We start from the raw sequence: 199804 nt of genomic DNA on the forward strand, positions 1-199804 counted from the left end.
GAGATCCCCGTCGCCTACATGTACCTGCCCAGCGGAGACGTGAAGCCGGCGACGATGTCGTACACCCCGGGCACGGACGGATTCCGTGTGGTGTCGCCGTTGGCGACGACCACCATCACCGTCGACGAGAACAACTTCGTCGTCGACTACCCAGGTCTCGCACGCCGGGTCTAACGTGTGCGGGCGGCCCCAGGGACACGGCGCGGCGGTCAGCCCACCCACACCCGGCCCTGATGGGCCTGCCGGCGTAGTTCCTGCTGCCAGCCGTCGTCGCCGACCGTCACCCCGGAGATGACCTCCGCGGCGCCGGAATGCAGTTGCTCGTACGCCTTTCGCGCGCGGTGCCCGTCATCGACCAGCACTTCGGCGGTTCCGTGGTCGCGGAGTTCGTCGCGCACGGCCGTGAGTCGGTCGATGGTCTCGCTGAGGACGTTGAGCACGGCGATGCCGTTGGCCTCGATCATCGCGCGCTGCAGGGCGGGTGCGGTGCCCGCGACCCGGGTGCCGTCCCGGAAGCTGCCGGCGGCCAGGCGCAGGGCGAGGTCGCTCTCACCGGCCCCGACGGCGGCCGTGGCCGCGGCGGTCAGGTGTGGCAGATGCGAGATCGCAGCAACCGCCCGATCGTGCGCGTCGGGTGCAACCGGCACCACTCGCGAGCCGACCGTCACGGCCAGCGCGGCCACCGTGAGCCAGTCGTCGGCTGGGGTGTGATCGGTGGTGGTGACCGCCCACATCGCCCCGTCGAAGAGGGTGGCGTCGGTCGCCGCCCAGCCCGACGAACTTGTCCCCGCCATCGGATGCCCGCCGACGTATCGACCTCCGGGATGCAGATCGGCGAGTAGGCGCTCGACTTCCTGCTTGACGCTGATGACGTCGGTGACCAGGAGCCCGGGCGCGTTCTCGGCGATGGCCGTCACCAGGGGGCCGATCGTCGTCACCGGTGTCGCGAGCACGAGCAGCGCGTCCGACGACGCCGCGCGCCGAAGCGTCGCAACAAGATCCGCGGACGCGTCATAACCGTCGCCGATGGCCGCATCGACGGTCGTGGCCGACCGGTTGTAGCCGAACGCTTCGTGCCCGGCGTCGTGCAGGGCCCGCAGCAGCGAGCCGCCGATCAGGCCGAGACCCAGCACACAGACCGGCGTGGGAAGGGCGACAGCGGGGGACGACGGCGCGGCAGTCACCCTGACACGTTCCCATACCGGTCATGCCCGGTGAACCGGGACTTGGGAGTACCGGTGATAGGGGCTACGGTTTGTCGCATGGCCGGTGCCGGATTTGGGAAGTCGGGGTCGAACGCGCAGGACGTGGACGACGACATCGACGGTTTCGCCGTGGCGGTCGTCCGCGACGAGAGCGGGTGGAAGGTCACCGCGATGAAACCGTCGGCGCTCTCTGATCTCGAGGACGCCGAGACCCAGTTGCGTGAGCTGCGTTCGGCGGGCGCGGTCTTCGGGCTCCTCGACGTCGATGACGAGTTCTTCATCATCGTCCGGCCGTCGCCGACCGGGGCGCGTCTGCTGATCTCCGACGCGACCGCCTCCGTCGACTACGACATCGCGGTCGACGCATTGGATGCCCTCAACATCGAGGTCCCCGACATCGATCCGGACGAGCTCGATCAGATCGATCCGTGGGAGGAAGGGGACCTCGGGCTGCTCGCCGACCTGGGACTGCCCGACGCGGTCATGAGCATCATCGTCGGGGACACCGATCTGTACGCCGACGAACAGCTCGGCATGATCGCGGCGCGGCTCGGTTTCGCCGACGAGCTGGGCAAGGTTCTCGACTCCCTCGGCCACTGAGCCCGCACGAAGCCGCGCGATGAGTGCGCCCGCCTGGGAGGCCATGGTCCGGTCCGCGCTCGACGCGGCGGCACTGTCAGGGACCGACGACGTACCAATCGGGGCAGTCGTGTTCGACCCCGAGGGCGTCGAACTGGCCCGGGCCGCCAACCGTCGCGAGGCCGATTCCGATCCGACGGCCCACGCCGAGGTGCTTGCGCTGCGTGCCGCGGCGCGGGCGTTCGGTGATGGATGGCGGCTCCCGGGATGCACGATCGCGGTGACCGTCGAACCGTGCACGATGTGTGCCGGAGCGATCACGCTGTCCCGGGTCGACGCGGTTGTCTTCGGGGCGTGGGAGCCCAAGACCGGTGCCGTCGGTTCGTTGTGGGACGTCGTCCGCGATCCACGGCTGTCGCATCGCCCCCAGGTGAGGGGCGGCGTCCTCGAAGCCGAGTGCCGCGCACTCATGGTCGACTTCTTCGCCACCCGACGACACCCGTGACCGTCGTCATCTCGGGGTCGTGAGGACTCAAGATCGGTGAGATCTCAGGGTGCAGACCGGTGGTCGGCGGCGGGCGGTCCTGGCAGATTGGACGTCAGCATCCCCGATCCGCGAGGAGTAATCATGACCGATCCGTCCGACAAGGTGACCGCGGCCTTCGACACCGCCAAGGCCAAGATCAACGAGCTCGCCGAGAGCGGCAAGGTCCAGGAGGCGCTGGGTACCGCGCGCGACAAGATCGACGAGTTCGTCGAGAGCAAGCAGGTCCAGGATGCGCTGGACACCGCCAAGGACAAGCTCAACGATCTCGCCGAGAACGAGAAGGTCCAAGAGGCGTTCAGTACCGCCAAGGACAAGATCAACGAGGTGTCCCAGAAGTTCAACAGCCGCTGACAGGTCACTGACCTGCGGTCATGCAGCTCAGTGCACACCTGTGGCACGGTGGGATGCGGGAGTCCGCTCCCCAGGCGGCGCCAGTGTCGAGCAGCCGGCGCGTCGGTCGTCGCCGAGTTCTTCCACATCGGACGGCACCCGGCCGCGCCGAACCTCACCGAGGAGGCTTCATGGGAACCACGGACGACGCCAAGAACAAGGCCGAAGAGCTCAAGGGTCGCGGCAAGGAAGCTGCCGGCAGCCTCACCGACGATCAGGACCTCAAGAACGAGGGCAAGGGCGACCAGGCGCAGGCCGAGGGCAAGCAGAAGATCACCGACGCCGCCGACGCCGTCAAGGGCAAGATCGACGACGTCAAGGACAAGCTGACCGGCCACTAGGCCCCCTGCTCCCTGAGGTGCGAGGAGCGATAGCGACAAGCCTCGAAGGGGCCTGCCGAGACGAGTTGCGAGGACCCTTCGTGACGCTCGCAAGCTCGCTCCTCAGGGGGCGGGGGTGGGCCTGAGCAGCCGATTTAAGTCTGACCGCGGGTCTGCGGTACAGTCTTCGGCGGTGGCGTGTCCGAGCGGCCGAAGGTGCAGCACTCGAAATGCTGTGTGCGGTAACCCCGTACCGAGGGTTCAAATCCCTCCGCCACCGCCAGAAATGGCCCCCCATCCTCACGGGTGGGGGGCCATTTCGCATCTCTGGGAGCGGTGGTCGGTCAGCCCATGCTGAACGGCTTTCCGTACACGGCGATCGACTGCGACACGTTGTCGGTGGTGATGCTCACCTTGGCGTACGACCGGGCCTGCGCGTAACCGGCGCAGCCGTTCACCATCATGGTCTCGTTGGTGTACGCCAGTGTGCCCTTGCCGCCGGAGAAGCTGATCGACGACGAGTGGCCGGCCGCACCGAACGCGTCTTTGTACTCACGGTCGTTGATGACGTAGTTGACCGCTTGGCCGGGCCCGATGGTCACGCCGGCGCCGGTCTCGGCCGTCGTGGTCGCGCTCTGGAGGTCGAAGTTGGGTGCGGTCGCGCCGGCCCTGCTGTTCGAGTTGCCGCCCAGTGTCAGCTGGCAGCCGGCGATGTAGCCGGCGCCGACACCGATCTTCGCGGCCGGGTCGGACGTGGTCACCACATACTTGCCGGACACCCAGGCGTTGCGGTGCAGGGGCGTGGCGCCCATCGACGGGGTGATCCGCGCGGACTCTTTGCTGCGCGTGATGGTCACCGTCGTACCGTCTTTCAACTTCTTCGTGACGGATTGCCCGGGGAGTTGGACGGTGGTGTCGGCGTGTGCGGGTGCGGCATCGAGGACGGGTATCAGTGCCGCGCAGGCGACTGCGGTCGTGGACGCGATGATCCGGGTGCGCGTGGCGCGGCGCTTGGTGACGGTCATGGGAGCTCCGATTCGGCGGGTCATGGTGGTGGACAACGGGTTCGCGGTCAGCCGATGGAGAACGGCTTGCCGTAGAGGTTCACCTTCTGGTGCACCTCGCCGGTGGTCTCGATCGTGGTGAATGCTCGTGCCTGGGCGTATCCGCCGCAGTTCTGCACGTCGATCTGCGCGTCGTCGTAACCGAGGTGGTAAGTACCGGCCTTCTCGATGTTCTTGGTGTTCAACACCACGAACGTGACGTCGCCGGCGGCCAGCGGGACGGTCAGGGTCCCCGACAGGGAGGGTGCGGTCGGGGTCAACGATCCGGACAGACCGCCCTGCAGGCCCTTGATGTTCACCTGGCACCCGATGATGTAGCCGGTGGACAGGGTGGCCGCGGCGCCGTTCGTGGCGGTTCCGTTGCTTCCGGGCAGGGTGGTCTCGCCGGCCGCGCCGACGCTCGGTCCTGCCTTCGCCGGTTTGAGATTCGGTGCGTACAAGGTGATCTGGCCGCTGACCCAGGTGGTTCTGGACACGCCGTTGGCAGCCATCGACGTCGAGACCCGCGCGCTCTCCTCGGATCGGACGATCTGGACGCCCTCACCTTTCGCGGTGCCGCCCGGAAGCCGGACGAATGTGTCTGCGCCCGCCGACGCGGCGCCGGCGAGCAGCGCGGCAGTCACCGATCCGCCGATGAGTGCGGACAGTCCGACGGCCCGCAGGGTTCGTTGTGTCATCTCGTGCTCTCCTCGTGTCATCAACCCGTTCGGAAACGGGGTGTCGCATGAACGTCGGGACTCATCGCAGGGGGAGACCCGACAGCTGCGGCAGGGTGGGATCGTAGGTGAACGTACCCTAAACTCGATATGAGTGAAAAACTATGTAGGGGGTTGACACCGACCCGCTTGGTAAAGGTAGCCTAACCTCTGCAAGGTGAGGGTCTCATGCCGGTGCGAGACGGTGGAGTCGCCCGCGAGTTCCACGAGTTCGGCTGCACGGCAGACGAACTCGCTACGCATACGGGGATGTGTGAGTCAGACGTCGGCTTCATGTTCGCTGCTGAGCGGCGCCCACGACACCCATGGCTCGCTGCCCGCGGTGCGCACCGGTGACGCCGTCATCGACTTCGAACGGTTCTACGAGTCCGTGGAATGGATGGCCGAGCAACTGGTCTCCTGCGGGGTCCGCGCGGGCAGTCGGGTGGGTCTCGTGATCCGCACCGGCTGGGAGTTCGTGCTCGCCTGGTATTCCTTGCTGGAGGTCGACGCCGTCACGGTTCCGATCGTCCTCGGCCCAGCGAACGAACCGGCACATTCGTGCGAGATCGGTTTCGTGCTCGCTCATGTCGATCAATGCACCGAGGTCGAGGATCTGGTCGAAGCCGCCGTGCCCCGGAGCCACTGTCGTCAGATGTACCGCGTCGGCGACGAGTTCGTCCTCGCTGCACTCCGGACGGCGGACATGCTCCGGAACGAGGGCGGCCTCGTCGACCTCGGACACGAACCACAAGCCGCCACCGGCCAACTCATCGCCGAAGCGGAGCGGATGGTGGCGGACGTCGGGCTGCGTCGTGGCGAGTATGTGTCTTTCGAAGGCGATCTCGGTACTCGCGACACCATGGTCCGGATCCTCGCCTGCGCGTCGGCCGGCGCATGCGTCGCGGTCGACGCCCCGTACGGCGAGCCCCACTGGGGTGCCCCGAGCACTCGCTGACCGATGCCCGACGCTCAGCGCAGTGTGGCCGCGACCCGGTCCGCGAGGTCGGTCTCGCGACGCCTGCCGAGGAGCTCGACGACGTCGTTGATTCCGGATTGCGGTGGCAACCACAGTGATTCGGCGAGCACCTGGAGGAGTCGGGTTCTGGTGAGCCGGGCCGGCTGCCGCCCGATCCGGGTCAGGATGTCCGCGGCGGACGACGCGGTTGCCTGCTCGGCCCGTCGAACGGTGAAGGTGTGCGGCCCGAAGTCGAGGAACACGGGCGTACCCGGTTCCAGTTCGAGCTCATCGATGAACCGCTTGATCGAGCCGGATCGTGCCTGAACCGATGCCCACGTGAAAGCCTGTGTGCCCAGCGCGGTCTCGAGTGTGACCGGTGAACCCGGGCCGATGCCGAGAAGTCCGGCGAGAGCGCTGGGTATGTTGAAACCCGTTCCGCGACACTGCGCGGGAGTTATCGTCGTCGCCCAATGCACGACGTCGTCTTCGCGGTACAGTCCGCGCGTCCGTCCCGGCGTCCGCCGCGGCCGATGTGGTCGTTCGCGTCGGGTGACGATGCCGTCGCGGATCTGGAATTCGCCGGCACCGGCATACGAACGGATTGTGGCCTCGCTGACGTCGTGACGACCGCGGATCGTCGCGATGACGTCGTCGAGGGGCACGGCCCCGTCGCGGTCAGAGAGAATCGCATCGATCTGCAGATGGACCGGCTCGTATCGTGGAAGGCCCCATTTGGCAAGGCCGTAGCGGGTGCGGTCGGTTCTGACGATACGCACGTCCGAGGCGAGCGCGTTTCGAATACTGTTGTGGGCACGCGGGATCGCCGAAGTCGCGTCGATGATGTCGTCGAAGGTCAACGGCGCGCCGCGGATCGAGAGCGCTGCGACGACGATCTCGCCCGTCGTCGACCGGGCGGCGATCGCGTGGCCGTCGAGTAGTTCGTATCCCGCCCGCAGTAGCCACCGTGCGGCCGAATCTCCGGACAGGCCCAGGTGATCCGCGATGGTGATGACCGAAGCCGCCTCGCCGGGGCGCGCCGCCGCCTCGACCGCCGACTTCGTGAACTCGGCGACCGAGCGCAGGCTGCCCCGGATGATCCAGTTCTCGCTCGTGCGCAGACCCGACGCCGCGGCCACCACCCGCCAGCACGGGGCCTCGACGCCGCCCACCGGAGTCCCGGCGAGCGTCGAGTCGGCCATGAGCGCAGCGGCGTCCGCGACCGGAGCGGCCCGGCGGTTGATCATCGCCGACAGGTCGGCGAGGGCCGGGTCCGCCTCGATCAACGAGCGCAGGCGGTGTCGTGTGGAGCGATCGATCTGGGTGACTCGCTCGCGGGACAACCCGAGAAGGTCGGCGACCTCCGACTGGGTGCGAGGGCTGGCAGCGTAGACGCGCTCGGTCAGCACCCGCCGCTCCTGGTCGGACAGTCCGGCGTCGAAGGCGGCGACCGCGTCGAGCGCGCGTCCGTCGTCCGGCGACCGTCTCGACGGTAAGGGTCCGTTGGCGTGCGCGGTCATGGATGGTGCTTCCTCGGCGGTCGGGTGACGTCGTGCAACGGTGGCCCGCCCAGGGTTCGCCGAACGCTCGCGAGGGCCTGCGCAGAGCACCTCACACGCTACCGGGACCCCGCGCACGCAGAGCTCGACCGGACCGACGACGTCCGGTGTCGGATTGTCCCCCGAGCACAAAGGTCTCGAGGAAGTCTGGCCTCCGCGACCGTTTCGGTTCGGCTCCCGCTTTCATAGTGTTCTGGATCACATCAACCACGACGATCTCGGAGGCAAGCCCGGTGACCAGCACCTACTTCGCATGGGACCTGACCCATCGCGCCGACGCCCCGTGTGTTCGCGATGACGTGGTCGCCCTCGACTACGCCGGATTTGCGCGTCGCGTCGAGGGTGTCGCCGAACAACTGGGCCGTGCTGGCGTTCGACCCGGGGACGTCGTGGCGACCTTTCTGCCCAACCGGATCGAACTGCTGGTCACGTTGATGGCGGCATGGCGGATCGGCGCGGTCGCCACTCCGGTCAACCCGGCATTCACCCCGGAGGAAGCCGAGTACCAGCTGGCGGATTCGGGAGCACGGGTCGTCATCGGGACCCGCGCAGCAGAACTGAGGTCCGACCGTGCCCGGTTCGACGTGGAGGAACTGGCGACGGCGCCGAGCGCGGACTGGCGGGGCTCACTGTCACCGGCCGCCGGCGACGACGCATTGCTGATCTACACCTCCGGCTCCACCGGCAGACCCAAGGGTGTCCGACTGTCGCACGACAATCTGCACTACATGGCGTCGACCATGGTCACGCATTTCGGTCTCACCGCGGCCGACCATGCCCTCCTGGTGCTGCCGCTGTTCCACGTGAACGCCATCTGCGTGAGCTTCCTGGCGCCGATGCTCGCGGGCGGGCAGCTGAGCATCACCGGGAGATTCTCCTCGTCACGGTTCTTCGACGACGTCGCACGGCTCACCCCGACATACTTCTCCGCCGTACCGACCATCTACGCGCTCCTCGTGTCGCAGGACGGTCTGACAGCTGGGGCCACCGGGTCTCTCCGGTTCGCGGTCTGCGGGGCCGCCCCGATCTCGAGAGAACTGCTCGACCGGGTCGAGGGCGCCTTCGGGATACCTGTCGTCGAGGGTTACGGCCTGACCGAGGGCACCTGTGCGTCGGCCTGCAATCCGGTCGTCGGAGTACGCAAACTCGGGACGGTGGGCCCGGCGCTTCCGGGGCAGCGGATCTCCATCGTCGACGAACAGGGCACGGAGGTGCCCACCGGCGAGATCGGTGAAGTCGTCATCAGCGGGCCGAATGTCATGCGCGGCTACCTGAACCGGCCGGAGGCGACCGCGTCGACTGTCATCAACGGCCGGCTGCACTCCGGGGATGTGGGCCGCCTCGACGAGGACGGCTACCTGACCCTGGTGGGCCGCATCAAGGACATGATCATCCGTGGCGGGGAGAACATCTACCCCAAGGAGATCGAGAACGCACTGGCGACGCATCCCGACGTGCTCGAGTGCGCGGTCGTGGGAGCACCGGACGAACTCTACGGCGAGTTGCCCGTCGCGTTCGTCGTCGCCTACCCACACCGTGCGGTCGATGCGGGAAAGCTGGCTGACCACCTCGCCGGACGGCTGGCGAAGATCAAGCAGCCGAGCACAATCCACGTCGTCGACCAACTGCCGCGCAATCCGGTCGGGAAGATCGACAAACCGGCGCTGCGTTCCGGTCTCCACAGTCCGCAGCCCATCTGATCCCCCGATTCGGCCCGATTTCGACGTCCCACGGCGGACGCCGAGCCGATGACCCGCGCGCCGAGACCGGCGATGCCGGTCCCACACCCAACCCACCCACACCTCAACCGACCCATTCACACGACAAGGAGTGCGCACCAATGGGACTCACCCAACCAGACTTTCCCCAAGTGGACCCGGAGACATTCCTCCAGCGGCCGTTCTTCGATCGGATCCGCGTGCTGGGAGCCCACTGGGCCGATCACGGCTTCGGCACGCCGAAGATGGTTCATCTGATCTATCTGATGAAAGTCTTCGTCTTCTACGGCGGTGTCGGGATCGTCCTCGCGACGCTGACGTCCGGACTCAACCCGCTGCACGTGACCGAGTGGTGGAACCAGCCGATCGTCTATCAGAAGCTGGTCTTGTGGACCGTGCTGGTGGAGGTCCTGGGCATCGGAGGGTCGTGGGGGCCGCTGGCCGGACATTTCAAACCGATGACCGGCGGCTTCCTGTACTGGCTGCGGCCACAGACGATCCGGCTTCCACCGTGGCCCGGCAAGGTGCCCTTCACCAAGGGTGACTCCCGCACCGCGTTCGACATCGCGGTCTACGCGCTCATTCTCGCGAATCTTGCTGTCGCGATAGCGCTCCCGGGTATCGCGTCGAACTCGCTTGACTCGGTGGTGGCCGACAACCAGGGATTGGTGAACCCCGTTCTGATGTACCCGCTCATCGCGCTGTTCGTGGTGATCGGCCTGCGGGACAAGGTCATCTTCATCGCGGCTCGCTCCGAGCAGTATCTCCCGGCGATGATCTTCTTCGGCGTCCTCCCGTTCGTCGACATGATCCTGGCGCTCAAACTGCTCATCGTGTCGGTGTGGGTCGGTGCCGGGATCTCCAAGCTGGGACATCATTTCTCGATGGTGATCCCGCCGATGCTGTCGAACACCCCGTGGTTGCCGAGCAAGAAGATCAAGCGGGCGCACTATCGCGACTTCCCCGAGGACATGCGGCCGTCGAAGCTGGCTGGCGGCGTCGGGCACGTCCTGGGCACCATCGTCGAGGTCGTCACCCCGCTGGTCTTGCTGTTCTCGACGAGCAAGTCGCTCACCGTGGCGGCGGTCGTCCTCATGGTGTGCTTCCACTTCTTCATCCTGTCGACGTTCCCACTGGCCGTTCCGCTCGAATGGAACCTGCTCTTCGCGTACGCCTCGGTGTTCCTGTTCCTCGGATTCCCGGCCTGGGACGGTTACGCGCTGACCGACACGTCGATGCCGTGGGCGATGGTGCTGATCGCCGCGGCGCTCTGCTTCTTCCCCGTGCTCGGCAACCTCCGTCCGGACCTGGTCTCGTTCCTCCCGTCGATGCGCCAGTACGCGGGGAACTGGGCGTCGGCCACGTGGGCTTTCGCGCCCGGTGCCGAGGAGAAGCTCGACCAGCACATCGTGCGGCCCGCGAAGAACACCCGCACCCAGCTCCTCGCTTCGTACCCGGCCGAGGTGGCCGATGTCGTGATGCACCAGCTGCTGGCCTGGCGTTCGATGCACAGCCAGGGGCGCGCGCTGTACTCGCTGATGATCCGTCATCTCGGGTCCGATATCGACACCTACACGCTGAGGGAGGCGGAGTTCTCGTGTAACTCGTTGGTGGCCTTCAACTTCGGTGACGGGCATCTCCATGACGAGCGGCTCATCGCGGCGCTGCAGAAGCGGTGCGGCTTCGCGCCGGGCGAGTTCACGGTGGTCTGGATCGAGTCCCAGCCGATTCACCGGGGCACGCAGCGGTTCAAGGTGATCGATGCGGCGCTGGGCGTCATCGAGACCGGGACCTACCGGGTGGTCGACGCGGTGAACGAGCAACCGTGGCTGCCCAACGGGCCCATCCCGTTCCAGGTCGACTGGACTCTCGACGTTGACGCTCGCCGCGCCGTCACCGATCCTGAGGTGGTGCATGAACCGAAGATGCGCTCCGATGACCGCAGCGCGACAACGGTCCGGCTGACCGATCAGGCGCCGCAGTGACCACAGCTGTCGTGGTCGGCGGCGGGCCCAACGGGCTCGCCGCCGCTCTGCACCTGGCGCGCAACGGTGTCGACGTGCAGGTCCTGGAGGCGGCCGAGGTCGTCGGTGGTGGGGCCCGGTCGGGCGAACTGACGGTCCCGGGCGTCATCCACGACCACTGTTCGGCCTTCCATCCGCTGGGCGTGGGATCGCCGTTCTGGGCGGAGGTCGGTCTCGAGCGGTACGGGCTGGCGTGGAAGTGGCCCGACGCCGACTGCGCGCACCCTCTCGATTCCGGCGACGCCGGATTGCTGTTCCGGTCGATCGGTGCCACGGCGGCGGGACTGGGCGCCGACGGATCGCGCTGGCAGGCGATGTTCGGTGATCTGGCCGAGCATTTCGACGATCTCGGCGACGATCTGCTCCGCCCGGTCGTGCACGTGCCCGGTCACCCGATTCGCCTCGCATCGTTCGGCCCGCGAGCCATCCTGCCTGCCACCGTGCTCGCGCGCTGGTTCCGTACCGAGCGTGCCCGTGCGCTGTACGGCGGGATCGCGGCACACCTGTTCTCCCGGTTGGACCGTCCGCTCACCGCGTCACTCGGGCTCATGATCGCAGCGAGCGGGCATCGTTACGGATGGCCGGTGGCCGAGGGCGGTTCGGGAGCGATCACCGCGGCGATCGTCGGCGCACTGCGGGATTCGGGCGGCAAGATCGAGACCGGTGTCCGGGTGAGCTCGCGTGCCGACCTGCCGCGGGCGGACATCACGCTGCTCGACCTGTCCCCGGCGCAGGTGCTCTCGATCTTCGGCGACGAGATGCCGGCTCGAATTCGCCGCTCGTACCGGCGTTATCGAATCGGGTCGTCGGCCTACAAGGTCGACTTCGCGATCGACGGGGACATCCCGTGGTCGAATCCGGACTGCCTGCGCGCCGGGACAGTGCACCTCGGCGGGAGTTTCGCGGAGATCGCCCACACCGAGCGACAGCGCGCGGCCGGTGTGATGGTCCCACGGCCGTTCGTCCTGCTCGGTCAGCAGTACATCGCCGATCCCGGTCGCAGTGCGGGCGGGGTCAATCCGATCTACGCGTACGCGCATGTCCCTCGAGGTTTCGACGGAGATGCCACCGAGCAGATCGTCGCGCAGATCGAGAGATTCGCACCGGGATTCCGTGATCGGATCGTGGCGACGGTCAGCACGGGTACCGAACAGCTCCACTCGTCGAACGCCAACTTCGCGGGTGGGGACATCATCGGCGGAGCGAACGACGGCCTGCAGATGGTCCTGCGACCCCGTGCCGCGCTCGATCCGTACGCGATCGGCGTACCGGGCGTGTACATCTGCTCTCAAGCGAGTCCACCCGGTGCCGGTATCCACGGGTTGTGCGGATACCACGCCGCCGAGTCGGCGTTGCGGTACGCACGGTCGCGACGATGACCGCGTCGCGACCGTCGCGTGCGCTGTGGACGGCGGGGGACGCCGCGCGCGACCGGTTGGCCGGAGTGCCCGCGGCGGCCGGGTCCGAGCTGCTCGAGCAGGCGGCCATGATCGCGAAGACTCTGCACGAGAACGTGTCCGACATCGTCACCGAGTTGAGCGCCATGATGGCCCGGGAGATCGATCAGCTCGACACCGATCCCAAGCTCGTGGAGTTGCTCGAGGCGAGCGTGCACGGCAACGTCTCGACGATCATCCACGTCCTGGCGAACGACATTCCGATCGAACACCTGCAACCGACCACCGCCGCAGTGGAATACGCGCTGCGTCTGGCGCAACGGGACGTGCCGTCGAACTCGCTCGTGCGGGCCTACCATCTCGGGCAGAACAGCGTGATGCGTGAATGTTACCGACTGGTCGAGGATCTCGACCTCGACGCCGGACAGTCGATGGCGTTGACCCGGCACATCTCCGATGTGTTGTCCGGATACATCGACTGGATCTCCCTGTACGTGTTCGAGGCGTACGAAGACGAACGCCGACGGTGGCTCGGCGTCGAGGGCAACGTGCAATCAGCGGCCATCCACTCGTTCCTCGACGGCGCCGAATCCGATGAGCGGGCCTTCGAGTCCGAGACCGGTTACGCGCTCGACCGCAGGCACCTCGCGCTCATCCTGTGGTCATTCGACGACGAACCCCGCGAACTGGTCGCGCTCACCCACGCGGCCCGCGAACTCGGTACCCGGGTGGGCGGAGGCTCCCCGCCGATCGTCACCGCGATCGACCGGTCGACGGTCTGGGCCTGGATTCCACTGGTCGGACGGGACGTCACCGACGGTTCGTCGGTGACCGCGGTGCGCTCGACCGTGCCGGCGGGAATCCGAGTCGCGGTGGGCCTTCCCGCATCCGGGGCACGGGGTTTCCGGAGAACCCACGAGCAGGCACTCGCCGCCTACTCGGTGGCGACCATGCCGGGTGGTGCGGCGAGTCGGGTGATCGGATTCGGCGACCGAGGTGTGGCCGTGGTGTCCCTGCTGGCGCAGGACCTCGAGTCGACGCGGGCGTGGGTCCACGAGGTCCTCGGCGGACTCGCCGAGGACTCCCCGAACGCGAACATGCTGCGGGAGACGCTGTCGGTGTATTTCGCCACCAAGGAAAGCCACCTCCACACCGCTGAACGGCTCAACCTCCACCGCAACACGGTGAAGTATCGCGTCGGCAAGGCGCTCGCCGAGGTCCCGGCGGACCGCGACCGCCTGGATCTCGCTCTGGCGCTGACGGTGTGTGAATTCCTCGGGCCGGTGATCTTCGCGCACTGAGGGGCGTCCGATGTCGCGGTGTCAGATCCCGTCGTTCGACTTCTGGACGTCTCGGCGGGGTTGCCCGGTGATCTCGTCGATCTTCGCGCCGGTAGTGGGCGCGAAATGCGTGTCGTCGAACCGGGGTCTGCCGTCGACGCGCAGGTCATAGCGTCGGAGAATGTCTCGCACCGGGTCCTTCATCTCCGCGAAGACAAGGGTGATGCCGTGGCTACGGAGATAGTCGTCCAGTTCGACGAGTTCGTCGACAGCGGTGGCGTCGATGTCGACGATGGGCTCGGCGGCGAGGATCACGGTGTGCAGTTGCCGCCCGGCCGCCCTTGCGTCGCGGACCATGCCGCGGACGTAGTCGTCGAACATGCCGCCGTTGGCGAAGAACAGCGGCGCGTCGAACCGGATGATGAGGACGCCGTCGATGCGCTCGGCGTCGGGGTGACGGGTCACGTCGTGGTAGCCGCGCAGTCCCGGGACGCGGCCGAGCTCGGTCCGGTACGGACGCCACGCGAGGTTGACGAACGCGATGAACGACAGGCCGATTGCGACCAGGATGCCCTGCAGGACACCGATGAGCGCGACACCGAGGAAGGCGGCGATCGACAGGGCGCCCTCGACCCAGTTGGCGCGGAACAGCGTCACCACGCCGGAGATGTCGATCAGTGAGACGGCCGCGGCGATCACGACGGCCGCCAGGGCGGCCGACGGCAGGTAGGCGGTGACCCCCGGTGCGACGAAGATGAAGACGACGATCAACAGCGCCCCGACGACAGCGGCCAGTTGCGACTTGGCCCCGGCCTGTTCGGCGACCGGGGTCCGGGATGACGACGCCGAGATGGCGAAGCCGCTCAGGAAGCCGGTGGCGATGTTCGCGGTGCCGATGGCCGCCATCTCCTGGCTGCCGTTGACCTGGTCGCCCGCGCGCGCGGCGAAGGTCCGGGACAGCACGCTGGTGTCCGCGAACGCGATCAGCGCGATACCGACGGCCGGGCCGATCAGGCTGATGACGTCGTCGAGGGTCACGCCTTCCAGGGACGGCGACGGGAATCCGCGGGGCATCGCTCCGACGACCGGCATGTCATCGGACCAGCCGAAGACCGCGACTGCGATGATCGAGGCCACCACGGCGACCAGGACTCCCGGAATGGCTTTGCGCCAGAACTTGAGTGCGAAGATCAGGACCAGGCACGACACCCCGATGACCGTCGGCAGCAGTTCGGCCTCCCCGGACGCGACACCCTTGACGATGTTGATCGCCTCCTGGATGACCGGGTCACCGTCGACGCTGAAGCCCAGCAGCTTGGGCAGCTGGCTGAGCACGACGACAAGTGCGATGCCGTTGAGGTAGCCGATGCGTATCGGTTTGGACAGCAGGTCGGTGACGAAGCCGAGCCGGAGGAGGCCGCCGATCAGCAGGACCAGACCGACCTCGATGGCGAGCACGCCGGCCAAGGCGATGCGCTCGGCGTCGAACGCTGCGAGCGGAATGATCGACGCCGCGATGATCGGGGCGAGCGACGAGTCGGGGCCGAGGACCAAGATGCGGGACGGTCCGACGACGGCATAGACGAGCAGCGGTATGACCGTCGCGTAGAGACCGGTGACCGGTGGCAACCCGGCGACTTCGGCGTACCCCATGCCGGCGGGAATGAGCAACGCCGTCAGGACGATCCCGGCGACGATGTCACCCTTCAGCCATGACCGCTCGTAGCTGCGGAGCACTCCCAATCCGGGCAGGAATCGTGAGACCGCTTCCGGTTGCATCAGGCGATTATGAGCCCTGGCGGCGGTTTCGGCCTTTCATTGCCCAGTAGTTGTCGCGCCGTTTGCGATCATGTCAGGCGATGACCGCCCGGGAGACGTGTCGCGGGTCCGTTGTCCGCGGCGGGATCACGGGCGACAGGGCCAGGGCGATGGTGCCGGTGACCGTGAGGTGGGCGGGAGCTTCGGCGTGCAGGGTGCGACGATGCCGGGACAGGTCGACGACGGTGATGTCGACCATGGTCGCGCCCGCCAGATGAGTCCCCGGGAAAGCGACATCGAGCAGTGCGGAGTGGAGCGGGAGGGCGGCGTCGACATGGACGACGACGCGTTCCCGGGCGACGACCGCAGACGTGACCCGGGTGACCAGCGTCGGGAACCACACCCCGGTCGGGCACAGGGATTGGCAGACGGGCTCGCCGTCTGCGTCGAGGTAGAACGCGACCTTGCGGTGCAGCGATTCTGCGCGGAGGTACAGGTCGCCGGCGACGACGTCCGGTCCGACGGTGCGTAACGGTGTTCCCCACGTCGCGGTGTCAAACGATCTGGTCACGGTGACGCCTTTCAGAGAGGGCAGTATGTCGAACAAGGTCACCGCATCAGATCTACTCCGCATCATGTTGCTGCGGAACGCATCCGGGCGCTAAGAGTTCGTCAATTCGACTGCTGGCCGTCGAAGATATCGAGTGCGAAGTCGCGAGCCGCGTCGAGGGCTCCCGGCTCGACCCCCATCCCGGCGGTCACCAGCGCGCCCTCGTGGAGGATGAACAGTCGCTGTGCCAATGTGCGCGAGTTGGGCGCGCCGGCCTTCGTCGCGATCGAGGCGAAGAGGTCCCGTAGCTCGTGTTTCTGGCCGACGATGATCGAGAACGCGGGATGCCCGGGATCGCTGATCTCGGCGTGCGCGTTGATCATCGCGCACCCTTTGTGACCGCGGTCCTCCGACCAGTCCCGCGTGGCGTCGAAGATCGCGGCGAGTTGTGCGCTCGGCGACGCATCGGCGGCGTCCAGGCGGGACCGGAGGAACTCTTGCCAGGCGGCGTTGCGGGCACGCAGATACTCGACGACCAGTTGCTCCTTGGAGCCGAAGCGGTCGTAGAGCGTGCGTTTCGTGACGCCCGCGGCTGCCGCGATGGAGTCGACACCGACCGCGTGGATGCCGTGTTCGTAGAACAGTGCCGAGGCCGCGTCGAGGATGAGTCGGGCCTTGGGTGTCCACTCCACGGTCGAGAGTGTGGTCTCGGCAGTCACATGACAAAGACTACACCGATCGGTAAGGTCGTCGGCATGCGAACTTCACAGATCGGTATACCTGCGCGATGGGTGACAGTTGTCATGTCGGCGGTGTTCGTCGTCTGTTGGTCGTCGGGTTTCATCGGCGCGAAGCTGGGCGCGGGTGAGGCGCCGGTGCTCACGGTCCTCATGTGGCGATTCCTGGTGGTCGCGGTCGTACTCGGGGCCGCGGTGTACTTCCGGTGGCGTCGGCGTGGCCTCGCGCCGATGTCCGGGCGAGCGATCGGTTCCCAGGTCGCCATCGGTGCGCTCTCGCAAGCCGGCTACACGGTCACGGTGTACTGGGCGATCGCACTCGGCGTCAGTACCGGGACGACCGCACTGATCGACGGTGTCCAACCGCTCGTCGTCGCCGCACTGGCAGGTCCGTTGCTCGGGGCGGTCACCCACCGACGACAGTGGTGGGGGCTGCTCGTCGGGGCGGCCGGGGTTGTACTGGTCACCTGGTCGGACGCGACGTCATCCGCGGACGCGCCGTGGTGGGCGTACCTCGTCCCGCTGCTCGGTATGGCCGCGCTGGTTGCCGCCACCTTCCTCGAACGACGCGTCGTCGACCCGCCGTCACCCATGATCATCCTGGCGATCCACTGCGGCGTCTCCGCGGTGATCTTCACCGCGGCAGGCCTTCTCGCGGGGGTGGCGGTGCCACCGACCGACAGCACCTTCTGGCTGGCGATCGCCTGGCTGTCGATCCTGTCGACGCTCGGCGGTTACGGGCTGTACTGGATACTCCTACGACGGTCCGGCGTCACCTCGGTGAACACGCTGATGTTCCTGATGCCGCCCGTCACCGCGGTGTGGGGCACCGCGATGTACGGCGAACCCTTCGGCTGGGCAACGGCTCTCGGGCTTGCCATGGCCGGTGGCGCCACCTGGGTCGTGAATCGGGCGGAGTCGTCGACCGAGGTGCGTGACCGGCGCCGGGCTGCTGAAGCTGTGGGGGCATTGTGATCCGCCTGGCGGACCCAATCGCCCCGACTCACCCGGTGGGATCTGCCCGGCCGTCGTCGGCGCGCCAGGTCACCGTGACGGGAACCTGGTCGTCCCACGGCTGTCGCGTGACCAGGTCGGCAACGCGTACGTATCCGCGTTCGAACTCGCCGACGGCCGGGTCGACGAGGCGGTACTCCTGCGTCTGTCGGTGGATCGGTTGCGCGTCGAGCAGTACGATCCGGACCTCCCCGGGCTCGAAATGACAACGCCGCTGCAAGGATTCGATGAGCTGCTCGTTGGAGAGATGGCCGTCGCCGAAGTTCCAGCCCATCGCCGTGCTGCAGATTCGTTCGCCGTCGGTCAGTACATACTCCGACTCCGCAACGCCGTTCTCATCCGGCCCGCTCGCTCCGCTCCCGGCGCCGGCCATCGCTCGGTGCGCCAACGTGAACAGGGCCCGACCGTGACTGTTGAACGAGCGGAACGCATATCCCATGTAGAGCGGTATCTGGGCCGCTTCGGGGCTGCCGTAGAACCGTTCGAGCTGCGCGGCCGGCATCGACGCGATGGCGACGATGCCCTGTTCGATCTTCGCCGACGCGGACGGCTTGATGCACCACAGGCCGGTGTCCCAATTGCCGGCGTAGTAGCGCATGCCGGGCAGGAACGAGACCTTGCGCGGCATCAGGTTCCCGATGATCACCGTGCCGGCAGAAACTGCGAACAGCAGTAGCGGCCAGGGTGATCGGAGGTCGGCGAGTCCGATGTCGGGGTGACCCACGAAGATCGCCAGGATGCCGAACATCATGAAGACGTTCCACTCAAGCGGGACGCCCATCGGGATCGACGACAGGATGCCGAAATGGAAGATCAGCATGATCGTTGCCGCCACCGCGGTCACCCACCCGCCGTGGGAGAAGAACAGGACGAGCGGCACGAGTCCTTCGACCGCAGTGGAGAAGTGCGCGATCCATCGTGATCGACGGCCCGGCCGCAGGTCGTCGGGAAAGTCCTCGAAGAACTTCCGTTTGATCTTCGGGGAACGCCAGATCGGGTTGTTGGACATCATCGTCGCGATGACGAAGGGGAAGTGCTTGTTCAACTTCGACGTCGCTGCCCCGAGCCAGATGCAGAGGAAGACCAGCTTCGCGGCGACGATCATGTCGACCCCGCTGAAGAGGAACGCCACGGTGAACGCGCCGTAGACCTCACCGCGCGCCGCGAGGAAGACGGTCTTGTCACGCAGACCGATCGCCGCGAGCACACCCAGGACGGCCCAGATGTGCCAGCTGGGGAGGACTCCGACGGTCGTGTCCAGCTCCGGGATAGCGCCGGTACCCGGACTGAACAACGCTATGACCAGCAAGGCGAGTAGCGCGCCATAGAGGATGACGTCGACCGGGTTACGGGAATCGCCGGCAGTCAACGGAATCCGCGGCCATGGTGGCTGCCGGATGGTCTTCGGTCGCAACCAATACAGGATCGAACCGAGCGGCGGGAAGAACCGGTTGTTCAGCGGCCCGAACCCGCACCCGAGGCCCACGACCTCGAACAGCATCGTGTACAGCACGATCTTCTGGAAGACGATCGGCTCGTTGTACCAGTCGGCGACGTCGAAGAAGCCGTCGATCCCGGGTGTGCTGATCACGATGACCCAGCCGACAAGCACGTAGAGGAGGATCTTGCCCACATAGAACAGGTGCAGCGCCACCGGCGTCCCGAACCCGACCTCGGCCCAGTGCCGCGCCATCGGCTCGATCTTCTCCGCGCGCGTGCCCTGACTCCAGGTCGGGAAGTCGATCTCCGGCGTGGTCTGCTTCAGGAATCCCATTGACCGAGAACCTAACAAACCAAGTGCTTGCTTGGTGCTGATTCGGTGACGCTGTGGAGAAACGTGGATGACATCCGATGCGGTGCAGACGTTGGGTCCCGCCGCCGGCAGAATCGCCTAGCCTCGTCGTGTGGCAGCGTTCGATCAGTTATCGCCCGCGGAGTCGGGCCTGCTCGTGTATTTCGACGTCGCGACGATAGGCCGAGGTGCCGCATACGCACAGCAGGGGCGCGTAGCTCTCGACGACTGGGACCCGCTATTCATGTCGGCGACCGGGACCTGCGTCGGTTCGAGTGGCGAACTCTACTCACTCGAGATCGGGTTCGGTGACGGCGCCCGCGGATACGTGGTCGATGTCGCTGAATGCGACTGTCCGGTCGGTGCCAACTGCAAGCACGCCGTTGCTCTGGCGCTGGGGGTGATGCGTGCTGGGCTCATCGGTGCGTTGCCTCAACACGTTGGGCACGCGTCGGAGCCGTGGCGGGCTTTGCTGGGTGACCTTGTCGCCGGTGCCACCTCGAAAGAGCCGGGATCGGCTCCCATCGGTCTGCTCGTCGAGCTCGACGATCCCGAGTGGATGAGCCTGAAGACGGTGACATTGCGCCTGGTGACCCCCGGCAAGAAGGGCAACTGGGTACGCACGGGGATCACGTGGAGTTCCATCGAGCCGGGATATGTGACCGAGTACTACAGGTCCACCACCGACCATCCGGCTGAGCACTTCGACCCCGTTCACCTGGCACGAGTCCGTGCCGTCCACCTCTGCGCCGGGGACAAACACCTGTACGGGACCTCCCAGGTTCACCGATTGGACCAGGCGTCCGCCGAGATCTGGACCGCTCTACGGGCGGCGGTAGACGATGGTGTCGTACTGGTGGCGCATAAGTCGACGGGCGCCAAGAAAGTCGAGCTGCTTCCACCCGCGACGCCCGCGTTGACCGTTGATCGCGGCGACGAGGGTCTCGTGGTGTCGGGCGGTGTCGACTTCCCGACTGTCGGGCCGTCTGAGGACGACGCTCTGATGCTGTTCGGATCGGTGCCGCACGGAGCGAGCCTGGTACGAGGCGGCACGATGTTCCTGGCGCCGCTCGTCGACGACGGGTCGTCGAAAGCCCTCCGGGCACTGCTCGACGCCGGGACGGTCAGAATTCCCGACACCGACATCGCGGAGTTCGCCGACGAGGTCCTCCCCGACCTCGCCGGTCGGATGTCGGTGACCGTGGCCGATGGCGCAGTGACCCGACCGGAGATCACCGGTCCCGACGCGGCAGTCACGCTTCGGGTCGCCGACGATGGCGGCGCGCACCTCGAGTGGGGTGTCGTCTACCGCGTGAACGGGAGCAGACGATTCTTCCCGTCCGGGCAGAGCTCGGGGTTCGGTGACGACGTGGCCGAACGTCGCCTGTGGAAGCAACTCCGTGGTCACCTCGAAGCTGCGGCTCGGGTGTGTGATCGATGGCAGATCCAGGTGGCCGGGTTTCCGGAAAGCAAGTTCGCAGACGATCCGGAACTCGCCGAGATGACGCGCGACGAGGCTCTCGCATCGGCATCGATTGCGCTCCTGACCCGCCGTTACCGTTACTCGCCCGTCGACACTGCGCGGTTCGTCACCGAGGTCGCCCCGGAGCTGCGGGCTGACGGGATCGAGGTGGAGATCGTCGGCGAGCTCCCCGACTACCGTGCCGCCGAGGTCGTCCCCGAGATCGGTTTCGGTGCCGAACGGTCCGATGACAACGACTGGCTCGGCCTGTCGATCACCATCGAGGTCGACGGCGTCGCAGTGCCGCTGCACCAGGTGCTGACGGCGTTGTCGAACGGAGCGACACACATGCTGTTGCCCGACGGGGCCTATTTCGTGCTAGACACCCCGGAGCTGCAACGCCTGGCCGAACTGGTGGCCGAGGCCCGCGCACTGGGTGAACTCGACCGTGGGCGGGTCCGCCGGGATACGCACAACGCCACGTTGTGGGACGAGCTGCTCGAACTGGGGACGGTCGACGACGATCTTACGAAGTGGCGCGAGCAGTTGCGTCGTCTGGCCGCCGCGACACCGCCGGTGCCTTGTCCGGTGCCGACCGGGCTGCATGCGGACTTGCGTGACTATCAGAGGGCCGGCCTCGACTGGCTGAACTTCCTGTGGGAGAACAGAATCGGCGGAGTGCTGGCCGACGACATGGGGCTGGGCAAGACCCTCCAGTCCCTGGCATTGATCGCGAAGGTCATCGAGGAGGAACCGCAGGCTCGCTTTCTCGTTGTCGCACCGACCAGCGTGATCTCGAACTGGGCGGTCGAAGCGGAACGGTTCGTACCAGGTCTGAGGGTTGCAACGGTGACCGAGACGAGCGGACGGGCGAAGATCGCGTTCGCCGATCGTATTGCGGGAGCGCAACTGGTCGTCACCTCGTACGCGCTGATGCGCATCGGGATCGACGAGTTCACATCGGCCAGTTGGTCGGCCGTGTACTTCGACGAGGCACAGTTCGTCAAGAATCACGCGAGCAAAGCTCATCAGTGCGCTCGCCGTCTTGATGCCGAGGTCAAGATCGCGATCACCGGCACGCCACTGGAGAACAACCTGATGGAACTGTGGTCGCTGATGGCGTTGACCGTGCCGGGTCTGTTCCCGTCGGCGAAGACCTTCACGTCGTACTTCCGGAAGCCGATCGAAAGTGGCACGGAGCCCGGGCGGTTGGCGTTGCTACGACGACGGATTCGTCCGATCATGCTGCGGCGCACGAAGCACCAGGTCGCCACGGACCTGCCCGCCAAGCAGGAACAGGTGCTGTCGATCAGCCTGAACGCGAAGCACGACAAGCTGTATCAGACGCGCCTCACTCGGGAACGGCAGAGCGTGCTCGGCCTGCTCGACGACTTCGAAGCCAACCGGTTCCAGATCTTCCGATCGCTCACCATGCTCCGGCAACTGAGCCTGCACGCCGGGCTCGTCGACGAGAAGCACACCGACATGGACTCGGCCAAGATCGAGTTCCTCGTCGAGCAGATTCCCGAGCTCATCGCCGAAGGTCATTCCGCCCTGATCTTCAGCCAGTTCACCGGTTTCCTCCGATTGGTCGAACGCGCCCTCGACGATGCCGGAGTCGAATACAGCTACCTCGACGGATCGATGACCGCGCGTCGGCGCACTGCGGCGATCAAGCAGTTCACGAGCGGGGCGTCGAAGGTGTTCCTGATCAGTCTCAAGGCGGGCGGTTTCGGGCTGAACCTGACCGAGGCGGACTACTGCTTCGTGTGTGATCCGTGGTGGAACCCGGCGGCCGAGGCCCAGGCCGTGGACCGCGCCCATCGCATCGGTCAGACTCGTCCGGTCACGGTCTATCGCCTGGTGTCGGCGAACACGATCGAAGAGAAAGTGGTTGCGCTGCAACAACGTAAGCGCGACCTGTTCGACGCCGTCGTCGACGATGGTGACCTTTTCGGCGCCGCCATCGGCGCCGATGACATCCGCGAGTTGCTCGGCGGCTCGCCGGCCGGGTCTGACCCGAAGTGACTCACGGGCCTCGGCGACAGATGGACTTCATCTCGACCCATGAACGTCGGTCGGAGTCCATCACCCGAGTGTGAGTCCATTGGTCCGGACCACAGTGATGAAGGACTCCGTTGCGCCTCGCTGAGCTGCGCAGGAACCGACCTCAGTCGTCGTGAACCGTGGTCTACTGGACAGATGATGTACGTCGTGATCGCCGTTTTCGTGGTGGTGATCGCGGCCGCGCTGGTGGTGCTCCTCGGAATGCTGATCGGGGCGTTCTCGGCGATGTTCACCGGCATGCGCGACGACCTCCGGCATCGAAGGTCAGCGGCGCGGTCGACGACGAAAGCGTCGTCGACCGCCGGTTCCGGTACGTCCTCGTCTGCTCCGCTGGCCGACCTCGCCGACACGATCCGACTTGCGCAGGCCAGACGCTGGGCGTCGTGCCAGGCCATCCGGCAGCAGTTGGGTGATGATGCCGGTGCGGCCGTCGACAGCGATGCCGAGGGTGCCGACTTCGTCGCCTCGGCCGCCGACATCTGGCATGGCCGGGCGACCGGAGACGTAGAAGGCGGCGGAACCGGGGTCTCGGCGCTGTCCCGTCGTCGTAGTCGCGACAGGGGCGAACTGGAGCGTTTCTCGTCTGATCCCGTCGGCCAGATCGCGTGGACGACCGCCGCGGTGGCGGACCGCATCAGTGGATTCCCCGCGTGGCAGCTCGACTTCTTCGACCGTCACGCCGTCCGCGTCGACCTCGAGGGGGAGGTCACCGCCATCTCGACTGTCGCTGTCGGGCTGCGCGACCAACTCGCACTTCTGGGTGCGGAGCCGACCGGTCACCTGGCCGCCGATCCACAGGTGGTGTCCACGTTCGTCGAGAAGTCGCTCCTGCTGTCCGGCCGGCTCGACGAGCTGGTGCGGCGCCTCGAGGCATTCGCGGGGTACGAGTCGATCGTCGCGCGCATTCAACACCGGCAGGAGAAGCAGGCGTGGCTCGACCGCGTGAGTGGAATCGACGACTTCGAGCATGCCGTCGCCACCGAATGGGACCGGGCCGAGGGTGATCGGGTGCGGCACCTGGCCGACGAGTCGGACGTGTTGGCATCGATCTATCTCGACGAGATCGCTCCCTTGGCGAAGTCGTTGACGCGGGACTGACTGAGTCCGAGTTCAGCTAGGCGCCCGCAAGATCTGGAACAGGACCTCACGGCGAACGACGAACCCCAGTTGCTCGTACAGCCGGATCGCGCCGACGTTGCGGGCGTCGGCGTGGAGGATCGGAACATCACCGCGACGTCGGATGCGGTGCGCGAGGTCGAGTACGAGCCGGGACGCGAGTCCGTGTCCGCGGTGGTCGGGATCGGTGCAGACGGCGCTGATCTCGGTGTAACCCGGAAGTCTCAGCCGTTCACCACCCATTGCGATGAGGCGGCCGTTGCGTCGGATTCCGACGTAGGCGCCCATCTCGATCGTGCGGGGGCGGAAGGGCCCTGGGCGAGTGCGTTCGACCAGGTCGGTCATCTCCGGCACATCTGCGGCGGTCAACGGCGCGGCCTCATCGTCAGGCCGGGCGTCGACGCCGGCGTCGATCATCTGCACACCGGGCAGGTCCATCGTCGTATCCCATCCCGCGGGCGGACGATTCGTGACCACCGGCAAGAACAGGGAACCACCCGGGCCGATGAGTTCGGCAGCGTCCGACCAGTCTCGAGCGTTCGGGGAGTCGGGGAGAGCCGCTATGGGGCAGACATCGGGGTGATACCGCAGAGCACCACCGCGGCGCTGAGCGAAGTGCGCATGTGGCCCGGTGAGGGCCGCGAGAGCCGGGTTGTCGAGTAGCGCGTGACCGGTCATCTCGTGTTCGGCTGGTCGTTCATCGGTGATGCGGTCGGTCACGGGGCGACCATACGACAGAAGGTCAACTACTCCCGAACAGCAGGGCGCCCAGCAGTGCCGCACCGATCACGGAACTGCCGATCACCGCGCTCCCGACTCCCAGCTCGGAGCTGCCGCTCTCATCGCTGCCTGCCCCGGCTGTTCCGGAGTCGTCTGCGATTCCCCCGTGCCGGGAACACGCACCCTGTCGGTTCTTCGCGTGGCTGTACGTTCCGTCCTTGCAACGAATCCCCGTGGGTGAGTTGTCCGGCCCTGGGACGCAGTTGCCGTCCGAATTCTCGTACCACCCGGATCCGCAGCTGTAGTCGACCTCGTGGATGGCTGGGTCCGCCCCTGCCGGTGCGTCCCCGATGGCCGCGCCGGTCAGCAATGAACCAATCGTCAGCGCCAGCACGGTGGCGAGTCCAGCAAGAAGTCGACGCTCGGTCATCGTTGGCATTCGGTGATCCTTGATGACTTCAACGACTGTTTGGCAATCTCCGACGCTTCTGGCACAGATCTTCGGTTGTTGGCGGGGCGTGTGCTTTGCTTACGACTGCTGTGTCGTCGGTCGGCGTCAGTTCAACACGATCTCCACCGGCACCGCGTTCGCGAGGGTGTGCCCGACCGGTGAGCTGGCCTGGACCTTGGCGTGCAGCTCATCGAGCCTCTCGCGCGGGGCGTCGGAATCGATGGTGACTCTCGCGGTGATCGATCCGAATCCGGCATGTCCCTCCGCCAGTCCGAGGAAGACGTGCAGGTCGACGTCGCCCTTCAGATCGATTCGCAGGTCCTTCAGTTCGATGCCCGCCACTGTGGCGTTCGCGGCGTAACCGACGGCCAGGCAATTACCCAACGCACCGAGGAGCTGTTCGACCGGGTTGGGTGCCGTGTCGCCGCCGCCGAGTGCGGCGGGCTCGTCGGACGGGACCGGCGAGAAGTCGCGTATCCGTGCCGCCGACGCGAACGAACCGTTCCACTGGACATGCGCGGCCCATGTCGTCTGGGCCTTGCCGGCGTCGTCCTGAATCGCTTCGACCAGTTGGCCGACGGCGGCGATGTCCACGTCGTTGAGGCGGGTGGCGGTCTCGGTCATGGTGCTCCTTCGACGGTCCTGTTGCCGACGAAGGTAGCGAGGAGCATCGAGAACGACGACGTTCTGCATCATGGTGAGCGGAACACTTGGATGTTGCGGCGCGGAGGAGCACCCTGCGCGATCGCGTGGTCCGGTTGAACGGTCAGCGTCGTCGCCCTCGACCGCCCGAGCACCGAACGAACACCCCTCCGTTGGTGGCGCGGGTGAGCCGGACGAGCTAGATTGTTCAGCATGCTGAACAAATCCGGGGTTCCGACCGCGCTCCGATGCCGGCCGCAGTCTGAGGGGCGAGGGTGACACCCGCGGAACAGGTCACGGTCCCCCTGGCGCTGTTCGACTTCGTACCGGTCGCGTTCGGCGCGCTCGGTGCACTCCTGGTCGCGCGTCGAACCGACTGGCTACCTGCATATGTCGGCGCTGGTTTGATCTTTGCCGGAGGTTTCGCCAAAGCGTCGTGGAAGTTCCTGGCCGCCACGGACATCGCCGACATCCCGCGGCTCGCCGATTCGCTCTTCCCGCTGATGGGTTGCGGGTTTCCGCTCCTCGCCGCCGCTGCCTGGGGTCTTCGCAGACTCACGCCGGCCCTACTGCTCGCCGGTCTCTCGGTCGTCGGAGTGGCGGTCCCATCTATTGCCGGCTGGTTTCTGATCGCCGTGATCATCGGCGCGACAGCACTTTACGTGGCCCTCGCGCGCGACGCGTGGAGCGTTCGGGATGTGCGCACGGTGGCGTTGCTCGCGGTGTGCCTGGCGGGGACCTACACGCTCGGACCACTGGCCGGTCAGGAACAGACTCTCTCGCTGCAATGGATCGAGCAGTCGATCAACGCCGTCAGTCAAGCAGCCTTCGCTGTGGCCGCTTGGCGATTGATGCGCACCGAGCGGTCGGCCCTACAGACGCCGAACCCAGCCTCGTCATTGGCGTCCACCGATTCTGACGTACCCAGTCGATAAGAGCTGCCTACCAGGTGATCTCGATCTCGAGCTCGGATTCGTCTTCGCCCCGCTCGATCTCGATCTTCAGCTGCACCTTCGCCGGGATGTCGACACGGACGGTCTTGTTGTTCTCCACGAAAGACACCTCGTTGTGACGCGCGATGGCGTCCGCGAGCTCGTGGATCCTCTTCGCCGCCTCTTCACGGGTCAGTTCGGTCTTGGTCTTGTGCTCGAACAGTTCGTCGCTCATCAGTCCATCTGAGCCGACCGGACATATTCGGTCAAGCGGCACGCGTGCCGGATGACACCGAGCTCGGAGACGGACACCTTCTCGTCACCCATTTGTCACCAGCCATTGGAAGTGCTGCGCCACCCTGGCGCCCATGACCCGACCTCATCGAGCAGACCGTCCCACGTCCCGACGCACGATTCTGCGAACTGCCGCTACGGGCGCGCTCCTCGTCCCGGTCGGGTCCGCGCTGGCGGCCTGCGGGTCGTCGAATCCTGGTTCGGCGACGCCGAGTCTGGTCAGGAACCGGCCGGTCCTCACCCACGGGGTGGCCACCGGCGAGGTGACCAGCGGAGGGGCGCTGGTGTGGGCGCGGTCGGACCGGCCGGCGACCATGATCGTCGAGACCGCATCGAGCGAGTCCTTCGGTGCTGCACGGAAATTTCGCGGACCGCAGGTGACACCCGCCGGCGACGGGACCGGCCGACTGCGGGTGGCCGGCCTGGAGCCCGGCCAGACCGTGCACTATCGCGTCACCTTCGAAGGTGAGGACGGCGCGCTCTCCGAACCGGCGACCGGAATCTTCACGACAGCTCCGGTACGAGACGGCGACATCAGGTTTCAGTGGTCCGGCGACGTGGTCGGGCAGGGGTGGGGCATCAACCCAGGTATGGGCGGGATGACCATCTTCGCCACCATGGCCGACCGTGATCCGCAGTTCTTCATCCACTCCGGTGACGCCATCTACGCCGACAACCCGGTCGAGGCGACTCAGGAACAGAACGACGGCAAGACCTATCGGAACATCACCAGTCCGGCGAAGGCGCAGGTGGCGCAGACCGTCGATCAGTTTCGTGGAAACTACGCGTACAACCTGACCGACGACCACTTCCGACGCTTCGTCGGATCAGTCCCGCAACTGGTGCAGTGGGACGACCACGAGGTCGTCAACAACTGGTTCCCCGGGGAGAGTCTCGAGGGGCAGGGCCGCGAGGGATACACCGAGATGAGCGTCGACGTGTTGGCGCGCAACGGACGTCAGGCCTGGCAGGAATGGCAACCCGTCGAGATCGGTGCCTCGGATCGTCTGTACCGCAGGGTGTCATACGGTCCGCTGCTCGACGTCTTCATCCTCGACATGCGCAGCCACAAGGACCCGAACCCCGATGCGTGGTCGGGGGACAACGTCGACGGCTTGCTCGGTCCGGAACAGACCCAGTGGCTCATCGACGGACTGCGGGGTTCGACGGCGACCTGGAAGATCGTCGCCAATGACCTGCCGCTGAGCATCGTCGTGGCGGACAAGAACACGACACCGCCGGACGGTCCGAAGGCGATGGAAGCGGTGGCCCAGGGTGATGCCGGCGATCCGCTTGGTCGTGAGATCGCGTTCTCCCGCATACTGTCTCAGACGAAGAACGTCCGGAACGTGGTGTTCCTGACCGCCGATGTCCACTACACCGCCGCGATCTCCTACGAGCCCGACCGCGCCGGCTTCAAGGATTTTGCGCCGTTCTGGGAGTTCGTCGCCGGACCGTTGCACGCCGGTGCGTTCCCGGAGAGCCCGTTGGACAGCACATTCGGTGCCGAATACGAATTCGTTCACGCGCCCACCGAGTCGAATGTGTCACCGGCGGAGGGGTTTCAACACTTCGGCGAGGTGACGATCGACGGTCGGACCAAGGTGCTGAGCGTGGATTTGGTCGACGCGTCGGGCAAGACCCTGTACCGAAAGGACCTCGAGCCGGCGTCGTGACGACCCGTTGACAGAGTGCGGGATTCGTCCCGGAATCCGGTGCCGTTCCCGCACTCTGCGGAAGCTGCTCACTCGCTCAGCGGCCGCAGGAACTCTCCGGTCACCTCGACAGCGGGTGCGGACGACCCGCCTCCGACGACGAGCGTCGCGAACGCGAGGTCCCCGACGATGCCGGCGAACCAGCCATGCGGGTTCTCGTTGTCGCCGTACTCCGCAGTGCCGGTCTTGCCCCCGAGGCCGGGAATGTCGCGGAGGGCGGTGGCCGTCCCGCGGGTGACGATGTCGCGCATCATGCTTCGGAGTGCACGAGTGACGTCGCCCGGGATCTGTTGCGGTTCGACGTCTCCCGTCGTGTCCCTTCCGCGAACCAGGCCGGGGGTCACGGTCTCACCGCGCGCGAGGCTCGCCTCGGCCAGGGCGAGACCGAAGGGGCTGACGGTCACCGTACCCTGACCGATGCCGTTTTCGACCCGCAACGCAGGTGAACCGGCGCGGGGCACCGACCCGGTGACGGTCGTCAGGCCCGGAACGGTGTAGTCCGCGCCGATGCCGAACCGTCGTGCCATTGCGGTGAGCGCGTCGTCGGGCAGCCTGTTCGCGAGGGCGCCCATCGTCGTGTTGCACGAGCGCGCGAAAGCTGTTGGAAGTGCCACGGTCCCGAGGTCGAAGTCGTCTTCGTTCGGGATCGTCCGACCTTCGATCGTGGTGCGGCCAGGACAGCGGACCTGTGACGTCGGTTGCACGGCTCCGGCGTCCAGTGCGGCTGCGGTCGTGATGGTCTTGAACGTCGAACCCGGAGGGTAGAGCCCGGTCAGCGAGACCGATCCCGACCTGTCGGCGGCGTCGTTCTGCGCGACGGCGACGATGCCTCCGGTCGACGGTTCGATGGCCACGACCATGGCAGGGCGTCGTTCGCCGTCGACGGCGAGTTGTGCTCGGGTCTGGACATCGCGGTCGAGGGTCGTGCGCACCGGTGGCGTGACACCGGGTTGCGCCGAGTCGACGAGATGCGTGGGTGTGCCGTCGGCGCCGACGATCTGGACGGACCACCCCGCCGTGGCGTCGATGTGCTCGCGCCAGATCTCCTCGAGTCCCGACATCGCCGGCGAATGCAGTGCTCTGGTGGCGCTGAGCAGCGCGCCTTGCTCGCTGAGCGCGACACCCGGAATCGACTCCACCGAGCGCTGGGCGCGCCGGAGATCGGACTCGCGGAGCCGGATCACCGTGTGCTGCGGCGCATTGTTGCCCGCGAAGGCCGCGCGGATACCGGCGGCGGTCATACCGGGTTCGACGGGTCGGAGGGCGCGGGCGAGCATCTCCGCCGAATCGAGCTGCGCGCGTTGCAGAGTGACCAGGGTGACGGCCTGCCAGGTCATGAGCGGTCGATCGTTGGTGTCGAGGACCGGCGTTCGATAGGCGCGATCATCGCTGTACGAGAACGATTCTCCGGCACGGAGTTGCCTGTGCAGGACGGAGGGCTGCCACCGGATCTTCCAGTGGGAATCCGCCTCGGCGAGGACGACAGAGGTCTGATACCCGACGCTCCGATCGCGGATCTGCCAGCGATGGTCGAGTGTGCCACTGACCTCCTTGCCGTCGACCAGGTCGGCCGCGACCGAGAGCTTGGGCGTGCGGCCCATGCCGTCGAACATGGCGGTGATCGCCGCGCCTGCCGCGGCCGGATCATCGGTGAGGGCCGCGGCCCTGGTGGCATCGCCCTCCTGCAGCGCGGCCGCGAACGACCGTAGCGCGTCCTCAGGTGAGTCTGAGGGCAGGAAGCAACCCGACACCGTGCCCACGATCACCGCACATGCACTCACCAGTGCCCACCATCGACGCATGACCCGAGCCAACCCATCGGGACGAAGCGATGCCAAGTTTCGGCACGCGATCGGCCGATAGTGGTTCGCTATCGTCGCTGTTCCTGGGCGAGTTTCCGCTCAGTCGTCCGGTCTTCGGAGTTCGGTGACGATCACGCGGGCCACCTCTCCGATGGCGCGGTCGACCTCGGGTAGCGCCATCTCGGATCTCGCGCTCATCGTGAACACCGCGACCGCGATCGGCACTTCGCCGGGGAACTCGATGACGCCGATCTCGTTGCGAACGGCGACGAGCGTGCCCGTCTTACCCGCGACGCTCACCCGGCGAAACGGAAACCCCGAAGCGAGGCGCGAGGTGAAGACCTGTTTCCTCATCGCCTGGCGAATGAACTCACACGACGTCGCGGACGCTGCGCGATCGGTCCAGATCGCGTCGAGCAGCGTCGTGCAGTCGCGCGGTGTCGCGGCACTGGAGTAGGCGGCGTCGTAGGCGCTGACCGAGGCGTCGAAGTCGGGATCGGCGAGGGCGGCGAATGCCTCGGCGACGGTGCTCGTGCCGGTCTCCCGCTGCAGACGTGCGTGCGATTCGGCGACACCACCGACGATGCGGGTGTGTGTGAGGCCGAGGTCGACCAGGTCGTCGTGGATCTGCGGCAGTCCGATGTGGGCGAGTATGACGTCGGCGGCGACATTGTCCGAGATGGTCATCATCGACGTGGCCAGGTCACGCCAGGACACGGCCACCGGGTCCGAGAACAGTGCGAGCCCGCTCGGGCCCTGCGCCCACCGGGTGGGATCGACGGTGATCGACGCCGTGAGATCGATGTCGCCGCGATCTGCCATGCGGCACAGGGAGACCAACACCGCGAGTTTGTAGACCGACGCGAGGACGACCGGGGTGTCGGCGTCGTGGCAGTACTCGACCGGCGTCGGACCGATGGTCCGAACATGCACGCACCCCGAACAGCCGGCGTCGGCGAAGGTCTCGTGGACAGCGCGGTCGAGCTGGGTGCGGACCGACTCGGGGAGGGGCGCCGACGAGCTCACGTCGCCTTGCCGATCCGGTAGAGGGCGGCGGTGACGACCTCCGCCACCTCGCTGAGGCCGGGTTCGCGGTAGACGACGCGAAGGCGCAGCGCGGTGGCGTCCGGTCCGACGGACAGGCAGCGAACGGCATCGACCGCGGCGAGGGCATCGCGATCGACGGTCAGCGCGAAGGCGTGCCCGGCGGCGACCGCGGCCAGCAGTTGGTCGGCGGAGGTCACCGAATTCAGCTGCGGGTCGAGGCCGGACTCTCGGAGCCGGTCGATCAGCTGGTCGTGCGCAGGCGGGTTGAACGACCGTGGCGTGTGGCAGAAGCGCAGCCCGGCCAGGTGACGCAGGCGCGGCCGGTCGGCGGACGACACCGGGTGCATCTCGGGCACCACGACCGAACGTTTGAGGACGACAATCGGGCCGGTGGTCAAAGAGCCGGTGACACAGGGCGCTTCGACAACCGCAAGGTCGAGTGACCCGGCCGACACCTGTTCGACGAGATCGACCGTCGAGGAGCTGACCGTGTCCTGTCCGGACGCGACCCCGGCGATGCGGCGTGCCAGCGTGGCCGTGATCGTCGGGCCGACCAGTGATGGGGTACCCCAACGCAATACCTCGGTGCGCTCGTGGAGCCGCCGGGCCTCGCCGACGAATCTCGAGGCGTCGTCGACGAGTAGACGTGCGCGCGGAAGCAGTTCGCGTCCGGCATCGGTGAGTTCGGCGCCGCGAGTGGTGCGTCGGATGAGCTGGAGTCCCAGCTGCTTCTCCAGGCGACGCAGACCCTGAGAAACCGGCGGCTGCGTCATCTCCAGGCGCGTAGCGGCCTCGCCGAAGTGGCCCTCCTCGGCCACGGCGACGAAGAACCGCAAGTGCCTGATCAGATCCACGGGTTCCAGGATGGCATGGTTGCACGCGGGAAGGGTTCAGCTGAGAAGTGGGCGAGTGTCACTCGTGGAACTCGCCTTTGGGTAACCGAGGACGCGCAGTTGGCGGCCATTGTGTCGGAGTCGCGATCGTCCAAGTGGCCGGAGGAGTTGAGAAGTCCATCCATCTGCCGTGACCGAGGTACAGCGAGAACGCCTCCTCATCAGGGAAATCGCCCATACGCAGGTAGAGAGTATGTCGCTCGGCGTCACCCATGTACCAGCTGGCATCATCCGGATCGGCGACGAAGTGGATGACGGTGTTCATGGCCGACTCCAGATCGGACACAACGGAGTTCCGGGTCACCATGTTGCACTCAATCCTCGAGGTGGGCTGACACCACGATGTCCTGCAAACCTGCCTGCACCGTCGGGTTGGTGGACGCGGTGGTTGCAGAAGTCTGCAGCAGATACACGACGTTCGCTCGTTGGTACAGCACGTCCTTGTTCGCGAGATACCGCGACCGTCCGTCCGGGCCGACCCAGTGCCCGGCTTGGATGGTTCCGCCTTCGGTGCGGTTGCTGACCGGGAATCGGTCCGCGCGGTCCTCGATCCATCCGGGGAGGCCACGAGACTCCACGAACGCGTGGTCGAGCAGGTCATTCACGTCGACCGAAGAATCGACGATGAATCTCGTAAGGGCGATAGAAATCGTGTCATGACCGCCACGGTTCGCGTGAGCGGTGGCGACGTAGCGGTCGAGGAGACCGCACCGTGCCGCTGTTGGGTCACGTTGATATGCCGCGTGATCAACGTCCACCCGAACGATTCCGGCAACCGATCGGTGATCGGTCACTTTTGCCTGAGACACCGCCATTAGGCGTAGACGCTCACCGAGGGGGTCGAGATCAGACATTGGCGGCGCTCCTATTTTGATGGATCGCTCACAATATCCGTTGCCGCTCGGTCTTTTGCTGAGCGTTGACGGAGACGGGACATCGGCTAGAGAAGACCCGCAGGTCGGACGATGCGTTTGGACGACGTAGCGCGACCATAGTGCCTGACGCGGGGGGCAGTCTGCGTCGCATACCGGACCCAAATGCCCCAACTCGATATGTGACCGTGCACGATCCTGCACAACTCCGCAGTGGTCGACGTTTCGCTGACAGATCCGTTCCTGATCATCTGTCAGCGCAAGAACACCGCTGCCGCGTCGGCGAGGTCGAGCAGCGGTTGCGGGAAGACACCGAGCGCGACCGTCACCAGAGTGCACAGGGCGATGCCAGACGTCGTCAGCACACTCGGTTTCACCACGTGCGGGGCGCCGGAGGTGGGGACGTCGTCGAAGAACATGGCGACGATGATGCGGACGTAGACGTAGGCGGCGATGGCGCTGCTGATGACGCCGATGACCACCAGGACGCCGCCGCCGGAACCGGCCGCTGCGGCGAAGACGTCGAACTTGGCGATGAAGCCACTGGTCAGCGGGATGCCTGCGAACGAGAGCAGGTACACCGAGAACATGGCGCCCACCAGCGGGTAACGGCGCCCCAACCCCGACCACTGGGTGAGGTCGGTGGCCTCGCGGCCGGACAGGTGTGGGTTTCGCGGCAGCGGTGCGGTGCCGTGGATGGCGACTGTGCGGGCGGAGGGACCGGAGTCGGTGTCGGGCTCGCGGATGACGGCGACGGTGGCGAAGGCGCCGAGAGTGGTGAACGCGTAGGCGGCGAGGTAGAACAGCGTGGCGCCGAGTCCCGCTTCGTCAAAGGCGATCAGGCCGAGCAGGATGAACCCGGCGTGCGCGATGGACGAGTACGCGAGCATCCGCTTGACGTCGTTCTGGGTGACCGCCATGACCGAGGCGATGACCATCGACGCGATGGCCACCGCCCACAACGCGGGTTCCCATTGCTCACGCAGGCCCGGGAAGCCGACGTAGAAGACCCGGAGCAGCGCGCCGAAAGCGGCGACCTTGGTGGCGGCGGCCATGAATGCGGTGACCGGCGTCGGAGCGCCCTGGTAGACATCCGGAATCCACGAATGGAACGGCACCGCACCCACTTTGAAGAGCAGGCCGACGGCGAGCAGCGCCAGCCCGATGAGTGCGAGCGTGGTGTCACCGCCGCTGTCGGCGGTCGCCGAGATCGACGCACCGATCGTCGAGAGGTTCAGCGAACCCGTGGCGCCGTAGACGAAGGCCGCTCCGAACAGGAAGAACGCAGACGAGAATGCGCCCAGCAGGAAGTATTTCAGCGAGGCCTCCTGCGAGATGAGGCGCCGGCGCCGGGCCAGTCCGCACAGCAGATACAGCGGGAGCGAGAACACCTCCAGCGCGATGAACATCGTGAGCAGGTCCCCACACGCCGGGAACAGCATCATCCCGCCCACCGCGAGCAAGGCCAGGGGAAAGACCTCGGTCGTCACCGCTCCGGCGCGGGTGGCCTCGAACTCGGCATCGGTGTTGGGTACCGAGGCACCCGAGGGGGTGAACATGTCGGCGTCCACCCCGCCACCGCCCGGGCCGCCACGCGTGATCGCGTCGTCTCCGCCGCCGACCCCGGCGAGCCTTCGCATAGTCACCGGTGCGACCACTCGCTCGAGTCGGCGCTCGGCCATGAACCCGACGGCGATGACCGCGATGATCAGCAGCAGCCCTTGTAGATACAGCGCCGGTCGATCGATCACGACCGCACCCGACATCGCGAACTCGCCGTTCGCGCCATCGTGTGTCTGCGCGACCGCCACCGCGATCAGGGCACCCAATCCGACGACCAACCCGCCGAGTGCGAGCGAGAGTTGCAGGGCATACCGCAGTCTGCGCGGCGCGAAGGCCTCGACCAGGACCCCGACGACCCCGGCGCCGAAGACGATGAGCATCGGTGCGAGAGATGCGTATTCGACGCTGGGGGTGTCGATGGCGGCCAGCGTCATCGGACCGTCGACGAGGGTGGTCGATGTCATCAGTTGCCCTCCGGATCAGACTCGGCGACGGCCGGTTCCGGCGCCTCGACGCCGACAGTGGTGAGCGTTGCCTGTACCGCCGGATCGATCAGGTCGATCATCGGCTTCGGATACACCCCCAGCGCGATGAGCAGGGCGAGCAGCGGAGCGACGACCACGAGTTCGCGACCCGCCAGGTCCCGCATCGACGACAAGCGGTCGCCGGCCGGTTTCGTCGGTCCGCCCATCATGCGCTGATAAGTCCACAGAATGTAGATCGCCGACAGGACGAGCGCCGAGGAGGCGATCACCGCCGCCACCGGGTAGCGGGTGAAGGTGCCGATGAGAACCAGGAACTCGCTGATGAACGGGGCCAGCCCCGGGAGCGAGAGGGTGGCGAGCCCGGCGACGAGAAAGGTGCCGGCGAGGACGGGCGCGACCTTCTGCACGCCGCCGTAGTCGGCGATCAGGGTGCTCCCACGACGTGATACGAGGAAGCCGGCGATGAGGAACAGTGCGGCGGTGGAGATCCCGTGGTTGACCATGTAGAGCGTCGACCCGGTCTGGCCCTGGTCGGTCATCGCGAAGATGCCGAGGATGATGAAGCCGAAGTGCGAGATGGACGTGTAGGCGATGAGCCGCATCACGTCGGTCTGTCCGATGGCCAGAACCGCGCCGTAGACGATGCTGACGACCGCGAGTCCGCAGACGAGGGGCGCGAAGTACTGGGACGCGTCCGGGAACAGTTGCATGCAGAATCGCAGCATCGCGAAGGTCCCGACCTTGTCGATCACGGCCATCATCAGCACCGCCGAGGCGGGCGTGGCGGCGACGGCGGCGTCGGGCAACCACGAATGCAACGGCCACAGCGGTGCTTTCACCGCGAAGGCGAACAGGAAGCCGAGGAAAAGGAGTTTGGCCAACCCGGTCGAGTCATCGATCTGTCCGCTCGCGACAGCTGCGGCGATGTCCGGCAGCGCGAACGTCCCGCCACCGTCTGGGCCCACCCCGTCCTGGGCGGTCACCACGTACAGTCCGATGACCGCGGCCAACAGAAGGAGTCCGCCGAAGAGGTTGTACAACAGGAACTTCACCGCGGCCGCCGATCGGTTGGGTCCGGTGCCGAACCCGCCGATCAGGAAGTACATCGGGATGAGCATCGCCTCGAAGAAGATGTAGAACAGCAGCACGTCGAGCGCGACGAAGCTCATCAGCACCATCGCCTCGGTGGCGAGGAACAGCGCCAGGTAGATGTGCGGGCCCTTCTGCGCGCGGCCACCCGAATTGTCCAGCGAGCCCGCCGACTCGGCATCGCGCCAGCCGGCCACGAGCAGCAGGGGCAGGAGCGCCGCGGTCAGCAGCACCAGGACGAGTCCGATGCCGTCGAGCCCCAGCGCATACCGCGTACCCAGCGCCGGTATCCAGCTGACGTTTTCGACGAACTGGTAGCGCTCCCCACCGGGATCGAAACCGGCCGCGAGACCGACCGAGAGGACGAGGACAGCCACGGACACCACGAGCGCGAACCATCTCGCCGCGGTCGCCCGGTGCGCCGGGACCGCGAGGACAAGGGCCGCGCCGACGGCGGGCGCAACCCAGAGGATGGTCAACCAGGGGATGCTCACAGGACGTTCACCGCCATCACCAGGGCCACGATCACGGTGGTACCCGCGAACATCGACAGGGCATACGACCGGACATAACCGTTCTGCCACCCGCGTATTCGACGCGACGCGCCGGTCACCGCATCACCGACACCACTGGTGAGCGCGTCGACGCCGTCGGACTCGACCGCGACGAGGCCGGCGGTGACCCGCTGACCCGGCCGCATCAGCAGCTCCTCGTTGACGGCGTCGCCGTACAGATCGCGGCGAGCGGCGACGGTGATCACCGATACGTCCTCGGGCGCGGTCACCGGCACCGGTCGAGTCGCGTACTGACGGTAGGCGACAGCCACGCCGACGGCGACCACGAGCAGGATGATCGACGTCATGGCCCACACCGGGAGGAGATGGTGCTCGGTGTGTCCTCCGACAACGGGTTCGAGCCACGTCTCCAGCGACCCGCCGATGGCCAGCAGGCCGCCCGATGCAACGGAGCCGAGCGCGATCAGGATCATCGGGCCGGTCATGACACGCGGCGACTCGTGCGGGTGAGGTGCCGGCGCGTCTGTGCCGTCGTGCCAACGCTTCTCGCCGAAGAAGGTGAGCAACATGACCCGGGTCATGTAGAACGCCGTGATCCCGGCGCCGAGAAGTGCTGCGCCACCGAGGATCAGACCTTTCGCTCCACCGGCGCCGAACGCGGCCTCGATGATGTGGTCCTTCGAGTAGAAGCCCGCGAACGGCGGCACACCGATGATCGCGAGATACCCGACACCGAAGGTGACGAACGTGATCGGCATGAGGGCGCGCAGTCCGCCGTAGCGGCGCATGTCGGTCTCGTCGTTCATCCCGTGCATCACCGATCCCGCACCGAGGAACAGCCCCGCCTTGAAGAAGCCGTGGGTGAGCAGGTGCATGATGGCGAACGCGTAACCCGCCGGACCGAGCCCGGCGGCCAGGACCATGTACCCGATCTGGCTCATCGTCGACGCGGCGAGCGCCTTCTTGATGTCGTCCTTCGCGCAACCGATGACGGCGCCGAACAGCAGGGTGACCGTGCCGACGACCACGACCCCGACCTGGGCGGCGGGGGCGAGGTCGAAGATCGGGCCCGAGCGCACGATGAGGTAGACGCCGGCGGTCACCATGGTCGCGGCGTGGATCAGCGCCGACACCGGCGTCGGGCCCTCCATCGCGTCGCCCAGCCACGACTGCAGCGGCACCTGCGCCGACTTGCCGCATGCGGCGAGAAGAAGCACGAAACCCAGTGCGGTGAGTGTCGTCTCGCCCGCCTGGGAGGCGCCGTCGAACACCGCGGTGAAGGCCACCGAGCCAAAGGTGGCGAACATGATCATCAGGGCGACAGCGAGTCCGATGTCGCCGACCCGGTTGACGACGAATGCCTTCTTGGCCGCGGTGGCCGCCGACGGCTTGTGCTGCCAGAAACCGATCAGCAGGTACGACGCGAGTCCGACGCCTTCCCAGCCGAGGTAGAGACCCAGGTAGTTGTCGGCCAGGACCAGGACGAGCATGGCCGCGAGAAACAGGTTGAGGTAGGCGAAGAATCGGCGACGATCCGGATCGTGCTGCATGTAGCCGATCGAATAGACGTGGATGAGCGAGCCGACGCCGGTGATCAGCAGGACGAAGCACATCGACAGCTGGTCGAGGAGAAACCCGAAGTCGACCTGGAGCTCGCCCACCGGTACCCAACTGAACAGGACGTCCGACACGTCGCGGTCGTCGGCAGATCGGGACACCATGCCGGTGAACATGATCAGCGCCACCGCGAACGACGCGATCGCGAGGCCCGTCCCGAGCAAATGCCCCCACCGGCCCGTGGCGCGACCACCGAGAAGGAGGATCGCCGCACCCAGGAGCGGCAGAGCCGGTATCAGCCAGAGCAATGACGCAGTGAGTTCGGCGTTCACCAATCCTCCTCTACCTCTTCAGCAGATCCGCGTCGTCGACCGACGCCGAGCGGCGTGATCGGAAGATGGTCATGATGATCGCCAGCCCGACCACCACTTCCGCCGCGGCGACGACCATCGTGAAGAAGGCGATGACCTGGCCGTCGAACGACTGGTTCATCCGGGCGAAGGTGACGAAGGCGAGGTTGGCCGCATTGAGCATGAGCTCGACGGACATGAACACGACGATCGCGTTGCGTCGCAGCAATACTCCGGCCGCGCCGATGGTGAACAGCAGCGCTGCGAGGTAGAGGTAGTTCTCCGGGTTCACCGGTCGGTCCCCGGGTCGTCGGCCGGGCGGGTGCGGAGCGTCCGCGCGGCCAGGATGGCGTTGACCGACAGGTCCGACGGCGACCCGTCGGGCAGACGGGCCGGCACGTCGACCGCGTTGTGTCGCGCGTAGACCCCGGGTGTCGGCAGCGGGGTCAGGTTGACCCCACTGCGGAACCGCGCCTGCGACAGTTCTTTCTGGGTGAGTCGTGGCCCGAAACGCTCCCGGTGCGCGAGCACCATGGCGCCGAGCGTGGCGGCGATGAGGAGGGCTCCGGTGAGCTCGAACGCCCACAGGTAGCGGACGAAGATCAGCTCGGCGATGGCCTCGACACCGGCGTCGCTCTGCGCGGCCACGACGCCGGGGTCGGTTGGACCGGTGACGACACCGACGGTGGCGCTGCCGATCCCGGCGATCAACAGGATTCCGAAGCCGACACCGATCAACACCGCGGACAGCCGCTGGCCGCGCAGGGTCTCCCGTAGTGAATCCGAGGAGTCGACGCCGATCAGCATGATGACGAACAGGAACAGCATCATCACCGCACCGGTGTACACGACCACCTGCACCACGCCCAGGAACAGCGCCCCCTGCGCGACGTAGAACACGGCGAGCACGATCATCGTGGTGGCCAGGAAGATCGCCGAGTAGACGGCCTTGGTGGCGAAGACGACACCCAGCGCACCGGCAACCGCGACGACCCCGAGAACCCAGAACTGGATCGCCTCACCGGTGGAGGTGCGCACCACCTCGTCGGCGAGCCACAGGGTGCCACCGGGAGTCATGACCGCGACTCGCGTTTGGTCGGGACCGTCGGATCGGGCAGGGTCACGCGGCCATCGGCGGTCACCTCGCCCCGGTAGTAGTTCTCCTCGGTGGAGCCCGGCGCCATCGCGTGCGGCGGCGCGTCGACGCCGGGCTGCAGCGGGGCCAGCAGACGGTCCTTCTCGTAGATGAGGTCGGCGCGATTGTCATCGGCGAGTTCGTAGTCGTTGGTCATCGTGAGCGCGCGCGTGGGGCACGCCTCGATGCAGAGCCCGCAACCGATGCACCGCAGATAGTTGATCTGGTAGACGCGCCCGTACCGTTCGCCGGGCGAGTAGCGCTCGTCGGGTGTGTTGTCGGCGCCCTCCACATAGATGGCGTCAGCCGGGCACGCCCACGCGCACAGCTCGCACCCGATGCACTTCTCGAGACCGTCGGGGTGCCGATTCAGTTGATGGCGACCGTGATAGCGCGCTGCGGTCGGCCGTTTCTGCTCGGGGTACTGCTCCGTGATCGTGGGTTGGAACATGCCGCCGAAGGTGACGCGCAATCCGCTCACCGGTTTCAGGAAGTCAGGCATCGGTGGTCTCCCTCACGGTGCTGGGCATCGGCGGCACGGGGAATCCGCTGGCCATCGGGTCGAACTCGTCGGGTGCGGCGGACGGGTCTGCGGAGTCCTGCGTCGGGTCCGGGATGTCGGGGACCCGCATCAACCGCCACACCGCGTAGGCGATGAGCCCGGTGACGACGAGTCCGGCGCCGGCGGAGACCAGCGCGCGGGTGAGGTCGGCGTCCTCGCCGGCGAAGGCGGCGCGGATGATCGCGACGACCATCACCCAGGTGAGAGAGATGGGGATCAGGACCTTCCAACCCAGATTCATGAACTGGTCGTACCGCAAGCGCGGCAGACTGGTTCGCAGCCAGATGAACACGAACAGGAACGCCCACACCTTGAGCGTGAACCAGAGAACGGGCCACCAACCGGAATTCGCCCAGTCGAACGTGCTCAGCGGCCACGGCGCCTGCCAACCGCCGAGGAACAGAGTGGTGGCGAGCGCGGAGACGGTGACCATGTTGATGTACTCGGCGAGCATGAACATGGCGAACTTCAACGACGAGTACTCGGTGTGAAACCCGCCGACCAGCTCACCCTCGGCCTCGGGCAGATCGAAAGGCGCCCGGTTGGTCTCGCCGACCATCGAGATGGCGTAGATGACGAACGAGGGCAACAGCAGCAACACGTACCAGTGGTGTTCCTGGGCGGCAACGATTCCCGACGTCGACATGGTCGCGGCGTCGAGGAACACCGCGGCGAAGGTGAGTCCCATCGCAATCTCGTACGAGATGACCTGTGCCGTCGAGCGGAGTCCGCCGAGCAGCGGATAGGTCGAGCCCGACGACCAGCCGGCCAGCACGATCCCGTAGACACCCACCGACGTGACCGCCAGGACATACAGCACCCCGACGGGGAGATCGGTGAGCTGCAACGGAGTCTGGTGACCGAAGACCGACACCATCGGCCCGAACGGGATGACCGCGAAGGCCATCACCGCCGGGACGACCGCGATGATCGGTGCCAGCAGATAGATCACCTTGTCGACGCCGGTGGGGATGATCCCCTCCTTGAGTGCGAGTTTCACGCCGTCGGCAAGGCTCTGCAAGATTCCCTTGGGGCCGACCCGATTCGGCCCGAGGCGGGTCTGCATGCGTGCCATGATCTTTCGCTCGAGCAGGATGGCGATGAGCGGATTGAGCACAAGGAACACGAACACGGCCAGCGCCTTGGCGACGACGAGCCAGATCGGGTCCTGGCCGAAGTCGTCGAGGGTCGGGAAGTCGGTGGCGAGGTTCACGCGGCACCCCCTGCGGCGTCGGTGGCGTCGACCGGGGCCGGCGCGAGGGCCACGAGGTCACCCTCCTGCGCGCGAAGCGTGGCGTGGACGTGCGAGCCGGGAGAGAACAGCGGGAGCCAGACGACCCGATCCGGCATGTCGGTGATCTCCACCGGCAGAACGATGGCGCCGTCGGCGGTGCTGACGCGCAGGAGGTCGCCCGACCCGACACCGGCTTCGGCGGCGGTCGACGGCGCGAGCCGGGCCACCGGCGGGCGGGCGGTGCCGGCGAGGTGCGGTTCCCCGTCTTGCATCCGGCCGTCGTCGAGCAGCGTGTGCCACCCCGCCAGCACCGCCTGGCCGGCAGCCGGGTCGGGCTGGGGCCTGTCAGCGGCGTCGATGGGGGCCCGCCGGCCGGACCATGCGCCGATGCGTCGCAGGTCGATGTGGATGGTCGGGACGTCGGCGCACCGCAGGTCGACACCCATCTGCCGGGCGATCGCGTCAAGGATGCGGTGGTCGGACAGGTGGCCCGAGTCCGTCAGGGCGGTGGTGAAGCTCCGCGGGCGGCCCTCCCAGTCGACGAACGTGCCCTCCTTCTCCGCGACGGCAGCCACCGGGAAGACCACGTTCGCGCAGCGTGTGGCGGCGCTGCGGCGTTGCTCGAGGCTGACGACGAACGGTGCGGCGGTCAGCGCCTCGGTCGCCGCGACGGGGTCGGGGAGGTCGTCGACGTCGACGCCGCCGATCACCAGCGAGAGCCCGTGATAGCGCGCGGCGTCGATGATCCCGGCGGTGTCGCGTCCGGGCCGCGGGGCGAGATCGGTGCCCCAGATCTCCGACACCGCCGTACGGGCGTCCTCGTCGTCGAGTGGCCGGCCGCCGGGTAGCAGGCCCGGCAAGGCGCCCGCTTCGAGCGCGCCTCGTTCGCCGGCGCGGCGCGGAATCCAGGCCAGCCGGGCGCCGGTGCGGTCGGCCAGTGCCGCGACTGCGGCCAACGCGCCGGGCCGGGTGGCCAGCCGTTCACCGACGAGGATGACCGAGCCGGCGGGCCGCAGGTGCGCGGTCACCTCCTCCGATTGCAGCACCTGTGCCTCGCTGCCGGGAACGGACCGGAAGACCGCGGCGTCGAGTTTGGTGGCGCCGCGGCTCGCGAACGGGGCGACCGTCGCGACGCGCTGCCCGGCGGTGCGTACTGCCCGCCGGAGACGGAGGAAGACGATCGGGGACTCTTCCTCGGGTTCGAAACCGGCGAGCAGCACCGCGGGTGCGGCGGACAGGTCGTCGTAGGTGGTCGCGAGTCCGTGACCGGCGATGCGCGCGGCGAGGAAGGCGGCCTCCTCGGTGCTGTGGCTTCGGGCGCGGAAGTCGATGTCGTTGGTGTGCAACACGGTTCGCGCGAAGCGGGAGTACGCGTAGGCGTCCTCCACGGTCAACCGGCCACCCGTGAGTACACCGACGTTGCCCGGTGAACGGGTCAATCCCTCGGCCGCCGCGCGCACGGCGTCGGCCCACGACACCTCACGGAGATCGCCGTGCCGGTCCCGGACGAGCGGGGCGGTGATCCGGTCGGGCGACGACGTGTAGGCGAACGCCCATCGCCCCTTGTCGCAGTTCCACTCCGAGTTGACCTCGGGATCGTCACCGGCCAGCCGGCGCAGCACCTTTCCACGGCGGTGATCGGTGCGCTGGGCGCATCCACTCGCACAGTGTTCGCACACGCTCGGCGTCGACACCAGGTCGAACGGCCGGGCGCGGAACCGGTACTGCGCCCCCGTCAGCGCACCGACGGGGCAGATCTGCACGGTGTTGCCGGAGAAGTAGGAGTCGAACGGTTCGTCGGCGTAGATGCTGACCTGTTGTAGCGCACCGCGATCCGCGAGCTCGATGAGCGGATCACCCGCGACCTGTGTGGAGAACCGGGTGCAGCGGGCACACAACACACATCGCTCCCGGTCGAGCAGGACCTCCGACGACAACGGGACCGGCTTGGTGAAGGTCCGCTTGACGCCGTCGAACCGCGACTCGGAACGGCCGGCCGACATCGCCTGGTTCTGCAGCGGGCACTCACCGCCCTTGTCGCATACCGGGCAGTCCAGCGGGTGGTTGATCAGGAGGAGTTCCATCACCCCGCGTTGCGCTCCCGCCGCGATCTCCGAGCTGAGCTGCGTCCGCACCACCATCCCCTCGGTGGCCACCGTCGTGCATGATGCGAGCGGTTTGCGCTGCCCCTCGACCTCGACGAGACACTGCCGGCAGGCACCGACCGGTTCGAGGAGCGGATGGTCGCAGAAGCGCGGGATCATGATGCCGATCTGTTCGGCCGCGCGGATCACCAACGTGCCCTTGGGTACCCGGACGGCGCGACCGTCGATGGTGATGCCGACCAGGTTGTCGGTCGCGGCCGCCGGGTCGCTCCCGTGGGTGAGTGTCATCGGACGCCTCCTGCCCAGACGGTCGAGCGTGAATGGTCGAACGGGCACCCGTGGTCGAGGTGGGCGAGGTACTCGTCGCGGAAGTACTTCAGCGACGACACGATCGGGCTGCCCGCTCCGTCCCCGAGCGCGCAGAACGACTTCCCGACGATGCTGTTGGTGACATCGGCGAGGGTGTCGAGGTCCGCGGCGGTTCCGCCCTCGTGCTCCAGCCGGTGCAGCAGTTGCACCAGCCAGTACGTGCCCTCGCGGCACGGGGTGCATTTGCCGCAGGACTCGTGTTCGTAGAACTCCGTCCACCGCAGGACCGCGCCGACGACACAGGTCGTCTCGTCGAAGATCTGCAGGGCCTTGGTGCCCAGCATCGAACCGGCCGCGCCGACGCCCTCGTAGTCGAGCGGGACGTCGAGGTGCTCCGGCGTCAGGAGTGGTGTCGACGACCCGCCCGGTGTCCAGAACTTCAGCTCGTGCCCGGCGCGCACCCCGCCCGCCCGGTCGAGTAGTTGCCGTAACGAAACCCCAAGTGGCGCTTCGTATTGTCCGGGACGCGTCACATGACCCGACAGCGAGTAGAGGGTGAACCCGGGTGACTTCTCGGTGCCCATGGACCGGAACCAGTCGACGCCGTTGCGGATGATCGCCGGGACGCTCGCGATCGACTCCACGTTGTTCACGACCGTCGGACTCGCGTACAGTCCGGCAACCGCCGGGAAGGGCGGGCGCAGACGCGGTTGTCCCCGCCGGCCCTCGAGCGAATCGAGCAGGGCGGTTTCCTCGCCGCAGATGTAGGCGCCCGCGCCGGCGTGGACGACCAGTTCGAGATCGAAGCCGGATCCCAGGATGTCCGTGCCGAGGTAGCCTGCGGCGTAGGCCTCGTCGACGGCGGTGCGCAGTCGACGGAGAACCGAGGCGACTTCGCCGCGCACGTAGATGAACGCGTGGTGCGCGCGGATGGCATACGCCGCGATGATCACGCCTTCGACGAGCGTGTGGGGCGACGCGAGCATCAGCGGCATGTCCTTGCACGTGCCCGGCTCGGATTCGTCGGCGTTGACCACGAGATAGTGCGGGACCGACGGGTCGGTCTGCGTGGAATCCTGCTGGGGAATGAACGACCACTTCATCCCGACCGGGAAGCCCGCGCCGCCTCGGCCACGGAGACCGGAGGCCTTGACCGTCTCGATGATGTCGTCGGGGGGAGTGGTCAGTGCGGTCGACAACGCTCGATAACCGTTGTGGCGCAGATAGTTGTCCAGGGTCCAGGATTGCGGTTCGTCCCAGTGGCGGGAGAGGACCGGGGTCTCGGGGGGTTCGGGTTCGGGGTCGGGTTGTGGTGGTTGCGAGGTGGCTTCGACTCGGCTCCTCGCTTCGCTCGGGGCCGGCTCAACCAGCGGAGGGGGTGGTTGCGAGGTGGCTTCGACTCGGCGCCTCGCTTCGCTCGGGGCCGGCTCAACCAGCGGAGAAGAGGCCGGCTCAACCAACGGAGAAGAGGCCGGCCCAACCAGCGGAGGACGGGCCCCGGCGAGGTCGCGTTCGGTCTCCCGGAACGATCGCACGGGGCCGGTAGCGCGAGCCGGGGTGACCTCGACACCGGCGCGGAGGTCCTCGATGAGCTCGATGGTCGACTCCGGGGTCTGATCGTCGAAGAACTCCCAGTTGACCATCACCACCGGAGCGAAGTCGCAGGCCGCATTGCATTCGACGTGTTCGACGGTGATGCGGTGGTCGGCCGTCGTGTCCCCGGGTTCCACGCCCAGGTGCTCGCAAACCGAACGGAGGATTTCGTCGCCACCCAGGGTCGCGCACAGGGTGTTCGTGCAGACCCCGACGAGGTACTCGCCGGTGGGTGTGCGCCGGTACATGGAGTAGAAGGTGGCGACCGAGGCCACCTGTGCGGGTGTCAGATCCAGTTGTGCGGCACAGAATTCGACACCGGCACGTGTGAGACGGCCGTCGTGGGATTGCACCAGGTGCAGCAGCGGTAGCAGCGCCGACCGTGACTGTGGATAGCGGGCGATGATCGGAAGTGCCTCTGCCGTCAGCTGTTCGATGACCTCGTCGGGATACCCGGCCGGGCCGTCGAAGGTGATCGGCGGGACCGGGGTGCCGTGTGCCGGCGCCGATCCTTCCGGCGGGGGTGCGGTGCTCAGGTCCACGAACACGGGATCGGTCATCGGTCCACGCCTCCCATCACGGGGTCGATGCTGGCCACCGCCGTGATGACGTCGGCCACCATCCCGCCTTCGCACATCGCCGCGACCGCCTGCAGATTCGTGAACGACGGGTCGCGGAAGTGGACGCGGTACGGCCGGGTGCCGCCGTCGCTGACCATGTGCACGCCGAGCTCGCCGCGCGGTGATTCGACGGCGACGTAGCACTGGCCGGCCGGGACGCGCATCCCCTCGGTGACGAGTTTGAAGTGGTGGATGAGGGCTTCCATGGAGGTGCCCATGATCCGGGCGATGTGCTCGGGCGAGTTGCCCAGTCCGTCCGGTCCGAGGGCGAGGTCGGCCGGCCAGGCGAGCTTGCGGTCGGCGACCATCACCGGCCCCGGCCGGAGCCGTTCCAGACACTGCTCCACGATGCGGATCGACTCGCGCATCTCGCGCACGCGGATCAGGTAGCGGCCGTAGGAGTCGCACGTGTCCTCGGTGATGACGTCGAACTCGTAGTTCTCGTAGCCGCAGTACGGCTCGGCGCGGCGCAGGTCGTGGGGGTAACCGGTGGACCGCAGCACCGGACCGGTGATCCCGAGTGCCATGCAACCGGTCAGGTCGAGATAACCGACGCCCTGGGTCCGCGCCTTCCAGATGTAGTTGTCGTTCAGCAGGTCTCCGAGTTCGTCCAGGCGGCCGGGGAGCTGTCGGATCACCTCGGCGACCCGGTCGATGCCATCCTCCGGCAGGTCCTGCGCGACACCTCCGGGACGGATGTAGGCGTGGTTCATCCGCAGGCCGGTGATGAGTTCGAAGAGGTCGAGAATCATCTCCCGCTCGCGGAAGCCGAGGAACATCGCCGTCACGGCACCGAGTTCCATTCCGCCGGTGGCCAGCGCGACGAGATGGCTGGAGATGCGGTTGAGCTCCATCAGCATCACCCGGATGACGGTGGCGCGTTCCGGGATGTCGTCGGTGATGCCGAGGAGCTTCTCCACGCCGAGGCAGTAGGCGGTCTCGTTGAAGAACGGTGACAAGTAGTCCATCCGGGTGACGAACGTGACGCCCTGCGTCCAGTTGCGGTACTCGAGGTTTTTCTCGATCCCGGTGTGTAGGTAACCGATTCCGCAGCGGGCCTCGGTGACGGTCTCGCCTTCGATCTCGAGGATCAGGCGCAGGACGCCGTGCGTCGACGGGTGTTGCGGACCCATGTTGACGACGATGCGTTCGTCTCCCGGTTGCTGCTCGGCACGGGTGCGGACGTCGGACACGATCGAGTCCCAGTCCTGTCCGGACACGGTGTAGGTGTGGGTGTGGGTGTCGGTCATCAGTTGTACGACCTCCTCCGGTCCGGCGGGTCGACGCGGGTTCCCTTGTATTCCACCGGGACTCCGCCGAGTGGGTAGTCCTTGCGCTGGGGGTGGCCCTCCCAGTCGTCGGGCATCTCGATCCGGGTCAGTGAGCGATGGCCGTCGAAGACGATGCCGAAGAAGTCGTAGGTCTCGCGTTCGTGCCAGTCGTTGGTGGGGTAGATGTCGCAGATGCTCGGGATGTGCGGGTCGGCGTCGGGCGCCGCGACCTCGAGGCGGACGCGACGCCCGTGGGTCAGGGAGGCGAGCGGATAGACGGCATGGAGTTCGCGGCCCGGGTCGCCGGGATAGTGGACCCCGCTCACGCCGAGGCAGAGTTCGAATCGCAACGCGGGCGCGTTGCGCAGAGTCAGTGCGACGGCGGGAAGGTGCTGTCGTACAACGTGGATGGTCATCTCGCCCCGGAAGATCACGACCTTCTCGATCGCGTCGTCGTAGCCGTCACCCATCTCGTCGAGCAAGCGGTCGGCGATCTCGTCGAAATACCCGCCGTAGGGTCGGGACGTACTGGGCGGCAGCGTGACCGGCCGGACCAGGCCGCCGTACCCCGACGTGTCGCCGGTTCCGGGCGGTCCGAACAGGCCGTGCCGGACGCCGATCTGCTCCGCGTCATGCGGAGGGGGTGCCGGGTTCTCGGGGTCCTGATGGCCTGCGGGCGTGGTCATCGGAGCAACCCCTTCAGCTCGATCGTCGGGGTGGCCTGGAGGGCGGCACGTTCGGCCGCCCAGATGGCCTCCTCGCGATTGACACCGAGCGGCATCTCCTGGATCTCCTCGTGCAGCTTCAGGATGGCGTGCAGCAACATTTCCGGGCGTGGCGGACAGCCCGGCAGGTAGATGTCGACAGGGACCACATGATCGACGCCCTGGACGATCGCGTAGTTGTTGAACATCCCGCCCGACGACGCGCAGACCCCCATGGCGAGAACCCATTTGGGTTCCGGCATCTGGTCGTAGATCTGACGGAGGACGGGGGCCATCTTCTGGCTGACGCGGCCGGCGACGATCATGAGATCGGCCTGTCGCGGCGAAGCCCGGAACGCCTCCATGCCGAACCGGGCGAGGTCGTACCGTCCCGAGGTGGTGGCCATCATCTCGATGGCGCAGCAGGCCAGCCCGAAAGTCGCCGGCCAGAGCGAGCCCTTGCGCATGAACCCGGCCAGATCCTCGACGGTACTCAGCAGGAATCCGCTGGGGAGTCGTTCCTCGAGTCCCATGGGTGACCTCCTTGCCGTATCGGATCGGTGAAAAGCGCTCAGTCCCAACTCAGTCCGCCACGACGCCACTCGTAGGCGTACGCGACGGAGACGTTGACGATGAACAGGAGCATGGCCATGAGACCGAACCACCCGAGTGAGTCGAAGGCGACCGCCCACGGGTAGAGGAACACGATCTCGATGTCGAAGATGATGAAGAGCATCGCGGTGAGGTAGTACTTGACCGGTACGCGCTGGATGGAGCCGGTTGCCACCGTGCCGCCGGCGGTGCGTCGCGTCGGGTAGAGCAGGCTCTGTTCGACCGGCTCGATGCCGCACTCGTAGGGCTCGAGTTTGGCGCGGTTGTACCGTTTCGGACCGATCGCGATGCCGATGAAGACGCTGAAAACGGCAAACGCCACGCCGATTGCCCCGAGGACCATGATCGGGACGTAGGCGTTCAAAGCGCGGACCCCTCCTCGCTTGTGGCGACCGGAGTGCATCTGTTCGGTGCGGCCGGCCCGGGTGTTCGTCCTATCCGTGCCGTCGGCCGATCTGGTCCGGCAGTACGAATGTGAGCTGCAACACAAGCCTAGTGTGAGTGTGTGGCGCGAGTCACTGTTTTCTAGAGTTCGGCGTTTCCGATCATGTCGACGAACGCACGCGGAAGAGTGATCGGATCGACGGGCAGGACGGCCACGGCGTCGGCGCGAGACCAGTCCGCGAGCCACCGGTCGTCGGCACGCCCGAGCAGGACGAGCACGGGTGGACAGGGATCGAGTTCGTCTTTCATCTGCTTGGCCAGGCCCATGCCACCGGCCGGGGTGGCTTCCCCGTCGGCGATCACGGCGTCGACGACCCCGGCGTCGAGCTGCGCGAACACCATTGGGGCGGTGGCGACCTCGATGTAGCTGACCGGTGGGATGTCCGGGTCGGGCCGGGTTCCGATCGCGCCGATGACCTGCGCGCGGGTCTGCGCGTCGTCGGAATAGACCAGCACCCGCAGGGCCCGCGCAGACTGGGAGTCGGTCACCGTTGCGATGCTACAACCCGACACCCTCTGGATCGGTGGAAAACATGTCCGCGTTGTCGCTACAGGTCGTCGGCGTCAGTGCTCGGTGGAGAACCCCGTGCGACGCCGGTGCACCTCGAGCGCGAACGTGACGAGCTGATCGATCAGGTCCGGGTAGGGCACGCCGGTCGCCTCCCACAGCTTGGGGTACATCGATCCCGGGGTGAACCCCGGGATGGTGTTGACCTCGTTGAGCAGCCACCCACGGCCGGACTCCTCGTAGAAGAAGTCGACGCGGGCCATGCCGGTGCAGCGCATCGCGGTGAACGTCCTCGCCGCGAGCTCGCGGACCTTGGCGGCCGCCGCGTCGGACACCGCAGCGGGGATGACCAGCTGGGCGGCGCCGGTGACGTACTTGTCCTCGTAGTCGTAGAACTCGCTCCCGGGTTTGATCTCGCCCGGCACCGAGGTCTCGGGCGCCGTGTCACCGAGAACGGCGACCTCGATCTCGCGCCCGGTGACGGCCTCCTCGATGATGACCACGTTGTCGTAGCGGAGCGCGAAATTCACCGCCGCGTCGAGTTCGGCCTCGTCGTGCGCCTTGGTGATGCCCACCGACGAGCCGAGGTTCGCCGGCTTGACGAACACCGGGAGCCCCAGGGCGTCGATCGCGCGGGCGGTGATCGTCTCCGGGTCGTCGACACCGTCGCGGAACTCGACCCATCGGCACTGTGGGATGCCTGCCTGCTCGGCGACGATCTTGGCCATCGCCTTGTCCATGCACACCGCGGACGACAACACACCCGCGCCCACATACGGCAGCTTGAACAACTCGAGCATCCCCTGGATGGTGCCGTCCTCGCCGTGCGGTCCATGGAGAAGGGGAAGGACGACCGTGATGGCCTCGTCCGCGTGACCACGCAGTTCGGTCAGCGGGTCGACGGCGGTTCCGGCGACCTCGAGGGTGTCGGGGAGTGGCGTGCCGTCGGCGATGGCGGCGATCGCCTTGTCGTTGCGCAACCACGTGCCGTCCTTGGCGATGCCGATGGGGACCAGGTCGTATTTGGCCCGGTCGGCCGCGGCCAGGACATGAGCCGCTGTGACCCGCGACACATCGTGCTCGGCGGAGACGCCACCGTAGAGAACCACCAGACGCAACAGCCGAGAAGACATGCCTGTCACGATACGGCCCCGTGCAATCGGGTTCTCGGCGTGTGCTGGGGACTCGGCTAGCGTGAGACCGTGCATTTCAGAGCAAGCGAGGTCGCGGAGGCCGTGGGCGGGGAGCTGCTGGGCCCCGACGTGCAGATCGACGGGGCGAGCATCGACTCGCGGAGTGTTCGGCCGGGCCAGCTGTTCGTGCCGATCGTCGCCGAGCGCGACGGCCACGATTTCATCAAGTCCGCACTCGACGGCGGGGCCACCGCCTACCTCTCCTCGAGGGTCGACCCGGTCGGCGGGACCGCCATCCGCGTCGCCGACACCGCGCTCGCCCTCGCCGACCTCGGTCGAGCGGTCCGCGCCCGGGTCCCCGATCGCGTGGTGGGCATCACCGGCTCGGTGGGCAAGACCTCGACCAAGGATCTGCTCGCGGGCGTGCTGCGCACCACCTACCGCACCGCGGCGAGCGAGAAGTCGTTCAACAACGAGCTGGGGCTGCCGATCACCCTCGCCGCGGCCGCCGACGACGTGGAGGCGGTGGTCCTCGAGATGGGCGCCCGCGGCGTCGGGCACATCGACCTGCTGTGTTCCATCGCGAAACCGACGGTCGGCGTGATCACCCGCGTCGAGGGCGTGCACCTGGAGCTGTTCGGTGACATCGAATCCGTCGCGCGCGCGAAAGGCGAACTGGTGGAATCGCTCCCGGCGGACGGGATCGCGGTGCTCAATGCCGACCATCGGTACGTCGCGGCGATGGCGGATCGCACCTCGGCGCGTGTCCTGCGCTACGGGCTCTCGCCGAACGTCGATGTGTACGCGTCCGACATCGTCCTGGACGACGAGTTGCGCGCGTCGTTCCGGCTGCACACACCGTGGGGCTCGACGGAGGTCCGACTGGGCGCCCGCGGCGAGCACCAGGTCCCCAACGCGCTGGCGGCGGCGGCCGCCGCCGGCGGGCTAGGGGTGCCGGTCGAGTCGATGGCGGACGGGTTCCTCGCCGCCGAATTGTCCGGTCTACGAATGGAACTCGCCACCTCGTCGCGAGGCGTCACGGTCCTCAACGATGCCTACAACGCCAACCCGACGTCGATGTCGGCTGCGCTGCGGTCGCTGGCGACACTCCCCGCGTCGCGTCGGGTGGCGGTCCTGGGCACAATGGCCGAACTCGGCGCCGACTCGCCAGACCAGCACCGTGCGATCGCACTGGAGGCCAGGGATCTGGGCATCGAGGTCATCGCGGTCGCCGAGGCCGACTACGGTGACACCGCCCGGCACGTTTCCGACGTCGACGGCGTGTCGGCCGAACTCGGCGACCTCGACGACGGGACCGCAGTGCTGGTCAAGGGGAGTCGGGTCGCCGCGCTCGAGCGCGTGGCGCAGGCGCTGCTGGACTGAGGGGGTTTCGACAAGCTCAACCGGCGGGGGGAGAGCTCAACCGGCGGGGAAACCGGCGAGAGCTCAGTGGTGGAAGTGTGACCCGTCGCCCTCGCGTGGCATCGGGCTCTCCAGGCGATTGAGGAAGTCGACCTCAGTCCGGATGTCGGCGATGAGTGCACGGGCGAGGTCGTGACTCAGCCCGGCGCGCACAACGATTCGCTGCACGGTCAGGTCGGCGAGGTCGTCGGCCATCGGGTATGCGGGAACCAGCCAGCCCTTCATGCGCAGGCGGTCGGACAGGTCGTAGAGGTTCCAGTTCTCGCTGTGCCCGGCCTTCAGTTTCCAGGCGAAGACCGGGATCGTGTCGCCCTTGCTGACCAATTCGAGGCCGTCGATCTGAGCAATCTGTCCGGAAAGCCATTGCGCCACATCGAGAGAACCCTGCTGGACCTGGGTGAAGCCGTCGCGGCCGAGCCGCAGGAACACGTAGTACTGCAGCAGGACCTGTGCGCCGGGGCGGGAGAAGTTGAGTGCCAGGGTCGGCATGTCGCCGCCGAGGTAGGAACAGTGGAACACCATGCTCTCGGGCAGTGCGTCGGTGTCGCGCCACACGATCCAGCCGACACCCGGATAGACCAGTCCGTACTTGTGGCCTGAGGTGTTGATCGAGACGACACGGTCGACACGGAAGTCCCATTCGAGGTCCGGCTGACAGAAGGGGGCGATCATCGCACCCGACGCGCCGTCGATGTGGATCTTCACGTCGAGTCCGGTGTCGGCCTGGATCTCGTCGAGCTTGGCCGCGATCGCGGTCACCGGCTCGTACATCCCGGTGTAGGTCTGTCCCATGATGGCGACGACCCCGATCGTGTTCTCGTCCACGTACTTCTCGAGCTCGTGACCGTCGAGGACGAGGTGGTCGGGGCTGATCGGTACCCATTTGGGCTCGACCTCGAAGTAGTTGCAGAACTTCTCCCAGCACACCTGGACCGCCGTCGACAGCACGATGTTGGGATTCTCGGTTGACTTGCCCTCGGCGCGGCGCCGGGTCTGCCAGTGCCGTTTGAGCGCGAGCCCACCGAGCATGCAGGCCTCCGACGAGCCGATCGTCGAGGTACCGATCGCGTTGTCGACGTCCGGGTTGTGCCACAGGTCGGCGAGGATGCGCCAGCACCGGTCCTCGATCGCGGCCGTCTGCGGGTACTCGTCCTTGTCGATCATGTTCTTGTCGAAGGTTTCCGAGTACAACTTCTTGGCCTCGTCGTCCATCCACGTCGACACGAAGGTCGCGAGGTTCAGGCGGGCGTTCCCGTCGAGCATCGCCTCGTCGTGCACGATCTGATAGGCGGTGTCGGGCAACAACATCGAGTCGCCCAGCGCGAACTTGGGGAGGTCGGTGGCCTCGCCGTCGCGGTTGAAGACGGTGCGCAGGTTCATCGCATCGCCGATGTTGGTGGTGGCGCGGGCGCCACCGCTCTTGTTGTGGACGCCCGGGTCGGTGGTCATGGACACCGAACCTATCCGACCGGGACGGCCTGCGGGTGGCGATCTTTCACCCTTGTCCCGCGTTTGCCTGGATCACCTCCCGCAGGTAGACGGCCAGGCCGGGGGCCTGCTCGTCGTAATGTGCGGTGAACCGCGGGTCCGCGACGTACATGTCGGCAAGGCACACCTGCATGGCGTGATCACAGTCGTAGAAACGTCCGATCTGTGCGCGGTGCTCCTCGGCGAGCGAGTTCGCCTCGGCGGTGCCAGGAGTCACCCCGCTACGCATCGCGTCCGCGAGCCGCCGTTCCAGGTCGTCGGTCTCGTCCTTGATGCGCTGCCAGTCCTCCTTGGTGAACTGCCCGGTCCGCTTCTGGCTCTGCTTCCACGCGTCCGTGTTCCCCCAGCGTTCCTCGGCCTCGGCGGCGTACTCCTCGCCTGGCCATTGGTCGCCGAAGATCTCGGCCTGCTCGGCCGCCGACAGTGCGATGCCTTCCTTCTTTGCGTTCATCATCTCCTCCAGTGAGGCGACCATCCGGAGCAGGCGATCGATCCGTTCGGTCAGCAGCTCGCGCTGCGTCTCGAGGTGACCCATGGGGTCCTCGTCCGGATCGTCGAGCAGGGTCGCTATCTGCTCGAGGGAGAAGCCCAGCTCACGGTAGGTGAGTACCTGGTGGAGACGTTCGACGTCGGTGTCGTCGTAGACGCGGTACCCGGCTGGTGTCCGACCGGATGGCACCACCAGGCCGATCTGGTCGTAGTGATGCAGCGTGCGGATGCTGACGCCGACCATGCCGGCGACAACACCGACGGTCAGCTCCCGGGTGTCCACCTTCGAAGTGTGCTTTTCCTCGCTCACATCGACAACCCTGCTGCCTGACGTCGCGTGAGGGTCAAGAGTGCGCACGCCGAGTGCGATGATCGCCGGCCCGTAGTGCTAGTCTCAATAGCAACACCAGTAACTTGAGTACCACGATCCGGAGTCCCCGAATGCGTTTGCCGATTGGCCGCAGCCCCCGCCGAGGCTTCGGCATCCGAACCGTGCTGGCGACCAGCATCGTCGCGCTCGTCGGCGGACTGACCCAGGCCGGCGGGGCCCAGGCGGCCGACGGATACCCGTACGTGAATCTCGGGGACAGCTACAGCGCAGGTGCATCAGTGTTCCCCCAGGCGAGGAGTGCAGCTACCTTCTGCTTGAACTCGCAGGGCAACTACTCCAACCTCGTCGCCGAGCGACGCGGGACCACGGTCGCCGACGTCAGTTGTTCGGGCGCGGCGACCGAGCACCTGACCCGGCCGCAACATCGTTGGCAGGGACCGCAAAACGGCGCGCTCGGCGCGGCCACCCGCTTGGTCACTCTGACGATCGGCGCGAACAACAACGGGCTCTTCAACGACTCGACGGTGGCGTGCCAGCGGGCGTGGCTCTCCGCGCCGCTGTCGGCCACCCCGTGCCGCGACAAGTTCGGCACGTCGTTGGTCGACGAGATCAACTCCTCGACCTACCCCGACCTCGTGGACGCCCTGCGCCTCGTCGGCCACGAAGCGCCGCGCGCACGCGTCGTTCTCGTCGGATATCCGCAGATCTTCCCGGCCACGGGTTCGGCGCTCTGCTCGGCGTCGTTGCTCACCACGCCCGGGGACACCGCATACCTGCATCGGGTCTTCAAAGCCCTCAACGACGCCATGCGCCGCGCCGCCGCAGCCACCAGGGTGACGTTCGTCGACATGACCAAGGTCTCCGCGGGCCACGACGCCTGCGCGGGCGAACGGCGATGGGTCGAGCCGACGCTTGGTGCGGTCAGCTTCCCCGCGATGCACGCCAACGCGCGCGGCCAGAAGGCGATGGCCGATCAGGTCGTCGCCGCGCTGCGCTGAGTCAGCGTTGGTAGGCCGCTCGCCGTGTGGGGGGGCAGAGACATCGACGACAGGGCAGCAGCTATCGGCTAGTCAGGTACCTGGACTTCCGCGGCCTGAGGACACAAGATCGTTCTGGCTTTGATGTGGATTCGGTAGTAGCTGTCTTGGACTCGCTTCTCGTTGCCAGAAGGCGAGTGACCAGGGGGCCGGCGCTCGACAGAGGCGCAGTCGGTGTAGCCGAAACCGATTGCAGCAGTAATCAGTTGCGGCGACGGAAGATGTCCTAGCCATGTGAGGTCGGAGCAGACCTCGCGGGCGAACTCCGCTTGCGCCCCCGCCGGGGTTGCTTCGACGAACCTGCGATGCAGCGTGAACTCGGCTTCCGCATACTGGGCCGGGGAGACCGACGAGTACACCGGTTCGGCTTGTAGGTACCTGAATCGGGCGAGCCGGTAATCTTCCGCAGACAAATTGGCAGCAAGTCTGCCGTCCGCACACTGACCGGTGGCGTCACCGGCGTTCGATTCAGTGGCGATACCGCTCGCTTCTTCGTTGCCGCCGCACGCACTGATCAGCAAAGCCAGAGCTGTCAGACCGATTCCGAGCACGGTGCGTCGCATCACCTGACAAACATTCGGCATCGCGGCGACAATTGCCATTTCAACGAACTCGGCTCACGGTGCGAATCCGATGACCGACGTGCCCTTCTGGCAGGCCGCGAGGACGCCTTCGAGCTGAGACGGCGCGCAGGTCCAACCGGCCACCGACTGCTGCTGTCCGGTGGTGATCATCGGTCCGTACTGGGTGGCGATGGTTCGTGCCGAATCGCAGGACACGTCGCCGGCGAGGATCATGACACGCAACGCGCCGTCGGGGCCCGGGATGGTGCCGCACGTGGTGTCGGAATCGTCGGACGCGGTCGCACTCGACGCCGTCGTCGACACCGGCTTGCGACCGGGGACCACCGGCGGCGAGGTGGCGGGCTGTTCGGCGGACGGTGATCCCGACTCCACGGCGCCGGCCTGAGAGGCAGACGAAGCGGTGGTCAGATCCTGTTCCGCGCCGCAGGCCACGAGCGTCGACATCGCCGCCGCGAGTCCCAGGGTCGCCGCCGCGACCCTGATCGGTCGGCGAGAGCGGCTCGTGGTGGGACCGGTGGGACGAGTTCTGCGCGACATGGTTCACCACGGTAGCGAATGCGGTCTCGTCGACCGCACCGGTGGCCGGTGTCGGTCGGCGGTTTGGGATGGGCGCGCCCGACCTGCGAAGATGCTGGACGTGAGCAGTACCGGAACCGAAGTCGCTGACCCCACCTACGCCGTCGGCACCACCCTCGCCGGCACCCGTGGGCGCACGGGGACGATCACCACACCGCACGGACCGATTCACACCCCCGCGTTCGTCCCCGTCGGTACCAAGGCGACCGTAAAGACGGTCCTCCCGGAATCGGTCTCCGCCCTCGGCGCCCAGGCCGTGCTTGCCAACGCCTACCACCTGTACCTGCAGCCGGGGCCGGAGATCATCGACGCGGCCGGTGGGCTCGGCGCGTTCATGAACTGGCGGGGGCCCACGTACACCGACAGCGGCGGTTTCCAGGTGATGTCGCTGGGTGCGGGGTTCAAGAAGGTCATCTCGATGGAGGCCACCGGCACCCCCGACGACGACCTCACCGCCAACGGCAAAGAACGGCTCTCGCGGGTCGACGACGACGGGGTGACCTTCAAGTCGCACCTCGACGGTTCGGCGCATCGCTTCACGCCGGAGGTGTCGATGCAGATCCAACACCAGCTGGGCGCCGACATCATCTTTGCCTTCGACGAGCTGACCACCCTGATGAACACTCGCGAATACCAGGTGAATTCGCTCGAGCGCACCCGGTTGTGGGCGATTCGCTGTCTCGCCGAACACAATCGGTTGAGCGTCGAACGCGCACACCGGCCGCAACAGTCGCTCTGGGGTGTCATCCAGGGCGCCCAGTACGAGGATCTGCGGCGCAAGGCCGCTCGCGACCTCGTCGCCTTGAGCGAGGCGGACCGCGCGGCCGGCGGAAAGGGCTTCGGTGGCTACGGCATCGGTGGGGCGCTCGAGAAGGACAACCTCGGCACGATCGTCGGTTGGGTCAACGACGAACTCCCGGAGGACTCCCCGAAGCACCTTCTGGGGATCAGCGAACCCGACGACATCTTCACCGCCATCGAGAACGGCGTCGACACATTCGACTGCGTATCGCCGACCCGGGTCGCCCGCAACGGTGCGATCTACTCACTCGACGGCCGGTACAACGTCACGAATGCCAAGTACCGCAGTGACTTCCGGACGCTCGACCCCGAGGTCGAGAACTACACGTCGCAGTACAGCCGGGCCTACCTGCATCATCTGTTCAAGGCGAAGGAAGGCCTCGGCCCCACGCTGGCGACGCTGCACAACGTGTCCTTCATCGTCACGCTCGTCGACCGGGCCCGCCAGGCCATCGAGAACGGCACATACACCGAGTACCGCGACGAGTTCCTCCGGCGTTACTACGGAGGTCCCCGGTAGGCGTGACCATTGCTCAGAACGGTGGCGGGTTGGCGTCGTTCCAGCGCTTTTCGGCGCGTTGGTGGCGTCGGAAGTCGTTGTCGCGCTGGGTGTTGAGTCTGTCTCGGGCGGGGTGATCGGGTGACCGTCTGGGGAAGAGCTTGTTGAACAGGTCGCGTCCGCTGAAGGCGTTGCCGACGAACATGTGCCCGGTGGGTGTGGTGAACCAGGCGGTCTGGAGTTCGTCTTGGTGGTCCTGCCAGCTGGTGAAGGTCTTGATGCGGTGATGGAACCGGCACAGCGGTTTGAGGTTGCGCGCATCGGTCGGGCCACCGCGACGCGGGTCGGCGTGGTCGAAGGGTTCGGTGTGGTCGAGATCGATCTGCCAGACCGGGGCGTTGCAGCCCGGGAAGGTGCAGCACAGTTCGCCGGCGCGCACCAGCGCCTGCAGCTTCTTCGACGGGGTGTATCGCGTTGTCGAACTGTCCGCGTCGGGAGCCGGTGAACCGTCGGGTGCGGTGGGTACGGGGTGGATGTAGGTGCGGCGGGCTTCGGCGAGGAGTGTTCGGGCGGTGTCGGCGTCGATGATGCCGTGGCGGTCGAGGAATGCGGGGTCGTCGTCGAGGCCGATCAGGGTCGACAGGTTCACCACGATGTGGAAAGTCGCGCGCGGCGCGGGTGAGTCCGACGCCGAGGCGGCCGGCGCGGCCGGGTCATCGACAACGACGTCGGCTGACGGGTCGACGTCGGTGTCCGCATCCACCATCTCAGCAGCTGATGTAGGCGGCTCGGCGGTATCCACTGTCGCTGCGTCGAGGTCTGGTGCTGTGTCGGGTTCGGTTGCGGTGATGACACAGTCGTCGCAGAGGCAGGTGATGGCGGCTTCACCCCGGGCGAGCGCTTTCAGAGCGTCGACTCGGCGGTTGGCCAACTTTCGAGGGTCACCGGCGTGGACCGCGGTGGCCATCGCCGTCAGGCGGGCGTCGAACTCGGCGGCATCAGCATGGGGCAGCGTGCCGGAGATCCGGGACTGCCCGGGTGTGAAGCGATCGGGGCTCACCGTCACCTTGCGATCACCCTTGACGCGTTCCTTACGTCGGCGGATCGCGTCGGGTGCCCACTTGGCGACGATGGAATCGACCATGGCGGTGAACCGGGCCGTCGACATCGGTGGGCGGGCGAAGATCGCTTCGGCGAGATGGGCGTCGACGGTCTGCATCTCTTCGTCGTCGGTGATGAGGTCGGTGCGTTTGAGGGCGATGAGGAAGCGGCGCTTGTCGATTCGACCGCACGCGAGTGCGTGTCCGGTGAAGGAGAGTCGGTAGCGCAGTGCGTCGCCAGCTTCGATGAGGTCTTTCGCCTCGGCCGGTGTCACGGTGAGGGTGGCACCGACTTCGGCGATGGCCTGCTCGAGACCGTTGGGCCCGAACTGCTCGTAGGGGTTCTCGCCAGCGGCCACTCGCGCGGACAGGTGCTCGAAGGCTTCGATGGAGTCGAGTTCGCCGCTGTGCGTCTCGGCGCGCCGCTGCGCGTAATCCATCTCGCGTTCGTCGTGAATGAGGCTGGCCACGACCATCATTCGATGCGCGGATGCCGCCGCCAAGCCGGCGCAGTGGTTCAAGACCTCGATGAGTTCAGAAGCCGAGAGTTCATGGTCGGGACGAAAGCGCGGTTCGACCGACTCCTGTGATGGGTCCACCGATGTGGTGGATCCGGCCCCCGCCCCCGATGACATGACACCACAGTACTCGAAAATATGTTCGAGTCAAGGGTGATCCCGAGATCTCCCGGGGTTGTCTGGCAATCGAATCACGCCGCACCGACAGGACTGACGCGTCGCCTCGGTGGCCTCGACGGACGCGGCGTCCTCGCTTCGCTCGGTCGACGCTGCTCGACCAGCGGGACACTGCGGCGCTGCTCGACCAGCGGGGCACTTCGGCGCTGCTCGACCAGCGGGGCACTTCGACGCGGCTCGACCAACAGAGGGCGGCGCACCACAACGAGCGACGGCGGACGGGTGTCAGCGGGAGTCCTCGGCAACCATCCGTTCGCGGATGCCGCCGGCGACCCCGGTGCTGTCCGGGTTGGGGTCGTGGATCGCACCCGCGTGCGGCTCGACCGGTGTCCCCTTCTCGGTCTCGGACTTCGCCGTCGCCGCCGAGAACCGCTCGGTGATCCCGGGCATGAGGTGATGAGAAGCGTTGGCGGACTTGGCTTTGTAGCCGACCGGTTGGTCCAGCTTCGGGTCGGTGCAGGCTGCCACGATCGCGTCGACCACGATCTGCGGATCGTCCATCGCAGACATCCGCGGTTCGTGTCCGGTGTAGTTGGCGGCGTGGACCCACCATTGGGGTGTCCACGGCCCACGGCATGATGGTGCCGACCTTGATGGCGTCGTCGCCGGCCATGCGCAGCTCTTCGCTGATCGAGTGCCCGAGGCTCCGAACCGCCGCTTTCGTTGCGGCGTAAGTGTTCTGGAGTCCGATGGGTACCTCGCTGTCGACCGAGCCCACGTTGATGAGTGTGCCGCGACCCTGCGACCGGAAGACGCGCAGCGCCGCATGTGCGCCGTAGATCAGGCCCTTCAGGTTCACGTCGACGAGGCGAGCGTGGTCCTCGATCGGGATGTCCCAGAAGTACCCGACCGCGCCGACGCCGACGTTGTTCACCCACACGTCGATCGACCCGAGCCGTTCGAGCGCGGCGGACGCGAGATGGGCGACGGCACGCGGATCGCTGACATCGGTGGGCACCGCCAGCGCCGACCCGCCCTTGCCGGTGATCTCCGCGACGACCTCGTCGAGGACCGCGGTTCGACGCGCCGCGACGACGACGTTCGCGCCGAGTTCTCCGAGTCACACCGCGGCGCCGCGTCCGAATCCGCTCGACGCGCCGGCGATCACGACGGTGGAGCCGTTGATTTCCTTGTTGTCTGTCATGGTGATCGCCTACCCGAGGCGGGGTTCACCAAACCGAGAGGAGGCGCGCTCAGCCCGCGGCGCGGGACTGCCGGAAGGACTCGATCGCGGCGAGATCGTACGAGTTCGCCCCGGTCCCGATGCCCTGGGCGACGTGTGCGGCCACCGCGCAACCGAGTTCGGCGGAGTCGGCGAGACCGAGCCCGCGCAGGCGGCCGGTCAAGAACCCGGCGGAGAACGAGTCGCCGCAACCAGTGGTGTCCACGACGTCCACCTCGAACGCCGGCACCGTGACCACATCGTCGCCGGTCACGACCAGCGCGCCGTCGGCGCCGCGGGTGAGCGCCACGCAACCGACACCGCGGTCCAGGAGCACCCGTGCGCCGTCGGTGAGGTCGTCGGTTCCGGTCAGTCCCCGGGTCTGCTCGTCGTTGGGCAGCAGGTAGTCGAGGTGGGGAAGTGCGTCGGCGATCCACTCGAGAAGGCCGGGGTCGCCACCCGACAGCAGATCGGCCGACGTCGTGATCCCGCGGTCGCGCGCCCGGCCGAGGAGCTCGGCGGCGACCGCGCCGCCGAGGAACTCCGGGCCGCCGAGGTGCAGGTGGTCGAGCCCGGTCAGCGCGTCTGCACCCAGGTCGTCGAGCGTGAACTGCGCATTCGCCCCGATGCAGTGCCACGCGGGACGGTCCCCGTTGGGTCGCACGGGTATGACCGATGACGACGTCTGGACCCCGGGCTTCGGAACCAGGCCGCCGGTGTCGACGCCTTCGGCGTCCAGCAGTGCGGTCAGCGAACGCCCGATCGTGTCGTCGCCGATCGCTCCGTGGGTCCGGACCGTGGCGCCCAGCCGACTGAGGACGAGCGCGGTTCCGCCCGCGGTACCGGCGGCGGAGAAACCGATGGACTGGACGAGCGCGCCGTCGGACCCCGCCGGGATGGACTCGATCCCGACGACGTGGATGTCCAGCACATGGACGCCCACGGTTGCGATCGTCGGCGGTTCGAGCCGCGGTGAGGGTGTCACGTCCGGTTCTCCTTGGGTGTCCCGTAGTCCAGCCGGATCGCCTGGGCGACAGTGGACTGCTGTTGGTCCTCGGTGAGTTCGCGAGGCCGGCCCATGCTGCTGGTCCGGTGAAAGAGGGTCGCGAGCCACTCCAGCAGCAGGGCGTTCTCCACCGCGTGGGCCAGGCTGGAGCCGCGTGCCACCGAACCGTGGTTCGCCATCAGCGCGACCTGGGTGTCGACCAGCGCGTCGGCGACGATCCCGGCGAGCTCCGGGCTCCCGAACGTGGCGTACGGCGCGACCGGGATGGCACCGCCGAGGCCGAGTTGCTGGTAGTGCAGCACCGGTAACGAGGTCAGTCCGCTGACGCAGGCGACCGCGGTCCCGAAGGGTGCGTGGGTGTGGACGATCGCCTGTGTGCCGGTTTCCTCGTAGACGCGGAGGTGCAGGTCCAGCTCGGACGACGGCGCGATCGGCCCGTCGACGACGTCGCCGGCAAGGGACACCACCGTCACGTCGGTCGCGGCACAGTTCGCGAGCACGACCCCGGTTCCGGTGATCGCGACGTGATCGCCCGCACGCGCCGACACGTTGCCGGAGGTGCCGATCAGCAGACCTTCGGCCGCCAGCCGTCGAGCGGCTGCGGCGACCTCGTCGCGTATCGACGGGTCGCTCATCGTCCGAATGCGTCGGTCCGCACTCCGCGGAGAAGGATCGCCGGGCATGTCGCGGAACTCGGAGCGCATTCGGTACGTTGGGACCACATACCGGACATTTACGCACATGCCTTTGCTCCCGGCACCCGGTATGAAACACCCGAGCACCAGCGAGAGAGACGATGAGACGCGGAAAGCGCCGAAAACGCCGACGACACCAGTCGGCCCCCTGTTGTGAATTGAATGACCCGGGTGTTCCGCCCGGCCCCGACACCGGGACGGTCTCATGCTGACCCTCCTCGGAATCGGACTCGGAATCCTGGTGGTCTTCCTGATCACCGCCCTCACCGGTTACTTCGTGGCCCAGGAATTCGGCTACATGGCGGTCGACCGGTCCCGCCTCAAAGCCCGTGCCGAAACCGGTGACGCCGCCGCGAGACGCGCGCTCGCGGTCACCCGCCGCACGTCCTTCATGCTCTCCGGCGCCCAGCTGGGCATCACTGTCACCGGCCTGCTCGTCGGCTACGTGGCCGAACCCCTGATCGGTTCCGGCGTCGGCGAGCTGCTCGGCGGCGTGGGTATCCCGGTGGGCGTGGGTGTCGCGATCGGCACGATCATCGCGATCATCTTCTCCACCGTCGTGCAGATGGTCTTCGGTGAGCTGTTCCCCAAGAACCTCGCCATCGCCCGGCCCGAGCCGGTCGCACGGTGGCTCGCCCGTTCGACGACGATCTACCTGGCCGTATTCGGTTGGCTCATCGCATTGTTCGACAAGTCGTCGAACCTGCTGCTGCGAGCGCTGCGCATCGAGCCCGTGCACGACGTCGAGCATTCGGCGTCGGTGCGCGACCTCGAGCACATCGTCGCCGAGTCCCGCGACGCGGGTGACCTGCCCGACGAGCTGTCCGTCCTGCTCGACCGTGTGCTCGAATTCCCCACGCGCACCGCAGAACACGCGATGATCCCGCGACCGAACACCGATCATGTCGACGCCGATCTGGCGGCGGGTGAGGTGCTGACACTGATGAGCACCGGCCACACGCGGTACCCCGTGCTGGCCGGCGGTGACGACGAGGTAAGCGGCGTGATCCACCTCCAGGACCTCCTGGAGTGGAGCTACGCGCTGAAAAAGCAACCGCCGCAGGCTGATTCGTCGGCCACCGCGGTCGACCTGTGTCGTCCCGCGGTGGTGGTGCCCTCGACGCTCCCGCTGCCCGAGGTGTTGGAGACCCTCGCGGACGCGCATGACGAGATGGCGGTGGTCATCGACGAATACGGCGGTTTCGCCGGGGTCGTGACCGCCGAGGACATCGCCGAGGAACTGGTCGGGGAGATCGACGACGAACACGACTCCGAGGCGACCGTCGCGATCGAGGAGAGCCCCGAGGGATGGCGCGTGCGGGGTGACGCACACGTCGACGAGGTCTCCCGGACCGTCGGCTGGGACCTCCCCGAAGGCGACTACGAGACGATGGCCGGACTGGTGATCGCCGAATTCGTCGGACTCCCGGAGGTCGGGGACACGGTGACGATCGAGATCGATCCCGATCCGTCGACCCTGCTCGAAGACGACGAGGCGCCACCCCGCACCGTGCGGGCCACGGTGCTGGAAGTCGACAAGCGCGTCCCCGCTCTGCTGTCGATGAGCGTGGCACACAACGACAACAACCCGGGCGAGAAGAGCCCGGACGACAGGAACCGGGGCGAGAAGAAGAACCCGGCCGAGAACGGTGAGGAGAGCGACAATGGATAACCCGTGGGTCGTCGCGGCCGTCACCGTGGGCCTGATCGCGTCCAGCGCCTTCTTCGTCGCGGTCGAGTTCGCCCTCATCGCCGCGCGTCGGCACCGGCTCGAAGACGCGGCTGCGACCAGCGGCAGCGCCCGCGCAGCTCTGCGCAGCGCATCAGAACTGTCGGTGCTGCTCGCCGGGTCGCAGCTCGGCATCACGGTGTGCACGCTCGCACTGGGTTCGGTCACGAAACCCGCTGTGCACTACTGGCTCACGCCGCTGTTCGCCGGGTGGGGTCTGCCGTACTGGTCGGCCGACGTGATCGGCTTCGTCCTCGCCCTCGTCATCGTGACGTTCCTGCACCTCGTCGTCGGTGAGATGGCGCCGAAGTCGTGGGCCATCGCCCACCCCGAGAAGTCGGCGATCATGCTCGCGATCCCGATGCGCGCCTTCATGTGGGTGACCCGTCCGTTCATCGTCCAGCTCAACCACCTCGCCAACTGGTGCCTCAAGCGTGTCGGCGTCGAACCGGTGGACCAGGTCGCGACCGGGCAGGACAGCGACGCCCTCCGACACCTGGTGGAGCACTCGGCCACCGTGGGCACACTCGACGAGCGGTACCACGCCCACCTGACGAGTGCCCTGGAACTGGAGTCGTTGACCGTCGGCGACGTCGTGACCCCCAACGACCATCTGGCCGTGGTCGGTCCGGCCGCGGACGCCGATGAGATCCAGACGGCCGGCCGGACCTCGGGCCACCTGCGGCTGCTGGTGCGCGACGATGCGTCCGGGGCGCCGGTCCGCGGTGTCGTGCACGTGCGCGACAGCCTGACCGCGTCGCCCGGCACCACGGCGGCCGATCTCATGCGCCCGGTCCTGAGCGTCGAGTCGGCGCAGCCGGTGTACGAGACGCTCACCGCCATGCGGGAACAGCGCGCCCACCTCGCGCTCGTCACCGATGGGGGCCGCGCGGTCGGACTCATCACCATCAACGACGTGCTCCAGCGGTTGCTGGCGACCACGGCGTAGGAGGGTTGACGAGCGCGCGTCGCTTACCCTTCGTGGCTCGTCGCTTGCGCTCCTCGCACCTCAGGGAGCAGGGATTATGCGTTCTGGGGACGTGGGCCGCTAGGTCCACTCGTCGGCCGTCAGGAACCACGGTTCGGCCGGCAGCGCGGCGGGGTCGAACCGGTTCGCCAGTTGCTCCGCGCGCACGGGCTCGTCCCGGCCGCCGAGCCCCAGTGAATGGGCGATGCGAGACAACACGGTCGACGTCGCCACCCCTGCGGCGGCGAGGTCGGCCAGGGTCACCGCCCCGTCCCGCTTGCTGAGCCGGATGCCGTTGGCGTTGAGCACCATCGGGACGTGCGCGTACGTGGGTGGGGCCTTCCCGAGCAGCGCCGCCAGGTAGGCCTGCCGGGGCGCCGACGACAACAGATCGTCCCCGCGGACGACCTGGTCGACGCCCTGCGCGGCATCGTCGACGACGACGGCCAGGTTGTAGGCCGGGGTGCCGTCGTTGCGCAGCAGCACGAAGTCGTCGACCGCGCCCATGTAGGGACCGTGCAGCAGGTCATCGACGCCGTATTCCCGGACGTCGGCCCGCAGCCGGATCGCGGGTGGCCGGGTGGCACGGCGTTCGTCGCGTTCGGCGGCGGTGAGGTCGCGGCACGTGCCCGGGTAGGCGCCCTGCGGCGCATGGGGTGCGGACGGCGCGTCGAGGATCTCTCGGCGGGTGCAGAAACACTCGAAGGTGCGGCCGGCGTCGCGCAGGTCGTCGAGGACGGCGCGGTATGCCTCGAGCCGGTCGGTCTGGTGGACGACGGGCGGGTCCCAGTCGAGGCCCAGGGCCGCGAGATCGGACAACTGCCGGGAATCCGCGCCCTCGACGGCTCGGTCGAGATCCTCCATCCGGATCAGGAATTGCCGGCCGGTGGTCCGCGCGAAGAGCCAGGCGAGCACGGCGGTCCGCAGATTGCCGACGTGGAGGTCCCCGGAGGGGGAGGGCGCGTACCGGCCCGCTCGCTGCGTCGACACCGCGTCGAGATTACCGGTCGGCGATGAGAATCCGCGCCGCGGCCGGTCTGCCTGTAACGGCCGGACGACGACACGCCGGGTATGCGGCGGCGTGTAGGCGTTGCGGTCCCGTCGACGAGTGAGGAACGATGAGTTTCATGGATCTCCCGGTCATGCCGCCTGTTGCGCCGATGCTGGCCAAGGCGGTGACCAGCGTGCCGCCGCAGCCCGACGGTTCGGTGGCGTGGTCGTATGAACCCAAGTGGGATGGTTTTCGCGCGTTGGTCTTCCGCGACGGCGACGAGGTGACGATCGGATCGCGAGGCGGCAAGGACCTGGCCCGGTACTTCCCCGAGATCGTCGCGGCGGTGAAGGACGAACTGCCCGACAAGGTGGTCCTCGACGGTGAGATCGGGGTGCCGGCGCTGATCGGCGACACGCATCGGCTCGACTGGGATTCGCTCGCGCAGCGCATCCATCCGGCGGAATCGCGCGTCACCATGCTCGCGGAGAAGACACCGGCGATCTTCATCGGATTCGACGCGCTGGCGCTGGAGTCGACGAGCGTGATGGGCGAACCCTTCGAGGTGCGCCGGGAAGCGCTGCTGCGGGCCGTCGGTCCGGGCGGGCGGGACCGTCGCGTGCATGTCAGCCGGGTGACGAGCGACCCCGCGGTCGCCGAGGACTGGTTCTCCGCCTTCGAAGGTGCCGGGCTAGACGGTGTCGTCGCCAAGCGACTCGACGGCGTGTACGTCGAGAACAAGCGGGAGATGCTGAAGATCAAACACAAACGGACCGCGGACTGTGTGATCTTCGGGTATCGAATCCACAAGTCGGGCACCGGGATCGGGTCGATGCTGCTCGGACTGTACGGCGACGACGGCGAATTGCGGATGGTCGGTGGGGCGGGTGCCTTCTCCGACGCCAAGCGGATCGAGTTGCAGCAGATGTTCGAGCCGATGCGGCTGGACCCGGAGAAGGCGTCGCCGGGCGAGCCCACGCGGTGGCGTTCGGAGAAATCGGGGGAGTGGATCCCGATCCGTCCGGAGCTGGTCGCGGAGTTCGCCTATGACCAGATGGAAAACCATCGCTTCCGGCACACGGTGAAATTCCTTCGCTGGCGGCCCGATCGAGAACCGGAGAGCTGCGGCTACGACCAGCTCGACGTCCCGCTGACCTACGATCTCCACGACGTCCTCGAAGGAGAATGACCATGGCATCTCGTTCGCCCGCCGAGGAACTCGACGTCGACGGGGTCGCCGTCCGGATGAGCAACCCGGACAAGATCTACTTCCCCGAACTCGGCGAGAACGGCGGCCGCAAGCGCGATCTCGTCGGGTACTACCGCACCGTAGCACTCGGCGACACGGGTGGCAGGGCCGACGACAGCGGCGACGGACCGCTGATGCGCGCCACCCGCGACCGCCCGACCTTTCTGCAGCGCTTCCCCGACGGCGTCGAGGGCGAGGAGATCTACCAGAAGCACATCGCGAAGAAGCGGCCGGAGCATGTGCAGTCCACCCCGATCGTGTTCCCCTCCAAGCGAACCGGCGACGCGATCCGACCCACGGTGCCCGCGGATCTCGTGTGGGGCGCGAACCTGGGCACCGTCACCTTCCACACCTGGCCGACCCTGCATCCCGACAACGACCATCCCGATCAGCTTCGCATCGACCTCGATCCGCAACCCGGCACGACCTTCGAGGATGTGCGGCGGGTCGCGCTCGAAGGACTGAAGCCGCTGCTCGACGAACTCGGGTTCGCCGGTTTCGTGAAGACCTCGGGCGGTCGGGGAGTACACGTGTACGTGCCCATCGAGCCGCTCTGGGACTTCATCGCGACCCGACGCTGCGTCATCGCGATCGCCCGCGAGCTCGAACGCCGCGACCCGGACGCGGTCACCACATCGTGGTGGAAAGAAGAACGCGGAGAGCGGATCTTCATCGACTACAACCAGAACGCCCGCGACCGCACCATGGCGTCCCCGTACTCCGTTCGACGCAGCGCCCGCGCCCGGGTGTCGACGCCGGTGACGTGGGACGAACTCGCCGACGTCGATCCGGACGACTGCACCATCGCGACCGTCCCGAAGCTCCTGGAAGATCGCGGCGACCCATGGGCCGACATCGCCGACCACCGGCGCGGCGTCGAGAAACTGCTGGAGATGGTCCAGGCCGACGACGCAAACGGACTGGGCGACATGCCTTATCCGCCCAGCTATCCCAAGATGCCGGGCGAGCCGCCGCGCGTACAGCCGAGCAAGAAGGTCGCCGAGCACTGGGATGAGAAGGGCAACCGACGCTCCGACGGCTGATGCCCGGGTTCCGTATGGGTCAGCGGCGCAGCGCCTCGGCCGCCCAGGTCGCGAAACTCTGCCAGCCCACATCAGGGAACCGGCGGTGCAGCGTCGGGATGTCGACCTCGTACCCGCGGTCGCCGAGGAACGTGAACATCGCCCGCATGTCCTCGGACTCGATACGTTCGGGATCGTAGGACTCCGCCGTGACGGTGGTGCCGAGAACGTCGCCGATGATGCGCGCCATCTCCTCGGGCGTCGGCTGATCGGACGCGAGGTCGATGCGCTGGCCGACGTGGACGTCGGGCGCGGCGAACAGGGTGGCGACGAGTCGGCCGAGGTCGCGTCGCGAGAGTTGTTGCAGCGGCTTGTCCGCGGGCATCGCGATCGGCATCACGCCCGCCGCGAGCGCGTCGGCTCCGCCGAGCAGGTTGTCGAAGAAGTAGGCCGGGCCGACGATCGTGTGCGGGATCTCGGTGGCTGCCAACATCTGCTCGACCTCGAATTTGGAATCGAAATGCGGCACGCCGGTCTGACGATCGGCCGAGGCCACCGAGGAGAACACGAGGTAGGGGATCGACGCGGACGTGGCGGCTTCGATCAGCGCACGACCCTGACCGATCTCGGCCTCGACGCCGGATTCGAACGGGGTGGTGAGCGCGGACACACCCGCGGACCCGGTGAACGCCTCGGTGAGGCCCGACCCGCTCACGATGTCGCCGACGGCGAGTTCGACGCCTCGGTCGGCCAGGCGTGCCGCCTTGCTCGACACCGCGTCCCGCACGACGGCGCGGACCGGGAAACCGGCCTCGAGCAGCGCGTCGACCACAGCGCCGCCCTGCCCTCCGGTGGCTCCGACGACAACGACAGGAGAGGAATCGGCCATGTCGTCGACCCTAGCGGTCACACTCGACGGCCGGACGGTTTGGGTGAGTGCGCCGTCGGCGGCTATCATCTCGACGTTGGAGGATTCGCCTAGTGGCCTATGGCGCTCGCCTGGAACGCGGGTTGGGTTAACAGCCCTCAGGGGTTCGAATCCCCTATCCTCCGCCACCGAAGGTCCGCAGTGACACCCGTCTTTCCGGGTGACACCGCGGACCTTCGTCGTATCCCCGAGCGTGCGGGCCGAGTGCGATCGAGCCGCGCGGACCGGTTCGAGGACCCCGGCTCCGGCCGCCGGAACCCCTCGCTACACTGGACGACGGATCCCGCGCGGCGTGCATCCTGTGAACTCCCCCAGGGCCGGAAGGCAGCAAGGGTCAACGGGCTCTCTCGGGTGCGCGGGGTCCCCTATTTTCCCGATACGAAGTTTCAGGTCAGGGGCGTCGGCCACCCGCACCGGCGTCGAGCCGCGAGAGGGCCAACGTTGAATTTTCACTCGATGAGTGCCGACCAACTCCGGAACACCCAGACGGAACTGACCAAGCAATACGAGGCGCTGCGCGCGCTGGGTCTCAAGCTCGACCTCACCCGCGGCAAGCCGGCCCCCGAGCAGCTCGATCTCTCGAACGGTCTCCTGTCGTTGCCCGGTGACGAGTTCCGAGACGGCGCGGGCACCGACACCCGCAACTACGGCGGACTCAACGGACTGCCCGAGTTGCGCGGCATTTTCGGGGAACTCCTCGCCGTCGACCCCGACAACCTGCTCGCGCTCGGCAACTCGAGCCTCGAGATCATGCACGACCTCACGGTCTTCGGGCTGTTGCACGGCACCGCCGACTCCGACGAGCCGTGGGGACGTCAGACGATCAAGTTCCTGTGCCCGTCGCCCGGTTATGACCGCCACTTCGCGATCACCGAGAGCTTCGGCATCGAGATGATCCCGGTGCCGATGCTGCCCGACGGTCCCGACGTGCGGGTGTGCGCCGAACTCGTCGCCGCCGACCCGAGCATCAAGGGCATGTGGGCGGTGCCCACCTACTCGAACCCGACCGGCGTCACCTTCTCCGAGGAGGTCACCCGCGGGTTGCTCGAGATGTCCGCGGCGCCGGACTTCCGGATCTACTGGGACAACGCCTACGTCGTCCACACGCTGGTGGAGACCCCGCCGACGCCGCTGCCGATCCTGGATATGGCGGCGCAGGCCGGGCACCCGAACCGCGTGTACGTCCTCGGCTCGACGTCGAAGATCACCTTCGCCGGCGCCGGCGTCTCGTTCTTCGGGTCGTCGCCGGAGAATCTGGCCTGGTTCAGCAAGTACCTGTCGCTGAAGACCATCGGACCCGACAAGGTCAATCAGCTGCGTCACCTCAAGTTCTTCGGCGACGCCGACGGTGTACGGGCCCACATGGCCCGCCACCGGGAGATCCTCGCCCCGAAGTTCAAGCTCGTGCTCGACATCCTCGAGGACCGGCTCACGGAGTCGAAGGTGGCGTCGTGGTCGGAGCCGGAGGGCGGCTACTTCATCAGCCTCGACGTCGTCGACGGCGCGGCCCGACGCACCATCGAGCTGGCCAAAGAAGCCGGTATCGCGCTCACCGCCGCCGGATCGGCGTTCCCGTACAAGACCGATCCGCACGATCAGAACATCCGACTCGCACCGACGTTCCCGAACACCGACGACCTGCGGGCTGCGATGGACGGGGTGTCCACGTGCGTGCTGCTGGCCGCGGCGGAGACCCTGCTCGCCCGCTCCAGCTGACCCGACACGCCGATCCCGGCGTTAGATTGCTCTCATTCTCCGGCGAGTGCGCTGGCGTGCGCGCCACTTTGTGACAGGCTTTCAAATCGTGAATCTGCCCAGGCCGGTTCTTCTCGCAACCGGTTTCGCCGTCGTGGGGGTCATCGCACTGGCACTCCAGGATGTCGTCGTACCCCTGGGCGCCCAATTCTGGGGCTTACTGCACAACCAGATCGATCTCTCGGTGTATCAGGCGGGTGCCCGGGCGGTCGCCAACGGCGTCAGTCTCTACGACGTCAAGATGATCGGAGACCTGGACTACACCTACTCGCCGTTCTCTGCCTTGCTGTTCAGTCCGCTGGCCTGGATGTCCTTCGACGTCGCCCGCATGTTGTGGTCGGCGGGTATCGTCGTGGCGCTCTATGTGGTGATCATGCTGAGCTTCCGCAGCCTCGGCCGGCCGGTGACCTGGCCGTTGCGCGTGATCGCGGCGTCGCTGGTGGCGGTGGCGATGTTGTTCGAGCCGGTTCGTACGACGATCTGGTACGGGCAGATCAACGTCTTCCTGATGCTCGTGATCGTGGCCGATCTGGCGCGTCCGGACGGTGGACGCCTCAAGGGGTTCTGGACCGGAGTCGCCGCGGGAATCAAGCTGACGCCCCTCATCTTCGCCGGTTACTTCCTCGTGCAACGGAACTGGCGCGCCCTCGCCGGGGTCGTGGGCGGCTTCGCCACCACCATGCTCATCGGGTTCGCCGCCTTGCCCGGGGACTCGTGGTCGTACTGGACGGGCAAACTGTTCGAGTCCGACCGGGTCGGTTCGGCTCAGTTGCGCGGTAATCAGTCCCTGCGCGGCATGCTGGCCAACCACCTCGACACCGACAATCCGCCGACGCTGCTCTGGCTCGTCCTGGTGCTGGCAGGGCTGGCGGTCGGCTTCGCGGTGGCGACGTACGCCCACCGCAAGGGCCAGGAACTCCTCGCCGTCAGCATCGTCGGGATGACCGCCTGCGTGGTGTCGCCGATGTCGTGGGGCCACCACTGGGTGTGGTTCATCCCGATCCTGGTCATCGGAATCCACCTGGTTCTAGACGCCCGGCAGCCGCGGTCGCCGCGGGTGTGGGCCGGTGTGGGCGTGGCGGCACTGGTGCTTCTCGCGTTTTCGTGGCCGACGCATGTACCGGCGCTGATCCCGGACGGTTACTACACGGGGCTGTACGTCAAGACCCGCATCACGTGGCTCAACTGGTTCACGGTCAGCCCCTACCTGTGGGCCTACCTCGGCGTGCTCGTCGCGACGGTCGTCGGCCTGCGGATGGTCGGCAGCCGTGGCTACTCCTCGCCGACGCCCGCCGACCCGATCATCCCGCCCGGCGTCGCGGCTGCGGTGATCGCCGAGGGCGGGCTGCCGACCGGCGATGCGGGCAGCACCGGCAGTGAGGGCACACGACGGCCGGACACGGGTGGCGAGGAGTCCGGGCCGCGCGACTCGCGAGGCACGTCCGGGCATACTCCGCGTATTGCGGAAGGCACCCGCGGGATGGCCGATGACCTGGTCGGAACCGATGGCGAACCCGTCACCGAGACACCCGATCAGGGGCCCGCCGCACCAGTGTGAGGCACACTCATCGACTGACACGGGTCGCCGGTAGTCTCGACGCGTGGCTCTGTATCGCACCTATCGCCCGGCTACCTTCGCCGACGTCGTGGGGCAGGAGCACGTCACCGATCCGTTGAGCCGTGCCCTGGATTCCGGTCGCATCAATCACGCGTATCTCTTCTCCGGTCCCCGCGGTTGTGGCAAGACGTCGTCGGCGCGGATTCTGGCTCGTTCGCTGAACTGTGTGCAGGGCCCCACCTCCACACCGTGCGGAACGTGTGTCTCCTGTGTGGCGCTCGCGCCGGGGGGTCCGGGCAACCTCGACGTCATCGAGCTCGATGCCGCCAGTCACGGCGGTGTCGACGACACCCGCGAGCTGCGTGACCGCGCCTTCTATGCGCCCGCCGAGTCGCGCTACCGCGTGTTCATCGTCGACGAGGCGCACATGGTGACGAACGCGGGATTCAACGCGCTCCTCAAGATCGTCGAGGAGCCGCCGGAGCATCTGATCTTCGTGTTCGCGACCACCGAACCCGAGAAGGTGCTGCCGACCATCCGGTCGCGCACCCACCACTACCCGTTCCGGCTGCTCGCGCCGCCGGTCATGCGCGGTCTCCTGGAGACGATCTGTGAGCGCGAGGGCGTGACCGTCGCGTCCGAGGTGTACCCGCTCGTCATCCGGGCGGGTGGCGGTTCGCCTCGTGACTCGCTGTCGATCCTCGATCAGCTGCTGGCCGGCGCCGACGACCAGGGTGTCGCCTACGAACGCGCACTCGCGCTGCTCGGTGTCACCGACGTGGCGCTGATCGACACCGCGGTCGACGCTCTCGCCGACGCCGACGGTTCGGCATTGTTCGGCACGGTGGAGAAGGTGGTCGACGCCGGGCACGATCCTCGACGGTTCGCCGTCGACCTGCTGGAACGTCTGCGCGATCTGATTCTGCTGCAGGCTGTTCCGGACGCCGCGGACCGCGGACTCGTCGAGGCGCCGGGTGACCAGCTCGCCCGCATGCGCGCCCAGATCGAGACCCTTGGGCCCGCGTCGCTGACCAGGTTCGCCGAGATCGTGCACAACGCGCTCGGGGAGATGCGCGGCACGACGTCGCCGCGACTCCTGCTCGAGGTGATGTGCGCGCGGATGCTGCTGCCCGCGGTCTCCGACGACGACGCAGCTCTGTTGCAGCGACTCGAACGACTCGAGTCGGGGATCGGCACGACGTCGATCCCGGTACCCGCGAAACCGGCTGAACCGGAACCGGAACCGAAGTTCGTTCGACCCTCGCAGCGCAAGGCGATGGAAGAGGCCAAGGCTGCTGAGGCGTCCGAGCGCGCGGCCGCGGAAGCCGTCGAGGCCGACGCCGCGCAACCCGACGCCGGCCGGGTGCCGGAACCGGTGGTGTCTGAGCCGGTTGCGCCAGAGATGGTGGTGGAGACTCCTGCGCCGGAACCCGTCGTTGCTGAAGCGGTCACGGCAGACGCGGCGCCCGAGGCGGTTGATCCCGACTCGACCGGCGTCGCAACGGGTTCGGGGGCCGAGGCGGAGGCCGTGCTGCCCGCGGAGGAGCCCGCCGACGACGAGTCGATGCTCGACGAACTGATCGCCGACCAACCGAGTGCCGAGGCGGCAGAGGTCGAACCGGCGCCGGCCGCTGACGCCTCATCGGACGACGAGACGGCATCTCTGATCGAGGTGCCCGCCCCGCCGACGCCGCCGACTCAGCCGCCGGCACGGTCCGACCGGACCCCGTCCGCGCCCGAACCGCCGTCGCGCCATCGGACCCCGTCCGCGCCCGAACCGGAACCGATTGCCGAACCGGCGTCGACCGCGGCGTACGACGACATCCCGCTGCCCGATGAGCCCGTCGACGAGGACGACGTCCCGCCACCCGACGCGATGCCGGTCCGTGCCCGTCGGCCCGAGCCCGAGCCGGTGCCCGAACCGGAGCCCGAGCCCGAGGCGACCGCCGGGCTCGACGCCGACTCGGTTCGCAAGCGGTATCAGGACATCCGGGCCGCGGTGCGGGAACGGTCGAAGAGTCTCGAGCCGATGCTGTCGGCGGCGGTCATCGCCGACGTCGACGGGACGACCGTCGTGCTCTCGCATCCGGTCGAGGTGCTGGTCGGGCGGTTGTCCGCACCGCACGCCGTGACGATCATCCGCGAGGCGCTCACCGAGGTCTTCGGCACCGAACTCGACGTGCGTACCGTGCACCAGGCGCCGGGCGCCGCCGCACCCTCCGCCACGTCGACCGCGCCGCCGACGAAGCAAGCGGCCAAGGCTCGGCAGTCGTACTCACGTCCGAGCCGCGCGCGTGACCAGTCGGCGACGCCGGCCCCCACACCGGAGCCGGTCGCCGAACCGGAGGAGCCCGAGCCGCCACGTGCCGACGAGGACATCCCGCACGACGAACGCGCGGAGATGGTGGCCGATGCACGCACCGGCAGCCCCGAGCAGCGGCTCGACCCCGACCAGGTGGCGCTGGAACTACTCAAATCGGAGCTGGGGGCACGGCCGCTCGAGTGACCGGGTGCGCTCGGGAAGCTTTGTCTGAAAACCGCCCCGCGCAACAGGTTCGACGACGATACGCCGCGTGTCCGATTTCTGAGGGCGGTTTTCAGAGGCGGGTCGGGCTCAGGCGTCCCACCACGGCCGGAGTGGCACCTGGTGGCCGCCGTCCTCGTCGAGTTTGGTGGCGAGCACGTGGTGAAGCTGGATGATGTTGCGGTCGAAGCCAATTCGGCAACCGGCCATGTAGAGGCCCCACAGCCGCGCGGTGCCCTCGCCGACCTCGGCCACCGCTTCGTCCCAGTGCTCGACGAGGTTGATGTTCCAGTCGCGCAGCGTCATCGCGTAGTGCTCGCGGAAGTTCTCCTCGTGGATGACCTCCATGCCGCCGATGTCCTGCAGCTTGGAGATGATCTTGCCGGAGCCGGTGAGCTCGCCGTCGGGGAAGACGTAGCGGTCGATGAACGATCCCGCCTTGCTGCGGCTCGCGTTGTCGGGGCGCGTGATGCAGTGATTCAGCAGCATGCCGCCGGGACGGAGCTTGTCGCGCATGAACCCGAAGTAGGACGGGTAGTTGTGGACACCGATGTGCTCGGTGAGCCCGATGGACGACACCGCGTCGAAGCCGCTCTCGGCAACGTCGCGGTAGTCGCTGTGCCGGACCTCGGCGAACTCGCCGAGCCCTTCGTCGGCGATCGCTTTCTGGGCCCACTGTGCCTGTTCGGCGGACAGCGTCGCCCCGATCGCGTGGACACCCCTACGCGCGGCATAGCGGACCATTCCGCCCCAGCCACATCCGATGTCGAGGAGGCGGTCGCCGGGCTTGAGGCGGAGCTTCTCGAAGATGAGGCGGTACTTGTTCTCCTGCGCGGCTTCCAGCGATGCGTCGCGTTCCGGGTAGACGGCGCAGGTGTACGTCATCGAAGGTCCGAGCACCCACTCGTAGAACGTGTTCGAGACGTCGTAGTGGTAGTGGATGACCTCGGCATCACGAGACTTGCTGTGCCGCAGTCCTTCCGCAAATCGACGCCAGCGCGGCAAGGCCTCCTGCGGCGGCGGTGCGATCGGCTTGAAGTGATCGATGCCCAGCGACCGCGCGATGTGGGCGAGCGACAGGGGGGAGGGGCGGTGGAACTGCAGGTTGCTGGCCAGTGCCTTCAGCGCGGGGTACGGATCACCGGGGTGCGCGCCGATGAGTTCGAGATCGCCTGCGATGTAGGCGCGCGCGAGTCCGAGATCGCCGGGTGCGGTCACCAGATACGTTGTTCCGCGCGGGGTCTTCAGGTCGAGGCCGTACTGGGCGTCGACGGGTCCGGCGCTGCTGCCGTCGTAGGCGGTGATCCGGATCGACAGGTTTCCGCCGAGGAGTGTTTCGAAGATCTCGGCGAGGGTCATCTTGCCGGCGTGCGAGTCCACACTCGACGCCGAACTCTCCTTGAACGTGGTCATTGGCGTTTCACCGCTTTCGAGTAGAGGTCCAGCAGACGACCCCGCGGGTCGTACCGCTTCTTGAGGAGCCGATAACTCTCTCCGCCGTAGAGTTCGTCGAACTCCTCCGGCGTGTAGAAACTCTCTGAATACAGCGACTTGTGGCCGTCGAGTTCGGCGACCTTGCGTTCGATGGTCTTGTTGGTGTGCCCGGGATCGCCCGGGGTGACCGGCACGGCGGACCAGAAGCCTACATTGACGTACGTGCGTTGCGGGGCAAGGGGATACAGCGGCCAGGGGCGTACCGGATCGGCGCCGGGGAGGGCGGGCTCGCGAAGCCGGAGGGGGCACAGCCAGATCGGTTCGATGGGAATCTCGGAGAGGAACCACTCGACGTAGTCGGCGGTCCGGTCGATGGGAACCTCGATGTCCTGCACGACGCGTTCACCCGCCGGTAGTCCCTTGCGGGCGTTCAACCGGTCGCCGATGTCGAATCGCTGGTCGAGACCGATCAGCTTCCAGTAGAAACTGCTGCGGAGGTACCGCTTCGGCCACCAGCGCCGGATTCGCGGATTCTGTGCGCCGAAGGCGCGTGAGCACCAGAACCAGTCGGTGTCCCAGCGCCAGAGGTAGTCGTGGATCGTCAACCTATCGGTCGTCTTCTGTTGGATGGATCGATAGAAGATGTCCATCCCGGTGTAATCGCTGACCGGTCCGTCCTCGCCGGTCTGGCGGCCGAGCGTCAGATAGGACTCGTTGGCGGAGAACACGACTCCGTCGAGGTAGTCGACCGGTTCGCCGTCGTGCGACTTCGTGGTGACGATCGTGTCCATCGCCGACTGGAGGTCGACGATGCTCGTGAACCGAAGATGGCGCAGTGCCACATACGGCTTCACCGGCTCCAGCTCGATGCGTAACCGCACCGAATAGCCGAGCGTGCCATAGGAATTCGGGAAACCGAAGAAGAGGTCGGCATGTTCGTTGGTGGGCGTCGCGGTCAGGATCTCGCCGTCGCCGGTGAGGATGTCGATCTCGAGAACCGACTCATGGGGCAGTCCGGAGCGGAAGGACGTGCTCTCGATGCCGAGTCCGGTGACCGCGCCGCCGAGGGTGATCGTCTTGAGCTGTGGGACTACCAGCGGTGCGAGGCCGTACGGCAGAGTGGCCGCGACGAGGTTCTCGTAGGTGCACATGCCGGCGACGTCGGCGGTCCGCGCTTCGGGATTCACCGAGATGACCCGGTCGAGCCCGGAGACGTCCAGTCCCGGATGCGGATTGGCGGCGCGCTTACGAAAGAGGTTGGACGTCTTCTTCGCAAGACGCACGGTTGCCTGCGGCGGGATGGCACGATAGCTGGCCAGAAGGTCGGCAACCCCCTGGTCGAATGCCGCTCCCCCCATCTCGAGCCCGTTGGTCACCCGGTTAGCCTAGGACTTGATCAGTTCGCCCGCCAATCGTTTCGTAACTGAGGAGTGTCCAATCGTGGGTCAGGTTTCCGCATCGCAGTCGCTCGACATCGCCGCCGCCCCGGACGCCGTGGTCGGAGCTCTCGCCGACTATGAGGTCGTGCGGCCGGCCATCCTCCCGGAGCAGTACCGCGACTACAAGGTGATCAGCGGCGGCAAGGGCGACGGCACCGTCGTGCACTGGATTCTGCAGGCCACGTCGAAGCGGCAGCGCGACGTGCAGGCGACCGTCAGCGTCACCCCGGACACCGTCACCGAGCGCGACGCCAACTCGACGATGGTGACCACCTACTCCGTCGCGGCATCGGGCAGCGGTTCGCGCGTCACGACCACCACCACGTGGCAAGGGGCCGGCGGCATCGGTGGGTTCTTCGAGAAGACATTTGCGCCGAAGGGTCTCAACCGGATTCAGGCCGAGGTCCTCGGCAACCTGAAGAAGCGCCTCGAGAGCTGACGGCTCGGCATCTCCGACCGCGGCGCTCGATGACCTGCTCACCCGACAGCGTGCGATGACCGGCGCGGGATCGACCGATCCCGTCCGGCGCCGCCGTGGCCGGGCAAGGCCGTCGCCCTTGCCCATGCGCGACGGCGTCGACGCCACGCGCGTGGTGTTGCGTTCGGGGCCGGAGCTGACCGTCGGTCAGGCGCTGCTGGCCGCGCCCGTGCTGGCGGGGCTGACCGCCGACGATCTGGGTCGACGCGCCGCCGCGGGCGAGATCGTCGATGCCGACGGCCGACCCGCGGATCTGGCCGCGCCGTCGAGCCGCAATGTCTCGCTGTACCTCTACCGCGACCTCGACGACGAGATCGCGGTCCCGTTCGACCTGCCGGTGATCCACCACGACGAGAACATCGTCGTGGTGGACAAGCCGCACTTCCTCGCCACGATGCCGCGGGGCCGTCACGTGACCGAGACCGCGCTGGTGCGGCTGCGTCGAGAACTGGGCTCCGACACCGTCTCGCCGGCGCACCGCCTGGACCGCCTCACCGCCGGGGTGCTGCTGTTCACTCTGCGGCCCGAGGTGCGCGCGGCCTATCAGGACCTGTTCGCGTCCCGGACCGCCCGCAAGGAGTACCTCGCGCTCGCGCCGGCCGACGAGGCGCTGGCGTCGACCGTGACCGTGCGGGACCGGATCGAGAAGACCGCGGGCGACCTGCGCGCCCTCGTGGTGGACGGGCCGGTCAACGCCATCAGCGACATCACCCTGACCGAGGTCGTCGGCGGCCTCGGCGTCTACCGAATGGTGCCGCACACCGGCCGCACCCATCAGCTCCGGTTGCACATGGCGTCGCTCGGGGTGCCCATCGTCGACGACCCGCTCTACCCCGACGTGCGGCCGGGACTCGCCGCGCTTCCCGATCACGGGGACTTCACCCGGCCGCTACGCCTGGTCGCCCGGGCGCTGGAGTTCACCGACCCGCTGACCGGCGAGGAGCGCCGGTTCGAGAGCCGACGCCCGGTGGTCGGGATAGGGCCACGATCTACCCTGGCGCCATGACCATCCGCGCGTCCTACGAACGGCATCCCGACCTGGGCTGCGAGGCCGTGGTCTTCATCGACGACGAGTCGCTGGCCTGTTTCCAGATCCAGCGCGATCTGGTCGGCGGGCCGCGCGCCGACGAATACTGCGTCACCACGGGAGCCAGTGCGCCCGTCTACGGCGGGATCACGCAGTGGCGTCGCATCGACGACCGATTCGAGTTCGCGCTCACCGCGCGCGCCGGTCGGCTGTTCGGCGACGAGGTCCTGTCCTTCGAGGTGGCCGCCGTCGAGGAGTCGACCGTCGACGACATCGCCGCGCATGTCGATCGGTTGCTGCGCTGACGCTGCGACTACCCTGGGCCGGGTGACGCAACCATTCGATCCCAGCGCGTTGTTCGGCGGCGGCCAGGGCGGGGAGAACCCGATGGCCGGACTGCTGGCCCAGGCGCAGCAGATGCAGGAGAAGCTCCTGTCGGCGCAGAACGAGATCGCGGCGGCGGAGGTGGTCGGTAGTGCGGGCAACGGGCTCGTGACCGTGACCGGCAACGGCACCGGTGAGGTGACCGCCGTGTCGATCGATCCGAAGGTCGTCGATCCCGACGACGTGGAGACCCTGCAGGACCTGTTGCTGGGTGCGTTGGCCGACCTGTCGGAGAAGCGCGAGCAGCTTGCCAGCGAGAAGATGGGGCCGCTCGCCGGTGGTCTCGGCGGTGGTCTCCCCGGATTGGGCGGCTGAGTACGCCCACCCCGCGTACGACGCCGAACGACGAGTAGGAATCCCGGACACCGTGGACGCAGATCAGCATGTATGAGGGACCGATCCAGGACCTGATCGACGAGCTGGCCAAACAGCCGGGCCTCGGTCCGAAGGGCGCCCAGCGCATCGCGTTCCACCTGCTGGCCGGGGAGAAGTCCGACATCGATCGCCTCGTCGCCGCGCTGGGACGGGTCCGCGACGACGTCGTCTTCTGCGCGGAGTGCGGGAACGTCTCGGCCAATCGGCTGTGCCGGATCTGTTCGGACGCCCGCCGCGACGCCAGCAAGATCTGTGTCGTCGAGGAGCCGAAAGACGTGCACGCGATCGAACGGACCAAGGAGTTCACCGGGCGCTACCACGTACTCGGTGGTGCTCTCGACCCGTTGTCCGGGATAGGCCCGGACCAGTTGCGTATCCGTGAACTGCTGCGTCGGCTGGCCAATCAGGAAGACGGCGTCGACGTCTCCGAGGTGATTGTCGCGACCGACCCGAACACCGAGGGCGAGGCGACCGCGACCTACCTCCAGCGCATGCTGAAGGACTTTCCCGGCCTGTCGGTCACCCGGCTCGCGTCGGGGCTGCCGATGGGCGGCGACCTCGAGTTCGCCGACGAACTCACCCTGGGTCGTGCACTGTCGGGTCGTCGCATCCTGGCGTGAGGTCGGTGGCCGTCGTACCCGGCAAACCGGACGGCTAGGGTCATGTGGTGATCTCGCGTAGTGGGTGGCGTCGTCGTGTCCGGGGTGTTGCAGCAGGCCTGACGGTGGTGGTCGCGGGCGGCCTGGTGGGTGCCGTACAAGGCGTGCAGCCGCCCGAAGCATCCGCTGCGCCGGCGCTCGATTGGCAGGCATGCCCCGCGGTGCACGGCGTACCGGCGACGGTCCGGTGCGCGACGGTCGAAGTTCCGCTCGACCACTCCGAGCCGAACGGCGAGACCATCGAGATCGGCGTGAGCCGTATGCAGGCGCGCGACCAATCCCGGCGTCGCGGTGTCGTGATGGGCAACCCGGGCGGCCCGGGCGGCGACGGCATCGCGATGTTCAGTCAGCTGCGCCCGCCGGCGGCCATGCTCGACGAATGGGATCTGGTGGCCGTGCAGCCGCGTGGTCTGGTGTCGGGCACACCGCTGCGCTGCGATCCGATCACCGGCGACGAGCCCGAACTGATGACGGCGCTGGGCAAGCTGAATCGCGATCGCTGCGAGGCGCGTACGCCGGGCCTCGGGGCGACGCTCACCACCGAGAACACCGCCCGTGACATGGAGGTCGTCCGGCGGCTGCTCGGCGAACCGAAGGTCAGCCTCTACGGCATCTCGTACGGCACCCTGCTGATGTCGACGTACGCGACACTGTTCCCGCAGCGCGTCGACCGGATGGTCCTCGACTCCGGTTTCGACCCGGGCGTGGTGTGGAACAGCCTTCTCTCCGTGCAGACACCCGGCTACAAGGCGCGGGTGCACGAGATGATGGCGTGGATCGCGCGCCACGACCGGATCTACCATCTCGGCACGACGCCACTCGCCGTGTACCGGAAGTGGAGCGACCGGGTCAGTGCCGAGGCCGGTGTGCCGCCATCGCTGCTGGCACCTCCCGCGCAGGTCGGGGACGTGCCGCCGGGCCTGCGGGCGGTCGCGCAGCAGTACATCGCGGGAACCGATCTGACCGCCGACGCGCGTGCCAGGTTCGAGAACCTGGTGTTCACCTTGCTCCGGCCCGGGTCGCTACAGCTGACGTCGCAGCTACTGGTGCTCACCCGCGCGCTCGCTCCTGATCGCAACTCCTGGCCGACGGTGGCGCTGATGACCGCGACCCCCGGCCGGAAGCTGCCCACCCCGGGCCCCGCCGCGCTCGAGGCCGCCCAGGTCTCGCAGGACATGCAGGCCGCGGTCCTGTGCAACGAGAACCAGGTCCCCGCGCAGCCGTCGCTCGGCTTCCAGGCGTTCGTCGCGAACTACGTGACCGGGGATCCGTTCGAAGCGCCTGGTCTCGCCTACGAGTCCGGCCTCGCGTGTGCCGGAGCGCCGGCGCTTGCGCGGCCGGTCGAGATCCGCAACCGCGGGCTGGCGGTGGCGCCCCTGCAGATCCAGAGCGTCGGCGACCCGCAGACCCCGTATCGCGGGTCGCTGAAGATGCGTGAACTCATGCGCAGCCACCTCATCACCGTCGGTGGTGGCGACCACGCGCAGCTCGGTCGCGCCAACAAGCCACTCGACGACGCCATCGTCGAGTACTTCCGCACCGGCCGGACCTCGGTGCAGCGCGTCCCCGAAGCCCCGATCACGGCTCCGCTCACCCGGTTGCCCTCGGCGTTCGCGTCCGGGGCGGCCGGTCGGTGACCCACCCTGATCTGGTGAGCCCGCAGACCCGCGCCCGTGTGACCGAACTGGCCGCTCGCCTCGACGCCGGGATCGTCGCGATCGACGGACCGTCCGGAGCGGGCAAGTCGACGATCGCCGATCTCCTGGTCGCGGACCTGCGCGCTCGGGGAGTCGGGGTGACCCTGGTCCGCACCGACGACTTCGCGACGTGGGACGATCCGGTTGCGTGGTGGCCGGAGCTGGAAACCGATGTGCTGCACCCCTTCACCCGACGACGCGACTACCGGTACCGGCCCCGCGTGTGGCAGGACGGCGTCCCGGCCCCCGGGCCCCGCGTGTGGATCGAGTGGCAGCCGCTCCTGATCATCGAAGGGGTGTCGTCGGCGCGGCGCCGGATCGCCGGCCGCCTGTCCCACGCGCTGTGGCTCGACGGCGGGACCCCGAGCGAACGGCTCGAGCGGACGGTCGCCCGCGACGGCGAGGACGCGCGAGGTCATCTTCAGGCGTGGCAGGAGTTCGAGCGCGGCTGGTTCGGCGTGGATCGCACGCGAGAACGGTGCGTCGTACTGGACTGAGCCGGCTTGGACTGAGGGGTCTCGGACTGACGGTCCCGTCGGCCGACCGGGATGCCGAGCGGACGCCGCGGTTAGTGTCGAGGGATGGCCACCCGACGACGCTTCCGTGATCTGGCGGAGCTCGACGCGCAGCTGATCGAGTGCCGTGCATGCCCGCGCCTCGTCGAATGGCGGGAGTTGGTCGCGCAGGAGAAGCGACGCGCGTACGCCGACGAGGAGTACTGGGGGAGGCCGGTGGCCGGTATCGGTCCGGCGGATGCGCGACTGCTGATCGTCGGCCTCGCCCCCGCGGCGCACGGTGGGAATCGGACCGGGCGCATGTTCACGGGTGACAGAAGCGGCGATGTCCTGTTCTCGGCGCTGTATCGCGCCGGCCTTGCGAGCCAGCCGCTCTCGGTCGCGATCGGCGACGGGTTGGAGCTGTTCGACACGCGGATCACCGCACCGGTCCACTGCGCACCACCGCAGAACAAGCCGACGGTCGAAGAGCGCGACACCTGTTCGTACTGGCTGCACGCCGAACTCGAGTTGCTCGCGCCGACGGTCCGTTCCGTGATGACACTCGGTGGATTCGGTTGGCAGTCAACGCTTCGTACCTTCGCGAGGCTCGGCTGGACGGTCCCGAAGCCGATGCCGAAGTTCGGTCACGGTGTCTCCACCACCCTCGTCCGCGACGGTGCCGAACTCGAGGTCTTCGGCTGCTACCACGTGAGCCAGCAGAACACCTTCACCGGACGGCTCACTGTGGAGATGGTCGTCGACGTACTCACCGCGGCGGCGCGGTCGGCGGGGATCGAGAGTGCTTGAGGGAGCCCTCGGTCAGCGGAAGGCCGTCGTCGACGTTACCGACGCCGTCCCGCGGCGAGGCGTTCCCGGCGGAGCCGGTCTACCTCGGGGAGGTCAAGCGGGGCAAGGGATTCGACGCCGAGCGCGGTGGCCAGGAGGTGATCGGCGAGTTCGGGGTTGCGGGCCAGTGCCGGACCGTGCATGTAGGTGCCGATGACGCTGCCCTGGACGACGCCCTCGGTGCCGTCGCCGACGCCGTTGCCCACGCCGTGCCGTACCCGACCCAGTGGGGCCGCGTCGGACCCGAGAGTCGTTCCGCCGCGGTGGTTCTCGAAACCGGTGAGGGACTGTGACAGTCCTGGGAGGGTCGGATCGACGAGCAATTCGCCGATACTCCGCTCCGCCTGGGGCGCCGTCGTGAGATCGAACAGGGAGATGCCGTCGACGCGTTCGCCCGCCGATGTCTCGTACCAGTGGCCGAGCACCTGGATGGCGGCGCAGATGGCCAGCACCGGCCGTCCGGCCGCCGCCGCCTGCTGCAGACCCGGGTAGCGCGTCAGGTGCCGGGTGGCGAGCCGCTGCGCGTAATCCTCGGCGCCACCGAGGGTGTAGACGTCGAGCGAGTCGGGGACCGGATCGTCGAGGGTGATGTGGATGACCTCGGCGTCGATGCCACGCATCAGTGCGCGGCGCTTCAGGACGAGGGCGTTCCCACCGTCCCCGTAGGTACCCATGACGTCGGGCAGGACGAGGCCGATCCGCAGGGTCGATTCGCTCACTGCTCCGCCTTCCGTGATCGTGCTGCGCGTTCCAGGGCGGTGCCGAGATCGCGGAACGCCGTGTAGTTCGCCAGGACCTCGACGCGTCCCGGCGGGCAGGATGCGATGGCGGCCATGGGATCCGGGATGGTGGTGTGTTCGGCGCCCGCGTAGAGCAGCCGGACCGACAGGTCGGCGGCGCGCTCGCCGGCCGCGACGACCTGCATGGTCTCGAATGCCTCGAAGCGCACGTCCCACAACCAGGACAGGTCCTCGCCGTCGGGCACCTGGCCGTTGACCGCGATCACCAGCCCGTCGGCGTCCTGGTCGATCATCGACATCGCTTCCTGCCATCCGGCCGGGTTCTTCGCGAGAAGTGTTCGGATGGAGTGGTTTCCGACCTGGTGGATGCCGTACCGGCCGGCGACCTCGCCGACGGTGCCGACGGCGGCCACCGCGTTGCGCGGGTCGGCGCCCATCGCGACGGCCGCGGCCACCGCCTGGGTCGCGTTGCCGCGGTTGGCCCTGCCCGGCACCGCGAGCTCCAGGGGAGCGCTGAAACCGTCGGGGCCGTAGATGTTCTCGTCGTCGAACCACCAGTCGGGGGTGGGGCGGCGGAAGTTGTCGTCGCCGGTCGACCGCCACCCCTCCTCGGAACGGACGATGGGCTCGCCGGTACGGGGGCAGCTGACGGAATCGCCGACCCAGCTCGCGCCGGCGGCGACCCAGACCACGTCCGGGGCGTCGAAGGCGGCCGACGTCACCAGGACGTCGTCGCAGTTGGCGATCACCGTGGTCTCGGGATGACGTGCGATGCCTTCACGCAGCCGACGCTCGATCATGTTGATCTCCCCGACTCGGTCGAGCTGATCCCGGGAGAGGTTGAGCATCACGAGGACCTCGGGGTCGACGGCGTCGCTGACGTGCGGGACGTGCAGTTCGTCGACCTCGAGCGCGCAGAACGGCGCCGTCCGGCTCAGGGTCAGCGTCGCGATGATGCCGGCGTCCATGTTGGCGCCGTCGGCCTGGGTGGCGACCTCGCCGAGTTCGGCCATCGCGGCCGCGGTCATCCGTGTGGTCGTCGACTTCCCGTTGGTGCCGGTGACGATCGCGGTGCGTTTGCCCGCGGCGAGCCGACCCATGATCTGGGGGTCGATCTTCGCGGCGACCAGACCGCCGATCATCGACCCCTTGCCCCGTCCCGCGGTGCGCGACGCCCACCGGGCCGCGGCCGCAGCACCCAGGGCGATGGCGGTACGGGCGGGAACACGGGTGTTCGTACGGGTTGCAGAACCGGCGGAAGAGAGTCGGTCGGGCATGCGCACGAGTGTGTCACAGGCCGATCCGACGGGAGTGGTCGTGCCGTGCGCCGACGCCGCGTAGGCTCGGCGGCTGTGAGTCGCGACACCCATCTGCGCCTGTCCCTGCCCGCCCGAGTGCAACGCGGACTGTTGCTCGGCGTCGCACGAATCCCGGCCGGAGCGTTGGCCGTTCTGGGGCGACGGGCACCGGTCAACTCCGACGGTGAGCGGGTCGCCCCCGAGCTTGCCGCGATCGGCTGGGCCAATGACAACGTGCCCGGGCTGAATCCCTTCCAGGGCGAGGTGGCGCAGTCGCGTGCGCAGACCGACGAGGTCGGCGCCGCCATGGCCGAGGCGCTGCCGCCCATGGCGGTGGAGGAGGACCTCGTCATCGACGGACCCGCCGGCCCGATCCCGGCCACCCGGTATCGCTCCACCACCGACTCGGCCGGGCTGCTCGTCTACTTCCACGGCGGCGGCTTCGTCACCGGCAGCCGGATCAGCCACGACACCTTCGTCCGGCGTCTGGCACATGGCACCGGCCTCGACGTGCTCTCCGTCGACTACCGGTTGGCCCCCGACGCCCCGTTCCCCGCGGCCGTCGAGGACGCGGTGGCGGCGTGGCGCTTCGCTGTCGAGGTGGCGCCGCGGTGGGGTCTCGATCCGGCGCGGATCGTCGTCGCCGGTGACAGCGCGGGCGGAAATCTCGCGACCGTCGTCGCCCGGGAGGTCCGTGGCGAAGCGGTCACCCCGGCTTTCCAGCTGCTCATCTACCCGGTGACGGACCAGGCCGCCGACACACCCTCGCGCCGGGAGTTCGCGTCGGGGTACTTCCTCACCGCCGACGGCATCGACTGGTTCACCGATCGCTACCTGCCCGACGCCGCGCAGCGGAGCGACCCGCGCTGCTCGCCACTGCTTGCCGACGATCTCAGCGGTCTCCCGCCCGCGCATGTCATGGTCGCCGGCTTCGACCCGCTGCGTGACGAGGGCCTCGCGTACGCGCGCAGGCTCGAGGAGGCCGGCGTGCCGGTCACGGTCCGGCGAGAGGGCGCGATGATCCACGGGTTCGTCAACATGACCTTGATCAGTCCGGGTGCCCGGGCCGCGGTCGACCGTCTGTGCGCGGTGGTGCGCGAGGCCCTTCCGCCGGCCGGGTCCAGCTCAGCCGCCTGAGCGCACCGGTGTTCCGGCGCCCTCCCGAGCGCCCGTCACCGCCGACACGGAATCGGCCGGCGCCGGGGTGGCACTTGGAACGGTCGGGCGCCTACGGGTTCGCGGCCGGGCCATCACCCCGGCAGCGCACCCCGCGACGACAATGACCGCACCGACGATCTCCCCGACGCTGGGGACTTCGCCGAGAACGAAGAATGCTGCCGAGATCCCAACCACGGGCACGAGCAGCGACATGGGCGACACCCGGCTTGCGTCGTTGCGTCCCAGCAGCGTGGTCCACAGACCCGCACCGATGACGGTGCCGAAGATCGCGAGGTAGGCGAGGCCACCCAGGGCACGGAGTCCACTCTCGGTACCGAGCGTGGCGAGCGCGTCGAAGCCGGCGGAGGGTCCCTCGACGATCAAGCTCACCGCATACAGCGGCGGAGTGGCGACGACGGCCATCCACAACGTCATCCGCAAGGAGTCGTCGGGACGGGCGAGTCTGCCCCCGATGTTGCCCGCTGCCCAGCTCAGACCACCGAGCACGGTGAGACCGATCGGGAGCAGAGCGGCCACGCCGAGGTCGCTGCCGCGCATCCGGTCGATCGCGATGACCGCCATGCCGAGGACCGCGACCGCCAGGCCGAGGATCTGTCCGGTCGTCATCCGTTCGCGGAGGAACAGCACGCCGAGCATGACCGTGAAGGGCGCCGAGGTCTGGAGGACCAGCGAGGCGAGCCCGGTCGGCATGCCCAGATCCATGGCCAGGAACAGCATGATGAACTGCACGCTGCCGAAGCCGGCGACGTACAGCAGGAACCACTTCAGGCGCACCTTCGGGAACCGCACGAACAACATGACCGGTATCGCCATCACCGCGAATCGCATCGCGGCGAGGAAAAACGGCGGGAAGTGGTCCAGCCCGACTCGGATCGCGATGAAGTTCAGTCCCCAGAGCAGGACGACGAACAACGCGAGAAGGCGATCACGAGTGGACATGGCCCCATGGTCAACGCTGTCGAAGTGAAGAACAATCTAATTTAGACGGATTGACCATTCAGTTTTACTGAATATTCTGCGCCTCACTCCTGCGCGGCGGCGACCTTCGCGCGCACCTCGTCCATGTCGAGACCTTCGACGGCACCGATCAGTTCCTCGAGTTGCGCCGCGGGCAGCGCGCCGGGCTGATTGAACAGCAGGATGCCGTCACGGAAAGCCATGAGGGTGGGGATGGAGCGGATGCCGAGGCTGCCGGCGAGCTGCTGCTCGGCCTCGGTGTCGATCTTGCCGAACACGATGTCGGAGTGTGCTTCGGATGCCTTCTCGAAGACCGGCGCGAACTGGCGGCACGGACCGCACCAGCCGGCCCAGAAGTCGAGCAGGACGATGCCGTCCGAGGCGATGGTGTCCTCGAAGGTTTCCAGGGTGATGTCTTGGGATGCCATGCCCCCAACAACCGTATGAACGGCCCGGACATTCCTGACCGGCCGAAATGCGGTGGCCCATGGCACCGCCGGCCGGTGATGCCGGGCTGAGTACCGTTGTCGCATGGAGGTCCGGCGTCTGCGTCTGCTGCGGGAGTTCGCCGATCGGGAATCGATCGGCGCCGTCGCCGACGCGATGCACATGACCCCGTCGGCGGTGTCGCAGCAGCTGAAGGTCCTGGCCGACGAGGCGGGCGTGGCGCTGTTCGAACCCGACGGCCGCCGAATCCGCTTGACGGAGGCGGGACGTGCCCTGGTACTGCGCGCCGACGACGTGATCGCTGCGGTGGACCGGGCGCAGGAGGAGATGTCGTCGTACCGGTCCGGCAAGGCGCGTGTCCGGCTGGCGATGTTCCCGTCCGGTGCGACCCTGCTGCTGCCGGCGGTCCTGGAGCGGGCCACCGCATCGGGCATCGACGTACATGCGGTCCATCTCGACGTCGGATACCACGACGCGGCACCGGCTCTCGCCGACCACGACATCGTGGTCACCCACCGCGACGAACGGACCCCGGCGATCAACATCCCGCGGGTCCGGGTCACTGAGCTGATGCGTGAACCCGTCGACGTGATCGTCGCCGCCGGCAGCGAACTCGCCGTGCGCGACCAGGTCGCGGTCACCGAACTCGCCGATCACGACTGGATCAGCGTCGAGGGCGGCTTCCCGGTCGACGATGTGCTGCAATCGATCTCGGCGGCGACCGGGGTGGCGCCCCGGGTGACACAGCGGATGCTGGACTTCACCACCATCGAGGCGCTCGTGGCCCACGGCCACGGCATCGCGCTGATGCCGCGTTTCGCGGTCCGGCACCCGGAGGTGAAACGACTGGTGCTCAAAGGAGTTCGCGCCGCACGGGTCTACGAGGCGCTGGCCCGGCCGCGTTCGCGGGCGGCCGTGCAGCAGGTCGTCGATCACCTGCGTGCGGTGGGTGCCGAACAGGGCTGACGGCCCGACGCCACCTGAGCGGGCCCGGATACGCCGACAGCCCGGGGCTTGTGCCTCGGGCTGTCGACGATTTCGAGAACTCAGACGCCGAGACTCTTGCCGACGATGTCCTTCATGATCTCGGTGGTGCCACCGAAGATCGTCTGGATACGAGCGTCGGTGTAGGCGCGGGCAACCCGGTACTCGTTCATGTAGCCGTAGCCGCCGTGCAGCTGGAGGCAGCTGTCGATGACCCGCTTGGCGAGCTCGGTACACCACCACTTGTTCTTCGAGGCGTCGACGGCGTTCAGTTCACCATCGAGTACGCCCTGCAGGCAGCGGTCGATGTAGACCTCGGCGATGTCGAGCTCGGTCGCCATCTCGGCGAGGCTGAAGCGGTTCGCCTGGAAGGTGCCGATCGGACGGCCGAAGGCCTTGCGATCCTTGGTGTACTGCAGGGTCTCGTCGAAGATCGCACGCGCACCGGCGATGGCGCCGATGCCGATCGACAGCCGCTCCGACGGCAGGTTCTGCATGAGGTGGTAGAAGCCCATGCCCTCCTGGCCGAGCAGGTTCTCGACCGGGACGCGCACGTCGTTGAAGTGCAGCTCGGCGGTGTCCTGGGCCTTGAGGCCCATCTTGTCGAGCTTGCGACCGCGCTCGAAGCCCTCCATGCCGCGCTCGACGACGAGCAGCGAGAACGCCTTGTGGCCCGCCTCGGGATCGGGGTTGGTCCGGCAGACCACCACCACGAGGTCGGAGTTGATGCCCGACGAGATGAACGTCTTGTTGCCGTTCAGGACATAGTGATCGCCCTCGAGCTTGGCCGAGGTCTTGATGCCCGCCAGGTCGGAGCCAGCGCCCGGCTCGGTCATCGCGACGGCGAGGATCGTCTCGCCGGTGGCGATCCCGGGCATCCAGCGCTTCTTCTGCTCGTCGTTGGCGAGGTGCACGAAGTACGGTGCGACGACGTCGTTCTGCAGGCTGAGGCCGGGTGCCGCGCCGTCGAACTTCGCGAACTCCTCGACCACCACGGCGTTGAACCGGAAGTCGTCCATGGCACCGCCGCCGCCGTACTCCTCGGGGATGTTGAATCCGAGAAGACCTGCGTCACCGGCCTTCTTGAATGCGATGCGATCGACCTGACCGGCTCGCGTCCACTCCTCGGTGTACGGGGCGCATTCGCGCTGCAGGAACTGCCGCGCGGTTTCCCGCAGGGCCTCGTGCTCGTCTTCGAAGATGGTGCGTTTCATGGCTTCTGCCTTTCTGCTCTACTCGATCGTCGTTCAGGAGTTGTCGGTCGGTCAGTTGTCGTTCTGGTCGGCGTCGCGCGCGCCGACGACGCGCAGTGAGAGCAGCGCATACGACGCCGCGACCTCGGCCGGTGTCCGGGCACCCGAGGGGCGGTACCAGGTGGTGATCGCCTGGCATGCGCCGAACAGGTAGCGCAGCACGTCTTTCACGTCGTCGTCGAAGTGGAACTCACCGGATTCGACGCCACGCTCGATGACACTGGCGAGCAGCTCCTCGGTCTCGGTCCGCATCGCGACGTAGGTCTCCCGTCGCGGATCCTCGACGTCGAGGTGGCGGAACTCGCTTGCCACGCTGGCGAGTTCGACGTCGTTGGTCATGTGCAGGACGATCGACTCGATCGCGTTGGACAGCTGCTCGCTCGGCGTCCGTCCGGACTCGATGGCCGCACCCACCCACGCGAGCACAGCGGTCATCGCCGCCTCGAGCAGTTCGACCAGGATCCCCAGCTTGTTGTCGTGGTGGTAGTACAGCGTCGGCAGCGACACCCCCGCTCGCGAGGCGATGTCGCGGATCGAGGTGCCGTGGTAACCGCGTTCATAGAACGCGTGTTTCGCCGCGACGAGAGTGGCCGGCAGCGGAACCTGTTCGCGCAGCCGCCAGTCCAGACCGTCGGTCTCGATCGTGAATTTCCGGGCGGGAACCGCCCGGGCCGGCTCAGACACGTTCGATGATGGTGGCGTTGGCCATGCCCGCGCCCTCGCACATGGTCTGCAGGCCGTACCGGCCACCGGTCGCCTCGAGATGGTTGACGAGCGTGCCCAGCAGGCGGGTGCCCGACGATCCGAGCGCGTGGCCCAGCGCGATCGCGCCGCCCCGCGGGTTCAGCTTGGCCGGGTCGGCGCCGAACTCGTGGGCCCAGGCCAGGGGCACGGAGGCGAAGGCTTCGTTGACCTCGTAGGCGTCGATGTCGTCGATGGACAGTCCCGAGCGCGCGAGGATCTTGTGCGTGGCCGGGATGGGAGCGGTCAGCATGAAGATCGGATCGTCGCCGGCGACCGAGAACGAGTGGAACCGTGCGCGGGGGGTCAGGCCCAGCTTCGAGGCCATGACGTCGCTCATGATCAGTGCGCCCGACGCGCCGTCGGTCAGCGGCGACGAGTTACCGGGGGTGATGTGCCAGTTGATCTCCGGGAAGCGAGCCGCGAAGTCCTCGCTGTAGAACGACGGCTTCAGGCCCGACAAGCCCTCGGGAGTGGTGGTCGCGCGCACCGTCTCGTCGGTCTTGTGCGTGAACGTCTTGCCGTCGGCGTCAGCGACGTCGATGGGCAGGATCTCGCGATCGAAGAAGCCCTCGCCCGCCGCCGCGGCGGCACGCTGGTGGGACTGCGCGGCGAAGGCGTCGAGCGTGTCGCGGTCGAACTTCCACTTGGCGGCGACCAGTTCAGCGGAGATGCCCTGTCCGACAAGTCCATCCGGGTACCGTGCTTCGATGCTCGGGCCGTAGGGGCTGCGCCCGGCGGTGGTGAAGCCCATCGGGACGCGACTCATCGATTCCACGCCGGCGGCGATCACCACGTCGTAGGCGCCGGCGATGATGCCCTGCGCGGCGAAGTGGGCGGCCTGCTGGCTCGATCCGCACTGCCGGTCGACGGTGGTGGCGGGTACGGATTCGGGGAAGCCGGCGGACAGCAGCGCGGTCCGCGAGATGTTCAGGGCCTGCTCGCCGGCCTGACCGACGCAGCCGCCGATCACGTCGTCGACGAGTGCCGGATCGAGGTCGTTGCGCTCGACCAGGGAGCGCAGCACCTGTGCGAGGAGCTCGACGGGCTTGGTCTCCGACAGCGCGCCACCGGGCTTGCCCTTTCCAGACGCGAGGCGGACGACGTCGACGATGACGGCTTCGGGCATGTGGGTTCCTCTCGGGAGCGGGTCACGGCGCAGCGCACCGCTTCGCGCGGCGTACTGTATCTAACGATCGTTATACCGGTCTAGCACGCGCCCGGCAGGGGAATCAACAACACTGGCCGCGGAAATGCGCGAAGCCCCCACCCGACAGGTCGGGTGGGGGCAGATGTCGCGGTGGGTCAGATGGTGCCTTTGTCCGGCTGACCTGCAGGAACGGCGGTGAAGGTCCGGACGTCCAGCGGTCCGGAAAGCAGGCCCCCGATCGCCTTGCCGAGCGTGGTGAGCGCCGGAGCGGAGCCGTGCGTCGCCAGGGCCTCCGTGGATTCCCAGCGCTCGATCATCACCAGGTCGGTCGAGTCGCCGATGGCCTCGTGCAACGCGTACTTCCCGCATCCCGGCTCGCCGTGGACTTCGGGGATCGCGGCGAGCAGGGCCTCCCGCACGGCCTGTTCCTCGCCGGGTTTGGGGGAGATGGTGGCGACGACGATGACTTCGGACATTCGTGGAACTCCATTCGCGTCCAGCGGGTCGTGGACTCGGGACATGCCTGGCACGTGGACGCCGGACACCCCGGTGACGTTAGGTCAGCGAGACGACCCGGTGTGGCGGTTTCGTCAGGACCGCGGGTCGTCGGAGGTCAGCGCCAGCCGAGAGCCGGTGCGACGTGCGTGAGGATCGACTCGAGGACGTGTGCGTTGTACTCGACCCCGAGTTGGTTCGGCACCGTCAGCAGCAGTGTGTCGGCCGCGGCGATCGCCTCGTCCTCACGCAACTGCTCGATGAGCTTGTCCGGCTCGTCGGCGTAGCTGCGTCCGAATCGGGCCACACTGTTGTCGATGACACCGACCTGATCCGATTCAGCACCACCACGTCCGAAGTAGGCGCGGTCGCGGTCGTCGACAATTGCGAAGATGCTGCGGCTCACCGATACTCGTGGCTCACGCGGGTGTCCGGCATCGGCCCAGGCCTTGCGGAACCGCTGGATCTGTTCGGCCTGTAACTGGTGGAACGGCACCCCGGTGTCCTCGGTCAACAGCGTCGAGCTCATCAGGTTCATGCCCTGCTGGGCGGTCCATTCCGCGGTCGCCCGGGTCCCGGCGCCCCACCAGATGCGGTCCCGCAGGCCGGGGGACTGCGGCTCGATGGGCAGGAGTCCCGGCGGGTTGGGGAACATCGGACGGGGATTCGGCGTGGCGAAGCCGCCGCCCTCGATGACCTTCAGGAACACCTCGGTGTGCTGTCGCGCCATGTCCGCATCGGTCGACCCCTCGGGCGGTACGTAGCCGAAGTACTTGTAGCCGTCGATGACCTGCTCGGGGGACCCACGACTGATCCCGAGCTGCAGCCGACCGCCGGAGATGAGATCTGCGGCGCCGGCGTCCTCGGCCATGTACAGCGGGTTCTCGTAGCGCATGTCGATGACCCCGGTGCCGATCTCGATGTGACTGGTCTTCGCGCCGATCGCCGCGAGCAACGGGAACGGCGATGCGAGTTGCCGTGCGAAGTGATGGACGCGGAAGTACGCACCGTCGGCGCCGAGCTCCTCGGCGGCCACCGCGAGGTCGATGGACTGCAGCAGCGTGTCCGCGCCGGACCGCACCTGGGACCCGTGGGCGTCCGACCAGTGACCGAACGACAGGAAACCGATGTTCTTCATGCCCTCTAAATGAAACTCTGGTCCGTTTTGTTCCCGTCAGAACGATTCCGTCCCGCCGATCGGCGCGATCGACGGGACGGAATCGGGTCTTCGAAGGGGGAGGGTCAGGGCGCCCAGGTGCCCGGGGCGGCCTCGCCGTCGGCGACCGGAACCGAGGTGACCCGGTAAGCGCGGTTCACCGCCGAGACGACTGCACGCAGGCTGGCGGTGGTGATCGACGACGCGATGCCGACACCCCAGACCGTCTCGCCGTTGACCTCGGTCTCGACGTACGCCGCGGCGCTGGCGTCGCCGCCGGCGGTCAGCGCGTGCTCGCTGTAGTCGAGGACCCGGACCTCGTAGCCGACGGCGCCGAGCGCGTCGACGAAAGCCGCCAGCGGACCGTTGCCGGAGCCGGAGATCTCCCGCTCGTTGCCCTCGACCTTCACCACGGCGGTGATGTGGTCGTCGCCGCCGTCGACCTCGGCCGCGTCCACCTTCTGCCGGATGCGCTCGAGCGGCCAGATCGGGTGCAGGTAGTTCTCCGCGAAGACGTCCCACATCTCCTTGGGATTGACCTCGCCGCCCTCGCCGTCGGTGATCTTCTGGATCTCCCGGCTGAACTCGATCTGCAGACGACGCGGCAGGTTCATGCCGTGGTCGGCCTTCATGATGTACGCGACGCCGCCCTTGCCGGACTGGCTGTTGACGCGGATGACCGCTTCGTAGTTGCGGCCGACGTCCTTGGGGTCGATCGGCAGATACGGGACGGCCCAGGTGATGTCGTCGACGTCGGAGTCGGCGTTGTCCGCGTCGACCTTCATCTGGTCGAGGCCCTTGTTGATCGCGTCCTGGTGGCTACCCGAGAACGCGGTGTAGACCAGGTCGCCGCCGTAGGGATGACGCTCGGGGACGTTGAGCTGGTTGCAGTACTCGACCGTCCGGCGGATCTCGTCGATGTCGGAGAAGCTGATCTGCGGGTCGACGCCGCGGCTGAACATGTTCATGCCGAGGGTGACCAGACAGACGTTGCCGGTGCGCTCGCCGTTGCCGAACAGGCATCCCTCGATGCGGTCGGCGCCCGCCTGGTAGCCCAGTTCGGCTGCGGCGACGGCGGTTCCGCGGTCGTTGTGGGGGTGCAGGCTCAGGATGACCGAGTCGCGCCGGGCGAGATTGCGGTGCATCCACTCGATCGAGTCGGCGTAGACGTTGGGAGTGGCCATCTCGACGGTGGCCGGCAGGTTGAGGATCATCGGGCGCTCCGGGGTGGGGGCGATGATCTCGGTGACCGCGTCGCACACCTCCTTGGCGAAGCTCAGCTCGGTGCCCGTGTAGGACTCCGGCGAGTACTCGTACCGCCAGTTGGTGTCCGGGTAGTTCTGCTGTACCTCGAGGACCTTGTGTGCGGCGTCGGTCGCGATCTTGGTGATCGCCGCCTTGTCCGCGCGGAACACGACGCGACGCTGCAGGACCGACGTCGAGTTGTAGAAATGGACGATCACGTTGGCCGCCCCGCGGCAGGCGTCGAAGGTGCGCTCGATCAATTCCTCACGGCACTGGGTCAGCACCTGGATCGTGACGTCGTCAGGGATGGCGCCGTCTTCGATGATCTCGCGGACGAAGTCGTAATCGGTCTGGCTGGCCGACGGGAAGCCGACCTCGATCTCCTTGTAGCCCATCCGTACGAGGAGGTCGAACATGCGGCGCTTCCGGGCCGGGCTCATGGGGTCGATGAGTGCCTGGTTGCCGTCGCGGAGGTCGACCGCGCACCACATCGGGGCGGTGGTGATGACCTTGTCGGGCCAGGTGCGGTCGGGAACCGCCACCTTCTCGACCTCGTCGGCGAACTGGCGATAACGATGAACCGGCATCGCGGAGCTGCGTTGCGGGTTCCATGAGGGTTGTCCGGCGGGAATCGGGCCCGCCGGCTCGACGATTCGGCTGGCGCCGGAAGTGAAGCTGTCTGCTGGTGCCATGGTGGTCATTCTCCGTGTGTGGAAGGAAAGTGACCGGCGCGTGATGAGGCCCCGCGACGGAGGGCCGGTCGGTTCAGACCCCGCCGCGGCAACCGAGGAGGAGTGCGCGCTGCATGCGCTTGACTGTACTCCCCGGCGACGAGGTGGCCAAAGCTGCAGGTGAGGCCGGGTCATGACGTCCCCCTCTTCGGGGGGTGCCGCCTCACCGGCACGAGCTCCAGACTATGACATGCCTCTCACCGCGCAGCCGGAGTGACCCAAATCATCCGAGCGGCGGACGGGGCCACCCGGACCGATGATGCCCGGGATCTCGAGCCGCCACCCCGACGCGGCCGTCTGCAGAAAGGGCGAACGCCAGTGACGACCATCCCCGCCGAACCGCCGGTGACCGAACCGCCGGAGGGTAAACGCACGAGCCTTCGACGCGTGGCCGCCGCGAGTTCCATCGGCACGACGATCGAGTTCTACGACTTCTTCATCTACGGCACCGCCGCCGCCCTGGTGTTCCCGACGGTGTTCTTCCCGGCCGCCGACGAGGTCACCGGGACCATCGCGTCCTTTGCCACCTTCGCCGTGGCCTTTTTCGCGCGGCCGGTCGGAGCGATGCTCTTCGGTCACTTCGGCGACCGGATCGGCCGTAAACGCACCCTGGTGTGGACCCTGCTCATCATGGGACTGGCGACGGTCGCGATCGGTCTTCTCCCCGGTTACGAGACCGGCGTGTTCGGCTTCGCCGAATCCGGGATCGGCATCGCGGCGCCCATCCTCCTCGTCTGCCTGCGGTTCCTGCAGGGCTTCGCCGTCGGCGGCGAATGGGCGGGCGCAACGCTTCTCACCGCCGAGTACGCCCCACCGGGCAAGCGGGGGCTGTACGCGATGTTCCCGCAACTCGGCCCGGCCTTCGCGTTCTTCCTGTCGAGCCTGACGTTCCTCATCGCGAGTTTGACGCTCGGCGAGACCAGTTCGGCGTTCCTCGACTACGGCTGGCGCATCCCGTTCATCCTGTCCTTCGCGCTCGTCGCCGTCGGGTTGTGGGTCCGGCTCGCGGTCGCGGAGACGCCGGTGTTCCGAGAAGCGCAGCAGCGCGGGACAATCGGCGGTCCCGAGGTCGACGGTCCGGCACTGCCGTTCCTCGACGCCTTCCGCCACCAGTGGCGCGAGATCCTCATCGCCGGCGGCGCGCTGGCGAGCCTGTTCTCGCTGTTCTACATGGGCACGGCGTTCCTCACGAACTACGGCACCAAGTCACTGGAACTGTCGCGGACCTTCGTGCTGACCGCGGGAATGGGCGCGGCCGTGGTGTTCGGACTGTCGACCGCGGCGTCGGCGGTGTGGTCGGACCGCGTGGGTCGTCGCCGGGTCATCCTCACCTCGTGCAGCGTCGCGATCCCCTGGGCGCTGGTGCTGTTCCCGATCCTGGAGATCGGCGGCGGCTTCGCGTTCGTGGTCGGACTCTTCGGGACGCTGCTGATCTTCGGCATCGCCTACGGTCCGGCCGGTGCGCTTCTGCCCGAACTGTTCGAGGCGCGGTACCGCTACACCGGTGCGGGGATGGGTTACAACCTGGCCGGCATCCTCGGTGGGGCGATCCCGCCGCTGATCGCCGCCCCGCTGATCGCGGGTCCCGGTGCGATCTGGGTGGGTGTCCTGCTCGCCGGTCTGTCGGCACTCAGCGTCGTGTGCACGATCAAGATCGTCGAGACCAAGGACAAGACGATGCGGGCGTCGGTCTCCGACGACGAGCAGGTGCTGGTCGCGTAAGCGACCGTCCCGCAACCGCATACAAGAACTCCGCCCCGGGCCTGTCGGCTCGGGGCGGAGTTGTTGCCACCGTCCGCAAGCTACGGGCGCTCCTCAGCTCAGGGAGCGGGGGTGGAAGGGGTGTAGCGCAACCAGTCGACCGTCATGGTTGCCGGGCTCGGAGTCGTCGACGACGGGGGCCCGGGCCAGATGCCGCCGACCGCGACGTTGAGCAGCGCGTACATCGGCTTGTCGAAGACCCACCGTTCGTCGCCGGTGAGCGAGGAGCGGTTGATCGTGTAGACCGCGTTCCCGTCGATGGTGAAACGGATCTGCGACGACGACTTGGTCACCGCGTAGACGTGGAAGTCGCCCGGATCGATGCCGGTGAGGTCGTGGCCCCGCTCCCAGCGGCCGGCGAGCGGTCCCGGCAGCGGCAGTCCGGGGAGGAGATCGGCGAGCGAGAGATCGAGTGATCCCATCGCGGTGCCCAGCGCCGTCGGGCCGTGCACGCCCACGTGGACCCAGTCGGAGGTGTTGATCGTCTCGGCGATGTCGACCTCGCCGGCCGCCGGGTACCCGACGGAGTCGATGTCGCTCCCCAGCAGCCAGAACGCCGGGTGCAACCCGCGACCCTGCGGCAGGGAGATGCGCGCGGAGATCGTCCCGTAGGTGAACTCGAAGCTGTCCTTGGTGGTGAGCCGGGCCGACGTCCAGCCGCCGGTCGCCGCGCGGCGCGCCTCGATGAGCAGGTTGCCGTTGCCGTCGAGCCGCGAGTTCAGCCGATCGGCGGTGTAGTTCTGCACCTCGTTGTTGCCCCAGCCGCCGGCGCCGGTCTCGTGCTGCAGCGCCGACGGGAGAGTGCCGGCGGCGCCGTCGAATCCGAGGCTGAACGGCTCGTCGGCGTGGGCGGCCGCCGGCACGGACAGTGCTGCCGCGGCTGTCAGTGCGGTGACGGCGGCGACGGGCGCGAGGTGCGCTCCCAGTCGGCGGAGGAGTCCTCGAGGTTGAGGTGTGACAGTCATGGAGAACAAGTACCACACGTCACTTCTGTCTCATATGCCTCGTTCGTCACATTCGCCGGTCAGGCGCCTGTGGAGTCCGGGAACGCGGGACGTCCCCAGCGGCCCGCGAACGCGACCTCGGACAGCGGGAGCCGGGTGCGGGATTTCTCGTCGCGGGCGCGGATCTCCTCGGGAAGGGACGCCGGGTCGGCGAGCGCGCCGACTCCGAGCAGCACCAGCGGTCGTTTGTCGGCGGGGATCCCGAAGATGTCGCGGGCTGCCTCGGCGTCGAAACCGGCCATCGGATGGGCATTGAAGCCGAGGGCCTCGGACTGCAGGATCATCTGCGCCACCGCCAGTCCACAGTCGACGGCCCCGTACGTGTGGGCCTTCGCGTCGTCGGGGTCATCGGTGGTGCAGACCAGGATCAGGGCTGCCGAGCGCGGCGCCCACCCCGAGTTCCCCCGGGTCAGGACGCCGGCGAGGGCGTCGAACGTCGGGTCGCCGCGCAGTCCCGCGATGAAGCGCACCGGCTGCACCCGGCCCCAGGTGGGAGCCCAGCGCCCGGCGTCGACGATCGTGGTGACGTCGTCGAGCGAGATGGTCGCGGACGGATCGTAGCCGCGGGCGCTACGGCGGCCCGAGATGAGTTCGTGCATTCGCCCGAGGGTAGTGGCGTGCCGGTGTTCGTCAGGGCTCGGTTCGTGCGACGCCGCCGCCACCGGTCGCGCCGACCGCGTCGGGCAGCCGCACCTCGGCGACCTCGGTCTGCGGATCGGTCGGCTCGTCACGCATCACGACGAGCAGGATGGCCCCGAGGACGAGGAGTGCGAGACCGCTCGCGAGCGATGCGGCATGCATGCCGTCCACGAACGACTGTTTCGCCGCAGTGGCCAAACCCTCTCCGGCCGGGCCCATGTCCGTCGAGCGGTGCAGTGTCTCGCCGAGGGTGTCACCGAATGCCCAGCCCCGGTCGCCGTCTCGGAACACGAGGGTGGCCAGCGATCCGAGCAGTGCCAGTCCCATCGCGGTGCCGAGCTCGAAACTGGTCTCCGAGATGCCCGACGCGGCGCCGGACCGCTCCGGCGGAACCGAGCCGACGACGACGACCGACACCAGACTGAACTGGATGCCGTAACCGATGCCCGCGATCGTCGTGCACAGGATGTACACCCAGACCGGGGACGAGGTGCCGAGTGTCAGCATGCCGAGGTTGCCCGCCGCCGCCAGGCCGACGGAACCCACGAAGGCCAACCGCGTCCCCAGGAACGATGCGACCCTGGTGGCGCCGATGGAGAAGACCGCCACCGCGACGGCCATCGGCAGGCCCGCGATCGCCGCGGCCAGGACGTCGTGGCCCATGACCGACTGGAGGTAGACGCCGGTCAGGTAGGACATCCCGCCGAGTGCCATCATGCCGATCAGCGCCACGGCGACCGCTCCGCTGAACTGGGCGTTGCCGAACAGCTTGAGGTCCAGGAGCGGTGACGTGACCCGGCGCTGGTGCAGCAGGAATGTGACGAGCAGCGCGGCACCCACCACTCCGGCGACGACCACGCCGGTCGTGGCGCCTTCGCTCGCGACCGTCTTGACGGCATAGACGAGCGGGAGGATTCCGGCCATCGAGAGCACGACGCCGACGACATCGAACGGGTCGTTCGTCGCGGCCCGGTACTCGGGGATCAGGCGCGGCCCGAAGACGAACAGTGCGGCGAGCACCGGGACGTTGATGAGGAAGACCACGCCCCACCAGAAGTGGTGCAGCAGAACGCCTCCGATGACCGGACCGACCGCGCTGCCGCCGGCGAACGCCGCGGTCCACACACCGATCGCGCGCCCGCGCTCGCGGGCGTCGGGGAACATGTTGGCGATGAGCGACAGGCTCGAGGGCAGCAGGGTGGCGCCGCCGATGCCCATGAGGGCGCGCGCCGCGATCAGGATCTCGGGCGAGGGTGCGAAAGCGGCGATGACCGACGCGATGCCGAACAGTGCGGCGCCGGCGAGGAGGATGCGTCGACGGCCGACGCGGTCACCGACATTGCCCATCGTGATGAGCAGCCCGGCGATGAGGAAGCCGTAGATGTCGAGAATCCACAGCTGCTGGGCCGCGGACGGCGCGAGGGCATCGGTGATCGACGGGATCGCGAGGTACAGCACCGAGACGTCCATCGAGACCAGGAACACCGGCAGGGTCAGCACGGCCAGTCCCAGCCACGTTCGCCGGTCGGCGGTACCCGAGGTGGTCGGGCGGAGCCGGTTCGACGGGTCGAGCTGGGCGGACATCATTCCTCCTTCGCGGCTGACGGCAGCTACCTACGCGTACGGTGTACGCGGGTCAGCGTACGGGGATGAGTACGCTGTACGCAATCGAATTATTCCCGCCCTGAGCAGGAGGAACGAGAACGTGACGGCCGACACCTCGAAACTGTCGACGGCGACGATCGTCGATGCCGCGATCGCCGTGGCCGACGATGCCGGGATCGGCTCGCTGTCGATGCGGCGGGTCGCCGAGAAGCTCGGGGTCGGGGCCATGTCGCTGTATCGCCACGTCGAGGACAAGGACGCGCTGCTGCAGGCGATGTCGACCGAGGTCGGACGGCGGTTCCCGTACCCGGTGGACACCCAGCCCGGGTGGCGTGCCCGGGTCACCGTCGCCGTCGACGTCGACTGGGACCTCTACACGCGGCATCCGTGGGTGGTCCTGGCCTACTCGTCGCCCCGGCACAGTTACGGCGAGGATTCGCTGGCGTGCCTCGACTGGCTGGCGGCCGGATTCCTCGAGCTCGGCGTCGGCATCGAACGCGCCACCGACATGGCGCTGTCGGTCTGGAGCTTCGTCCACGGCGTCGCCCTTGTCGCAGTGAGCGATCAGTTGCTCCACGACGACGCCCTGCTGCCGTCCGCGGGACTGGCCGAGGTGATCTCGGGGGAGTCCGAGGTCGAAGTCCCGTCGCATCTCGCCCGCCTCGCCGGCCGTCGCGATGCCGGCCGGCTGCTCGATCCCCGGGCGCGGCTCGACGCCGGAATCGACTACCTCTGCCTGGGATTCGCGGCGTCGGCGGTGTGACAACCTTCGGCTCCCTGAGAGGCGAGCGAAGAGGGTTTTTCTGCTACCTGAGGTGCGAGCGAAGCGGGTCGTCTCCTGCTCCCTGAGGTGCGAGCGTAGCGGGTCGTCTCCTGCTCCCTGAGGTGCGAGCGTAGCGAGCCTCGAAGGGTCTCGCACGGCATCTCACCAGGCCCTTCGAGGCTCGTCGCTATCGCTCCTCGCACCTCAGGGAGCAGAGGGTCCGCTCGTCGCGCTTGGGGGCAGAGGGGGTCCGCTCGTCGCGCTTGGGGGTAGAGGGGTCGCGCTCCTCGGGGAGCAGGGCAAGCGGTTGTCACATGGCGTGGGGGAACACGGTGAGCATGTGCGCGCCGAACCATGAGCTGCCGACCACGATCGGCACGACGATCAGTCCCGCGACCACCGGCCGCATCCGCGCCAGCGCCATCGCCAGCGGGATCAGCAGGACGAAGGCGGGCAGCAGCAACCGGGGCCGGCTCATCATCAGTCCGCTCGACAGCACGATCTGCGCGACCAGCAGCGAACCGTAGAGCAGGACCGGCCACGGCACCCGTGACCAGACGGCGACGCCCAACATCACCAGCGTGCTCAGCACGATCCACGACGTGGCCACCGGGGCGATCTCGGCCGAATGGACGAGCATTTCGTTGATGAACTCGAAAGCTGCCACGCCCCAGTCGAACTGGGTGTCCCAGCCCTCGGTCTGGATGCGGAACCACCCGGTCGGCGAGCCGGTGTGTGCCCACACCACGCAGAGATAGGTGAGGTAACCGAGCGGGCTGATGACGATGGCGACGATCGCGCGGACGCGTGCCGCTCTCGGGACGTCGGTCCCGCGCGCCTGCCACAGGAACACGAGGGCCGCGAGCATCACGACCCCGATCAGGACCGCCGCCGTCGGCCGGCACAGACCGCAGAGCGCGGCGACGACGCCGGCGAGGAGCCAGCGCTTCTCGAGGACCCCCACCAGCGCCCACACCGCGAGCGCGCAGAACAGCGCCTCGGTGTAGGCCATGTTCAGCACGATCGACATCGGCGTCGCCGCGAAGAGCGCCACCAGGAACAGTCCGGTTCCGCGTTCGGGTGCCGGGCCGATCGGGGACCGTCGTGCCATGAGTCGGGCGCACACCATTCCGAGACGTGCCGCACCGACCGCCGCCACGCATCCCAGGATCAGGTTCACCGTGATCGCCGCACCGAAGGGACTCAGGCCCGGCAGCTTCGCGATCAAGCCCACCAGGTACGGGTAACCGGGAAAGAAGGCGTACGCGGTGTCGACGGTGTGCAGACCCCGGGCGTCGGTGAGCGTGTAGGGCACGCCGTCGTAGCCGTGGGTCGCGATCGCGATCATCCACTGCCCATCCCAGACCGCCAGGGAGTCGCCCAGCGTGGTGCCCCGGAGATCGGCGAACCGCGCCAGGACGAGGATGCCGATGGCGCGGATGACGAGAAAGACGAGCAGCGCGTCGAGCCACCAGCGATGACCACGGACCGCGGCGGGCGACGACCCGAGAGGACCGAAATAACCGCGGGTCATCGACGCCAGTCGACGGCCGTAGCTGTTTGTACCGACGGGACCGGTTCCGGTGTCACCGACGTCGGTTGGGGAGGCCACGCGAGCGATCCTAGGGCGGATCACCTCGGTCCGGTCCCGTCGGGTGGGGCGGAGACCAGGTCAGAGCGGTCGCGGCGGTCCCGGTAAGGTTGTCCCGGCAAGTTGACGTCTATCGACCGGCACACTGGCCGGCGGGAGGTAACTCGACGTGGCCCTCGTGGTGCAGAAGTACGGCGGATCCTCGGTCGCAACGGCCGAACGCATCCGTCGCGTCGCCGAGCGGATCGTCGAGACCAAGAAGCAGGGCAACGACGTCGTCGTGGTCGTGTCGGCGATGGGCGACACCACCGATGAGCTCCTCGACCTCGCCCAGCAGGTCAACCCGGCGCCGCCGGCCCGTGAGATGGACATGCTGTTGACCTCGGGTGAGCGGATCTCCAACTCGCTCGTCGCGATGGCGATCAGCTCGATGGGCGCGCAGGCGCAGTCGTTCACCGGCTCGCAGGCCGGTGTCATCACGACGAGCAGCCACGGCAAGGCCAAGATCATCGACGTCACGCCCGGACGCGTCCGCAGCGCACTCGACGAGGGCAAGATCGTGCTGGTCGCCGGCTTCCAGGGCGTCTCGCAGGACACCAAGGACGTGACCACACTGGGACGCGGCGGCTCCGACACCACCGCGGTCGCGCTGGCGGCCGCGCTCGAGGCCGACGTCTGCGAGATCTACACCGACGTCGACGGCGTCTACTCGGCCGATCCGCGGATCGTGCCCGACGCCCGCCGTCTCGACACCGTCTGCTTCGAGGAGATGCTCGAGCTGGCTGCCTGTGGCGCCAAGGTGCTGATGCTGCGGTGCGTCGAATACGCGCGCCGATACAACGTTCCCGTTCACGTGCGCTCGTCGTACTCGACCAAACCCGGCACCATTGTGACCGGATCGATGGAGGACATCCCCGTGGAAGAAGCCATTCTCACCGGCGTCGCACATGACCGCAGCGAGGCCAAGATCACCGTCGTCGGCCTCGACGACAAGCCCGGTTACGCCGCGCGGGTGTTCCGCGCCGTGGCCGACGCCGAGATCAACATCGACATGGTGTTGCAGAACGTCTCGAAGGTCGACACCGGCAAGACCGACATCACCTTCACCCTGCCCCGCGAGCTGGGGCCGCTCGGCGTCGAGAAGCTCACCAAGCTGCAGTCCGAGATCGGGTTCACCGATCTGCTCTACGACGATCACATCGGCAAGGTGTCGCTCGTGGGCGCGGGCATGAAGTCGCACCCCGGCGTGACGGCCACGTTCTGTGAGGCCCTCAGCGAGGCCGGCGTGAACATCGAGCTGATCTCCACGTCGGAGATCCGGATCTCGGTGCTGTGCCGGGACACCGAACTCGACGACGCGGTGCGCGCTCTGCACGCCGCCTTCGATCTCGGCGGCGAAGAAGAAGCCGTCGTCTACGCCGGAACGGGGCGATAGCAGTGGGCGTACGTATCGGAGTCGTGGGCGCGACCGGTCAGGTCGGCGCCGTCATGCGAACCCTGTTGGCGGAGCGCAACTTCCCGGCCGACGAGGTGCGCTTCTTCGCGTCCTCGCGCTCGGCGGGCAAGAAGCTGCCGTGGGGCGACGGCGAGATCGTCGTCGAGGACACGGCCACCGCCGATCCGTCCGGACTCGACATCGCGCTGTTCTCGGCGGGTGCCACGATGTCGCGCGAGCAGGCGCCCCGCTTCGCCGAGGCCGGCGTGACCGTCATCGACAATTCGTCGGCCTGGCGCAAGGATCCCGAGGTGCCGCTGGTGGTCTCGGAGGTCAACGGTGAGCTGGCCAAGAACCCGCCCAAGGGCATCATCGCCAACCCGAACTGCACCACGATGGCGGCCATGCCGGTCCTCAAGCCGCTCCACGACGAGGCCGGTCTGCAGCGCCTGATCATCTCGAGCTACCAGGCGGTCTCGGGTAGCGGTCTGGCCGGTGTCGACGAATTGGCCACCCAGGTGCGTGCGGTCGCCGGCGACGCGGAGAAGCTCGTGCACGACGGTTCCGCCGTGGACTTCCCCGCCCCGAACAAATACGTCGCGCCCATCGCGTTCAACGTCGTGGCGCTCGCGGGTTCGCTCGTCGACGACGGTTCGGGTGAGACCGACGAGGACCAGAAGCTGCGCAACGAGTCGCGCAAGATCCTCGGGCTGCCCGAACTCCTCGTGAGCGGAACCTGCGTACGCGTGCCGGTGTTCACCGGCCACTCGCTGTCGATCAACGCGGAGTTCGCGAACCCGCTGTCGGTAGCACGTGCACAGGAGATCCTCGGTGGCGCAGCGGGTGTGGAGCTCGTGGACGTGCCGACGCCACTGGCCGCCGCCGGCAAGGACGCCTCGCTGGTCGGCCGGATCCGGCAGGACCCGGGTGTTCCGGACGGCCGGGGTCTCGCGCTGTTCGTCTCGGGGGACAACCTCCGGAAGGGCGCTGCCCTCAACACGATTCAGATCGCCGAGCTGCTGGTCTAGAGCACCTCAGGTGGCGGGGGCGATACAGCAGCCGCCGCCTCGGTGATGATCGCGCGCATCGACGCCTCCGCGGCCTCCGGGTCGCGGAGGCGTATTGCTCTGGCGACATCGTCGTGCAGTGCGATGGCCACCGGACTCGGTGTCGCGGGCATCATCCCGTGATGGGTGCGGCCGGCGAGGACCTCGTTCACCACGCCGGTGAGCGACCGGAACATTTCGTTGCCGCTGGCCTCCAAGAGCGTTCGATGAAAGACCTTGTCGGCCAACAGGTACGACTCGAGATCGCCGTTGCGCCCGTGCACCGACATGTCCGACACCGCCGCCGCCAGGATGCGGCACTGGTGCTCGTTCGCGCGCTCGGCGGCAAGGGCCGCCGCCACCGGCTCGAAGCCGCGTCGTAACTCCGAGAGGGTGGCGAGGAACTCGGCGCGGTCGGCGCCGTCGAGGCGCCAACGGATCAGCCGGGCGTCGAACACGCTCCATCGGGTCCGCGGCTGGATCGTGATGCCGACGCGGCGTCGGGATTCGACGAGGCCCATCGACTCGAGAACCCGGATCACCTCGCGGGATACCGTCCGCGACACCCCGTGTTCGGCGCTGATGGCGTCGAGGGTCAGCACGCTGCCGGCCGGCTGCGCTCCCGAGACGATGCGTCGGCCGATAGCCGCGAGGATCTCGTCGTGCCGCTCGCCTGTGCTCCGTGTGCCCTGACTCACCGTTTCATCTTCTCATTCATCGAGGTACGGACCAATGTGCGTACTTAAACTCAGCAAAGGCTTGCAAAAGTATGACTATTGAGGCAGCCTACGTGATCAGCAGCACAGCGTGGTGAGGAGTGAACATGCGATCGCCGATCGTCGTCATGGGGGTGTCGGGGTCCGGGAAGTCGACGGTCGGAGCGGCGTTGGCACAGCGCCTGCGGGTGCCGTTCGCCGACGCCGACGACTTCCACCCCGCCGAGAACATCGCCAAGATGTCGGCGGGAGAACCGCTCGACGACGACGACCGCCGACCCTGGCTCGAGTCGATCGGCGTCTGGCTCGCCGAACACGCCGACGGCGGTGTCATGAGCTGCTCCGCGCTCAAACGGCATTACCGCGACCATCTTCGTGATCACGCACCGACGACGCTGTTCGCGCATCTGGCCGGGTCGGTCGAGGTCATCTCGCGACGGCAGGCATCACGCCCGGGGCATTTCATGCCACCGGCCCTGCTCGCCTCGCAGTTCGAGACCCTCGAGCAGCTGACCCCCGACGAATGCGGCCTGACCGTCGACGTGGACCAGAGCGTGGACGCCATCATCGATGAACTGGTCGAGGCCCTCTCGCGCGGTTCCGATCTCGACGCCGAGGAGAACTGATGTCGCCGACCACCACCACGATCCTCGCCGCGAGCACAGATCTGCCGCAGCCGGTCGCGCCCGGCTGGCAACTCATCGTCGCGGCGCTGGCGGGTATCGCCGTCATCGTCGTGGCGATCACGATCGCCAAGGTCCATCCCTTCCTCGCGTTGGTGGGCGGCGGCGCGACCGTCGGCATCGTCGCGGGTGAGTCGATCCCGACGGTCCTCGAGTCGTTCACCGCCGGGTTCGGCACCACCGCAGCGGGAGTCGGCATCCTGATCGCACTCGGCGCCATGTTCGCCAAGCTGCTGGCCGACTCCGGTGGTGCCGACGAGATCGTGGACACGATCGTCGGTCACGCCTCACCGCGGATGCTGCCGTGGGCGATGGCGCTCGTCGGCGCGATCATCGGTCTGCCGATGTTCTTCGAGATCGGTCTCGTACTCTTGATGCCGGTGATCTACCTCGTGGCCCGACGCTCGGGTCTCGGCCTGATCCCGATCGGCATTCCCGCACTGGCCGGGTTGTCGGCGATGCACGGGTTCGTCCCGCCGCATCCCGGCCCACTTGTGGCGATCGACGCCCTCGGCGCGGATCTCGGCATGACACTCGGACTCGGTGTGCTGGTCGCCATCCCGACCATCATCGTGTCCGGGCCGCTCTTCGGCGTGCTCGCCGGGCGATGGGTGACGGTCGAGGCCCCGACAACCTTCGACGTCGATCCGTCCGACGGCCCGACCACCAAGCGACCGTCCTTCGCGATCACCATGTTCAGCGTTCTGCTGCCCGTCGTGCTGATGCTCGGCAAGGCACTCGCCGAGATCTTCATCGCCGACGAGGACCAGCCCGTGCGCAAGGTCCTCGACATCCTCGGCACGCCCCTCATCGCGCTGCTCATCGCGGTGATCGTCGCGATGTTCACCCTCGGCCGCGGTTCCGGCATGGACCGCGAGACCATCTCGAAGTGCACGGGCGCGGCACTCCCCGCGATCGCGGGCATCCTGCTGATCGTCTCCGCGGGTGGCGGATTCAAGGAGGTCCTCGTCGACACCGGGATCGGCACCCTGCTCGCCGACTGGGCGACCGGCGCGAACGTCTCGGTGCTCCTGCTGGCCTGGACGCTCGCGGCGCTGATCCGCCTGGCGACCGGATCGGCGACCGTTGCCACGATCACCGCGTCGTCGCTGATCCTGGGTCTGGTCGACGGGATGGGTTCGGGAGAACTCTCGCTGGTCGTCCTGGCGATCGGTGCCGGGTCGGTGTTCCTGTCCCACGTCAACGACGCCGGTTTCTGGCTGGTGAAGGAGTACTTCGGCATGACCGTCGGACAGACCTTCAAGACTTGGTCGATGATGGAGACGGTCCTCTCGGTGACCGGATTGATCGTGGTACTCGCACTCGGTCTGGTCATCTGAGCCGGCCCTCTGTGCGGTAGCTTGACCACTCATGACACGGAAGATGCGGGTCCGGGCGGCGGTGGTCACCGGGGTTCTGACGTTGGTGGCGACGCTCGCGTACCCCGCAGCGGCACAACCCGATTCGCCGAGCACCGGACTCGGACCGAGCGACACCTCGCTCATACACGGCGACCTCGCCTCCACGGACTCCACGGCGCATCGAGGCCCCGGCCGCGGGGCTCGACTGGCCGGCTCCTCGATCCCGGGCGGCGCCTGCGCGGCAACGTTCGTCGGACGCGACGGGATACCCGTCGCGTTGTGCACGCAATTCGTCGGATCGTCGCCACCGGCATTCGCGGCGCCGTCGGTCGTCCTCTTCGATCCCCGGACCGCGCAACCACTGGCGTCGACGCAGCTGACGAAGGGCGGACTGCTCGGCGGCGTGTACGGCTATCTCGACGACCGCGACCGGGTGGTCGTCGCCGACGGGTCCGGGTCGATTCTCCGTGTCGCGCATGCGAAGACGGCCAGCGGCTGGCGGGTGTTCGTCGACGATCGGGTCGACGTCGACCACGCGGTACCGGCGGGTGACGCCATCACCGGCCTGGCGCCCGACTTCGACGGCCGCGTGTGGTTCGCGACGACGCGCGGGGTGGTCGGGACAGTCGACCGGCATGACACCGTGCAGGCCACCCGGCTGCCGGCGGGAGAGGAACTGGGCAACGGCTTGTCGATCCGGCGAACGGGGGCGTCGATCCTGACGACGCACGCGCTGTACGAGATGCGCGCCGAACCGGGGCGCGCACCGCGAGTCGTCTGGCGTCGCGCGTATGACCGGGGACCAGCACGCAAACCCGGACAGCTCACCTGGGGCTCGGGGACGACGCCGACGTACTTCGGTCCCGGTGGCGATGGCTGGGTCGCCATCGTCGACAACGCGGAACCGCCGGATCTCCGCGTGCTGCGCAGCGATGACGGCTCCGAGGTCTGCCGCATGCGGGCCTTTTCGACGTCCGGGCCGGGCACCGAGAACTCGCCGATGGCCTGGGGCGATTCGCTGGTCATCCCGAGCACCTACGGCTACCAGTACCCGCCGATGGCGGTACAGGGTCCGTCGGTCCCGGCCGACGCCCCGTTCGTCGGCGGCGCCACCCGGATCGACGTCGGGGAAGGCGGCTGCCGTCGCGTGTGGGAGAACGGCGACCGGATCGCGACGCTCCCCAAGTTGTCTCGCGCAGACGGTCTGATCCACGCGATCGGGTATGGCCCGATCCGGCCGAACCTCCCACAGCAGATCGGCGAAGTCGCCTACGTGGCAACCGACTTCGCGACCGGCCGGCGGGTGGCGACGGTGCCGGTCGGGACGGCGCCGTTCGACGAACCACTCGAGCTGACCGGGACGATCACGGCCGACGGATCGCTGTGGCAGGCAACTCTCAGCCGCATGCTCAAGGTGACGCCGGGCCGCTAGGCCGTCGATCGGCGACACCCCTGTGGCCCTCTGCGAGGCGTCGCGCGCCCGGAAGCGACACCAGTCACCTACCTCAAGTTACTGTGTGGTAGGTTACACAGCCATGAACTGGAAGTCGGGGAGAACCATGACCCATCGCAAGACATCGAGACGGACGCTCGGGATCGCCGCGCTGGTGGCAGCGTGCGTCGCGTCGCTGGCCCCAACAGCGGTCGGTACTGCAGCGGCGGCGGATTTCTACACCCCGCCGGCCCGGTTCGCGTCCGAGCCGGGATCGGTGATCCGCAGTCAGCCGAGTCCGCTGCTGCTCCAGATCCCCGGCATGGCGGGTCAGTGGCCGGGGACCGCCCGCAAGGTCATGTACACCTCGCGTTACCAGGACGGGAAACCCGCCGCGGTCACCGGAACCGTCATCGAACCCACCGCGCCATGGCGCGGCCCGGGTCCGCGCCCGACCGTCGTCGTCGGCTCCGGGACCATCGGTCAGGGCGACCAGTGTGCGCCATCGAAGCTGATGACCGTGCCCCTCGCGGTGGACATCACGAAGCCGGGCATCTCGGTCAACTACACCGCGCCGGAGATGTATTACATGCTCGTCAACGGCGTGCGGGTGTTCATCACCGATTACATCGGGATGGGCACGCCCGGTGTCCACACCTACGTCAACCGCGCGGAGACCGGTCAGGCGATGCTCGACGGCGCCCGGGCCGCACTCGCGATCTCGGGCGCCCCGAAGGACGCCCCCGTAGGTTTCGCCGGTTACTCGCAGGGCGGCGGCGCAGCCGCGTCGGCCGCCGAACTCGCCGAGACCTACGCACCGGAACTGGACGTGCGCGCGACCTACGCCGGCGCGCCCCCGGCCGACCTCGAGAAGGTCATCCCCGCGATCGACGGCACCACCATCGCGGGGGCGATCGGCTTCGCTGTCAACGGGCTGACCGAGCGGTATCCGAACGTCGCCGAAGTGGTGCGACGAGAGACCAACCCCACCGGCAAAGCCGCGCTGAAACAGCTCTCGACCAGCTGCATCGGGGACATCATCCCGGCCTTCGGTTTCCGCCGCGTCGAGACATGGACCCGAACCGGCGAGACACTGTCGTCCCTCATCGCACGATCCCCCGGACTGCAAGAGGCTGTCCGCCAGCAGCGGATCGGTCGCCTGAAGCCGAACGCGCCCGTCTTCGTCGAAGGCGGACTGCACGACGACGTGATCCCGTACGGCCAGGTCGCGCAACTCGTGGCGGACTGGCGCGCCCAGGGCGCCGACGTCACCTTCGTCACCGACCCCACCCCGCCCATCTTGACGAAGTCGATCGTGAACCATGTCGTCCCCATGCTCGGCACATTCGTCCCCGGGATGGAGTTCGTCCTCGCCGAGTTCCGGAAGTGAGCCGCTCGCGGCCGAACCTCCTCGACGCTGGAGGCCCGCCGGGGTGAGTGGCAGGATCGGGACATGACGGATCCGAAGGACCCGGCCGGGGGCGCGTCCGGCGATTCTGCCGCGGATGACCCCGATCGCGTCCCGAGCCAGGCCGAGCTGGACGCCGAGGATCTGGCGGCCATCGAGCGGTCCTCGCGCGATCGGGACCAGTCCGCGCTCTATCCGACGCGGCCGGGCGATGCGGGACCGCCGCCGGAGGCGCTGGCGGTGCACGCACGCATCGTGTGGTGGGGCGCGGCCGTGATCGGTCTCGTGCTGACGATCTACGGCTTCTTCAACCTCGGCACCATCACCGACGATCTGCGCAACCGACTGCTCGAAGGAGTGGTCTCGGACCCGGCGAACTCTGCACCCGAGAGTGAGGTCGAGACCCTCGCCGGCTTCTTCCCGCCGTTCATGCTGGTGATGATCGTCGTCGTGCTCGCCATCGAGTACGCGTGCCTGGTGACCGCTGCGTCGCAACACAGCCGCCATCTCCGCAACTTCTTCCTGGCCGCCGTCGTCGTGCATCTGCTGTGTATCCCCGTCGGCGTCGACCTGCTGTTCCGATACCCGGACGTGTCGTCCGTCATGGTCGTCCTGAGCTACCTCCAGTTCGGTCTCCTGGTGGTCGCCGCCCTCTGCACCCTCCGGCGACCGGTCAACCAGTGGCTGCCGGAGTCGACCCGGATGAAGCCCACGCGGATGATGCGGGGACGGTGAACCGGACTCCGACACCGGTGTCGTGACCATCACGTCGCTGTGGCCGGTGTCGTCGGAATGTTCCGCGAGCGGGTCGGGTTGAACCGACCGTTGGCCCGAACCCGCACTGAGCATCCAGGAGGATTTCGAATGGCAATCGAACCGGTGTACACCATCTCGTCGAAGGCGTCCGGCGGCGGACGCGACGGCGAAGTCGTCTCGGCGAGCGGCCAGATCGATCTGGACCTGCGGCCGCCGAAGGAACTGGGTGGCAGCGGTGAGGGGACCAATCCCGAGGAATTGTTCTCGGCGGGTTATGCGGCCTGCTTCCTGAGCGCGCTGCGCGCCACCGCCAAGCAGGCCGACACCCCGGTGCCCGACGGGGCGACCGTGGACGTGGCCGTCGGGATCGGAAAAGACCCCGCGGACAACGGATTCGGTCTGACCGTCGCCATCGAGGTCTCGCTGCCCGGCCTCGACGAGGTCAAGGCCAAGGAACTCGCCGACCTCGCCTACACATTCTGTCCGTACTCGAAGGCGACCAAGGGCAACATCGACTCGTCGGTCACCGTACGCGTCTGATCGCCCGGCCCCCCGGTAATCACCAGCGCAGTCGGAGTCGTACTGCGCGCAGATATGACAAGAAGGGAATTCTTGATCATGACCACCCCGATCACCAGCACGCTCACCGACGAACAGCAGTCCGTCGCCGGAAAGGCGTTGCAGGACACCCTCGTCGACCTCATCGACCTGTCCCTCATCGCGAAGCAGGCGCACTGGAACGTCGTCGGCAAGCAGTTCCGGTCGGTGCATCTCGACCTCGATGAACTGGTCACGGTGTCCAGGGAGTTCACCGACGCGGCCGCCGAGCGGGCCACCGCGATCGGCGTGAGCCCGGACGGCCGCGCCGAGACAGTTGCCAAGACCGCCCACACCAAGGGATTCGGTGAGGGCTGGACCAAGGACAGCGACGTCGTCGAGTCGATCGTCGACAATCTCAAGGCAGTGGTCGCGGGTCTCCGCGAGCGAATCGGGATCACCGAGGAGGCCGATCCGGTCACTCAGGACCTGCTGATCTCGTTCGCGTCGAAACTCGAGCAGCTGCACTGGATGTGGCAGGCGCAGATCGCGTGAGCGAATTCGCCTGACCCTCCCACAGCAACGAACCCCCGTCGACTGCGACGGGGGTTCGTTGTGTCCGGGGGGCCTGATCAGTCGACGGACCGAGCAGATTCGGAGGTGCCGGGATCGGGGGTGTCTGGGGCGGGATCGGCGTCATCGTCGGCATAGGAGTCGCTGAAGGACACCCGAGGCGTGGTCGCCGAGTGGTACAGCGCGATGCCGACGTACACCAGGGCGGCCACCGCGAACACCGCGGACACGAGGATCGCCGCGATGTGTGCGACGGTCGCGAACACCCCGTCGAGCGGCCCGGTCGCGAGCGCTCCCGCACCGGCCAGCGCCGCGCCGAGCAGAGCCCACGCGGCACTCCGTATCCACGGGGCCACCACCGAGACGTAGAACAGCCGTTGGTAGATGGTCAGCGAGAACTCGTCGACCGCGGCCAGCCGGACCTCGTCGCCGCCGGCGAGGTCACGCAGTTCGCGCGCCAGCTGGGTCTGACGCTGCAGACTCGTCGATTCCCGCTCGCGGTACCGCACGAACCCGATCACGCCGAACGCCGTCGCCACGAGCCCCAACCCGACCATCACACCCCAGTAATCCACGACGTTCACGCTACAACTAGAACCTGTTGCAGTCGTGAAGCGGGTCACACGCCCTGGGCGGCGGTCGGCAGATCCCGGTGGACGCGACCCGGACGCGACCGAGGGAACGTGGCGCAGATTGATCACCGATCCATCGGCGGAACTGCCGACGGGCTGCAAGAATTCTCCCTCGGAGGACTTCGTTTTCGGCGGCGTTCACCCGCGGGTTCCGACCGGGCCCGGACACACGGACCTCTGCCTGTGGCGGGGCCGCATCGACGTGAAGGAGCACTCCGTGTCGACACTTCTGTCCACTCCGCCCAGCGCTGTCGAACTCGCCGCGTGCCCGACGCCGACGGAGCGGGCCGACCCGCTGCGCATCCTGGAAGCGCAGGCGCAGACCCGGGTCGCCGATCTCATCCCGGTTCGGCACGCGCGGATGTCGGCGACGCCGTTCACCTTCTATCGTGGTGCGGCCGCGGTGATGTCCGACGACCTGTCGAGAACGCCGGACACCGGGATCATCACCCAGCTGTGCGGCGACGCGCACCTGAGCAATCTGGGCCTCTTCTTCAGCCCGGAGCGTCGAATGGTGTTCGACCTGAACGACTTCGACGAGACGCACATCGGACCGTTCGAGTGGGACGTCAAGCGTCTCGCCGCGAGCTTCGCGATCGCCGGGCGTAACAACGGATTCGACGACGCGACCAATCGCAGGGTCGCCAAGACCGTTGCCAAGGCGTACCGGCGGGCGGTCGTGCGCAGTGCGTCGAAGACGACTCTGGAGAACTGGTACGCCGGGATCGACGTCGACCATTTCCTGGCGGAGTTCGGACCCAAGCTGGACACGTCGATGAGCGAGCGGACGCAGAAAGCACTGAAGAAGGCGCGGCACCGCGACAGTGCGCAGGCCCTCGCGAAGCTCTGTGTGATCGGCGCCGACGGCTCCGCGCACATCCGCAGCGACCCGCCGCTGCTGGTACCGCTGCACGAGCGGTTCCCGGCCGAGACCGCCGAGATCGTGGCCGAACGGGTCCGCGAGCGGGTCAGTGCCTACCGGGACACCGTGCCCTTGCACGTGCAGGCGCTCCTCGACCAGTTCGCGATCGTCGACATCGCGTTCAAGGTGGTCGGCGTCGGCAGTGTCGGCACGCGGGCGTGGATCATCCTGCTCACCGGAAAGGAGCTGGGTGATCCGTTGTTCTTGCAGGTCAAAGAAGCGCAGCGGTCGGTGCTCGCCGACCATGTGCCGGCATCGGGCTTCGACAACCAAGGGCAGCGGGTGGTCGAGGGTCAACGCCTGCTCCAGGCGACGAGCGACCTCTTCCTCGGCTGGTCGACCGGGATCGACGAGAACGGTGAGCGACGCGACTTCTACGTGCGGCAGCTCCGCGACGGAAAGGGTTCGGTCGTCGTCGAAGCCCTGAGCGCGGAGGGGATGAAGTTGTATGCACAGCTGTGCGGGCTGGTTCTCGGTCAGGCGCACGCCCGGACCGCGAGCCGGTTCCGGATCGCCGAGTACCTCGGGACCACGAAGGGTTTCAGTGACGCGATCGCCGAGTTCTCGCTCGCGTACGCGGATCTCAACGACTCCGACCACACCCGGATGATGGAGGCCATCGGTCGAGGCGAGCTCGAGGTGTACGACCTGGCGGCCGAGGGTAAGAGTTGAGTCCGACAGGGAAGGATGCGGGTGGAATCGACTGCGCGCGAGGATGAGACGTCGTTGCGGGAGCAGGTCGCCGCGCTGATGCCGCAGGCGAGATCGGATCTCGCGGAGATGGTCCGGTTCCGGTCGGTGCACGACCCACAGCAGTTCCCCGTCGAGGAGTGTGACGGGATGGTCGACTGGCTGCTGGCGGCCTTCGGTGCCGTCGGCGTCGACGACGCCGCCGCGCATGTCACCAGCGACGGCAGCAAGGCGATCACCGGGTCCATTCCCGGCCCGGAGGGTGCTCCGACCGTCCTGCTCTACTTCCACCACGACGTGCAACCGTCGCTCGGTGACGACGAATGGGACTCTCCCGTCTGGGAACTGACCGAGCGGGGCGGGCGGTGGTACGGCCGCGGAGCTGCCGACTGCAAGGGCAACATCGCCGTGCACCTCACCGCGTTGCGCGCACTCGCCGGCCGGGCCGGAGTGACCGTGAAGATCATCGGGGAAGGCTCGGAGGAGCAGGGGACCGGCGGCCTGGAGGACTTTGCGGTCCGGAACCCGGAGTTGCTTGCCGCCGACGCGATCCTGATCGCGGACTCCGGCAACTTCGCGGTCGGGAAACCGAGTCTGACGACGACGCTGCGCGGCATCGCGAACGTCGTCGTCTCCGTGGAGACGCTGGGGTCGGCGATGCACTCCGGAATGTTCGGCGGGGCCGCCCCAGATGCACTCGCGGCGCTCATCTCGATGCTCGCGACCCTGCGTGACGAGCACGGCAACACCACCGTCGCCGGACTCGATGCCGACGCCCGGTGGCCGGGTGTGTCCTACCCGCCCGACCGATTCCGCAGCGATGCAACGGTTCTCGACGGGGTCGACCTGGTCGGATCGGGATCGGTGTCCGACATGGTGTGGGCGCGCCCGGCCGCGACGGTGCTCGGCATCGACTGCCCGCCGGTGGTCGGATCGTCGGCGGCGGTGCAGCCGCGTGCGCGGGCGCGCATCAACCTCCGCGTGCCACCGGGGATGGACCCGATGGTTGCGCAGGACGCGCTCGTCGAGCATCTCCGCAAGGTCGCACCCTGGAACTCACGGGTGTCCTTCGAGCGCGAGGCGGTGGGCGCGCCCTTCGTCGGATCCACCAGCGGTCCGGCGTACGACACGCTCACCGGCGCCCTGTCGACCGCCTACGACAGCGAGGTGCTGATCCAGGGGCAGGGTGGATCGATCCCGTTGTGCAACGTTCTCCAGTCGCTGTTCCCCGACGCCGAGATCATGCTGTTCGGCGTCGAGGAACCGCGGTGCCTGATCCACGCACCCAACGAGAGCGTCGACCCGTCCGAGATCGAGCGGATCGCCCTGGCCGAGGCGCTCTTCCTGCGCGACTTCAGGTACCGCTGAAGCGGTGTAGCAGAGCTGTTTTGAGTTCCGGGCGGCTCGCGGCCACCAGGACGAACGCGGCTTCGCGGAACAACCGTTCGGTATCACTTCCGCGCACGACGCCGCGGCCGCCGTCCGCGGACACCAACGCGGCCGCGGCATCGAGCGCCAGAGCCGCGGCGTCGGCCCGGGCCGCCAGTAGTGCGGTGGCATCAGCCATCCCGGCGTCGAGCGCGGTTCGGACGACGTCGGCGCGCTCGCGCAGCGCCCGCCCCTCCCGGTGGTGGCCGCCGACATCGAGCAGTGCCGCACAGCGCCGCACCAGACCAAAGGGCAGGGTGCCGTTCAATCGGACGCCGACGTTCTGGGTCGCGAAGAATTCCGCGAGGCCCACGCGCGTGACCTCGCGATCGAACGGGACCATCAGACCGTCGACCCGGAGGGACACCGTGGTCGTCGCGGCGGCGGCGGACAGATCCACGGGTGTTGCCCGGACCGCTGCGGACGACCTGCCGCCGACCAGATCGGGCATGCGCAGGATCGCGGAGATGACGTCATCGGTCGCGGCGTCGCGCGCCGAGATCTGGAGCAGGTCGACGACACCCCAGCCGCTGACGAACGGCGCGTGCCCGTTCAGGAGCCAGCCGTCGTCGGTGCGCGTCGCGACCATCCGTGGTGGCGTGGGGACGACTCCGGCGTAGGCGACGCCTGCGCGTAGACGTCCGCTCACGGTCGCGTCGAGGAGTTCGCGACGTAGCTCGTCGTTGGTGCTCCGGGCGAGGGACAGGACGACGCCGTGGTGCTGGATCCAGGTGAAAGCGGTGGCGAGGCAACCACTGGTGAGCACTTCGAGGATCTCGGTGACCTCACCGAATTCGAGTCCCGGCCCGCCGGCCTCGACCGGCGCCGCGATGCCGTACAGGCCGGCGTCGGCCAGCGCTCGCCAGTGGGATTCGGGGACCGCTCCGGTGCGGTCCACCTCGCCGGCCGCCGGGAACAGGACCTCGTCGGCCACCCTGAGCGCTGCTGTTCGCAACTCGGCTAGTCGCTCGCCTCCGGCGTCCTGGGTGGTCACGACTCTCACAGTACGACGAGTGTCCGGGCCGGCAGGGAAGTTGGACGACTGACCGACTCCGCCGTCGCGGCCGCTCACGGAAGTTCGCGTCGCGCAGCACAATCGCGGGACCGGAATACTTGAAAGTGGGACCAAAGGCCCAAGACCGCAGGTGTGACCGTCGATAAACTCGTGTATCGGGTGGGAGCATTCTCTCGCGTGGAAGGAACCCAGGTGACCGCAGTCCTCAATGGTCGTGACGTTCAGTCGATACGTGTTGTGCCGGAATCGGTTTCGAGTGTAGTACGGTCGGACGTCCGGACGAGTGAGCGGTACCTGCGTGCCGCGGTCGCCGACCTCATCGAGCAGAATTTTCGTGATCCCGACTTCAGTGTGGAGGTCGTCGCCCGGCACCTGCACGTGAGCCGCCGGCACCTGTACCGGGTGCTCGCCGGTGGCACCACGTCGCTCGCCGAGATGATCGCCGATCGACGCCTGGAGTGGGCGGAGGGGCTGCTCATGGGTCCGGGCAACCTGAAACTCGAGGCCGTCGCCCACGCGTCGGGATTCGCCTCGACGGCGACGATGCGCAACCGCTTCCGGTCGAAGTTCGGCTGCACCCCCGACGAGTTCCGCCGGATGGCGCCAGCGTCGGGACCGGACGCCGAGGCCGGCTGAAACAACTCCGGCGCAGACCTTTTCATGTCTGCGCCGGAGTCGCGTCATCGTATGGCGTTGACCGTCACACCGTGCAGAGCGGTGAATAGTCGCTGCGACCACCGGTGGTCGGCGAGACGAGGAACGCGCACGGGTTGTACCCGACCTTCTCGATCTCCTTGGTCAGGCGACGCAACTCCGAGTTGGGGACCACCTTGTCGCGCGACAGCAGGAATCCCGATCCGCGCGAGGGGTCCCCGACGACCGCGTACCGGTACGGCCCGGCGGGATCCGGCCCGTCTTCGAGGTAGGCGACGATGTAGTTCGGTGCGCCGCCCGGGTTGATGCTGCCCGGTGTCTGTGGGAACCGGACGCTCAGTTGGGCATTGGTCTGCGGGTCGACGACCGTCGCACGGCCGACGACGCCACCACGCATGCCGGTGGGCCCGGTGCAGCGGTTGTCGACGCCGATCGTCTTGGCGTCGATATAGGTGTAGGTCGCGCTGGTGTCCCGGGCGCAGGTGACCCCGAAGAAAGACGGCACGGTGGCGAGCTGCCACCACTTGCCGAGGTAGCGATCCACCTCGACCTTCGCCACGGGGGCCAGCGGTGCGGCTTGTGCCGGACCCGTCCCGGCGGCGAAGCCGACGCTGAGGAGGACGCCGGCGACAAGGGCTGCGAGGGACCGGGTGATGCGCATGGTGTTCCTTTCGGGCGGTTCGTCGTCGCGCCGCCCAGGTGGAGCAGCGTCACCAGACGATTCGGACCGCATGCGCGTCGTGGATTGGTTACCCCCGCAGCCCTCGTCTCAGCGAAGTGTCGTCACTGCGTCAGAGCGGTCGGTCACAGGTTGTATTCGTTGTTGGGGTTCCAGGTGGAGACAGCCCAGATCACGATCAGGTCCAGCACGATGATCAGGATGGCCCACGCCGGGTAGTAAGGAAGCCACAGGAACTGGGCGATGATCGACAGCGAGGCGATGATGATCGCAGAGATCCGCGCCCAGTCGGCGCCCACCGCGAGACCGCCGGCGACGAGGACCCCGACGATGCCGAGGATCAGGTGGATCCAGCCCCAGGTGGTGAGGTCGAACTCGAAGATGTAGTTCTGGCCGGCGACGAACAAATCGTCGTTCGCGATGGCCGAGATGCCCTGGAAGATCGAGACCAAGCCGGCCACGAAGAGCAGCGCGGCGGCCACGATCGCGATACCGAAGGCGAAACCCTGCTTGGCAGACGAGTTGGCCTGCTGATCGGGGGAAGCGCTCATGGTTGGCGTGTCCTTTCAGTGGTTGTACGCCGATTCCTTGGTCCCGACCGACGGCGCGGCAGCACTGGTACGGATGGACCACATCAAGGATGGGATGTGCGACGCTACTTCGCACGGGTTTCAGCCACACCGGGCACATCTTTGACCAGGCGATTTAGTAGTCGGCCGGGGCGGGGTATAAGCTATCGCAGGCTACACACGGGGTGTGGCGCAGCTTGGTAGCGCGCTTCGTTCGGGACGAAGAGGTCGTGGGTTCGAATCCCGCCACCCCGACGCAAGGTTGAGATTGCAGAAGAGACCCTGACCTGGAGAAATCCGGTCGGGGTCTCCTCGTCTCTGCGGGGTCACTCCGGTTCCTCGGCCGACGACGACCGGCCACCGATGTGGGCCAGGATGATCGGATCGTCGGTGACGACGCGGTCCACCTCCTCGCCACCGTCGCAGCGCAGCAGACCCAGGGTGATTCCATCCGGTCCGTGATGGACCACCCGCCACGACGCCCCCGAATCCTCCCAGCGCAGCAGGTCGTCGAGTGTCATCGGGACGGGCCGGTCACCGACGGGCTCAGCTGCCGCGCGAGGTCGAGGAGATCCGTCGCGTGGAAGTCGTTGTCCGGCGAGCCGGAATCATCCTTCTCGTCCCCGCCCCACTCGTCCGGCCGCTCGACGAAGGCCGTCCGCAGGCCGAAGGAGCGCGCGGCGTCGAGATCGCTCTGGTGGGTGGCCACCATCATCACCTCGGCGGGCTCCACCTCGAGCAGATCCGCCAGCCCGCAGTAGGTCTCGCGCGCAGGTTTGTAGTGCCGCCAGAGGTCGGACCCGCCGATCACGTCCCAGGGGAACGCGTTGTACCGGGCCATGTCGGTGAGCAGTGCGACAGTGCCGTTGCTCAGTGCGCAGACGATGTGATCGCGTTTGAGGAGTTGCAGACCCTCGACCGCGTCCGGCCAGGCCGGAATCGTCCGCCACGCACGGACGAGGGTGCGGGCCTGATCGTCGTCGAGTGTCAGTGCAAACAGCGAGGCGACGTCGTGCAGCGTCTCGGTCTGCAGGTCGTCGAGGCGACGCCACGGCAGTTCGCCGGATTCCACGCGAGCCAGGATCGGCGAGTACCGGCGTCGCCACTCCTTCGCGAACGCCGCTGCGTCGACCTCCGGTGCGATCGCGCCGACGGCGCCGGAGATCCCGGTGAACCAGTCGGTGACCGTCCCGAAGGTGTCGAACGCCAGGACCTTCACGCGGGGATGAAGGTCAACGCTCACATGGTCTCCCGGGCCAGCTGCGGGAGCGACTGGTCGGCGTCGTAGTCGGCATCACCGTGCGACACAGGTGTGAGGGTGAGCAGGCTGGCCTCGGGGCGGCAGCAGAAGCGTGCCGGGGCGTACGGGGACGTGCCCAGACCCGCACTCACGTGGAGCTTCATCGACGACCCCCAGCTCGACGGACCCTTGACCCGGGAGCGATCCAACTGGCAGTTCGTCACCAACGCGCCGAAGAACGGCAGGCAGAGCTGGCCGCCGTGCGTGTGTCCGGCCATCACGAGGTCGTAGCCGTCCGCGGCGAACCGGTCGAGGACCCGCGGTTCGGGGGAGTGGGTGAGTCCGAGCCGCAAGTGTGCCAGCGGGTTCGGGCGGCCCGCGATCGTCTCGTAGCGGTCTCGCTCGATGTGGGGATCGTCGACGCCGGCCGCGACGACCCGCACGCCGCTGACCTCCAGCTCGCGGACCGTGTGCGTCGCGTCGAGCCATCCACGCTCGGTGAACGCCGCACGCAGATCCTGCCACGGCAGGGGCTCGCCGTGCGTGCGCTGATGGTCCTTCTTGAAGTACTTGAACGGATTCTTCGGCTTGGGGCCGAAATAGTCGTTGGACCCGAAGACGAACAGGCCGGGCCGCGACAACAACCCACCGAGCGACTGGATGACCGACGGCACGGCCTGCGGGTGCGCGAGGTTGTCCCCGGTGTTGACGACAAGGTCGGGTTCGAGCGCCTCGAGCTCGGCGATCCACGCCTGCTTGAGGCGTTGGTTGGGCATCATGTGCAGGTCGCTGATGTGCAGGACACGTAACGGCGAGGCGCCCGGTTCGAGAACGGACAGCGTCGTGTGTCGCAACGCAAAGGCGTTGCGCTCGATCACCGTCGAGTAGAGCAGTCCGGCGGCGGCGAGTCCCGCCGCGCCGGCCAGAGCGCGCGCGGGTACCCCGGAACCGGACGGACCGAGGCGAGAGATGCCGAGGCGTGCGATGTCGAGTTCGGAGTGCTGCATCACCCCAGAATACGCATCCCCCACGACGATCCCGCCCCGGTTTCGTGAGCAGCGCGGGCGGGGCGTCGATTGTCTGATCGCGGGTCAGCCGGGTAGCTGGATCACCACCGGGCCGACACCGGGTACCACGACGGTGGTCTCGGTGGGGCCGCCCTCGTCACCGCCGGCGCGGCGGCCGTTGCTGACGTAGATCGTCACGGTGCTGCCGGGCATGGCCGAGTCGGACGGTGCGGTGAAGACCACGGTGCCCTGCGGGCGTCCGCTGTCCACGTCGAGCTCGCTGACCTTGAACCCGGCACCCTGCAGGCGCGATGTGGCCTCGCTGGCGGGCAGGCCGCTGACCTGCGGGATACGGCCCCGGTCGCTGCCGTTCCAGTACTCGCGGTCGATCGGGGGCAGGTTGACGGGGCCGAACTTCGTCGCCACCGGTTTGACGGCCTGGAACCAGGTGCGCGCCGGTTCCATGCCGCCGTAGAGGTCGCCGTCGTAGCAGGAGCGCAGCGGACTGCTGCAGACGCCCTGCGGGTTCGGGCCGTCGCTGTAGACGTACGCGGCGCCGGCGATCTGGTTGGTGAACCCGACGAATGCCGAGGAGCGGTGCGCTTCCGTCGTGCCGGTCTTACCCGACATCGGCAGCGTCCAGCCCGCGGAGCCCGCGGCACCGGCCGCGGTGCCGGCGCCCACGTCGTCCTTGCTCATGGCGTTGGCCAGCGAGTGTGCCAGGCCTTCGTCCACGACCTGCTCGCACGGAGGTGGCGTGAACGGCACCGCGGTCAGGGCGCGCCGGCCGTCCGGTCCGATGACGGGGTTGCCGTACTGGTCCCGCTTGATCTGGCTGATCGACTTGATCGGGTTGGGCGGGCACCAGGTGCCGCCCGACGCGATGGTGGCGGCGACGTTGGCGAGCTCGAGGCCGTTGAGCGGTAGCGGGCCGAGGGTGAAGGAGCCGAAGTTCCCGTCCTTGACGTACTGGGCCATGCTCTTCTCGCCGTAACCCGACGACCCGGGGATGGTGTACGAACGCAGGCCCAGGCGGACGGCCATGTCGACCGCCGGCTTGACGCCGACCTGCTGCAGCAGCTTCACGAAAGCGGTGTTCGGCGACTGTGCCAGGGCGTTCGTCACCGACATCGACGCCGGGTAGCGGCCGTCGTTCTTGACGCAGTACGCATTGGCCGGACATCCGTTGGCCCCGCCGCTGTTGCCCATGCCCTCGACGGCGATGGACCCGGGGACGGGGATGTTCGAGCCGGCGCCGAGACCCTTCTCCATTGCGGCGGCGACGGTGAAGATCTTGAACACCGAGCCGGCACCGTCGCCGACCATCGAGAAGGGTTGTGGCTGCATCGTCTCGCCGCGGTTGAGATCGAGACCGTAGTCGCGGCTCGACGCCATCGAGAGCACGTCGTGCGATTTCTTGCCCGGACGCAGGGTGCTCATCACGTCGGCGACGCCGTCGGCGGTCGGGCTGGCCTGACTCTTCACCGCCCGCACCGTGGACCGCTGGATCTCGGGGTCGAGCGTGGTCTGGATGATGTAGCCGCCGCGCAGGACCGAGTTGCGGGACATGCCGTTCTCGGCCAGGAACTGCAGGGCGTAGTCGCAGAAGAAGCCGTTGTTGTCGGCCGCGATGCAGCCCTGGGTCGGGGTCCGCGGACTCGGGAGCACGCCCAGGGGCGCCTCCTTGGCCGCGACGAGCTCGGCGCGTCGTTCCGGGAAGTTGTCGATCATCGTGTCCAGCACGATGTTCCGGCGCGCGAGGGAGGCTTCGGGGTTCGAGTACGGATTCAGCGCGGAGCTGGACTGCACCATGCCGGCCAGCAACGCGGCCTGCTCGACCCGCAGGTCCTTGGCGGGGATGCCGAAGTAGGTCTGCGCGGCGGCCTCGATGCCGTAGGCGTTGTTGCCGAACGGGACGACGTTCAGGTACCGCGTGACGATCTGCTTCTTCGCCTCCTGCTTGGCAGCGGCGTCGTCGAGGCCCTTGTCGCGTTTCGCCTGATCGATCAGGGTCTGCTCGAGGGTCAGCGCCATGCGCACCTCGCGGAGCTTGCGCGCGGGTGTGGTCTCGATCGCGGCCTGGCGGTCCGCCTCGGTCCGTGCGAGCACCAGGAGCTGATAGTTCTTGATGTACTGCTGGTCGAGCGTCGACGCACCCTGCTGGACCTCGCCCGACGATGAGTTCTTCAGCGCGGCACGGATGGTGCCCTTCCAGTCGACGCCGTCGTGTTCCAGGAACCGGCGGTCCTCGACGGAGATGATCGCCCGGATCATGTCGGGCGAGATGTCGTTGTAGCCGACCTGATACCGGTACTGGTCGAACAGCACCGCGATCGGCTTCCCGTCGACGTCGGTCATCGTGGTGACCTCCGGCAACGTGCCGTTGAGCAGTTCGGAGGACACGTTCTCGACAGCGGCCGCCGCCCGGTTGGAGACGACGCCGATTCCGCTGGCCACGGGGTAGAGCAGGCCGGCGACGAGAACTCCGGCCAGCAGGCTCGCCCACGCCAGCGACCACAGTTTCTTCGACATCACCCCGACAGGATACGTGCGTTGGTTCCGAACATCGTCCTGCCTCGCCCGCGGCATCGGCGCAGCGTGGTCCCGAGCCGACGGTCGGGGTGCCCGCGGGTCGCCGGGCGGAGGTGCCGGAGGCCGCCGTCCGCGGGCCGTCCGTTCGGGTGAGTTTGCACGGTTGTCCCACTTTGTTCGCTCCAGGGGTTGCGCCCCCAAGCACAGATCCCTAGATTGAGTGCAGAATGTGACTCACTTAACAGTTCGCTGCAAATGTGGCTTGAGCAGCGAGGTCGAGACGTTCTCGCAGCTACGCAGATACGACAGGTAGGGGTGGCGGATGGCGACAGCGGCAGTTTCCAACGAAGAGGATCGCTTGGCGTGGGTTGCTCAGGCGCGTTGCCGAGGGGGAGACCCTGATGATCTGTTCGTGCGGGGCGCGGCCCAGCGCAAAGCCGCCACGATCTGCCGCCACTGCCCGGTGCAGCTCGAATGCGGTGCCGATGCACTCGACAACCGCGTCGAGTTCGGCGTCTGGGGCGGACTGACCGAACGTCAGCGTCGCGCACTCCTCCGCCAGCACCCCGAGGTCACGTCCTGGTCGGCGTTCTTCGCCGCGCAGCGCCGGCGGCACCGCGACGCCGTCTGACCTCTTCTCCGCCGAGCCGTGTCGAGTTGTTTCGACACGGCTCGTCGCACGCTCCTCGCCTGCTCAACCAGCAGGAGGCGGCTCGTCGCACGCTCCTCGCCTGCTCAACCAGCAGGGGGCGGTCTCGGCGCACGCCTCGCCTGCTCAACCAGCGGGTGACTGCTGGTCGCGCTCGGTGATCAGCCGCGGCCGGTGATCTGCTCGGCCACCGCGCGCAGGGCGGTCACATCGGCCACCTCGAACGGCAGCGCCGGGACCCCGACGATCGGCACCCGCGGGTGCGACGCCGTGAACCGTTGCAGCAGATGGAGTTCGCGCTTCCCGGTGGCGGCCCGATCCGCGTGAATCCGGAGTACACCGCGAGCCAGTTCGTCGTTGACCGATTCGAGGGCGACCAGCGCTGCCTCCTCGTGGATCGACGTCAGGTTCGGGTGGGTCCGGTTGAGGATCAGTCCGGCAAGCGGCATCGACTCCTCGGACAGGCGGTCGACGAAGAACGCGGCCTCCCGCAGGGCATCGGCTTCGGCCGCAGCCACCACCGCGAACTGGGTGCCCGGCTGTTTCAGCAGGGCATAGGTCTTCGCGGCGCGGTCCTGGAAGCCGCCGAACATCGAGTCCAGTGACTGCACGAAGGTCGCCACGTCGCGGAGCATCTCGCCGCCGATGATCGTCGAGACACCCCGCATGGCCAGGCTCATCGCGCCGGTCACCATCCGGCCGACGCCGCGACCGCCGCCGACCAGCACCTTCATCAGACGCCCGGACAGGAACGACCCCAACCGCTGCGGGGCGTCGAGGAAGTCCAGTGCGTTGCGCGACGGCGGGGTGTCGACGACGATCAGGTCCCAGTGGTCCTGCTCGAGAAGCTTGCCGAGCTTCTCCATCGCCATGTACTCCTGCGTCCCGGAGAACGACGAGGCGACCGTCTGATAGAAGGCGTTCTGCATGATCGCCTCGGCGCGTTCGGGAGTGGAGTACTCGAGCACCATCTCGTCGAACGTGCGCCGCATGTCGAGCATCATCGCGTCGAGCGTGCCCTTGCCGTCGATCGCGACCGGCTGCGGGTCGTTGGTGAGTTCGGACATCCCGAGCGACTGCGCCAGGCGCCGGGCCGGGTCGATCGTCAGCACGGCCACGGTCCGGCCCTGTTCGGCGGCGTACATCGCCATCGCGGCAGCAGTCGTTGTCTTGCCGACTCCGCCTGCGCCGCAACAGATCACGACGCGGGTCGCGGGGTCGGTGAGCACCGCGCCCATCTTGAGGTCGAGTGGCATCACGCACCCGCTTTCTGGAGGAGGTCGGCCAGCTCATAGATCGACCCCAGGTCGACGCCGTCACCGAGGGACGGCAGTTCGAGTGTCGGCATCTCCACCTCGTCGAGCTGTGCCTTGGCGATCTGCTGCGCCTGCAGGCGGGTCGCGTGCTCGATCGTCTCGGTGAGCAGGCCGGCCAGGTCCCCGTCGGCGAGCTTGAGTCCGGCGGCGGTGAGGCCGTCCTCGACACGCCCCGCGTCGACCCGACCTTCGGCGATCTCGTCGATCACCTCGGCGGGCAGGTGGGGTTCGCTGACGCGGTTGATGACGAGACTGCCGAGGTTGAGGTTCTTGCCCCGCAGTTCGTCGATCGCCTCGATCGTCTCCTGGATCGGCATCGCCTCGAGGAGCGTCACCAGGTGGATGATCGTCTCTTCCGAGTGGAGCAGGCGGACGACACCTTCGCTCTGGTTGCGGATCGGGCCGGTCTTGGCGAGGTCGGCCATGGCCTGGGTGACGTCGAGGAAATTGCCGATCCGGCCGGTCGGCGGCGCGTCGACGACCACCGCGTCGTACACGCGGTTGCCCTGCTTGTCGGTGTGGATGATGCGCTCTTTGATCTTGCCGGTGAGCAGGACGTCGCGGAGTCCGGGAGCGACCGTCGTCACGAAGTCGATCGCGCCGATCCGCTTCATCGCGCGGCCGGCGAAGCCGAGGTTGTAGAACATGTCGAGGTACTCGAGAAGGGCGTGCTCGATGTCGATGGCCAGCGCGGACACCTCGCCGCCGCCCTCGGCGGTCGCGATGCGGGTGTCGGTGGGTGGCAGCGGCGGGATGTCGAAGACCTGCGCGATGCCCTGGCGACCCTCGGTCTCGACGAGGAGGACCTTCTTGCCGTCGGCGGCGAGCGCGAGTGCGAGCGCCGCGGCGATCGTGGTCTTGCCGGTGCCGCCCTTGCCTGTCACGAAGTGCAGGCGAGCTCGCGCGGCGGCCGCCGGCCACTCGTTCTCGCGCGCGACGGAGGAGTTGTCTGTCACGCCGGAATCGAGCGCCTCACCCGACCCGGATCGTGAGCCCTGTTCGTTGGCCACCGCAACACCTTATCCATTGACCGTCGCCAGATAGGGTGAGTCCATGAGTGAAGTGACCGCGTGGGAATACGTGACCGTGCCGCTGCTGACGCACGCCACGAAGCAGATCCTCGATCAGTGGGGCGCAGACGGTTGGGAACTGGTTTCGGTTCTGCCCGGTCCCACCGGCGAGCAGCACGTCGCTTACCTGAAGCGACCGAAGGGCTGACCATGGCGACCACGTGGACCGATCGTCTGGCCGAACTGGGCATCGAACTCCCGTCGGTGGTGCCACCGGTGGCGAGCTACACCCCGGCCGTGCGCACCGGCAACCTCGTCTACACCTCGGGACAGCTGCCCATCGTCGACGGCGAACTGTCGGCGCGGGGCAAGGTCCATGAGGGCGCCGAAGGCGTCGTTCGGCCGGATGAGGCGACTGCGGCAGCTCGGGTCTGTGCGCTCAATGCCCTCGCCGCGATCCACGCGCTGGTCGGGATCGACTCGGTCGTCCGGGTGGTCAAGGTCGTGGGGTTCGTCTCGTCCGCACCGGGTTTCACCGGGCAGCCGGCGGTGATCAACGGGGCGTCGGACGTCCTCGGTGAGATCTTCGGCGACGCCGGCGTGCACGCCCGGTCCGCTGTCGGGGTCGCCGAACTCCCGCTCGGTGCACCGGTCGAGGTGGAACTGATCGTCGAAGTGGCCTGACGTCTCCGTTGGACGTCGCGCTGCTGATCGCGGCGGCCGCCGCGGCCGGGTGGGTCGACGCCGTGGTCGGCGGCGGTGGCCTCGTGCTGATCCCGGCGATGCTGATCGCCCAGCCGGGGTTGCCGATAGCGACGGCCCTGGGGACCAACAAGCTGGCGGCGGTCTTCGGGACCGCGTCGGCAGCGTGGCGTTACGTGCGGCACGTCCGGATCGATCTTCGTCGCCTGATCCCGGTGTTCGTTGCGGCGCTCGTCTTCTCGGCCCTCGGCGCGACGGTGGCCGTCGTCCTGCCCACCGAGATCTTCACGCCGATCGTGCTGGTCATGCTGGTCGGGGTCGGACTGTTCGTCGCGCTCAATCCCGGCTTCGGGACCGACGCGTCGACGGGACCGCGCTCGCGCGTCTCGACGATCGCGGGTCTGGTGCTGGCCGGTGTCGTCGTGGCCTTCTACGACGGGGTGATGGGTCCTGGGACCGGTACCTTTCTGATCATCAGCCTGACCGCGCTGGTCGGGACGAGTTTCCTGGAGAGCTCGGCGATGGCGAAGGTCATCAACACCGGTACCAACCTCGGCGCCCTCACGGTCTTCGGCCTGCAGGGAAATGTGCTGTGGCTCTTGGGTCTCGGCCTGGCCATCGCCAACGTCGTCGGCGCCCAGATCGGCTCGCACATGGCGATCGGCCGCGGCAGTTCGTTCGTGCGGTGGGTCCTGCTGGCCGTCGTCGTCGTGATGGTGGGGAAGCTCGGGTACGACCTGATCGTCGGCTGAGGTGGCCGGACTCGGCGGACAGCGCTGTGGAACGGCATCGGCCGAACTATGCTCTCCTCGTCGACCCCGCAGCGGACGGGTCGCGACCCGATCGTCGTAGAGGCGGTGCATCATCAGCGATTCGACGGCTTCCGAGGCCGCGACGCCGCTGTCGGGAAAGCAGCGGGTCCTCGCGCTGCTCCTCGCGATGGCGATGTTCGTTCTCGTCGTGGACACCTCGTTCATGAATGTGTCCATATCGGCGGTGGTCCGTGATCTGGACACGACCGTGAGCGGTGTGCAGTCGGCGATTGCGCTCGAGGCGTTGGTGTCCGCCGCGTTCATCCTGATCGGGGGCAAGGTCGGGGATCTGATCGGTCGCCGGCGGGCCTACGTGATCGGTTTGCTCGCCTATGCCGTGGGCGCGTCGGCCATGGCGCTCGCACAAGGTCTCACGACGATCATCGTCTTCTGGGCGATCGTCGGCGGGATAGGGGCTTCCCTGCTCCTGCCCGCGATGCAGTCGCTGGTACACGGCAACTTTCACGGCGGCGACCAGAAGCGGGTCTACGCCCTCGTGGGCGCCGCCGCCGCGATCGCGGCCGCCGTCGGCCCGCTCCTGGGCGGTTTCATCACCACATACCTGTCCTGGCGGATCGCCTTCGTCGGTGAGGTCGTCATCATCGCGATCGTGTTGTGCGGCATCGGTTTGGTCCGCGACGTCGAGTACACGGGTCCACGGGGAGTCGACCCCGTCGGTGCTCTGCTCTCGGTGCTGGGAATGGGTGGGATCGTGCTGGGGATCCTCGTCTGGCAGGAGGGCGGTGAGGCCGTCGGCATCCTGCTGGTCCTGGGTGCCGCGGGTCTGGGCGGACTGACCTGGTGGCTGACCCGCCGGCGGCGCGCCGGGCGGCCCACGCTATTGGACCCGGACCTGTTTCGCTCCAAGCCGTTCCGCCTGGGCGTCAGCCAGCAGTTGCTGCAGCAGATCGCTCTCGGCGGCATCATGATCTCGCTGCCGATCTATCTGCAGATGGTCCTCGAGTACGACGCCATGGAGGCCGGGTTGTCCCTGGCGCCCCTGTCGCTCAGCATGTTCGCGGTCGCGCTGGTCGCCGGTCGGCGGACACACACCCGGCCCCCGTCGACGTTGGTGCTCATCGGTTTCGGCTTGCTCACGCTCGGGGTCGCGGTTCTGCTCCCGATCGTGCCGCGGGCGGACTTCGGCTGGGGTCTCGTCGTGCCACTCGTCGTGGCGGGTGCCGGCCTGGGGCTGCTCGTCTCGCAGCTGAACGACTACACGCTCGGGCCGATGAGCGACGAGCGTGTGAGCGAGGCGGCCGGAACCAACTCTGCGGCCGGATCATTCGGTCTGTCCTTCGGACTCGCGAGTGCCGGTGCGATCCTGTTGGCCTCGCTCGCCTTCGGATTCGCGCGCGAGGCAAAGTCCAGCGAGGTCCTGGCGCCCGCGGAACAGCAGCGGGTGGCGCAGGTGCTCGACGACGACGCACAGGTCATGAGCAATACACAACTGACCGAGTTGCTGGCCGGGCAGCCCACGGACGTAAGCGACGAGATCATCCGGATCAACACCGAAGTCCGGCCGGTCGCGCTACAGGTGGCGCTTGTGGTCCCACTCGCTGCGGGTGTTCTCGGCACGATCAATTCGCTGCGGATGCGGAGCAGACCCGGTCGTCCGCGATCATGAGTGAGAACGTCGCTCTGCAACGGCGGACCATCGTCCTGCTGTGCACGGCCCAGATCCTGGCCGGCCTGTCGATGGGCGGAGCGCTGGCGCTCGGGGCGATCCTCGGTGAGGAACTGTCGGGAACGGCGTCCCTGGCCGGGATACCGACGACCGTGGTCACGCTGGGGGCCGCGGCCGCCGGTCTCCCGCTGGCGTCCCTGGCCGCCGGACGCGGGCGGCGTCCCGCGTTGACCACGGGCCTGGTGATCGCCGGGGCCGGTTCGCTGGTCGTGGCCGCCGCCGTCGATCGCGGCTGGTTCGCGTTGATGCTCGTCGGGATGGCCGGGGTGGGGTCGGGCACCGCGGTGAGTCTGCAGGCACGTTTCGCGGCAACGGATCTGTCGTCGGCCGGCACTCGTGGCCGCGACCTCTCGCTCGTGGTGTGGACGACGATGGTCGGCGCGGTGATCGGGCCGGCGGTGGTCCCGATCGGCGCCACCGTCGCCGGGTGGTTCGCGATGGCCGATCTGTCGGGACCGTTCCTCGTGGGTGCGGTCGGGTGCCTCGGGGCGGCGGCCGTGCTGTTCGTCGGCCTCCGCCCCGACCCGCTGGTCGTGGCGACCGGCGACACGGACGGGGGTCGTGTCAAAGCGTCGCTGGCCGAGGGGCTCTCGGCGATCACGCACTCGCCGCCGGCGCGGGCCGCGATGGCCGCGGTGGTGTCGGCGCACGCGGTCATGGTCGGGGTGATGGCGCTGACGCCGGTCCACATGCATCACGGGGGCGCCTCGGTGACGCTGGTCGGCCTGTCGATCAGCGCGCACATCGCCGGGATGTACGCGCTCGCACCGGTGATGGGCCTGCTCGCCGACCGGACCGGCCGGATCCCGGTGATCCTCGGCGGTCAGGCGACACTCGTCGTCAGCTGCGTGGTCGGATTCGTCTTCGCGGAATCGCAGACGGGTCTCGTCGTCGCGCTGGTCCTGCTCGGCGTGGGATGGTCGGCGTCGACGGTGGCGGCCTCCACGCTCCTCACCGACAGTGTCGACACCGCGCGACGCGCACCGGCGCAGGGGGTTTCGGACACCGCGATGAGTCTGGCCGGCGCGGCCGCGGGCGCGCTCTCCGGACTCGTCGTCGGGGCCTTCGGCTACGGGGTCCTGGTGCTCGGCGCCGCCGTGATCGCGGTGCTGACGGCGGCCTACGTGGTGCTCGACGGTGTCCGCGACCGACGACGGACCGCCATGGCCTAGGGTTCGACACACGGACGGGGACACCAGGGAGGCCGTCGGATGGCAGCATCGCAACTCGTCGGGCGTACCGGGACGGTGACTATGTCGATACCGGGCGGCGAACTCCTCGGGGAGATCGAACTGCCGTTGGCCGGCGGAACCGAGCGGTTCCTCGCCCGCGCCGCCGCACCGATCGGGCTCGACGCGCCCGTTCTGGTCATCGCCGAACGTTCCGGCCGAGTCGTCGACGTCGAGCCATGGGTACCGGTCCCGGGCACGGCGAACCGAACCATGTGAACAACCGATCGTCGAAAGGTCCCGGATGCGGCAGGATCTGACGTCGATACATATCGCCCGCCGCTCGAGGAGAGACCATGCTCGGCTACTACGTTCCCGAACCCGACGAGGCGATGCTGATCTCCGGCGCCAAGTCCGACTTCGACGATGCGCCGTTCGTGGTCGTCGTCGGGCACGGGAAGTGGGTCATGCCCTTCTTCCGGAAGGTCCGTTTCCTGTCGATGGCGTTGCACGAAGCGACGATCCGCGAGGTCTGTGTGACGACCCAGGGCATCCAACTCAACGTGCGGGCGGTCATCGCCCACAAGGTCGGCAACGACGTGGCGTCGATCGTCAACGCCGGACAGCGCTTCATCTCCGAGCAGGAGAACGAGATGAATCAGCTGACCGGACAGATCTTCTCGGGTCACCTGCGTTCCATCGTGGGCTCGATGACCGTCGAGCAGATCATCCGCGAGCGCGACACCCTGGCCCGTCAGGTGCTCGACGCGTCCAAGCGTGAGATGGGATCGATCGGTCTCGTCGTCGACTCGTTCCAGATCCAGTCGATCGACGACATGGATTCCGGTTACATCAACGCGCTGGCTGCCCCGAACATCGCCAAGGTGCAGCGCGAGGCGGCGGTCGAACGTGCTCGCGCCGACCAGGAGTCGGCGAAGGCGCAGCAGGAGTCGCTGCGGAACCAGGCCGACTACGAGCGGGAGACCGCGATCAAGCGGGCTGCGATCAAGGCCGAGACCGACAAGGCCAATGCCGAAGCCGCCCAGGCCGGTCCGCTCGCGCAGGCGCGGGTCAACCAGGAGGTCATCCGCGAACAGTCCGTGCTCGCGCAGGCGCAGGCCGAACTGCGTGAGCAGGAACTGATCTCCGAAGTGGTGAAACCGGCCGAGGCCGAGGCGTTACGACGACAGATCATCGCCGAGGCGGAGGCCAAGGCGGTCGAGATCCAGTCGGCGGCCGCCGCACAGCACAACCGCATCGCCCTCGATCAGCAGCTCATCGAGGCCCTGCCCACGCTCGTCGGCGAGGTCGCCAAGGGCCTCAGCACCGCGAACCTCACCGTGTACAACGGGGCCGAGGGCGTCAACGAGATCATGACCGGTGTGATCACCCAGGGTGCCGCGCTGCTGCGCAGCCTGCAGGATCAGGTGGCGCCCACGGTGGTCGACGGCTCGGCCGGCGAGCAGTCCGTGAACGGTGCGACGGTCGGCGGGGTCTGACCCGGGGATCGACTCGGCGTGGTCGGATCGTCGGGCTTCGCCCGGTTCTCCGCACCGAGTGGATAGGCTCGGGGACCATGAGCTCACCGAACGACGCCGCACCCACGCACCCTGCCTACGGGGTGCTGCGGGAAGTGACCCCCTTCGCGTCGGTCCTGCTGTGCGACAACTCCGGGATGATGGAACTCGACGGCACGAACACCTACGTGCTGCGCGCTCCCGGCAGCGAGGAATGCGTGGTCGTCGACCCGGGACCGCCGAAGTACAAACACCACGCCCGGCGCCTCGCCGAATTGCCCGGGGTCGCACTGGTCTTGGTGACCCACCGGCACTTCGACCACACCGGCGGGGTGTCGCGCCTGCACAAGCGCACGGGTGCGCCGGTACGCGCTCGGTTGGAGAAGCACTGCCGCAACGGGGCGCCACTGCGGGATCGTGAGGTGATCGAGGCCGCGGGTCTGCGGATCACGGTGCTGTTCACCCCGGGACATACGGGGGATTCCGTCAGCTTCCTCGTCGAACACGACGGACAACGTGCGGTCCTGACCGGCGACACGATCCTCGGGAGTGGCACGACCGTGCTCGATCCCGCCGACGGCGGGTTGCGCGACTATCTGAACTCGCTGAACCGCCTGATCGTCGAAGGGGAAGGGGCGGCACTCCTCCCGGCGCACGGTCCGGACCATCCCGATCTGGGCCCCGTCGCGCGGTACTACAAGGCGCATCGCGAGGAGCGGATCGACCAGATCGTCGCCGCTCTGGACACGATGGGTGTCTCGGCCCGCGACGCGAAGCCGATGAAAGTGGTGCGCAAGGTGTACTCCGACGTCGACAAGAAGCTGTGGCCCGCCGCGCGGATGTCGGTGAAGGCGCAGTTGGAGTATTTGCGCGAGGCCTGACCCTTCGAGGGAGGAGCGAAGCCGCCCGCTCCTGGAGGAGCGAGCGGCTTCGTGGTGAACTCGAGTCAGCGCGCGCGGCGCGCGAGACGCTCCGAGTCGGCGATGAGCACGCTCTTGCCCTCGAGGCGCAGCCATCCGCGCTGGGCGAAGTCGGCGAGCGCCTTGTTGACGGTCTCGCGCGATGCGCCGACGAGCTGGGCGATCTCTTCCTGGGTCAGGTCGTGGGTGACGCGCAGCGCGCCGCCCTCCTGGGTGCCGAAGCGCTGCGCAAGCTGCAGCAACTGCTTGGCGACGCGACCGGGCACGTCGGTGAAGATGAGATCGGCGAGGTTGTTGTTGGTGCGGCGCAAGCGGCGTGCCAGCACGCGCAGCAGCTGCTCGGCGATCTCCGGACGGTCCTTGATCCACGCCTTCAGCGCGTCACGGTCCATCGACACCGCGCGGACCTCGGTGACCGTCGTCGCCGACGAGGTACGGGGGCCGGGATCGAAGATGGAGAGTTCGCCGAACATGTCGGACGGGCCCATGATCGTCAGCAGGTTCTCGCGTCCGTCGGGCGAGCGTCGGCCGACCTTCACCTTGCCGGACATGATGATGTAGAGCCGATCGCCGGGCTCGCCTTCGTGGAAGATCACGTGTCCGCGAGGGAAGTCGACGGGCTGAAGCTGCTTGGTCAGCGCCGCGACGGCGGAGGGCTCGACGCCCTGGAATATGCCCGCCCGCGCCAGTACTTCTTCCACCTAGGGAACCTTTCTCGAATCTCTCTACAGCCCGCGTCAGATCGCGCCGTTGGCTACGCTACCCCGCGCACAAGCATATGTGTTGGATGGGTCACTGGAAGCTCATTGCGGGTGTGTCCGATTGGCGGAGTGTCGACGCGGTGGTCGGGCGGTACGGAAGCGGGGGCGGCGACGGCCGGTCAGCTGGCCCGCTGCGGCGATTCGGTGTGGCCGGACACCGCTGATTCGTGACGGGTGACCCGTCGGTCGCGGAGTTCGTCGAGCGCGGCCGGCATGCCCTCGCGGGCGAGGGTCTGGACGTTCTGGGCGTCGGCCGAGTCGAGGAAGTCCTCCACCTCATCGCGTGAGACCGCCGAGCGGTCGATCCGGGACTGGACCTTGTCCATGCCCATGGCGAACAACATGAGTACAGCCGGGAACAGCAGCGCCGCGAGACCGTGCATGGGGACAAGTAAACACAATCGACCCGCCCGGAACCGCATCGAGAGGGCCGCCGTCATTGACTTGTTACCTGACCGTAGGTTGCGCGTGAGCACGCCGATGTGGCCGTGACCAGCCCTTCTCCCAGGGCGAACACGCGGTTCTGACCTGCGGTGATGTTCCATTCAGGGGGTGTGTGAGAGTGCTTCGCCCCGTGTCGGGGGCCAGCGGAATCGGGCTTCGCCGTGCGCATCGCTAACCTGAATCAGGTGAGCGCACGCAAGTCTGCGGCCGCGGGACCGACCCCGGCACGCAAGCAGGAGACCCATCTCGGATTGGTCCGGCGCGCGCGGCGGATGAATCGGACCCTCCAGGTCGCCTTCCCGCACGTGTACTGCGAACTCGACTTCACCGACCCGCTCGAGCTCTCGGTGGCGACGATCCTGTCGGCGCAGTGCACCGATGTGCGTGTGAACATGACCACCCCCGCGCTGTTCGCCAGATACCGGACGGCCGCGGACTATGCCGGGGCGGACCGCACCGAGCTCGAGGAGATGATCCGACCCACCGGCTTCTACCGGAACAAGGCGAACTCGATCATCGGACTCGGGCAGGCGCTCGTCGAGCGGTTCGACGGGGAGGTCCCAGACAATCTGAAGGATCTGGTGTCGCTGCCCGGGTTCGGGCGCAAGACCGCGAACGTGGTGCTGGGCAACGCGTTCGGTGTGCCCGGCATCACCGTCGACACCCACTTCGGCCGCCTGGTCCGGCGCTGGCAGTGGACCGAGGAGACCGATCCGGTGAAGGTCGAGCACGCCGTCGGCGAGCTGATCGAGCGGCGGGAGTGGACGGACCTGTCGCACCGGGTGATCTTCCACGGCCGACGGGTGTGTCATGCGCGCAAGCCGGCGTGTGGGGTGTGCGTCCTCGCCAAGGACTGTCCGTCGGTGGGCACCGGACCGATGGACAAGACCGAGGCCGCGGCCCTGGTGAAGGGGCCGGAGACCGAGCATCTCCTCGCGCTGGCCGGGATCGCGGCCCCGTGAGCGAACCAAGCGGCCCGGCGTCGCCCCGGGGTTCTCGTTTCCCGCCCGCCGCGCGATGGACCGTGGTCTTCGTGGTCGTGATGATCGCGCTCATCGTGGCGATCTGGCCGCGCGGGGACGATCCGGCGCCGATGTCGAGCGCACCGCCCTCGTCGAGTGGAGTCCGCCCGATCGATGCGCCGGTGGACGAGGCGCGTCTGGCGGAGGCGCGCAGCACCGCCGACCTGCCGGACTGCCCGGTCACCGGACTGCCGGAATCGCCGGACTCCGTCCTCGACGGCGTCGTCGAACCCTGCTTGAGCACCGGAGCGCCCTACGACCTCGGTGCCTCGACGGCCGGCCGGCCGCTCGTCATCAACGTCTGGGCGCAGTGGTGCGGTCCGTGCAAGACCGAGCTGCCCTACTTCGAGGAGTTCGCCGCGCGGGCCGGCGACCGGGTCACCGTGCTGGCCCTGCACGCCAAGGAAGGCGGTAGCAACCCGTTCTTCCCGCTGACGCTGCTCACCGAGATCGGAGTCCGCTTGCCGTCCGTGCTCGACCTCGACGGAAAGGTGGCCGCGGCCATCAACGCGCCCAGGGTGTTCCCGTCGACCGTCTTCCTTCGACCCGACGGCACGGTCGCCGAGGTCTATCCCGGTGTCTTCGACAGTCCGGAGGAGATCGCCGATTCGGTGGCCGAGCATCTGGGCGTGCGGATATGAGCGGGCGTTCGCGCGCCGATGCGGGACCGCTGGTCCCGCGGGACGAGATCCCGCCGTGGCTGCGGGCGTTGACCGGCGATGTCACCGCCGTCACGACAAGCGTCGACAACCGCGGCGGTGATCGATCGCGCTGGGCGTCGATGTTGCCGACGAACTCCCGGTCGGCGGCCGTTCTGATCCTGTTCTCGGGTTCGTGGGAGTCGGCCGACGATCATCCCGGCGGGGTGCCGGCCGACGCCGAGGTACTGCTGACCGAGCGCGCTCCCACACTTCGCCAGCACAGCGGGCAGGTCGCGTTCCCCGGGGGCGCGGCCGATCCCGGCGACGACTTCCCGGTGGGCACCGCGCTGCGCGAGGCGGCCGAGGAGACCGGCCTCGACGCATCCGGGGTGACCATCCTCGCGACCCTGCCGAGCTTTCCCGTCGGGGTCTCGGGCTTCGACGTCGTCCCGGTGATCGGTTACTGGCACCGCCCGAGCGAGGTGCGCGTCGTCGACCAAGGCGAGACCGCGCGCGTGGACCGGATCAATCTGCGCGAATTGCTGAACCCGGACAACCGGTTCCAGGTCCGCCGCAAGGCGGTCGGCATCGTCTACAAGGGGCCCGCGTTCTTCGTCGACCAGTTGCTCGTCTGGGGATTCACGGGTGGGCTCATCGCCGCCATCAGCGAGGTGTCCGGCTGGGACCGTCCGTGGGACTCCGCCGACGTTCGTTCGCTGGAGAAGATGATCGAGCTCGCCGGGAGCCGGCAGGAATCCGGGTTCGCGGAGCTGCACCCGGACGACCGCGACGTGGTCGACGCCGGCAACGCCGAGCCCGGAGGTACCCGATGACCGGCTCGACATGGGTCGACATCATCGTGATCGGCATCGCCCTGCTCGCGGCGGCCAGCGGGTACCGGTCGGGTGCGGTCGCCTCGGCCCTGGCGTTCATCGGAGTCGCACTCGGCGCCGTAGCCGGTCTGCTGCTCGCGCCCCGCCTGATCGAGCAGTTCGACGATCTGCAGGTGCGGGTGCTCGCCGGGATTCTGGTGCTGGTCGTGCTCGTGGTCGTCGGCGAGGTGGCCGGCATGGTTCTGGGACGTGCGGCTCGCGGTGGGATCCGGTCGCCCGGGCTGCGCGCCGTCGACAGCGGAGTCGGCTCGCTCCTACAGGTGGTCGCGGTGTTGCTGGCCGCGGGCCTGCTGGCGATCCCGCTTCGCGAGTCCGCCGACCCGGCCATCGCCGGGGCGGTTCGGGACTCGAAGGTGCTCACCGGGGTCGACGCGGTGTCACCGCAGTGGGTCGACGACATCCCGGACGACTTCAAGGCGCTCCTGGACAGTTCGGGACTCCCGAAGCTCCCGTTCGTCAGCACCCCGTCGACGAACGTCGACCCTCCCGATCAGGCGCTGGCCGAACTGCCGGTGGTGACGCAGGCGCGTCCCAGCGTGGTGAAGATCGAAGGCGTGGCACCGAGCTGCCGGCAGGCGCTCGAGGGGAGCGGGTTCGTCGTCTCTCCGGAGCGCGTCATGACGAACGCGCACGTGGTCGCGGGCACCGAACGGCTGGAGGTCCAGACCTCGACGGGGGCGCAGCTCCCGGCGCGCGTCGTGCTCTTCGACAGCGAGAACGACATCGCGGTTCTCGACGTCCCGGGCCTCCGGGCGCCGGCCCTGCGGTTCGCCTCACGCCCCGCGTCGACCGGGGACGACGCCATCGCACTCGGTTTCCCCGAGGCCGGACCGTTCTACGTGAGCCCGCTGCGGGTGCGTGCGGTCTTCGCCCACACCGGTGACGACATCTACCGGACCGGGCAGGTGACCCGTGAGGTCTACGCCGTCCGTGGTCTGATCCGGCAGGGCAATTCGGGTGGGCCGCTGCTGAATTCGGACGGCGAGGTGCTCGGTGTGGTCTTCGGCGCGGCCGAGAATGCCGCCGACGAGACCGGTTTCGTGCTCACCGCCCGTCAGGTGCGCTCCGACTTCGACGAATCCGAGCGACGAAGCGAGCGGGTGAGTACGCAACGCTGCGTCCTCGCCTGACCTCGCGGGCCGATCGGCGCGCGCGGTCAGGCGTGGGTGCGGGTTCGTGGCGTAGGAACTCGAGGATGTGGTCGGTCACCGCGGCCGGTTGTTCTTGATGGACGAAGTGGCCGCTGCCCTCGACCTGCCGATACGTCTGGTGCGCGGCCCATCGGTGACTGTCGGCCATCGCGTCGTCGAGGATGTACGGGTCGTCGCGGCCCCGCAGGGCCAGCACGGGGAGATGCAGCCGCTGGTCCATCAATTCCATGAAGCGGGCGCCGTCGGGTCGGAACTGCGAACGGAACGCCCAGCGCCGGTACTCCAGGCTGCAGTGCGCGACGTTGGGGATCAGCATGGCCGACCGGTTGAGTTCGACGGTGTGCGCGTAGTCGGGTTCACCGCGCCAGGGGGCAGACGACCGTTCCGCGAAGTAGTCGGACACGAAGGCCGCGTCGTCGCGGGTGACCTGCCGTTCACCGAGGCGGGGGATCTGGTTGCGCAGGAACAGAGGTAAGAACTGTGCGCGTTGTGCCTTGTCCCGCAACACGCGTCGACGCAGGGCGCGGGGGTGCGGGGACGCGATGACGACGATCCGGTCGACGACGCGCGGGTGCAGCGTGGCGGTCGCCCAGCAGACCAGGCCGCCGTCGGAGTGTCCGATCAGGGTGGCCCGGGTGTGTCCGAGCGCGCGGACGAGGCCGTTGGTGTCGCCGGCCAGGGTCCAGCCGTCGTAGCCGCGCGGTGGTTTGTCGGTGTCGCCGTAGCCGCGGAGGTCGACGGCGACGGCGCGGAAGCCGGCGTCGGTGAGCGCGGTCAGCTGATGTCGCCAGCTCCACCAGAACTCGCCGAATCCGTGCAGCAGCAGCACCAACGGGCGGTCGTCGGCGGGAACGCCGGCGGGCTGGACGGCGTGGAAACGGACTCCGTTGGCGCGGACGTCGAGATGCTCCCAATCACCCGGGAGACGAACGGTCGAGGGGTCGGGCTCCTCGCTCACGGATCACCCTTCGCGGGCGGGCGGGATTCTCGGGTGCGTGGTGGTGTCGTGCGCCGAGCCGCGGTGGGGCAGGACGGTCGGCAGTTCGTTGACCGTCTCGATCGTCTTCGCGGGTCCGCGCACGCGTTTGAAGAACAGGTATCCGACGAACGCGGCGATCAGGGTGACCGCCACCAGGATGAGGAACACGATGAGGAACGCCAGCCAGCGCCAGACCCACTCGTCGAGCAGTTCGGCGAGGAAGAAAAAGAAGAAGAAGCTCGCGTAGAGCGCCATCACACCGGCGACGATGAGCAGCCCGGTGCCCGCGCCGGCCTTCTTGGCCTCGGTGACCAGCTCGGCCTTGGCCAGCGCGACCTCGGATCGGAACAGGGTGGAGACGCTGGCGGTCGCGTCCTTGACCAGGCTTCCGATCGTCGGCTCGCCGTTGCGGCCGGCGTTGGCGTCGGAGAGCGGGATCGACGGGACGGAGTCCCGGCCCGCGTCGGGCAGGCCGTGCTCGTTGGGGCTCACAGAATCCTCCGTTGTTCGGCTGATGGCCATATGTTGCCATGCGCGGGCGATCCGGGTGGCGAGCCACCCGTCGAATGGAGTGGCGAGCCACCCATCGAATGGCGTGGCGCGAAGACGGGCAGGGCCTGCCGACCTCAGGTCGGCAGGCCCTGGAGAACTCGAACGGCCTCAGGCCTTCTTCGCGCGGATCGCTTCGAAGACCGACGGGTCGACGAGGGTGGAGGTGTCGCCGAGTTCGCGGCCTTCGGCGACGTCCTTGAGCAGACGGCGCATGATCTTGCCCGAGCGTGTCTTGGGCAGTTCGGGCACGACGTTGATCTCGCGGGGTTTGGCGATCGGCGAAATTTCCACCGACACCTGCTGGCGCAGTTCGGCGATCAGCTGGTCCCCGGTGTTCTCCACGCCCTCGCGCAGGATGACGAAGGCGACGATGCCCTGGCCGGTGGTCTCGTCGGCGGCGCCGATGACCGCGGCTTCGGCGACACCGGAGTGCCCGACGAGCGCGGACTCGACCTCGGCGGTGGAGATGCGGTGGCCGGAGACGTTCATGACGTCGTCGACGCGTCCGAGGACCCAGAGTGCGTGGTCCTCGTCGTAGCGGGCGCCGTCGCCGGCGAAGTACCAGCCCTGCTCGGCGAACCGTGACCAGTACGTGTCGCGGAAGCGCTCGTCGTCGCCCCAAATCCCGCGCAGCATCGACGGCCACGGCTGGTCGAGCACGAGATAGCCCTGCTCACCGGCGCCGACGGGGTTGCCCTGGTCGTCGACGATGTTGGCGCTGATGCCGGGCAGGGGCTTCATCGCCGATCCCGGCTTGGTCGCGGTCACGCCCGGCAGCGGCGAGATCATGATGGCGCCGGTCTCGGTCTGCCACCAGGTGTCGACGATGGGCGCGGAGTCGCCGCCGATGACCTCGCGGTACCACTTCCAGGCCTCGGGGTTGATCGGTTCGCCGACGCTGCCGAGCAGCCGGATGCTGGACAGGTCGTGGGCGTCGGGGATCTCCCGTCCCCACTTCATGAAGGTGCGGATCAGGGTCGGCGCGATGTAGTAGATGGTGACGCCGTACTTCTGGATGATCTCGAAGTGGCGGTGCTCGTTGGGGGAGTTGGGGGTTCCCTCGTAGACGACCTCGGTAGCGCCGTTGGAGAGCGGACCGTAGACGAGGTAGGAGTGGCCGGTCACCCAGCCGATGTCGGCGCCACACCAGAAGACATCGCGGCCTTCTTTGTGGTCGAAGACGTAGTGGAACGTGTAGCTGACCTGGGTGAGGTAACCGCCGGAGGAGTGGACGATGCCCTTGGGCTTACCGGTGGTGCCCGAGGTGTAGAGCAGGAAGAGTGGGTGTTCGGCGTCGAAGGCCTCGGCGTCGTGGGTGTCCGACTGTTCGTCGACGGTGTCTTCCCACCACACGTCGCGGCCTTCGACCCAGTTCAGGTCGGGGTCGTGGTTGGTACGACGCACGACGAGGACCTTCTCGACGGATTTCGCGGCGTCGTCGCCGGTGCCGAGCGCCTCGTCGACCTGGGTCTTCAACGGCGCCGGCTGGCCGCGGCGGTACTGCCCGTCGGTGGTGATGACGAGCTTGGCCTCGGCGTCGTCGACGCGGGAGCGCAGCGCTCCGGAGGAGAAGCCGGCGAAGACCACGGAGTGGGTGAGGCCGAGGCGGGCGCAGGCGAGCATCGAGATCAGGGCCTCGGGGACCATCGGCATGTAGATGGCGACGCGATCGCCGGCGACCAGCCCGATGGACGAGAAGTAATTGGCGGCCTTGCTGACCTCGGCGAGCAGCTGGCTGTAGGTGAGGTCGCGGGTGTCGCCGGGTTCACCGACCCAGTGGATGGCGACGCGGTCGCCCTTGCCTGCGGCGACGTGCCGATCCACGCAGTTGACCGCGACGTTGAGCTTGCCTCCGACGAACCACTTGGCGAACGGGGCGTCGGACCAGTCGAGGGTGGTGGTGAACTCGGTGGCCCAGTCCAGCCGCCGGGCCTGCTCGGCCCAGAACTCGAGGCGGTCGGCATCGGCATGGTCATACATCTCGGCGGTGCCGTTGGCCTGGGCGGCGAACTCGTCGGAGGGAGGAAATGCCTGGACGGTGGAGGACATCGGTGACAAGGGCCTTTCGCTGTCGACGGCGGTCACTCAACAGTAGGGTGACCTGGCGTCAGAACGGGCAATCAGTGTGAGCGTAGTCACGTCGCGGTCTAGGGTGGAACCGTCCGGTATGTGAGCGCGGCCGATTGGCGACGAACGGCGGGTGGGCGGCGACGAACGGTCGCGATGCCCTGTGGACCCCGCGCCGACGTCGGAGCGATGCGTTTCAGTCAGTCAACTGACGAACACCGTGAACAATTACAGGTGCGCAATATCTGAAACGGTGACTAACAATGGATCATCGGTATCTATTCGGTTGAGCGCCGCGGGTGTCCGAATCGGTAGCCCTGATCGACCGGACCGAGGGCGACCTGGTGAGCGGTCCGCGGCCGCAACTATCGTCGGTGCGTGACCACCGACCCACTGATGCCCCTGCTGGAGCTGCCCGGCGTCGTCGCCGCCGCCGATCGAGCACGGGATGCCCTGTCCGCAGTGCACCGGCACCCCGCCAACCTGCGGGGATGGGACAAGACCGCCACCGAGGCGTCGTGGCGGGCGGGCCGGTCCTCGGCCGCGATCGACGGTGGAAGTGTCGAGCTCCGACGCGACGGCGACTTCGACGACCCCATCCTGGCCGGCGCCATGCGGGTGTCGCAGGCCCTCGACGGCGATTCGCTGGTCACACTCACCTCGGTGATCCGCCGGGCACCCGCGCAAGCGCTGGCGAGGTTGCACACCCTTGCCGCCGCGGACCTCGTCGACGACCCGGAAGATCTCGGGCGGCCCCGGAGCGGGACGGATGTCGCCGAACGTCTCAACTTGTTGGGGCAGTTGACAACCGGCGCCACCTCGGTTCCGGCGCCGGTGCTCGTGGCGGTGGTGCACGGCGAGTTGCTGGCGGTGGACGCCTTCCCCGCTGCCAACGGTGTCGTCGCTCGTGCCGCGTCTCGGCTCGTCGGCGCCGCGACCGGGCTGGACCCGCACTGCCTCGGCGTGCCGGAGGTGACCTGGTTCAAGCGGGTCGGCGAGTATCGCACGTTGGCTACGAACTTCGGGGCTGGTACCGAGTCGGGCCTGCGGGACTGGATCATCTTCTGCTGCGAGGCCCTGGAAGCCGGTGCGGCCGAGGCGAAGTCGATCGCGGACGCGGCCCGGTCTGGTTAGTCTCGCGAGGTCTCGAACCCGGCCCGGACAGCACTGCCGGCGGCCGCCGGCGTCGTAAACGACGCGGTTGCCGCCCGCGTAGCACGGACTCAAGTTACCAAGCGTGCTTGGTGGGTTGTGGTCACCGCCTCGGCGATTGATCGCGAGTCGGGATTACTGACCGTCCACGTGCTGCCAGCTGTGGGCCATTCCTCTCGGGCCTGGCGCCTCACGAGAGGAAGGCGGTGGCGCATCGAGTGGTGGCGGTCGGTCGTCCTGACTGTGATGTCGCAGGCGCACAACACTTTTGCCATATGCGGCGTGCTCCGCGTGGGTGCTTGCCGCCCGTGCTGGGAAGTGCTCGGCGTGGGGGTTCGTTCCTTCTCTTCCGGATCGAACTTGGCCTTCCGAGATTCCGTAACCACTGTTCTACACCGTGATGCCGATCACATCAAGCGTTCCGCGCCGGAATGTTGAACGACTTGCGGATGCCAGCGAAACGCTCTGCGACGCACCATCTTCGACGCAATCGGCAGCTGGTTCGGGGGTGGTAGGTGGCCGATTCGGAGTTCGGCGGCCTCGAGCGGGAACGTTGCAAAGACGTTGCGCGTTTCGCGGGCCTGAATCGCGATTCCCGAATATGCGCCCGGAACGGGCGTCTGATTCGATCTGCTGGTTACTCCGCAGTAGAACGGACATTAGTGAATGGGATTGTTGTGCTTGCAAATAACCCAAAACCGTGTGTATAGTCATCGGTACCCGGTTCTCATACCGGTGCGTTTCAGCCCGACCCCCCGGGGCTGAAACGTGACGACCCCGGCCTCCTCCCCCCCTGGCCGGGGTTGTCCTCTGTCTGGGGTCTTTTGTAGCCCGAGACCCCGCTGGTCGCGAGAGTTTGTCCACAGCCTTCGCCGCCATCCCCAATTGCCCGGGACCCCACCCGTCGGAGCGCCGCACCTGCCGCATGATCGGCCGCATGCCCGATGAACTCCTGGTTCTCGTAGACCCCGAACTCCACGACGACGTCGCACGGTGCGCCGCCGCAGCCGGATACCACGTGATCAGCGCGCCGGCGGACGATTGCCGGCGCGAATGGTTGACCGCCCGGGCCGTCGCGGCCGACCCATCCGCGATCGCCCTCCTCGCCCGGGTGCGCCCACCTCGGCGACCCGGCCTCGTACTGGTGAGTGCGGCCGAACCGGGAGCACACATCTGGCGGATGGCGATGGAGCTGGGTATCGAGGACTCATCGACGCTCCCGGCCGACGAAGGACGCCTCGTCCGGGTACTGACGGAGTGCCGGGTGCCCAGACGCCGACCCGCGGGTGTCGTGGCGCTCATCGGTGCTCACGGTGGTGCCGGGGCGTCGACCCTGGCAGCGGCGGTCGCGCTGACGTCGGCAGGTGCCCAGTCGCCCACGCTGCTGCTCGACCTCGACGACATGGGCGCCGGAGCCGACCTCCTGCTGGGCATCGAGCGCCGCCGCGGGCTGCGGTGGCAGGATCTCTCGCTCGACGGCGGGGTCGTCGGCGGTACGGCGCTCCACCAGGCGCTGCCGAGCGCGGGCGAGGGCCTGGCGGTGTTGACCTCACAACGCCTGCCGAGCGCCGGGTTGAGTGTCGATGCGGTCACCGCGGTCATCGACGCGGGGCACACCCATGGTGATCTCGTCGTGCTCGACCTGCCCCGGTCCGACGCACCGGTGGTGCGCGCCGCGATCGCATCCTCCGACGTCGTGGTGGTGGTGACCACACCCACCGTCGGCGGATGTGCCGCGGCTCGACGCATCGTCGACCGTGTCGTCGGTGACGAGGTGGCCGTCGAGCTGGTGGTGCGCGGCCCGTCGCCCGGCGGGTTGCGTCCGCAACAGGTGGCCGATGCCATCGGACTCCCACTGCTCGCCGCCTATCGGCCGGAGCCCCGTCTCGCGGGGCGGCTGGAGGGTGGTCCGTTGCGGTTGCGACGCCGCAGTCCGCTCGGACGCGCGGCGCACACCGTGCACGCCAGGGTCGCCGAGCACCGACAGCGTGCGTCGTGACCCAGGCGCGAATCGACGGACCGGCCGACGAGGCGCTGTTGGACCGGGTGCGCTCGCGACTGGCCGCCGCCGCGGCCGACCCGAGTCCGGCCGTCATCGCCGACGCGATCCGCGCAGAGGCCGGGGGAGTGCTGGGTGACACCGACCTGCTCGCCGCCCTCCGCTTCCTGCAGACCGAGCTGACCGGGGCGGGCAAGCTCGAGCAACTCCTCGCCGAACCCGACATCGCCGACATCCTGGTCGCCGGTCCCGACGAGGTCTGGGTCGACCGCGGATCCGGACTCGAGCAGACGACGATCCGCTTCCCGGACGAGGCGTCGGTCCGCCGCCTCGCGGGTCGGCTGGCGCTGGGCGCCGGGCGGCGGCTCGACGACGCCCAGCCCTGGGTCGACGGGCAGTTGTCGAACGTCGGTCGGCGCGGATACACCGTGCGGCTGCACGCGATCATCCCGCCGCTTGCCGCGGACGGGACGTGTATCTCCTTAAGGGTCCTGCGTTCGGCGTCCAAGGATCTGCCGAGCCTCGTCGAGAGCGGCGCGATCCCGTCCGAGGTGGTGCCGATCATCGGGGACATCCTCCGGAACCGCCTGGCATTCCTGGTGATAGGCGGTACGGGGACCGGCAAGACGACCCTGCTCAACGCACTGATCGGAGCGATGGATCCGCGCGAGCGGGTCGTCTGCGTCGAAGATGCGCTCGAACTGGCCCCGCGCCATCCGCAGGTGGTGAGGTTGGTCGCGCGCGCGTCGAATGTCGAAGGCGTGGGCGAGGTGCCGGTGCGGACCCTGGTCCGTCAGGCGCTTCGGATGAGACCCGACCGGATCATCGTCGGAGAGGTTCGCGGCGGTGAGGTCATCGACCTCCTCACCGCGCTGAACACCGGGCACGACGGGAGTGCCGGCACGGTCCACGCGAACTCGACGTCGGAGGTGCCGGCGCGGATGGAGGCCCTCGCCGCCCTCGGAGGCATGGCCCGCGACGCTCTCCACAGTCAGCTGGGTGCCGCACTGCAGGTGGTGCTCGGCGTGGCGCGCAACGCGGGCGGGACCCGCGGACTCGCCGAGGTCGGGGTCGTCCGGCGCGACGACGCCGGACGCGTGACGATCGTGCCGATCTGGTTGCGGAACAGCGGATTCACGGCGGAGCGCGATCACTTCGACCGGTTGGTCGCCGGGCGTGGGCCGGTGTCGGGGGACCGACGATGATGTCCACGCCGGTCGCCGTCGCGCTGGTCCTGGGAGCCGTGGGCGTCGCGCTGCCGCTGTCGGCCGCGCCGCGAGCGAGACACCGACTCCAGACGGTGTCCGGACAACCCCGCCCCGCCCGGAGATCGGCACCGGCCGTGCTGATCCCGATGACGGTCCCGTTCGGGGCGCTCCTGATCGGCGGGTTGGCGGCCGCCGTCGCAGCCGCGATCGTCGTGACGGTCGTGCTGTGGGTACGTCGGCGGCGGTCGGCCGAGAAGCGCCTCGACCGCCAGTCGGATGACTTGCTCCTGGGGCTGTCGCTGATGATCGCCGAACTGTCGGTGGGTGCGCCACCGGTCCGGGCCTGCGAGGTCGCGGTCGCCGAACTCCGTCGTCGCGAGCCCCATGACCCGGCCACCGGAGCGGAGATCGCGAACGGGTTGGAGTCGATGGCGTTCCGGGCCGCCCTGGGCGGGTCGGTGATCGACCCGGTGTCCGGGGCCGGCCTGGCGGGCAGGGTCTCGGGTGAGGCGTCCTGGCGTCGTATCGGCGTGGCCTGGCAGATCGCCGAGGACCGCGGCCTGCCGATGGTCGACCTGCTCGGTGCAGTGCGTTCGGATCTTCAGGCGCGGCGTGGCTTCGCGGATCGGACGCGAGCCGGACTGTCGGGACCGCGGGCGACGGCGGCGGTCCTCGCCGGTCTGCCATTGCTCGGGATCGCCCTGGGTCAGGCGACCGGTGCGGGTCCGATCCAGGTCCTCCTCGGCGGTGGCCTGGGTGGGATCCTGCTGGTGGTCGGGTGCGCTCTGGTCGCCGCGGGGATCGGCTGGTCCGAGCGCATCACCGGCAAGGTGCTGGCACGATGATCGCCGGCGGCCTCACCGGCACTGCGTGTTCGGCGGTGCTGCTCGCGGCCGCGCTGTGGATCTGGCCCGCGCCGCGCTGGCTGCTCTATCGGGTGACCGATCCGCCGCCGCCCGATCGCACGCCGCGGTGGCTCGGTGCCGGTCCCACCGCCGACGACCCGTTCGCGGTCGCGGCGGCCTTCGATCTGTTCGCGGTGTGCCTACGCGCCGGTCTGCCGGTGGGGACCGCGGCCTCGGTGGTCGCCGAACGCGCGCCGGCGTCGATGGCGGCGCCCCTCGCTCACGTCGCCGACCTGCTGCAGCTGGGCGCCGATCCGGACGCGGCATGGTCGGCCCTGCTCGACGGACCGGACGGCGAGACGTCGGACGACCATCTCGATGCACTCGCCGCGATGGCGCGCCGGTCGGCGCGGGCCGGCTCGTCGCTGGCCGGCGGCCTCGCCGAACTCGCCGATGATGTTCGACGCCGGGCGCACGACGACGCACTCGCCGCCGCCGAACGGGCCGGTGTCGCGATCAGCGGCCCGCTCGGACTGTGCTTCCTGCCCGCGTTCATCTGTCTCGGGATCGTCCCGGTCGTCGTCGGGCTCGCCTCGTCGGTTCTGGGTTCGATCTGACGTGCTTGTCGGTGCGACGACGCAGAATGTTCTCCATGACCGACTCCGGGCACCGACACCATGCGATCGACTACATCGAACTCACCGTCACCGACTCGGCCGCGGCGCAGGCGTTCTACGCTGCTGCGTTCGGCTGGCAGTTCAACGACTACGGTCCCGCATACGCGGGGATCGCGAATCCAGGCGGCCCGGACCTGCCCGAGGTCGGGGGTCTCGCGACGAGCGAGGTCGCAGCCGTGCGCGGTGGTCCGCTGGTGCTGCTCTACTCCGACGATCTCGACGCCTCAGTGGAGCGGGTGCGCGCGGCGGGTGGCGAGATCGTGAACGGCCCCTCTGCTTTCCCCGGTGGTCGTAGGTTCCACTTCACCGATCCCAGCGGCAACGAACTCGGGGTGTGGTCGACCTCGTAACTGGCGATCGTCCGGGTTTGCGCCGGAACGGCATGGTCGGCAAATCCGAGGGATCCGAACGGCGACGCGCTGCGTCCAAGTACGTGCAACACCGTTCACTCGGTTCCATCGACTCCCAGGAGAGACCATGTCACGCACCATGTTCCGGACCCACGACGCCACCCAGGCCGCGGCGCCGCACGATCGAAGCGATGTGATCGGACGTCTCGGCGCGCACATGACGCGCCTGATGGCCGACGAGGAAGGCATGTCCACGGCGGAGTATGCGATCGGCACCATCGCCGCGGCGGCGTTCGGGGCGATCCTCTACACGGTGGTCACCGGTGACAACATCGTGAGTGCCCTGACGGGCATCATCGGAAAGGCGCTCAACACCTCGGTCGGTTGATGTACCGCCGAAAGTGGCTGCGACGCCTGCTCGCCGACGAATCAGGCATGGTGACGGTCGAGGCCGCGTACGCGATCGCCGCGATCGTCGTCATGGTGCTCATCGCCGTGGGTGCGGTCGCCGCGGTGACCACCCAGATCCGCTGTACCGATGCGGCGCGCGAGGTGGCTCGCCTGTCCGCTGCGGGTGATGCTTCGGGGCGCGAGGTCGCGCAACGGCTGGTCGGAGACGGTGCGCGCGTGTCGATCTCGGATGCGGACGATCGGGTCGTCGTGGTCGAGGTCCGATCGGGTGTGGCGATGCTGCCGGGTCTCACGGTGTCGGCCCGAGCGGTCGCGGCCAAGGAGCCGACAGGTGCGGATCAGGTGGTGTTCGCGCCGGGGGTGGGGCCATGACGCGCCGTCGTGGGCTGATCGCCGACGACGACGGTCACGCAACGGTGTTGGGCGCATTCGTGATCGCGGCGCTGGCTGCGGTTCTCGTCATGGTGATCTATGTCGGGGCAGCGGTGCTCGCCCGCCACCGCGCCCAGTCGGCGGCCGACCTGTCCGCTCTGGCCGCGGCGATCGATCATGCCGCGGGTGAGTCGAATCCGTGCGCGGCGGCACGAGATCTGAGCCGCCGACAGGGCTCGGGGGCCGAGCTCGTGGAGTGCCGTACCGCCGGAGACGATGTGGTGGTGACGGTTCGGGTGCCGGTGGCGCTCGGGAGTTTCGGGACGAGCGACGCCACCGCCCAAGCGCGCGCGGGACCGGTTGACTGACGTGCCGGAGGGCGGCTCTACCCGAGACCGTCGGATTCGACGGAGATCCGCTTGGGATACACCCGGATGGACTGCATGGGCGCGAACCACAATTGGTGGAAGCGCACGTCGGTGTCGCCGCGATAGGCGAGTTCGAGCGCATCGGTCCCGGTGTTGAGCGGAATCCACGATCGGGCGGCCCGGACGAACGACGACCAGTGGATGAGTTCCCCCTCGGTGAGGAAACCGCCTGCCGCTGCCCAGGTTTCGCCGGACTGGGCATCGGTGGACGCCAGATAGACCTCACCGAGGGAGGCGGTGACCCGCGGACCGACCATCGCCGTCTGCAGATACCACTGTGCCGTGGTCACGACATCGGTGAAACCTCCGGAACGGGCCGCGCACCAGGCGTAGTGGAGGTCCAGGGCGTCGAGCGCCTCGTCTTCGGAGAAGAACACGTCGCGCTCGCCGATGGACGACGGCAACTGGTCGGTGTTCTGCGTCGGGCGGGCGAGCAGGAAGAAGGCACGAGAGGGTCGGGTGACCTGACGATACGTGTGGGTCCCCCGGTCGGATGCCTCGTCATGCATGGGCCAAGTATTCCCGACGGAGAAGATCCAGGACGGCTACTGCGCCATACTTGTCGAGCGGATCGTTACCGTTGCCGCATTTGGGACTCTGCACGCAGGATGGGCAACCGCTCTCACAACCGCAGCTGGCCACGGCGTCTCGGGTGGCGTCGATCCAGGTCAGGAACGCCGAATGCCCGCGTTCGGCGAAACCGGCACCGCCCATGTACCCGTCGTAGACGAAGACCGTCGGCAGACCGGTGTCCGGGTGGAGGTCGGTCGAGAGTCCACCGATGTCCCACCTGTCGCAGGTCGCAACCAGAGGAAGGAGGCCGATGGCCGCGTGTTCCGCGGCGTGCAACGAACCGGGCAACCGGGTCTCGTCGATACCGGCGTCGGCGAGTGCCTCCGTTGTGAGGGTGTACATCACGGCGCGGGTGCTCAGGGTCTGCTCGGGCATGTCGAGCTCGACGGCGTCGAGCACCTCTCCGGTGCGCAACGTGCGCAGGTAACCGACGACCTGATGGGTGACGTCGACCTCCACGAATGCGACCGTCAGCGGGCCGAATCGCCGGCTCGCGAGCGTCGCGGTGATGCTGATGTCCGTCGTCTCCCGCGCCGACGTCGTCCAGTCCGGGTCCTCCGGATGCGCCAGCGCGAGACCGTCGTCGAGGTCGAGCTCGTCGACGAGATAGGTCTCGCCCTGGTGGATGTGGACGGCGCCGGGGTGCACCGTCGACATGGCCCGGCCGGTGTCGACGGTACCGAGCAGCTGCGACGTCGTGGTGTCGACGATCAGGACCTGCCCGCCGATGCCGCCGCGGATGTCGACGTCGGCGTGGGGTTCGGTTCCGGCCGTGACGTACCAGCCGGACTTACGTTTGCGCAGCAGGCCGTCGGCGGCCAGGTCCTGCGCCACGTCGCGGGCGTTCCAGGCGTCGATCTCGCTGTCCGACAGCGGTTTCTCCATGGCGGCGCACAGCAGGTGCGGACCGAGGATGTACGGGTTGGCGGGGTCGGTGACCGTGGCCTCGACGGGTTTGCCGAGGAGTGACTCCGGATGATGCACGAGGTAGGTGTCGAGCGGGTCGTCGCGGGCGACGAGCACGACGAGTGAGTCGCCGGACTCGCGCTGGCGTCCCGCGCGCCCGGCCTGCTGCCAGAACGAGGCGACCGTTCCGGGGTACCCGCTGACGATCACGGCGTCGAGTCCGCTGATGTCCACGCCGAGTTCGAGCGCATTGGTGGTGGCCACGCCCAGCAGTTCGCCGTCGGAGATGGCCTTCTCCAGACGTCGCCGATCGTCGGCCAGGTATCCCGCCCGGTACGCGCCGATCCGGGACTCGAGCTCGGGGGCGCTCTGTGACAACAGGTGTCGCGCGCCGAGTGCGGTCAGTTCGACGCCCCGCCGGCTCCGGGCGAAACACAGTGTACGAGCACCTTCCACCACGAAATCGGCCAGCAGTCGGGCGGATTCAGCGCCGGCCGAGCGTCGGACGGGTGCACCGTTCTCGCCGGTGACCACCGGCAGGAAATCGGGCTCCCAGAGGGCGACGGTCCGCTCCCCGCGGGGAGATGCGTCCTCGGTCACCGCGACGGCCGGTTCACCGATCAACCGGCCCAGCGCCTCGGCCGGTTCGGCGACCGTCGCACTCGCGCCGATGACGACCGGATCGGCACCGGCGGCCCGCGCGATCCGCAGCAGACGCCGCATCACCAGGGCGGTGTGAGACCCGAACACGCCTCGGTAGTGGTGACATTCGTCGACGACGATGAACCGCAGATGCCGGAAGAACTGACGCCATCGGTGGTGATGGGACAGGATGCCGATGTGCAGCATGTCGGGGTTGGTGAAGATCCAGCGCGAATGGGCGCGCGCCCACTGCCGGATCTCGGGGTCGGTGTCGCCGTCGTATGCGCACGGCTGGAGGTGCCCGAACTCCGGTCGCCCGGCGATGATCGAGGACACCGCCCGGATCTGGTCGGCCCCGAGAGCTTTTGTCGGCGCGAGGTATAATGCGGTCGCATTCTTTTCGTTCAGAAAAGAAGTGAGAATGGGCATTTGATACGACATCGATTTGCCCGATGCGGTCCCGGTGCAAATAGCCACATGATTGCCGCGGAATGCGGCGTCGGCCGCGCGCGCCTGGTGAGTCCACACCTTCTCGATGCCGTTGTCGGCGTAGGCGTCGATCAGGGGCTGCGGCACCCACTCCGGCCAGGCGTCGAAAGATGGTGAGCGCGATGGGATTACCGAGAGGTGGGTGAGCGGGGAGGGGTCGGCGTCGGACCCCGCGAGGGTGCGGGCCAACAGGCCTGTCCCGAATGTGGAGTACTGCATCTTCTGGTGAGAACTCTTCGAAATAGTGTTGCAGCGACGGGTCTCCGACCTGCGTCGATGTTACCGGCTGGTGTCGTTGGTCTGAAGTTTGACGAGGTTTTGACTCACTTTGGTTCGTGTGACTATCGCTGGGGGGCCGAACATGATTGACTGGTTCCGGCCGCAGCTTTCGCGACCCACCGCCCGGTGGGCGACAAGCATGTTGCAGCCGTGGTACTGAGGTTAGTTTGGCGGATCGATGCAGATCTTCGCGGGGCTCTTTGAGGTATGGCGGTCGACCGGCCACGACACGATGACCCATCGTGTCGCGACAGTTGATATGTAAAGGATTGCAAGAATGGCACAGGGAACTGTGAAGTGGTTCAACGCGGAAAAGGGCTTCGGCTTCATCGCGCCTGATGAGGGTTCCGACGACGTGTTCGTCCACTATTCCGAGATCCAGGGATCCGGTTTCCGCACCCTCGAGGAGAACCAGCGGGTCGAGTTCGAGGTCGGTCAGGGCACCAAGGGGCCGCAGGCCACCGGCGTCCGCGCTGTCTGAGAAGACCCGCGTGTGACTGCACCAAGCAGTCGGGGCAAACCACCGCTCCCGTTTCGATTCGTCGAGGCGGGAGCGGTTTGTTGTCTGGCTCCCGTTCCGCAGCGCTCCGCGCGTCGCGAACGCGCCACCTGAACCGCCCACCTATTTCCGAGACACAGCACTAGTCTCGAATCGTGGGCCAGTTGTCGTTTTTCTCCGCGGAGACCGAACAGCCCGCGTACGCCGACCTCGCGGGGCTGCTCGCGGCGCACGGACAGGCCGTCCGCTCCGAAACCGGTACGCGGGTCTCGATCGTGGTCGCCGACCGCTGGCGGGCAGAGCAGATCGTCGTCGAGATGCGTGCGGCCGGCCTCGAAGCCGAGTCGACGGTCTCGGACGAGGGCACGCCGCTGGCCCGGACCGCGCCCTGCCATGAACTCGATCCCCTGCACGCGGCCTGGTCCGCGGGAGCGGTCAAGGCGATGCCCCCCGGCTGGGTTCCGAGTTTCCGGGCCCTGCGCCTGTGGGTGATCGCCGCCGGTCACTCGGATGCCGGCCGCTACCAGCTCGGATTGGATCCCCACGCTCCGGAGTCGCACGCGGCACTCGCCACGGCGCTGATGCGGGTCGGCATCGCACCAACCCTCGTCGGTACGCGCGGGCATTCCCCGGCCCTGCGGATCGCAGGCCACCGGCGCCTGTCCCGGTTGCACGAGTACGTCGGCGTCCCGCCCTGTGCCGAGGCCGTCGCCGACTGGCCTCCGGTCGACGAGCATTAGTCATCCCGCATTCGAGCCGTTGAGCTGCTACAACGGGTCGGAACGGTGTCGGATCGGTCACCTCGCCGGGTCCGAGACGGAATTCAGATGTGCAAACGGCGCTATACATAAGGTACAAACCCATCGAACACACCTGAACTGACACGCAGGAACGTTCTCCACCCAGTCAACCGAAGGACGCCCCGGTGGCAGAGACCAGCACCGCATCCCGCTCGAACAGGGGTATTCGACGCCTCGTGATCGTCGAGTCCCCGACCAAGGCCCGCAAGATCGCCGGGTACCTGGGGGCGAACTATGTGGTGGAGTCCTCCCGAGGGCACATCCGCGACCTCCCGCGCGGTGCCGCCGACGTGCCGGCCAAGTACAAGGGGCAGTCCTGGGCACGTCTCGGCGTGAACGTCGACGAGAACTTCGAGCCGCTGTACGTGGTGTCGCCTGACAAGAAGTCGACCGTCAGCGAACTCAAGTCGCTGATGAAGGACGTCGACGAGCTCTACCTCGCCACCGACGGTGACCGCGAGGGGGAGGCGATCGCCTGGCATCTCCTCGAGACCCTCAAGCCGAAGATCCCCGTCAAGCGCATGGTGTTCCACGAGATCACCGAGCCGGCCATCCGGGCGGCTGCCGAGAACCCGCGTGACCTCGACATCGACCTCGTCGACGCGCAGGAGACCCGACGCATCCTCGACCGCCTCTACGGCTACGAGGTGTCGCCGGTGCTGTGGAAGAAGGTCATGCCGAAGCTGTCGGCGGGCCGTGTGCAGTCGGTGGCGACGCGCATCATCGTCGAGCGGGAGCGCGAGCGCATGGCGTTCGTGTCGGCCGAGTACTGGGATATCTCCGCGACGATGGACGCGAGCGCGGAGAGTGTGGACAGCTCCAATCCGCAGACCTTCAAGGCGCGGCTGGTCAACGTCGACGAAGCCCGGGTCGCCACGGGACGCGACTTCGAGTCGACGGGTGTCCTGAAGAGGTCCGACGGCGTCATCGTGCTCGACGCCGACCGCGCCGAGAGTCTGGCCACCGGCCTGCGAGGCGCGGGGATGACCGTCACCTCGGTCGAGGAGAAGCCCTACACGCGCCGTCCGTACGCGCCGTTCATGACCTCGACGCTGCAGCAGGAGGCCGGCCGCAAGTTGCGGTTCACCTCCGACCGCACGATGCGGATCGCGCAGCGGTTGTACGAGAACGGCTTCATCACCTACATGCGTACCGACTCGACGAGCCTCAGCGAGTCGGCGATCAACGCCGCCCGCGCCCAGGCCCGCGAGCTCTACGGCGACAACTTCGTCCACCCGACGCCGCGTCAGTACACCCGCAAGGTCAAGAACGCCCAGGAAGCTCACGAGGCGATCCGACCCGCCGGTGAGACCTTCCGTACCCCCGGCCAGGTGGCCGGGCAGCTCGAGGCCGACGAGTTCCGCCTGTACGAACTGATCTGGCAGCGCACGGTCGCGTCGCAGATGGCCGACGCCAAGGGCACCACTCTGAGCCTGCGTATTGCCGGTACCGCCTCTTCCGGAGAGCGCTGCACCTTTGCCGCGTCAGGTCGCACGATCACCTTCCCGGGCTTCCTGTCGGCCTACGTGGAGACGGTCGACGAGCTCAGCGGCGGCCAGGCCGACGACGCCGAGAACCGGTTGCCGCAGCTCACCGAGGGGCAGTCGCTGACGGCCACCGACCTGACGGCCGACGGTCACTCCACCAACCCGCCCGCGCGGTTCACCGAGGCGTCGCTGGTGAAGGTGCTCGAGGAACTCGGGATCGGCCGACCGTCGACGTATGCGTCGATCATCGGCACCATCCAGGACCGCGGGTACGTGGTCAAGAAGGGCAACGCCCTGGTGCCGTCGTGGATCGCATTCGCGGTCGTCGGTCTGCTGGAGGCGTACTTCCAGAGCCTCGTCGACTACGACTTCACCGCGACCCTCGAAGACGACCTCGATCAGATCGCCACGGGTAACGAGAACCGCACGAAGTGGTTGTCGGAGTTCTACTTCGGCGATGATCACCAGGGTGCCGACGGTGAAACCCGTTCCGCCCACTCGGCAATCGCGCAATACGGCGGTCTGAAGAAGCTCGTCGGCGTCAATCTCGAGGAGATCGACGCACGGCAGGTCAACTCCATCCGTCTGTTCAACGACGAAGAGGGCCGCCCGATCTACGTGCGGGTCGGCCGTTACGGGCCGTATCTCGAGCGCAATGTCGCCGCGGACGGTGCGGAAGAGGATCTGCAGCGCGCCAACCTGCCCGCTGACATCACCCCGGACGAGTTGACCCTCGCGGTCGCCGAAAAGCTCTTCGCGACACCGCAAGAGGGGCGTTCGCTCGGTACGGACCCCGCCACCGGTCACGAGATCGTCGCCAAGGAAGGACGTTTCGGTCCGTACGTGACCGAGGTCCTGCCGTCGGACGACGATGACGACGACGGGGACACGCCCGCAACCATTCCCGCGGGCCCGACGCCGCGTGACGGCGGGTCGGGGGGCGGTACCGAAGGTTCGGACGCCGCCGACGGCGACGTCGTCCCGCTCGACTCGCCCGGCGGGGGCACGGCCACCAAGACGAAGCCGGCGGCGAAGAAGACCGCGAAGAAGGCGGCGAAGAAGGCCGGTCCCAAGCCGCGTACGGGCTCGCTGTTCAAGACGATGGACATCTCGACGGTCACGCTCGAGGACGCTCTGAAGCTGCTGTCGCTGCCGCGCGTCGTCGGCGTCGACCCGGAGTCGGGCGACGAGATCACCGCGCAGAACGGCCGGTACGGCCCGTATCTCAAGAAGGGCTCGGACTCGCGGTCCCTCGGCACCGAGGAGCAGCTCTTCGAGATCACCCTCGACGAGGCGCTGAAGATCTACTCGGAGCCCAAGCGTCGCGGTCGTCAGGCCGCCGCGCCGCCGTTGCGTGAGCTCGGCAAGGACGACGAGGTCAGCGGCAAGCCGATGGTCATCAAGGACGGTCGGTTCGGACCGTACGTGACCGACGGCGAGACCAACGCCAGCCTGCGCAAGGGCGACGAGGTCGCCTCGATCACGCCGGAGCGCGCGATGGAGTTGCTCGCCGATCGTCGGGCACGTGGCCCGGCCAAGAAGGCTGCGAAGAAGACCACGAAGAAGGCGGCGGCGAAGAAGGCCCCCGCCAAGAAGGCAGCGGCCAAGAAGACGGCGGCGAAGAAGACCGCAGCCAAGAAGACGACGGCGAAGAAGACCGCAGCCAAGAAGTCGACCGCCAAGAAGACGGCGGCCAAGAAGGCGACGCCGGACGCCGAGTAAATGCGCCCAATAAACGCTGGGGACAAGCGAAGGTGAGTCGCCTCAGGGGCAGGGGAGGGTGGTAGCTCAGTCCCGCCGGTCCGGCTCGAGGTGCGGGCGCGCGAGGAGCGTCTCGATCCCGCGGCCGCGGAGTTCGACGCCCTCGCCGATCTCCCAGTGCTCGGCTTCCTCGTGAGATGCCAGGAACACCGCGCGTGCGGACCCGAGGACGCGGGTGGGTTCGTCCTTCGCGAGCTCGGTGAGGCGGGCCGCCTCGTTGACCGGGTCGCCGATGACCGTGTACTCCAGTCGCTGCTCGGCGCCGATGTGCCCGGCGATGGCCTTGCCGGCCGATACTCCGATGCCGATGTCGGTGTCACCGAGCGTCTCGTAGAGCTCGGCCCGCAGCTCGCGCGCGGACGCGAGTGCCCGGCCGGCGAAGTCGTCGAGGTCGAGCGGCGCCCCGAAGATGGCGAGCGCCGCGTCGCCCTGGAACTTGTTGACGAACCCGCCGTGGCGACCGACCACGCCGACGACGACCCGGAAGAACTCGTTGAGCAGTTCGACGATCTCGCGGGGCGGCCGATTCACCGCCAGGCGCGTCGAGCCGACGATGTCGACGAACAGGACGCCGACGTAGCGTTCCTCGCCACCGAGTTCGGTGCCGGTCTCGATGGCCCGCCGCGCAACGTCCTCGCCGACGTAGCGGCCGAACAGGTTGCGCAGCTGCTGGCGTTCGCGCAGGTCGGCGACCATGTCGTTGAACCCGGCCTGCAGCAGGCCGAGATCACTGCCGTCGTAGATCTTCACCGCGACGTTGAGGTCGCCCTCGCTGACCTTGGACTGTGCGCGCCGCAGCTGCTTGATCGGGTCGTTGATGGCGGCGACAACGCGCACGATCGCGATCACGCTGAACGCGAGCGCCGAGATCGCCATCCACAGGATCGGCCGCTCCAGGCCGGTGGAGTCGGCCTCGATGATGCCGAGCCGGTGCAGCACGATCATCCCGATGATCACCAGCATCGGGGCGACCACGCTGATCACCCAGAACGCGGTGATGCGGGTGGTGACACTGGGCGCGATGGCATTGTCGGGATTGTTGGCCATCGCCGCGACCGTGATCGGCCGCATGACCTTCTCCGCCTGCATGTAGCTGAGCGCACACGTGACCATCGCGCCGATCGTGCTGGCGATCGCGACGATGAAGGCGTTCTTCGACGACACGGTCAGGTTGACGAGCGTGAACAGCGTGCCGCCCACGACCCACAGCGCGGCGTTCACCGCGGTCAGCAGCATCGGTAGCGCGAGGGCGCGGCGTCGTGCGGCCTCGTTGTCGAGTCGGGTGCGACGCCGATGCCAGATGAGCACCGGTAGCGAGAGCTGGATGCTGGCGAAGCCGCCGATGACCATCGCGATCAACAAGTAGGCAGCGAAGATGACCTGGTTCAGCGCGGTGATCTCGTCGAGGCTGATCGAATCCTGGATCGGCATGCCGAAGCGCAGGAACGCGAAGGTGAACAGTGCACCGACGAGGTTCGCCCGCAGCATGTCCAGCGCGAGAATGGGCCACGGCGTATGAATCAGCCATCGGGCCAGATGCAGGCCCTTTGACCACCGCGACCGTTGTTGAACCACGGAGACTACGGTAGCTGGCTGCTTGCAATCGTTAAACACGGTTCCGCGCCTCAGGCGTGTCCGAACTGCGGATTAGGGTGTTGCTGTGACAAATGTCTTCGATCGGCTGACCGGGCAAGAGGCCATCGCCGACGATCTGCGGGCCGCCGCACGGGCCGCGCGTGCTCTTGCGGCGAGGCTCGACGCGGGTACCTCGGACGACCTGTTCCTCGCCGACGACGAGATCCCGGCCGTCGATGCGGGGTGGTCGCGGGCGTCGATGACCCACTCGTGGCTGTTCACCGGACCGCCGGGCAGCGGTCGGTCGGTGGCCGCGCAATGCTTCGCCGCGGCTCTCCAGTGCCAGGCGCCCGACGCCGCGAACGTCGGCTGTGGCGAGTGTCGTGCGTGCGTCACGGTGATGGCGAAGACCCATGCCGATGTCCGCCACGTCGTGCCGGAGGGGCTGAGCCTCGCCGTCGGGGCGATGCGCGACATCGTGCAGGCCGCCGCGCGCCGGCCCGGCACGGGGCGCTGGCAGATCGTCATCGTGGAGGACGCCGACCGGCTCACCGAGCAGGCCGCGAACGCACTGCTGAAGGTCGTCGAGGAGCCGCCGTCACGCACGGTGTTCCTGCTGTGTGCGCCGTCGGTGGACCCGGAGGACATCTCGGTGACCCTGCGGTCGCGCTGCCGGCACGTCGCACTGGTGACGCCGACGACCGCCGACATCGAGCGGGTTCTCGTCGAGCGCGACGGTCTCGATCCGGAGCAGGCTCGGTGGGCGGCGTCGGTGTGCGGCGGCCACATCGGGCGCGCGCGTCGGCTGGCGACGGATCCCGAGGCGCGCACGCAACGCGAGAAGGCGCTCGGGCTGGCGCGTGCCGCCGCCCGCGACTCGACCGCCTATGCCGCTGCCGAGGAGCTCGTCCGGTCGGCCGATGAGGCCGCCAAGGCGATCAGTGCCGAACTCGACGCGGCCGAGACCGAGGAGATGAAGACCGCGCTCGGGGCGGGCGGCACGGGCAAGGGCACCGCGCGGATGCCGCGCGGAAGTGCCGGCGCGCTCAAGGAACTGGAGAAGCGGCAGAAGTCGAGGGCGACCCGGGTCGGACGCGACGTCCTCGACCGTGCCCTGGTCGACCTCGCCGCGCTGTTCCGCGACGCGCTCGTCGTCGGCGTCGGCGCCCAGGTCACCGCGATGCATCCGGACAAGGCCGACGACCTCGCGAATCCGCTCGCCGGCTACGCCAAGCCCGAGCAGCTGCTGCAGTGCGTCGAAGCCGTGCTCGCGTGCCGGGAGGCCCTCGACATGAACGTGAAGCCGAAGTTCGCGGTCGACGACATGGTCGCGCGGATCGGACTCGCGCTCGCGCGACCGGTCGGGGCGTAGACAGCTTCACCCTTCCCTATTGGTAACTCATGTGTTACCAATAGGTCGTGGATGACTTCGAGGCGATTGCCGACCCGGTGCGTCGTGCGCTGATCGAGCGGCTCGCTCGCGGGTCGGCGCGCGTCGTCGATCTCGCGGCCGACCACCCGATCAGCCGACCGGCGATCTCGCGTCACCTTCGTGTGCTCGGCGAAGCTGGCGTGACGACGGCCGTCGACCACGGCCGGGAGCGGCATTACGAGCTGGCGTCCGGCGCGCTGGCCGGGGTCCGGGCGTGGCTCGACGCGGTGGACTCGGCGGTTGCGGGCTCGCACGCCGTGGACTCGCGCGCCGTGGACTCGCACGCCGTGCAGCCGAGATTCGATGAGCGTCATCTCGACGCGCTCGACCTCGAGGTGCGACGTACCGTGCGCGAGTTCGTCGATGAGGAATCCGCGGACTCCCCTCTTGCACAGCCCGATTCAGGCAGACGACACAAGGAGACAGGATGACTGCGGACATCACGGCCACGGGCCGTCGAGAGGTGCGGGCCGGCGTGCCGCACGTGGTGCTCGAACGGAGTTTTTCGGCGCCGGCCGACGCCGTATGGGCGGCGATCACCGAACCCGCGCGCCTCGAACGCTGGATCGGAACATGGGCCGGCGACCCCGTCGACGGGTTCGTCGACTTCCGGATGACCGCCGAGGGCGACGACGTGGAGCCGGAGCGATTCACGATCCTGGAATGCGATCCGCCGCGCCGGCTGGTCGTCGAATCGAAGTCCCCGGCCCAGGACGGGAATGAGGACGTGTGGCGGCTGGAACTGGACCTGGCCGAAGCCCACGGAACGACGACACTGACCTTCGCCCAGGGACTGCCACGGGCCGACATGGCCGAGAACGTGGGCCCGGGATGGGAGTACTACCTCGACCGTCTGGTGGCGGCCGAGGCCGGCCGTAGCGTCGCCGAGGTCGACTGGGACGCCTACTACCCGGCGCTGTCGTCGTCGTACGCGGACATGTTCCGGGACTGATCGGTCGCGCCCGGACTCCGATCGCCGGAGGGTGACGCGGGCCTCCACCTATCATGAGGTCACGGTCGCGTGCCGCGGCCGGACGATGAGCGAGGAGCGAGCGATGTCGGACTTCATCCGCAAGATCAAGGAAGATGCCAAGGCCGTCTCGGCCGCCATCGATCAGGAACTGACGGTGCTCGAGGGTGTTCCCGGCTACGACCCCCTCGCCGACAACAGGGACGCCGAGACGTCCGACGAGACCGCCGAGGACGCGGAACGGGTCGACGACGACGCCCGGTAGGGACAGACGGCAAACGGCCGCCGGTTGGAGAATCCATCCGGCGGCCGTCCTGCTGTCACGCGGGTGTGCTCGCTGGGCGAACTCACCCCGGGCCGCTCACTTCTGAACGAACCCCAGCAGCGCCTCGTTCACCTCGGCGGCGTGAGTCCAGAGCAGGCCATGGGGGGCATCGGGGATCTCGACGTACTCGGCCTCCGGAACGGCCTGGTGGAAGCGGCGTCCGGTGGCGTCGATCGGCAGGATGTTGTCGGCCGTGCCGTGCAGGATGAGGGTCGGCTTGCCCGAGTCGCGCACTGCGGCAACATCTTCGCGGAAGTCCTCGATCCAGGCGGGGACAACCGAGTAGGCGGCGACCGGCGCACTGCCGACCGCGGTGTTCCAGTTCGCGTCGACGACCTCCTGGGTGATGCGGGTGCCGAGGTTGTCGTCGAGGTTGTAGAAGTCCTTGTAGAACTGCGTGTACCAGGCGTAGCGGTTCTCCTTGGCGGCCGCCGCGATACCGTCGAAGACGGACCGGTCGACGCCTTCGGGATTGTCGTCGGTCTTCACCAGGAACGGTTCGAGCGACGCCAGGAACGCGAACTTCGCGACCCGATCGATGCCGTGGTTCTTGGCGTAACGGGCGAGTTCGCCGGTGCCCATGGAGAATCCGACGAGGATGACGTCGCGGAGGTCGAGCGTCTCCAGGACGGTGTTCAGGTCCGCGGCGAATGTGTCGTAGTGGTAGCCGGTGCCGACCTTGCTCGACTTCCCGAACCCGCGACGGTCATAGGTGATCACGCGGTAGCCGGCGTCGATGAGCTCGCGCGCCTGCAGTTCCCAGCTGTTGCCGTCGAGCGGATAGCCGTGGATCAGCACGACGGCCTGGCCGGTGCCGTGATCTTCGTAGTACAGCTCGACGTCGGTGGAGTTCTCGGTGCCGACTTTGATGTAGCCCATTGCGATCACTTCTCTCTGTTGAGGCGACCCGATCGGGATCGGAATCGATGCGGCGGGCGGGAGAACGATCGTTCTCACCGGTGATTGCTACACTAGAGAACGATCGTTCCCCGCGCAACCCCCAGCCGGGAACCGGCAGTAGAGGAGATCGAGGTGACCGACGCCGTGGACCCGCGCGAGCAGGTGCTCCGTGCCGCTGACCAGCTGTTCAATGCGCACGGGGTCCACGCGGTGGGGATGGACAAGGTCCGCGATGCGGCGGGGGTGTCGCTGAAGAAGATCTACTCGATGTTCCCGTCGAAAGAGGCGTTGATCCTCGCGGTGCTCGACGATCGGACCCGGCAGTGGAACAGCGGGATCGCCGCGTGCGCGGAGGGTCTGTCATCGCCTCGAGAGAGATTGCTGGCGGTGTTCGACTTCTTGCTCCAGTGGTTCGGCACCGACGAGTTCCGCGGGTGCGCGTTCATCAACGCCTACGGCGAACTCGGGGCCGAGATGCCCTCGGTCGCCGCCGCGGTCCGTGCGCAGAAGGCTGATTTCCAGCGTTACGTCGCGGGTCTGGTGGCGGAGTTGGGAGGCCCCGACGGCCTCGGCGCGCAGCTGTCCATCCTCGCCGAGGGGGCCCAGACCACGGCGGCGATCGCGGGCTCGGCGCGTGCCGCCGACGATGCACGAGCCGCCGCCGAAGTCCTGATCGACCAAGCTCTCCCGTAGTCGATTCCAGAGGGCCTGCGGCCGTGAGCTTCTCGACGGTTGGTGATCTGCCGCCCTTGGTGCGGCGAAAATCGCTCGCGGGAGACGCCCGATGGTGGGAGGCTGCGACGGTGATCGACGTCGACAGGTTCAGCGCAGACGGTTTCCTCAAGATCGAGCGTCCGTCGCTGCGCGAGGCCGCGGACCGGGCGCGGGCAGGATTGTGGGCTCAGCTGGGTCTGTCCGAGAACGACCCGGACGCCTGGACCGATCCGGTGCGCTGGGCGTCGGACATGGTGGGAGCCGGCCCATTCGGGTTGCTCGCGAACAGTCCGGAGCTGACCGAGGCGCTCGATGCGATCTGTGGCGTCGGCGGTTGGACACCGCGCGGCGCCCTGGGCAACATACCGGTCCGCTTCCCGCTGCCGCCGACGGTCGATGACCGCGGCTGGCACATCGACGCCAACACACCGCGGGAGGACGGATCGTGGGTGGTGAGTCGACGGCCCCACACCGTGCTGATCCTGACCCTGCTCTCCGAAGTCGGACCGACCGACGCACCGACACGCATCCGGGTGGGGTCACATCGCGACGCTGTCGCCGTCCTCGACGACGACGGGATGAGCCCCTTCGACGCCGGTCCGCTACTGGACGCCGCGAGTCGCGAGCGTCGCGTCGCCTACGCGACCGGCAGTCCCGGCGACGTCTACGTGGTCCATCCGTTCACCGTGCACGCGGCCGACGAACATCGCGGTGCGACTCCACGATTCATGGCGCAGGGGCCGGTGATGCTGACCTCGCCGTTGTCGCCCGACTCGGCAGCGCCACTCGCGTCGGTGTTCGGTTGAGGACCTGATCTACGACGACGAATCAGGCGGCGGATTCCGATGATTCGCTGTCGGAACCACCGCGGTCGGAGGAGTCGCTGTCGTCGCCCGCGCCGGAACGGTCACCGCTCGTCGAGTCGGATCGGGAGTTGCCCGAACTCTCGGACGGACCGTCGTCGCCCGCTTCGCCTGAGTCCGATCCGGTGTCCCCGTCGTCTTCGACATCGGCGGACTCGGTCGGCGAGTCCTGGTCATCGTCGACCACGATGTCCCGCAGGGTTTCCCGGCCCACGTCCCGTGTCTCGACGGTGTTCCTGGGCGTCTCGGCATCGGCTCCGGCGTCGGATGTGGTGTCGCTACGGTCGGTGGTCGGCTCGATGGGCCGGCCGCGGGGTGGTTCGGTGACCTCCGGCTCGCCGCCCGTGCCGGCATCGGGACGTGGCGTCTCGACAGGGCGGTCCGTCCGGGGCGGGTCGACCTTCCATCCGATCGACTTCAGGAGTGCCGAGACGAGCGGGACGGTCTCCAGCCAGACTCGAATGCTCCACGGCCCGCGCGGATCCGACACCAGCACGATGACCGGCCCGTCGGTACCCGGCGGGGGAGGAGTCAGGCTGGTGCCGCCCTCGGGAACACCGGGCGCGCCGGGCCCGCCGGAGCCCTGGGCGTCGCCGGTGTAGACGACGAACGGACTGTTCGCGTCGAGTCCGGCGATGACGGTCATGACCGCCAGGTTCTGTTGCACCGCACGTTCTTTGAGTTCGTCGTCGAGCTCCGTCGACAACACTGCGCGGGTTCGGGGACCGCCGGCGATGATGGGTCCGACCGAGTGCGGAAAGTCGATGACCAGCGTTCTCGGTGTACCCGTGGAAGACAGGTCGCGTGTCATGGGGGCGGCCGGCCCGCCGGTCGGTGTCGCAGCGACGGACGGGGCGGCGGGGCCGCCGGCGCCCGGCGACAACGGGATCGGTTGGCTCCACCCTGTGGTCGATTCGGTGGCCACCTGGACGGTGTCCGGCGCGGCGAGAGCGTGGACCAGGGTGGTCACGTTGATCGATGCGACCGCGGTCGGGATGACGGTGGCCAGCGAGAGCGCGCCGAGGGTGAGAGAGGCGTTGGAGAGGCCCGAGGGTCGTCGAAGAGGGCCGACGCCGTCGTTCTCGACGGCGCGTCGCGTGCCGCGCCGATTTCCTGCCACCCCTGGGCCCCCCTTTGCCGATCAGATATTAGACGACGAGCGGGCGGCTCGCTGTCGTCTGAATGACACAAATCGGGACATCTACTCGACGGGGCAGCTGCTTGGGATCATGGTCCTTCCAGATCGAGCAGCGCGGCCACCCGCTGGGTGAGCCGGAAACGCAGTGGTTTCCTCGTGACGGTCTCGATGATCCCGGCGTCGTCCAAACGCTGGAGTCGCGGTCGGACGAACTGACTGGATCTTCCCAGCACGTCGGCCAGGGTGTTCGATCGGACGTCGCGGTTCACATCGAGGTAGTAGGCCTGGCCGAGGGTGTACAAGATCGCGCCGAAGTCGTCAGGACTTATCGGCGGTGACGACTCGCGGTCGAGCCCTACGCTGAGCGGAAACTGTTCGTCATCAACCAGATCGCGGAGGCGTGCCCTGAGCGCCTCGATCTTCTGCCGACGTTCGGAGAGGTCGAGCAGCAGGCGATGTTGTGCCTCGGCGATGATCTCCAACATGCTGATCAAGAAAGGCGTCAGATCCCCGCGATTCAGTGGATTCTCCACGTCCGCGAACGCGCGATAGTAACGGTCCTTGTTGTCGGCGACGGTCGCCGAAAGCGCGAGGCTCGCGTACGGAGCGATCACCTGTCGGAGGTCGAGTGCGAGGAGATAGCGCCCGGTTCGGCCGTTGCCGTCGTAAAACGGGTGCGTGTACTCGAAGATGAAGTGCGCAGCCACGGCCCTGATGAGCTGGGGGACCGAATCGTCGCGCGCCTGGCTCAGCATCAGGGTGAGCGCTGCGTCGATCGCTGACTCGGGCACGACTCCGGTATGCACGATTTTGGTCCCGGATTCGATCGATACCGGCCCCTGCCGGAACAGCCGCCCATCGGGAGCGTCTTCATCACGGATCTCTCCCGCGGTCACCGCGTCGTAGACAGCCCGGATGTCGTCCAGCGTATGCGGACTTTCGGCCTCGTCGTTGCCGATGTCGAGGTAAAGACGCGCCATCTCCGCGAAGCGCTTGTTTTCGATGGGTTGTCGCGCCCGGACGGCCCTGATCGCAGCACCGATCTCCTGTCGGGTCGAACGGACCTGTTCGATCTCGTTGGTCGCTTGGATTTCGTCGATGACCATGCGATGGAGATAGTGGGTCCGTGCTCGTCCTGGCAGATCTTTCCACTCGGACTGAATCTTCGGCTCAAAGCTCATGATTCGTTCGATCAGCACTGCGATCTCGGGGGTCAGCAGCGCGAACATCGGGTACTCGCCGATCATCAAGTCCCAGCGGAGGGCGGCGGGAGACTCGCGTCGGACCCGTTCCTCAGCGTCGGCGCCGACTTGATCGCGCTGGTGGAAGACGGACTTGAGCGTTCTGTATGACACTTGATCTATCTCCGCATCCATGCGCAAAAGCGGGGTGGCCTGTATGGCCTATGTTATACAGAGACGGAGATAGATAAATAAGGAACAGTCGGAGTGGCCTCTATTGTTCCAATGGTGCCCAGGGCTGCGTTCGCAGGGTCGGTCGACGGGGGTCGCGCACCGCGGGGCTGCCACACGCCCGCCTGTTCCTGGTTGAACGAGTGAACTAAACGGCCTGCGGTCAGTGCGTCGAGGCGGCCGCGCGGCGGATTTCTGACGACGCAGGGGTGGGCCAGAACCGAGGCATGAGTGGCCGGGAGGAGATGGAGCCGCCCAGGGGAATCGAACCCCTGACCTATTCATTACGAGTGGCGAACCGCCCGTGTCGGATAGTGATGTCGAGTGATGGGTAGTTGGGATCTGCGCAGGCCAACGGGGTGGTGCGCGTCCGCCTGGTGCTGTCGCGTGACGGCCAGTTATGGGTGGTATGTGACCACTGGGTGACCAAACGCAATCACCGTACGTAGACTTGTGTCAGACTTGCGAAGCCCCGCGAAGTGGTGGGGCCATGCCACAGGAGTAGCGCGGAGGTGCTGGCGAGGTGACTGCTGCCATCAGTTACGAGTCTGACTCGTCGATCATCGAGAGCGACGATGACGCGCGGCTTCACGTCGACGCCGACGGTGGGCCTCGTCGGAAGTATGTCCGTATCCATGAGGCGGATGGCACCATCCGCCTGGTTCCGCTAGACCACCTGCACGAGTCAGAGCGTGCAATCCTCGAAAACCCGAGCCTCTATCAGTCCGTCAGGATGGGGCTGAAAGAGGCTGCGAGTGGTCAGCGTGTTTCGTCCGATTGGTTGTTCGAGGACAGCGCTGACGGCGAGTGAACCCCAAGCCCATACGGATCGACCTCAGCCCGTCCGTTGATGAGTGGCTCCGACATGCCGCGGTGACAGCCTCCCTTCGGGGCAAGTTCAAGAAGGCGAGACGCGCGATTCGCATGATGAACGAGGTGGGGCCTTCGCATCCCTCGTTCTGTACGCACCAGATGCAGCACCTGAAGGGGCCTGATGGCCGCACAATCTGGAACTCCTACGTCGAGAACAAGACACCGCAGGCTTGGCGCATGTACTGGGTACGCCTGGACGACGGCGCGATCCAGATAGTGTCTATCGGCCCCCACGATCACGACCCAGGCTCGCAGCCGTTGATCGATTGAGCTCGCCCAATGACGGACGAAAGGCCCCCAGCACCGCCGATACCGCCCGACGTCAAAGCGGCCATCGACCGCCGCGCTCGCGAGCTCGCAGCGCAGGCCCCGCCGGTCTCTGAGCGCTCGCCTGAGTTCCACCGAGTGATGCAGACGGTGTTCCTGCCGCGCTACCGCGAGATCCTCGCCAGGCGTGACGACTAGACCCCGGTGCCGTCGCCGCCCCAGAAGATGGAGGCGTTCGGGCTGCACGACGGCTGCCGTGGAATGTGGGTGCCGCGTTCGGTGGTCAGGATGTCGCCGGTGCCGCAGAGGGTTGCGGGCCATGCCTGCACAGGGGTACGCGTCTGGATGGTCGAGACGGCCTGCATGAGCGCCATCGCGAGGTCGTCGTGGCCGACGTTCTCGGGCACCGAGATCTTCAGGGTGCCCATGTCGGTCTGCTCGTAGGTGAGCGCGTGGAGCTGGCGCAACAGATCGGGATGCTTCGGCAGCACCAGCCGGCCAGACTGCAAGAGCACCTTCATCCGGCTGAACCCGGCGTTCTTGCGGTGGATGGTGGTCGTCACCGCGTTGACGAAGTGAACGTCACCGTCCGCAGGGAGTTCGTTCACGCGCTGCTTGAGGACTTGGGTCGGCATCTGCCCGACGCCGTTGGTCTCGGAGATGAAGCGTTGCACGTTGAGTCGGCCGGCGTGGTCGATGAGCCGGTCGATGAAGGTGGCGTACTCCATGCGGAAGTGTTGCTCGATGGCCGGTATCCAGAACACCGGCTCGGTCCCGTGCTTCTGGTGGTTGAGGTCGACGTCGCCGGAGGCCGCGAGGTAGACCACGGCGTTGGCGTCGTAGGCCATGCCCCAATCGAGGCCGCCGACGACGCGGTAGTCCTGGCGGGCGATCCGGCTACCGGACAGCGGGAGCCCCGACAGGTCGAGGAGTTCATAGTCGGCGACGGCGCTGTCGATCTCCTCGGTGGAGAAGAAGGCGCCGGCCTCGTCGGTCCACTCGGCCAGGTACTCACGGTTGAAGTTGTGCGCTGGCTCGCGCTTGCGGATGTCCTCGAGGTCGTCGGCACTGATGCGGGGGTTGAGCGACGATGGCCAGTGAAACGACGCATACCGCTCGTTCGGGGACTCCATGCCGAGGTCGAACAGTTGCCGGAAGAAGTGGTCGACGCCGCCCCACGGTGACGACGACAGGATGATGCGGGCGCCCGGGCGGGCGATGATCGCTGGCTCGGCGGCGCGCCAGATCTCGTTATCGACGAACCCGGCCTCGTCGATGATCAGCAAGTCGACCGGCCACCCTCGGATCTGCTTCTGTGAGGCCGGAACCGAGATGATCCGCGACCCATTCGACAGGGTCAGTTGCGCGCGCTGGTCGTCGACGACCGAGCCGCGGAGAAGTGGCGATGCGCTCGCTAGGGTGGCGCACTCCTCGAGCAGGCGTCGGGCGGCGATCTCGCCCGCGGAGATGAGCAGGACGAGGGCGCGCGGCTGGGTGAACGCGCGGTGCAGGGCTTCGATCGCCAGCGTGCGGGACTTGCCGACCTGGCGGCCGGCGCACATCACGCGGATGCGGGCAGGGGAGGAGACCATCTCTTGCTGGTGTGGCCAGAGCGGTTCGCCGACGAGGTGTTCGGCGAAAGCAGCGGGTGAGGCGATGCCGGCGCGGAGGTCTTCGGCGGTGATCGTCACGTGTCGCTCCTACCTTTCGCCAATTCGGCCATGAGTTTGGCGATGTCGAATGAGGCCGCGGCAGAGTCTTTGCCCAGGCGGGCATTCGCGAGCGGAGTGAGTCCGAGTCGGTCGGCGAGGTTGCTGGCGTGCTTGCGGACTCGGAGGAGGTAGTCGGCGGCGCCGGTGGTCTTGCCGCCTTCGTCGAACATGCCGTGTTTGTCGACCCACGTTTGCAGTACCTCGACCTGAGCCAGCACCCGCGCGTACTCGAGGACGGCTTCGCGATAGAGCGGGTCACGCAACCGGGTGTGCTGCTCGAGTAGGTCGTTGCCGATGGCAGCGGCGAGCGGTGCGATCACACGCTCGGACCGGGCGCCATGCTTCAGCGCCGCAGTGTTGTTGGCCTTGAATGGTTCCCACGAGTAGCCGCGGGCCGGACCCCCGGACGTGGGAACGATGCTCACGACCGGGGCGGGCTCGGCGTCGGGAGTGCCGGCCATCAGTCGGCCATGTCCAGCCGAGCCGCGGCCGCCGACAGCGCCGCTGCGTTCTCGCTCGCCGGGGCATCGCCCGCGAGGCTGCACGCCCAGTCCGCAGCGATGGCGATGAGAGCGGCAACCGTCTGGGCTGTCTGGCGATCGTCGATCTTCAGACCAGCCAGGTTTGTTGAGACCGGGTGGACCTGCTGAGCCACGATCCGGTAGGCGCGGGCCATCGCTGGGCGGTCAGGTCGGACGAGGGTGTCGACGGCGCTCGTCATCAGACCTCCACCCGTCGTGTGTAGTTGCCCCATCCGTGATCGATGGTGGTCTCGGCGTTGGCCATCGCGGTAGCCTCACGCTCAGCCTGCGCGTCGAGCGCTTCCTGACGGCGTATCTCGTACTCGGCGACCACGTCGTCGCTGTGGAGGGCGTGTGGTGTGGCGCCGTTGCCGGTTGCCCAGTACGCGCCGCTCGCTTCGTTCGCCGCGTGCCTGAGGTAGGTATCGGCCGACTGGGCGGGGATGCGGAAGAGGTCTTCACACTGGGCGACCACACCGAGGGTCATCGCCTGGCCGACGACTGCGCGCCGCTTCGGCTCGAACTCGGCGAGGGTGTCGTGGAGCTTCTTCGCTGCGGCGACGAGGTCGGCGTACGCCTTGCGCGCCGGTTTGGCCAGTTCGCCTTGCAGCTTCGCGTAGTCCTTGTGTAGCTGCGTGACTGCGGCCCTGTGTTCCTCGGCCTGAGCGGCAGCCTGAGCGCGGTTCTCGGCGTCCTGCCGCAACGATGCCAGGTGTTCGGACTCGCGGGCTTCTGCGAGCTGCTGAGCGGTGATGGTGGTATCGCCGCCGCGGACTCGCTCCTCGAGCTCGGCGAGGGTGGGGGTGGGGTCAGTCGTCATTTGTTCTCGTCCTTCTTCTCGGGGGTGTAGTGGTGGGCGACGGCGTCGTCGAGGGACGTGGCCGCCAGTGTGCCCCTGCGTCGCGGCTTCTTCGCGGTGGTCAATGCCTTGTGCAGTGCGTCTCGAAGCGCACCGTGCGGATCGGTGGTCACAGCGCCGGGGGTGCGTCGGCGAACACTCCGGCAGGGTTACCCGCGTAGGTGTCCGGGTTGGCGTCGTAGGTGTTCTGGTAGATCACATCGACGGCATGCTTGGCGCGCGCCTCGTTGTGCTCAGGGAAGGCGCCGTCCTGGAGTCGGCCGCCGGTGACTCGAGATCCGTCGGCGCGGATGACGACCGAGGTACCGGTCTTGCGTCCGTTGGGGTCGAGGTAGTCGCCGTTGGCGAGCACCTGGGCGCCGGTGCGGAAGTGGTAGACGCCGTGGTTGTCGACGAAGCCGAGGTCGACGTGTCGGCCGCCGGTGCCGTTGGTGCCGATGCGGTGGACGTCAGGCGGGGTGGGGGTTGTCATGGTGTTCTCCTTCGTTGTCACACAGCGGTTTTCGCTGCGTCTCTCATCTGCTTCGCGGTTGCTCGCAGCACTGCGGCCTTCGCGTTGTCGTTCAGCTCGGGCCATCGGGTGACCAGGTGTGTAGCCGAGATCGACCTGGCCGCGGGTGAGGAATGCGGCGACGAAATCCGAGCGCGTCTGCCTTCGCTGAGCGGATGATCTGCTGATCCAATGGTATACGAGTTCGGTTGCGGGACAGCCTCTTTACGCGGCGCGGTCGGCTCATCTGCGGTATGCCTCCGGGTCGAGGTGGAAGTGGGCCACGACGAACGAGGCCAGCGTGGCGGCGAGCTCGTTGCGGTTGAGGTGAGCGATGTGCTCGAGCACCGCGTCGGTCAGTTGCTCCGCTGTGTGCTCGTCGACGAGTGCTCGGCGAATTGCAGCGACGATGTCGTCTGAGGCGCCCATGACGTTGTTCGCGCTGATGTCTGAGTAGTCGGGTGGGGTCTGCATCAGAAACCGTGCGCTTTCTGGGCCAGCCCTGCTCTGTCGAACGGGTCGCGGGCGCCATCGATCTTCACGGTGATGTTCTTGCCCTCCTTGACTGCCCAGATCAGTTCATCAATCTGCTGCGACAACTGGCCCGCGGCGTCCGACAGAAGACCGGTCACCATTCCGGTATCTGTTGTGCCGGTGTTCAATTGAGGCGTGATGTTGCCGAGATCGACCTTGCCGGTGACCGCGGCGTTCACGAACGGCTCCGCGAGGTTGTAGGCGGCGAAGCCGGCACCAGTCGCGAGGCCCATCCAGTCGCGCCAGTTCTTCGGCGCCATGACGTCGGAGTCGTCGTGGACGTAGCCACCGAAGCCTGCGCCGATCGGCCCGCCCTCGGCGAAGTGAGCCAACATCTCCTTGGGCACCCGTCGGTCGTTGACTGCGTGCATCGCAGCGAGCCCGTAGTAGTCGACCGCCGACGCCTGATGCATGAACTCGCCGGCGCTGGCGGCGATCAGGACGTCGTCGGAGGTCTTCGTGCCAGGCCCGTGGACCGATCCACCACCGGCCAGACGCTGCATCGGTGGGGCAGTGCCCTGTAGTGCGCCCGGGTTGTTGGCGGCCGTCTGCGCCTTCTCGAGTGCGAGGCGTGCATCCTCGACGGCCTGCTCAGCCTTGGCCACATCCTGCTTCGCCAACTCGCGCTGCGACGGCTGCGCAGTCGGAGCCAGCTCGTTGGCCTTGAGCCTGGCGACCCTCAGCTTGTCCTCGGCGTCAGCGAGATCGCGTGTCGCCTTCTCCAAGCCGTTCGTGCGGTCGGCAGCGGTACCCGACACGTACTCGTCCCACGCCTTCTGCTTCTCGTTCTCCGAGATGATGCGCTCGCGATACTCCCGCTCACCCTTCCACCAGAACGGCTCGAGCGGGTTGGTGAACGTGAAAGTCGCCACCGACGGGTCTTCGGGCGGTGTGGACTGCCCGCTACCGCTGTCGAAGCGGCCATAGCTGTCGTAGGACTCACTGCCGCTGTAGCTGGAGTACGACGGATCGGACGCCGACCCGACACCCGCCCCGACACTGGGGCCGAGCGCGGCGACAAGCTGACCGGCCTCGCCTTGGCGAGACTGGATCTCCGAGAGGTACGCCTGCCGACCGTTGGCATAGGCGGCATCGCCGCCGTTCTCGCCCGGACGTTGCTGAAGCCAGAAGATGTTCTTCCAGATGTCGGAGCTGGCGCCGGGTCCGGATCGCTTGGCGTCGAGGCGGTTGTAGAACTCGGCGATGTTCTGGTTCGGGTCCGACCGGCCGGGGTAGCTGGTGTCTTGTTGGAAGACGCCGTGCCACGCACCGCCGCCGCCGACGGCCGACGGTGACAGGTTCGACTCCTGGATGGCGGTCGACAAGATGGCGGTGATCTCGGCGTCGCTGTAGCCGCGCTTGCGGCCCTCCGCGATGATCTTGCGGGCTACGTCCTCGCGCGACGATTCGGCCGTCAGGGCGACGTCCTGGATGGGCGCACCACCACCACCGGTGGGCGCGCCGAGCGGCTGATGGGCTGCAGCATGCACGTGGTTGGTGTGATCGCCGGCGCCCGCGAAGAAACTGTCCGGAACGAACTGGCCTTCGTCGACCTGGCGGCCAGCGAATCGCGGGTCGTGGTAGATCAGCTCGGCGAGCTGTGTCCGGTAGTTGTCGGCCAAATAGTTGGCGAAGGACAACATTTCGGGGGTGTTCGACGAGCCATTTGAGAAGTCGCCCGCCTGCCCGGTGTGATGGAACGAACCCGGCTCGTTACGGACACCCGACGTCATCTGAAGCCCTGGCGCCACCTGACGCTGGATCGCGATGAGAGAGTCGAGAACCTGCCCGCCCTCGGCGTACCCGGGGAGCGCGCCGGTGCGGTTCATGTAGTCCAGCCACCCGGGGTGTGTGCGCTCGAGCTGCGCTCGGGACTCCGACTTCACTACGAACTCGTCGGCGTGGACGATCCCGGCGGGCTGATGCTTACCGCCCGGGCCCGTGTAACCGCCGTCGGAGTAGCCGGCGTTCGGGTCCTTCAGCACCCCGAGGCCGCGGCCGAACATGTCGTTGTAAATCACCGACTTGCCGGTGTTCCCATCGACGGCGAAGATCTTGATCCGCTTTTCAGCGTCCTTGATCCACTCCTGTTTCCGCCGGTGGTACTCGGCATCATCAGCACTGACGAGGACCGTCTTGTTATCGACGACGCGCGCCTCGATGCCCAGCTCTTTCAACCGCTGCAACACTTCTGGGGCCATCGGTGCTTCGACAACGATCCGCTTCTCATTGTCGGTGGTGACCTTGGCGCCCATCTCGCGCAGCATGTCGAGAGTCTTCTGACCCTCCGGCATGTCGACAGTGATGGCCTTGCCCGCCGGGAGTTCGCCGATCTTCATCGACAACTCGGCGACCTTCATCCCCGCCAGACCGACCTTCTCGCCGAACGAGATCATTCCGTCGCCAGCGCCGTACAGGGTTTGAGCAAGCTCGTCGGAGCGCTTCGACGCGTCGATCAGGCTGTTGCCCCAGCCCTCCATCCCCGGAATGTCCTTGATGGTGTTGCCGATGCCCTCGGCGATGTTTCCGAACGTCTCAAGGATGAAGCCGCCTGCGTCGCCGAGGTACTTCACGACGTACCCCATGGCGCTGATGAAAGCTCCTGCGAACGTGATCGTTTCGCCGGAGACCACGCCGATGACCTTGCCGAGGTTGGTGAAGAACTCGATGATCTCGGTTCTGTGTTCGGCGATCCAGGTGGTGAGTTCCTGCACGCTCGGACCGAACGCATCGGCCAGGCCGCCTTGCATCGACCCGATGGCGACCTCGAGAGATCGCTTCATCCCCTCGATGCCGCCGAGTGCGCCGGACATATCCTCGCCCGCACGCTTGGTCGCGCCGCCGAAGCCCTCCATCTCTCGCCCTGCGGTGGCCAGGTCGAGGCTGGCGACCGCTTCGCCGAGGTCCTCCCATTGGGTGCCCAGCAGGGCGACGCCGAGGCGTTCGCGCTCCTGGGGGTCCTTGATCTGCGCCAGAGCCGTCAGCACGACACGGCTCATTCCGAGCGCGCTCTCGCCGCCCTTCGCGAACGCGGCCGAGGTCTCCTCGGCATTCAGATTCAGTGCAGTGAACGCCTCCATCGTCGCCTCAGAACCGTCGACCGCCCGGATGGAGAACTCCTTGAGCGCATCCGCAGCGATGTCGGTATCGCGGGCACCCGCCTTGCTCATCTGGGAGATGACCCCGAACGCGGTCTCACCGTCGATCCCGAGCTTGCGGAACTGGGTGCCGTACTCGATCGTCGTGTCGATCAAGTCGCCGGAGAGGTTCAAGCCCTTCTGCTGGCCCGTCGTCAGCAGGTCGAACGCCTCGGTGACGTTGTCGGCCATCCCGGTCTTCACCATCTGGCCGGCAGCCCGGGCCACCTCGGGGATCTCCTCGCCCATGATCGTCGAGACGATGCTGAGTTGTTCGATCACCGGCTGAATCTGCTCGGCGGTGGCATTGCCGTCGAGAAGTCCCGACTGGATGGCCACGCCTGCGACACGCATGTTCTCCGCCTGGCTCTCACCCCACGCATTCACGTACGCCCCGGCAGCGGCATTGCCAGCCGCGGCGGCCTGTGCCTCGGTCCATCCGAACGTGGCCTTGATCTGGCCCTTAGCGGCTTGGGACTCGAAGCCGGCAAGCACCTGATCGGCGATCTTCATGCCGGCGGCCAGGGGGATACCGACCTGCACGGCCAGCGCTGCGGCCACCGCGCCGCCGATCGGCCCACCGGCGCCCGCCAGCCGGGAGGTGATGCCACCCACCAGGCCGCCGCCCATGCCTTCGCCAGCGCCTTGGGCCTCCTCGGCCGCGCCGTCGAACATGCCGCGCAGGCCGTCGCGGAAGCGGCTACCGCCCTCCTGGCCGGCGTTGCCGAGGTCGTCGGCAATTCCTCGCCCGGCACGGCGGCTCTCGCGTTCGACCTCCTCGATGCTCCGACGCATGTCGTCGGCAGCCCGGTCGATGTCGCCTGCGGCCTGGCGTCCGGACTGGCCGAGGTCGTTGAGCCCGCGGCCTGCGCCCTCGAAGGAGCGGCGGGCCTGGTCACCGGTGCGCTCGGTGGTGCGGGCGAAGTCCTCGAACTCGCCACCTGCTCGGCGGAGGTCGGTGCGGAAGGCGTCGAGACCTTCGATGCCGATCTGGGCAGTCAGCTTGCCAACGTCAAGGGGCATGTTCAGGCTCCGGTCTGTGGTGGGTGATGGTGGTCGTTGGCCTCCGACCTTCGGATTATCAATCCGCTGGGCATGTCATTTATGCAGGTCAAAGCGTCAGTGATCACACATTGATCACGTGCTGTCGTCGCTGTGAAGTCAGTGTCGAGGTCTCGCGTGTGCGCATCGTTTGTGCTCGGCGAACAGGCCGCGGCGCTGATGAGGTCGCGCGCCCCATTCATCGAGCCGTAGGAGGTCGGCTGATCCCAGATCAGGGCGTCGATGGCGGTCATGACAGCGCATCTCGGATCTCGTCAGCGATGGCGTCGTTGATGCGGTCGGCGTTGCGATGCAGGGCCTTCTCGAGAAACTTGGCTTCGCGTCCGGCGTCGTGCTGCCAGCTCAGTTCTTCGTGCTGCCTGGCGGCGTAGACCGACGAGTAGCCGACAGCCGCTTCCTCGCTGTCGGCTACGGCTCGCCCTGATCTGATGAGGTCGCCCGTCTCGATGGGCGCCAGGCGATTGGACTCGTCGAGGAGCAGGTCGGCGCCGGCCTGTAGTCCGCGGGCGGTGGCCTCTTCGATGGCTGCCATGACTTCATCGGCGAGCCATTCAAACGAGCTCATGATGCCGCCTCCTTGTGTGCGTCGAGGCGGCGTCGTCGGACCCATCCATCGAAGAGGTCGAGGAGTTCGATCAGTTGGTCTTCTTCGGCCCGGTCGTAGGCGCCGGCCTTGGCTTGCCCGCCGAGAGAGTGGAGGCGTGCGCTCAGGGGTCTCCGTCGTTGAGGTCGATCGGTGCTACTTCGGTCTTCCGCCGTTGACCTGCGGGAATGCTGGTCCGTGACGCATGTGACGCATTGTTGTATTACTTCCTTGTGTGCGCACGCGTAGGACGAACCTATAAATGCGTCACATGCGTCACGCTGCATCATCAGACACCTCCACTTTGAGCCCGATTCCTGCACGAAATCGGCCGATGCGGGTCTTGTCGGTCACCGGATATCCGTGCTTGTCGAGCGCCTGCCCGAATGCCTTCTGGCTGACCGCTTCGGCTCCGTCTTCGGTGCGCCACTGCTCCCACGCCTTGAACAGTTGGGACGTGGTCGCCTTGAGGGCGGGTGTCGAGGTGACGCAGCATTCGTCGACGAACCGGCTGATCGCATCGGACGCCTTGTGGTACTCATCGGTGGCGACGACGACGGCCGCGGGCTCTGCGAGGTCGCCTCGGCGTTGGTAGTCCCGCCAGCCGGCAACCGCCCACGCGAGGACCGCGTCGGCGTCGATCTGCAAGCGCTCATCGAGAGACTTCTCGCGCTCGGCGGGCGGAATCTCCACCGCGAACGGAATCACTCGAAGGCGTCGCCAGATGGCGGGGTCGTCACCGGACACTTTCGGTAGGTGGTTGGTGATCAAGAGCGGTGTGTGCGAGGGCTCGAACTCGATGAAGTCCTGACGCATCCGGCGGGCCCGGATGGTGTCGCCGCCGGTAAGTCGCTTCATGGTGGCCTCGGCCAGGCGCCGATCCTTCTCGGATTCGGAGACGACGATGAGACGTCGTCCGAGGAGGTCCATCTCGCCGGTCGGGTGTGCGCCCTGACGATGCATGAACAGGTCCGGCTCCGCGGTGCTCGCGTAGTCGCCGAGCGCCCAGCACAGCGCCTTGTAGAACGTCCCCTTACCGTTGGCACCGGTGCCTGTGAGTATCGCCAGGATGTGTTCTGTGACGCGGCCGAGGAGCGCAACCCCGGCGACGCGCTGTAGGTACTCACGGACTTCGGTGTCCGGGACGACGCGCTCGAGGAACGCCTGCCATGCCGAACCCGCCTCGATGCTGTCGGGGACGGCGGCCCGAGTGACTTTCGTGATGCGGTCAGACGGGCTGTGCGGGCGAAGCGCCCCGGTACGGAGATCGAATGTGCCAGAAGCCGTGTTCAGCAGGTAGGGGTCGGCGTCGAGGTCGCGCACGGTCGCGCAGAAGTCGGTCAGCGTGCCGGCGATCGCCAGAACACCAGTGATCCCCGCGTGCGACTCGCACTTCCGGACATCAGCGGCGAGGTCCTTGTCGTCTCGCGCCTCTCGCCACGCCCGCTCGAGGATGTCCAGGACTGCCCGGCTGGCGGCCCCGGTGTCGTCGTAGGCCCAGCGCTGGCCGTCCCAGCGGTGCCAGCCGATGCCGGTCACGTGGAGAAGGCGGCCCGTGTAGGCGGCGGCGAGGCGGTAGGCCATGCGGACCTGCCCGCGGTGGACTTCAGTCGTGGATGTGGTTGTGGCTGCGGGACTGTCCGCTGGCGGCATCGTTGCAAGCTCCTCGACGTGGTCGGTGTGGGTGTGCCCGCCGAGTTCGCCGGAGACCCGCTCGTCGGTCATCTGCGCGACCTTCTGCTCGCCCCAGGTGAGCGCATCAGGGATCTCGTTCGACAGCACTACCCGCGGCATCCCTTGCGTGCAGAGTTCGGCCATGCGCTTCTGTAGCGTCTCGACGCCTCGGCGATGCTCCTCGGCCGTCAGGCACCCGTGCCGTCGGGCTGCGGCAAGTCGGGTGGCCTGACTGAGGAGCCATTGATGCCGGCCGGCGCGCGGCCCGTCGGTCTTCCAGCCCGTGATCATCGCGGGGGCATACCAGCACGCCTTGTCGGCCCACTGGTAGGTGCTGGGATCGACCGCCTCACCGATGATCTCGTCCTCGGGGAACGGGATTCCGTAGGCGTCGAGGACTTCGTCGATCTCGTTGAGCGTGAGCGGCCCGCCGGCGCCTCGAGTAGCAACGACGGGTACCGGCGTCGCCTTGTAGTTCGTCGTCCCGGGAATACGCAGGATGCGCGCGAGGTCGAAGACCGCATCGACGACGCCCGCGTCTCGCTTCTCGGAGAAGTTCTCGACCATCCGGCGCCACCGCTTGATCAGCGTCGCGGCGCGTGCGCGGTCCTCGTTGCTTGCGAAGACCGCGTCGTCGTCCTCGATGATCCAGAGCGGCTGAACGCCATGCCCGGACCAGATGAGAACGGCGGGAGGGGTGCCGAGGGCAGCGGCGAGGTCATCGATGATTGCCTGAGCCTGTGTCAGGGACGTGCAGGCGCCGGGCTTGACGTCGAAGTCGACCCACAGGCACGACAGTTTGGTGACGTCGTCAGAGGCGCCGCGGCGTCCTGGCGCGGGTCGCGTCACCGGGTTGACTCCGAACCACAAGTCGGCGTCTGAAACGCCCACCAAGCTGGCGGCGTCGGCTGATTCGGTAACGCTCGCGGTGAACTTTCCACCGACGGGCTGATGACATACCGCGGTGAAATCGTCGTGGCCGAGCATGGTCAGTAGCTCAGCGAAGTCGACTGTGCCGGGTGCGGGGCGCAACCCCGGCCCCGTAGCCACGGAGGCCACGGGGTCGGGGTTGACAGGGGAACTGGTCACCGCAGAACCTCGGTGCGGATTCCATGCTGAGGCATCTCGCCGGTCCAGCCCGGAAGATCCTCGATCGGCACATACTCTGCACCGACAAGGAAACCGAGGACCGCCCGAGTCTTCCCGGTGTCGTTGCGCTGCAACAAGATCACCTCGGCGGACTGGTGACCGCCGTCCACCAGTGGGGCATACGGCCCATAGCGGTCGTCGCGGCGCTCGATGCCGAAGGTCTGCCAGCTCACACCGTCTCCTTTCGATCGAGGCGAGCCGCCAGCCGCGCCCAGCCGCCACCGGCGGCCGTCATGCGCTGATAGGCGGTGTCGCCGAGGGTGGGCTTGTAGCCGCGGGATTCGTAGACCGCGATGAGGTAGCCGAGCCGGTCGAGTGAGGCGACTTGGCCGTCGACATGCGGGCGGCCGTCGATCCAGTCGCCGGCAGGCCGAGCGCGGGCGGCGTAAATCGGGTGCATGTCGAGGACGGTCACGACGCATCACCTCGCACGAGGGTCAGCACCGGAGCGGCGGTTCGCTGGTTTTCGATGCCGAGCATCGTTTCGAGCGTGACGGTGATTGCCGCGATTTCTTCGGTGCTCAGCATCTCGGCTTTGAGCGCGTCCAGTGCGTTGCAGCATCGGTCAATCCATTCGGTGCGGTTCATGCGACACGCTCCCGATCCGGCTGCCAGCAACCGTGCCGACGTGCCCGGCGCTCGAGACTCTTGAGGCGCACTCCAAGGCGTGTTGCAATGTCCGCGTTCGCGATTCCCTGCTCGCGAAGGAACTCGTAGTCCTCGACGAACTCCCGCCAACGTCGGCAGCCGGGGTAGCTCACGCGGCGGGGGATGGTGCCGGAGCATTCGAGCTCACGTCGGACGGCACGCACCGTCGCGGGTGCGGAGTGCACCTTCTTTGCGATCGCGGTGGTCGGTCGGCACGGATCGGCGACAAGCTCACGCCTGATGGCATCCTGACGGCGAGCCAAACCCTCTGCGCGCGTCATCAGCGCACCCCGATCTCGTCGATTTCGGCGGTGCTGGCTGCGACGTATGCGGAGACGAACCGCGCCGCGGCCGAGGAAACCATTGCGAGGTCGGCCAGTATGGCGATGCGACCGGGGTCATCGCTGCTGAATCCGACTTTGCCTTCGCCGATGGTGTCGCGGTTACCGTCGGGCAGAAAGATCGACACTTCCAACCCGGAGGAGTCGGCAGTGCCGTCCGGGTTGGTGTAGTCGAAGCGCTCCACGTTGGCGTAAACGCGTCCGCTGGTCAGCGTGGCGATCAGCTCGATTCCGCCGTCGCCCGCCGGCAGTGCGGCGTGGACCTGCTGGGCGCTGCGAACGTTCTCGGGGATCTCGACGTGGATGCCGAGGTCAGACGCCGCCCGGGCGACTGCCTGATGCTCGGTGTCGGTCTGATGAGTTAGAGTGGTTGTCATCGGATCTTTCCTTTGGTGAGGGTGGGTTTTCGATCGACCGGTCTGAGGTGGTGCTCGGGCCGGTCATTTTTTGTCTGCGTGTGCTCGCTCCGCGGTCACGCGGTGAGCTGCCGCTCGTCCTCTTGGGCCGGAATGTCCAGAGCTGCAAGGAGACCGGCTACTGGAACGATGTAGCGTCGTCCTGCTCGCAGCACCTTGACGGGGTAGTCCCCGGTCCTGGCCAGTTCGTAACCGGTGAATCGGTTGAGTCCCAAGATGCTGTTGGCGGTCTCGAGGTCCGTTCGCACTCCGAGAGCCCGAACCTCACCCGGTGACCACACGTGCTGCATGGCGTCCTCCTGATTTGTATGTATCAATCGAGCAGTCATTTGCTCGATGTGGTCCAATCTAGGCCAATGCAGCTTAGTGAGCAAGCATCTGCTATTTTGATCTGTATGGAGCAGCATGACTGGCCGAAGGCGACTACCGCTCAAGTGGGTCGCGGCATACGGGCTCTTCGGACGAGCGACAGGCGGAAGATGTCGGCCCAGGAGCTGTCGGATCGGACGGCCGAGCTAGGAATGCGCGTCTCGCGCCCTCGCATCGCCGCCCTTGAAGGCGGCAAGCGCGGTGGGGACATCAGCGTTCCGGAGCTGCTCGTGCTTGCCCGGGCGCTCGGCGTGCCACCCCTGGGGTTGCTGTACCCCGGAATCCCAGGAGAGTTTGTCGAACCCTTGCCAGAATCGGACGGCGTTCCCTCGATGACCACGTCTATTGCTGCGGCGCTGTGGTTCTCGGGCGAGCGACCGCTTGAGGTTCTCGTGACCGACCCCGATGGCAACCGGGCGCTCACTCACTGGGGCATTGACTACGAGGATTACGAGGAGGGCGGCCGTCCGCTCAGGCTCGGGCGTCGCGAACGGCGCGTGCTCGATTTCATCGAACGGGCAGAGGCGCAACTCGCAGGAATCCGCCGCGGTGGCGAGCAGGATCAGCTCCTCCGGGATCGACTCGAGGAAGAGATCCGCGGGCTCGAGCAGGAGTTGGAGGAAGTCCGCCGAGACCAGAGAGGCGCCGGACTTACGCCAGCGCCTCTGGATACCCGCCGCGCACACATCGAACGCGAGGTCGGCTAGCCATGCGCGGCAGCATCAAGAAGTCAGACACCTCTTGGTATTACGTCGTCGACCTCGGGCGAGACCCGGCCACCGGGAAGCGCCGACAGGAACGCAAGCGCGGCTTCCGGACGAAGCGAGAGGCCCAGGAGGCGCTCGACGAACGCCTGGCAGAGGTACGCACGGGCGAGGTCGTCGTCGACCGCCGGCTGACTGTGGCGGCCTACCTCGAGCAATGGATCGAGGCCAAGCGGATGGCCGGCGTTCGGCCCACGACGCTGCACAGCTACCAGCGCCACGTCGACCTATACTTCGTTCCCCACTTCGGCCACGTTCGCTTGAGAGACCTCCGCGGCGCGCACATCGAAGCGATGCTCACCGCAATCGCAAAGCCGCCGGTGAAGCCGGCCAAGGATGCAAAGCTGGCGAAGGGGCAACGTCGCAACCCGAAGCAGTTGGGCCCGGCGTCAATTCAGCGCATCCATGCCACCCTGCGCTCGGCACTGGGATCGGCGAAGAAGCAGCGCCTCATCTCGTTCAACCCGGCCGTCGATGTCGAGCTGCCGCGCGTGCCGAGGCCGAAGGTCAACCCGTGGGAACCCGAAGAGCTTGGGCAGTTCCTCGCACACGCGCAGCCCGATCGGCTGGGCGCCCTGTTCGAGACCATCGCCATGACCGGCCTGCGGCGCGGCGAGGCGCTTGGCCTGCGGTGGCCGGACGTCAACTTCGAGCGCAAGGTGCTAGTCGTGCGCCAGCAACTCGTTGAGGTGGACGGCACCGGTGTTGCCTGCCCGTACTGCGGCGAGGAGCATCGACAGATCCAGTTCGGTGCACCCAAGACGTCGAGTGGCGAAGCGCGCGTCATCGACCTCGACCCCGACACTCTCGGCACACTCATGGCTCACCGGCTCAATCAGGAGGCGGAGCAGGCGCAGTGGGGGAGTGCCTACAACGACCATCAGCTCGTGTTCGCTCGTGAGGACGGCGCACCGCTCGTGCCGGGCAAGGTGACCGAGCGGTTCCATCAGCTGTGCGAGAGCGCCGGCGTGCGTCGGGTGCGACTGCATGACCTCAGGCACCTTCAGGCCTCACTACTGCTCGCGTCAGGAGCGCCGATGGTGCTCGTGTCGAAGCGGCTGGGGCACTCGTCGCTGTCAATCACGAGCGACATCTACACCCATCTCATCGGTGGCATCGGAGCCGAGGCCGCAGCCGCCGCGGCCGGACTGGTGCCGCGGACCAAGCGCGCGCAGCCGATCGGTGACCAGCGTGACCACGAAAGTGTTTCGCAAGACGAAGGTGACCAATCGGTGACCGCGTCCGTCCGCAGAGACGACGAAAGCGATCCGCTCGAGAGCGAATCGCCTGGTCAAGATGGAGCCGCCCAGGGGAATCGAACCCCTGACCTATTCATTACGAGTGAATTGCTCTACCGACTGAGCTAGGGCGGCGTGCTACGCGAGGCAGCGCAGACGAGTCTAGCGAGGGTCGGGGATCGAACAAAACTCGGGTCGTCGAAGCCAGAGGGCCCAGGTCAACCCGGGAAGTCGGAACCGCAGACGACCGGCACCCGACGCTGCGGATCGAGCGCGTTGCGGACGAGCGCAGCGACGGTCGGGGAGTACGCCATCCCGACGTGACCGATCTTCGACGCCGGGCACACGTCCTGGATCACCGTGTTGGTGATGTCGGGGCCGGGCGGCATCAAGGTCACGGTGTACGGCGTCGAGATCTCGTCGAATCGCGTCGCGAGGTTCACGTATCGGATCGAGCGATGCGTCGGACCCCAGTAGCTCTGACCGGGGGCACGGGCGGGTAACCGGTCGGTGATCGAGCCGACCCGTGAGTATCCGCGGTTCGACGCGGACAGCCCGACGATCGTGCCCACCTGTTCGGCGCGTCCGGGCAATTGGGTGACGAGCTGTGCGATCGCGCCCCCCTGACTGTGGCCGACGACATCGACTTTCTGGGCGCCGGTGGCAGCCAGAACCCGCCCGACGAAGGCCGACACCACACGGGCGGACTGCTCCTTGTTGCCCAGGCCACCGGTGTTGCCGCTCCAGCTCGTCTGGCCGTAGGTCAGGCTGAACACGCAGTACCCCGCGTTGGCCAGGGTCGGCGCGAGATACGCCCAGTTCGCGCTCTGGTTCATGGCAGTCGCGTGCAGCAGCACGACCGGATTGCGTCCGTCGCGGTCGCGACAGGCGAAGCGGTTGGCGCCGGCGGGCGACTCGGTTGCCGGGCTGAGATATCGAGAGGCGATGGCGGTCGGCGCATCCGTGATCACCGGGAACGGCGCGGCGTTCGCGGTGCCGGCCACGAGGCACAGACCTGCGGCGGCGAGCGCGAGCACAGCCGCCGTGACTCCGGATCGGATGCTGTTCATGGTCGGATTGTCGCCGACGACGCGGCGACGCGACCCGCGATTGCCGGAACGCCGGGCGGTCTAGGAGAGTACCTCGGCCAGTTGCGTCAGACGAACACTGTTCCCCGACGGGTCGCGGAAACCCGCGTCGATGCCGTACGGCCGTTCCTCGGGTGTCTCGGTGAACTCGGCGCTGGCGATGCGAATCATGTTGTCTTCCTTCGCTTGAGGGATGTTGCGGTGTGAGATCAACGTAGGTCGCTGCGGCCGTCGAGGTCTTCTCCCCGTGTGCTGTCCTCACCTGGTCCGTCGCGTGATGCTTCACTTCCCGGGGATTGCGCGGTCCGGCTCGTCGGAGCCGGGCGCGAGTAGACGCGCAGAACGCACGCCGGTATCCGTGCGTACATGGAGGCGGGCAGGAACGAATCCCGATATGCCGTCGGCGTCTTGCCGAATGCGCGAGTGAAGCTCGTGGTGAACGAACCGACACTGGAAAGACCCACCGCCATGCAGATGTCGGCGACGGTACGGTCCGTCGTTCGCAGCATGGCCGCTGCCCGTTCCAGTCGTCGAGTCTGCAGATACGCGTGTGGCGACTGTCCGTATGCGGCTGCGAAGGCCCGCGAGAAGTGGGCGCGGGACAGTTTCGCCGCGGCGGCCATGTCGTCGACCGTCAGCGGCTCGGCGAATCGCACGTCCGCGAGATCTTTGGCGCGCAGCAGGTGACGGGCCGGGTGTGCGCTGGGCATGAACCGATGATGCCCACGTCGACATGTCGCCGTCGGATGTTCGGTGACCTCAGTCGCGGTCGCGACGCCGGAACTCGACGCCGCGTGGCGACAGTTCGTACCCGACGACGAGGCTGTCGGTCAGCCCGAGCCTCTTGAGCTTGGTGATGTCCTGCTTCAATCCTGCTCGGTCCCTGCCGAGTTCAGCCGCGAGGTCGGTCGACACCACGCCCGGGCGGCGCGCGATGAGGTCGAGGGTTTCTCGGGCCCACGGCCCGATCTTGGACCGGGAGTCCATCCGGTCGAGGCGGGTTCGGATCTCGTCCACGTCCGCGTCCGCGAGATCATCGTCGGCGCGCAGGGCGATCCGTGGGTCCTCGCCGATGCACTGCAGTCCGATGCGGTAGGTCGGATTGTGGACGTTGACGCAGAGGGCGGCCCGGACGGCGTCGGCATCGTCGTATCCTGCGCGCCGCGCCTCGTCGCGCGTGATCCGTTCGGGGTCGACGCGTTCGAGCGACGTCACCTCGATGACGTGAGTCAGCGCGATGAAGCTCGAGCCGGGATGAATGCGCGGATGACCCCATCGCCGGAAGGCGAGGTCGACGGTTCCGTCCGCGACCCCGCGGGCGACTGCGGCCGTGAGAAGCACACTCGCGACCCTAGTCAGCGCGACATCTGTGTGCATGAATTCGCAGCGCAGGATCGCCTGTCACCCCTGTGGATGACAGCTGAGAAGGTCCTGAGAGCTGTTGTAGGGTGTCCCGAGGTCAGCGACGGCAAATGCCGACGTCATCGGGGGACCCCCTGCGTCGTGCCGTCGTTGAGCGCAACTTCACGACGAAATGATCACCGGCCGGGGGGAGGGATCTTGGTGCCGCCGCGCGCTTCCGCACTGTGGTTCCCCGACGTCCCGCCGTCGCCCGCTTCCGACGCGACGCCAGCCGCCGATCTCGCCGCTCACCTGGCCCGATACCGCTCCGTCGGCCCAGCTCAGGTGGCCTCGCAACCGTCCGCGGTGGCCGTTCTCGAGCGCCCAGTTCCACAGCACGAGGAGCCGATTCGGCCGTCGGTCGCCGCGCCGCAGGTCGTCGCGCCGCGCCCGGCGTCGGAGCTCGATGCGTTCCTGGCAGAGGCGGAGAAGTCGGTCCGTGCGAAGCGAAAGAGCGGATCGGCTTCGCGCAGCGAGAAGCGCGCGCGTATCGGTTCACCACTGCGAATCGCAGGTGCGGCAGCAGCGATTCTTGTGATTGTCGCCACAGCCATGGGTGTGGTCCTGACGCGCGGCGGCGAGCCCGAATCGACGACGGCATCGACGTCCACCGCTGACGCCTCCGATTCGTTGTTGCCGTCCACGTCCGCTGTGGCGAGCGAGCCCGCCTGTACGCAGCGCCCGGTGGGATCGGGGACGACGGTGTCCGACGGCGACGATGCCGGTAATCAAGAGTCCGGCGCCGGTGCGATCCGCGCCTTCAACCACGCCTACTACGTTCTGCGCTCGGCGAGGGCGGCACGGGCGGTCGCGGCGCCGGGCGCGGTGGCCTCCGAGTACGTGATGCAGCAGTACATCAACCAGCGTCCACTCGGTACCCGGCACTGTCTGACGGTCGCCGAGCGCGGACCGGGCGAGTACTCGGTGGTGCTCACCGAACTGCAGCCCGACGCGGCGCCTATCACCTACCGCCAGGTCATCCGCACGACGACCATCGGCGGCAAGTCCTACATCCAGTCCATCCGATCGGTTGAGTGAGATCTCGCCCGCCGTGGGCGCACCAGAGAGGTAGTCGAGTAATGAGTCATAGTCGGGGTCGGCATCGGAAGCGTCGGGTGCCGAGTGGTCCATTGCTGTCGGTGACGTCGGCGGTGGTCGCGGTGTCGATCACTGCGGGCGCGGGGGCGGCGTTTGCGGTGCCGGAGCAGGGTGGGACGAGTCCGGGCGACACGGCTCCGGGGCAGGGTGGCACGAGTCCGAGTGATGTGTCGCCGGATGGTGGTGCCGGTGCTGAGGCGACGGTCGAGCCGGTGGTGGTTCCGGGGCCGGGCAGTATTCCGGGGCCGCCGGTGGAGGCGCCGTATCAGGCGTACACCGCGCCTGGGTCGTATTCGTATGACGAGCCCTACACGCCGTTGATCAACAATCGGGTGGCTCCGCGGGTTGCTCCGCCGGTTCGGCCGATCGCGCCGCCGCCGGAGAAGATCCGTGTGGGCAACTTCGTCACCGACATTCCGGAGGGGATGTCGAAGCGTGATGTGAACTCGATCAATGCGTGGTCGGCGTATGGCGAGGCGAAGATTGCGCAGGGTTTGATCTCTGCTGGTGTTCCTGAGGACGAGGCGACTCGTCGTGCTGCCGCCACGATCATCGGCGTCATGGCCGGCGGCACGGCTGGTGCTGTCGCGCTTGGTATTCCGTCGGCGGTTGTGGGGGCGGGGGTTGGTGCGATCGTAGGCGGTGTGGTCGGTGGCTCCATTGGGTCCATACCGGTGCCGCCGTTCTGGGGTACGCCTGGTCCGCTTGGAGCGGCTATCGGAGCCGGGGCAGGAGCCGCGATTGGCGGTATCGGCGCGGGCGCTGCCGGGGCTGCGGTCGGGTTCGCGATCGCCGGGACGGCTGGCGGAGCACTCGCATACGCGCTGGGAGCGGGTGATCCCGGCGCGAACCCCAGCGAGCCGTGGCGTCCGAATGGCCCGCGTCACGCGCTTCCGGAGGCAGAAGGGCAAAATCAGTTCGAGTTTCATTTATCGGCAGATCATGCACGCCGCTCGGGATTGCCTGCGGTGGACTACGTGGTGAACCATCGTGGCGACGTTGACGCGAAGATCGGAGCTACAACCTTCAAATGGTCCGGGGCTCAGGCCAGATCGCCGTATTCCGTGCTCGGTCCCCACGTTGAGAAGTCGGTTCGTGATTGGACTCGCGCACAATCTGACAGCCTGCAGAACGCATTGCCCGGGAGTGACGTGCTGTGGCCGGCCGAGGGCGGCCACTCTGCGGCCGTGAATCACTGAGACGTGGAGCTCTGTAGAAAATGAAACGCTCGCTGTGCCTAGCGGTCGCCCTCATCGTGGCGTCCGCGGGTCTGATCGTCGGAGCTGGGCAAAGCGATGCTGCACCACAGTTGCCACGCATAGGTATTACCGGCGACACCATGGGAACCTTTGGCGATCATTCCTACTGCAGAGGGGTCCTGCATGTGGGCTTGACCGCAGCTCCATCCAAGCGCGGGGTCGTTCGGGTCACCCTCACGTCTTCTGGCTTCATAGGAAACGGTCCGAGCTGGAAGCGGAAGCCGGTGTGCAAGCTTCTGATCGGCACAGTGCATACGAGCGTTGAGGCGTATGCCAAATGGAACTTCTTCAACGCCGATTTTGGTCCTAGGCGTGGGCAGAAGGTGGTTCAGGACGTCAGGACTGGGTCTGGAGTGGTCGAGTTTCTGGTGTCTACGTATGCCCGTAACAACCCGATTCGTCTGAGGCAGTCGGTGGGTGTGTCGTACCACATGTTGGTTTCTTAGGCACTCGGCTTCTCGAGGTCTATAGGTGTGCGTGTCAATGAGCGGGTATGCCGAAATCTTGCTCTCAGCCGTTGTGGGAGTCGGCAAGCAGTCTGGCGACCGTGGCGGTCGCTGTTCTGCAGCGATTCGCGCGCACCCTTCGACATGCGCAGGGGCAAGTCCCTCGCCATGTGGAGGTCCGGGTCCTGTCTTTCGGAAAATAGGGAGGAATGGAATGAAGAAGTTCATGGTAGCGGTGGCGGCCTCCGCGATCGCGGTGGTTACGAGCGTCGTGGGAGTCGGACAAGCCTCTGCGGCTCCGATCCCGCAACTGCAGACGTCTGGAAGTAGCTTCGGTACCTTCGGTGATCACTCATTCTGCCGAGGGGTCGTAGATGTGAAGGCAGACGCACCGCCGAACAAGCGAGGGGTCGTCCGACTGACTGCGATTTCGCGCGGGTTTTCGGGTAACGGAGCGACTTGGAAGCGGAACCCCAGATGCCGCGTGCTGTTTGGTACGGCCTATACGAGCGTCAGAGGTTTGAGTCTGGAAAAGTGGGCGACAGCATCATTCGGTCCCCGACCCGGTGATAAGAAGGTCTGGGAGGTTCCGACCGGTTCGGGACCTGCGTCGATCGGCATCACAACATACTCGGCCAATAGCCCTGTGCGTGTTCAGCAGGGATACGGCACCGGGATGTACGTGCTTGTTCCCTGAGTTAGAGCTCGCAGCGAAACCGTAGGTGCCCCCCGAAATGGGAGCGATGACACTCGCTGGTCGTGGATGTGGTCGCTCGTGTCGGTATCTGGTCGATTGGGTACGGCGCCTACCTTCTGGTTCCATGAGGATAGATGACTGCACCAACCCCACGCGACGGCGACCCGCAGGCCTGGGCCGAGCGGGCCGTCGTCGTGTGCGGGACAGCGGGGGGTGTTGGCGCGTCGGTTGTTTCGGCCCTGCTCGCGGAGCATCGGGCGTCGTCGACGCTCGGGCTGCTCTCGTGGTGGGTGGACGCGTCGGGCAACGACTGCGACATCGAGCTGCGGCTCCGCGGGTCGGGTAACCCCGAACTGTTGCGCACGGCGTCGGGCACGGGTCTGTGGCTTCCGCCCGAGGAGGCGACGGTGACCGACGCCGTCGTCGAGACGTGGCGGCAGGGTGCGGTTCCCGTCGTCGACGCCGGTGCGCATCCGCTCACGCTGCTGCCCGAACTCGCCGAAGACGACCTCCCGAACCTCACTCCGGTACTCGTCATCGCGGCGCGACCCGACCTACTCAACCGCGCCCGGGTCGTCTTCACCGAATGGGACCGGGCCGGGGTGCTGGAGAAGACGATCGTCGTCATCTCCGCGCAACTACCGGCCACCCATCAGGACGGACTCGCCGACATGCTGGTCAGTGTGGTGTCCGGTGCGGTCGGCGGAGTGATCGGGCTCGACTACGACCCGGTCATCGGCGCCGGCACCGCCCTGGACCAGGAGGCGCGCCGTGGGTTCCTGCCGGCGACGCTCCAGGCGATCGCGACACTGGCGGCGGCGACCACCAACAGGCACTGAGGCGCGCCCCCTTTCGCAATCCACCGGAACGGGGCAGCATGGGGCGACATGACCGGGTCCACTCGCTCGCCGCTCACCACCGCCGAGGCCGCCGAGATGGTCGCCGATCCCTGGCGTGTCATCGCCGACAGACTCGCCGCCGCCTACAACACCGGATCGATGGTGCGGGGCGGCGAGTTCGTCGCCAAGATCATCGACGCCGCCGAAGAGGCGAACCACCACCCCGACATCGATCTGCGTTACGGCACGGTGCATCTCGTGCTCACCACGCACAGCGCGCACCAACTCACGGAAGCCGATGTCGCCCTGGCGAACCGGATCACCGGCATCGCCGCCGACCTCGGCCTCGAGCCGGTGTCCGCGCCCGTCACCCAGTTCAACCTCGCCATCGATGCCCTCGACATCCCGGCCATCAGGCCTTTCTGGAAGGCCGTCCTGGGCTACGGCGACGCGGCCGATCGCGAACCCGTCGACCTCGTCGATCCGGCCGGGCGCCTACCCAGCGTCTGGTTCCAGCAGATGGACGAACCTCGCCCCCAGCGGAGCAGGATGCACGTCGACCTGTGGATCCCGACCGACGAACTTCACGAGCGCCTGCAGTCGGCCATCACCGCCGGCGGCCAACTCCTCACCGACGAGTACGCCCCGGCCTTCTGGGTTCTCGCCGACGCCGAGGGCAACGAGGTGTGCCTGTGCACCTGGCAGGACCAGAACTACTGATCAACCGAGGGGTGGTGACCCCTCAACCCATCGAGAACCGCGACTGAAAACCACCCTCCCAGAGGCGAGCCGGCGAATATAGCCGACGGTCGCTCCCGGAGGGTGGTTTTCAGTCGCGGGTGGGCAAAGCGCCTAGGAGCAGTGCCCCTCGGCGCGGGCGACGTCGGCGACGGCGGCCGCCACTGCCGGGGCGACCCGGTCGTCGAGCGGGCTGGGCACGATGCGGTCGGCGCGCAAGTCATCGGCGACGACCGAGAAAATGGCTTCGGCCGCAGCGATTTTCATGCCCTCGCTGATGCGTCGTGCACCGGCGTCGAGCGCACCCTTGAAGACGCCGGGGAAGGCGAGCACGTTGTTGATCTGGTTCGGGAAGTCGCTGCGCCCGGTCGCGACGATCGCCGCGTACTTCGCGGCGGCCTCCGGATGGATCTCCGGGTCGGGGTTCGACAGGGCGAAGACGATCGAATCGTCGTTCATCGACGCGATGAGCTCTTCGGGGATCAGACCTGCCGACACACCGATGAAGACGTCGGCGCCGGCGAGCGCCTCGACCGCGCCACCGGTCAGCCCGCGCGGGTTGGTGCGCGACGCCAGTTCGCTCTTCGACTCGTTCAGGCCGTCACGTCCCGCAGACACGATGCCCTTGGAATCCAACACGACGACATCGGAGATGCCCACTGCCAGAAGGATGTTCGCGCACGCGACACCCGCGGCGCCAGCGCCGGAGATCACGACCTTCAGGCCGGCGAGATCGCGGCCGAGGTGGGTCGTCGCGCCCTTGAGGGCGGCGAGGACGACGATCGCGGTGCCGTGCTGGTCGTCGTGCATGACCGGGCAGTCGAGGGCCTCGATGACGCGGCGCTCGATCTCGAAGCAGCGCGGCGCGGAGATGTCCTCGAGGTTCACGGCGCCGAAGCTCGGGCGGAGTCGGATGAGGGTCTCGACGATCTCGTCGGGATCCTGGGTGTCGAGAACGATGGGGATCGAGTTGAGTCCGGCGAAGCTGCGGAACAGTGCGGACTTGCCCTCCATGACCGGCAGCGAGGCGCGGGGACCGATGTCGCCGAGTCCGAGGACCGCCGAGCCGTCGCTCACCACGGCGACCAGGCGATCGGTCCAGGTGTACTTGTTCACCAGGGTGGCATCGGTGTCGATCGCACGCGACACCTGGGCCACACCCGGGGTGTAGGCGATCGACAGGTCGCGCTGGGTGTCGATGGGTGCGCGCAGCTCCACCGAGAGCTTGCCGCCGACGTGGGCCAAGAAGATCTCTTCGTCGGTGATGGGGTGGTCGGCGATCGTGGGTTCGGTGTAGGGGGTCTCACCCATACGTGTGTCCTCCGTGCTCGTCACGGGTCCTCCTGAAAAGCCGCGAAAATGCGGGTTGCATCGTCTCGCCGGCCACGCTGCCCGCGAGCTAGAAGTGATCCGCATCGACGCGAGCAGGTGAGCTCAGCGGACGCGGGCCGGGCTCGTGTGAGCGGGGTGACGCTCGTTACGGCCGGATTAAGTGTCTCACCGTCTGGGATCGTTCCGGAAGGTGGGTCGGCCCAGGTGAAGTGTCCAATGATCATTGATAAGGTACAACTTGTGTCTATGTTGCATGCGACCTCCGAATCCGCTGCTGAGCGGGTATATGTCGAGGTCAAAGAGCAAATTCTCACAAACGCGATCGCCGGCGGTGAGCTGATCAGCGAGGGTGAGATCGCCGCGAAGTGCTCGGTGAGCCGTACTCCGGTGCGCGAGGCGTTCCTGCGGTTGGAGACCGAAGGCTGGATGCGTCTCTACCCGAAACGGGGAGCCCTCGTGGTCCCTATCGGTGAGCGCGAGATCCGCGACGTCGTGGACGCACGCCTGCTCCTCGAACGGCACGCGGTGCGTGCGGTCGTCGGTCGGCCGGGCGCGGTGGCCGGACTCGTGCGGAGTCTGCGCGCCAACCTCGACGCCCATCGTCGGTCCGACGCCTCGGACATCCGGGAGTTCTCCCGCATCGACGCCGAGTTCCATCAGCTCATCGCCGCCGCCGGCGACAACGCATTGCTGTCCGGCTTCTACACCACGCTCGGGGAGCGGCATCGACGGATGACGACGGCGTCGGTGCACCGGGACGCGAGTGTCGCGGCCCGAATCCTCGACGACCACCGCGCGCTCCTCGACGCGATCGAGTCCGCCGACGCCGAACGTTTCGACACCCTGCTCGCCGGCCACCTCGTCGCGGTTCACGATCTACCCGGGCACGACCTCCCCGGGGCACCGGCATGAGCGCCGACCGCGCGCGCTTCGGATGGCCCGCCGTCGCGCTCGCCGTGTTCGCCACCGCGTGGGGCGGCAACGAATTCACGCCGCTGCTGGTCATGTACCGGCAGATCACCGACATGTCGCCGGTCGTCGTCGACGCGTTGCTCTTCGCCTACGTCCTGGGCATCGTGCCCGCCCTGCTGATCGGCGGCCCGTTGTCGGATCGGCTGGGCCGACGGCCACTCATGCTGCCCGCCCCGCTGTTCGCGGCGGTCGGCTCGGGACTGCTGGCCGCGGGCTCGGAGTCGGTGGCACTGCTGACCGCCGGGCGGGTGTGCAGCGGCATCGCGCTGGGTCTCTCGATGGCCGTGGGGGGGAGCTGGATCAAGGAACTCTCCGACCGCGACGGTGCGCGGACGGGTGCCGGCGCCGGTCGCGCGGCCATGAGTCTCACGGCCGGCTTCGGCGTCGGCGCCGGGGTGGCCGGGGTGCTCGCGCAGTGGGGGCCGTGGCCGCATGTGCTGCCGTACCTGATCAACATCGCCATCGCGGTCGTCGCGGCGAACCTGATCGTGCTGGTGCCGGAGACGCGTCCCAGACAAGACTCGCCGGGGCGTCTGCGTGACGACCTGCGCATCCCGTCCGCGGGCCATCGTCGTTTCCTGTTCGTCGTGCTGCCACTGGCGCCCTGGGTTTTCGGTGCCGCCGCATCGGGTTACGCGATCGTCCCCGCCCTCATGTCCGCCCGCACCGCGGGAGCGCCGATCGCGTTCGCCGGCCTGTGCTGCGTCCTCGGCCTGTCCGCCGGTTTCGGCATCCAGTCGTTGGGTCGGCGGATCAACCGGCCGGGGAGTCTCCGCGGTGTCGTCGTCGCCTTCGTGGTGCTCGTGGCCGGAATGGTCCTCGCGGCCGTGGCGGCACACGTGCTGACCGTATGGGTCGCGCTCCTGGCGTCGACGCTGCTCGGCTGCGGATACGGCATGGCGATGATCGTCGGCCTGCTGGAGGTGCAGCGCATCGCCGGACCCGACGACCTCGCCGGGCTCACGGCCGTGTTCTACGGCGTGACCTACCTCGGCTTCGGGGTTCCGGCGGTTCTGGCCTGGATCTCGGAGAGCTGGCCGGCGATCACCTACCCGGTCATGTTCGGCTTCGGCGCCGTCGCCGCAATGATGAGCCTGATCGTCGCTCTCCTCGGACATCGTCGCCACGGTGCGCCCGTCGTAGAACCCGGTACCGCCGCGATGGCGGGCTCGGCCGGCGGGGCCGCCCGCACACGGTGACGCGTCGTCGATCGACCACCCGGTAACCTGCTGAGAGTTTGATCAGGCACCGCAGTGACACCGCGGTGCGACGGGGAGTGCAGCGGGTGAGTGTGGAAAGGCGCAGACGATGATGCTCGGAGCATGGGTCGTCGTCGTGACCGCGCTCGTGCTCATCCTGCCCGGCGCGTTCGTCGGCCGACGGATGAACCTCCCGTGGCCGGTCGCGCTGGCCGCCGGTCCGCCCATCACGTTCGCCCTGGTCTCGATCCTGACGGTGCTGTACTCCGTCGTCGGCTTCGAGTGGAATGCCGTCTCGGCCCTGGTGGGTCTGGTCTTCGCGGTCGGCGGTGCCTGGGTCTACTCGGCGCTGCTGCTCACCCGCTGGGGCCAGCGGCTGGCGCCGGTACCCGACGCCGACGGCGAATCCCGCGTGGGACGGACCGCGATGGTGCGGGTCGCCGCCGGGCTCGGACTCGGTGGACTCGTCATCGCCGTCACCTGCATCCGGCCGATCGCGACGACGGCATTCGCCGGTCTCGGCAACATCTCGCAGGTGTGGGATTCGTTGTGGCACGCCAGTTCGCTGCGCTGGATCCACGAGACGGGCGTCGGTTCGGCCATGCGGATGGGCGAGCTGATGAACTACGACACCCAGGGGTTCAATTACTACCCGAACACCTGGCATGCGCTGGGTGCGTTGCTGTTCCCGCTGACCGGTGCCGACCCGGTCGAGCTCTACAACACGTATTCGCCCGCAGTGCTGGCGATCACCGTCCCGCTCGGTGTCGCGTCGCTGGCCTACTGGTTCGCGCGGCACCGCTACGACGTCGACTCGTCGGCTCTCATCGCCGGTACCGCGGGTGCGCTGAGCGCGCTGTTCCCGTCCCTGCCCTACGTCGAGGTCCAGCTGACCTCGGTGCCGAACGCGGTCGGCGTGAGCCTGGCGCCGGTCGCCGCCGTCCTCGTGATGAGCGTGGTGTCGGACAGATCGCGTGTGCTGCCGGCCGCGCTGGCCGTGGCCGGTGTGACCGCCACCCACCCCTCCGGCCTGATCGTCGTCGGCGTGATCGTCGTCCTCTGGTGGCTGTGCGAGGGTCTGTGGCGTTCGGTCGCCGGTCGCCTGCGCGATCTCGCGACGCTGGCCGTCACGGCGGTGGTGACGCTGGTGCTCATCGCACCGGTCGTCCTGGGCACCATCCGGGTCGCCGACACCAATGAACTCCCGTTCTTCGACTTCCGTGAGGAGACGATCGGGGTCCTCGACGGGCTCGTCAAGGGCGCGTTCAACGGGACGATCCCGCTCGAGCTCGACCACTTCCCGGTGTGGCCGCTGATCGTCGTCACCCTGCTCGGGCTGATCGCGCTCGTATGGCTGCGATGCTGGGCCGGCCTGGTCGCATGGTTCGTGTTCGCCCTGGTGACCGCCAACGCGATGGTGTCCCTGGGGCCGCTGTCGTACCCGCTCGGGGCGATCGGCGGCTACTTCTACAACTCACCCCACCGGCTCACGTTCGTGGTCGCGATCCTCTCGGCCGCGGCGGCCGGCGTCGCGATCGGGGTTCTCGCGCTCGGCGTCGCGGGTCTGGTCCGACGGCGCGTGGCATCGGACCCGACCGACGGTCAGGAGAAGGCCGAGGCGACTTCGGGGAAGGCGCGCTGGGTGGTGGCCGCGACGTACGTGGTGTTGCTGGGTCTGATCGCCGGCGCCGCCGTCGTGCGTTATCCGCCGAACGCGCAGATCGCGTCGAAGGAGCGGGGCGGCAAGTATGTCGGGCCCGACGATCTCGCCGCCTACGAGTGGCTCGCCGCGCAACCCGACGCCCAGGACGTACTCGTCCTCAACAACCTCGACCAGGGCACCGGCTGGCTGTACCCGGTCACCGGGGTCACCCCGATGTTCCCCTTCTACCGGGCCAACGAGTTCTCCGAGCGGCAGCGCGACCTGTTCTGGGGTGTGTCGGAGATCGGCGCCGACCCGGCCATCGACCAGATCGTGCGAGACATGAACGTGCACTACGTGATCGACTCGCCGCCGAGTTACTGGGAGTTCCAGCGCGGCATGCCCGACCCCGCCCGTGGTCACCAGGGCGACCCCTTCCTGGCGTTGCGTCAGAACGGCGCTCCCGGATTGACCGAGGTGTTCCGCCGCGGCGACGCGGTGGTCTACCGCGTCAACGACCTCGTCTACCCGCCGCCGCCCGCGCCCTGAGTGACTCCGCTCCTCAGTAACTGCGGCCCGGCGGCCGTCGTGGGCCACGAAAGACCAATCCTGGGCGACTGAACTCATGCTCCCTGAGGTGCGAGCGAAGCGAGCCACGAAGGGCTCAGCATCGTGTCTCACCAGGCCCTTCGTGGCTCGTCGCTATCGCTCCTCACACCTCAGGGAGCAATGGGGTCGCTTCTTTCGGATTTAGGGAGCAGTGGGGCCGCGTCTCGCACACGGAGCGGGGCGGCCATTCACCCCGTTCGACGCACGGGCACGGGCTAGCGTCGGGACATGCGGCCCTGGATGTGTGTGTTCTGCGCCAACGAGTTCCCGCCGGACGAGACGCCGCCCGCGATGTGCCCGATCTGCGACGACGACCGGCAGTGGCTTCCGGTCAGCGGTCCCAGCTGGACCCGGCTCGACGAGACCGCCGACAACGCGCTGACCGCCCACGAACTGGAGCCCGGTCTGACCGCGCTGTCGGTGCAGCCCTCCGTCGGGATCGGGCAGCGTGCCCTACTCGTAACGACTCCCGACGGGAACGTCCTCTGGGAACCGCCGGGTTTCCTCGGGCCGTCCCTCGTCAACTGGCTGGAGCATCACGGCGGGGTCGCCGCCATCGCCGCGAGTCATCCGCATCTGGTGGGCGCGAGCGTCTCGCTCAGTCATCGATTCGGTCGAGTTCCGGTGTACTACAACGACTCCGACCGGCGATGGGTCACCCGCCCCGACCCCGTCGTGCGCTTCTGGACGGACACCACCGAAGTCCTCGGCGGGGTCCGACTCGTCCAGTGCGGCGGTCATTTTCCCGGCAGCGCGGTACTACACCTCCCCGACGCCGCCGACGGCCGGGGTGCGGTGCTGACCGGCGACACCATCAAGGGCGTGATGCAGCCCGGCATGGTGACCTTCATGCGCAGCTATCCGAACATGATCCCGCTGTCACCGCGGCTCGTCCGCCAGATCGTCGATCGGGTGAACGAACTCCGGTTCGACCGGCTCTACGACGCGTTCGGTGTCGTCGTGGCCGAGAACGCCCGGGACGTGGTGGACAGTTCGGCGCGGCGCTACATCGGCTGGGTCACCGACTCGATCGTCGATCCCGACGATCCGCACGCGCCTGCCCGAGGGGAAACCGGTCAGGCGTCCGGATAGCCCTTCGGGTTGCCCGACTGCCAGCGCCAGGTGTCGGCGCACATGTCGTCGATGGTCTTGGCGGCGTGCCAGTTCAGGTCGTCGTTCGCCCGGGTCGGGTCGGCGTAGGACGCGGCGATGTCGCCGGCCCGCCGCGGGGCGACCTCGTAGGGGATTGGGCGCCCACTGGCCCTCTCGAACGCGTGCACGACCTCCAAGACCGAAACCCCTTGCCCCGTACCGAGATTCCAGGTCGACATGCCGGTCTCGCCGGTGCTGATGCGGTCGAGGGCCGCGACATGGCCGGCGGCCAGGTCGTCGACGTGGATGTAGTCGCGCACGCCGGTGCCGTCGGGGGTGTCGTAGTCGTCGCCGAAGACCGCCAGCTTC

General features: G+C 67.6%; 192 protein-coding genes, 4 tRNA genes, 1 other RNA gene and 3 pseudogenes (1 of these 200 cut by a window edge). 96 read left to right on the forward strand and 104 right to left on the reverse strand.

The features are described 5' to 3' along the window. Positions 1 to 174: the final stretch of a putative glycolipid-binding domain-containing protein gene (locus tag KB201_RS06285; RefSeq protein ID WP_082652894.1), read on the forward strand. 381 nt of this gene lie to the left of the window's left edge; only the last 174 of its 555 coding nucleotides appear in the window; its start codon lies beyond the left edge, outside the window; the stop codon is at positions 172 to 174. 35 nt (positions 175 to 209) lie between these two features. Here KB201_RS06285 and KB201_RS06290 read toward each other — a convergent pair whose 3' ends face one another. Next, on the reverse strand, positions 210 to 1184 hold the full coding sequence (locus tag KB201_RS06290; protein ID WP_078111845.1) for a prephenate dehydrogenase: 975 nt from the start codon (positions 1182 to 1184) through the stop codon (positions 210 to 212). A 78-nt stretch (positions 1185 to 1262) separates the two neighbouring features. Here KB201_RS06290 and KB201_RS06295 point away from each other — a divergent pair, with 78 nt between their 5' ends. From KB201_RS06295 to KB201_RS06315, 5 genes are all read left to right on the forward strand, one after another. After that, positions 1263 to 1805 (forward strand): tRNA adenosine deaminase-associated protein, encoded by a 543-nt coding sequence (locus tag KB201_RS06295; RefSeq protein WP_058250986.1) that lies wholly within the window; start codon positions 1263 to 1265, stop codon positions 1803 to 1805. 19 nt (positions 1806 to 1824) lie between these two features. After that, entirely contained in the window at positions 1825 to 2289 is a 465-nt protein-coding gene (locus tag KB201_RS06300; RefSeq protein ID WP_176455868.1) for a nucleoside deaminase, read from the forward strand. Between the two features lie 123 nt (positions 2290 to 2412). Beyond that, positions 2413 to 2682, forward strand: a complete 270-nt coding sequence (locus KB201_RS06305) for a hypothetical protein (RefSeq protein WP_058250987.1) — start codon at positions 2413 to 2415, stop codon at positions 2680 to 2682. Between the two features lie 170 nt (positions 2683 to 2852). Further along, positions 2853 to 3062: a CsbD family protein gene (locus tag KB201_RS06310; protein WP_058250988.1), complete on the forward strand. Its 210-nt coding sequence runs from the start codon at positions 2853 to 2855 to the stop codon at positions 3060 to 3062. 171 nt (positions 3063 to 3233) lie between these two features. Continuing rightward, positions 3234 to 3324 (forward strand) — tRNA-Ser (locus KB201_RS06315). A gap of 61 nt (positions 3325 to 3385) precedes the next feature. Here KB201_RS06315 and KB201_RS06320 read toward each other — a convergent pair. Both KB201_RS06320 and KB201_RS06325 read right to left on the reverse strand, forming a co-directional pair. Continuing rightward, positions 3386 to 4066, reverse strand: a complete 681-nt coding sequence (locus KB201_RS06320) for an MspA family porin (RefSeq protein ID WP_068972622.1) — start codon at positions 4064 to 4066, stop codon at positions 3386 to 3388. Positions 4067 to 4113: 47 nt separating this feature from the next. After that, positions 4114 to 4782, reverse strand: coding sequence for an MspA family porin (locus tag KB201_RS06325; RefSeq protein WP_068972621.1), 669 nt, complete (start codon positions 4780 to 4782; stop codon positions 4114 to 4116). Positions 4783 to 5074: 292 nt separating this feature from the next. Between KB201_RS06325 and KB201_RS06330 the strand changes: the two genes are divergently transcribed. After that, entirely contained in the window at positions 5075 to 5758 is a 684-nt protein-coding gene (locus KB201_RS06330) for an AMP-binding protein (RefSeq protein WP_223259072.1), read from the forward strand. A 14-nt stretch (positions 5759 to 5772) separates the two neighbouring features. Here the strand turns inward: KB201_RS06330 and KB201_RS06335 are convergent, their stop codons facing one another. Beyond that, positions 5773 to 7278 (reverse strand): sigma factor-like helix-turn-helix DNA-binding protein, encoded by a 1506-nt coding sequence (locus KB201_RS06335; RefSeq protein WP_078111843.1) that lies wholly within the window; start codon positions 7276 to 7278, stop codon positions 5773 to 5775. Between the two features lie 272 nt (positions 7279 to 7550). Here KB201_RS06335 and KB201_RS06340 point away from each other — a divergent pair, with 272 nt between their 5' ends. From KB201_RS06340 to KB201_RS06355, 4 genes are all read left to right on the forward strand, one after another. Next, positions 7551 to 9017, forward strand: coding sequence for a class I adenylate-forming enzyme family protein (locus KB201_RS06340; RefSeq protein ID WP_058251137.1), 1467 nt, complete (start codon positions 7551 to 7553; stop codon positions 9015 to 9017). A 140-nt stretch (positions 9018 to 9157) separates the two neighbouring features. Continuing rightward, positions 9158 to 11020: a DUF3556 domain-containing protein gene (locus KB201_RS06345; RefSeq protein ID WP_058250993.1), complete on the forward strand. Its 1863-nt coding sequence runs from the start codon at positions 9158 to 9160 to the stop codon at positions 11018 to 11020. Next, the gene (locus KB201_RS06350; RefSeq protein WP_058250994.1) at positions 11017 to 12438 is read left to right on the forward strand and encodes an NAD(P)/FAD-dependent oxidoreductase; all 1422 of its coding nucleotides are present in this window, start codon (positions 11017 to 11019) and stop codon (positions 12436 to 12438) included. The genes KB201_RS06345 and KB201_RS06350 overlap by 4 nt, the downstream gene beginning before the upstream one ends. Then, complete coding sequence (locus KB201_RS06355; RefSeq protein WP_058250995.1) at positions 12435 to 13757, forward strand: CdaR family transcriptional regulator; 1323 nt, start codon at positions 12435 to 12437, stop codon at positions 13755 to 13757. Before KB201_RS06350 ends, KB201_RS06355 begins: the two co-directional genes overlap by 4 nt. 21 nt (positions 13758 to 13778) lie before the next feature. Here KB201_RS06355 and KB201_RS06360 read toward each other — a convergent pair whose 3' ends face one another. The 3 genes from KB201_RS06360 to KB201_RS06370 form a co-directional block, all read right to left on the reverse strand. Next, on the reverse strand, positions 13779 to 15515 hold the full coding sequence (locus KB201_RS06360) for a SulP family inorganic anion transporter (RefSeq protein ID WP_211538661.1): 1737 nt from the start codon (positions 15513 to 15515) through the stop codon (positions 13779 to 13781). Between the two features lie 73 nt (positions 15516 to 15588). Then, positions 15589 to 16065: a hypothetical protein gene (locus KB201_RS06365; RefSeq protein ID WP_307848047.1), complete on the reverse strand. Its 477-nt coding sequence runs from the start codon at positions 16063 to 16065 to the stop codon at positions 15589 to 15591. A gap of 101 nt (positions 16066 to 16166) precedes the next feature. Beyond that, entirely contained in the window at positions 16167 to 16763 is a 597-nt protein-coding gene (locus KB201_RS06370; RefSeq protein WP_307848048.1) for a helix-turn-helix domain-containing protein, read from the reverse strand. Positions 16764 to 16799: 36 nt separating this feature from the next. Between KB201_RS06370 and KB201_RS06375 the strand changes: the two genes are divergently transcribed. Next, the gene (locus tag KB201_RS06375) at positions 16800 to 17756 is read left to right on the forward strand and encodes a DMT family transporter (RefSeq protein ID WP_211538663.1); all 957 of its coding nucleotides are present in this window, start codon (positions 16800 to 16802) and stop codon (positions 17754 to 17756) included. Between the two features lie 28 nt (positions 17757 to 17784). On the opposite strand, the gene KB201_RS06380 is transcribed toward KB201_RS06375, so the two are convergent. Further along, on the reverse strand, positions 17785 to 19569 hold the full coding sequence (locus KB201_RS06380) for a DUF3556 domain-containing protein (protein ID WP_211538664.1): 1785 nt from the start codon (positions 19567 to 19569) through the stop codon (positions 17785 to 17787). 130 nt (positions 19570 to 19699) lie between these two features. Here KB201_RS06380 and KB201_RS06385 point away from each other — a divergent pair, with 130 nt between their 5' ends. Both KB201_RS06385 and KB201_RS06390 read left to right on the forward strand, forming a co-directional pair. Continuing rightward, positions 19700 to 23077 carry a DEAD/DEAH box helicase gene (locus tag KB201_RS06385; protein WP_307848049.1) on the forward strand — a complete coding sequence of 1126 codons (3378 nt, stop codon included), beginning with the start codon at positions 19700 to 19702 and terminating at the stop codon, positions 23075 to 23077. A gap of 177 nt (positions 23078 to 23254) precedes the next feature. Further along, complete coding sequence (locus KB201_RS06390; RefSeq protein ID WP_374100782.1) at positions 23255 to 24214, forward strand: hypothetical protein; 960 nt, start codon at positions 23255 to 23257, stop codon at positions 24212 to 24214. A gap of 12 nt (positions 24215 to 24226) precedes the next feature. On the opposite strand, the gene KB201_RS06395 is transcribed toward KB201_RS06390, so the two are convergent. The 3 genes from KB201_RS06395 to KB201_RS06405 form a co-directional block, all read right to left on the reverse strand. Continuing rightward, positions 24227 to 24952 (reverse strand): GNAT family N-acetyltransferase, encoded by a 726-nt coding sequence (locus tag KB201_RS06395; protein ID WP_058251003.1) that lies wholly within the window; start codon positions 24950 to 24952, stop codon positions 24227 to 24229. Between the two features lie 22 nt (positions 24953 to 24974). Then, complete coding sequence (locus tag KB201_RS06400; RefSeq protein ID WP_091344293.1) at positions 24975 to 25391, reverse strand: DUF3761 domain-containing protein; 417 nt, start codon at positions 25389 to 25391, stop codon at positions 24975 to 24977. Between the two features lie 117 nt (positions 25392 to 25508). Beyond that, on the reverse strand, positions 25509 to 26027 hold the full coding sequence (locus KB201_RS06405) for an OsmC family protein (RefSeq protein WP_058251005.1): 519 nt from the start codon (positions 26025 to 26027) through the stop codon (positions 25509 to 25511). Between the two features lie 293 nt (positions 26028 to 26320). Between KB201_RS06405 and KB201_RS06410 the strand changes: the two genes are divergently transcribed. Further along, the gene (locus KB201_RS06410; RefSeq protein ID WP_058251006.1) at positions 26321 to 26980 is read left to right on the forward strand and encodes a hypothetical protein; all 660 of its coding nucleotides are present in this window, start codon (positions 26321 to 26323) and stop codon (positions 26978 to 26980) included. A 7-nt stretch (positions 26981 to 26987) separates the two neighbouring features. Here KB201_RS06410 and KB201_RS06415 read toward each other — a convergent pair whose 3' ends face one another. Then, the gene (locus KB201_RS06415; protein WP_058251007.1) at positions 26988 to 27212 is read right to left on the reverse strand and encodes an amphi-Trp domain-containing protein; all 225 of its coding nucleotides are present in this window, start codon (positions 27210 to 27212) and stop codon (positions 26988 to 26990) included. 133 nt (positions 27213 to 27345) lie between these two features. Between KB201_RS06415 and KB201_RS06420 the strand changes: the two genes are divergently transcribed. Next, positions 27346 to 28947, forward strand: coding sequence for an alkaline phosphatase (locus KB201_RS06420; protein ID WP_068972617.1), 1602 nt, complete (start codon positions 27346 to 27348; stop codon positions 28945 to 28947). A 68-nt stretch (positions 28948 to 29015) separates the two neighbouring features. Here the strand turns inward: KB201_RS06420 and KB201_RS06425 are convergent, their stop codons facing one another. The 20 genes from KB201_RS06425 to KB201_RS06520 all read right to left on the reverse strand — a co-directional run bounded on the left by KB201_RS06425 (position 29016) and on the right by KB201_RS06520 (position 51389). Next, positions 29016 to 30788: a penicillin-binding transpeptidase domain-containing protein gene (locus KB201_RS06425; RefSeq protein ID WP_211538665.1), complete on the reverse strand. Its 1773-nt coding sequence runs from the start codon at positions 30786 to 30788 to the stop codon at positions 29016 to 29018. A 99-nt stretch (positions 30789 to 30887) separates the two neighbouring features. Continuing rightward, positions 30888 to 31814, reverse strand: a complete 927-nt coding sequence (locus KB201_RS06430; protein ID WP_211538666.1) for a serine hydrolase — start codon at positions 31812 to 31814, stop codon at positions 30888 to 30890. Further along, positions 31811 to 32689: a LysR family transcriptional regulator gene (locus KB201_RS06435; protein WP_211538667.1), complete on the reverse strand. Its 879-nt coding sequence runs from the start codon at positions 32687 to 32689 to the stop codon at positions 31811 to 31813. The genes KB201_RS06430 and KB201_RS06435 overlap by 4 nt, the downstream gene beginning before the upstream one ends. 58 nt (positions 32690 to 32747) lie before the next feature. Continuing rightward, a complete protein-coding gene (locus KB201_RS06440) occupies positions 32748 to 32993 on the reverse strand; it encodes a hypothetical protein (protein ID WP_226512245.1) in 246 nt (81 codons plus the stop codon). Between the two features lie 49 nt (positions 32994 to 33042). Then, entirely contained in the window at positions 33043 to 33333 is a 291-nt protein-coding gene (locus tag KB201_RS25235; protein WP_374193898.1) for a hypothetical protein, read from the reverse strand. 521 nt (positions 33334 to 33854) lie between these two features. Next, entirely contained in the window at positions 33855 to 35627 is a 1773-nt protein-coding gene (gene nuoN, locus KB201_RS06450; RefSeq protein WP_211538669.1) for an NADH-quinone oxidoreductase subunit NuoN, read from the reverse strand. Continuing rightward, on the reverse strand, positions 35627 to 37231 hold the full coding sequence (locus KB201_RS06455; protein WP_211538670.1) for an NADH-quinone oxidoreductase subunit M: 1605 nt from the start codon (positions 37229 to 37231) through the stop codon (positions 35627 to 35629). The genes nuoN and KB201_RS06455 overlap by 1 nt, the downstream gene beginning before the upstream one ends. Further along, the gene (gene nuoL, locus KB201_RS06460) at positions 37228 to 39141 is read right to left on the reverse strand and encodes an NADH-quinone oxidoreductase subunit L (protein ID WP_211538671.1); all 1914 of its coding nucleotides are present in this window, start codon (positions 39139 to 39141) and stop codon (positions 37228 to 37230) included. The genes KB201_RS06455 and nuoL overlap by 4 nt, the downstream gene beginning before the upstream one ends. Positions 39142 to 39151: 10 nt before the next feature. Beyond that, a complete protein-coding gene (gene nuoK, locus KB201_RS06465; RefSeq protein WP_211538672.1) occupies positions 39152 to 39451 on the reverse strand; it encodes an NADH-quinone oxidoreductase subunit NuoK in 300 nt (99 codons plus the stop codon). Next, on the reverse strand, positions 39448 to 40236 hold the full coding sequence (locus KB201_RS06470; RefSeq protein WP_211538673.1) for an NADH-quinone oxidoreductase subunit J: 789 nt from the start codon (positions 40234 to 40236) through the stop codon (positions 39448 to 39450). Before KB201_RS06470 ends, nuoK begins: the two co-directional genes overlap by 4 nt. Beyond that, positions 40233 to 40796, reverse strand: a complete 564-nt coding sequence (nuoI, locus tag KB201_RS06475; RefSeq protein WP_068972608.1) for an NADH-quinone oxidoreductase subunit NuoI — start codon at positions 40794 to 40796, stop codon at positions 40233 to 40235. The genes KB201_RS06470 and nuoI overlap by 4 nt, the downstream gene beginning before the upstream one ends. Then, entirely contained in the window at positions 40789 to 42069 is a 1281-nt protein-coding gene (nuoH, locus tag KB201_RS06480; RefSeq protein ID WP_211538674.1) for an NADH-quinone oxidoreductase subunit NuoH, read from the reverse strand. The genes nuoI and nuoH overlap by 8 nt, the downstream gene beginning before the upstream one ends. Continuing rightward, positions 42066 to 44483, reverse strand: a complete 2418-nt coding sequence (locus tag KB201_RS06485; RefSeq protein WP_065631170.1) for an NADH-quinone oxidoreductase subunit G — start codon at positions 44481 to 44483, stop codon at positions 42066 to 42068. The genes nuoH and KB201_RS06485 overlap by 4 nt, the downstream gene beginning before the upstream one ends. Continuing rightward, positions 44480 to 46657, reverse strand: a complete 2178-nt coding sequence (gene nuoF, locus KB201_RS06490) for an NADH-quinone oxidoreductase subunit NuoF (protein WP_211538675.1) — start codon at positions 46655 to 46657, stop codon at positions 44480 to 44482. Before nuoF ends, KB201_RS06485 begins: the two co-directional genes overlap by 4 nt. Then, positions 46654 to 47967 carry an NADH dehydrogenase (quinone) subunit D gene (nuoD, locus tag KB201_RS06495; protein ID WP_065631169.1) on the reverse strand — a complete coding sequence of 438 codons (1314 nt, stop codon included), beginning with the start codon at positions 47965 to 47967 and terminating at the stop codon, positions 46654 to 46656. The genes nuoF and nuoD overlap by 4 nt, the downstream gene beginning before the upstream one ends. Then, positions 47967 to 48674, reverse strand: a complete 708-nt coding sequence (locus KB201_RS06500) for an NADH-quinone oxidoreductase subunit C (RefSeq protein ID WP_078111820.1) — start codon at positions 48672 to 48674, stop codon at positions 47967 to 47969. The genes nuoD and KB201_RS06500 overlap by 1 nt, the downstream gene beginning before the upstream one ends. Beyond that, positions 48671 to 49225, reverse strand: a complete 555-nt coding sequence (locus KB201_RS06505) for an NADH-quinone oxidoreductase subunit B family protein (RefSeq protein ID WP_211538676.1) — start codon at positions 49223 to 49225, stop codon at positions 48671 to 48673. Before KB201_RS06505 ends, KB201_RS06500 begins: the two co-directional genes overlap by 4 nt. 38 nt (positions 49226 to 49263) lie before the next feature. Further along, a complete protein-coding gene (locus KB201_RS06510) occupies positions 49264 to 49668 on the reverse strand; it encodes an NADH-quinone oxidoreductase subunit A (protein ID WP_004021559.1) in 405 nt (134 codons plus the stop codon). Positions 49669 to 49829: 161 nt separating this feature from the next. Beyond that, on the reverse strand, positions 49830 to 50237 hold the full coding sequence (locus KB201_RS06515) for a hypothetical protein (RefSeq protein ID WP_211538677.1): 408 nt from the start codon (positions 50235 to 50237) through the stop codon (positions 49830 to 49832). Positions 50238 to 50312: 75 nt separating this feature from the next. Beyond that, complete coding sequence (locus KB201_RS06520; protein WP_211538678.1) at positions 50313 to 51389, reverse strand: D-alanine--D-alanine ligase family protein; 1077 nt, start codon at positions 51387 to 51389, stop codon at positions 50313 to 50315. Between the two features lie 69 nt (positions 51390 to 51458). Here KB201_RS06520 and murF point away from each other — a divergent pair, with 69 nt between their 5' ends. Further along, entirely contained in the window at positions 51459 to 52772 is a 1314-nt protein-coding gene (gene murF / locus KB201_RS06525; protein ID WP_211538679.1) for a UDP-N-acetylmuramoyl-tripeptide--D-alanyl-D-alanine ligase, read from the forward strand. Between the two features lie 63 nt (positions 52773 to 52835). Here the strand turns inward: murF and KB201_RS06530 are convergent, their stop codons facing one another. Continuing rightward, a complete protein-coding gene (locus tag KB201_RS06530; protein ID WP_211538680.1) occupies positions 52836 to 54260 on the reverse strand; it encodes a glutamate decarboxylase in 1425 nt (474 codons plus the stop codon). 46 nt (positions 54261 to 54306) lie between these two features. Beyond that, positions 54307 to 55071 (reverse strand): MerR family transcriptional regulator, encoded by a 765-nt coding sequence (locus tag KB201_RS06535; RefSeq protein ID WP_211538681.1) that lies wholly within the window; start codon positions 55069 to 55071, stop codon positions 54307 to 54309. 158 nt (positions 55072 to 55229) lie between these two features. On the opposite strand from KB201_RS06535, the gene KB201_RS06540 reads away from it, so the two are divergent. Further along, positions 55230 to 56117, forward strand: a complete 888-nt coding sequence (locus KB201_RS06540; RefSeq protein ID WP_211538682.1) for an SGNH/GDSL hydrolase family protein — start codon at positions 55230 to 55232, stop codon at positions 56115 to 56117. A 68-nt stretch (positions 56118 to 56185) separates the two neighbouring features. Here KB201_RS06540 and KB201_RS06545 read toward each other — a convergent pair whose 3' ends face one another. Both KB201_RS06545 and KB201_RS06550 read right to left on the reverse strand, forming a co-directional pair. Continuing rightward, positions 56186 to 56758, reverse strand: a complete 573-nt coding sequence (locus KB201_RS06545; RefSeq protein WP_211538683.1) for a hypothetical protein — start codon at positions 56756 to 56758, stop codon at positions 56186 to 56188. A gap of 15 nt (positions 56759 to 56773) precedes the next feature. Further along, complete coding sequence (locus tag KB201_RS06550) at positions 56774 to 57277, reverse strand: hypothetical protein (protein ID WP_211538684.1); 504 nt, start codon at positions 57275 to 57277, stop codon at positions 56774 to 56776. A gap of 91 nt (positions 57278 to 57368) precedes the next feature. Here KB201_RS06550 and tgt point away from each other — a divergent pair, with 91 nt between their 5' ends. After that, positions 57369 to 58637, forward strand: a complete 1269-nt coding sequence (gene tgt, locus KB201_RS06555) for a tRNA guanosine(34) transglycosylase Tgt (protein WP_211538685.1) — start codon at positions 57369 to 57371, stop codon at positions 58635 to 58637. A gap of 13 nt (positions 58638 to 58650) precedes the next feature. Here tgt and KB201_RS06560 read toward each other — a convergent pair whose 3' ends face one another. From KB201_RS06560 to KB201_RS06575, 5 genes and pseudogenes are all read right to left on the reverse strand, one after another. Then, positions 58651 to 60351, reverse strand: a complete 1701-nt coding sequence (locus tag KB201_RS06560; protein ID WP_211538686.1) for an HNH endonuclease signature motif containing protein — start codon at positions 60349 to 60351, stop codon at positions 58651 to 58653. 285 nt (positions 60352 to 60636) lie between these two features. Then, positions 60637 to 60921 carry a hypothetical protein gene (locus tag KB201_RS24795; protein ID WP_249145163.1) on the reverse strand — a complete coding sequence of 95 codons (285 nt, stop codon included), beginning with the start codon at positions 60919 to 60921 and terminating at the stop codon, positions 60637 to 60639. Between the two features lie 85 nt (positions 60922 to 61006). Continuing rightward, positions 61007 to 61408: pseudogene (locus KB201_RS24800) on the reverse strand (SDR family NAD(P)-dependent oxidoreductase); the annotation flags it as partial. A 196-nt stretch (positions 61409 to 61604) separates the two neighbouring features. Continuing rightward, positions 61605 to 62558, reverse strand: coding sequence for a carbohydrate kinase family protein (locus tag KB201_RS06570; RefSeq protein WP_211538687.1), 954 nt, complete (start codon positions 62556 to 62558; stop codon positions 61605 to 61607). Then, complete coding sequence (locus KB201_RS06575) at positions 62555 to 63214, reverse strand: class II aldolase/adducin family protein (protein WP_078111809.1); 660 nt, start codon at positions 63212 to 63214, stop codon at positions 62555 to 62557. The genes KB201_RS06570 and KB201_RS06575 overlap by 4 nt, the downstream gene beginning before the upstream one ends. A 265-nt stretch (positions 63215 to 63479) precedes the next feature. Between KB201_RS06575 and KB201_RS06580 the strand changes: the two genes are divergently transcribed. Next, a complete protein-coding gene (locus tag KB201_RS06580; protein WP_211538688.1) occupies positions 63480 to 64946 on the forward strand; it encodes a hemolysin family protein in 1467 nt (488 codons plus the stop codon). Next, positions 64939 to 65952, forward strand: a complete 1014-nt coding sequence (locus KB201_RS06585) for a hemolysin family protein (RefSeq protein WP_065631156.1) — start codon at positions 64939 to 64941, stop codon at positions 65950 to 65952. Before KB201_RS06580 ends, KB201_RS06585 begins: the two co-directional genes overlap by 8 nt. A 99-nt stretch (positions 65953 to 66051) precedes the next feature. Here the strand turns inward: KB201_RS06585 and gluQRS are convergent, their stop codons facing one another. After that, positions 66052 to 66960 (reverse strand): tRNA glutamyl-Q(34) synthetase GluQRS, encoded by a 909-nt coding sequence (gene gluQRS / locus KB201_RS06590; RefSeq protein ID WP_058251035.1) that lies wholly within the window; start codon positions 66958 to 66960, stop codon positions 66052 to 66054. Positions 66961 to 67097: 137 nt separating this feature from the next. Here gluQRS and KB201_RS06595 point away from each other — a divergent pair, with 137 nt between their 5' ends. Continuing rightward, complete coding sequence (locus tag KB201_RS06595; RefSeq protein WP_211538747.1) at positions 67098 to 68150, forward strand: ATP-dependent DNA ligase; 1053 nt, start codon at positions 67098 to 67100, stop codon at positions 68148 to 68150. A 2-nt stretch (positions 68151 to 68152) separates the two neighbouring features. Further along, on the forward strand, positions 68153 to 69253 hold the full coding sequence (locus tag KB201_RS06600; protein ID WP_211538689.1) for a DNA polymerase domain-containing protein: 1101 nt from the start codon (positions 68153 to 68155) through the stop codon (positions 69251 to 69253). Positions 69254 to 69272: 19 nt separating this feature from the next. On the opposite strand, the gene KB201_RS06605 is transcribed toward KB201_RS06600, so the two are convergent. Further along, positions 69273 to 70121, reverse strand: a complete 849-nt coding sequence (locus tag KB201_RS06605) for an NmrA/HSCARG family protein (RefSeq protein ID WP_211538690.1) — start codon at positions 70119 to 70121, stop codon at positions 69273 to 69275. A gap of 78 nt (positions 70122 to 70199) precedes the next feature. Here KB201_RS06605 and KB201_RS06610 point away from each other — a divergent pair. From KB201_RS06610 to KB201_RS06630, 5 genes are all read left to right on the forward strand, one after another. Continuing rightward, positions 70200 to 70288: transfer RNA gene (locus KB201_RS06610), tRNA-Ser, on the forward strand. A gap of 147 nt (positions 70289 to 70435) precedes the next feature. Then, positions 70436 to 70530, forward strand: an RNA gene (gene ffs, locus KB201_RS06615) — signal recognition particle sRNA small type. A gap of 71 nt (positions 70531 to 70601) precedes the next feature. Then, positions 70602 to 71876 (forward strand): aminotransferase class I/II-fold pyridoxal phosphate-dependent enzyme, encoded by a 1275-nt coding sequence (locus KB201_RS06620; RefSeq protein WP_211538691.1) that lies wholly within the window; start codon positions 70602 to 70604, stop codon positions 71874 to 71876. Positions 71877 to 71964: 88 nt separating this feature from the next. Beyond that, on the forward strand, positions 71965 to 73473 hold the full coding sequence (locus KB201_RS06625) for a glycosyltransferase 87 family protein (RefSeq protein ID WP_211538692.1): 1509 nt from the start codon (positions 71965 to 71967) through the stop codon (positions 73471 to 73473). Between the two features lie 43 nt (positions 73474 to 73516). Continuing rightward, positions 73517 to 75979, forward strand: coding sequence for a DNA polymerase III subunit gamma and tau (locus tag KB201_RS06630; RefSeq protein ID WP_078111805.1), 2463 nt, complete (start codon positions 73517 to 73519; stop codon positions 75977 to 75979). A gap of 108 nt (positions 75980 to 76087) precedes the next feature. Here the strand turns inward: KB201_RS06630 and KB201_RS06635 are convergent, their stop codons facing one another. Together KB201_RS06635 and KB201_RS06640 are read right to left on the reverse strand one after the other, a co-directional pair. After that, positions 76088 to 77410: a class I SAM-dependent methyltransferase gene (locus tag KB201_RS06635; RefSeq protein WP_078111804.1), complete on the reverse strand. Its 1323-nt coding sequence runs from the start codon at positions 77408 to 77410 to the stop codon at positions 76088 to 76090. Continuing rightward, a complete protein-coding gene (locus tag KB201_RS06640; protein ID WP_058251142.1) occupies positions 77407 to 78789 on the reverse strand; it encodes an FAD-binding oxidoreductase in 1383 nt (460 codons plus the stop codon). Before KB201_RS06640 ends, KB201_RS06635 begins: the two co-directional genes overlap by 4 nt. 82 nt (positions 78790 to 78871) lie before the next feature. Here KB201_RS06640 and KB201_RS06645 point away from each other — a divergent pair, with 82 nt between their 5' ends. The 8 genes from KB201_RS06645 to KB201_RS06680 all read left to right on the forward strand — a co-directional run bounded on the left by KB201_RS06645 (position 78872) and on the right by KB201_RS06680 (position 84794). Next, positions 78872 to 79309, forward strand: coding sequence for an SRPBCC family protein (locus KB201_RS06645; RefSeq protein ID WP_058251042.1), 438 nt, complete (start codon positions 78872 to 78874; stop codon positions 79307 to 79309). A 124-nt stretch (positions 79310 to 79433) separates the two neighbouring features. Further along, a complete protein-coding gene (locus tag KB201_RS06650) occupies positions 79434 to 80354 on the forward strand; it encodes a pseudouridine synthase (RefSeq protein WP_189340148.1) in 921 nt (306 codons plus the stop codon). Next, positions 80351 to 80680 carry a hypothetical protein gene (locus KB201_RS06655; protein WP_058251043.1) on the forward strand — a complete coding sequence of 110 codons (330 nt, stop codon included), beginning with the start codon at positions 80351 to 80353 and terminating at the stop codon, positions 80678 to 80680. Before KB201_RS06650 ends, KB201_RS06655 begins: the two co-directional genes overlap by 4 nt. Then, positions 80658 to 81074 carry a YbaB/EbfC family nucleoid-associated protein gene (locus KB201_RS06660; RefSeq protein ID WP_004021588.1) on the forward strand — a complete coding sequence of 139 codons (417 nt, stop codon included), beginning with the start codon at positions 80658 to 80660 and terminating at the stop codon, positions 81072 to 81074. The genes KB201_RS06655 and KB201_RS06660 overlap by 23 nt, the downstream gene beginning before the upstream one ends. Before the next feature lie 68 nt (positions 81075 to 81142). Further along, the gene (gene recR / locus KB201_RS06665; RefSeq protein WP_058251045.1) at positions 81143 to 81754 is read left to right on the forward strand and encodes a recombination mediator RecR; all 612 of its coding nucleotides are present in this window, start codon (positions 81143 to 81145) and stop codon (positions 81752 to 81754) included. Positions 81755 to 81798: 44 nt separating this feature from the next. Continuing rightward, positions 81799 to 83430 carry an alpha/beta fold hydrolase gene (locus KB201_RS06670; protein WP_078111803.1) on the forward strand — a complete coding sequence of 544 codons (1632 nt, stop codon included), beginning with the start codon at positions 81799 to 81801 and terminating at the stop codon, positions 83428 to 83430. Positions 83431 to 83444: 14 nt separating this feature from the next. Then, positions 83445 to 83987, forward strand: a complete 543-nt coding sequence (locus KB201_RS06675) for a (d)CMP kinase (RefSeq protein ID WP_091344307.1) — start codon at positions 83445 to 83447, stop codon at positions 83985 to 83987. An 84-nt stretch (positions 83988 to 84071) separates the two neighbouring features. Then, entirely contained in the window at positions 84072 to 84794 is a 723-nt protein-coding gene (locus tag KB201_RS06680; protein WP_058251048.1) for a uracil-DNA glycosylase, read from the forward strand. A 35-nt stretch (positions 84795 to 84829) separates the two neighbouring features. On the opposite strand, the gene KB201_RS06685 is transcribed toward KB201_RS06680, so the two are convergent. After that, positions 84830 to 85552 (reverse strand): type 1 glutamine amidotransferase, encoded by a 723-nt coding sequence (locus KB201_RS06685; protein WP_058251049.1) that lies wholly within the window; start codon positions 85550 to 85552, stop codon positions 84830 to 84832. Next, on the reverse strand, positions 85549 to 86850 hold the full coding sequence (locus tag KB201_RS06690; protein ID WP_078111802.1) for a MurT ligase domain-containing protein: 1302 nt from the start codon (positions 86848 to 86850) through the stop codon (positions 85549 to 85551). The genes KB201_RS06685 and KB201_RS06690 overlap by 4 nt, the downstream gene beginning before the upstream one ends. 75 nt (positions 86851 to 86925) lie before the next feature. On the opposite strand from KB201_RS06690, the gene KB201_RS06695 reads away from it, so the two are divergent. Beyond that, a complete protein-coding gene (locus KB201_RS06695) occupies positions 86926 to 88008 on the forward strand; it encodes an alpha/beta hydrolase (RefSeq protein ID WP_211538693.1) in 1083 nt (360 codons plus the stop codon). Here the strand turns inward: KB201_RS06695 and KB201_RS06700 are convergent. Both KB201_RS06700 and trxA read right to left on the reverse strand, forming a co-directional pair. Next, entirely contained in the window at positions 87997 to 88989 is a 993-nt protein-coding gene (locus KB201_RS06700; protein WP_058251052.1) for an EamA family transporter, read from the reverse strand. The genes KB201_RS06695 and KB201_RS06700 overlap by 12 nt on opposite strands. A gap of 83 nt (positions 88990 to 89072) precedes the next feature. Then, positions 89073 to 89435, reverse strand: a complete 363-nt coding sequence (gene trxA, locus KB201_RS06705; protein WP_078111799.1) for a thioredoxin — start codon at positions 89433 to 89435, stop codon at positions 89073 to 89075. A 103-nt stretch (positions 89436 to 89538) separates the two neighbouring features. On the opposite strand from trxA, the gene KB201_RS06710 reads away from it, so the two are divergent. Further along, positions 89539 to 90420: a LysR family transcriptional regulator gene (locus tag KB201_RS06710; RefSeq protein WP_078111798.1), complete on the forward strand. Its 882-nt coding sequence runs from the start codon at positions 89539 to 89541 to the stop codon at positions 90418 to 90420. Between the two features lie 80 nt (positions 90421 to 90500). Here the strand turns inward: KB201_RS06710 and KB201_RS06715 are convergent, their stop codons facing one another. From KB201_RS06715 to leuA, 6 genes are all read right to left on the reverse strand, one after another. Next, positions 90501 to 91652, reverse strand: a complete 1152-nt coding sequence (locus KB201_RS06715; protein WP_058251055.1) for an acyl-CoA dehydrogenase family protein — start codon at positions 91650 to 91652, stop codon at positions 90501 to 90503. Between the two features lie 51 nt (positions 91653 to 91703). Continuing rightward, positions 91704 to 92375, reverse strand: a complete 672-nt coding sequence (locus tag KB201_RS06720; protein ID WP_058251056.1) for a TetR/AcrR family transcriptional regulator — start codon at positions 92373 to 92375, stop codon at positions 91704 to 91706. Continuing rightward, positions 92368 to 93561 (reverse strand): acetyl-CoA C-acyltransferase, encoded by a 1194-nt coding sequence (locus tag KB201_RS06725; protein WP_078111797.1) that lies wholly within the window; start codon positions 93559 to 93561, stop codon positions 92368 to 92370. The genes KB201_RS06720 and KB201_RS06725 overlap by 8 nt, the downstream gene beginning before the upstream one ends. A gap of 176 nt (positions 93562 to 93737) precedes the next feature. After that, entirely contained in the window at positions 93738 to 94058 is a 321-nt protein-coding gene (locus KB201_RS06730; protein ID WP_078111796.1) for a putative quinol monooxygenase, read from the reverse strand. Between the two features lie 137 nt (positions 94059 to 94195). After that, positions 94196 to 95215, reverse strand: a complete 1020-nt coding sequence (locus tag KB201_RS06735; protein WP_068972282.1) for an LLM class flavin-dependent oxidoreductase — start codon at positions 95213 to 95215, stop codon at positions 94196 to 94198. Between the two features lie 104 nt (positions 95216 to 95319). Then, complete coding sequence (leuA, locus tag KB201_RS06740) at positions 95320 to 97170, reverse strand: 2-isopropylmalate synthase (RefSeq protein WP_068972287.1); 1851 nt, start codon at positions 97168 to 97170, stop codon at positions 95320 to 95322. A gap of 357 nt (positions 97171 to 97527) precedes the next feature. Between leuA and KB201_RS06745 the strand changes: the two genes are divergently transcribed. Next, on the forward strand, positions 97528 to 98931 hold the full coding sequence (locus tag KB201_RS06745; protein WP_211538694.1) for an MFS transporter: 1404 nt from the start codon (positions 97528 to 97530) through the stop codon (positions 98929 to 98931). A 98-nt stretch (positions 98932 to 99029) separates the two neighbouring features. Here the strand turns inward: KB201_RS06745 and KB201_RS06750 are convergent, their stop codons facing one another. Genes KB201_RS06750 through KB201_RS06760 form a run of 3 tightly spaced genes read right to left on the reverse strand, consistent with a single transcriptional unit; the run spans position 99030 to position 102197 of the window. Continuing rightward, positions 99030 to 99935: a glycoside hydrolase family 16 protein gene (locus KB201_RS06750; protein WP_211538695.1), complete on the reverse strand. Its 906-nt coding sequence runs from the start codon at positions 99933 to 99935 to the stop codon at positions 99030 to 99032. A 59-nt stretch (positions 99936 to 99994) separates the two neighbouring features. After that, positions 99995 to 100573, reverse strand: a complete 579-nt coding sequence (locus KB201_RS06755; protein ID WP_211538696.1) for a nitroreductase family protein — start codon at positions 100571 to 100573, stop codon at positions 99995 to 99997. 31 nt (positions 100574 to 100604) lie between these two features. Then, complete coding sequence (locus KB201_RS06760) at positions 100605 to 102197, reverse strand: MFS transporter (RefSeq protein WP_211538748.1); 1593 nt, start codon at positions 102195 to 102197, stop codon at positions 100605 to 100607. Positions 102198 to 102318: 121 nt separating this feature from the next. Here KB201_RS06760 and KB201_RS06765 point away from each other — a divergent pair, with 121 nt between their 5' ends. After that, complete coding sequence (locus tag KB201_RS06765; RefSeq protein ID WP_211538697.1) at positions 102319 to 102981, forward strand: TetR/AcrR family transcriptional regulator; 663 nt, start codon at positions 102319 to 102321, stop codon at positions 102979 to 102981. A gap of 310 nt (positions 102982 to 103291) precedes the next feature. On the opposite strand, the gene KB201_RS06770 is transcribed toward KB201_RS06765, so the two are convergent. After that, complete coding sequence (locus tag KB201_RS06770) at positions 103292 to 104593, reverse strand: mannosyltransferase family protein (protein WP_211538698.1); 1302 nt, start codon at positions 104591 to 104593, stop codon at positions 103292 to 103294. A gap of 148 nt (positions 104594 to 104741) precedes the next feature. Between KB201_RS06770 and KB201_RS06775 the strand changes: the two genes are divergently transcribed. Both KB201_RS06775 and KB201_RS06780 read left to right on the forward strand, forming a co-directional pair. Further along, positions 104742 to 106007, forward strand: coding sequence for an aspartate kinase (locus KB201_RS06775; protein WP_058251064.1), 1266 nt, complete (start codon positions 104742 to 104744; stop codon positions 106005 to 106007). A gap of 2 nt (positions 106008 to 106009) precedes the next feature. After that, entirely contained in the window at positions 106010 to 107035 is a 1026-nt protein-coding gene (locus KB201_RS06780; RefSeq protein WP_058251065.1) for an aspartate-semialdehyde dehydrogenase, read from the forward strand. On the opposite strand, the gene KB201_RS06785 is transcribed toward KB201_RS06780, so the two are convergent. Then, on the reverse strand, positions 107032 to 107751 hold the full coding sequence (locus tag KB201_RS06785; protein ID WP_058251066.1) for a FadR/GntR family transcriptional regulator: 720 nt from the start codon (positions 107749 to 107751) through the stop codon (positions 107032 to 107034). The two genes, KB201_RS06780 and KB201_RS06785, sit on opposite strands and share 4 nt — an antisense overlap. Positions 107752 to 107876: 125 nt before the next feature. Here KB201_RS06785 and KB201_RS06790 point away from each other — a divergent pair, with 125 nt between their 5' ends. From KB201_RS06790 to KB201_RS06820, 7 genes are all read left to right on the forward strand, one after another. Further along, a complete protein-coding gene (locus KB201_RS06790) occupies positions 107877 to 108395 on the forward strand; it encodes a gluconokinase (protein ID WP_058251147.1) in 519 nt (172 codons plus the stop codon). Beyond that, positions 108395 to 109792: a GntP family permease gene (locus KB201_RS06795; protein WP_058251067.1), complete on the forward strand. Its 1398-nt coding sequence runs from the start codon at positions 108395 to 108397 to the stop codon at positions 109790 to 109792. The genes KB201_RS06790 and KB201_RS06795 overlap by 1 nt, the downstream gene beginning before the upstream one ends. A gap of 43 nt (positions 109793 to 109835) precedes the next feature. Then, positions 109836 to 111245: a hypothetical protein gene (locus tag KB201_RS06800; RefSeq protein ID WP_211538749.1), complete on the forward strand. Its 1410-nt coding sequence runs from the start codon at positions 109836 to 109838 to the stop codon at positions 111243 to 111245. A 127-nt stretch (positions 111246 to 111372) separates the two neighbouring features. Continuing rightward, positions 111373 to 112635, forward strand: a complete 1263-nt coding sequence (locus tag KB201_RS06805; RefSeq protein ID WP_058251069.1) for a lipase family protein — start codon at positions 111373 to 111375, stop codon at positions 112633 to 112635. A 63-nt stretch (positions 112636 to 112698) separates the two neighbouring features. Continuing rightward, a complete protein-coding gene (locus KB201_RS06810; protein ID WP_058251070.1) occupies positions 112699 to 113388 on the forward strand; it encodes a hypothetical protein in 690 nt (229 codons plus the stop codon). A 129-nt stretch (positions 113389 to 113517) separates the two neighbouring features. Continuing rightward, entirely contained in the window at positions 113518 to 113949 is a 432-nt protein-coding gene (locus tag KB201_RS06815) for an organic hydroperoxide resistance protein (protein ID WP_058251071.1), read from the forward strand. Positions 113950 to 114027: 78 nt separating this feature from the next. Then, positions 114028 to 114501, forward strand: a complete 474-nt coding sequence (locus tag KB201_RS06820; RefSeq protein WP_058251072.1) for a Dps family protein — start codon at positions 114028 to 114030, stop codon at positions 114499 to 114501. 77 nt (positions 114502 to 114578) lie between these two features. Here the strand turns inward: KB201_RS06820 and KB201_RS06825 are convergent, their stop codons facing one another. Next, the gene (locus KB201_RS06825) at positions 114579 to 115103 is read right to left on the reverse strand and encodes a hypothetical protein (protein ID WP_091344296.1); all 525 of its coding nucleotides are present in this window, start codon (positions 115101 to 115103) and stop codon (positions 114579 to 114581) included. 265 nt (positions 115104 to 115368) lie between these two features. Between KB201_RS06825 and KB201_RS06830 the strand changes: the two genes are divergently transcribed. Further along, positions 115369 to 116745: a DUF2252 domain-containing protein gene (locus KB201_RS06830; protein WP_058251149.1), complete on the forward strand. Its 1377-nt coding sequence runs from the start codon at positions 115369 to 115371 to the stop codon at positions 116743 to 116745. A gap of 15 nt (positions 116746 to 116760) precedes the next feature. Continuing rightward, the gene (locus KB201_RS06835; protein WP_175404292.1) at positions 116761 to 118131 is read left to right on the forward strand and encodes a dipeptidase; all 1371 of its coding nucleotides are present in this window, start codon (positions 116761 to 116763) and stop codon (positions 118129 to 118131) included. Here the strand turns inward: KB201_RS06835 and KB201_RS06840 are convergent. After that, a complete protein-coding gene (locus tag KB201_RS06840) occupies positions 118118 to 119185 on the reverse strand; it encodes an acyl-CoA dehydrogenase family protein (RefSeq protein WP_058251074.1) in 1068 nt (355 codons plus the stop codon). The genes KB201_RS06835 and KB201_RS06840 overlap by 14 nt on opposite strands. Positions 119186 to 119398: 213 nt before the next feature. Between KB201_RS06840 and KB201_RS25165 the strand changes: the two genes are divergently transcribed. Beyond that, complete coding sequence (locus KB201_RS25165) at positions 119399 to 119842, forward strand: helix-turn-helix transcriptional regulator (RefSeq protein ID WP_058251150.1); 444 nt, start codon at positions 119399 to 119401, stop codon at positions 119840 to 119842. Positions 119843 to 119906: 64 nt separating this feature from the next. Here KB201_RS25165 and KB201_RS06850 read toward each other — a convergent pair whose 3' ends face one another. Together KB201_RS06850 and KB201_RS06855 are read right to left on the reverse strand one after the other, a co-directional pair. After that, positions 119907 to 120521, reverse strand: a complete 615-nt coding sequence (locus KB201_RS06850) for a lipocalin family protein (RefSeq protein WP_058251075.1) — start codon at positions 120519 to 120521, stop codon at positions 119907 to 119909. Positions 120522 to 120664: 143 nt separating this feature from the next. Then, on the reverse strand, positions 120665 to 121090 hold the full coding sequence (locus KB201_RS06855) for a hypothetical protein (protein ID WP_058251076.1): 426 nt from the start codon (positions 121088 to 121090) through the stop codon (positions 120665 to 120667). 199 nt (positions 121091 to 121289) lie between these two features. On the opposite strand from KB201_RS06855, the gene KB201_RS06860 reads away from it, so the two are divergent. Next, a tRNA-Pro gene (locus tag KB201_RS06860) sits at positions 121290 to 121363 on the forward strand. 71 nt (positions 121364 to 121434) lie between these two features. Here KB201_RS06860 and KB201_RS06865 read toward each other — a convergent pair. The 4 genes from KB201_RS06865 to KB201_RS06880 form a co-directional block, all read right to left on the reverse strand. Then, a complete protein-coding gene (locus KB201_RS06865; protein WP_058251077.1) occupies positions 121435 to 121629 on the reverse strand; it encodes a hypothetical protein in 195 nt (64 codons plus the stop codon). Then, entirely contained in the window at positions 121626 to 122351 is a 726-nt protein-coding gene (locus tag KB201_RS06870) for a haloacid dehalogenase type II (RefSeq protein ID WP_058251078.1), read from the reverse strand. The genes KB201_RS06865 and KB201_RS06870 overlap by 4 nt, the downstream gene beginning before the upstream one ends. Then, positions 122348 to 123355 carry a metallophosphoesterase gene (locus KB201_RS06875; protein ID WP_058251079.1) on the reverse strand — a complete coding sequence of 336 codons (1008 nt, stop codon included), beginning with the start codon at positions 123353 to 123355 and terminating at the stop codon, positions 122348 to 122350. Before KB201_RS06875 ends, KB201_RS06870 begins: the two co-directional genes overlap by 4 nt. Before the next feature lie 84 nt (positions 123356 to 123439). After that, positions 123440 to 125887 carry a penicillin-binding protein gene (locus tag KB201_RS06880; RefSeq protein WP_058251080.1) on the reverse strand — a complete coding sequence of 816 codons (2448 nt, stop codon included), beginning with the start codon at positions 125885 to 125887 and terminating at the stop codon, positions 123440 to 123442. Between the two features lie 322 nt (positions 125888 to 126209). Between KB201_RS06880 and KB201_RS06885 the strand changes: the two genes are divergently transcribed. Then, complete coding sequence (locus KB201_RS06885) at positions 126210 to 126518, forward strand: WhiB family transcriptional regulator (RefSeq protein WP_004022078.1); 309 nt, start codon at positions 126210 to 126212, stop codon at positions 126516 to 126518. 179 nt (positions 126519 to 126697) lie between these two features. Here KB201_RS06885 and KB201_RS06890 read toward each other — a convergent pair whose 3' ends face one another. Together KB201_RS06890 and KB201_RS06895 are read right to left on the reverse strand one after the other, a co-directional pair. Further along, the gene (locus KB201_RS06890) at positions 126698 to 127792 is read right to left on the reverse strand and encodes an ArsA family ATPase (RefSeq protein ID WP_058251081.1); all 1095 of its coding nucleotides are present in this window, start codon (positions 127790 to 127792) and stop codon (positions 126698 to 126700) included. Continuing rightward, the gene (locus KB201_RS06895; protein ID WP_058251082.1) at positions 127792 to 128862 is read right to left on the reverse strand and encodes an ArsA-related P-loop ATPase; all 1071 of its coding nucleotides are present in this window, start codon (positions 128860 to 128862) and stop codon (positions 127792 to 127794) included. Before KB201_RS06895 ends, KB201_RS06890 begins: the two co-directional genes overlap by 1 nt. Before the next feature lie 43 nt (positions 128863 to 128905). Between KB201_RS06895 and KB201_RS06900 the strand changes: the two genes are divergently transcribed. From KB201_RS06900 to KB201_RS06935, 8 genes are all read left to right on the forward strand, one after another. Next, positions 128906 to 129070 (forward strand): DUF4177 domain-containing protein, encoded by a 165-nt coding sequence (locus KB201_RS06900; RefSeq protein ID WP_004022081.1) that lies wholly within the window; start codon positions 128906 to 128908, stop codon positions 129068 to 129070. A 2-nt stretch (positions 129071 to 129072) separates the two neighbouring features. After that, positions 129073 to 129546, forward strand: a complete 474-nt coding sequence (locus tag KB201_RS06905; RefSeq protein WP_058251083.1) for a RidA family protein — start codon at positions 129073 to 129075, stop codon at positions 129544 to 129546. 8 nt (positions 129547 to 129554) lie between these two features. After that, the gene (locus KB201_RS06910) at positions 129555 to 130316 is read left to right on the forward strand and encodes a TSUP family transporter (RefSeq protein WP_058251084.1); all 762 of its coding nucleotides are present in this window, start codon (positions 129555 to 129557) and stop codon (positions 130314 to 130316) included. A 187-nt stretch (positions 130317 to 130503) separates the two neighbouring features. Beyond that, on the forward strand, positions 130504 to 132003 hold the full coding sequence (locus tag KB201_RS06915) for an MFS transporter (RefSeq protein ID WP_307848051.1): 1500 nt from the start codon (positions 130504 to 130506) through the stop codon (positions 132001 to 132003). Continuing rightward, positions 132000 to 133235, forward strand: coding sequence for an MFS transporter (locus KB201_RS06920; protein ID WP_211538699.1), 1236 nt, complete (start codon positions 132000 to 132002; stop codon positions 133233 to 133235). The genes KB201_RS06915 and KB201_RS06920 overlap by 4 nt, the downstream gene beginning before the upstream one ends. A 39-nt stretch (positions 133236 to 133274) precedes the next feature. Further along, positions 133275 to 133511 (forward strand): hypothetical protein, encoded by a 237-nt coding sequence (locus KB201_RS06925; protein ID WP_058251086.1) that lies wholly within the window; start codon positions 133275 to 133277, stop codon positions 133509 to 133511. A gap of 77 nt (positions 133512 to 133588) precedes the next feature. Next, positions 133589 to 134731: a flotillin family protein gene (locus KB201_RS06930; RefSeq protein WP_058251087.1), complete on the forward strand. Its 1143-nt coding sequence runs from the start codon at positions 133589 to 133591 to the stop codon at positions 134729 to 134731. Positions 134732 to 134808: 77 nt separating this feature from the next. After that, positions 134809 to 135630 (forward strand): MBL fold metallo-hydrolase, encoded by an 822-nt coding sequence (locus KB201_RS06935; RefSeq protein WP_078111781.1) that lies wholly within the window; start codon positions 134809 to 134811, stop codon positions 135628 to 135630. Between the two features lie 65 nt (positions 135631 to 135695). Here the strand turns inward: KB201_RS06935 and KB201_RS06940 are convergent, their stop codons facing one another. Both KB201_RS06940 and KB201_RS06945 read right to left on the reverse strand, forming a co-directional pair. After that, positions 135696 to 136370 carry a Crp/Fnr family transcriptional regulator gene (locus tag KB201_RS06940; protein WP_004022089.1) on the reverse strand — a complete coding sequence of 225 codons (675 nt, stop codon included), beginning with the start codon at positions 136368 to 136370 and terminating at the stop codon, positions 135696 to 135698. A 179-nt stretch (positions 136371 to 136549) separates the two neighbouring features. After that, on the reverse strand, positions 136550 to 136813 hold the full coding sequence (locus KB201_RS06945; protein WP_058251089.1) for a hypothetical protein: 264 nt from the start codon (positions 136811 to 136813) through the stop codon (positions 136550 to 136552). A gap of 333 nt (positions 136814 to 137146) precedes the next feature. Between KB201_RS06945 and nth the strand changes: the two genes are divergently transcribed. From nth to KB201_RS06965, 4 genes are all read left to right on the forward strand, one after another. Next, on the forward strand, positions 137147 to 137836 hold the full coding sequence (gene nth, locus KB201_RS06950) for an endonuclease III (protein WP_223258841.1): 690 nt from the start codon (positions 137147 to 137149) through the stop codon (positions 137834 to 137836). An 80-nt stretch (positions 137837 to 137916) separates the two neighbouring features. Next, complete coding sequence (locus KB201_RS06955) at positions 137917 to 138537, forward strand: TlpA disulfide reductase family protein (protein WP_249145213.1); 621 nt, start codon at positions 137917 to 137919, stop codon at positions 138535 to 138537. Beyond that, entirely contained in the window at positions 138534 to 139370 is an 837-nt protein-coding gene (locus tag KB201_RS06960) for a CoA pyrophosphatase (protein ID WP_211538700.1), read from the forward strand. Before KB201_RS06955 ends, KB201_RS06960 begins: the two co-directional genes overlap by 4 nt. After that, positions 139367 to 140560, forward strand: a complete 1194-nt coding sequence (locus tag KB201_RS06965) for a MarP family serine protease (protein ID WP_065630682.1) — start codon at positions 139367 to 139369, stop codon at positions 140558 to 140560. Before KB201_RS06960 ends, KB201_RS06965 begins: the two co-directional genes overlap by 4 nt. Here KB201_RS06965 and KB201_RS06970 read toward each other — a convergent pair. The 3 genes from KB201_RS06970 to acs all read right to left on the reverse strand — a co-directional run bounded on the left by KB201_RS06970 (position 140475) and on the right by acs (position 144161). Continuing rightward, positions 140475 to 141539 carry an alpha/beta fold hydrolase gene (locus tag KB201_RS06970; protein ID WP_078111776.1) on the reverse strand — a complete coding sequence of 355 codons (1065 nt, stop codon included), beginning with the start codon at positions 141537 to 141539 and terminating at the stop codon, positions 140475 to 140477. The two genes, KB201_RS06965 and KB201_RS06970, sit on opposite strands and share 86 nt — an antisense overlap. 3 nt (positions 141540 to 141542) lie before the next feature. After that, the gene (locus KB201_RS06975) at positions 141543 to 142052 is read right to left on the reverse strand and encodes a phage holin family protein (protein ID WP_058251095.1); all 510 of its coding nucleotides are present in this window, start codon (positions 142050 to 142052) and stop codon (positions 141543 to 141545) included. A 168-nt stretch (positions 142053 to 142220) separates the two neighbouring features. Beyond that, positions 142221 to 144161: an acetate--CoA ligase gene (acs, locus tag KB201_RS06980; RefSeq protein WP_058251096.1), complete on the reverse strand. Its 1941-nt coding sequence runs from the start codon at positions 144159 to 144161 to the stop codon at positions 142221 to 142223. Between the two features lie 396 nt (positions 144162 to 144557). Between acs and KB201_RS06985 the strand changes: the two genes are divergently transcribed. The 9 genes from KB201_RS06985 to KB201_RS07025 all read left to right on the forward strand — a co-directional run bounded on the left by KB201_RS06985 (position 144558) and on the right by KB201_RS07025 (position 151561). Continuing rightward, positions 144558 to 145313 (forward strand): hypothetical protein, encoded by a 756-nt coding sequence (locus KB201_RS06985; protein WP_058251097.1) that lies wholly within the window; start codon positions 144558 to 144560, stop codon positions 145311 to 145313. A gap of 955 nt (positions 145314 to 146268) precedes the next feature. Next, a complete protein-coding gene (gene ssd, locus KB201_RS06990; RefSeq protein ID WP_058251151.1) occupies positions 146269 to 147330 on the forward strand; it encodes a septum site-determining protein Ssd in 1062 nt (353 codons plus the stop codon). Next, on the forward strand, positions 147327 to 148535 hold the full coding sequence (locus KB201_RS06995; RefSeq protein WP_211538701.1) for a TadA family conjugal transfer-associated ATPase: 1209 nt from the start codon (positions 147327 to 147329) through the stop codon (positions 148533 to 148535). The genes ssd and KB201_RS06995 overlap by 4 nt, the downstream gene beginning before the upstream one ends. Beyond that, entirely contained in the window at positions 148532 to 149383 is an 852-nt protein-coding gene (locus tag KB201_RS07000) for a type II secretion system F family protein (RefSeq protein WP_078111774.1), read from the forward strand. The genes KB201_RS06995 and KB201_RS07000 overlap by 4 nt, the downstream gene beginning before the upstream one ends. Then, the gene (locus KB201_RS07005) at positions 149380 to 150000 is read left to right on the forward strand and encodes a type II secretion system F family protein (RefSeq protein WP_211538702.1); all 621 of its coding nucleotides are present in this window, start codon (positions 149380 to 149382) and stop codon (positions 149998 to 150000) included. The genes KB201_RS07000 and KB201_RS07005 overlap by 4 nt, the downstream gene beginning before the upstream one ends. 35 nt (positions 150001 to 150035) lie before the next feature. Next, complete coding sequence (locus KB201_RS07010) at positions 150036 to 150410, forward strand: VOC family protein (RefSeq protein ID WP_058251153.1); 375 nt, start codon at positions 150036 to 150038, stop codon at positions 150408 to 150410. A 127-nt stretch (positions 150411 to 150537) separates the two neighbouring features. After that, positions 150538 to 150798, forward strand: a complete 261-nt coding sequence (locus KB201_RS07015) for a DUF4244 domain-containing protein (RefSeq protein ID WP_082652892.1) — start codon at positions 150538 to 150540, stop codon at positions 150796 to 150798. After that, a complete protein-coding gene (locus tag KB201_RS07020; RefSeq protein WP_058251100.1) occupies positions 150798 to 151193 on the forward strand; it encodes a TadE family type IV pilus minor pilin in 396 nt (131 codons plus the stop codon). Before KB201_RS07015 ends, KB201_RS07020 begins: the two co-directional genes overlap by 1 nt. Then, positions 151190 to 151561: an Rv3654c family TadE-like protein gene (locus KB201_RS07025; protein WP_211538703.1), complete on the forward strand. Its 372-nt coding sequence runs from the start codon at positions 151190 to 151192 to the stop codon at positions 151559 to 151561. The genes KB201_RS07020 and KB201_RS07025 overlap by 4 nt, the downstream gene beginning before the upstream one ends. Before the next feature lie 17 nt (positions 151562 to 151578). Here KB201_RS07025 and KB201_RS07030 read toward each other — a convergent pair whose 3' ends face one another. Next, a complete protein-coding gene (locus tag KB201_RS07030) occupies positions 151579 to 152130 on the reverse strand; it encodes a hypothetical protein (RefSeq protein ID WP_211538704.1) in 552 nt (183 codons plus the stop codon). Beyond that, positions 152123 to 154450: a DEAD/DEAH box helicase gene (locus tag KB201_RS07035; RefSeq protein ID WP_211538705.1), complete on the reverse strand. Its 2328-nt coding sequence runs from the start codon at positions 154448 to 154450 to the stop codon at positions 152123 to 152125. Before KB201_RS07035 ends, KB201_RS07030 begins: the two co-directional genes overlap by 8 nt. A 337-nt stretch (positions 154451 to 154787) precedes the next feature. Between KB201_RS07035 and KB201_RS07040 the strand changes: the two genes are divergently transcribed. The 3 genes from KB201_RS07040 (at position 154788) to topA (ending at position 159018) form a co-directional block, all read left to right on the forward strand. Beyond that, entirely contained in the window at positions 154788 to 154991 is a 204-nt protein-coding gene (locus KB201_RS07040) for a cold-shock protein (protein WP_004022110.1), read from the forward strand. 173 nt (positions 154992 to 155164) lie between these two features. Beyond that, entirely contained in the window at positions 155165 to 155749 is a 585-nt protein-coding gene (locus KB201_RS07045; protein ID WP_065630531.1) for a hypothetical protein, read from the forward strand. Positions 155750 to 155934: 185 nt separating this feature from the next. Further along, positions 155935 to 159018, forward strand: coding sequence for a type I DNA topoisomerase (gene topA, locus KB201_RS07050; RefSeq protein ID WP_211538706.1), 3084 nt, complete (start codon positions 155935 to 155937; stop codon positions 159016 to 159018). Between the two features lie 66 nt (positions 159019 to 159084). Here the strand turns inward: topA and KB201_RS07055 are convergent, their stop codons facing one another. Beyond that, positions 159085 to 160545, reverse strand: a complete 1461-nt coding sequence (locus tag KB201_RS07055) for an adenylate/guanylate cyclase domain-containing protein (RefSeq protein WP_078111767.1) — start codon at positions 160543 to 160545, stop codon at positions 159085 to 159087. 172 nt (positions 160546 to 160717) lie between these two features. On the opposite strand from KB201_RS07055, the gene KB201_RS07060 reads away from it, so the two are divergent. The 4 genes from KB201_RS07060 to KB201_RS07075 all read left to right on the forward strand — a co-directional run bounded on the left by KB201_RS07060 (position 160718) and on the right by KB201_RS07075 (position 163299). After that, positions 160718 to 162004, forward strand: coding sequence for a DNA polymerase III subunit delta' (locus KB201_RS07060; protein WP_058251106.1), 1287 nt, complete (start codon positions 160718 to 160720; stop codon positions 162002 to 162004). A 47-nt stretch (positions 162005 to 162051) separates the two neighbouring features. After that, complete coding sequence (locus tag KB201_RS07065) at positions 162052 to 162495, forward strand: helix-turn-helix transcriptional regulator (RefSeq protein WP_068970201.1); 444 nt, start codon at positions 162052 to 162054, stop codon at positions 162493 to 162495. Beyond that, the gene (locus KB201_RS07070; RefSeq protein WP_068970200.1) at positions 162492 to 163016 is read left to right on the forward strand and encodes an SRPBCC family protein; all 525 of its coding nucleotides are present in this window, start codon (positions 162492 to 162494) and stop codon (positions 163014 to 163016) included. The genes KB201_RS07065 and KB201_RS07070 overlap by 4 nt, the downstream gene beginning before the upstream one ends. 103 nt (positions 163017 to 163119) lie before the next feature. Beyond that, positions 163120 to 163299, forward strand: coding sequence for a hypothetical protein (locus KB201_RS07075; protein ID WP_068970217.1), 180 nt, complete (start codon positions 163120 to 163122; stop codon positions 163297 to 163299). A 96-nt stretch (positions 163300 to 163395) separates the two neighbouring features. Here KB201_RS07075 and KB201_RS07080 read toward each other — a convergent pair whose 3' ends face one another. Then, positions 163396 to 164238: an alpha/beta fold hydrolase gene (locus KB201_RS07080; RefSeq protein ID WP_068970199.1), complete on the reverse strand. Its 843-nt coding sequence runs from the start codon at positions 164236 to 164238 to the stop codon at positions 163396 to 163398. Between the two features lie 153 nt (positions 164239 to 164391). On the opposite strand from KB201_RS07080, the gene KB201_RS07085 reads away from it, so the two are divergent. Both KB201_RS07085 and KB201_RS07090 read left to right on the forward strand, forming a co-directional pair. Next, positions 164392 to 164952, forward strand: a complete 561-nt coding sequence (locus KB201_RS07085) for a TetR/AcrR family transcriptional regulator (protein ID WP_211538707.1) — start codon at positions 164392 to 164394, stop codon at positions 164950 to 164952. Between the two features lie 110 nt (positions 164953 to 165062). After that, the gene (locus KB201_RS07090; protein WP_211538708.1) at positions 165063 to 165779 is read left to right on the forward strand and encodes a phytanoyl-CoA dioxygenase family protein; all 717 of its coding nucleotides are present in this window, start codon (positions 165063 to 165065) and stop codon (positions 165777 to 165779) included. 22 nt (positions 165780 to 165801) lie between these two features. Here the strand turns inward: KB201_RS07090 and KB201_RS07095 are convergent, their stop codons facing one another. Then, the gene (locus KB201_RS07095; protein WP_211538709.1) at positions 165802 to 166956 is read right to left on the reverse strand and encodes a hypothetical protein; all 1155 of its coding nucleotides are present in this window, start codon (positions 166954 to 166956) and stop codon (positions 165802 to 165804) included. Positions 166957 to 167063: 107 nt separating this feature from the next. Continuing rightward, on the reverse strand, positions 167064 to 168221 hold the full coding sequence (locus KB201_RS07100; RefSeq protein WP_249145167.1) for a Fic family protein: 1158 nt from the start codon (positions 168219 to 168221) through the stop codon (positions 167064 to 167066). 688 nt (positions 168222 to 168909) lie between these two features. Between KB201_RS07100 and KB201_RS07105 the strand changes: the two genes are divergently transcribed. Both KB201_RS07105 and KB201_RS07110 read left to right on the forward strand, forming a co-directional pair. Beyond that, positions 168910 to 169197 (forward strand): hypothetical protein, encoded by a 288-nt coding sequence (locus KB201_RS07105; protein ID WP_211538710.1) that lies wholly within the window; start codon positions 168910 to 168912, stop codon positions 169195 to 169197. Further along, the gene (locus KB201_RS07110) at positions 169194 to 169529 is read left to right on the forward strand and encodes a hypothetical protein (RefSeq protein ID WP_211538711.1); all 336 of its coding nucleotides are present in this window, start codon (positions 169194 to 169196) and stop codon (positions 169527 to 169529) included. The genes KB201_RS07105 and KB201_RS07110 overlap by 4 nt, the downstream gene beginning before the upstream one ends. Before the next feature lie 191 nt (positions 169530 to 169720). On the opposite strand, the gene KB201_RS07115 is transcribed toward KB201_RS07110, so the two are convergent. The 16 genes from KB201_RS07115 to KB201_RS07190 all read right to left on the reverse strand — a co-directional run bounded on the left by KB201_RS07115 (position 169721) and on the right by KB201_RS07190 (position 182942). Next, positions 169721 to 171217 (reverse strand): terminase large subunit domain-containing protein, encoded by a 1497-nt coding sequence (locus tag KB201_RS07115; RefSeq protein ID WP_307848053.1) that lies wholly within the window; start codon positions 171215 to 171217, stop codon positions 169721 to 169723. Further along, positions 171214 to 171699, reverse strand: a complete 486-nt coding sequence (locus KB201_RS07120) for a hypothetical protein (RefSeq protein WP_211538712.1) — start codon at positions 171697 to 171699, stop codon at positions 171214 to 171216. Before KB201_RS07120 ends, KB201_RS07115 begins: the two co-directional genes overlap by 4 nt. Then, positions 171699 to 171959 (reverse strand): hypothetical protein, encoded by a 261-nt coding sequence (locus tag KB201_RS07125; RefSeq protein ID WP_211538713.1) that lies wholly within the window; start codon positions 171957 to 171959, stop codon positions 171699 to 171701. Before KB201_RS07125 ends, KB201_RS07120 begins: the two co-directional genes overlap by 1 nt. Then, the gene (locus KB201_RS07130; RefSeq protein ID WP_211538714.1) at positions 171959 to 172579 is read right to left on the reverse strand and encodes a hypothetical protein; all 621 of its coding nucleotides are present in this window, start codon (positions 172577 to 172579) and stop codon (positions 171959 to 171961) included. Before KB201_RS07130 ends, KB201_RS07125 begins: the two co-directional genes overlap by 1 nt. Continuing rightward, complete coding sequence (locus KB201_RS07135; RefSeq protein ID WP_211538715.1) at positions 172576 to 172731, reverse strand: hypothetical protein; 156 nt, start codon at positions 172729 to 172731, stop codon at positions 172576 to 172578. The genes KB201_RS07130 and KB201_RS07135 overlap by 4 nt, the downstream gene beginning before the upstream one ends. Further along, complete coding sequence (locus KB201_RS07140) at positions 172728 to 173090, reverse strand: hypothetical protein (RefSeq protein ID WP_211538716.1); 363 nt, start codon at positions 173088 to 173090, stop codon at positions 172728 to 172730. The genes KB201_RS07135 and KB201_RS07140 overlap by 4 nt, the downstream gene beginning before the upstream one ends. Before the next feature lie 261 nt (positions 173091 to 173351). After that, a complete protein-coding gene (locus KB201_RS07145; protein ID WP_211538717.1) occupies positions 173352 to 173582 on the reverse strand; it encodes a hypothetical protein in 231 nt (76 codons plus the stop codon). After that, positions 173582 to 177802 carry a phage tail tape measure protein gene (locus tag KB201_RS07150; protein WP_211538718.1) on the reverse strand — a complete coding sequence of 1407 codons (4221 nt, stop codon included), beginning with the start codon at positions 177800 to 177802 and terminating at the stop codon, positions 173582 to 173584. Before KB201_RS07150 ends, KB201_RS07145 begins: the two co-directional genes overlap by 1 nt. Before the next feature lie 2 nt (positions 177803 to 177804). Further along, entirely contained in the window at positions 177805 to 178074 is a 270-nt protein-coding gene (locus tag KB201_RS07155; RefSeq protein ID WP_211538719.1) for a hypothetical protein, read from the reverse strand. After that, the gene (locus tag KB201_RS07160) at positions 178071 to 178406 is read right to left on the reverse strand and encodes a hypothetical protein (protein WP_249145168.1); all 336 of its coding nucleotides are present in this window, start codon (positions 178404 to 178406) and stop codon (positions 178071 to 178073) included. Before KB201_RS07160 ends, KB201_RS07155 begins: the two co-directional genes overlap by 4 nt. Positions 178407 to 178700: 294 nt before the next feature. Continuing rightward, positions 178701 to 180077, reverse strand: coding sequence for a phage/plasmid primase, P4 family (locus tag KB201_RS07165; RefSeq protein ID WP_211538754.1), 1377 nt, complete (start codon positions 180075 to 180077; stop codon positions 178701 to 178703). Positions 180078 to 181183: 1106 nt separating this feature from the next. After that, positions 181184 to 181420 (reverse strand): hypothetical protein, encoded by a 237-nt coding sequence (locus KB201_RS07170; RefSeq protein ID WP_211538720.1) that lies wholly within the window; start codon positions 181418 to 181420, stop codon positions 181184 to 181186. Continuing rightward, positions 181417 to 181662 (reverse strand): hypothetical protein, encoded by a 246-nt coding sequence (locus KB201_RS07175; RefSeq protein WP_211538721.1) that lies wholly within the window; start codon positions 181660 to 181662, stop codon positions 181417 to 181419. Before KB201_RS07175 ends, KB201_RS07170 begins: the two co-directional genes overlap by 4 nt. Next, entirely contained in the window at positions 181659 to 181835 is a 177-nt protein-coding gene (locus KB201_RS07180) for a hypothetical protein (protein ID WP_211538722.1), read from the reverse strand. The genes KB201_RS07175 and KB201_RS07180 overlap by 4 nt, the downstream gene beginning before the upstream one ends. A gap of 340 nt (positions 181836 to 182175) precedes the next feature. Then, complete coding sequence (locus KB201_RS07185) at positions 182176 to 182613, reverse strand: hypothetical protein (RefSeq protein WP_211538723.1); 438 nt, start codon at positions 182611 to 182613, stop codon at positions 182176 to 182178. A 95-nt stretch (positions 182614 to 182708) separates the two neighbouring features. Continuing rightward, positions 182709 to 182942, reverse strand: coding sequence for a DNA-binding protein (locus KB201_RS07190; protein WP_211538724.1), 234 nt, complete (start codon positions 182940 to 182942; stop codon positions 182709 to 182711). Positions 182943 to 183131: 189 nt separating this feature from the next. Here KB201_RS07190 and KB201_RS07195 point away from each other — a divergent pair, with 189 nt between their 5' ends. Together KB201_RS07195 and KB201_RS07200 are read left to right on the forward strand one after the other, a co-directional pair. Beyond that, positions 183132 to 183728 carry a helix-turn-helix transcriptional regulator gene (locus tag KB201_RS07195; protein WP_211538725.1) on the forward strand — a complete coding sequence of 199 codons (597 nt, stop codon included), beginning with the start codon at positions 183132 to 183134 and terminating at the stop codon, positions 183726 to 183728. 2 nt (positions 183729 to 183730) lie between these two features. Further along, positions 183731 to 184831, forward strand: a pseudogene (locus tag KB201_RS07200) (Arm DNA-binding domain-containing protein); the annotation flags it as partial. A gap of 251 nt (positions 184832 to 185082) precedes the next feature. On the opposite strand, the gene KB201_RS07205 reads toward KB201_RS07200, so the two are convergent. The 5 genes and pseudogenes from KB201_RS07205 to KB201_RS07225 form a co-directional block, all read right to left on the reverse strand. Then, positions 185083 to 185158: transfer RNA gene (locus KB201_RS07205), tRNA-Thr, on the reverse strand. A gap of 83 nt (positions 185159 to 185241) precedes the next feature. Then, the gene (locus tag KB201_RS07210; protein WP_211538726.1) at positions 185242 to 186093 is read right to left on the reverse strand and encodes a triacylglycerol lipase; all 852 of its coding nucleotides are present in this window, start codon (positions 186091 to 186093) and stop codon (positions 185242 to 185244) included. Between the two features lie 60 nt (positions 186094 to 186153). Beyond that, a pseudogene (locus KB201_RS07215) lies at positions 186154 to 186261 on the reverse strand (VOC family protein); the annotation flags it as partial. A gap of 59 nt (positions 186262 to 186320) precedes the next feature. Then, positions 186321 to 186821 carry a helix-turn-helix domain-containing protein gene (locus tag KB201_RS07220; protein WP_078111749.1) on the reverse strand — a complete coding sequence of 167 codons (501 nt, stop codon included), beginning with the start codon at positions 186819 to 186821 and terminating at the stop codon, positions 186321 to 186323. Positions 186822 to 186870: 49 nt separating this feature from the next. After that, positions 186871 to 187452, reverse strand: a complete 582-nt coding sequence (locus tag KB201_RS07225) for a hypothetical protein (RefSeq protein WP_058251113.1) — start codon at positions 187450 to 187452, stop codon at positions 186871 to 186873. Positions 187453 to 187671: 219 nt separating this feature from the next. On the opposite strand from KB201_RS07225, the gene KB201_RS07230 reads away from it, so the two are divergent. From KB201_RS07230 to KB201_RS07245, 4 genes are all read left to right on the forward strand, one after another. Then, positions 187672 to 188550, forward strand: a complete 879-nt coding sequence (locus tag KB201_RS07230) for a hypothetical protein (protein WP_058251114.1) — start codon at positions 187672 to 187674, stop codon at positions 188548 to 188550. A 41-nt stretch (positions 188551 to 188591) separates the two neighbouring features. Continuing rightward, positions 188592 to 189809 carry a hypothetical protein gene (locus tag KB201_RS07235; RefSeq protein ID WP_249145169.1) on the forward strand — a complete coding sequence of 406 codons (1218 nt, stop codon included), beginning with the start codon at positions 188592 to 188594 and terminating at the stop codon, positions 189807 to 189809. A 1337-nt stretch (positions 189810 to 191146) separates the two neighbouring features. Further along, positions 191147 to 191851 carry a hypothetical protein gene (locus tag KB201_RS07240; RefSeq protein WP_211538728.1) on the forward strand — a complete coding sequence of 235 codons (705 nt, stop codon included), beginning with the start codon at positions 191147 to 191149 and terminating at the stop codon, positions 191849 to 191851. Positions 191852 to 191899: 48 nt separating this feature from the next. Continuing rightward, entirely contained in the window at positions 191900 to 192571 is a 672-nt protein-coding gene (locus KB201_RS07245; RefSeq protein WP_058251398.1) for a VOC family protein, read from the forward strand. Between the two features lie 132 nt (positions 192572 to 192703). Here KB201_RS07245 and KB201_RS07250 read toward each other — a convergent pair whose 3' ends face one another. Next, on the reverse strand, positions 192704 to 193900 hold the full coding sequence (locus KB201_RS07250; RefSeq protein ID WP_058251397.1) for an NADP-dependent malic enzyme: 1197 nt from the start codon (positions 193898 to 193900) through the stop codon (positions 192704 to 192706). A gap of 267 nt (positions 193901 to 194167) precedes the next feature. On the opposite strand from KB201_RS07250, the gene KB201_RS07255 reads away from it, so the two are divergent. From KB201_RS07255 to KB201_RS07270, 4 genes are all read left to right on the forward strand, one after another. Next, complete coding sequence (locus tag KB201_RS07255) at positions 194168 to 194833, forward strand: GntR family transcriptional regulator (RefSeq protein WP_065630510.1); 666 nt, start codon at positions 194168 to 194170, stop codon at positions 194831 to 194833. Further along, positions 194830 to 196092, forward strand: coding sequence for an MFS transporter (locus KB201_RS07260; RefSeq protein WP_078111744.1), 1263 nt, complete (start codon positions 194830 to 194832; stop codon positions 196090 to 196092). The genes KB201_RS07255 and KB201_RS07260 overlap by 4 nt, the downstream gene beginning before the upstream one ends. A gap of 109 nt (positions 196093 to 196201) precedes the next feature. Beyond that, a complete protein-coding gene (locus KB201_RS07265) occupies positions 196202 to 198283 on the forward strand; it encodes a DUF6541 family protein (RefSeq protein WP_211538729.1) in 2082 nt (693 codons plus the stop codon). A gap of 288 nt (positions 198284 to 198571) precedes the next feature. Next, the gene (locus tag KB201_RS07270) at positions 198572 to 199435 is read left to right on the forward strand and encodes a hydrolase (RefSeq protein WP_211538730.1); all 864 of its coding nucleotides are present in this window, start codon (positions 198572 to 198574) and stop codon (positions 199433 to 199435) included. On the opposite strand, the gene KB201_RS24815 is transcribed toward KB201_RS07270, so the two are convergent. Beyond that, positions 199420 to 199804 (reverse strand): GDP-mannose 4,6-dehydratase (locus KB201_RS24815; RefSeq protein ID WP_249145171.1); only part of this gene is annotated, 385 nt, incomplete at its 5' end. The two genes, KB201_RS07270 and KB201_RS24815, sit on opposite strands and share 16 nt — an antisense overlap.

Source organism: Gordonia sp. SCSIO 19800 (genome assembly GCF_018132775.1).
Taxonomy (GTDB): Bacteria; Actinomycetota; Actinomycetes; order Mycobacteriales; family Mycobacteriaceae; genus Gordonia; species Gordonia hongkongensis.

Coding starts and splice junctions, on each gene's coding strand:
- KB201_RS06295 (WP_058250986.1), top strand. CDS start 1,263: ATGGCCGGTGCCGGATTTGGGAAGTCGGGGTCGAACGCGCAGGACGTG.
- KB201_RS06300 (WP_176455868.1), top strand. CDS start 1,825: ATGAGTGCGCCCGCCTGGGAGGCCATGGTCCGGTCCGCGCTCGACGCG.
- KB201_RS06305 (WP_058250987.1), top strand. CDS start 2,413: ATGACCGATCCGTCCGACAAGGTGACCGCGGCCTTCGACACCGCCAAG.
- KB201_RS06310 (WP_058250988.1), top strand. CDS start 2,853: ATGGGAACCACGGACGACGCCAAGAACAAGGCCGAAGAGCTCAAGGGT.
- KB201_RS06320 (WP_068972622.1), bottom strand. CDS start 4,066: ATGACCGTCACCAAGCGCCGCGCCACGCGCACCCGGATCATCGCGTCC.
- KB201_RS06325 (WP_068972621.1), bottom strand. CDS start 4,782: ATGACACAACGAACCCTGCGGGCCGTCGGACTGTCCGCACTCATCGGC.
- KB201_RS06335 (WP_078111843.1), bottom strand. CDS start 7,278: ATGACCGCGCACGCCAACGGACCCTTACCGTCGAGACGGTCGCCGGAC.
- KB201_RS06345 (WP_058250993.1), top strand. CDS start 9,158: ATGGGACTCACCCAACCAGACTTTCCCCAAGTGGACCCGGAGACATTC.
- KB201_RS06355 (WP_058250995.1), top strand. CDS start 12,435: ATGACCGCGTCGCGACCGTCGCGTGCGCTGTGGACGGCGGGGGACGCC.
- KB201_RS06360 (WP_211538661.1), bottom strand. CDS start 15,515: ATGCAACCGGAAGCGGTCTCACGATTCCTGCCCGGATTGGGAGTGCTC.
- KB201_RS06375 (WP_211538663.1), top strand. CDS start 16,800: ATGCGAACTTCACAGATCGGTATACCTGCGCGATGGGTGACAGTTGTC.
- KB201_RS06380 (WP_211538664.1), bottom strand. CDS start 19,569: ATGGGATTCCTGAAGCAGACCACGCCGGAGATCGACTTCCCGACCTGG.
- KB201_RS06390 (WP_374100782.1), top strand. CDS start 23,255: ATGTACGTCGTGATCGCCGTTTTCGTGGTGGTGATCGCGGCCGCGCTG.
- KB201_RS06400 (WP_091344293.1), bottom strand. CDS start 25,391: ATGCCAACGATGACCGAGCGTCGACTTCTTGCTGGACTCGCCACCGTG.
- KB201_RS06405 (WP_058251005.1), bottom strand. CDS start 26,027: ATGACCGAGACCGCCACCCGCCTCAACGACGTGGACATCGCCGCCGTC.
- KB201_RS06415 (WP_058251007.1), bottom strand. CDS start 27,212: ATGAGCGACGAACTGTTCGAGCACAAGACCAAGACCGAACTGACCCGT.
- KB201_RS06420 (WP_068972617.1), top strand. CDS start 27,346: ATGACCCGACCTCATCGAGCAGACCGTCCCACGTCCCGACGCACGATT.
- KB201_RS06425 (WP_211538665.1), bottom strand. CDS start 30,788: ATGCGTCGATGGTGGGCACTGGTGAGTGCATGTGCGGTGATCGTGGGC.
- KB201_RS06440 (WP_226512245.1), bottom strand. CDS start 32,993: ATGAACACCGTCATCCACTTCGTCGCCGATCCGGATGATGCCAGCTGG.
- nuoN (WP_211538669.1), bottom strand. CDS start 35,627: ATGACATCGACCACCCTCGTCGACGGTCCGATGACGCTGGCCGCCATC.
- KB201_RS06470 (WP_211538673.1), bottom strand. CDS start 40,236: ATGACTCCCGGTGGCACCCTGTGGCTCGCCGACGAGGTGGTGCGCACC.
- nuoI (WP_068972608.1), bottom strand. CDS start 40,796: ATGCCTGACTTCCTGAAACCGGTGAGCGGATTGCGCGTCACCTTCGGC.
- KB201_RS06485 (WP_065631170.1), bottom strand. CDS start 44,483: ATGACACTCACCCACGGGAGCGACCCGGCGGCCGCGACCGACAACCTG.
- nuoF (WP_211538675.1), bottom strand. CDS start 46,657: ATGACCGATCCCGTGTTCGTGGACCTGAGCACCGCACCCCCGCCGGAA.
- nuoD (WP_065631169.1), bottom strand. CDS start 47,967: ATGACCGACACCCACACCCACACCTACACCGTGTCCGGACAGGACTGG.
- KB201_RS06500 (WP_078111820.1), bottom strand. CDS start 48,674: ATGACCACGCCCGCAGGCCATCAGGACCCCGAGAACCCGGCACCCCCT.
- KB201_RS06505 (WP_211538676.1), bottom strand. CDS start 49,225: ATGGGACTCGAGGAACGACTCCCCAGCGGATTCCTGCTGAGTACCGTC.
- KB201_RS06520 (WP_211538678.1), bottom strand. CDS start 51,389: ATGTCTTCTCGGCTGTTGCGTCTGGTGGTTCTCTACGGTGGCGTCTCC.
- KB201_RS06530 (WP_211538680.1), bottom strand. CDS start 54,260: ATGACCACCGACCCGGGCGTCCACAACAAGAGCGGTGGCGCCCGCGCC.
- KB201_RS06540 (WP_211538682.1), top strand. CDS start 55,230: ATGCGTTTGCCGATTGGCCGCAGCCCCCGCCGAGGCTTCGGCATCCGA.
- KB201_RS06545 (WP_211538683.1), bottom strand. CDS start 56,758: ATGGCAATTGTCGCCGCGATGCCGAATGTTTGTCAGGTGATGCGACGC.
- KB201_RS06550 (WP_211538684.1), bottom strand. CDS start 57,277: ATGTCGCGCAGAACTCGTCCCACCGGTCCCACCACGAGCCGCTCTCGC.
- tgt (WP_211538685.1), top strand. CDS start 57,369: ATGCTGGACGTGAGCAGTACCGGAACCGAAGTCGCTGACCCCACCTAC.
- KB201_RS06560 (WP_211538686.1), bottom strand. CDS start 60,351: ATGTCATCGGGGGCGGGGGCCGGATCCACCACATCGGTGGACCCATCA.
- KB201_RS24795 (WP_249145163.1), bottom strand. CDS start 60,921: ATGTCTGCGATGGACGATCCGCAGATCGTGGTCGACGCGATCGTGGCA.
- KB201_RS06575 (WP_078111809.1), bottom strand. CDS start 63,214: ATGAGCGACCCGTCGATACGCGACGAGGTCGCCGCAGCCGCTCGACGG.
- KB201_RS06580 (WP_211538688.1), top strand. CDS start 63,480: ATGCTGACCCTCCTCGGAATCGGACTCGGAATCCTGGTGGTCTTCCTG.
- KB201_RS06585 (WP_065631156.1), top strand. CDS start 64,939: ATGGATAACCCGTGGGTCGTCGCGGCCGTCACCGTGGGCCTGATCGCG.
- KB201_RS06595 (WP_211538747.1), top strand. CDS start 67,098: ATGGATCTCCCGGTCATGCCGCCTGTTGCGCCGATGCTGGCCAAGGCG.
- KB201_RS06600 (WP_211538689.1), top strand. CDS start 68,153: ATGGCATCTCGTTCGCCCGCCGAGGAACTCGACGTCGACGGGGTCGCC.
- KB201_RS06605 (WP_211538690.1), bottom strand. CDS start 70,121: ATGGCCGATTCCTCTCCTGTCGTTGTCGTCGGAGCCACCGGAGGGCAG.
- KB201_RS06635 (WP_078111804.1), bottom strand. CDS start 77,410: ATGACCACGTTCAAGGAGAGTTCGGCGTCGAGTGTGGACTCGCACGCC.
- KB201_RS06640 (WP_058251142.1), bottom strand. CDS start 78,789: ATGGGGGGAGCGGCATTCGACCAGGGGGTTGCCGACCTTCTGGCCAGC.
- KB201_RS06650 (WP_189340148.1), top strand. CDS start 79,434: ATGCGCGACGGCGTCGACGCCACGCGCGTGGTGTTGCGTTCGGGGCCG.
- KB201_RS06655 (WP_058251043.1), top strand. CDS start 80,351: ATGACCATCCGCGCGTCCTACGAACGGCATCCCGACCTGGGCTGCGAG.
- KB201_RS06660 (WP_004021588.1), top strand. CDS start 80,658: ATGTCGATCGGTTGCTGCGCTGACGCTGCGACTACCCTGGGCCGGGTG.
- recR (WP_058251045.1), top strand. CDS start 81,143: ATGTATGAGGGACCGATCCAGGACCTGATCGACGAGCTGGCCAAACAG.
- KB201_RS06680 (WP_058251048.1), top strand. CDS start 84,072: ATGGCCACCCGACGACGCTTCCGTGATCTGGCGGAGCTCGACGCGCAG.
- KB201_RS06690 (WP_078111802.1), bottom strand. CDS start 86,850: ATGCCCGACCGACTCTCTTCCGCCGGTTCTGCAACCCGTACGAACACC.
- KB201_RS06700 (WP_058251052.1), bottom strand. CDS start 88,989: ATGTCCACTCGTGATCGCCTTCTCGCGTTGTTCGTCGTCCTGCTCTGG.
- trxA (WP_078111799.1), bottom strand. CDS start 89,435: ATGGCATCCCAAGACATCACCCTGGAAACCTTCGAGGACACCATCGCC.
- KB201_RS06710 (WP_078111798.1), top strand. CDS start 89,539: ATGGAGGTCCGGCGTCTGCGTCTGCTGCGGGAGTTCGCCGATCGGGAA.
- KB201_RS06715 (WP_058251055.1), bottom strand. CDS start 91,652: ATGAAACGCACCATCTTCGAAGACGAGCACGAGGCCCTGCGGGAAACC.
- KB201_RS06725 (WP_078111797.1), bottom strand. CDS start 93,561: ATGCCCGAAGCCGTCATCGTCGACGTCGTCCGCCTCGCGTCTGGAAAG.
- KB201_RS06730 (WP_078111796.1), bottom strand. CDS start 94,058: ATGTCCGAAGTCATCGTCGTCGCCACCATCTCCCCCAAACCCGGCGAG.
- KB201_RS06735 (WP_068972282.1), bottom strand. CDS start 95,215: ATGAAGAACATCGGTTTCCTGTCGTTCGGTCACTGGTCGGACGCCCAC.
- leuA (WP_068972287.1), bottom strand. CDS start 97,170: ATGGCACCAGCAGACAGCTTCACTTCCGGCGCCAGCCGAATCGTCGAG.
- KB201_RS06750 (WP_211538695.1), bottom strand. CDS start 99,935: ATGACTGTCACACCTCAACCTCGAGGACTCCTCCGCCGACTGGGAGCG.
- KB201_RS06755 (WP_211538696.1), bottom strand. CDS start 100,573: ATGCACGAACTCATCTCGGGCCGCCGTAGCGCCCGCGGCTACGATCCG.
- KB201_RS06760 (WP_211538748.1), bottom strand. CDS start 102,197: ATGTCCGCCCAGCTCGACCCGTCGAACCGGCTCCGCCCGACCACCTCG.
- KB201_RS06790 (WP_058251147.1), top strand. CDS start 107,877: ATGCGATCGCCGATCGTCGTCATGGGGGTGTCGGGGTCCGGGAAGTCG.
- KB201_RS06795 (WP_058251067.1), top strand. CDS start 108,395: ATGTCGCCGACCACCACCACGATCCTCGCCGCGAGCACAGATCTGCCG.
- KB201_RS06800 (WP_211538749.1), top strand. CDS start 109,836: ATGCGGGTCCGGGCGGCGGTGGTCACCGGGGTTCTGACGTTGGTGGCG.
- KB201_RS06805 (WP_058251069.1), top strand. CDS start 111,373: ATGACCCATCGCAAGACATCGAGACGGACGCTCGGGATCGCCGCGCTG.
- KB201_RS06810 (WP_058251070.1), top strand. CDS start 112,699: ATGACGGATCCGAAGGACCCGGCCGGGGGCGCGTCCGGCGATTCTGCC.
- KB201_RS06815 (WP_058251071.1), top strand. CDS start 113,518: ATGGCAATCGAACCGGTGTACACCATCTCGTCGAAGGCGTCCGGCGGC.
- KB201_RS06820 (WP_058251072.1), top strand. CDS start 114,028: ATGACCACCCCGATCACCAGCACGCTCACCGACGAACAGCAGTCCGTC.
- KB201_RS06835 (WP_175404292.1), top strand. CDS start 116,761: ATGCGGGTGGAATCGACTGCGCGCGAGGATGAGACGTCGTTGCGGGAG.
- KB201_RS06850 (WP_058251075.1), bottom strand. CDS start 120,521: ATGCGCATCACCCGGTCCCTCGCAGCCCTTGTCGCCGGCGTCCTCCTC.
- KB201_RS06855 (WP_058251076.1), bottom strand. CDS start 121,090: ATGAGCGCTTCCCCCGATCAGCAGGCCAACTCGTCTGCCAAGCAGGGT.
- KB201_RS06865 (WP_058251077.1), bottom strand. CDS start 121,629: ATGACACTCGACGACCTGCTGCGCTGGGAGGATTCGGGGGCGTCGTGG.
- KB201_RS06875 (WP_058251079.1), bottom strand. CDS start 123,355: ATGCAGCACTCCGAACTCGACATCGCACGCCTCGGCATCTCTCGCCTC.
- KB201_RS06880 (WP_058251080.1), bottom strand. CDS start 125,887: ATGTCGAAGAAACTGTGGTCGCTGGCGTGGGCGAGCCTGCTGGCCGGA.
- KB201_RS06885 (WP_004022078.1), top strand. CDS start 126,210: ATGGCGACAGCGGCAGTTTCCAACGAAGAGGATCGCTTGGCGTGGGTT.
- KB201_RS06890 (WP_058251081.1), bottom strand. CDS start 127,792: ATGCCACTCGACCTCAAGATGGGCGCGGTGCTCACCGACCCCGCGACC.
- KB201_RS06900 (WP_004022081.1), top strand. CDS start 128,906: ATGAGTGAAGTGACCGCGTGGGAATACGTGACCGTGCCGCTGCTGACG.
- KB201_RS06905 (WP_058251083.1), top strand. CDS start 129,073: ATGGCGACCACGTGGACCGATCGTCTGGCCGAACTGGGCATCGAACTC.
- KB201_RS06915 (WP_307848051.1), top strand. CDS start 130,504: ATGGCGATGTTCGTTCTCGTCGTGGACACCTCGTTCATGAATGTGTCC.
- KB201_RS06920 (WP_211538699.1), top strand. CDS start 132,000: ATGAGTGAGAACGTCGCTCTGCAACGGCGGACCATCGTCCTGCTGTGC.
- KB201_RS06925 (WP_058251086.1), top strand. CDS start 133,275: ATGGCAGCATCGCAACTCGTCGGGCGTACCGGGACGGTGACTATGTCG.
- KB201_RS06930 (WP_058251087.1), top strand. CDS start 133,589: ATGCTCGGCTACTACGTTCCCGAACCCGACGAGGCGATGCTGATCTCC.
- KB201_RS06935 (WP_078111781.1), top strand. CDS start 134,809: ATGAGCTCACCGAACGACGCCGCACCCACGCACCCTGCCTACGGGGTG.
- KB201_RS06945 (WP_058251089.1), bottom strand. CDS start 136,813: ATGCACGGTCTCGCGGCGCTGCTGTTCCCGGCTGTACTCATGTTGTTC.
- nth (WP_223258841.1), top strand. CDS start 137,147: ATGAATCGGACCCTCCAGGTCGCCTTCCCGCACGTGTACTGCGAACTC.
- KB201_RS06955 (WP_249145213.1), top strand. CDS start 137,917: ATGATCGCGCTCATCGTGGCGATCTGGCCGCGCGGGGACGATCCGGCG.
- KB201_RS06960 (WP_211538700.1), top strand. CDS start 138,534: ATGAGCGGGCGTTCGCGCGCCGATGCGGGACCGCTGGTCCCGCGGGAC.
- KB201_RS06965 (WP_065630682.1), top strand. CDS start 139,367: ATGACCGGCTCGACATGGGTCGACATCATCGTGATCGGCATCGCCCTG.
- acs (WP_058251096.1), bottom strand. CDS start 144,161: ATGTCCTCCACCGTCCAGGCATTTCCTCCCTCCGACGAGTTCGCCGCC.
- ssd (WP_058251151.1), top strand. CDS start 146,269: ATGCCCGATGAACTCCTGGTTCTCGTAGACCCCGAACTCCACGACGAC.
- KB201_RS07000 (WP_078111774.1), top strand. CDS start 148,532: ATGATGTCCACGCCGGTCGCCGTCGCGCTGGTCCTGGGAGCCGTGGGC.
- KB201_RS07005 (WP_211538702.1), top strand. CDS start 149,380: ATGATCGCCGGCGGCCTCACCGGCACTGCGTGTTCGGCGGTGCTGCTC.
- KB201_RS07010 (WP_058251153.1), top strand. CDS start 150,036: ATGACCGACTCCGGGCACCGACACCATGCGATCGACTACATCGAACTC.
- KB201_RS07015 (WP_082652892.1), top strand. CDS start 150,538: ATGTCACGCACCATGTTCCGGACCCACGACGCCACCCAGGCCGCGGCG.
- KB201_RS07020 (WP_058251100.1), top strand. CDS start 150,798: ATGTACCGCCGAAAGTGGCTGCGACGCCTGCTCGCCGACGAATCAGGC.
- KB201_RS07025 (WP_211538703.1), top strand. CDS start 151,190: ATGACGCGCCGTCGTGGGCTGATCGCCGACGACGACGGTCACGCAACG.
- KB201_RS07030 (WP_211538704.1), bottom strand. CDS start 152,130: ATGCATGACGAGGCATCCGACCGGGGGACCCACACGTATCGTCAGGTC.
- KB201_RS07035 (WP_211538705.1), bottom strand. CDS start 154,450: ATGCAGTACTCCACATTCGGGACAGGCCTGTTGGCCCGCACCCTCGCG.
- KB201_RS07040 (WP_004022110.1), top strand. CDS start 154,788: ATGGCACAGGGAACTGTGAAGTGGTTCAACGCGGAAAAGGGCTTCGGC.
- KB201_RS07055 (WP_078111767.1), bottom strand. CDS start 160,545: ATGCTGCGGGCGAACCTCGTCGGTGCACTGTTCACCTTCGCGTTCCTG.
- KB201_RS07070 (WP_068970200.1), top strand. CDS start 162,492: ATGACTGCGGACATCACGGCCACGGGCCGTCGAGAGGTGCGGGCCGGC.
- KB201_RS07075 (WP_068970217.1), top strand. CDS start 163,120: ATGTCGGACTTCATCCGCAAGATCAAGGAAGATGCCAAGGCCGTCTCG.
- KB201_RS07080 (WP_068970199.1), bottom strand. CDS start 164,238: ATGGGCTACATCAAAGTCGGCACCGAGAACTCCACCGACGTCGAGCTG.
- KB201_RS07100 (WP_249145167.1), bottom strand. CDS start 168,221: ATGATCGGCGAGTACCCGATGTTCGCGCTGCTGACCCCCGAGATCGCA.
- KB201_RS07120 (WP_211538712.1), bottom strand. CDS start 171,699: ATGGCCGGCACTCCCGACGCCGAGCCCGCCCCGGTCGTGAGCATCGTT.
- KB201_RS07125 (WP_211538713.1), bottom strand. CDS start 171,959: ATGACGAGCGCCGTCGACACCCTCGTCCGACCTGACCGCCCAGCGATG.
- KB201_RS07130 (WP_211538714.1), bottom strand. CDS start 172,579: ATGACGACTGACCCCACCCCCACCCTCGCCGAGCTCGAGGAGCGAGTC.
- KB201_RS07140 (WP_211538716.1), bottom strand. CDS start 173,090: ATGACAACCCCCACCCCGCCTGACGTCCACCGCATCGGCACCAACGGC.
- KB201_RS07145 (WP_211538717.1), bottom strand. CDS start 173,582: ATGCAGACCCCACCCGACTACTCAGACATCAGCGCGAACAACGTCATG.
- KB201_RS07150 (WP_211538718.1), bottom strand. CDS start 177,802: ATGCCCCTTGACGTTGGCAAGCTGACTGCCCAGATCGGCATCGAAGGT.
- KB201_RS07155 (WP_211538719.1), bottom strand. CDS start 178,074: ATGACCGCCATCGACGCCCTGATCTGGGATCAGCCGACCTCCTACGGC.
- KB201_RS07160 (WP_249145168.1), bottom strand. CDS start 178,406: ATGAGCTCGTTTGAATGGCTCGCCGATGAAGTCATGGCAGCCATCGAA.
- KB201_RS07165 (WP_211538754.1), bottom strand. CDS start 180,077: ATGCCGCCAGCGGACAGTCCCGCAGCCACAACCACATCCACGACTGAA.
- KB201_RS07180 (WP_211538722.1), bottom strand. CDS start 181,835: ATGAACCGCACCGAATGGATTGACCGATGCTGCAACGCACTGGACGCG.
- KB201_RS07185 (WP_211538723.1), bottom strand. CDS start 182,613: ATGACAACCACTCTAACTCATCAGACCGACACCGAGCATCAGGCAGTC.
- KB201_RS07190 (WP_211538724.1), bottom strand. CDS start 182,942: ATGCAGCACGTGTGGTCACCGGGTGAGGTTCGGGCTCTCGGAGTGCGA.
- KB201_RS07195 (WP_211538725.1), top strand. CDS start 183,132: ATGTCGGCCCAGGAGCTGTCGGATCGGACGGCCGAGCTAGGAATGCGC.
- KB201_RS07210 (WP_211538726.1), bottom strand. CDS start 186,093: ATGAACAGCATCCGATCCGGAGTCACGGCGGCTGTGCTCGCGCTCGCC.
- KB201_RS07220 (WP_078111749.1), bottom strand. CDS start 186,821: ATGCCCAGCGCACACCCGGCCCGTCACCTGCTGCGCGCCAAAGATCTC.
- KB201_RS07235 (WP_249145169.1), top strand. CDS start 188,592: ATGAGTCATAGTCGGGGTCGGCATCGGAAGCGTCGGGTGCCGAGTGGT.
- KB201_RS07240 (WP_211538728.1), top strand. CDS start 191,147: ATGACTGCACCAACCCCACGCGACGGCGACCCGCAGGCCTGGGCCGAG.
- KB201_RS07245 (WP_058251398.1), top strand. CDS start 191,900: ATGACCGGGTCCACTCGCTCGCCGCTCACCACCGCCGAGGCCGCCGAG.
- KB201_RS07250 (WP_058251397.1), bottom strand. CDS start 193,900: ATGGGTGAGACCCCCTACACCGAACCCACGATCGCCGACCACCCCATC.
- KB201_RS07255 (WP_065630510.1), top strand. CDS start 194,168: ATGTTGCATGCGACCTCCGAATCCGCTGCTGAGCGGGTATATGTCGAG.
- KB201_RS07260 (WP_078111744.1), top strand. CDS start 194,830: ATGAGCGCCGACCGCGCGCGCTTCGGATGGCCCGCCGTCGCGCTCGCC.
- KB201_RS07265 (WP_211538729.1), top strand. CDS start 196,202: ATGATGCTCGGAGCATGGGTCGTCGTCGTGACCGCGCTCGTGCTCATC.
- KB201_RS07270 (WP_211538730.1), top strand. CDS start 198,572: ATGCGGCCCTGGATGTGTGTGTTCTGCGCCAACGAGTTCCCGCCGGAC.